This window comes from Streptomyces sp. MNU89, assembly GCF_020982505.1.
GTDB lineage: Bacteria > Actinomycetota > Actinomycetes > Streptomycetales > Streptomycetaceae > Streptomyces > Streptomyces xinghaiensis.
The window spans coordinates 2,868,865-3,099,550 of the sequence record NZ_JAJKLL010000001.1 but is presented as its reverse complement, the minus strand read 5'-3'; the positions used below and the strand labels follow the sequence as shown (position 1 = coordinate 3,099,550).

Annotated in this window: 191 protein-coding genes, 13 pseudogenes and 1 riboswitch (1 of these 205 cut by a window edge); of the genes and pseudogenes, 142 read left to right on the top strand and 62 right to left on the bottom strand. The window is 73.0% G+C overall.

Going from position 1 to position 230,686, the window contains the following annotated elements; all coding sequences use genetic code 11:
* From rpoB to E4N63_RS13195, 12 genes are all read left to right on the top strand, one after another.
* Window positions 1-1,682 carry the final stretch of a DNA-directed RNA polymerase subunit beta gene (rpoB, locus tag E4N63_RS13250; RefSeq protein ID WP_019707813.1) on the top strand. 1,801 nt of this gene lie to the left of the window's left edge, so 1,682 of the gene's 3,483 nt are visible here — the last part of the coding sequence; the start codon falls outside the window, past its left edge; its stop codon occupies window positions 1,680-1,682.
* Between the two features lie 140 nt (window positions 1,683-1,822).
* Complete coding sequence (locus tag E4N63_RS13245; protein WP_125623146.1) at window positions 1,823-5,728, top strand: DNA-directed RNA polymerase subunit beta'; 3,906 nt, start codon at window positions 1,823-1,825, stop codon at window positions 5,726-5,728.
* A 243-nt stretch (window positions 5,729-5,971) separates the two neighbouring features.
* Window positions 5,972-6,442, top strand: a complete 471-nt coding sequence (locus E4N63_RS13240) for a DUF1707 and DUF4190 domain-containing protein (RefSeq protein ID WP_125623152.1) — start codon at window positions 5,972-5,974, stop codon at window positions 6,440-6,442.
* Window positions 6,443-6,861: 419 nt separating this feature from the next.
* Entirely contained in the window at window positions 6,862-7,233 is a 372-nt protein-coding gene (gene rpsL, locus E4N63_RS13235; RefSeq protein ID WP_003948652.1) for a 30S ribosomal protein S12, read from the top strand.
* 2 nt (window positions 7,234-7,235) lie between these two features.
* A complete protein-coding gene (rpsG, locus tag E4N63_RS13230) occupies window positions 7,236-7,706 on the top strand; it encodes a 30S ribosomal protein S7 (protein ID WP_019707816.1) in 471 nt (156 codons plus the stop codon).
* Window positions 7,707-7,744: 38 nt separating this feature from the next.
* Window positions 7,745-9,883 (top strand): elongation factor G, encoded by a 2,139-nt coding sequence (gene fusA, locus E4N63_RS13225; RefSeq protein ID WP_125623720.1) that lies wholly within the window; start codon window positions 7,745-7,747, stop codon window positions 9,881-9,883.
* 213 nt (window positions 9,884-10,096) lie between these two features.
* A complete protein-coding gene (gene tuf, locus E4N63_RS13220; protein ID WP_019707818.1) occupies window positions 10,097-11,290 on the top strand; it encodes an elongation factor Tu in 1,194 nt (397 codons plus the stop codon).
* Window positions 11,291-11,532: 242 nt separating this feature from the next.
* Window positions 11,533-12,564: a LacI family DNA-binding transcriptional regulator gene (locus E4N63_RS13215; protein ID WP_230240751.1), complete on the top strand. Its 1,032-nt coding sequence runs from the start codon at window positions 11,533-11,535 to the stop codon at window positions 12,562-12,564.
* A 329-nt stretch (window positions 12,565-12,893) separates the two neighbouring features.
* Window positions 12,894-13,994: an ABC transporter substrate-binding protein gene (locus tag E4N63_RS13210; RefSeq protein ID WP_125623736.1), complete on the top strand. Its 1,101-nt coding sequence runs from the start codon at window positions 12,894-12,896 to the stop codon at window positions 13,992-13,994.
* 81 nt (window positions 13,995-14,075) lie between these two features.
* Window positions 14,076-15,635 carry a sugar ABC transporter ATP-binding protein gene (locus E4N63_RS13205; RefSeq protein WP_125623722.1) on the top strand — a complete coding sequence of 520 codons (1,560 nt, stop codon included), beginning with the start codon at window positions 14,076-14,078 and terminating at the stop codon, window positions 15,633-15,635.
* Entirely contained in the window at window positions 15,628-16,590 is a 963-nt protein-coding gene (locus E4N63_RS13200; protein WP_125623723.1) for an ABC transporter permease, read from the top strand. Before E4N63_RS13205 ends, E4N63_RS13200 begins: the two co-directional genes overlap by 8 nt.
* Window positions 16,587-17,618, top strand: coding sequence for an ABC transporter permease (locus E4N63_RS13195; protein WP_125623724.1), 1,032 nt, complete (start codon window positions 16,587-16,589; stop codon window positions 17,616-17,618). The genes E4N63_RS13200 and E4N63_RS13195 overlap by 4 nt, the downstream gene beginning before the upstream one ends.
* 192 nt (window positions 17,619-17,810) lie before the next feature.
* On the opposite strand, the gene E4N63_RS13190 is transcribed toward E4N63_RS13195, so the two are convergent.
* The gene (locus E4N63_RS13190) at window positions 17,811-21,098 is read right to left on the bottom strand and encodes a LamG-like jellyroll fold domain-containing protein (protein ID WP_230240749.1); all 3,288 of its coding nucleotides are present in this window, start codon (window positions 21,096-21,098) and stop codon (window positions 17,811-17,813) included.
* Between the two features lie 553 nt (window positions 21,099-21,651).
* Between E4N63_RS13190 and panD the strand changes: the two genes are divergently transcribed.
* The 34 genes from panD to E4N63_RS13020 all read left to right on the top strand — a co-directional run bounded on the left by panD (window position 21,652) and on the right by E4N63_RS13020 (window position 41,487).
* Complete coding sequence (gene panD, locus E4N63_RS13185) at window positions 21,652-22,083, top strand: aspartate 1-decarboxylase (protein WP_125623726.1); 432 nt, start codon at window positions 21,652-21,654, stop codon at window positions 22,081-22,083.
* Between the two features lie 649 nt (window positions 22,084-22,732).
* A complete protein-coding gene (gene rpsJ, locus E4N63_RS13180) occupies window positions 22,733-23,041 on the top strand; it encodes a 30S ribosomal protein S10 (protein ID WP_004571821.1) in 309 nt (102 codons plus the stop codon).
* Window positions 23,042-23,054: 13 nt separating this feature from the next.
* Window positions 23,055-23,699 (top strand): 50S ribosomal protein L3, encoded by a 645-nt coding sequence (gene rplC, locus E4N63_RS13175; RefSeq protein ID WP_125623727.1) that lies wholly within the window; start codon window positions 23,055-23,057, stop codon window positions 23,697-23,699.
* Window positions 23,700-23,706: 7 nt separating this feature from the next.
* Window positions 23,707-24,381, top strand: coding sequence for a 50S ribosomal protein L4 (gene rplD, locus E4N63_RS13170; protein ID WP_125623728.1), 675 nt, complete (start codon window positions 23,707-23,709; stop codon window positions 24,379-24,381).
* Window positions 24,381-24,713 (top strand): 50S ribosomal protein L23, encoded by a 333-nt coding sequence (gene rplW, locus E4N63_RS13165; RefSeq protein WP_030542565.1) that lies wholly within the window; start codon window positions 24,381-24,383, stop codon window positions 24,711-24,713. Before rplD ends, rplW begins: the two co-directional genes overlap by 1 nt.
* Window positions 24,714-24,752: 39 nt before the next feature.
* Window positions 24,753-25,589, top strand: coding sequence for a 50S ribosomal protein L2 (rplB, locus tag E4N63_RS13160; RefSeq protein WP_019707825.1), 837 nt, complete (start codon window positions 24,753-24,755; stop codon window positions 25,587-25,589).
* Between the two features lie 12 nt (window positions 25,590-25,601).
* Window positions 25,602-25,883: a 30S ribosomal protein S19 gene (gene rpsS / locus E4N63_RS13155; protein WP_019707826.1), complete on the top strand. Its 282-nt coding sequence runs from the start codon at window positions 25,602-25,604 to the stop codon at window positions 25,881-25,883.
* 43 nt (window positions 25,884-25,926) lie between these two features.
* Entirely contained in the window at window positions 25,927-26,274 is a 348-nt protein-coding gene (rplV, locus tag E4N63_RS13150; protein ID WP_039820620.1) for a 50S ribosomal protein L22, read from the top strand.
* Entirely contained in the window at window positions 26,274-27,113 is an 840-nt protein-coding gene (rpsC, locus tag E4N63_RS13145) for a 30S ribosomal protein S3 (RefSeq protein WP_019707828.1), read from the top strand. Before rplV ends, rpsC begins: the two co-directional genes overlap by 1 nt.
* A gap of 3 nt (window positions 27,114-27,116) precedes the next feature.
* Entirely contained in the window at window positions 27,117-27,536 is a 420-nt protein-coding gene (gene rplP, locus E4N63_RS13140) for a 50S ribosomal protein L16 (RefSeq protein ID WP_125623729.1), read from the top strand.
* Window positions 27,536-27,760, top strand: coding sequence for a 50S ribosomal protein L29 (rpmC, locus tag E4N63_RS13135; RefSeq protein WP_019707829.1), 225 nt, complete (start codon window positions 27,536-27,538; stop codon window positions 27,758-27,760). Before rplP ends, rpmC begins: the two co-directional genes overlap by 1 nt.
* Window positions 27,760-28,044: a 30S ribosomal protein S17 gene (rpsQ, locus tag E4N63_RS13130; RefSeq protein ID WP_019707830.1), complete on the top strand. Its 285-nt coding sequence runs from the start codon at window positions 27,760-27,762 to the stop codon at window positions 28,042-28,044. Before rpmC ends, rpsQ begins: the two co-directional genes overlap by 1 nt.
* A 124-nt stretch (window positions 28,045-28,168) precedes the next feature.
* Complete coding sequence (gene rplN / locus E4N63_RS13125) at window positions 28,169-28,537, top strand: 50S ribosomal protein L14 (RefSeq protein ID WP_019707831.1); 369 nt, start codon at window positions 28,169-28,171, stop codon at window positions 28,535-28,537.
* A 3-nt stretch (window positions 28,538-28,540) separates the two neighbouring features.
* Window positions 28,541-28,864, top strand: a complete 324-nt coding sequence (rplX, locus tag E4N63_RS13120) for a 50S ribosomal protein L24 (RefSeq protein ID WP_019707832.1) — start codon at window positions 28,541-28,543, stop codon at window positions 28,862-28,864.
* Window positions 28,864-29,424 carry a 50S ribosomal protein L5 gene (rplE, locus tag E4N63_RS13115; RefSeq protein ID WP_019707833.1) on the top strand — a complete coding sequence of 187 codons (561 nt, stop codon included), beginning with the start codon at window positions 28,864-28,866 and terminating at the stop codon, window positions 29,422-29,424. The genes rplX and rplE overlap by 1 nt, the downstream gene beginning before the upstream one ends.
* 2 nt (window positions 29,425-29,426) lie before the next feature.
* Window positions 29,427-29,612: a type Z 30S ribosomal protein S14 gene (locus E4N63_RS13110; protein WP_003956452.1), complete on the top strand. Its 186-nt coding sequence runs from the start codon at window positions 29,427-29,429 to the stop codon at window positions 29,610-29,612.
* Window positions 29,613-29,903: 291 nt separating this feature from the next.
* The gene (rpsH, locus tag E4N63_RS13105) at window positions 29,904-30,302 is read left to right on the top strand and encodes a 30S ribosomal protein S8 (protein WP_019707834.1); all 399 of its coding nucleotides are present in this window, start codon (window positions 29,904-29,906) and stop codon (window positions 30,300-30,302) included.
* 19 nt (window positions 30,303-30,321) lie between these two features.
* The gene (gene rplF, locus E4N63_RS13100) at window positions 30,322-30,861 is read left to right on the top strand and encodes a 50S ribosomal protein L6 (protein WP_125623730.1); all 540 of its coding nucleotides are present in this window, start codon (window positions 30,322-30,324) and stop codon (window positions 30,859-30,861) included.
* Window positions 30,862-30,864: 3 nt separating this feature from the next.
* Complete coding sequence (gene rplR, locus E4N63_RS13095; RefSeq protein WP_019707836.1) at window positions 30,865-31,248, top strand: 50S ribosomal protein L18; 384 nt, start codon at window positions 30,865-30,867, stop codon at window positions 31,246-31,248.
* A gap of 44 nt (window positions 31,249-31,292) precedes the next feature.
* Window positions 31,293-31,895, top strand: coding sequence for a 30S ribosomal protein S5 (gene rpsE, locus E4N63_RS13090; protein WP_019707837.1), 603 nt, complete (start codon window positions 31,293-31,295; stop codon window positions 31,893-31,895).
* Window positions 31,895-32,077, top strand: a complete 183-nt coding sequence (rpmD, locus tag E4N63_RS13085) for a 50S ribosomal protein L30 (protein ID WP_019707838.1) — start codon at window positions 31,895-31,897, stop codon at window positions 32,075-32,077. Before rpsE ends, rpmD begins: the two co-directional genes overlap by 1 nt.
* Before the next feature lies 1 nt (window position 32,078).
* On the top strand, window positions 32,079-32,534 hold the full coding sequence (gene rplO / locus E4N63_RS13080) for a 50S ribosomal protein L15 (protein ID WP_043466728.1): 456 nt from the start codon (window positions 32,079-32,081) through the stop codon (window positions 32,532-32,534).
* A 207-nt stretch (window positions 32,535-32,741) separates the two neighbouring features.
* Window positions 32,742-34,058, top strand: a complete 1,317-nt coding sequence (secY, locus tag E4N63_RS13075) for a preprotein translocase subunit SecY (protein ID WP_125623731.1) — start codon at window positions 32,742-32,744, stop codon at window positions 34,056-34,058.
* The gene (locus E4N63_RS13070; RefSeq protein WP_125623732.1) at window positions 34,058-34,714 is read left to right on the top strand and encodes an adenylate kinase; all 657 of its coding nucleotides are present in this window, start codon (window positions 34,058-34,060) and stop codon (window positions 34,712-34,714) included. The genes secY and E4N63_RS13070 overlap by 1 nt, the downstream gene beginning before the upstream one ends.
* 121 nt (window positions 34,715-34,835) lie before the next feature.
* On the top strand, window positions 34,836-35,678 hold the full coding sequence (gene map / locus E4N63_RS13065; RefSeq protein WP_230240746.1) for a type I methionyl aminopeptidase: 843 nt from the start codon (window positions 34,836-34,838) through the stop codon (window positions 35,676-35,678).
* A gap of 193 nt (window positions 35,679-35,871) precedes the next feature.
* Window positions 35,872-36,093, top strand: coding sequence for a translation initiation factor IF-1 (infA, locus tag E4N63_RS13060; protein ID WP_003956442.1), 222 nt, complete (start codon window positions 35,872-35,874; stop codon window positions 36,091-36,093).
* A 61-nt stretch (window positions 36,094-36,154) separates the two neighbouring features.
* On the top strand, window positions 36,155-36,268 hold the full coding sequence (gene rpmJ, locus E4N63_RS13055) for a 50S ribosomal protein L36 (protein WP_003956441.1): 114 nt from the start codon (window positions 36,155-36,157) through the stop codon (window positions 36,266-36,268).
* A 163-nt stretch (window positions 36,269-36,431) separates the two neighbouring features.
* Window positions 36,432-36,812, top strand: a complete 381-nt coding sequence (gene rpsM, locus E4N63_RS13050) for a 30S ribosomal protein S13 (RefSeq protein WP_019707843.1) — start codon at window positions 36,432-36,434, stop codon at window positions 36,810-36,812.
* Window positions 36,813-36,914: 102 nt separating this feature from the next.
* Window positions 36,915-37,319 (top strand): 30S ribosomal protein S11, encoded by a 405-nt coding sequence (gene rpsK, locus E4N63_RS13045; RefSeq protein ID WP_009715860.1) that lies wholly within the window; start codon window positions 36,915-36,917, stop codon window positions 37,317-37,319.
* Window positions 37,320-37,347: 28 nt separating this feature from the next.
* Window positions 37,348-37,974, top strand: a complete 627-nt coding sequence (gene rpsD / locus E4N63_RS13040; protein WP_019707844.1) for a 30S ribosomal protein S4 — start codon at window positions 37,348-37,350, stop codon at window positions 37,972-37,974.
* Window positions 37,975-38,093: 119 nt separating this feature from the next.
* Window positions 38,094-39,116: a DNA-directed RNA polymerase subunit alpha gene (locus tag E4N63_RS13035; protein ID WP_010473911.1), complete on the top strand. Its 1,023-nt coding sequence runs from the start codon at window positions 38,094-38,096 to the stop codon at window positions 39,114-39,116.
* Window positions 39,117-39,299: 183 nt separating this feature from the next.
* Window positions 39,300-39,851 (top strand): 50S ribosomal protein L17, encoded by a 552-nt coding sequence (rplQ, locus tag E4N63_RS13030; RefSeq protein ID WP_125623734.1) that lies wholly within the window; start codon window positions 39,300-39,302, stop codon window positions 39,849-39,851.
* A gap of 111 nt (window positions 39,852-39,962) precedes the next feature.
* Window positions 39,963-40,874, top strand: a complete 912-nt coding sequence (truA, locus tag E4N63_RS13025; protein WP_230240745.1) for a tRNA pseudouridine(38-40) synthase TruA — start codon at window positions 39,963-39,965, stop codon at window positions 40,872-40,874.
* A 130-nt stretch (window positions 40,875-41,004) separates the two neighbouring features.
* On the top strand, window positions 41,005-41,487 hold the full coding sequence (locus E4N63_RS13020) for a VOC family protein (RefSeq protein ID WP_228429317.1): 483 nt from the start codon (window positions 41,005-41,007) through the stop codon (window positions 41,485-41,487).
* A 172-nt stretch (window positions 41,488-41,659) separates the two neighbouring features.
* Here E4N63_RS13020 and E4N63_RS13015 read toward each other — a convergent pair whose 3' ends face one another.
* Complete coding sequence (locus E4N63_RS13015; protein ID WP_125626795.1) at window positions 41,660-42,112, bottom strand: hypothetical protein; 453 nt, start codon at window positions 42,110-42,112, stop codon at window positions 41,660-41,662.
* 329 nt (window positions 42,113-42,441) lie between these two features.
* Between E4N63_RS13015 and pip the strand changes: the two genes are divergently transcribed.
* Window positions 42,442-43,398, top strand: coding sequence for a prolyl aminopeptidase (gene pip, locus E4N63_RS13010; protein WP_230240744.1), 957 nt, complete (start codon window positions 42,442-42,444; stop codon window positions 43,396-43,398).
* Between the two features lie 77 nt (window positions 43,399-43,475).
* Here the strand turns inward: pip and E4N63_RS13005 are convergent, their stop codons facing one another.
* Window positions 43,476-46,628, bottom strand: a complete 3,153-nt coding sequence (locus E4N63_RS13005) for an AAA family ATPase (RefSeq protein ID WP_374112755.1) — start codon at window positions 46,626-46,628, stop codon at window positions 43,476-43,478.
* 385 nt (window positions 46,629-47,013) lie between these two features.
* On the bottom strand, window positions 47,014-47,853 hold the full coding sequence (locus tag E4N63_RS13000) for a hypothetical protein (RefSeq protein WP_125626891.1): 840 nt from the start codon (window positions 47,851-47,853) through the stop codon (window positions 47,014-47,016).
* Window positions 47,854-47,909: 56 nt separating this feature from the next.
* Between E4N63_RS13000 and E4N63_RS12995 the strand changes: the two genes are divergently transcribed.
* Complete coding sequence (locus tag E4N63_RS12995; protein WP_185831400.1) at window positions 47,910-49,529, top strand: ABC-F family ATP-binding cassette domain-containing protein; 1,620 nt, start codon at window positions 47,910-47,912, stop codon at window positions 49,527-49,529.
* Here E4N63_RS12995 and E4N63_RS12990 read toward each other — a convergent pair.
* Window positions 49,434-50,564 carry a DMT family transporter gene (locus E4N63_RS12990; RefSeq protein ID WP_230240741.1) on the bottom strand — a complete coding sequence of 377 codons (1,131 nt, stop codon included), beginning with the start codon at window positions 50,562-50,564 and terminating at the stop codon, window positions 49,434-49,436. The two genes, E4N63_RS12995 and E4N63_RS12990, sit on opposite strands and share 96 nt — an antisense overlap.
* A gap of 74 nt (window positions 50,565-50,638) precedes the next feature.
* Here E4N63_RS12990 and E4N63_RS12985 point away from each other — a divergent pair, with 74 nt between their 5' ends.
* The 4 genes from E4N63_RS12985 (at window position 50,639) to glmM (ending at window position 54,301) form a co-directional block, all read left to right on the top strand.
* On the top strand, window positions 50,639-51,553 hold the full coding sequence (locus E4N63_RS12985; RefSeq protein ID WP_230240739.1) for a LysR family transcriptional regulator: 915 nt from the start codon (window positions 50,639-50,641) through the stop codon (window positions 51,551-51,553).
* Window positions 51,554-51,788: 235 nt separating this feature from the next.
* On the top strand, window positions 51,789-52,232 hold the full coding sequence (gene rplM, locus E4N63_RS12980) for a 50S ribosomal protein L13 (protein ID WP_019707852.1): 444 nt from the start codon (window positions 51,789-51,791) through the stop codon (window positions 52,230-52,232).
* 37 nt (window positions 52,233-52,269) lie between these two features.
* Window positions 52,270-52,758, top strand: coding sequence for a 30S ribosomal protein S9 (gene rpsI / locus E4N63_RS12975; RefSeq protein ID WP_125626646.1), 489 nt, complete (start codon window positions 52,270-52,272; stop codon window positions 52,756-52,758).
* Window positions 52,759-52,942: 184 nt separating this feature from the next.
* On the top strand, window positions 52,943-54,301 hold the full coding sequence (glmM, locus tag E4N63_RS12970; RefSeq protein ID WP_230240737.1) for a phosphoglucosamine mutase: 1,359 nt from the start codon (window positions 52,943-52,945) through the stop codon (window positions 54,299-54,301).
* 25 nt (window positions 54,302-54,326) lie between these two features.
* Here the strand turns inward: glmM and E4N63_RS12965 are convergent, their stop codons facing one another.
* Window positions 54,327-55,295, bottom strand: a complete 969-nt coding sequence (locus E4N63_RS12965; RefSeq protein WP_230240736.1) for a DUF389 domain-containing protein — start codon at window positions 55,293-55,295, stop codon at window positions 54,327-54,329.
* A 248-nt stretch (window positions 55,296-55,543) separates the two neighbouring features.
* Entirely contained in the window at window positions 55,544-56,377 is an 834-nt protein-coding gene (locus tag E4N63_RS12960; RefSeq protein WP_230240735.1) for a hypothetical protein, read from the bottom strand.
* Between the two features lie 272 nt (window positions 56,378-56,649).
* On the opposite strand from E4N63_RS12960, the gene E4N63_RS12955 reads away from it, so the two are divergent.
* From E4N63_RS12955 to E4N63_RS12945, 3 genes are all read left to right on the top strand, one after another.
* Entirely contained in the window at window positions 56,650-57,849 is a 1,200-nt protein-coding gene (locus tag E4N63_RS12955) for a hypothetical protein (protein WP_230240733.1), read from the top strand.
* Between the two features lie 980 nt (window positions 57,850-58,829).
* Window positions 58,830-59,576: an IPT/TIG domain-containing protein gene (locus tag E4N63_RS12950; protein ID WP_230240732.1), complete on the top strand. Its 747-nt coding sequence runs from the start codon at window positions 58,830-58,832 to the stop codon at window positions 59,574-59,576.
* 147 nt (window positions 59,577-59,723) lie between these two features.
* The gene (locus E4N63_RS12945; RefSeq protein ID WP_230240730.1) at window positions 59,724-60,755 is read left to right on the top strand and encodes an IPT/TIG domain-containing protein; all 1,032 of its coding nucleotides are present in this window, start codon (window positions 59,724-59,726) and stop codon (window positions 60,753-60,755) included.
* Window positions 60,756-60,788: 33 nt separating this feature from the next.
* Here E4N63_RS12945 and coaA read toward each other — a convergent pair whose 3' ends face one another.
* Window positions 60,789-61,784 carry a type I pantothenate kinase gene (coaA, locus tag E4N63_RS12940; RefSeq protein WP_039820640.1) on the bottom strand — a complete coding sequence of 332 codons (996 nt, stop codon included), beginning with the start codon at window positions 61,782-61,784 and terminating at the stop codon, window positions 60,789-60,791.
* A 230-nt stretch (window positions 61,785-62,014) separates the two neighbouring features.
* On the opposite strand from coaA, the gene E4N63_RS12935 reads away from it, so the two are divergent.
* From E4N63_RS12935 to E4N63_RS12885, 11 genes and pseudogenes are all read left to right on the top strand, one after another.
* Window positions 62,015-62,302: a hypothetical protein gene (locus E4N63_RS12935; protein WP_125626370.1), complete on the top strand. Its 288-nt coding sequence runs from the start codon at window positions 62,015-62,017 to the stop codon at window positions 62,300-62,302.
* Between the two features lie 101 nt (window positions 62,303-62,403).
* The gene (glmS, locus tag E4N63_RS12930; protein WP_125626369.1) at window positions 62,404-64,251 is read left to right on the top strand and encodes a glutamine--fructose-6-phosphate transaminase (isomerizing); all 1,848 of its coding nucleotides are present in this window, start codon (window positions 62,404-62,406) and stop codon (window positions 64,249-64,251) included.
* Window positions 64,248-64,616 carry a holo-ACP synthase gene (locus E4N63_RS12925; RefSeq protein ID WP_019707859.1) on the top strand — a complete coding sequence of 123 codons (369 nt, stop codon included), beginning with the start codon at window positions 64,248-64,250 and terminating at the stop codon, window positions 64,614-64,616. Before glmS ends, E4N63_RS12925 begins: the two co-directional genes overlap by 4 nt.
* Before the next feature lie 102 nt (window positions 64,617-64,718).
* On the top strand, window positions 64,719-65,471 hold the full coding sequence (locus E4N63_RS12920) for a ZIP family metal transporter (protein WP_230240728.1): 753 nt from the start codon (window positions 64,719-64,721) through the stop codon (window positions 65,469-65,471).
* 198 nt (window positions 65,472-65,669) lie between these two features.
* Window positions 65,670-65,954, top strand: coding sequence for a DUF1540 domain-containing protein (locus tag E4N63_RS12915; protein WP_125626368.1), 285 nt, complete (start codon window positions 65,670-65,672; stop codon window positions 65,952-65,954).
* A 94-nt stretch (window positions 65,955-66,048) separates the two neighbouring features.
* Window positions 66,049-67,664, top strand: a pseudogene (locus E4N63_RS12910) (NAD(P)H-hydrate dehydratase).
* Between the two features lie 551 nt (window positions 67,665-68,215).
* Window positions 68,216-68,887: a L,D-transpeptidase gene (locus E4N63_RS12905; protein ID WP_230240726.1), complete on the top strand. Its 672-nt coding sequence runs from the start codon at window positions 68,216-68,218 to the stop codon at window positions 68,885-68,887.
* A 96-nt stretch (window positions 68,888-68,983) separates the two neighbouring features.
* Window positions 68,984-70,126: an alanine racemase gene (gene alr / locus E4N63_RS12900; RefSeq protein ID WP_230240724.1), complete on the top strand. Its 1,143-nt coding sequence runs from the start codon at window positions 68,984-68,986 to the stop codon at window positions 70,124-70,126.
* Window positions 70,127-70,624: 498 nt separating this feature from the next.
* The gene (locus tag E4N63_RS12895; RefSeq protein ID WP_125626731.1) at window positions 70,625-71,878 is read left to right on the top strand and encodes an alpha/beta hydrolase; all 1,254 of its coding nucleotides are present in this window, start codon (window positions 70,625-70,627) and stop codon (window positions 71,876-71,878) included.
* 320 nt (window positions 71,879-72,198) lie between these two features.
* Window positions 72,199-72,867 carry a tRNA (adenosine(37)-N6)-threonylcarbamoyltransferase complex ATPase subunit type 1 TsaE gene (gene tsaE / locus E4N63_RS12890; protein WP_374112753.1) on the top strand — a complete coding sequence of 223 codons (669 nt, stop codon included), beginning with the start codon at window positions 72,199-72,201 and terminating at the stop codon, window positions 72,865-72,867.
* A 211-nt stretch (window positions 72,868-73,078) separates the two neighbouring features.
* Complete coding sequence (locus E4N63_RS12885; RefSeq protein ID WP_230240723.1) at window positions 73,079-73,297, top strand: hypothetical protein; 219 nt, start codon at window positions 73,079-73,081, stop codon at window positions 73,295-73,297.
* A gap of 109 nt (window positions 73,298-73,406) precedes the next feature.
* Here the strand turns inward: E4N63_RS12885 and E4N63_RS12880 are convergent, their stop codons facing one another.
* Window positions 73,407-73,988, bottom strand: coding sequence for a hypothetical protein (locus tag E4N63_RS12880; protein WP_230240721.1), 582 nt, complete (start codon window positions 73,986-73,988; stop codon window positions 73,407-73,409).
* Window positions 73,989-74,209: 221 nt separating this feature from the next.
* Between E4N63_RS12880 and tsaB the strand changes: the two genes are divergently transcribed.
* Genes tsaB through E4N63_RS12860 form a run of 4 tightly spaced genes read left to right on the top strand, consistent with a single transcriptional unit; the run spans window position 74,210 to window position 77,139 of the window.
* Entirely contained in the window at window positions 74,210-74,896 is a 687-nt protein-coding gene (tsaB, locus tag E4N63_RS12875) for a tRNA (adenosine(37)-N6)-threonylcarbamoyltransferase complex dimerization subunit type 1 TsaB (RefSeq protein WP_230240719.1), read from the top strand.
* Window positions 74,893-75,738 (top strand): GNAT family N-acetyltransferase, encoded by an 846-nt coding sequence (locus tag E4N63_RS12870; RefSeq protein WP_374112752.1) that lies wholly within the window; start codon window positions 74,893-74,895, stop codon window positions 75,736-75,738. The genes tsaB and E4N63_RS12870 overlap by 4 nt, the downstream gene beginning before the upstream one ends.
* Window positions 75,731-76,879, top strand: coding sequence for a tRNA (adenosine(37)-N6)-threonylcarbamoyltransferase complex transferase subunit TsaD (gene tsaD, locus E4N63_RS12865; protein WP_230240718.1), 1,149 nt, complete (start codon window positions 75,731-75,733; stop codon window positions 76,877-76,879). Before E4N63_RS12870 ends, tsaD begins: the two co-directional genes overlap by 8 nt.
* Window positions 76,876-77,139, top strand: coding sequence for a hypothetical protein (locus E4N63_RS12860; RefSeq protein ID WP_125625542.1), 264 nt, complete (start codon window positions 76,876-76,878; stop codon window positions 77,137-77,139). The genes tsaD and E4N63_RS12860 overlap by 4 nt, the downstream gene beginning before the upstream one ends.
* 88 nt (window positions 77,140-77,227) lie before the next feature.
* Here the strand turns inward: E4N63_RS12860 and E4N63_RS12855 are convergent, their stop codons facing one another.
* Window positions 77,228-78,046, bottom strand: coding sequence for a FadR/GntR family transcriptional regulator (locus E4N63_RS12855; RefSeq protein WP_125625541.1), 819 nt, complete (start codon window positions 78,044-78,046; stop codon window positions 77,228-77,230).
* A gap of 202 nt (window positions 78,047-78,248) precedes the next feature.
* Between E4N63_RS12855 and E4N63_RS12850 the strand changes: the two genes are divergently transcribed.
* Genes E4N63_RS12850 through E4N63_RS31075 form a run of 5 tightly spaced genes read left to right on the top strand, consistent with a single transcriptional unit; the run spans window position 78,249 to window position 83,078 of the window.
* Complete coding sequence (locus E4N63_RS12850; RefSeq protein ID WP_125625540.1) at window positions 78,249-79,910, top strand: L-lactate permease; 1,662 nt, start codon at window positions 78,249-78,251, stop codon at window positions 79,908-79,910.
* 21 nt (window positions 79,911-79,931) lie between these two features.
* Entirely contained in the window at window positions 79,932-80,771 is an 840-nt protein-coding gene (locus E4N63_RS12845; protein WP_125625539.1) for a (Fe-S)-binding protein, read from the top strand.
* 20 nt (window positions 80,772-80,791) lie between these two features.
* Entirely contained in the window at window positions 80,792-82,318 is a 1,527-nt protein-coding gene (locus E4N63_RS12840; RefSeq protein WP_374112750.1) for a lactate utilization protein B, read from the top strand.
* Window positions 82,315-82,764 (top strand): hypothetical protein, encoded by a 450-nt coding sequence (locus E4N63_RS31080; RefSeq protein ID WP_308188686.1) that lies wholly within the window; start codon window positions 82,315-82,317, stop codon window positions 82,762-82,764. The genes E4N63_RS12840 and E4N63_RS31080 overlap by 4 nt, the downstream gene beginning before the upstream one ends.
* Window positions 82,765-82,766: 2 nt before the next feature.
* Window positions 82,767-83,078 (top strand): LUD domain-containing protein, encoded by a 312-nt coding sequence (locus E4N63_RS31075; protein ID WP_308188685.1) that lies wholly within the window; start codon window positions 82,767-82,769, stop codon window positions 83,076-83,078.
* Between the two features lie 220 nt (window positions 83,079-83,298).
* Here the strand turns inward: E4N63_RS31075 and E4N63_RS12830 are convergent, their stop codons facing one another.
* A complete protein-coding gene (locus tag E4N63_RS12830) occupies window positions 83,299-83,544 on the bottom strand; it encodes a DUF397 domain-containing protein (RefSeq protein WP_230240714.1) in 246 nt (81 codons plus the stop codon).
* Window positions 83,541-84,428 (bottom strand): helix-turn-helix transcriptional regulator, encoded by an 888-nt coding sequence (locus E4N63_RS12825; protein WP_125625535.1) that lies wholly within the window; start codon window positions 84,426-84,428, stop codon window positions 83,541-83,543. Before E4N63_RS12825 ends, E4N63_RS12830 begins: the two co-directional genes overlap by 4 nt.
* Window positions 84,429-84,589: 161 nt before the next feature.
* On the opposite strand from E4N63_RS12825, the pseudogene E4N63_RS12820 reads away from it, so the two are divergent.
* Window positions 84,590-85,035, top strand: a pseudogene (locus E4N63_RS12820) (ATP-binding protein).
* A 128-nt stretch (window positions 85,036-85,163) separates the two neighbouring features.
* Here E4N63_RS12820 and E4N63_RS12815 read toward each other — a convergent pair.
* The 3 genes from E4N63_RS12815 to E4N63_RS12805 form a co-directional block, all read right to left on the bottom strand.
* Window positions 85,164-86,807 carry an alpha/beta hydrolase gene (locus E4N63_RS12815; RefSeq protein WP_125625534.1) on the bottom strand — a complete coding sequence of 548 codons (1,644 nt, stop codon included), beginning with the start codon at window positions 86,805-86,807 and terminating at the stop codon, window positions 85,164-85,166.
* Window positions 86,808-87,305: 498 nt separating this feature from the next.
* Window positions 87,306-87,518 carry a hypothetical protein gene (locus E4N63_RS12810; RefSeq protein WP_125625533.1) on the bottom strand — a complete coding sequence of 71 codons (213 nt, stop codon included), beginning with the start codon at window positions 87,516-87,518 and terminating at the stop codon, window positions 87,306-87,308.
* A gap of 156 nt (window positions 87,519-87,674) precedes the next feature.
* On the bottom strand, window positions 87,675-89,033 hold the full coding sequence (locus E4N63_RS12805; protein WP_230240713.1) for a methyltransferase domain-containing protein: 1,359 nt from the start codon (window positions 89,031-89,033) through the stop codon (window positions 87,675-87,677).
* 608 nt (window positions 89,034-89,641) lie between these two features.
* On the opposite strand from E4N63_RS12805, the gene E4N63_RS12800 reads away from it, so the two are divergent.
* The 4 genes from E4N63_RS12800 to groL all read left to right on the top strand — a co-directional run bounded on the left by E4N63_RS12800 (window position 89,642) and on the right by groL (window position 93,316).
* Window positions 89,642-90,337 (top strand): polysaccharide deacetylase family protein, encoded by a 696-nt coding sequence (locus tag E4N63_RS12800; RefSeq protein WP_228429309.1) that lies wholly within the window; start codon window positions 89,642-89,644, stop codon window positions 90,335-90,337.
* 185 nt (window positions 90,338-90,522) lie between these two features.
* On the top strand, window positions 90,523-90,930 hold the full coding sequence (locus tag E4N63_RS12795) for a VOC family protein (protein WP_230240711.1): 408 nt from the start codon (window positions 90,523-90,525) through the stop codon (window positions 90,928-90,930).
* Window positions 90,931-91,288: 358 nt separating this feature from the next.
* On the top strand, window positions 91,289-91,597 hold the full coding sequence (gene groES, locus E4N63_RS12790) for a co-chaperone GroES (protein ID WP_019710502.1): 309 nt from the start codon (window positions 91,289-91,291) through the stop codon (window positions 91,595-91,597).
* 93 nt (window positions 91,598-91,690) lie between these two features.
* Window positions 91,691-93,316: a chaperonin GroEL gene (groL, locus tag E4N63_RS12785; protein ID WP_043471299.1), complete on the top strand. Its 1,626-nt coding sequence runs from the start codon at window positions 91,691-91,693 to the stop codon at window positions 93,314-93,316.
* A gap of 176 nt (window positions 93,317-93,492) precedes the next feature.
* Here the strand turns inward: groL and E4N63_RS12780 are convergent, their stop codons facing one another.
* The 3 genes from E4N63_RS12780 to E4N63_RS12770 form a co-directional block, all read right to left on the bottom strand.
* Window positions 93,493-94,266: an SDR family oxidoreductase gene (locus E4N63_RS12780; protein WP_125624211.1), complete on the bottom strand. Its 774-nt coding sequence runs from the start codon at window positions 94,264-94,266 to the stop codon at window positions 93,493-93,495.
* Between the two features lie 249 nt (window positions 94,267-94,515).
* Window positions 94,516-95,205 (bottom strand): MOSC domain-containing protein, encoded by a 690-nt coding sequence (locus tag E4N63_RS12775; protein WP_230242462.1) that lies wholly within the window; start codon window positions 95,203-95,205, stop codon window positions 94,516-94,518.
* 213 nt (window positions 95,206-95,418) lie between these two features.
* Entirely contained in the window at window positions 95,419-95,748 is a 330-nt protein-coding gene (locus E4N63_RS12770; protein WP_095756982.1) for a WhiB family transcriptional regulator, read from the bottom strand.
* A 382-nt stretch (window positions 95,749-96,130) separates the two neighbouring features.
* Between E4N63_RS12770 and E4N63_RS12765 the strand changes: the two genes are divergently transcribed.
* From E4N63_RS12765 to E4N63_RS12745, 5 genes are all read left to right on the top strand, one after another.
* Window positions 96,131-96,742 carry a response regulator transcription factor gene (locus E4N63_RS12765; protein ID WP_003948568.1) on the top strand — a complete coding sequence of 204 codons (612 nt, stop codon included), beginning with the start codon at window positions 96,131-96,133 and terminating at the stop codon, window positions 96,740-96,742.
* 261 nt (window positions 96,743-97,003) lie between these two features.
* On the top strand, window positions 97,004-97,609 hold the full coding sequence (locus tag E4N63_RS12760; protein WP_019710499.1) for a sigma-70 family RNA polymerase sigma factor: 606 nt from the start codon (window positions 97,004-97,006) through the stop codon (window positions 97,607-97,609).
* A 156-nt stretch (window positions 97,610-97,765) separates the two neighbouring features.
* Window positions 97,766-99,268: an IMP dehydrogenase gene (gene guaB / locus E4N63_RS12755; RefSeq protein ID WP_125624210.1), complete on the top strand. Its 1,503-nt coding sequence runs from the start codon at window positions 97,766-97,768 to the stop codon at window positions 99,266-99,268.
* 73 nt (window positions 99,269-99,341) lie between these two features.
* Window positions 99,342-100,466, top strand: a complete 1,125-nt coding sequence (locus tag E4N63_RS12750) for a GuaB3 family IMP dehydrogenase-related protein (protein ID WP_125624209.1) — start codon at window positions 99,342-99,344, stop codon at window positions 100,464-100,466.
* Between the two features lie 635 nt (window positions 100,467-101,101).
* Window positions 101,102-101,266 carry a hypothetical protein gene (locus E4N63_RS12745; RefSeq protein ID WP_230240710.1) on the top strand — a complete coding sequence of 55 codons (165 nt, stop codon included), beginning with the start codon at window positions 101,102-101,104 and terminating at the stop codon, window positions 101,264-101,266.
* Window positions 101,267-101,369: 103 nt separating this feature from the next.
* Here the strand turns inward: E4N63_RS12745 and E4N63_RS12740 are convergent, their stop codons facing one another.
* Window positions 101,370-102,632, bottom strand: a complete 1,263-nt coding sequence (locus E4N63_RS12740; protein ID WP_125624207.1) for a nucleotide sugar dehydrogenase — start codon at window positions 102,630-102,632, stop codon at window positions 101,370-101,372.
* 196 nt (window positions 102,633-102,828) lie between these two features.
* Between E4N63_RS12740 and E4N63_RS12735 the strand changes: the two genes are divergently transcribed.
* On the top strand, window positions 102,829-104,538 hold the full coding sequence (locus E4N63_RS12735) for a glycerol-3-phosphate dehydrogenase/oxidase (protein ID WP_125624206.1): 1,710 nt from the start codon (window positions 102,829-102,831) through the stop codon (window positions 104,536-104,538).
* Between the two features lie 551 nt (window positions 104,539-105,089).
* Window positions 105,090-106,538: a DUF1996 domain-containing protein gene (locus E4N63_RS12730; protein ID WP_125624205.1), complete on the top strand. Its 1,449-nt coding sequence runs from the start codon at window positions 105,090-105,092 to the stop codon at window positions 106,536-106,538.
* A gap of 125 nt (window positions 106,539-106,663) precedes the next feature.
* Here E4N63_RS12730 and E4N63_RS12725 read toward each other — a convergent pair whose 3' ends face one another.
* A complete protein-coding gene (locus E4N63_RS12725) occupies window positions 106,664-107,845 on the bottom strand; it encodes a serine hydrolase (RefSeq protein ID WP_228429308.1) in 1,182 nt (393 codons plus the stop codon).
* Between the two features lie 99 nt (window positions 107,846-107,944).
* Between E4N63_RS12725 and E4N63_RS31070 the strand changes: the two are divergent.
* From E4N63_RS31070 to E4N63_RS12685, 8 genes and pseudogenes are all read left to right on the top strand, one after another.
* Window positions 107,945-108,808: pseudogene (locus tag E4N63_RS31070) on the top strand (serine/threonine-protein kinase); the annotation flags it as partial.
* Window positions 108,809-109,431: 623 nt separating this feature from the next.
* Window positions 109,432-110,226: a hypothetical protein gene (locus E4N63_RS31065; protein WP_230242724.1), complete on the top strand. Its 795-nt coding sequence runs from the start codon at window positions 109,432-109,434 to the stop codon at window positions 110,224-110,226.
* 278 nt (window positions 110,227-110,504) lie between these two features.
* Window positions 110,505-110,963 (top strand): annotated as a pseudogene (locus E4N63_RS31060) (serine/threonine protein kinase); the annotation flags it as partial.
* A 2,272-nt stretch (window positions 110,964-113,235) separates the two neighbouring features.
* Window positions 113,236-114,696: a serine/threonine protein kinase gene (locus tag E4N63_RS31055; RefSeq protein WP_230240709.1), complete on the top strand. Its 1,461-nt coding sequence runs from the start codon at window positions 113,236-113,238 to the stop codon at window positions 114,694-114,696.
* Between the two features lie 146 nt (window positions 114,697-114,842).
* Window positions 114,843-116,459, top strand: a complete 1,617-nt coding sequence (locus tag E4N63_RS12700; protein ID WP_230240707.1) for a serine/threonine-protein kinase — start codon at window positions 114,843-114,845, stop codon at window positions 116,457-116,459.
* Window positions 116,460-116,621: 162 nt separating this feature from the next.
* Window positions 116,622-118,389: pseudogene (locus tag E4N63_RS12695) on the top strand (serine/threonine-protein kinase).
* 254 nt (window positions 118,390-118,643) lie between these two features.
* Window positions 118,644-120,341: a succinic semialdehyde dehydrogenase gene (locus E4N63_RS12690; protein WP_125626541.1), complete on the top strand. Its 1,698-nt coding sequence runs from the start codon at window positions 118,644-118,646 to the stop codon at window positions 120,339-120,341.
* A gap of 184 nt (window positions 120,342-120,525) precedes the next feature.
* Window positions 120,526-122,472: a GMC family oxidoreductase N-terminal domain-containing protein gene (locus tag E4N63_RS12685; protein WP_230240706.1), complete on the top strand. Its 1,947-nt coding sequence runs from the start codon at window positions 120,526-120,528 to the stop codon at window positions 122,470-122,472.
* Window positions 122,473-122,581: 109 nt separating this feature from the next.
* Here E4N63_RS12685 and E4N63_RS12680 read toward each other — a convergent pair whose 3' ends face one another.
* Entirely contained in the window at window positions 122,582-123,691 is a 1,110-nt protein-coding gene (locus E4N63_RS12680) for an LAETG motif-containing sortase-dependent surface protein (protein WP_230240705.1), read from the bottom strand.
* Between the two features lie 881 nt (window positions 123,692-124,572).
* Between E4N63_RS12680 and E4N63_RS12675 the strand changes: the two genes are divergently transcribed.
* Both E4N63_RS12675 and E4N63_RS12670 read left to right on the top strand, forming a co-directional pair.
* Complete coding sequence (locus E4N63_RS12675; protein ID WP_125626386.1) at window positions 124,573-125,613, top strand: ATP-binding cassette domain-containing protein; 1,041 nt, start codon at window positions 124,573-124,575, stop codon at window positions 125,611-125,613.
* A complete protein-coding gene (locus tag E4N63_RS12670; RefSeq protein ID WP_230240703.1) occupies window positions 125,610-126,473 on the top strand; it encodes an ABC transporter permease in 864 nt (287 codons plus the stop codon). The genes E4N63_RS12675 and E4N63_RS12670 overlap by 4 nt, the downstream gene beginning before the upstream one ends.
* A 136-nt stretch (window positions 126,474-126,609) precedes the next feature.
* On the opposite strand, the gene E4N63_RS12665 is transcribed toward E4N63_RS12670, so the two are convergent.
* A complete protein-coding gene (locus E4N63_RS12665) occupies window positions 126,610-126,978 on the bottom strand; it encodes a chorismate mutase (protein ID WP_230240701.1) in 369 nt (122 codons plus the stop codon).
* 316 nt (window positions 126,979-127,294) lie between these two features.
* Here E4N63_RS12665 and guaA point away from each other — a divergent pair, with 316 nt between their 5' ends.
* From guaA to E4N63_RS12650, 3 genes and pseudogenes are all read left to right on the top strand, one after another.
* Window positions 127,295-128,899, top strand: coding sequence for a glutamine-hydrolyzing GMP synthase (gene guaA, locus E4N63_RS12660; RefSeq protein WP_125626383.1), 1,605 nt, complete (start codon window positions 127,295-127,297; stop codon window positions 128,897-128,899).
* Between the two features lie 123 nt (window positions 128,900-129,022).
* A pseudogene (locus E4N63_RS12655) lies at window positions 129,023-129,623 on the top strand (Uma2 family endonuclease).
* A 151-nt stretch (window positions 129,624-129,774) separates the two neighbouring features.
* On the top strand, window positions 129,775-130,296 hold the full coding sequence (locus E4N63_RS12650) for a DoxX family protein (protein ID WP_019710478.1): 522 nt from the start codon (window positions 129,775-129,777) through the stop codon (window positions 130,294-130,296).
* Between the two features lie 89 nt (window positions 130,297-130,385).
* Here E4N63_RS12650 and E4N63_RS12645 read toward each other — a convergent pair whose 3' ends face one another.
* Together E4N63_RS12645 and E4N63_RS12640 are read right to left on the bottom strand one after the other, a co-directional pair.
* The gene (locus tag E4N63_RS12645) at window positions 130,386-130,667 is read right to left on the bottom strand and encodes a hypothetical protein (RefSeq protein ID WP_125626381.1); all 282 of its coding nucleotides are present in this window, start codon (window positions 130,665-130,667) and stop codon (window positions 130,386-130,388) included.
* The gene (locus E4N63_RS12640) at window positions 130,654-132,060 is read right to left on the bottom strand and encodes a PspC domain-containing protein (protein ID WP_268271003.1); all 1,407 of its coding nucleotides are present in this window, start codon (window positions 132,058-132,060) and stop codon (window positions 130,654-130,656) included. Before E4N63_RS12640 ends, E4N63_RS12645 begins: the two co-directional genes overlap by 14 nt.
* A 292-nt stretch (window positions 132,061-132,352) precedes the next feature.
* Here E4N63_RS12640 and E4N63_RS12630 point away from each other — a divergent pair.
* The 3 genes and pseudogenes from E4N63_RS12630 to E4N63_RS12620 all read left to right on the top strand — a co-directional run bounded on the left by E4N63_RS12630 (window position 132,353) and on the right by E4N63_RS12620 (window position 135,705).
* A pseudogene (locus E4N63_RS12630) lies at window positions 132,353-133,608 on the top strand (PspC domain-containing protein).
* Window positions 133,609-133,810: 202 nt separating this feature from the next.
* The gene (locus E4N63_RS12625; RefSeq protein ID WP_308188684.1) at window positions 133,811-134,602 is read left to right on the top strand and encodes a response regulator transcription factor; all 792 of its coding nucleotides are present in this window, start codon (window positions 133,811-133,813) and stop codon (window positions 134,600-134,602) included.
* Between the two features lie 365 nt (window positions 134,603-134,967).
* Window positions 134,968-135,705, top strand: coding sequence for a VOC family protein (locus E4N63_RS12620; protein WP_230240698.1), 738 nt, complete (start codon window positions 134,968-134,970; stop codon window positions 135,703-135,705).
* Window positions 135,706-135,726: 21 nt separating this feature from the next.
* Here the strand turns inward: E4N63_RS12620 and E4N63_RS12615 are convergent, their stop codons facing one another.
* Window positions 135,727-136,188 (bottom strand): tetratricopeptide repeat protein, encoded by a 462-nt coding sequence (locus E4N63_RS12615; protein WP_230240697.1) that lies wholly within the window; start codon window positions 136,186-136,188, stop codon window positions 135,727-135,729.
* Window positions 136,189-136,659: 471 nt separating this feature from the next.
* On the opposite strand from E4N63_RS12615, the gene E4N63_RS12610 reads away from it, so the two are divergent.
* Window positions 136,660-137,013: a hypothetical protein gene (locus tag E4N63_RS12610; protein WP_125622464.1), complete on the top strand. Its 354-nt coding sequence runs from the start codon at window positions 136,660-136,662 to the stop codon at window positions 137,011-137,013.
* Between the two features lie 88 nt (window positions 137,014-137,101).
* Here the strand turns inward: E4N63_RS12610 and E4N63_RS12605 are convergent, their stop codons facing one another.
* The 4 genes from E4N63_RS12605 to E4N63_RS12590 all read right to left on the bottom strand — a co-directional run bounded on the left by E4N63_RS12605 (window position 137,102) and on the right by E4N63_RS12590 (window position 139,708).
* A complete protein-coding gene (locus E4N63_RS12605) occupies window positions 137,102-137,458 on the bottom strand; it encodes a DsrE/DsrF/TusD sulfur relay family protein (RefSeq protein ID WP_125622466.1) in 357 nt (118 codons plus the stop codon).
* An 83-nt stretch (window positions 137,459-137,541) separates the two neighbouring features.
* Window positions 137,542-138,696, bottom strand: coding sequence for a cysteine desulfurase family protein (locus E4N63_RS12600; RefSeq protein WP_230240696.1), 1,155 nt, complete (start codon window positions 138,694-138,696; stop codon window positions 137,542-137,544).
* Window positions 138,693-139,046, bottom strand: coding sequence for a sulfurtransferase TusA family protein (locus tag E4N63_RS12595; protein ID WP_230240694.1), 354 nt, complete (start codon window positions 139,044-139,046; stop codon window positions 138,693-138,695). The genes E4N63_RS12600 and E4N63_RS12595 overlap by 4 nt, the downstream gene beginning before the upstream one ends.
* Window positions 139,043-139,708, bottom strand: coding sequence for a metalloregulator ArsR/SmtB family transcription factor (locus tag E4N63_RS12590; RefSeq protein WP_125622541.1), 666 nt, complete (start codon window positions 139,706-139,708; stop codon window positions 139,043-139,045). Before E4N63_RS12590 ends, E4N63_RS12595 begins: the two co-directional genes overlap by 4 nt.
* Window positions 139,709-139,831: 123 nt before the next feature.
* Here E4N63_RS12590 and E4N63_RS30580 point away from each other — a divergent pair, with 123 nt between their 5' ends.
* Together E4N63_RS30580 and E4N63_RS12585 are read left to right on the top strand one after the other, a co-directional pair.
* Window positions 139,832-139,966 carry a hypothetical protein gene (locus E4N63_RS30580; protein ID WP_268271002.1) on the top strand — a complete coding sequence of 45 codons (135 nt, stop codon included), beginning with the start codon at window positions 139,832-139,834 and terminating at the stop codon, window positions 139,964-139,966.
* Window positions 139,963-141,261 (top strand): MFS transporter, encoded by a 1,299-nt coding sequence (locus E4N63_RS12585; RefSeq protein ID WP_125622472.1) that lies wholly within the window; start codon window positions 139,963-139,965, stop codon window positions 141,259-141,261. Before E4N63_RS30580 ends, E4N63_RS12585 begins: the two co-directional genes overlap by 4 nt.
* 103 nt (window positions 141,262-141,364) lie before the next feature.
* Here E4N63_RS12585 and E4N63_RS12580 read toward each other — a convergent pair whose 3' ends face one another.
* From E4N63_RS12580 to E4N63_RS12565, 4 genes are all read right to left on the bottom strand, one after another.
* Window positions 141,365-142,159, bottom strand: a complete 795-nt coding sequence (locus E4N63_RS12580; protein ID WP_125622474.1) for a MerR family transcriptional regulator — start codon at window positions 142,157-142,159, stop codon at window positions 141,365-141,367.
* A gap of 15 nt (window positions 142,160-142,174) precedes the next feature.
* Window positions 142,175-142,936, bottom strand: coding sequence for an ABC transporter permease (locus tag E4N63_RS12575; protein WP_125622476.1), 762 nt, complete (start codon window positions 142,934-142,936; stop codon window positions 142,175-142,177).
* Window positions 142,937-142,945: 9 nt separating this feature from the next.
* Window positions 142,946-143,743: an ABC transporter ATP-binding protein gene (locus tag E4N63_RS12570; protein WP_125622478.1), complete on the bottom strand. Its 798-nt coding sequence runs from the start codon at window positions 143,741-143,743 to the stop codon at window positions 142,946-142,948.
* A 258-nt stretch (window positions 143,744-144,001) separates the two neighbouring features.
* On the bottom strand, window positions 144,002-145,195 hold the full coding sequence (locus E4N63_RS12565) for a C40 family peptidase (RefSeq protein WP_125622480.1): 1,194 nt from the start codon (window positions 145,193-145,195) through the stop codon (window positions 144,002-144,004).
* A 6-nt stretch (window positions 145,196-145,201) separates the two neighbouring features.
* Window positions 145,202-145,383, bottom strand: a riboswitch (cyclic di-AMP (ydaO/yuaA leader).
* A gap of 371 nt (window positions 145,384-145,754) precedes the next feature.
* Here E4N63_RS12565 and pcrA point away from each other — a divergent pair.
* Window positions 145,755-148,298 carry a DNA helicase PcrA gene (pcrA, locus tag E4N63_RS12560; protein ID WP_125622482.1) on the top strand — a complete coding sequence of 848 codons (2,544 nt, stop codon included), beginning with the start codon at window positions 145,755-145,757 and terminating at the stop codon, window positions 148,296-148,298.
* A gap of 134 nt (window positions 148,299-148,432) precedes the next feature.
* Here pcrA and E4N63_RS12555 read toward each other — a convergent pair whose 3' ends face one another.
* A complete protein-coding gene (locus E4N63_RS12555; protein ID WP_230242458.1) occupies window positions 148,433-150,223 on the bottom strand; it encodes a peptidoglycan DD-metalloendopeptidase family protein in 1,791 nt (596 codons plus the stop codon).
* Between the two features lie 195 nt (window positions 150,224-150,418).
* On the bottom strand, window positions 150,419-151,381 hold the full coding sequence (locus tag E4N63_RS12550) for a triacylglycerol lipase (protein ID WP_230242456.1): 963 nt from the start codon (window positions 151,379-151,381) through the stop codon (window positions 150,419-150,421).
* 450 nt (window positions 151,382-151,831) lie between these two features.
* Between E4N63_RS12550 and E4N63_RS12545 the strand changes: the two genes are divergently transcribed.
* Window positions 151,832-152,242, top strand: coding sequence for a cobalamin B12-binding domain-containing protein (locus E4N63_RS12545; RefSeq protein WP_030542657.1), 411 nt, complete (start codon window positions 151,832-151,834; stop codon window positions 152,240-152,242).
* A gap of 160 nt (window positions 152,243-152,402) precedes the next feature.
* Here the strand turns inward: E4N63_RS12545 and E4N63_RS12540 are convergent, their stop codons facing one another.
* Window positions 152,403-154,265 (bottom strand): DUF5691 domain-containing protein, encoded by a 1,863-nt coding sequence (locus E4N63_RS12540; RefSeq protein WP_228429304.1) that lies wholly within the window; start codon window positions 154,263-154,265, stop codon window positions 152,403-152,405.
* A gap of 56 nt (window positions 154,266-154,321) precedes the next feature.
* Here E4N63_RS12540 and E4N63_RS12535 point away from each other — a divergent pair, with 56 nt between their 5' ends.
* Window positions 154,322-154,462: a hypothetical protein gene (locus tag E4N63_RS12535; protein WP_230240692.1), complete on the top strand. Its 141-nt coding sequence runs from the start codon at window positions 154,322-154,324 to the stop codon at window positions 154,460-154,462.
* Window positions 154,463-154,686: 224 nt separating this feature from the next.
* Here E4N63_RS12535 and E4N63_RS12530 read toward each other — a convergent pair.
* Window positions 154,687-156,122 (bottom strand): annotated as a pseudogene (locus E4N63_RS12530) (SWIM zinc finger family protein).
* A 116-nt stretch (window positions 156,123-156,238) separates the two neighbouring features.
* Here E4N63_RS12530 and E4N63_RS12525 point away from each other — a divergent pair.
* Complete coding sequence (locus E4N63_RS12525) at window positions 156,239-156,685, top strand: MmpS family transport accessory protein (RefSeq protein WP_230240690.1); 447 nt, start codon at window positions 156,239-156,241, stop codon at window positions 156,683-156,685.
* Between the two features lie 136 nt (window positions 156,686-156,821).
* Complete coding sequence (locus E4N63_RS12520) at window positions 156,822-157,886, top strand: AAA family ATPase (RefSeq protein ID WP_230240689.1); 1,065 nt, start codon at window positions 156,822-156,824, stop codon at window positions 157,884-157,886.
* 171 nt (window positions 157,887-158,057) lie between these two features.
* On the opposite strand, the gene E4N63_RS12515 is transcribed toward E4N63_RS12520, so the two are convergent.
* The 20 genes and pseudogenes from E4N63_RS12515 to E4N63_RS12420 all read right to left on the bottom strand — a co-directional run bounded on the left by E4N63_RS12515 (window position 158,058) and on the right by E4N63_RS12420 (window position 188,616).
* Complete coding sequence (locus tag E4N63_RS12515; RefSeq protein WP_230240688.1) at window positions 158,058-159,749, bottom strand: DUF6519 domain-containing protein; 1,692 nt, start codon at window positions 159,747-159,749, stop codon at window positions 158,058-158,060.
* A gap of 119 nt (window positions 159,750-159,868) precedes the next feature.
* Window positions 159,869-162,205 carry a hypothetical protein gene (locus E4N63_RS12510; protein ID WP_230240686.1) on the bottom strand — a complete coding sequence of 779 codons (2,337 nt, stop codon included), beginning with the start codon at window positions 162,203-162,205 and terminating at the stop codon, window positions 159,869-159,871.
* Window positions 162,202-166,272: a putative baseplate assembly protein gene (locus E4N63_RS12505; RefSeq protein WP_374112869.1), complete on the bottom strand. Its 4,071-nt coding sequence runs from the start codon at window positions 166,270-166,272 to the stop codon at window positions 162,202-162,204. Before E4N63_RS12505 ends, E4N63_RS12510 begins: the two co-directional genes overlap by 4 nt.
* A gap of 2 nt (window positions 166,273-166,274) precedes the next feature.
* Window positions 166,275-169,817: a baseplate J/gp47 family protein gene (locus tag E4N63_RS12500; RefSeq protein ID WP_230240683.1), complete on the bottom strand. Its 3,543-nt coding sequence runs from the start codon at window positions 169,815-169,817 to the stop codon at window positions 166,275-166,277.
* Entirely contained in the window at window positions 169,814-170,203 is a 390-nt protein-coding gene (locus E4N63_RS12495; RefSeq protein ID WP_125622496.1) for a GPW/gp25 family protein, read from the bottom strand. The genes E4N63_RS12500 and E4N63_RS12495 overlap by 4 nt, the downstream gene beginning before the upstream one ends.
* Complete coding sequence (locus tag E4N63_RS12490) at window positions 170,200-170,613, bottom strand: hypothetical protein (RefSeq protein ID WP_230240681.1); 414 nt, start codon at window positions 170,611-170,613, stop codon at window positions 170,200-170,202. The genes E4N63_RS12495 and E4N63_RS12490 overlap by 4 nt, the downstream gene beginning before the upstream one ends.
* Window positions 170,614-170,635: 22 nt before the next feature.
* Complete coding sequence (locus E4N63_RS12485) at window positions 170,636-171,175, bottom strand: phage baseplate assembly protein V (RefSeq protein ID WP_125622499.1); 540 nt, start codon at window positions 171,173-171,175, stop codon at window positions 170,636-170,638.
* Between the two features lie 61 nt (window positions 171,176-171,236).
* Window positions 171,237-172,328, bottom strand: coding sequence for a hypothetical protein (locus tag E4N63_RS12480; protein WP_230242455.1), 1,092 nt, complete (start codon window positions 172,326-172,328; stop codon window positions 171,237-171,239).
* 43 nt (window positions 172,329-172,371) lie between these two features.
* A complete protein-coding gene (locus E4N63_RS12475; protein ID WP_230240680.1) occupies window positions 172,372-172,800 on the bottom strand; it encodes a LysM peptidoglycan-binding domain-containing protein in 429 nt (142 codons plus the stop codon).
* Window positions 172,801-172,804: 4 nt separating this feature from the next.
* A complete protein-coding gene (locus E4N63_RS12470; RefSeq protein ID WP_125622503.1) occupies window positions 172,805-173,527 on the bottom strand; it encodes a hypothetical protein in 723 nt (240 codons plus the stop codon).
* 12 nt (window positions 173,528-173,539) lie between these two features.
* Window positions 173,540-173,959 (bottom strand): hypothetical protein, encoded by a 420-nt coding sequence (locus E4N63_RS12465; protein ID WP_125622505.1) that lies wholly within the window; start codon window positions 173,957-173,959, stop codon window positions 173,540-173,542.
* 52 nt (window positions 173,960-174,011) lie between these two features.
* Window positions 174,012-178,046 (bottom strand): ADP-ribosyltransferase, encoded by a 4,035-nt coding sequence (locus E4N63_RS31050; protein WP_308188683.1) that lies wholly within the window; start codon window positions 178,044-178,046, stop codon window positions 174,012-174,014.
* Between the two features lie 272 nt (window positions 178,047-178,318).
* Window positions 178,319-180,724, bottom strand: a complete 2,406-nt coding sequence (locus E4N63_RS12455; RefSeq protein ID WP_230240679.1) for a DUF4157 domain-containing protein — start codon at window positions 180,722-180,724, stop codon at window positions 178,319-178,321.
* Entirely contained in the window at window positions 180,721-181,203 is a 483-nt protein-coding gene (locus E4N63_RS12450; protein ID WP_230240678.1) for a hypothetical protein, read from the bottom strand. Before E4N63_RS12450 ends, E4N63_RS12455 begins: the two co-directional genes overlap by 4 nt.
* Window positions 181,194-183,341, bottom strand: coding sequence for an ATP-binding protein (locus E4N63_RS12445; RefSeq protein ID WP_230240676.1), 2,148 nt, complete (start codon window positions 183,339-183,341; stop codon window positions 181,194-181,196). The genes E4N63_RS12450 and E4N63_RS12445 overlap by 10 nt, the downstream gene beginning before the upstream one ends.
* Window positions 183,342-183,997: 656 nt before the next feature.
* A pseudogene (locus E4N63_RS12440) lies at window positions 183,998-184,513 on the bottom strand (DUF4255 domain-containing protein); the annotation flags it as partial.
* 3 nt (window positions 184,514-184,516) lie between these two features.
* Entirely contained in the window at window positions 184,517-184,828 is a 312-nt protein-coding gene (locus E4N63_RS12435; RefSeq protein WP_230240674.1) for a hypothetical protein, read from the bottom strand.
* Window positions 184,829-185,236: 408 nt separating this feature from the next.
* Complete coding sequence (locus E4N63_RS12430; protein WP_230240672.1) at window positions 185,237-186,178, bottom strand: hypothetical protein; 942 nt, start codon at window positions 186,176-186,178, stop codon at window positions 185,237-185,239.
* A gap of 58 nt (window positions 186,179-186,236) precedes the next feature.
* Complete coding sequence (locus E4N63_RS12425; RefSeq protein WP_019710451.1) at window positions 186,237-186,761, bottom strand: phage tail protein; 525 nt, start codon at window positions 186,759-186,761, stop codon at window positions 186,237-186,239.
* Window positions 186,762-186,768: 7 nt separating this feature from the next.
* A complete protein-coding gene (locus E4N63_RS12420; RefSeq protein WP_230240671.1) occupies window positions 186,769-188,616 on the bottom strand; it encodes a phage tail sheath C-terminal domain-containing protein in 1,848 nt (615 codons plus the stop codon).
* Between the two features lie 993 nt (window positions 188,617-189,609).
* Here E4N63_RS12420 and sucC point away from each other — a divergent pair.
* The 3 genes from sucC to E4N63_RS12405 all read left to right on the top strand — a co-directional run bounded on the left by sucC (window position 189,610) and on the right by E4N63_RS12405 (window position 193,406).
* Window positions 189,610-190,785, top strand: a complete 1,176-nt coding sequence (gene sucC, locus E4N63_RS12415; RefSeq protein ID WP_125626448.1) for an ADP-forming succinate--CoA ligase subunit beta — start codon at window positions 189,610-189,612, stop codon at window positions 190,783-190,785.
* A 21-nt stretch (window positions 190,786-190,806) separates the two neighbouring features.
* Complete coding sequence (gene sucD / locus E4N63_RS12410) at window positions 190,807-191,691, top strand: succinate--CoA ligase subunit alpha (protein WP_125626447.1); 885 nt, start codon at window positions 190,807-190,809, stop codon at window positions 191,689-191,691.
* Between the two features lie 359 nt (window positions 191,692-192,050).
* Complete coding sequence (locus E4N63_RS12405; protein ID WP_230240669.1) at window positions 192,051-193,406, top strand: DUF6350 family protein; 1,356 nt, start codon at window positions 192,051-192,053, stop codon at window positions 193,404-193,406.
* A gap of 97 nt (window positions 193,407-193,503) precedes the next feature.
* Here E4N63_RS12405 and E4N63_RS31045 read toward each other — a convergent pair whose 3' ends face one another.
* Complete coding sequence (locus E4N63_RS31045; RefSeq protein WP_228429295.1) at window positions 193,504-193,926, bottom strand: hypothetical protein; 423 nt, start codon at window positions 193,924-193,926, stop codon at window positions 193,504-193,506.
* A gap of 824 nt (window positions 193,927-194,750) precedes the next feature.
* Between E4N63_RS31045 and purN the strand changes: the two genes are divergently transcribed.
* The 15 genes and pseudogenes from purN (at window position 194,751) to E4N63_RS12325 (ending at window position 212,547) form a co-directional block, all read left to right on the top strand.
* Window positions 194,751-195,422, top strand: coding sequence for a phosphoribosylglycinamide formyltransferase (purN, locus tag E4N63_RS12395; RefSeq protein WP_125626444.1), 672 nt, complete (start codon window positions 194,751-194,753; stop codon window positions 195,420-195,422).
* Window positions 195,419-197,032 carry a bifunctional phosphoribosylaminoimidazolecarboxamide formyltransferase/IMP cyclohydrolase gene (gene purH, locus E4N63_RS12390; RefSeq protein ID WP_230240667.1) on the top strand — a complete coding sequence of 538 codons (1,614 nt, stop codon included), beginning with the start codon at window positions 195,419-195,421 and terminating at the stop codon, window positions 197,030-197,032. Before purN ends, purH begins: the two co-directional genes overlap by 4 nt.
* 170 nt (window positions 197,033-197,202) lie before the next feature.
* Window positions 197,203-198,084 (top strand): bifunctional methylenetetrahydrofolate dehydrogenase/methenyltetrahydrofolate cyclohydrolase, encoded by an 882-nt coding sequence (locus tag E4N63_RS12385; protein WP_125626986.1) that lies wholly within the window; start codon window positions 197,203-197,205, stop codon window positions 198,082-198,084.
* Window positions 198,074-198,616, top strand: a complete 543-nt coding sequence (locus E4N63_RS12380; RefSeq protein WP_230240665.1) for a DUF3017 domain-containing protein — start codon at window positions 198,074-198,076, stop codon at window positions 198,614-198,616. Before E4N63_RS12385 ends, E4N63_RS12380 begins: the two co-directional genes overlap by 11 nt.
* 512 nt (window positions 198,617-199,128) lie before the next feature.
* A complete protein-coding gene (locus tag E4N63_RS12375; protein WP_230240664.1) occupies window positions 199,129-200,088 on the top strand; it encodes a peptidoglycan-binding protein in 960 nt (319 codons plus the stop codon).
* A pseudogene (locus tag E4N63_RS12370) lies at window positions 200,085-200,345 on the top strand (helix-turn-helix domain-containing protein); the annotation flags it as partial. The gene E4N63_RS12375 and the pseudogene E4N63_RS12370, both read left to right, overlap by 4 nt.
* A 430-nt stretch (window positions 200,346-200,775) precedes the next feature.
* Entirely contained in the window at window positions 200,776-201,306 is a 531-nt protein-coding gene (locus tag E4N63_RS12365) for a DUF2690 domain-containing protein (protein ID WP_230240662.1), read from the top strand.
* A 632-nt stretch (window positions 201,307-201,938) separates the two neighbouring features.
* Window positions 201,939-202,109 (top strand): annotated as a pseudogene (locus tag E4N63_RS12360) (helix-turn-helix domain-containing protein); the annotation flags it as partial.
* Between the two features lie 484 nt (window positions 202,110-202,593).
* Entirely contained in the window at window positions 202,594-203,172 is a 579-nt protein-coding gene (locus tag E4N63_RS12355) for a DUF2690 domain-containing protein (RefSeq protein WP_230240660.1), read from the top strand.
* Window positions 203,173-203,820: 648 nt separating this feature from the next.
* Entirely contained in the window at window positions 203,821-204,810 is a 990-nt protein-coding gene (locus E4N63_RS12350; RefSeq protein ID WP_228429898.1) for a malate dehydrogenase, read from the top strand.
* A gap of 243 nt (window positions 204,811-205,053) precedes the next feature.
* Window positions 205,054-206,556 carry an aldehyde dehydrogenase family protein gene (locus tag E4N63_RS12345; protein ID WP_230240659.1) on the top strand — a complete coding sequence of 501 codons (1,503 nt, stop codon included), beginning with the start codon at window positions 205,054-205,056 and terminating at the stop codon, window positions 206,554-206,556.
* A 63-nt stretch (window positions 206,557-206,619) separates the two neighbouring features.
* The gene (locus tag E4N63_RS12340) at window positions 206,620-208,197 is read left to right on the top strand and encodes a GMC family oxidoreductase (protein WP_125624799.1); all 1,578 of its coding nucleotides are present in this window, start codon (window positions 206,620-206,622) and stop codon (window positions 208,195-208,197) included.
* Entirely contained in the window at window positions 208,194-209,345 is a 1,152-nt protein-coding gene (locus E4N63_RS12335) for a glycine betaine/L-proline ABC transporter ATP-binding protein (protein ID WP_230240657.1), read from the top strand. Before E4N63_RS12340 ends, E4N63_RS12335 begins: the two co-directional genes overlap by 4 nt.
* Window positions 209,346-209,439: 94 nt before the next feature.
* Window positions 209,440-211,497 (top strand): ABC transporter permease subunit, encoded by a 2,058-nt coding sequence (locus E4N63_RS12330; protein ID WP_230240655.1) that lies wholly within the window; start codon window positions 209,440-209,442, stop codon window positions 211,495-211,497.
* 87 nt (window positions 211,498-211,584) lie between these two features.
* Window positions 211,585-212,547, top strand: coding sequence for an ABC transporter substrate-binding protein (locus tag E4N63_RS12325; RefSeq protein ID WP_125624802.1), 963 nt, complete (start codon window positions 211,585-211,587; stop codon window positions 212,545-212,547).
* Window positions 212,548-212,676: 129 nt separating this feature from the next.
* Here E4N63_RS12325 and E4N63_RS12320 read toward each other — a convergent pair whose 3' ends face one another.
* Window positions 212,677-213,120, bottom strand: a complete 444-nt coding sequence (locus E4N63_RS12320) for a carboxymuconolactone decarboxylase family protein (RefSeq protein WP_228430241.1) — start codon at window positions 213,118-213,120, stop codon at window positions 212,677-212,679.
* A gap of 448 nt (window positions 213,121-213,568) precedes the next feature.
* Here E4N63_RS12320 and E4N63_RS12315 point away from each other — a divergent pair, with 448 nt between their 5' ends.
* Genes E4N63_RS12315 through E4N63_RS12290 form a run of 6 tightly spaced genes read left to right on the top strand, consistent with a single transcriptional unit; the run spans window position 213,569 to window position 219,467 of the window.
* Entirely contained in the window at window positions 213,569-214,540 is a 972-nt protein-coding gene (locus tag E4N63_RS12315) for an ABC transporter substrate-binding protein (RefSeq protein ID WP_230240653.1), read from the top strand.
* The gene (locus E4N63_RS12310; RefSeq protein ID WP_230240651.1) at window positions 214,537-215,355 is read left to right on the top strand and encodes an ABC transporter permease; all 819 of its coding nucleotides are present in this window, start codon (window positions 214,537-214,539) and stop codon (window positions 215,353-215,355) included. Before E4N63_RS12315 ends, E4N63_RS12310 begins: the two co-directional genes overlap by 4 nt.
* Window positions 215,352-216,131: an ABC transporter permease gene (locus E4N63_RS12305; RefSeq protein WP_228429901.1), complete on the top strand. Its 780-nt coding sequence runs from the start codon at window positions 215,352-215,354 to the stop codon at window positions 216,129-216,131. The genes E4N63_RS12310 and E4N63_RS12305 overlap by 4 nt, the downstream gene beginning before the upstream one ends.
* Window positions 216,132-216,169: 38 nt before the next feature.
* Window positions 216,170-217,084, top strand: a complete 915-nt coding sequence (locus E4N63_RS12300) for an ABC transporter ATP-binding protein (RefSeq protein ID WP_230240649.1) — start codon at window positions 216,170-216,172, stop codon at window positions 217,082-217,084.
* Between the two features lie 54 nt (window positions 217,085-217,138).
* A complete protein-coding gene (locus tag E4N63_RS12295; RefSeq protein WP_125624806.1) occupies window positions 217,139-217,948 on the top strand; it encodes an IclR family transcriptional regulator in 810 nt (269 codons plus the stop codon).
* A gap of 31 nt (window positions 217,949-217,979) precedes the next feature.
* A complete protein-coding gene (locus E4N63_RS12290) occupies window positions 217,980-219,467 on the top strand; it encodes a PLP-dependent aminotransferase family protein (protein WP_230240648.1) in 1,488 nt (495 codons plus the stop codon).
* Window positions 219,468-219,497: 30 nt separating this feature from the next.
* Here E4N63_RS12290 and rocD read toward each other — a convergent pair whose 3' ends face one another.
* Window positions 219,498-220,709, bottom strand: a complete 1,212-nt coding sequence (gene rocD, locus E4N63_RS12285) for an ornithine--oxo-acid transaminase (RefSeq protein WP_125624808.1) — start codon at window positions 220,707-220,709, stop codon at window positions 219,498-219,500.
* A gap of 134 nt (window positions 220,710-220,843) precedes the next feature.
* Between rocD and trpS the strand changes: the two genes are divergently transcribed.
* Together trpS and E4N63_RS12275 are read left to right on the top strand one after the other, a co-directional pair.
* Window positions 220,844-221,857, top strand: a complete 1,014-nt coding sequence (gene trpS / locus E4N63_RS12280; protein WP_125624809.1) for a tryptophan--tRNA ligase — start codon at window positions 220,844-220,846, stop codon at window positions 221,855-221,857.
* Between the two features lie 57 nt (window positions 221,858-221,914).
* Complete coding sequence (locus tag E4N63_RS12275) at window positions 221,915-222,505, top strand: 2'-5' RNA ligase family protein (protein ID WP_125624810.1); 591 nt, start codon at window positions 221,915-221,917, stop codon at window positions 222,503-222,505.
* Window positions 222,506-222,656: 151 nt separating this feature from the next.
* Here E4N63_RS12275 and E4N63_RS12270 read toward each other — a convergent pair whose 3' ends face one another.
* Window positions 222,657-223,550 carry an NADP-dependent oxidoreductase gene (locus E4N63_RS12270; protein ID WP_230240646.1) on the bottom strand — a complete coding sequence of 298 codons (894 nt, stop codon included), beginning with the start codon at window positions 223,548-223,550 and terminating at the stop codon, window positions 222,657-222,659.
* A gap of 69 nt (window positions 223,551-223,619) precedes the next feature.
* Between E4N63_RS12270 and E4N63_RS12265 the strand changes: the two are divergent.
* Window positions 223,620-224,189 (top strand): annotated as a pseudogene (locus E4N63_RS12265) (TetR/AcrR family transcriptional regulator); the annotation flags it as partial.
* 253 nt (window positions 224,190-224,442) lie between these two features.
* Window positions 224,443-225,219 (top strand): annotated as a pseudogene (locus tag E4N63_RS12260) (YihY/virulence factor BrkB family protein); the annotation flags it as partial.
* Window positions 225,220-225,394: 175 nt separating this feature from the next.
* On the opposite strand, the gene E4N63_RS12255 reads toward E4N63_RS12260, so the two are convergent.
* On the bottom strand, window positions 225,395-227,107 hold the full coding sequence (locus E4N63_RS12255; protein WP_230240643.1) for a D-alanyl-D-alanine carboxypeptidase: 1,713 nt from the start codon (window positions 227,105-227,107) through the stop codon (window positions 225,395-225,397).
* Between E4N63_RS12255 and E4N63_RS12250 the strand changes: the two genes are divergently transcribed.
* From E4N63_RS12250 to E4N63_RS12240, 3 genes are all read left to right on the top strand, one after another.
* Window positions 227,046-227,363 (top strand): SCO4848 family membrane protein, encoded by a 318-nt coding sequence (locus E4N63_RS12250; RefSeq protein ID WP_228429904.1) that lies wholly within the window; start codon window positions 227,046-227,048, stop codon window positions 227,361-227,363. The two genes, E4N63_RS12255 and E4N63_RS12250, sit on opposite strands and share 62 nt — an antisense overlap.
* Window positions 227,360-228,781 carry a metallophosphoesterase gene (locus E4N63_RS12245; protein ID WP_230240642.1) on the top strand — a complete coding sequence of 474 codons (1,422 nt, stop codon included), beginning with the start codon at window positions 227,360-227,362 and terminating at the stop codon, window positions 228,779-228,781. Before E4N63_RS12250 ends, E4N63_RS12245 begins: the two co-directional genes overlap by 4 nt.
* Window positions 228,782-228,996: 215 nt before the next feature.
* Entirely contained in the window at window positions 228,997-230,556 is a 1,560-nt protein-coding gene (locus tag E4N63_RS12240) for an ABC transporter substrate-binding protein (RefSeq protein ID WP_230240641.1), read from the top strand.
* The last annotated feature ends 130 nt before the right edge of the window (window positions 230,557-230,686 follow it).

Genomic DNA, 230,686 nt, shown 5'->3' with positions numbered 1-230,686 from the left:
CCGTGCCGCTGCTGAAGGCGGAGGCCCCGCTGGTCGGCACCGGCATGGAGTACCGCTGCGCGGTCGACGCCGGTGACGTGATCAAGGCCGAGAAGGACGGTGTGGTCCAGGAGGTCTCCGCGGACTACATCACCGTCGCCAACGACGACGGCACCTACACCACCTACCGGGTGGCGAAGTTCTCCCGCTCCAACCAGGGCACCTCCTTCAACCAGAAGGTCGTCGTGGACGAGGGCGCCCGCGTGGTCGAGGGCCAGGTCCTCGCCGACGGCCCCTCCACCGAAGAGGGCGAGATGGCCCTCGGCAAGAACCTCCTCGTGGCGTTCATGCCGTGGGAGGGCTACAACTACGAAGACGCGATCATCCTCAGCCAGCGTTTGGTGCAGGACGACGTCCTCTCCTCGATCCACATCGAGGAGCACGAGGTCGACGCCCGTGACACCAAGCTCGGCCCCGAGGAGATCACCCGGGACATCCCGAACGTCTCCGAGGAGGTCCTCGCCGACCTCGACGAGCGCGGCATCATCCGTATCGGTGCCGAGGTCGTCGCGGGCGACATCCTGGTCGGCAAGGTCACGCCCAAGGGCGAGACCGAGCTGACCCCGGAGGAGCGGCTGCTCCGCGCGATCTTCGGTGAGAAGGCGCGCGAGGTCCGCGACACCTCGCTGAAGGTGCCGCACGGCGAGACCGGCAAGGTCATCGGCGTCCGCGTCTTCGACCGCGAGGAGGGCGACGAGCTGCCGCCCGGCGTCAACCAGCTCGTCCGCGTCTACGTCGCCCAGAAGCGCAAGATCACCGACGGTGACAAGCTCGCCGGCCGTCACGGCAACAAGGGCGTCATCTCCAAGATCCTGCCGGTCGAGGACATGCCGTTCCTGGAGGACGGCACCCCGGTCGACATCATCCTCAACCCGCTCGGCGTCCCGTCCCGGATGAACCCGGGACAGGTGCTGGAGATCCACCTCGGCTGGCTCGCCAGCCAGGGCTGGAAGGTGGAGGGCGACGAGGAGTGGATGCAGCGCCTCAAGGCCATCGGCGCCGACGAGGTCGCACCGCGCACCAACGTCGCCACCCCGGTGTTCGACGGCGCCCGCGAGGACGAGATCGCCGGTCTCTTCGAGGCCACGATCCCCAACCGCGACGGTGACCGCATGGTGCAGGGCTCCGGCAAGGCCCGGCTGTTCGACGGCCGCTCCGGCGAGCCGTTCCCGGACCCGATCTCGATCGGGTACATGTACATCCTCAAGCTCCACCACCTGGTCGACGACAAGCTGCACGCCCGGTCGACCGGTCCGTACTCGATGATCACCCAGCAGCCGCTGGGTGGTAAGGCCCAGTTCGGTGGCCAGCGCTTCGGTGAGATGGAGGTGTGGGCGCTGGAGGCGTACGGCGCCGCTTACGCCCTCCAGGAGCTGCTGACCATCAAGTCCGACGACGTCACCGGCCGCGTGAAGGTCTACGAGGCCATCGTCAAGGGCGAGAACATCCCCGAGCCCGGCATTCCCGAGTCCTTCAAGGTGCTCATCAAGGAAATGCAGTCGCTCTGCCTCAACGTGGAGGTGCTGTCCTCGGACGGCATGTCCATCGAGATGCGTGACACCGACGAGGACGTCTTCCGCGCCGCGGAGGAGCTCGGAATCGACCTGTCCCGGCGCGAGCCGAGCAGCGTCGAAGAGGTCTGACGGTCGGGCCGGGACCCGCTGCCCAGGGCGGCGGGCCCGGCCGGCCCGGACCGTACAGACCACGATGAAGACACAGCCGCAGCCGGCAGGCGCCCCCCTCGGCAGCGGCGACAAACCCCGAAAGAGGGATTGACGACAAAGTGCTCGACGTCAACTTCTTCGACGAGCTGCGGATCGGCCTGGCCACCGCTGACGACATCCGTCAGTGGTCGCACGGCGAGGTCAAGAAGCCGGAGACCATCAACTACCGCACCCTCAAGCCCGAAAAGGACGGACTCTTCTGCGAGAAGATCTTCGGTCCGACCCGGGACTGGGAGTGCTACTGCGGAAAGTACAAGCGCGTCCGCTTCAAGGGCATCATCTGCGAGCGGTGCGGCGTCGAGGTCACTCGCGCCAAGGTGCGCCGTGAGCGGATGGGCCACATCGAGCTGGCCGCTCCCGTCACCCACATCTGGTACTTCAAGGGCGTTCCGTCGCGGCTGGGCTACCTGCTCGACCTCGCCCCGAAGGACCTGGAGAAGGTCATCTACTTCGCCGCGTACATGATTACGTACGTGGACGAGGAGCGTCGCACCCGCGATCTGCCCTCGCTGGAGGCCCATGTCTCCGTCGAGCGCCAGCAGGTCGAGCAGCGCCGTGACGCCGACCTCGAGGCCCGTGCCAAGAAGCTCGAGACCGACCTGGCCGAGCTGGAGGCCGAGGGCGCCAAGGCGGACGTCCGCCGCAAGGTGCGCGAGGGCGCCGAGCGCGAGATGAAGCAGCTGCGCGACCGCGCCCAGCGCGAGATCGACCGTCTCGATGAGGTGTGGAACCGCTTCAAGAACCTCAAGGTCCAGGACCTGGAGGGCGACGAGCTGCTCTACCGCGAGCTGCGCGACCGCTTCGGCACCTACTTCGACGGCTCGATGGGTGCCGCGGCGCTGCAGAAGCGCCTGGAGACCTTCGACCTCGACGAGGAGGCCGAGCGCCTCCGCGAGATCATCCGGACCGGCAAGGGCCAGAAGAAGACCCGCGCGCTCAAGCGCCTCAAGGTCGTCTCCGCCTTCCTGCAGACCCGCAACAGCCCCAAGGGCATGGTGCTGGACTGCGTGCCGGTGATCCCGCCGGACCTGCGTCCGATGGTGCAGCTGGACGGTGGCCGCTTCGCGACCTCCGACCTGAACGACCTGTACCGCCGCGTGATCAACCGGAACAACCGCCTCAAGCGGCTTCTCGACCTCGGCGCGCCCGAGATCATCGTGAACAACGAGAAGCGGATGCTGCAGGAGGCCGTCGACGCGCTCTTCGACAACGGCCGCCGCGGCCGCCCGGTGACGGGCCCCGGCAACCGTCCGCTGAAGTCGCTCTCCGACATGCTCAAGGGCAAGCAGGGCCGGTTCCGCCAGAACCTGCTCGGCAAGCGCGTCGACTACTCGGCCCGTTCGGTGATCGTCGTCGGCCCGCAGCTCAAGCTGCACCAGTGCGGTCTGCCGAAGGCCATGGCGCTGGAGCTCTTCAAGCCGTTCGTGATGAAGCGCCTGGTGGACCTCAACCACGCGCAGAACATCAAGTCGGCGAAGCGCATGGTCGAGCGCGGCCGCACGGTCGTGTACGACGTGCTCGAAGAGGTCATCGCCGAGCACCCGGTGCTGCTGAACCGTGCGCCGACGCTGCACCGCCTCGGCATCCAGGCCTTCGAGCCGCAGCTCGTCGAGGGCAAGGCCATCCAGATCCACCCGCTGGTCTGCACCGCGTTCAACGCGGACTTCGACGGTGACCAGATGGCCGTCCACCTGCCGCTCTCCGCGGAGGCGCAGGCCGAGGCGCGCATCCTGATGCTGTCCTCGAACAACATCCTCAAGCCCGCCGACGGCCGTCCGGTGACGATGCCGACCCAGGACATGGTGCTGGGTCTGTTCTTCCTCACCACCGAGCCGGAGGAGCGCGAGATCAAGGGCGAGGGGCGCTCGTTCGCGTCCACCGCCGAGGCGATCATGGCCTTCGACGCCGGGGAGCTCTCGCTCCAGTCGAAGATCGACATCCGCTTCCCGGCCGGCACGGTCCCGCCGCGCGGCTGGACCCCGCCGGCCGACCAGGCCACCGAGGGCGGCGAGGACTGGCAGATCGGCGACGGCTTCCGGCTCCGCACCACCCTGGGCCGGGCGCTCTTCAACGAGCTGCTGCCCGAGGACTACCCGTTCGTCGACCACGTCGTGGGCAAGAAGCAGGTCTCCGAGATCGTCAACGACCTCGCGGAGCGCTACCCCAAGGTGACGGTCGCGGCGACCCTCGACAACCTGAAGGCGGCCGGCTACCACTGGGCCACCCGCTCCGGTGTCACCGTCTCGATCTCCGACATCGTGGTCCCCGAGGCCAAGAAGGAGATCATCAAGGGGTACGAGGCGCAGGACGAGAAGGTCCAGAAGCAGTACGAGCGCGGCCTGATCACCAAGGACGAGCGCACCCAGGAGCTCATCGCGATCTGGACCAAGGCGACGAACGAGGTCGCCGAGGCCATGAACGTGAACTTCCCGAAGACGAACCCCATCTTCATGATGGTCGACTCGGGTGCTCGCGGAAACATGATGCAGATGCGTCAGATCGCCGGTATGCGTGGTCTGGTGTCCAACGCGAAGAACGAGACCATCCCGCGGCCGATCAAGGCGTCGTTCCGCGAAGGTCTCTCCGTGCTGGAGTACTTCATCTCCACGCACGGTGCCCGTAAGGGTCTCGCGGACACCGCCCTCCGTACCGCCGACTCCGGGTACCTCACCCGGCGTCTGGTGGACGTCTCGCAGGACGTCATCATCCGCGAGGAGGACTGCGGCACCGAGCGCGGCCTCAAGCTGCGGATCGCGGTCAAGGGCACCGACGGCACGCTGCGCAAGGCGGACGACGTCGAGTCCAGCGTGTACGCGCGGATGCTCGCCGAGGACGTCGTCGTGGACGGCAAGGTCATCGCGCCGGCCAACGTCGACCTGGGCGATGTGCTCATCGACCAGCTCGTCGCGCACGGTGTGGAGACGGTCAAGACCCGCTCCGTCCTCACCTGCGAGTCGGCGGTCGGCACCTGCGCCTACTGCTACGGCCGCTCCCTGGCCACCGGCAAGCTGGTGGACATCGGCGAGGCCGTCGGCATCATCGCGGCCCAGTCGATCGGTGAGCCCGGCACCCAGCTGACGATGCGTACCTTCCACACCGGTGGTGTGGCCGGTGACGACATCACGCAGGGTCTGCCCCGTGTCGTCGAGCTCTTCGAGGCCCGTACCCCCAAGGGTGTGGCCCCGATCAGCGAGGCGGCCGGCCGGGTCCGCATCGAGGAGACCGAGAAGACCAAGAAGATCGTCGTCACCCCGGACGACGGTTCCGACGAGACGGCCTATGCCATCTCCAAGCGGGCCCGTCTGCTGGTGGGCGAGGGTGACCACGTCGAGGTCGGCCAGCCGCTGACCGTGGGTGCCACCAACCCGCACGACGTGCTGCGCATCCTCGGGCAGCGTGCCGTCCAGGTCCACCTGGTCGGCGAGGTGCAGAAGGTCTACAACTCGCAGGGTGTGTCGATCCACGACAAGCACATCGAGATCATCATCCGGCAGATGCTGCGCCGGGTGACGATCATCGAGTCCGGCGACGCGGAGCTGCTGCCGGGCGAGCTCGTGGAGCGCACGCGCTTCGAGGGCGAGAACCGTCGTGTGGTGCAGGAAGGCGGCCACCCGGCCTCCGGCCGTCCGCAGCTGATGGGTATCACCAAGGCCTCGCTCGCCACCGAGTCCTGGCTGTCGGCGGCGTCCTTCCAGGAGACGACCAGGGTCCTCACCGACGCGGCGATCAACGCCAAGTCGGACTCCCTGATCGGCCTCAAGGAGAACGTCATCATCGGTAAGCTCATCCCGGCCGGTACGGGCCTGTCCCGCTACCGCAACATCCGGGTGGAGCCCACCGAGGAGGCGAAGGCCGCGATGTACTCGGCCGTCGGTTACGACGACATCGACTACTCGCCCTTCGGCACCGGCTCCGGCCAGGCGGTCCCGCTGGAGGACTACGACTACGGTCCGTACAACCAGTAGGCCCCGGTCTGCGTCTTCCAGGGCGGCCACTCCCCGCGGAGTGGCCGCCCTGCGGCGTTGCCGGGGGCTGTGGTGAGAACCGCCCCACCGGAACTCCCCGGCTCCGCCCTGCGTCGGGGATGATGAGGGGGAGACGCGGCGAGACGGGGAGGTTCTGCGGTGACATTCGAACCGTGGCAGGGGGGCAAGCCCCCACAGCACATGCAGCCGGCTCAGCCCGTGCACCTTCCGCAGATGTCGGTGATGCGCGCCTCCGACGCGGACCGGGAGCGCGCGGTGGACGTGCTCAAGGCCGGCTTCGCCGAGGGGCGGCTCTCCCAGGGGGAGTACGAGCAGCGGATCGGGCGGGCCTACCAGGCGCAGACGCACGGCCAGTTGCAGGCGATCGTCGCGGATCTGCCGCAGGGGCCGGTGCCACAGAGCTTCCCGGCGCCGGTGCACGCGGTGGTCCCGCAGACGTTCCTGCCCGCGCCGCCCATGCCGTCCCGGACGAACGGCAGCGCCACCGGCGCCCTGGTCTGCGGGATCCTCTCCCCGATGACCTGGGGTCTGACGGCCATCCCGGCGGTGATCCTGGGCCACAAGGCGCGTGCCGAGATCCGCAGGACGGGGGAGGGCGGTGATGGCTTCGCCACGGCGGGGATCGTCATTGGCTGGCTGTCCATAGCGTTCGGCCTGTTCTTCATCCTGCTACTGGTGGCAGCCGCGGCCTGAGCGCCGGCACCGGGCACCGGAGGACCCTTCACGGGCTTTCACCGGGCCCGGCGGGGCCGGGGCGGCGGGCCGCCGGACGGGGAGGCGGCGGGGCGGATCAACTCGCCCGTCCGTCGCTCGACTGCCCGCGGGGACTTGTTTTGACCGGAGCCCATGCGGTAGGTACGCTCTGACCTTGTGCCTGGGGTGTCCCTGGGCCCCCGTGCGCGCATTTCGCCCTGCCACCGGCAGGGAGGGTGCCTCACGTCCGGGGGCCGGAGACCGTTACGGTCCACGACACCGAATTCTGTGTCCTGACTGCCCCGCAGGAAGTCCGCAGCTTCGACACACCCGACCGCGTGGGTCGGGGAAGTGGTCGGGAATCCGTACAAAACCCCAGGTTAGCTTTAACGAGACGGCACACAGAAACCGGAGAAACGGTGCCTACGATCCAGCAGCTGGTCCGCAAGGGCCGGCAGGACAAGGTCGAGAAGAACAAGACGCCCGCGCTCGAGGGATCCCCTCAGCGGCGCGGCGTCTGCACGCGTGTGTTCACCACCACCCCCAAGAAGCCGAACTCGGCCCTGCGTAAGGTCGCACGTGTGCGTCTCACCAGCGGCATCGAGGTCACCGCTTACATCCCGGGTGAGGGACACAACCTGCAGGAGCACTCCATCGTGCTCGTGCGTGGTGGCCGTGTGAAGGACCTGCCGGGTGTTCGCTACAAGATCATCCGCGGCTCTCTCGACACCCAGGGTGTCAAGAACCGCAAGCAGGCCCGCAGCCGCTACGGCGCCAAGAAGGAGAAGTAAGCATGCCTCGTAAGGGCCCCGCCCCGAAGCGCCCGGTCATCATCGACCCGGTCTACGGTTCTCCTCTGGTGACGTCGCTGATCAACAAGGTGCTGCTGAACGGCAAGCGCTCCACCGCCGAGCGCATCGTCTACGGCGCCATGGAGGGTCTCCGCGAGAAGACCGGCAACGACCCGGTCATCACGCTGAAGCGCGCTCTGGAGAACATCAAGCCGACGCTTGAGGTCAAGTCCCGCCGCGTCGGTGGCGCCACCTACCAGGTGCCGGTCGAGGTCAAGCCCGGCCGCGCCTCCACCCTCGCGCTGCGCTGGCTCGTCGGCTACTCCCGCGCCCGCCGGGAGAAGACCATGACCGAGCGGCTCATGAACGAGCTCCTGGACGCCAGCAATGGTCTGGGCGCCTCCGTGAAGCGCCGCGAGGACACCCACAAGATGGCCGAGTCCAACAAGGCCTTCGCGCACTACCGCTGGTAGTCGCTACCCACATCGAGACCGAGAGAAGACTGAGCCATATGGCCACCACTTCACTTGACCTGGCCAGGGTCCGCAACATCGGGATCATGGCCCACATCGACGCGGGCAAGACGACGACCACCGAGCGGATCCTGTTCTACACCGGTGTGAGCTACAAGATCGGTGAGGTCCACGAGGGCGCTGCCACGATGGACTGGATGGAGCAGGAGCAGGAGCGCGGCATCACCATCACGTCCGCCGCGACGACCTGCCACTGGCCCCTGGACGACGTCGACCACACCATCAACATCATCGACACCCCGGGTCACGTCGACTTCACCGTCGAGGTGGAGCGTTCGCTCCGCGTCCTCGACGGCGCGGTCACCGTGTTCGACGGTGTCGCCGGTGTGGAGCCCCAGTCCGAGACCGTGTGGCGGCAGGCGGACCGTTACGGCGTGCCGCGCATCTGCTTCGTCAACAAGCTCGACCGGACCGGCGCCGAGTTCCACCGCTGCGTCGACATGATCGTGGACCGCCTGGGCGCGGTTCCGCTGGTCATGCAGCTGCCGATCGGTGCCGAGGCGGACTTCAAGGGCGTCGTCGACCTCGTCGCGATGAAGGCTCTCGTCTGGTCCCCCGAGGCGACCAAGGGCGAGATGTACGACGTCGTCGACATCCCCGACACCCACGCGGAAGCCGCCGAGGAATGGCGCGGCAAGCTGCTGGAGACCGTCGCGGAGCACGACGAGGAGATGATGGAGATGTACCTGGAGGGCCAGGAGCCCACCCAGGAGCAGCTCATCGCCGCCATCCGCCGTGCCACCATCGCGTCCACCCACACCGAGAACGAGGGCCAGCCGACCTTCACCCCGGTGTTCTGCGGAACCGCGTTCAAGAACAAGGGCGTTCAGCCCCTGCTCGACGCGGTCGTGCGCTACCTGCCGTCTCCCCTGGACGTCGAGGCCATCGAGGGCACCGACGTCAAGGACACCGAGACGGTCATCAAGCGCAAGCCCAGCGAGGAGGAGCCCTTCGCGGGGCTCGCCTTCAAGATCATGAGCGACCCCCACCTGGGCAAGCTCACCTACGTCCGGGTGTACTCCGGCCGCATGGAGACGGGCACCGCGGTGCTCAACTCCGTGAAGGGCAAGAAGGAGCGCATCGGCAAGATCTACCGCATGCACGCGAACAAGCGTGAGGAGATCTCGGGCGTGGGTGCCGGCGACATCGTCGCCGTCATGGGCCTGAAGCAGACCACCACCGGTGAGACGCTCTGCGATGAGAAGAACCCGGTGATCCTGGAGTCCATGGACTTCCCGGCGCCGGTCATCGAGGTCGCGATCGAGCCCAAGTCCAAGGGCGACCAGGAGAAGCTGGGTGTCGCCATCCAGCGGCTCTCGGACGAGGACCCCTCGTTCCAGGTTCACTCGGACGAGGAGACCGGCCAGACCATCATCGGCGGCATGGGCGAGCTGCACCTCGAGGTGCTGGTCGACCGCATGAAGCGCGAGTTCAAGGTCGAGGCCAACGTCGGCAAGCCGCAGGTCGCCTACCGCGAGACCATTCGCAAGACGGTCGAGAAGGTCGACTACACGCACAAGAAGCAGACCGGTGGTACCGGTCAGTTCGCCAAGGTGCAGATCTCGATCGAGCCCCTGGAGGCCACGGACGGCTCGGCCTACGAGTTCGTCAACAAGGTGACCGGTGGCCGCATCCCCAAGGAGTACATCCCCTCGGTGGACGCGGGCTGTCAGGAGGCCATGCAGTTCGGCATCCTGGCCGGCTACGAGATGGTGGGCGTCCGCGTCACCCTGCTCGACGGTGCCTTCCACGACGTGGACTCCTCGGAACTCGCGTTCAAGATCGCCGGTTCCCAGGCGTTCAAGGAGGCCGCCCGCAAGGCGTCCCCCGTGCTGCTGGAGCCGATGATGGCCGTGGAGGTCACCACCCCCGAGGACTACATGGGTGATGTGATCGGCGACCTCAACTCGCGTCGTGGCCAGGTCCAGGCGATGGACGAGCGCAGCGGCGCCCGTGTCGTCAAGGCCCTGGTCCCGCTGTCGGAGATGTTCGGCTACGTCGGCGACCTCCGCAGCAAGACGTCCGGTCGCGCGAGCTACTCCATGCAGTTCGACTCCTACGGCGAGGTTCCGCGGAACGTCTCCGAGGAGATCATCGCGAAGGCCAAGGGCGAGTAGCACTAGGCTGCTCAGCTATTAGGCTGGAGCACACAAGGCTGCGGGAATCTCCGCCGCGGGCCGTCACGGTCCGTGGCGGGGGCCCCGGCAGTCTGCCCCCAAGCGAATACGGCCAAGGGCATCCCCTCGGGGTCCTGGTCGGTTCGGAAAGACCACCTGAACCCATCCGCAAAGTGTGGATGGAGTACAGCACCAGTCCACAGGAGGACCCCAGTGGCGAAGGCGAAGTTCGAGCGGACTAAGCCGCACGTCAACATCGGCACCATCGGTCACATCGACCACGGTAAGACGACGCTCACCGCGGCGATTACCAAGGTGCTGCACGACGCGTACCCGGACCTGAACGAGGCCTCGGCCTTTGACCAGATCGACAAGGCGCCGGAAGAGCGCCAGCGCGGTATCACCATCTCCATCGCGCACGTCGAGTACCAGACCGAGTCGCGTCACTACGCCCACGTTGACTGCCCGGGTCACGCGGACTACATCAAGAACATGATCACCGGTGCGGCGCAGATGGACGGCGCCATCCTCGTGGTCGCCGCCACCGACGGCCCGATGCCGCAGACCAAGGAGCACGTGCTCCTGGCCCGCCAGGTCGGCGTGCCGTACATCGTCGTCGCCCTGAACAAGGCCGACATGGTGGACGACGAGGAGATCATGGAGCTCGTCGAGCTCGAGGTCCGTGAGCTTCTCTCCGAGTACGAGTTCCCGGGCGACGACCTCCCGGTCGTGCGTGTCTCGGCGCTCAAGGCGCTCGAGGGCGACAAGGAGTGGGGCGAGTCCGTCCTCAAGCTCATGCAGGCCGTCGACGAGTCGATCCCGGAGCCGGAGCGCGACGTCGAGAAGCCGTTCCTGATGCCGATCGAGGACGTCTTCACCATCACCGGTCGCGGTACGGTCGTCACCGGCCGCATCGAGCGTGGTGTCCTCAAGGTCAACGAGAACGTCGACATCATCGGCATCAAGACCGAGAAGACCAGCACCACGGTCACCGGCATCGAGATGTTCCGCAAGCTGCTCGACGAGGGCCAGGCCGGTGAGAACGTCGGTCTGCTCCTCCGTGGCATCAAGCGCGAGGACGTCGAGCGCGGCCAGGTCATCATCAAGCCGGGCTCGGTCACCCCGCACACGGAGTTCGAGGCGACGGCGTACATCCTGTCGAAGGACGAGGGTGGTCGTCACACCCCCTTCTTCAACAACTACCGCCCGCAGTTCTACTTCCGTACCACGGACGTGACCGGCGTCGTGACCCTCCCCGAGGGCACCGAGATGGTCATGCCGGGCGACAACACCTCCATGTCCGTCCAGCTGATCCAGCCGGTCGCCATGGAGGAGGGCCTCAAGTTCGCCATCCGTGAGGGTGGCCGGACCGTCGGCGCCGGCCAGGTCACCAAGATCGTCAAGTGACCCCGGTCGCCGTCTAGGCAACCGCCGGCTTTGGCCGGCACGCGAGGGCCCGTACGACTCCGGTCGTGCGGGCCCTTCGCGCTGCCCTGGCGCGGGGACCGCCCCCCACCGCCTTGTCAGTACGGCGAAACCGGATGTATAACGTTGTAAAACATGCGCACAAGGGCTCGGCGCACGGCTCGCGGTGACACCATCGGACCCGCACCGACCACCCGAGTCGGGCCGCTCAGAAAGGGATGGACGTGCGGGTCAGCCTCAAGGACGTCGCCGCGCATGCGGGGGTCTCCATCAAGACCGTCTCCAACGTGGTGAACAACTATCAGCACGTCACCCCCGCCATGCGGGAGCGCGTCCAGCAGTCGATCGACGCGCTCGGCTACCGGCCCAACCTGGCCGCCCGGCACCTGCGCAAGGGGCGCACGGGCATCATCGCGCTCGCCCTGCCCGAGCTCGGCAACCCCTACTTCGCCGAGCTCGCCGCCGCCGTCATCGACACCGCCGCCGAGCACGACTACATCGTGCTGCTGGACCACACCGGCGGGCGGCGCGAACAGGAGATCCTGGTCAGCCAGGGCTTCCGGGCGCGGGTCATCGACGGGCTGATCCTCAGCCCGATCGAGCTGGAGACCGGGGACCTGCGCGACCGTGCGGAGAACGTGCCGCTGGTGCTGCTCGGTGAACGGGAGTACGACCTGCCGTACGACCACATCGCCATCGACAACGTCGCCGCGGCCCGTGACGCCGTCCGGCACCTGATCGCCCTGGGGCGCCGTGAGGTGGCGTTCATAGGGGACCGGCGCGGTCGCAGTGAGCCCGCCCAGCTGCGCGTGCGCGGCTGGCGTGAGGAACTGACCGCGGCCGGACTGCCCGCCGACGACGGGCTCGTCGCCGCCACCGACGGCTGGGGGCACGCGGACGGCGCGCAGGCCATGACCCGCATCCTGGAGGCCGGGAGGCGCCCCGACGCGGTCTTCGCCTACAACGACCCCATGGCCATCGGGGCGATGCGTGTGCTGCACGAGTGGGGGCTGAGGGTTCCCGAGGACATCGCGGTCGTCGGATTCGACGATGTGATCGAGGGGCGTTTCGGCGCGGTGACCCTCACGTCCGTCTCGCCGGACAAGGAGGCCATCGGCCGGCTCGCGGTGGAGTCGGTGCTCGCCCGGCTCGGTGGCGGGGCTCCCGAACCCCGGTGCATCCGGGCGGAGCACCGGCTGGTCGAGCGGGAGAGCACACGGGGACGCCGGGCGGCGGCCGGCGGCACGGACAGCTGACCCACGGGCCACCGGACGGGCGGCGGCTGCGGCCGTATCGCGTGCGGCGCGCCGGTGGCGCGGCGAAGTGCCTGCTCGGCGGGTGTCCTGCGTCGCTCCGAGGGTGCCGCTGCCCGTGGGGCCGGGGGCATGCCGGCCGGGGCATGGCGCGTTGCCGGTCTCCGTACTCCTGGGGCAGCCGGTGTGCGAGGGGTTTACAGCGCTCTTCCAACGATGTAAAAAATCTCTTGCGGCGGACCGGACAACGGCCTGCGCCGGGTGGGGGAACACCGTCCTTGCCCGCCCTTCGGCTCCCCAGTTCCCTCTCCGTCACCCGGATCGGGGTCACCATGCAGAGTCGCACCACTCACCGTCCTCACCTTCTCGTCCGTCCCGTGGCCGTGGCCCTGGCGGCCACCGTGGCCCTGACCGCCACCGCCTGCGCGAAGCCGGAGGACGACGCCTCGGGCGGCAAGCAGTCCTCGTCGGCCGCCGCCGGCGCCGAGCAGAAAGCCATCGAGCCGAAGCCGGGCAGCGAGACCTGCGCCATCGACGCCTACGGCGCCGAGAAGACCGACCTGAAGAACGCCACCGTCGGCTTCTCCCAGTCGGAGAAGGAAGCCAACCCGTTCCGCATCGCCGAGACGCGGTCCATCAAGGACGAGGCCGAGAAGCGGGGCGTCAAGCTGCTGACGGCCAACGCCCAGTCGAAGTTCTCCAAGCAGATCAGCGACGTGCAGGACCTGCTCGCCAAGGGCGCCGACCTGCTGGTCATCGCCCCGCTCAACTCCGACGGCTGGGACCCGGTGCTGCAGGCCGCGGCCGCCAAGAAGGTCCCGATCATCACGATCGACCGCAAGATCAACGCGCAGCCCTGCAAGGACTACGTCTCCTTCATCGCCTCGGACTTCGTCGAGCAGGGCCGGCGCGCCGCCGACCAGATGATCGAGGCGACGGGCGGAAAGGGCGAGGTCGCCATCCTGCTCGGCTCGGCCGGGAACAACGTCACCACCGAGCGGACCAAGGGCTTCAAGGAGCGGATCGCCGAGAAGGCGCCGGATCTGAAGGTCGTCTTCGAGCAGACCGGTGACTTCGCCCGCGAGAAGGGCCAGCAGGTCACCGAGCAGCTGATCCAGTCGAAGCCGGGCATCAAGGGCATCTACGCGGAGAACGACGAGATGGGCCTGGGCGCGGTGGCCGCGCTCAAGGGCGCCGGCAAGAAGCCCGGCGACATCGAGATCGTCACGGTCGACGGCACCCGCAACGCCGTCCAGGGCATCGTCGACGGCTGGATCAGCGGCGTCATCGAGTCCAACCCGCGGTTCGGCCCGCTGGCGTTCCAGACGCTGGACTCCTTCACCCGGGGCGAGGAAGTCCCGCAGGACATCATCATCCAGGACGGCGCGTACACCGCCGGCAACGCCGAGCAGGACCTCGGCAGGGCCTACTGACCCCCTCGGTGGGCCCGGCCCCGGCAGGGCCCACCGCCCGCTCCCTCACCCACTCTTCTCCCGCTCTGCCTGGAGGCACAGGTGGCTCCCCCCGCCGAGGCCCTCGCCGCCCGCGGACTCAGCAAGACCTTCCCCGGTGTCCGGGCCCTGGACGGCGTGGACCTCACCCTGCGCCCCGGTGAGGTGCACGCCCTCATCGGGGAGAACGGCGCCGGCAAGTCCACGCTCATCAAGGTGCTGACCGGCGTGTACCGGGCGGACGCCGGCGAGATCACGTTCCGGGGCCGGAAGGTCTCCTTCGGGACACCGCTGGAGGCCCAGAAGGCCGGCATCTCCACCATCTACCAGGAGGTCAACCTCATCCCGCTGCTGAGCGTGGCCCGCAACCTCTTCCTCGGCCGCGAGCCCCGCACCCGCCTCGGGCTGCTGGACTCCGGCCGCATGAACAGGGAGGCCGGGGAGACGCTGCGGACCTACGGCGTCCGGGTGGACGTCCGGCAGCCGCTGCGCACCCTCGGCGTCGGAGCCCAGCAGATGGTGGCCCTCGCCCGGGCGGTCGCGACGGACGCGCGGATCGTCGTCATGGACGAACCGACCTCCTCTCTCGAACCACGCGAGGTGGAGACCCTGTTCTCGGTGATCCGCCGCCTGCGCGACCAGGGCATCGCGGTCCTCTACGTCAGCCACCGCCTGGACGAGCTGTACGCCGTGTGCGACACCGTCACCGTGCTGCGGGACGGGCGCCGCGTGCACCACGGCCGGCTGGCCGACCTGCCCCGCCTCGAACTGGTCTCCACGATGCTCGGCCGCGAACTCGGCGAGGTCCGCACCGAGGGCCTGACCAAGTTCAGCGGCGGCCACCACGCGGCCGGCGCCCGGCCGGTGCTGGAGGCGGCGAACCTGACCGTCCCGCACAAACTGCACGCGGTCTCCCTGAGCATCCGGCCGGGGGAGGTCGTCGGGCTCGGCGGCCTGCTCGGCTCGGGGCGCACCGAGACGGCGAAGGCCGTCTCCGGTGCGCTGCCCATCCGCTCCGGCAGCATCGTGGTCGCCGGGGCCCCGCTGCGCGGCGGCTCCACGCCCGGTGCCATCAGGGCCGGCGTCAGCCTGCTGCCCGAGGACCGCAAGAGCGAGGGCATCGTCCCCGGCCTCTCGGTCCGCGAGAACATCGCACTGGCCGTCCTGCCCCGCCTCTCCCGCTTCGGCCTCGTCTCCGAGGCCCGCGTCGACAGCATCGTGGACACCTTCATGGAGCGGCTGCGCATCAAGGCGTCCTCGCCGCACCAGAAGGCCGGCGAACTGTCCGGCGGCAACCAGCAGAAGGTGCTCCTCGCCCGCTGGCTGGCGATGAACCCCAAGGTGCTGCTCCTCGACGAGCCCACCCGCGGCATCGACGTCGGCGCCAAGGCCGAGGTGCAGAGACTCGTGGACGAACTGGCGGCGGACGGTCTGGGCGTCCTGCTCATCTCCTCCGACCTGGAGGAACTGATCGAAGGGTCCGACCGCGTGGTCGTACTGAAGGACGGTGCGGTCGTCGGCGAACTGACCGGCGAGGACGTCACCGAGGACCAGCTGATGCGGACCATCGCCGGGGACGCCCCGGCGCGGGACGCGGTCGGGAAGGCGGCCACCGATGGCTGAAACCGCTCTCCGCACCGCCCCGCTGGACCGGACCAGCCCGCTGCAGTGGCTGCAGACCTACGGCGTCTACGCGGGCGTCGCCCTGCTTCTCGTCGTCAACGTCCTCGCCACCCCGCACTTCCTGTCCACCGAGAACTTCCGGACCCAGGCCGTCCAGGTCGCTCCCGTGATCATCGTCGCGCTCGGCATGGCGCTGGTGATCGGCACCGAGGGCGTCGACCTGTCGGTCGGCGCCGTGATGGCACTCGCCGCCTCCGTGACAGCCCTCTATCTCGGCTACGGCCTGCTGCCGGCGCTGCTGATGGTGGCGCTGTTCGCCGCCGGGGTGGGTCTGGTGAACGGGGCGCTGGTCGCCTTCCTCGGGGTCCAGCCCATCGTGGCCACCCTGGCCCTCATGGTCGGCGGCCGCGGCCTCGCCCTGGTGCTGCTGCCGCAGCTGGAGGACCTGCGCAACCCCGCGCTGGCCTCCCTGGGCTCCGGCGACCTCCTCGGCTTCCCCTATCTGATCCTGATCGCCACCGCGCTCGCGGTGCTGGTCGCGTTCGTCGTCCGCCGCACCACGTTCGGCCGACAGCTCCTCGCCATCGGCGACAGCCGCCCCGCGGCCCAGCTCGCCGGTCTGCCCGTGCGCCGGGTCCTGATCCTGGTGTACGCCGCCTGCGCGCTGCTGGCGGCCGTGGCGGGCGTACTGGCCACCGCCCGGCTCCAGGCCGGCGACCCGACCTCGCTCGGCAACCTGATGGAGCTGTCCGCCATCACGGCGGTCGTGGTCGGCGGCACGCCGCTGACCGGCGGCCGGGTCAACATCGCCGGCACGGTGGCGGGCGCGGTCCTCATCCAGCTGCTCACCGCCACGCTCATCAAGCACGATCTGCCGCCCTCCTGGACCCAGATCGCCCAGGCCATAGTGATCGTCGCCGCGGTCTACGCGGCACGGGGACGGGGGAAGCGATGACCACCGGGACGGACACCCCCGTGACCACCGCGAGCACAGAACCGGGCAGCGACTCGGAGCCGGTGGGATCCGCGCGCTCCGAACGCCTGAGCGCCCTGGTCCAGCAGCACGGAGCGCTGGCGGTACTCGTGATCGTCTCGGTCATCGCCTCGTTCGGCTTCGACTCCTTCGCCACCGGCGACAACATCGCGAACATGGCGACCAGTTCGGCGTTCCTCGCCATCGTCGCCCTCGGCATGACCTTCGTCATCATCACCGGCGGCATCGACCTGTCCGTCGGCTCCCTGTTCGCCCTCGGCGGTGTCCTGGCGGCCTGGGGGTCACGCCACGGCACCCTGGTGGCCCTGCTGCTGCCGCTCGCCGTCTGCGGCCTCATCGGCGTCGTCAACGGCCTGCTGATCGCCCGCTCCCGGCTGGCCCCCTTCATCGTCACGCTGGCCGCCATGCTGGGTGCGCGCGGCGTGATGCTGGCTCTGACGGACGAGGGCGCCGCGACGTATCTGATCGGCAAGGGGTCCTTCCTCGCCGAGCTCGGCCAGGGCAGCACCCTGGGGATCGGCAACCCGGTGTGGATCATGCTGGGCCTGTTCGCCGCGGGAGCCGTGGTGCTGCGCCGGACGCGCTTCGGGCAGCATGTGTACGCGGTCGGCGGCAACGAGGACGCGGCGGCCCTGATGGGCGCTCCCGTGGCCCGCACCAAGATCCTCGTCTACACGCTGTCGGGTGTGCTGGCCGGACTGGCCGGCGCTCTGAACGCCGCGTGGCTGGCGTCCGGCGTCACCATCCTCGGCAACGGCATGGAGCTGGACGCCATCTCCGCCGTCGTCATCGGCGGCACCCTGCTCACCGGCGGACTCGGCTATGTCAGTGGCTCACTGGTCGGCGTGCTGCTTCTGAAGGTGATCCAGAACGTCATCAACCAGATCGGCTCGCTGGACTCCTCGTACCAGCTGGTCGTCAGCGGTGCCTTTCTGGCCCTCGTCGTGGTCGCCCAGACCTGGCTGGGCCGCAAACGGCAGCTGATGTGACGCGGCCCGGACGCGGCGGCCGTGCCTCTCTCACGCCGCCGGCTGCCGTGCTGCCGGGGCCGGGGGCCCACGGCACCGTCCGGCGCGCCGGGACACCGGTGAAGGACAGCACGGCGCGGCCGGCCACCACGGAAACGGTCCCGGCGGGTGTGCCGGGTGGCACCCGCCGGGACCGTCGTGCGGCCGCCGGAGCTACGGCTTCTCCTCCGCGTGGAGCGCGCTCACCTCCTCGGCGGTGAGCGCCTTGTCGTAGGCGTGGACCTCGTCGATCGCGCCGTTCCAGAAGTCGGTGTCCGCGCCGTCCCACTGGGCGCGGCCGACGGCGAGGGGGCCCGAGCCGACGTAGTTGGGGCCGGCGGTCGCGGTCGCCGCGGGCTTGCCGTCGACATACAGCCGGATCTCACCCGTGGAGCCGTCACGCACGCCGACGAGGTGGTACCAGCGGCCCTCCTCCGGAGTGGTCTCCAGCCGGGCGCGGTTCCCGCCGGGCGTGCTGAAGGCGAAGGCCCCCTGGCCGTACTGCAGGTAGAACGGGCTCTCCCGCCGACCGCCGTCCTGGCTGACCGCGGTGGCGTAGTTGCCGGGGAGCGAGTCGAGCGTCACCCAGGCGGCGACCGAGTAGCTGCCGGTGGTGTCGAGCACGGGACCGTCGGTCTCGCCGTACCGGCCCCGGCCGTCGAACCGCAGTGCGCTGCCGCTGACGCCGGATCCCCAGGTGGTGCCCTCGGAGAGCCGCAAGGGCCTGTCGTTGGGGCCGTCGTCCTTCGCGGTGGTGCCCGAACCCTCGTCCAGGGACCAGTGCCCGCCGCCCTTCAGTTCCTGCCGGTCACCGGCGGCGGCTCCGGCCTCGACGACCTTGCTGTTGATGTCACGGACCGGTCCCGGGTCGACCTTCATCTCCCGGCGGTCATAGGTGTAGAGACCGTTGAGTTCGTTCTCCAGGTCGGTGATCTGCGTGTACACCGAACCGGACAGCTCGGCGCCGGCCTGGGCGAGGTAGAACGTCTCGGTGTTCTCGACGTACTTGCGGGTCAGTGCCTCCTTGTCGGCGACTCCGCTGTAGATCACCGTCGGGGCGCCCGGCCACACGTGGCCCGGGGTGGGCAGGGTGAAGCCGCCGTGCTCGCCGTCCATGGCGGCGCGGTGGTCGGGGAACGGCGGGTCGTCGTTGCCGTAGTCGTGGTGGTCGATGATGTCGCCCTTGCCCGAGTCGCCCTTGGAGTTGCAGCAGTTGACGCCGCTGTGGGCGTTGACGACCCGGGACGGGTCGGCGGCCTTGACGGACTCGGCGATGCGGCCGCTCTCCTCGCGGTCCCACTCGCCCCAGCCCTCGTTGAAGACGATCCAGCCGATCACGGAGGGCGCGTTGTGATGCGCCCGCATCATGTCCATGCCCTGGTCGACGAAGGCATCGCGGCCCTTCCCGGTGGGCAGGTCCCCGGAGACGAAGTCCTGCCAGACCAGCAGGCCGAGCCGGTCCGCGTGGTGGAACCACCGGGCCGGCTCCACCTTGATGTGCTTGCGGACGGCGTTGAAGCCCAGCTTCTTGTGGGCCTTCAGGTCGAAGGCGAGGGCCTCGTCGCTGGGCGCGGTGTACAGGCCGTCGGGCCAGAAGCCCTGGTCGAGCGTGGCGAGCGAGAAGACCGGCTTCCCGTTGAGCACGAGCTTCCGGTAGCCGCCGACCTTCTCGATGCCCACTTCCCGCATGCCGAAGTAGCTGCCGACCTTGTCGGTCGACCTGCCGTCGGTGAGCTTGACGTCGAGGTCGTAGAGGTAGGGGTCGTCCGGGCTCCACAGGCGCTGCCCGGCCACGGGCAGGCGCAGCTCCTTGTTGGCGGGCCCGCTGACCCGGCCGACGACCCTGCCGCGCTTGTCGCGTGCGACGGCCTCGGCACGTGCCCGGGCGGAGGCGCCGTCGGACCGGACCGTCACGGCCAGGCTGCCGGTGTCGATGTCGGGCGTGGTGACGAGGCGGTCGATCGACGTGCGGGCGACGGGCTCCATCCAGACCGTCTGCCAGATGCCGGAGGACTGGGTGTAGAAGATGCCGCCCGGGTTGGTGGACTGCTTGCCCTTCGGCTGGTCGGAGCCGCCGGTGTCGGTGACCGCGACCACGATCTCCTGCGGACCGGTGCCCCGGAGGGCATCGGTGATGTCGGCGCTGAAAGCGGTGTAGCCGCCGGTGTGTTCGGCGACCTTCCGCCCGTTGACCCAGACGTGGGCCTCGTAGTCGACGGCGCCGAAGTTGAGCTTCAGCCGGTTGCCCTTGCCGGCCTTGCCGATCCTCCAGTTCTTCGGCACGTCGACGAGCCTGCGGTAGAACATGTGGTCTTCGTGCCGCTCCAGCCCGGACAGCTGCGACTCGACCGGGAACGGCACGATGATCTTCTCGTCGAGGTTCCTGCCGAAGGCCGGCTGCTCGCCCGCCTCGGCGGCGCTGAACTGCCAGGGCCCGTTGAGGTTCTTCCAGCGGGACCGCACCTGCTGCGGGCGCGGGTACTCCGGCAGCGGGTTCTTCTCGTCGAGCCGGTCGCCCCACTCGGTGGTGAGCCGCTGGGTGGACGTGTTCTGCGCGTAGCGGACGATCTCCGGTACGGTCTCGCCGCCCGCCGTCAGACCTCCCTCACCGTCGTACGCGACCCGGACCTGCTGGCCCTTCTGGACCGGCTTCGCGAGCGTGACGAGCAGGGATTCGGGGTCGCGCGGGTCGACGGCGGCGTCCTCGACCGGCATGGCCACCGTGTCGGCCTCGATCTTCAGATGGTCCCCGGCCTCCCAGGCGCCACCGACCCCGTCCTCGAACCGGGCCCGTAACCGCCGCCCGTCCTCGGTGACGGACAGCTCCACCGGGTAGACCTCGAAGCCGGCCGGCGGGGTGAACGCCGACATGGGCACGGGCTCTCGGGGCATCGACGACGTCGACCAGCGCAGCTTCATGTTGGCCCCGCCGGTGTCCTGGAACATCTCCAGACGGAAGTCGTGCTTCTCACCGGCGGTCAGCTCGACCGGCTCGCTGGTCTGCTCCCTGTCCCAGTCGGGTACCCAGTGGTCGATCACCGGCTCGCCGTCGATGTACAGCCGGAAGCCGTTGTCGCCGATGGCGTGGAACGTGTACGCGCCGGTGGCCGGTGCCTCGATCCGGCCGGTCCACCGGGCGGTCGTGTGCTCCGACTGCCCGGTCAGTTCCTGGAATGTGCCGGTCAGGCTGGAGAAGTTGATCTGGGGATCGAGCATCGTGCCCCCGAGCTTCGCGAAGTCCCGCGCGCCCGGTGCCGACATGCTGAAGTACTCGCCCTTCAGGCCGTGCACCTCCACGGCGGCCCGTTCGGCCGGGAGCGCAGGCGCGCTCCGGGACGTGCCGGCGGTTGTTGTCCCGGCGGCCGACGCCGCGGGCGCCGGGCCGGTCGTGGGCAGCATCAGGGCGACCGCGACCAGCAGCGCCCGGACTCCGGCTCTTGGGTGGGTGTGTCGTCTTGTCATCGAACCTTTCCTCGCACAGGGGGCTCGGGACCGGAGACAGCCGGCAGACGGCGGCGGGTGAGAGTGCCGGTGGCGTTCCTGTCCACCTGCGCGTTCACCTGGAGGCCGGTGGCTGTCGGGACACCGTCGCCACGGGGGACCGGGCTCCAGCCGGAGGCCCGCGGGCACGGCGGAAGACCGCTACGGGTATCGGTCAGCGGTTCTTTCAACGTTGGAAACCTTGCGACAGCGGAATGACAGCACGCCGCTCGGCGGCTGTCCAGACCCCGCGTACCGCCGGGCCGGGCCGAGTGCCGTTGTGGCGATCGTCACGAAGAACTTCGGGGGGCGTTGCGTACGCTGATCCGGGCGGCTCGTGACGGACGGCCCGGGGGAGGACGGCCCCGGGCATTCCTTCCGGCGTCCGACGCACCGTCAGGGCAGTCGGTATTCGGTCAGCGTGCATTCCGGAAACCCCGGGGAGCTGCCCGGAGGCGCGACTGGCTGTAAGGTATGGAAACAGCCCTTGACCTGCAAGAACGCAGGCAGGGAGCCTACTCGCAGGAGCGCACCGATGTTCCGTACTATGTTCAAGTCCAAGATCCACCGTGCCACCGTGACCCAGGCCGACCTGCACTACGTCGGCTCCGTCACCGTCGACGCCGATCTGCTGGACGCCGCCGATCTGCTCCCCGGTGAGCTGGTGCACATCGTCGACATCACCAACGGCGCCCGGCTGGAGACGTACGTCATCGAGGGCGAGCGGGGCTCCGGCGTCATCGGCATCAACGGCGCCGCCGCCCATCTCGTGCACCCCGGCGACCTGGTCATCCTCATCAGCTACGCCCAGGTCGACGACGCCGAGGCGCGGGCGCTCGAGCCGCGCGTGGTGCACGTCGACGCGGACAACCGCATCGTCCGGCTCGGCAGCGACGCCTCCGAGCCGGTCCCGGGCACCGACCAGCGCCGCAGCCCTCAGGCGGTCCCGCCCGTCCCGGTCGGCTGAGGGACGCGGAACGGGGCGGAGCCCGGCCGGAGTCCTTGGAGCGGGACAGCCGCGGAGCCGGGCAGGGCGGCTGCCCGGCCCGCACCAGGGTGAGCCGGGCAGCCGCCCCCCTCACCCCCCGGCGAAGATCTCCTCGGTACGGCCGGCGGGTGGTCCGGTCGTATCGGTGACCTCTTCACCCGAAGGTGTGGCATGCCCCGGTTGGGCCCGGACTGCCGCCTTCCGCGGCCGGGTTCGCGGAAGGCCGGGGCGGGGGAGGATTCCGGGCCCGTTCGCCGGGGTACGATCCCCGGTTCCCAATTGGCGACGGGGACGCCCCGTGTGGCACACTGTCCAGGTTGCTCGGTTGAGTGCCGATGTTGCGCGCCTCCCGCCGGGAGGACTGGAAGCGAGTCCCGCAGTACTCGTCGCCTCTCATCAGGGGCGGAAGTACGGGAATCTTCCGGGAAGCGTCAGCGGGGTACCGGCCAGGCGCCCGGTGGGTGTCTTCCCCCGGCTCGCGGTCTTCGGGCCGCACCCCCTCAGCAGGGAAATCCTTCGGGAAATCCGTACTGGCGGGAGTGCGACACGCCCGACCGCGTGGGTCGGAGAAAAGACGCTCACCCGCCGGGTCCCAGAGCGTTACGAGAGACAGGACTACGAAGTAGCCATGGCGGGACAGAAGATCCGCATCCGGCTCAAGGCCTACGACCACGAGGTCATCGACACTTCGGCGAAGAAGATCGTCGAGACGGTGACGCGCACTGGTGCGTCGGTCGCGGGCCCGGTGCCGCTGCCCACAGAGAAGAACGTGTACTGCGTCATCAAGTCGCCGCACAAGTACAAGGACTCGCGCGAGCACTTCGAGATGCGCACGCACAAGCGCCTCATCGACATCCTCGACCCCACGCCGAAGACCGTCGACTCGCTCATGCGTCTCGACCTGCCGGCGGGCGTCGACATCGAGATCAAGCTCTGAGGTGACGCGCGAGATGGCTAAGCAGATCAAGGGCGTCCTGGGCGAGAAGCTCGGCATGACGCAGGTGTGGGACGAGAACAACCGTGTCGTCCCGGTCACCGTCGTCAAGGCCGGTCCGTGCGTCGTGACCCAGGTCCGTACCGCTGACTCCGACGGCTACGACGCCGTCCAGATCGCCTTCGGCGAGATCGACCCGCGCAAGGTGAACAAGCCCCTCAAGGGCCACTTCGCCAAGGCCGACGTCACCCCGCGCCGCCACCTGGTGGAGCTGCGTACCACCGATGCCGGTGAGTACTCGCTCGGCCAGGAGGTCACCGCCGAGGTGTTCGAGTCCGGTGTCAAGGTCGACGTGACCGGCACCAGCAAGGGCAAGGGCACCGCCGGTGTCATGAAGCGCCACGGCTTCGCCGGCCTCGGCGCCGGCCACGGCACCCAGCGCAAGCACCGCTCGCCGGGCTCCATCGGCGGCTGCGCCACGCCGGGCCGCGTGTTCAAGGGCCTGCGCATGGCCGGCCGCATGGGCAACGAGCGGGTCACCACCCAGAACCTGACCGTCCATGCCGTTGACGCGGAGAAGGGCCTGCTCCTGATCAAGGGAGCGGTTCCTGGTCCGAACGGCGGCCTCGTCCTGGTCCGTACCGCGGCCAAGGGGGCCTGAGGTAACGATGAGCACCATTGACATCCTTTCGCCGGCAGGCGACAAGGCCGGGACCGTCGAGCTCCCCGCGGAGATCTTCGACGCGCAGGTCAGCATTCCGCTGATCCACCAGGTCGTTGTCGCACAGCTGGCCGCTGCCCGTCAGGGCACGCACAAGACCAAGACCCGTGGCGAGGTCCGCGGCGGCGGCAAGAAGCCGTACCGCCAGAAGGGCACCGGCCGCGCCCGTCAGGGCTCGACCCGCGCGCCGCAGTTCGCCGGTGGTGGCGTCGTGCACGGTCCCGTGCCGCGCGACTACTCGCAGCGGACCCCGAAGAAGATGAAGGCCGCCGCGCTCCGCGGTGCCCTCTCGGACCGGGCGCGCCACGGCCGCATCCACGTCGTCACCGGCGTGGTCGAGGGCGAGGTCTCCACCAAGGCCGCGAAGACCCTGCTGGGCCGGATCAGCGAGCGCAAGAACCTGCTCCTGGTCGCCGAGCGGTCCGACGAGGCCGCGTGGCTCTCCGCCCGCAACCTGCCCCAGGTCCACCTCCTGGAGCCGGGCCAGCTGAACACGTACGACGTGCTCGTCTCCGACGACGTGGTCTTCACGCAGGCCGCCTACGAGCGTTTCGTGGCGGGTCCCGCCGCGGCCGCCAAGGCTGTCGCCTCCGAGGCTGAGCTCGAAGGGAGCAACGCCTGATGAGCGAGGCAACGGCAACCGCGGTCACCAGCAAGACCTTCACGGACCACCGTGACATCCTGGTCAAGCCGGTGGTCTCGGAGAAGAGCTACGCGCTGCTGGACGAGAACAAGTACACGTTCATCGTCGACCCGCGCGCCAACAAGACCCAGATCAAGCAGGCCGTCGAGGCGGTCTTCTCGGTCAAGGTCACCGGGGTCAACACGATCAACCGGCAGGGCAAGCGCAAGCGCACCCGCACCGGTTACGGCAAGCGCAAGGACACCAAGCGCGCCATCGTGACCCTCGCCGAGGGCGACCGTATCGACATCTTCGGCGGCCCGGTCTCCTAAGGGAGTCCGAGTCGTCCGGAATCGGACGAGGACTGAGAAATGGGTATCCGCAAGTACAAGCCGACGACCCCGGGCCGTCGTGGCTCCAGCGTCGCCGACTTCGTCGAGGTCACGCGGTCCACGCCGGAGAAGTCGCTGGTCCGCCCCCTGCACAGCAAGGGCGGCCGTAACAACGCCGGTCGTGTGACCGTTCGCCACCAGGGCGGTGGCCACAAGCGCGCCTACCGCGTGATCGACTTCCGTCGTCACGACAAGGACGGCGTGCCGGCCAAGGTCGCGCACATCGAGTACGACCCCAACCGCACCGCGCGCATCGCGCTGCTGCACTACGTGGACGGCGAGAAGCGCTACATCCTCGCCCCGCGCGGTCTGAAGCAGGGCGACCGGATCGAGAACGGGCCGGGCGCGGACATCAAGCCGGGCAACAACCTGGCGCTGCGCAACATCCCCGTCGGTACCACGCTGCACGCCATCGAGCTGCGGCCCGGCGGCGGCGCCAAGTTCGCCCGCTCCGCGGGCGCCTCGGTGCAGCTGCTGGCGAAGGAGGGCTCCATGGCCCACCTCCGCATGCCGTCCGGTGAGATCCGCCTGGTCGACGTCCGCTGCCGCGCCACGGTCGGCGAGGTCGGCAACGCCGAGCAGTCGAACATCAACTGGGGCAAGGCCGGCCGCATGCGCTGGAAGGGCGTCCGCCCGACCGTCCGCGGTGTCGTGATGAACCCCGTCGACCACCCGCACGGTGGTGGTGAGGGCAAGACCTCCGGTGGTCGCCACCCGGTCTCGCCGTGGGGTCAGAAGGAGGGCCGTACGCGCTCGCCGAAGAAGGCCAGCAACAAGTACATCGTCCGCCGCCGCAAGACGAACAAGAAGCGCTAGGAGCGGGTTCAGATGCCGCGCAGTCTCAAGAAGGGGCCCTTCGTCGACGACCACCTGATCAAGAAGGTGGACGTACAGAACGACGCGGGGACCAAGAACGTCATCAAGACCTGGTCCCGCCGCTCCATGATCGTCCCGGCCATGCTCGGCCACACGATCGCGGTGCACGACGGCCGCAAGCACGTCCCGGTGTTCATCACCGAGTCGATGGTCGGCCACAAGCTCGGCGAGTTCGCGCCGACCCGCACCTTCCGCGGCCACGTCAAGGACGACCGCAAGTCGAAGCGTCGTTGACGGGCGGGGTGTGAAGACCATGACAGACACCGAAGGGACAACCATGGAAGCCAGGGCCCAGGCGCGGTACATCCGCGTCACGCCCATGAAGGCCCGCCGCGTGGTGGACCTCATCCGTGGCATGGATGCCACGGAGGCTCAGGCGGTCCTGCGTTTCGCCCCGCAGGCCGCGAGCGTGCCGGTGGCCAAGGTGCTCGACAGCGCCATCGCCAATGCCGCGCACAACTACGACCACACCGACGCCGGCAGCCTCGTCATCTCCGAGGCGTACGTCGACGAGGGCCCGACCCTGAAGCGGTTCCGGCCGCGCGCCCAGGGCCGCGCCTACCGGATCCGCAAGCGGACCAGCCACATCACCGTGGTCGTCAGCAGCAAGGAAGGAACCCGGTAATGGGCCAGAAGGTTAACCCGCACGGGTTCCGGCTCGGCATCACCACGGACTTCAAGTCCCGCTGGTACGCCGACAAGCTGTACAAGGACTACGTCAAGGAAGACGTCGCCATCCGCCGGATGATGACGAAGGGCATGGAGCGCGCCGGTATCTCCAAGGTGGAGATCGAGCGCACCCGTGACCGCGTCCGCGTCGACATCCACACCGCCCGGCCGGGCATCGTCATCGGCCGTCGCGGCGCGGAGGCCGACCGCATCCGCGGCGAGCTGGAGAAGCTCACCGGCAAGCAGGTCCAGCTGAACATCCTCGAGGTCAAGAACCCCGAGACGGATGCCCAGCTGGTCGCGCAGGCCGTCGCCGAGCAGCTCTCCTCCCGCGTCTCCTTCCGTCGCGCCATGCGCAAGAGCATGCAGTCGACGATGAAGGCTGGCGCCAAGGGCATCAAGATCCAGTGCGGTGGCCGCCTCGGCGGCGCCGAGATGTCCCGCTCGGAGTTCTACCGCGAGGGCCGTGTGCCCCTGCACACCCTCCGCGCGAACGTCGACTACGGCTTCTTCGAGGCCAAGACGACCTTCGGCCGCATCGGCGTGAAGGTGTGGATCTACAAGGGCGACGTCAAGAACATCGCCGAGGTTCGGGCCGAGAACGCCGCCGCCCGTGCCGGTAACCGCCCCGCTCGCGGCGGCGGCGACCGGCCGGCCCGTGGCGGTGGCCGTGGTGGCGAGCGCGGTGGCCGCGGTCGTAAGCCCCAGCAGCAGTCGGCTCCGGCCGCCGAGGCCAAGGCCGAGGCTCCCGCTGCCGCCGCCGCTGAGCCGAGCGCTGCCGGAAAGGAGAGCTGACCCATGCTGATCCCTCGTAGGGTCAAGCACCGCAAGCAGCACCACCCCAAGCGCAGTGGTATGGCCAAGGGTGGTACGGAGCTGGCGTTCGGCGAGTACGGCATCCAGGCCGTGACCCCGGCCTATGTGACCAACCGGCAGATCGAGTCCGCTCGTATCGCCATGACCCGTCACATCAAGCGTGGCGGCAAGGTCTGGATCAACATCTACCCGGACCGCCCGCTCACCAAGAAGCCCGCCGAGACCCGCATGGGTTCCGGTAAGGGTTCTCCCGAGTGGTGGGTCGCGAACGTCAAGCCCGGCCGGGTGATGTTCGAGCTGTCCTTCCCGAACGAAAAGGTAGCCAAGGAGGCGCTGATCCGCGCCGCCCACAAGCTTCCGATGAAGTGCCGGATCGTCCGGCGCGAGGCAGGTGAGTCGTGATGGCGGCCGGTACCAAGGCGACCGAGCTGCGTGAGCTGGACGACGAGGAACTCGTTGCGAAGCTTCGCGAGGCCAAGGAGGAGCTGTTCAACCTCCGCTTCCAGGCGGCGACCGGACAGCTCGAGAACCACGGCCGGCTGAAGGCCGTCCGCAAGGACATCGCCCGCATCTACACCCTGATGCGTGAGCGCGAGCTCGGCATCGAGACGGTGGAGAGCGCCTGATGAGCGAGACGAATGTGACTGAGAACAACAGCGAGCGCGGCTTCCGCAAGACCCGTGAGGGCCTTGTCGTCAGCGACAAGATGGACAAGACCGTCGTCGTCGCCGTCGAGGACCGCGTCAAGCACGCGCTGTACGGCAAGGTCGTCCGCCGTACCAACAAGCTCAAGGCGCACGACGAGCAGAACGCTGCCGGTGTCGGCGACCGCGTCCTCCTGATGGAGACCCGGCCGCTGTCCGCCACCAAGCGCTGGCGCATCGTCGAGATCCTCGAGAAGGCCAAGTAGTCATTCCCGTCCGGGAACGGCACGTGATACAGCCTGAGGTTTCTCCTCAGGACAGTTCCGCCAGGCTCGGCAGGGGCTCCGAGAGGGCCCCTGCCGGGAACCGGCAGACGATCAGGAGATAGACGTGATCCAGCAGGAGTCGCGACTGCGGGTCGCCGACAACACGGGGGCGAAGGAGATCCTTTGCATCCGTGTTCTCGGTGGCTCCGGTCGACGCTACGCGGGCATCGGTGACGTCATCGTCGCCACCGTGAAGGATGCGATTCCCGGCGGCAACGTGAAGAAGGGTGACGTCATCAAGGCGGTCATCGTTCGCACGGTGAAGGAGCGCCGCCGCGCCGACGGTTCGTACATCCGCTTCGACGAGAACGCGGCCGTCATCCTCAAGAACGACGGTGACCCCCGCGGCACCCGCATCTTCGGCCCGGTGGGCCGGGAGCTGCGCGAGAAGAAGTTCATGAAGATCATCTCGCTCGCGCCGGAGGTGCTGTAACCGATGAAGATCAAGAAGGGCGACCTGGTCCAGGTCATCACCGGTAAGGACAAGGGCAAGCAGGGCAAGGTCATCCAGGCCTTCCCCCGCGAGGACCGCGTCCTGGTCGAGGGTGTCAACCGGGTCAAGAAGCACACCAAGGCCGGCCAGACCGCCCGCGGTTCGAAGACCGGCGGCATCGTCACGACCGAGGCCCCGATCCACGTGAGCAACGTTCAGCTCGTGGTGGAGAAGGACGGCAAGAAGGTCGTCTCGCGTGTCGGCTACCGCTTCGACGACGAAGGCAACAAGATCCGCGTTGCCAAGCGGACCGGTGAGGACATCTGATGAGTGCCACCACAGTGACCCCGCGCCTCAAGCAGCGCTACCGCGAGGAGATCACGGGCAAGCTGCGTGAAGAGTTCTCCTACGAGAACGTCATGCAGATCCCGGGCCTCACCAAGATCGTGGTCAACATGGGTGTGGGCGACGCCGCCCGCGACTCCAAGCTGATCGAGGGCGCCATCCGCGACCTCGCCACGATCACCGGCCAGAAGCCGTCCGTGACCAAGGCCCGCAAGTCCATCGCGCAGTTCAAGCTGCGCGAGGGCCAGCCGATCGGCGCCCACGTCACCCTCCGCGGTGACCGCATGTGGGAGTTCCTGGACCGGCTGCTGTCGCTCGCGCTGCCGCGCATCCGCGACTTCCGCGGTCTGTCGCCGAAGCAGTTCGACGGCCGGGGCAACTACACCTTCGGTCTCACGGAGCAGGTCATGTTCCACGAGATCGACCAGGACAAGATCGACCGGGTCCGGGGCATGGACATCACCGTGGTCACCACGGCGACCAACGACGACGAGGGCCGTGCCCTGCTGCGTCACCTCGGCTTCCCGTTCAAGGAGAACTGACCGTGGCGAAGAAGGCTCTGATCGCTAAGGCCGCCCGCAAGCCGAAGTTCGGCGTGCGCGCGTACACGCGCTGCCAGCGTTGTGGCCGGCCGCACTCCGTCTACCGCAAGTTCGGCCTCTGCCGTGTGTGCCTCCGTGAGATGGCGCACCGCGGCGAGCTGCCGGGCGTGACCAAGAGCTCCTGGTAATCCCTCCCGCCGCCCGGCCCCGCCCCTCGCGGGTGGTCCCCGGGCGACGGGACGCAGGGACCAGCCAGGACTCTCGGTAAGCACGTGGCTGGCGAGGGCCCGGCCCGGACCACTCCACGGGTCCCGTAGAGTGGAAGGGTTGGGCGTTCGCCGTCCATGGCCGTCCGCGGGCACAGCCCGCTATGACACTTACTACGCCGTAGGTCCCCGCGCCGCACCCGTCCCGGAACACACCCCGGGGAGAGGGATGGCGCAGATAGGAAACCCCGGCGAGAGAGGCCGAAGGCCATCATGACCATGACCGATCCGATCGCAGACATGCTCACTCGTCTGCGAAACGCCAACTCGGCTTATCACGACACCGTCGTGATGCCGCACAGCAAGATCAAGTCGCACATCGCGGAGATCCTCCAGCAGGAGGGCTTCATCACCGGCTGGAAGACCGAGGACGCCGAGGTGGGCAAGAACCTCGTTCTCGAGCTGAAGTTCGGCCCGAACCGCGAGCGCTCGATCGCCGGCATCAAGCGGATTTCGAAGCCGGGCCTGCGGGTCTACGCAAAGTCCACCAATCTGCCGAAGGTTCTCGGCGGCCTGGGCGTGGCGATCATCTCCACGTCCCACGGGCTGCTCACCGGCCAGCAGGCGCAGAAGAAGGGCGTGGGTGGGGAAGTCCTCGCCTACGTCTGGTAGTCGGGAAGGAGGAACTGCAATGTCGCGCATCGGCAAGCTCCCCATCCCGGTTCCCGCCGGCGTGGACGTCACCATCGATGGCCGGACGGTCGCCGTGAAGGGTCCCAAGGGATCCCTCTCGCACACCGTTGCCGCGCCCATCGAGGTCAGCAAGGGCGAGGACGGTGTCATCACCGTCAGCCGCCCCAACGACGAGCGTCAGAACAAGGCCCTGCACGGCCTGTCCCGCACGCTGGTGGCGAACATGATCACCGGGGTGACCCAGGGATACAGCAAGAAGCTTGAAATCAGCGGTGTCGGTTACCGTGTCCAGGCGAAGGGCTCCAACCTGGAGTTCGCGCTGGGCTACAGCCACCCCATCCTGATCGAGGCCCCCGAGGGCATCACCTTCACGGTGGAGTCCCCGACCAAGCTGAGTGTCGAGGGCATCGACAAGCAGAAGGTCGGCGAGGTCGCGGCCAACATCCGCAAGCTGCGGAAGCCCGACCCGTACAAGGCCAAGGGCGTGAAGTACGCCGGCGAGGTCATCCGGCGCAAGGTCGGAAAGGCTGGTAAGTAAGCCATGGCATTCGGCGTGAAGATCGCTAAGGGCGACGCCCGCAAGCGCGCCGCCATCAAGCGTCGCCACATCCGCGTCCGCAAGCGGATCTCCGGTACCCCGGAGCGTCCCCGCCTGGTCGTGACGCGCTCCAACCGCCACATGACCGCCCAGGTCATCGACGACATCGCGGGCCACACGCTGGCCTCCGCGTCGACCCTGGACGACTCCATCCGCGGTAACGAGGGCGACAAGAGCTCCCAGGCTCAGAAGGTCGGCGCCCTGGTGGCCGAGCGGGCCAAGGCCGCCGGTATCGAGACCGTGGTGTTCGACCGCGGTGGCAACCAGTACGCCGGGCGGATCGCCGCTCTGGCCGACGCCGCCCGCGAGGCCGGGCTCAAGTTCTGAGCACGGTTCCGTAGCAGCGGACGTAAACGAGAGAGGTAAATCCAATGGCTGGACCCCAGCGCCGCGGTGGCGGCGCCGGTGGCGGCGAGCGGCGGGACCGTAAGGGCCGGGACGGCGGCGCTGCCGCCGAGAAGACCGCGTACGTTGAGCGCGTTGTCGCGATCAACCGTGTTGCCAAGGTTGTGAAGGGTGGTCGTCGCTTCAGCTTCACCGCGCTGGTCGTGGTGGGCGATGGTGACGGCACCGTGGGTGTCGGTTACGGCAAGGCCAAGGAGGTGCCGGCTGCCATCGCCAAGGGTGTGGAGGAGGCCAAGAAGCACTTCTTCAAGGTCCCCCGGATCCAGGGCACCATCCCGCACCCGATCCAGGGCGAGAAGGCCGCGGGCGTCGTCCTGCTGAAGCCCGCTTCCCCCGGTACCGGTGTGATCGCGGGTGGCCCGGTGCGTGCCGTGCTCGAGTGCGCGGGCATCCACGACGTGCTCAGCAAGTCGCTCGGCTCGTCGAACCCGATCAACATCGTGCACGCCACGGTGACGGCTCTCCGCGGGCTTCAGCGCCCGGAGGAGATCGCCGCCCGCCGCGGCCTGCCCCTGGAGGACGTCGCCCCCGCGGCTCTGCTGCGGGCGCGTGCGGGAGCGGGTGCGTGATGGCCCGTCTCAAGATCACGCAGAAGAAGTCCTACATCGGCAGCAAGCAGAACCACCGCGACACCCTTCGTTCGCTCGGCCTGAAGCGTGTGAACGACGTGGTCGTCAAGGAGGACCGTCCCGAGATCCGCGGCATGGCGCAGACCGTGCGGCACCTCGTCACGGTTGAGGAGGTCGACTGACATGGCGGACGAGAAGCCGCTGAAGGTCCACAACCTCCGGCCCGCCCCGGGCGCCAAGACCGCCAAGACCCGTGTGGGTCGTGGCGAGGCGTCCAAGGGTAAGACCGCTGGTCGTGGCACCAAGGGTACGAAGGCCCGCTACCAGGTTCCGGAGCGCTTCGAGGGCGGGCAGATGCCCCTCCACATGCGTCTCCCGAAGCTGAAGGGCTTCAAGAACCCGTTCCGCACCGAGTACCAGGTCGTGAACCTGGACAAGCTGGCCGCGCTCTACCCGCAGGGTGGCGAGGTCACGGTGGCCGATCTGGTCGCCAAGGGCGCGGTTCGCAAGAACCAGCTCGTGAAGGTGCTCGGCACCGGTGAGGTGTCCGTGGCGCTGCAGGTGACGGTCGACGCCGTCTCCGGCTCCGCCAAGGAGAAGATCACCGCCGCCGGTGGCTCCGTGACCGAACTCGTCTGAGTTCGCCGGGCCGCTTGAACGGACCAACCGGGGATGCCCTAACGGGGCATCCCCGGTTGGTCGTTCCGCCCGGGGCACGTCCGCCGGTAAGGTGGCGTGCGTTACTGTCCGCGTGGCGTGTGCCTCCGCGGCTATTGACTGCTTTGTATCCGTCGACCCTCAAGACCGTCACCTCTCGCGCCTGGCGCGGGGGGCGCAGGAGGCACCGTGCTCACCGCGTTCGCCCGGGCGTTCAAGACGCCCGACCTGCGCAAGAAGCTGCTGTTCACGTTGGGCATCATCGTGCTCTTCCGACTCGGGGCCCATATTCCGGTCCCCGGGGTCAGCTACGTCAACGTCAACTACTGCATGGATGCGGCGAAGGGCCAGGGCGGCGATCTCTTCGGCCTGGTCAACATGTTCAGCGGCGGCGCACTGCTGCAGCTGACGATTTTCGCCCTCGGCATCATGCCGTACATCACGGCCAGCATCATTCTGCAGCTGCTCGTGGTGGTGATTCCGCGGCTCGAGGCCCTGAAGAAGGAGGGCCAGAGCGGCCAGGCGAAGATCACGCAGTACACCCGCTATCTGACCGTGGCGCTCGGTGTTCTGCAGGGCACGGGTCTGGTGGCCACCGCCCGCAGCGGCTCGCTCTTCCCGGGCTGTGACCGGGCGTCCGAGATCATCCCGGACCAGTCGATCTTCACGACCGCCGTCATGGTCATCACCATGACCGCCGGCACGGCCCTGGTGATGTGGCTCGGCGAGCTCATCACGGACCGCGGCATCGGCAACGGCATGTCGATCCTGATGTTCATCGCGATCGCCGCCGGGTTCACCGGCTCGCTGTGGCAGATCAAGCTCTCGGGCAAGATCATGGACGGCTGGCTGGAATTCGGCGCCGTGATCGCGGTCGGTCTGGCGATGGTCGCGCTCGTGGTCTTCGTCGAGCAGGCGCAGCGCCGTATTCCGGTGCAGTACGCGAAGCGCATGATCGGCCGCCGGTCCTATGGCGGTACGTCCACCTACATTCCGTTGAAGGTGAACCAGGCGGGTGTGATTCCCGTCATCTTCGCGGCCTCGCTGCTCTACATTCCGGCCCTGCTGGTCCAGTTCAGCAACTCCACCGCCGGGTGGGCGACTTGGATTCAGGCGAATCTGGTCTCACCCGACAGCGCGATGTACATCATCGTCTACTTTGTGATGATCATCTTCTTCGCGTTCTTCTACGTGGCGATCACCTTCAACCCCGAAGAAGTCGCCGACAACATGAAGAAGTATGGTGGCTTCATCCCGGGCATCCGGGCTGGACGTCCGACCGCTGAGTACTTGAGCTACGTGCTCAACCGCATCACGTGGCCGGGCTCGCTGTACCTGGGCTTGATCGCATTGGTGCCAACGGTGGCACTGGTTCTGTTCAACGCCGATCAGAACTTCCCCTTCGGCGGAACCAGCATCCTCATCATCGTGGGTGTCGGTCTGGAGACGGTGAAGCAGATCGAGAGCCAGCTTCAGCAGCGTAACTACGAAGGGTTCCTCCGCTGATGCGAATCGTCCTCGTCGGGCCGCCTGGCGCCGGAAAGGGTACGCAGGCCGCGTACCTGGCCAAGAATCTCTCCATTCCGCACATCTCCACCGGTGATCTCTTCCGCGCCAACATCAGCCAGGGCACGCCCCTCGGCAAGCAGGCGCAGGAGTTCATGAAGGCCGGGGAGCTCGTCCCCGACGAGGTGACGGTCGGAATGGCGAAGGACCGCATGAGCCAGGCGGACGCCGCCGAGGGCTTTCTGCTGGACGGCTTCCCGCGCAATCTCGACCAGGCCAAGGCGCTCGACGAGATCCTCGCCGCACAGGGCATCGCCCTGGATGCCGTGCTGGACCTGGAGGTCCCCGAGGACGAGGTCGTGAAGCGGATCGCCGGCCGGCGGACCTGCCGCAGCAACAGCGCGCACACCTACCACGTCGAGTACAAGAAGCCGAAGACCGACGGCGTCTGCGACGAGTGCGGTGGCGAGCTCTACCAGCGTGAGGACGACCGCGAGGAGACCGTCCGCAAGCGACTGGAGGTCTACCACCGGGAGACCGAGCCGATCATCGACTACTACCGGGCCCAGGGCCTGGTGGTCACGATCTCGGCGCTCGGCAAGGTCGCCGAGGTCACCGAGCGGGCGATGGCGGCACTCGACCGCCAGGCGGCCTGAGAACAGAGAAGTACGGTACGGCCGCGGCGCCCCTCGGGGCATCGCGGCCGTACCGTTGTTGTGTACGCACGGACCGGACGGTGAGCTGATCCGGTGACGACGGAAGGCGGAAGGCGCCCCCATGGTGGAGATCAAGACTCCGGAGCAGATCGCGAAGATGCGTGAGGCCGGGCTGGTCGTCGCGCGCATCCATGAGGCGTGCCGGGCGGCGGCGGTCCCGGAGGCGACGACCAAGGACCTCGACGACATCGCCCGCAAGGTGCTGGCCGAGCACGGCGCCAAGTCCAACTTCCTGGGCTACGGCGGATTCCCGGCGACCATCTGCACCTCGGTCAACGACGTGGTGGTGCACGGCATCCCGGACACCACGACCGTGCTGCGCGACGGGGACATCATCTCCATCGACGCCGGAGCGGTGATCGAGGGCTGGCACGGCGACGCCGCCCTCACCGTGTTCGTCGGCGGTGGCCACGCACCGGAGCTGCTGGAGCTCAGCCGGGTCACCGAGGAGTCGATGTGGGCCGGCATCGCCGCGGTGAAGCAGGGCAACCGCCTGGTGGACATCTCCAAGGCGATCGAGGGCTACATCCGCCGCCAGCCCCGTCCGTCCGGCGGCAAGTACGGGATCATCCAGGACTACGGCGGCCACGGCATCGGCTCGGAGATGCACATGGACCCGCATCTGCTGAACTACGTCGACCGCAGGCGCGGCCGCGGCCCGCGCCTGGTGCCCGGCTTCTGCATCGCGATCGAGCCGATGGTGAGCCTCGGCACCCCCAGGACGCACGTCCTCGCCGACGAGTGGACCGTCAAGACCGACGACGGCAGCTGGAGCAGCCACTGGGAGCACTCGGTGGCCCTCACCGAGGAGGGACCGCTGGTGCTCACCGCCTTCGACGGCGGCCGGGCCAAGCTGGCGGAGTACGGGGTCACGACGGCCCCGGACCCCTGCGCCGGATCCTGAGCCGGGGCCTCCGACGGCGGCGGGGCCGGGGCGGAGGGACAAGACCGGCGGCGGCGCGGAGGCGTAAGGATCTCCGCACGGGGGAAACCTGATTAGTCTTTCCGGTTGCCGTCGCGTAGACTGACACGTCGGGTCACGCCTGTCCTCGGGCATGCCGTGAGCCGATCAAGGTAGCCGATTCGAAAGGCGAAGCGTGGCCAAGAAGCAAGGTGCCATCGAGATCGAGGGCACCGTGATCGAGTCTCTGCCGAACGCCATGTTCAAGGTGGAGCTCCAGAACGGTCACAAGGTCCTCGCGCACATCAGCGGCAAGATGCGGATGCACTACATCCGTATTCTTCCCGACGACCGGGTCGTGGTGGAGCTCTCTCCGTACGACCTGACGCGCGGCCGGATCGTCTACCGCTACAAGTAGATCTCGTGATCGTTTCGCCTTCGGGCGGTGCGGTCGCACGACCCGGAGAACCTCACATCCCATGAAGGTCAAGCCGAGCGTCAAGAAGATCTGCGACAAGTGCAAGGTGATCCGCCGTCACGGCCGGGTCATGGTCATCTGTGACAACCTGCGCCACAAGCAGCGCCAGGGCTGACACCGACCCGCACTGAAGCAGTTCGCGCGACGCAACACAGACAGAACCGCAGTCATCCGTCCCTCGCGCAGGGACGACACCCCCGGCGGAGGCCGGGGACCCGGCGGCCGGACCGCCGGGAGAGATGCTGTGGAAGACCTCCGATGCAATCAGGAGCCAATCAATGGCACGCCTTTCCGGCGTTGACCTCCCGCGCGAGAAGCGCGTCGAGGTCGCCCTCACCTACGTTTTCGGTATCGGGCGCTCCCTGGCCCAGCAGACGCTGGCCGCCACGGGCGTGAACCCGGACACCCGTGTCCGGGACCTGGCCGAAGAGGATCTGATCAAGATCCGCGAGTACGTGGACGCCAACCTCAGGACCGAGGGTGACCTCCGCCGTGAGATCCAGGCCGACATCCGCCGCAAGGTCGAGATCGGCAGCTACCAGGGTCTGCGCCACCGCCGCGGTCTGCCCGTCCGCGGTCAGCGTACGAGCACCAACGCCCGCACCCGCAAGGGCCCGCGTCGCGCGATCGCCGGCAAGAAGAAGCCGGGCAAGAAGTAGTCCGCTCCGGACGCCACTGCGGTCCTCCGGGATGCGTCCCGGGGTCCGCTGTCACCGCGGTCCGGCAGGTAGGACCGACCACCTCCACAGGAGTTTCTGAGTATGCCTCCGAAGAGCCGTACGGCCGGCGCCAAGAAGGTGCGCCGCAAGGAGAAGAAGAACGTCGCCCACGGGCACGCTCACATCAAGAGCACGTTCAACAACACCATCGTCTCGATCACCGACCCCACGGGCAACGTGATCTCCTGGGCCTCGGCCGGCCACGTCGGCTTCAAGGGCTCGCGCAAGTCGACCCCGTTCGCCGCGCAGATGGCCGCCGAGTCGGCCGCGCGCCGCGCGCAGGAGCACGGCATGCGCAAGGTCGACGTCTTCGTCAAGGGTCCCGGCTCCGGCCGTGAGACCGCGATCCGCTCCCTCCAGGCCACCGGCCTCGAGGTCGGCTCGATCCAGGACGTGACCCCCACCCCGCACAACGGATGCCGGCCGCCCAAGCGCCGTCGCGTCTGAGCCGGCTGAAGTAGGAGACAAACAAACAATGGCGCGTTACACCGGGGCCGACTGCAAGCGATGCCGTCGGGAGAAGCAGAAGCTCTTCCTCAAGGGGAGCAAGTGCGAGAGCGCGAAGTGCCCGATCGAGATCCGTCCTTACCCCCCGGGTGAGCACGGTCGCGGGCGCACCAAGGACAGCGAGTACCTGCTGCAGAAGCGTGAGAAGCAGAAGGCCGCTCGTATCTACGGTGTCCTTGAGAAGCAGTTCCGTGGTTACTTCGAGGAAGCCAACCGCAAGCAGGGCAAGACCGGCGAGAACCTGCTGCGCATCCTCGAGACCCGGCTGGACAACGTGGTCTACCGAGCGGGCTTCGCCAAGTCCCGCGACCACGCCCGTCAGCTGGTCAAGCACGGTCACATCACCATCAACGGCCGCAAGAACGACATCCCGTCGGCTCGCGTGTCCGTGAACGACATCATCGAGGTCCGCAAGTCCTCGCTGGAGCTGACGCCGTTCGTCGTCGCTCGGGCGGAGGCCGGCGAGAAGACCGTTCCGGCGTGGCTGGAGGCCATCCCGTCGAAGATGCGGATCCTCGTGCACAGCCTGCCCGAGCGCCAGGTGATCGACACCCAGGTGCAGGAGCAGCTGATCGTCGAGCTCTACTCGAAGTAAGGGCTCGTAACAGCTGAGGGGGCGGGCGGCCGAAGCGGGGGAGACTCGCGGCGGCCGCCCGTATCCTTGGGATTGTCCGGCATCAAATAGCGGGTGCCGAAGACTGAAGGAGTACGTCCATGCTGATCGCTCAGCGCCCCTCGTTGACCGAAGAGGTCGTCGACGAATACCGCTCCCGGTTCGTGATCGAGCCGCTGGAGCCGGGCTTCGGCTACACCCTCGGCAACTCCCTCCGCCGTACGCTGCTCTCCTCGATCCCCGGTGCCGCCGTCACCAGCATCCGGATCGACGGGGTCCTGCACGAGTTCACGACCGTGCCGGGCGTCAAGGAGGACGTCACCGACCTCATCCTCAACATCAAGCAGCTCGTCGTCTCCTCGGAGCACGACGAGCCCGTGGTGATGTACCTGCGCAAGCAGGGCCCCGGGCTGGTCACGGCGGCGGACATCGCGCCGCCGGCCGGTGTCGAGGTGCACAACCCGGACCTCGTCCTCGCCACGCTGAACGGCAAGGGCAAGCTGGAGATGGAGCTGACCGTCGAGCGCGGTCGCGGCTACGTCTCCGCCGTCCAGAACAAGCAGCTGGGCCAGGAGATCGGCCGGATCCCGGTGGACTCCATCTACAGCCCGGTGCTCAAGGTCACGTACAAGGTCGAGGCCACCCGTGTCGAGCAGCGGACCGACTTCGACAAGCTGATCGTCGACGTCGAGACCAAGCAGGCCATGCGTCCCCGTGACGCCATGGCGTCGGCCGGCAAGACCCTGGTCGAGCTGTTCGGTCTGGCCCGCGAGCTCAACATCGACGCCGAGGGCATCGACATGGGCCCGTCGCCGACGGACGCCGCCCTGGCCGCCGATCTGGCGCTGCCGATCGAGGAGCTGGAGCTCACGGTCCGGTCGTACAACTGCCTCAAGCGCGAGGGCATCCACTCCGTGGGCGAGCTCGTGGCGCGGAGCGAGGCCGATCTGCTGGACATCCGCAACTTCGGTGCCAAGTCGATCGACGAGGTCAAGGCGAAGCTGGCCGGAATGGGCCTGGCCCTCAAGGACAGCCCGCCCGGATTCGACCCGACCGCCGCCGCGGACGCCTTCGGGGCGGACGACGACGCGGACGCGGGCTTCGTGGAGACCGAGCAGTACTGAGCCGGTCCGCCTCCGGCGGGGTGGTGGTCCCGGCACCGGGTGCCGGGGTGCCGCCCCGCCGGGCGCCCGGCCCGGACGCAAGCCTCCGGGAACCGCCGGTTCCCGGGTTCCGGCGGGCACGAGCCCGTACGGACACTGACACCGGTACCTGATACGGCCGGTGCAGAGACTGAGGAGACACACATGCCGAAGCCCGCCAAGGGTGCCCGTCTGGGCGGCAGCGCCGCGCACGAGCGGCTGATGCTGGCGAACCTCGCCACCGCGCTCTTCGAGCACGGCCGCATCACCACCACCGAGGCCAAGGCCCGCCGGCTGCGCCCGGTGGCCGAGCGTCTGATCACCAAGGCGAAGAAGGGCGACCTTCACAACCGCCGCCAGGTGCTCCAGACGGTCCGCGACAAGGGTGTCGTCCACACCCTGTTCACGGAGATCGGCCCGCGGTATGAGAACCGTCCGGGTGGCTACACCCGGATCACCAAGATCGGCAACCGTCGCGGTGACAACGCCTCGATGGCCGTCATCGAGCTGGTCGAGGCGCTGACCGTGCAGCAGACCGCTGTCGGCGAGGCCGAGGCCGCCACCAAGCGTTCCGCCAAGGACACCGCCGGTGACCAGGCTGTCGCGGACCTCAAGAAGGACCAGGGCGAGGCGGCTGCCGCCGAGTCCGAGGCTCCGACCGCCGAGGCCGAGGCCGCCGAGGCCACGGAGTCCGGCGAGGAGAAGAAGGACGCCTGATCCAGGCTCCGCCTTCCGCTCCACGGCCGGCTGCCACAGCAGGCTGTACGGACGGGCCCGCTCCAGTTCTCTGGGGCGGGCCCGTTCCGCGTCTGGTGAGAGGATCTTCGGATGAGTGACGACGTTGAGCCGGGACACGTACGGGTGCGGCTGGACCTTTCCTACGACGGGAAGGACTTCTCGGGCTGGGCGCGGCAGCGCGAGCGGCGCACGGTCCAGGGGGAGCTGGAGGACGCGCTGCGGGTCGTGATGCGGCTGCCGTACCCGGTCGAGCTGACCGTGGCCGGGCGCACGGACGCCGGAGTGCACGCCCGGGGCCAGGTCGCCCACGTCGACTTGGCGGAGGAGGTCTGGGCCGAGCACGGCGGGAAGCTGCTGCGGCGGCTCGCGGGGCGGCTGCCGCACGATGTGCGGGTCTGGCGGGTGAGCCAGGCGCCCCCGCACTTCAACGCCCGGTTCTCGGCGATCTGGCGGCGTTACGCCTACCGGGTCGGCGATCACCGCGGTGGTGTGGATCCGCTGCGGCGCGGTCACGTTCTGTGGCACGACCGGCCGGTGGACGTCGATCTGATGAACGAGGCCGCGGCCAGGCTGCTCGGGGAGCACGACTTCGCCGCGTACTGCAAGAAGCGCGAGGGCGCGACCACCATCCGGACGCTGCTCGACCTCCACTGGGAGCGGCCGGGCCCGGGGGAGGAGGACGCCGGGCTGGCGGTGGCGACCGTGCGGGCGGACGCCTTCTGCCACAACATGGTGCGTGCGCTGGTGGGGTCCATGCTGCTGGTCGGCGACGGGCACCGCCCGGTGGGCTTCCCGGCCGAGGTCCTGGCGGGGCGGGTCCGGCACTCGGCGGTCAACGTCGTGCGGCCGCACGGGCTGACCCTGGAGGAGGTCGGCTACCCGGCCGACGACCAGCTGGCGGCCCGCAATCTGGCGGCCCGCAACAAGCGGAGCCTGCCGGGGTGGCGGCTGCTCCGGGGCGGCCGGGCGGTAGCGGGCCGCGGTCGCCGCCGCCACCGGTGACGGGACGGGGTGGCCGGCGACTCCGGGCGGGGCGTCCGGGCGGCGGTGATTCTCCGCCGGAGCAGCGATGAGTTTGCCGTCCCGGGGCGGTCGGTATGGGTAAACACTCTCGCGCTCCAGGAGGGCACCCATGATCGAAAAGGGCTTCACCACCTGTCTGTGGTTCGACGGCCGTGCCGAAGAGGCGGCGCAGTACTACACCTCGGTCTTCGAGGACGGGCGGATCGGGAAGACCAGCCGCTACACCGAGGCCGGTCCCGGGCCCGCGGGCTCGGTGATCACCGTGGACTTCGAGATCAACGGCCAGAAGTTCGTCGCGCTGAACGGCGGACCGGAGTTCAGCTTCACCGAGGCCATCTCGTTCCAGATCAAGTGCGAGAACCAGGCCGAGGTGGATCACTACTGGGACCGGCTCACCGAGGGGGGCGGCCAGGAGGTCCAGTGCGGCTGGGTGAAGGACAGGTTCGGGGTGTCCTGGCAGATCATTCCGAGCGTGCTCCTCGACATGGTCGGCGACCCGGACCCGGAGAAGGCCAAGCGGGCGACGGAGGCGATGCTCGGGATGAAGAAGCTCGACATCGCGGAGCTCCGGAAGGCCTACGAGGGCGCGTAGCCCGCCCGGCGAGGGCGGGCTGCCGCCGGGGCCGGGGAGGCCCGGCGGGAGCGGCCGGCGGGGCCGTGCGCCGGCCGCCTCGTCCGTGACCGGGGCGCACGGGGGTCCCGGTCACGGACGGTGCGCTTCGCCGGCCCGTACGACGGCCGAGGAGACCGCCGGCCGCGGAGCCTCAGCCGGCGCGCTGGGCGAGGAGGTGGCGGAAGCGGGCGTCGTGGGCGCCGGCGGGCGGGTCGTCGAGCCGGTCGACGAAAACGGCGACCAGGCTCGCGGGCGCGTCGTAGTCCACCGTGTCCGGGAGCCGGTGGCGGAGGTGGCGCCAGGCGGCGAGATTGGGGTGGTCGTAGTCGGGGCACGCCTCGGCGGGGGCGAGGAGCCCGATGGCCTCGTCGAGCTGGTCCACGGTGACGGGGTAGGTGCGGGTGCCGACCCGGTGTTCGCAGACGGTGGAGAGCACGGCGGCCGGCAGATAGTGCTCACCGGCGTTGACCACGGGGAACTCGGTGCCCGAGGGCGTGATCAGGCCCAGCCCGTGGGCGGCGGGCCGCCGCCACCCGGGGAGCTGCCGCATGAAGTGGTCCATCGCGGCGGCCAGTTGTTCCTTGGTGGTCCAGGCTTCCGCCACGATTCCCGCTCCCTCGCCCCGTACGCCCCGTAGAAGGTCCGAACACTAGTGGCGCGCCGCTGGGCTGGACAGCCCTTGCGCGGGCCCGTCAGCGGTCGCCGGAACCGCCGGACCGGGCTGTCGTCGTGCGGTGACGGATGGTGGCGGACGGGGAGCGCGGACCGCGCCGACGCGGAACGGGGAGCCCGGCAGGGGTACGGCGGAAGTCCGTACCGGTGCTCGCGGCTGCGCGGGGCGGGCGGGTGCTTCGCGGCGTGTGGGGTGGTCCGGCTCCTCGCGGCGCCGGTGCGGCTGCCCGCGCAGGTCAACCGCGTGTGACGATACGGGCCATGCCAGATCTTCATCCGCCCGTCGAACCGTACGACCGGGGCATGCTCGATGTCGGCGACGGCCAGTTCGTGTACTGGGAGACCTGCGGCAATCCGCGCGGCAAGCCGGCGCTCGTGGTCCACGGCGGTCCGGGGTCGGGCTGCTCGGAGCGGGCGCGGCGGTACTTCGACCCGCAGCGGTACCGGACCGTCCTCTTCGACCAGCGGGGCTGCGGCCGGAGCACTCCGCACGCCGGCGATCCCGCCACCGGCCTGCGCCACAACACCACCGGCCACCTGATCGCCGACATGGAACAGCTGCGCGAGCATCTGGGCGTCGAGCGCTGGCTGCTGTACGGCGGTTCGTGGGGCTCGACGCTGATCCTCGCCTACGCCGAACGCCATCCCGGGCGGGTGTCGGAGATCGTCATCGCCGGTGTGACGACGACCCGGCGGTCGGAGACGGACTGGCTCTACCGGGGCGTCGGCCGTTTCTTCCCCGCCGAGTGGGAGCGCTTCCGGGCGGCGGCCGGGGTGGAGCGGGACGGCGATGTCGTCGGCGCGTACGCGCGCCTGATGTCGGACCCGGATCCCGCGGTGCGGGAGAAGGCCGCCGTGGACTGGTGTGCCTGGGAGGACGCCGTGCTGTCCCTGGAGCCGCAGGGCGCGCCCGGACCGTACGGCGGACGGCCCTCGCGGGACCGGATGGCGATGGTGCGGATCTGCACGCACTACTTCGCGCACGGGGCGTGGCTGGAGGAGGGCGCGCTGCTGCGGGACGCCGGGCGGCTGGCGGGCATCCCGGGCGTGCTGGTCCACGGCCGGCTGGATCTGAGTTCGCCGCCGGACACCGCGTGGGAGCTGCAGCGCGCCTGGCCCGGCGCGGAGTTGATCGTCGTCGGCGAGGAGGGGCATCAGGGCGGCGCGGCGACGCGCGGGCATGTGCTGGCGGCGCTGGAGCGGTTCGCCGGGCGGTGAGGCGGCGGGACGGCCGGCGGGGCCTCACCGGGCGGGACGCGGGAGCGGTGCCGCGGAGCGGGGGCGGCGGTGCCGGGTCAGGCGTGGGGTGAGGCCGGCGGCCACGGGCCGTCCGACAGGCCGTACGCCGAGCTCAGCCAGGAGCTGAGCTGGGTGCGGGAGCGGATGCCGAGCTTGCGGTAGATGCGGGTCAGCGAGGCCTCGATGGTCTTGACGCTGAGGAACATCCGCGCCGCGACCTCCTGGTTGGTCGCCCCCTCGCCGACGAGGACGGCGATCCGTTCCTCGGAGTCCGTCAGGACGGCGAACGCGGCGGCTCCGGCCCCGCTCCCGTGCCCCGGTGCCGCCCCGGGGTCGCGGGCCGTGGCGGGCGCGCCCGCGCCGGACGGGACGCCGAGCGCGGTGCCGCCGGCCGTGCCCGTCCGGCCGGGTTCCGCCGTCGTGCCGTCGACCTGGGCCAGCAGACGGCCCGCCTGCTCCGTCCACGGCTTCGCGCCGTGGCGGGTGAAGAGGGCCAGCGCCTCGCTGACGGCCGTACGGGCCGCGGCGGTGCGGCGCCGCCGGCGTTCGATTCCCGCGCGGACCAGCAGGCAGTGGCCGCGTTCGAGCGGCTGCCCCAGCACCTCGAAGCGGCGCTCGGCCTCTTCGAGCAGGCGTACGGCCGCGTCGGGGTGGCCCTGTGCGGCGAGCAGGGCGGCTTCGGCGCGGTCGAGTTGCGCCATGACGCCGGCGCCGGGCGGAAGGGTGCCGGGCGTTCCCGGCTCTCCGGGGTCCGCGGGGCCCGGCCGGCGGTCCGTACGGGTGTGCGCTCCGGCGTCCCGCTTGCCGGCTGCCGTGCCGCCGAAGCCGCCGGGGCTGCCGGGGGCTTCGGGGCCGCCAGGGCCGTCGTGCCGTCCGCCGAGCTCCACGGTGATCGCCTCGCGTGCCGAGGCGATGGTCTCCGCCGCCTCCTCGTGGCGTCCGAGGGCCGTCAGCCCGGCCGCCAGATCGCTGTGCCAGCGGAGCACCAGGGGTGCCGAGACGCCCTGTTCGCGTTCCAGCGCGCGGATGCGGAGCAGCGCCTCGACCCCGCGCCGCACGTCTCCGCCGCGCAGCCGGGCCTGGCCCAGGACGTGCAGATGGCGTCCCAGGAAGATGGAGTCGCGCTCCTGTTCGGAGGCGCGCACGCCGCGCTCCGTGTAGGCGACGGCCCGCTGGACGCTGCCGCCCGCCAGTTCCGCGACGGCGGCGTTGTACCAGGCGGGGCCGGGGCTGAGCGCGGCGTCCTCGGTGATGCGGATCGCCCGGTCGGCGAAGTGCAGCGCGTCCGCGCACCGGCCGAGCCGGGCCGAGACCTCGGAGAGACTGCGCAGGACCTCCATGACCTCCTCGCCGTGCCCGCGCTCGGTGAGGGCGAGCATCCGCAGCAGGTCCTGCCGGGCCTCCTCCAGCCGGTCGTCGAAGACGGCGAACCGGGCGGCGTGGAAGCGCGGCGCCATGTGCAGCCGGCCGTCGACGGCGGGCTGCGGCAGGGCCAGCGCGGCGTCCATGATCGCCCGGTGGTCGGGGCGGCCCATGACCCGGGCGGCGATCGCGCGGATGCAGAGGGCCATGGCCTCGGTGTCGGTGTCGCCGACGGTGCGCGCCAGTCCGGCGGCCCGCTCCGCCTCCTCGGCGCCGGGGCCCGGGCGGCCGTCCACCAGCGCCGCCCAGGACAGCCGCAGCCGCAGCGGCGCCAGCAGGGACGGGTCGTCGCCCGCGTCGACGAGGGCGGCGGCGAACACCTCGTCGCGTTCGGCGAGTGCCTGCCCGGACAGGTCGATCAGTGCCAGCCGGACCCGTACCCGCTGGTCGCGGTGGGCGTCGGCGGCGAGGACGGCGTCGGCCGCGCGGTGCACGATGCCGGGGAGGCCCGCCGCCGCGCCGACCTCCGCGGCGGCCACCAGCCACTCCAGGCGCTCGGCCTCGAACTCGTACGGTGTGCGGTCGGCGGCCAGCAGGTACAGTTCCGCGGCCAGCCGGTGGGAGCCCTGGCGGCGGGCCGCCTCGGCGGCGGTGACCAGGGAGCGGGCCACCTCGGCGTCGGGGTCGGCGGAGGCGAGGGCGCGGTGCCGGACGCGGCCCGCCGCGTCGGTCACGACCCCGGCGAGCACGGTGTGCGTGGCGGCCCGGTGCCCGGCCGACGCCGACTCGGCCAGGACGGTGCCGACGGCCGGCGGGGTGAACCGCAGGGTGCCGCTCTCGCTCACCAGCAGCCCGGCCTCGACGGCGCGGCGGATGTCCCGCTCGGCGTCCGCCCGGCCCGCCCGCAGCAGCAGCTCCGCCGTGGGATGCGCGGCCAGCGCGGCGACCAGCAGCGTCTCGCGGGTCTGCGAGGGCAGCGCGGCGACCCGCTCGCTGATGAGGGCGTGCACATGCCGGGGGAGCGGGACGGGACGGCCGTGCCGGGGGAGGCGGTCGGTGAAGGCGCCGCCGAGCGCCAGGGCGAGATACGGATTGCCGCCCGATTCTGCGTGCACGGTGTTCGCCACCCGGGCCGGCAGGCCGTACTGGTCCAGCAGTTCGGCCAGTTCGTCCGGCGCGAGCGGGGGTACGGCGATCTCGGCGGTGCCGGGCGGTACGGGCCACGGGGCCCGGCGGGCCCGGCCGTATCCCGTCCCCGGGGCGGTGCCCGTGCCCGTACCGGGGTCCGGGAGAGGGCCGCCGGGTGCGCCGGACTCCGCTCCGGCGCCGGCCGGGGCCGCGTCCACGGCCTGTTCCGGCCGCTGCCCGGCGAGCAGGATGCGCACGGCGCCGCCGGTCAGCCGCCGCGCCGCGTAGGCGAGGGTGTCCGCGGAGGCCGTGTCCAGCCACTCCGCGTCGTCCAGGAGCAGCAGCACCGGTCCCGCCTCCGCGCAGCGGGTGAGCAGCGTCTGCCACGCGAGCCGGCAGGCGAACTGCGCGCGGCCCGCGGTGACGGCGGGACGGTCGCGCAGCAGCACCCCGTCCATGGCGGCGCGCTGCGGCCCCGGGAGGGCGTCCAGCCACGCGGCGGGCACCTGGCTCAGCAGCTCGGCGAGCGCCGCGTAGGGGATCCAGCGCTCGGTCTCGGCACCGGCGGCGCGCAGCACCAGTTCGCCGCGTGCGGCGGCGGCCGCGCCGGCGGCTTCCAGCAGGGCGGTCTTGCCGATGCCGCTCGGGCCGGTCAGGACGACGCTGCCGCCCGCGGCGATGCGGGATTCCACGGAGGCGAGGAGAGCCGCCCGGCCCACCAGACGGGGCGCGGACCGGAAGGCGGCTGCGGCCGGAACGGCCGGGGTGCCTGTGATGGTGTCCTCCCGGCTCGGAGCGGGACGGGACGGGATAACGCGCCGACCTTAACCAGCCCGGTGCGCGAGCGGCAATGGCCCGGCCGCTATTGCCGGAACCGGGCCGGACCGGATCGGACCGGACAGGACCCGGCCGGAACGGAGAGACGGAGGAGACGAGGAGGGGACCGGGGCGAGGGTCGGTGGACCCGGCGGTCTCGTCCCGGGCGGGGCGGAGACCCCGGCGCGGGCCGCCGGCCGGGCCCGAGGGCGACCGGACCGCGGCCGGACCGATCGGCCGGAATTGCCCGCCCGGAGCTGCCCCGCCCGGAGCTGTCCCGTCCGGCGGTCAGCCGGCCTGGGCCGTGGCCGCCTTCGCCGCCTGCGCCTCGCCCCGGTTGACGATGCTGTTGAAGGTGTAGTCGGCGACGTCCTTGCCGGCCTGCCGCGCCCGGGTGTCGGCGGTGGTGACGTCCTCGCCGGAGGTGTAGCCGGCGACCGTGAAGTAGGCGTAGCGGCCGATGGAGTTGGCCGTCAGCCGGCAGGCCGTGGCCCGGCAGAAGACCGGCACGCCGTCGCCGGGCAGTGACCGGATGTTGCCGGTCGCGTCCTCCTTGGCCTTCGCCGCCTGCGCCTCGGTGCCGAACACGGCGACGCCCACGGTGACCGCGACGCCGTCCCGCATGTACGTGGCCCGGATGACCTGGTCGCAGCCGTTCTCCGTCAGCGCGGGCGCGAGCCGGCCGGAGGCGGCGGTGGCGCAGTTGGTGACCGAGTCGGTGGCGCCCTTGCCGTACGCCCGGCTGGCCATGGTCATCCGGGTGTCCGGGAACAGGGTGGTCGCCGTGAGCGGTGCCGTGTCCTTGTCGGCGTCCGAGATGAACTCGCGCGGGTCGGGCGGAGGCGGCGGCTTGACTTCCGAGAAGGACGGTTCCGGTTGCTGTGGCTCGCTGGGCAGGGTCTCCGGTGCGGGGAGACCCTCCTGTCTGCCCTCGGCATTGCCCCCGTTGACGACGCCGAAGGCCACGATGGTGCCGACAATGGCCGTGGCGGCGGCCCCTCCGCCCATCAGCAGCATCTTGCGGCGGCGGTTGCGGGCGGCGGTCCGGTCCGCCATGGCGCCCCAGTCGGGCGTCGAAGAATCGAAGGAACCCCCGGGCCCCGAAAAGCCCCTTTGCCCAAAGCTCATGCGGTGCAGTCTAAACCGGTTGGTACGCCAGCTGTTGTCTTGTGACAATCGCCCGCATGGGGCATGTGGAAGTGGCGCACGTCGAGTATTACCTGCCGGACGGCAGACCTCTGCTGGTCGACGCCTCCTTCCGGGTCGGTGAGGGATCGGCCGTGGCGCTCGTCGGGGCCAACGGCGCGGGCAAGACGACTCTGCTGAAACTGATCGCGGGTCAGCTCGTGCCGCACGGCGGTTCGGTGACGGTCAGCGGCGGCCTGGGGGTGATGCCCCAGTTCGTCGGCTCGGTACGGGACGAGCGGACGGTGCGCGACCTGCTGGTGTCCGTCGCCCCGCCCCGCATCCGCACGGCGGCGCGGGCGGTCGACGCGGCGGAGCACGCCATCATGACCACCGACGACGAGGCTGCGCAGCTCGGCTACGCGCAGGCGCTCAGCGACTGGGCGGAGGTCCGCGGCTACGAGGCCGAGACCCTGTGGGACATCTGCACCACGGCCGCGCTCGGCGTTCCGTACGAACGGGCGCAGTGGCGCGAGGTGCGCACCCTCTCCGGGGGCGAGCAGAAGCGGCTGGTGCTGGAGGCGCTGCTGCGCGGCCCGGACGAGGTGCTGCTGCTCGACGAGCCGGACAACTATCTGGACGTGCCCGGCAAGCGCTGGCTGGAGGAGCGGCTGCGCGAGACGCGCAAGACGGTCCTCTTCGTCAGCCACGACCGCGAGCTGCTGGCCCGCTCCGCGAGCAAGATCGTCAGCGTGGAGCCGGGGGTGGCCGGCAGCGACATCTGGGTGCACGGCGGCGGCTTCGAGACGTACCACGCCGCGCGCAAGGAGCGCTTCGCCCGGTTCGAGGAGCTGAAGCGGCGCTGGGACGAGGAGCACGCCCGGCTCCGGGCGCTGGTGCTGCGGCTGCGGCAGCAGGCGGCGAACAGCCCCGACATGGCCTCCCGCTACCGGGCGATGCAGACCCGGCTGCGCAAGTTCGAGGAGGCCGGCCCGCCGCCCGAGCCGCCGCGCGAGCAGGACATCCGGATGCGGCTGCGCGGCGGCCGCACCGGCGTACGGGCCGTGACCTGCGAGCAGCTGGAACTGACCGGGCTGATGAAGCCCTTCTCGCTGGAGGTCCACTACGGCGAGCGGGTCGCCGTGCTCGGCTCGAACGGCTCCGGGAAGTCGCACTTCCTGCGGCTGCTGGCCGGTGACGACGTCGCCCACACCGGAAGCTGGAAGCTCGGCGCCCGCGTGGTACCCGGGCACTTCGCGCAGACCCACGCCCACCCGGAGCTGGAGGGGCGCACCCTCACCGACATTCTCTGGACCGAACACGCGCGCGACCGGGGTGCCGCCATGAGCGTGCTGCGCCGGTACGAGCTGGAGCGCCAGAGCGACCAGCTGTTCGGCAGGCTCTCCGGCGGCCAGCAGGCGCGCTTCCAGATCCTGCTGCTGGAGCTGTCGGGGACCACGGCCCTTCTGCTGGACGAGCCGACGGACAACCTCGACCTGGAGAGCGCCGACGCCCTCCAGCAGGCGCTGGAGGCGTACGACGGAACGGTGCTCGCGGTGACGCACGACCGCTGGTTCGCCCGTTCATTCGACCGGTTCCTGGTCTTCGGCGGCGACGGTGTCGTCCGGGAGACCCCGGAGCCGGTGTGGGACGAGACCCGGGTGGCCCGCGCCCGCTGAGCCGCGGGCCGGTTCGGCGCGTCCCGCCGGGTGCCCGGCCCGGCTGTGCAGCCCCGGGGCCCCGCCCCGGGCCGCCCGGGTGCCGGATTGCGGAGGCACGGGGCCGGTCACCCGCCGCGCCGCTCCGCCGGGGCCGGTCCGGGCCGGGGCCGCCCGGGCCCGGCCGGCCGGGATGTCCCCGGCGGCACGGGCGCCCGCCGGCCGGCACCGGACCCGGACCCGGAGCACCGTGCCGGAGCTCGCTGCGCCGACGCAGCCGAGTGCCAGCCACTGCACCGGCACCAGATGCTCGGACAGCAGGACGGCGCCCGCGAGCCCCGCGCTCACCGGTTCGAGGCTCTGCAGCACCCCCACCGTCCGGGGCGGTATGCGGCGCAGCGCAGCCATCTCCAGCGAGTACGGCAGCACCGTGGCGAAGACGGCCACCAGCGCGCCGACGGCCAGCGCCCGCGTCGCCAGCAGCGCGGTCCCGCTCTCCACCGCCCCGAACGGCACGGTGAGCACGGCCGACCAGGCGACGGCCAGCGCCAGGGGCGCTCCGCCGGCGGACCGGGCCCCGGCCTGCCGGCTGAGCAGCAAATAACAGGCCATGGAGGCCCCCGACGCCAGGGCGAGCAGCACCCCGGGCAACGGGAGCCCGGCCCCGCCGGGCAGGTGGAAGAGCCAGACGCCGAGGCCCGCCAGGGCGGCGAGCGCGAGGTCGGCCGTCCGCCGGGAGGACAGCAGCGCGAGCGTGACCGGCCCGATGAGCTGCAGGGCCGAGGCCGTGCCGAGCGGCAGGTACCGCAGCGCGGGATAGACGAGGTTCATACCGGCGATCGCCGTCCCGAAGGCGAGGACGAGGAGGACGTCGGCCCGGGTGCGCGGCAGTGCGGGCCGGTGGAGGAGGAGCAGCAGCAGGGCGGCCAGGCCCAGCCGCAGGGCCACGACCCCCATCGGGCCGACCGTGTCGAACAGCTGTTTCCCCACGGCCAGACCGAAGTGGATGCTGAGCATGCTGCCCAGCACCAGAACGGGGGCGGTGGACTCCCTCATCCCCCAAGGCTCCGGCGCCCCAACTGTGTACGTCCATCGAACGTTTGGGGTCGAATTCCTTTAGCATTTGCTACATGGTCGATTTACGGAGACTGCGAGTCCTGCGCGCCCTGGCCGAGCACGGCACGGTGACGGAGACCGCGGCGGCGCTGCACCTCACCCCCTCCGCCGTCTCCCAGCAGCTGCGGCAGCTCGCGCGCGAGCTCGGCGTCGAGCTGCTCCGGCCCGAGGGGCGCGGCGTACGGCTCACACCGGCCGCGCGGATCCTGCTGCGGCACGCCGAGACGCTGCACGCCCAGTGGGAGGCGGCCCGGGCCGAACTGGCCGCCGAGGGGCGGGATGTCACCGGCACCCTCCGGCTCTGCGGCGTCTCCTCGGCCGTCGCGGCGCTGGCCGCCCCGGCGGTGACGGCGCTGCGCGCCGCCCATCCGGGGCTGACGGCCGAGGTGAGGGAGGAGGAGAGCGGCGACTGCTTCCGGCTGCTGCTCGCCGGTGAGACCGATCTGGCGCTCGTGCTGCCCGGCCCGGGGGTGCCGCCGGTGCCCGACCCGCGCTTCGAACAGTTCCCGCTGCTGGACGACCGTCAGGACCTGCTGGTGCCGGAGGGGCACCGGCTGGCCCGGCCGGGCGGGGTGACCCTCGCCGAGGCCGCGGCCGAGCCCTGGATCGTCAAGCGGCGGGACAACGACACCTTCGGGCTGCTGGCCGCCGCCTGCGCCGCCGCGGGGTTCACGCCGCGGGTGGCGCACGAGGCCAAGGAGTGGTTCGCGGTGTCGGCGCTGGTGGCCGAGGGGCTCGGGGTGTGCCTGCTGCCGCGGCTGGTGCCGCTGCCGTCCCCGCACGCGGTGGTCCGGGTGCCGCTGACCGGGGAGCCGGTGCCGTTCCGGCGGATCGTCGCGGGAACGCGGCGGCCGTCGCGGCCGGGCTCGACGCGCTCCGCGGGCCGCCGCGCGGCCGGGCGTGGTCCCGGCCGGCGGGAGGCGTTTTGACCGGCGCGGGGCGGGCCGGTATTCTGCGGGTTCGTTATGCGTATTGGCTTGCTCTATCTCACGTGAGGGGGCCTTACGCCGGTCCACCGGGCCGAACACCAGCGGCAGGCACGGGCTGCGTCACCCGTGGCGCCACGGCTGTCGTGATCGTCCGGGTGACCTTGTCAGGACCTTTCCCCACAGCCCTGGCGGGCTGGGGGAGACCCCATCACTGCAGAAGCGAAGGCTAACGACCGTGCGTACGTACAGCCCCAAGCCCGGCGACGTCCAGCGTCAGTGGTACGTCATCGACGCCACCGACGTGGTTCTCGGACGCCTGGCCTCCCAGGCCGCCACCATCCTGCGTGGCAAGCACAAGCCGGTGTACGCGCCGCACGTTGACGCTGGTGACTTCGTCATCATCATCAACGCCGACAAGGTGCACCTCTCCGGCAACAAGCGGACCCAGAAGCTGGCCTACCGCCACTCCGGCTACCCGGGTGGTCTGCGGTCCGTCCGCTACGACGACCTGCTGCGGAACAACCCCGAGAAGGCCGTGGAGAAGGCCATCAAGGGCATGATCCCGAAGAACTCGCTGGGCCGCCAGGTCCTCTCGAAGCTGAAGGTCTACGCCGGCTCCGAGCACCCGCACGCCGCCCAGCAGCCGGTTCCGTTCGAGATCACCCAGGTCGCGCAGTAGTCCGGCCACCCCAACAGAAGAGAATCTGAGGAGAATCGTGGCCGAGACCACCGCAGAAGCCCCCGTCGTCGACGTCGAGGAGACCCCCGGCGTCGAGGAGTACACCAGCGAGTCGCTCGCGTCCCGCTTCGGCGACCCGCAGCCGGCCGCCGGCCTGGGCCGCCGCAAGAACGCCATCGCCCGCGTCCGCATCGTGCCGGGCAGCGGCAAGTGGAAGATCAACGGTCGCACCCTTGAGGAGTACTTCCCCAACAAGGTGCACCAGCAGGAAGTCAACGAGCCCTTCAAGGTGCTGGAGCTCGACAACCGTTACGACGTCATCGCCCGCATCAGCGGCGGCGGCATCTCCGGCCAGGCCGGCGCGCTGCGCCTCGGCGTCGCCCGCGCCCTGAACGAGGCGGACGTGGACAACAACCGCGGCCCCCTCAAGAAGGCCGGCTTCCTGAGCCGCGACGACCGCGCCGTCGAGCGGAAGAAGGCCGGTCTCAAGAAGGCCCGCAAGGCGCCGCAGTACAGCAAGCGCTGAGCGTTCACCCCACCGTACGACTCGCCCCGGCGGGCACACTCCGTGCCTGCCGGGGCGTTCGTCATATGGTCGGCCAGAGGCGTATACAGACAGCAGGACGCCCCGAAGCCAGGCAGGCTCCCGGCGAGATCACAGCAGTGTGCGGCCGTGCGCGGCACCTGTGCAGCACAGACGGAGGACACCAGTGGGACGACTCTTCGGCACGGACGGTGTGCGCGGTGTCGCCAACGCGGATCTGACGGCCGAGCTTGCGCTCGGCCTGTCGGTCGCGGCGGCGCACGTGCTCGCCGAGGCGGGTACGTTCGAGGGCCATCGCCCGACGGCCGTGGTGGGACGTGATCCGCGCGCCTCCGGAGAGTTCCTGGAATCGGCCGTCGTGGCGGGCCTCGCCAGCGCGGGCGTGGACGTCCTGCGCGTCGGTGTGCTGCCCACCCCCGCGGTGGCGTACCTCACCGGCGCGCTCGGCGCCGACCTCGGCGTGATGCTCTCGGCCAGCCACAACCCGATGCCGGACAACGGCATCAAGTTCTTCGCCCGCGGCGGCCACAAACTCGCCGACGAGCTGGAGGACCGCATCGAGGCCCTCTACACCTCCCACGGCGCCGGCGAGCCCTGGGACCGCCCGACCGGCGGGGGCGTCGGCCGGATCCGCACCTACGACGAGGGCTTCGACAACTACGTCGCGCACCTCATCGGCGTCCTCCCGAACCGCCTCGACGGCCTCAAGGTCGTCCTCGACGAGGCCAACGGCGCGGCCGCCCGGGTCTCCCCGGAGGCGTTCGCGCGGGCCGGCGCCGAGGTCGTCACCATCGCCGCCGACCCGGACGGCCTCAACATCAACGACGGCTGCGGCTCCACCCACCTCTCCCTGGTCCGGGACGCCGTCCTGGAGCACGGCGCGGACCTCGGCATCGCCCACGACGGCGACGCCGACCGCTGCCTCGCCGTCGACGCCGAGGGCAACGAGGTCGACGGCGACCAGATCCTCGCCGTCCTCGCGCTCGGCCTGCGGGAGCAGGGCCATCTGCGGAAGAACACCGTGGTCGCCACCGTGATGTCGAACCTCGGCTTCAAGCTCGCCATGGAGCGGGAGGGCATCGAACTGGTGCAGACCGCCGTCGGCGACCGGTACGTCCTGGAGGAGATGAAGCGGGAGGGCTTCGCCCTCGGCGGCGAACAGTCCGGCCACGTCATCATCCTCGACCACGCGACCACCGGCGACGGCACGCTGACCGGCCTGATGCTGGCCGCCCGGATCACCGCCACCGGACGCGGCCTGCGGGATCTGGTGTCCGTCATGGACCGGCTGCCGCAGGTCCTCGTGAACGTCCCCGACGTGGACAAGTCCCGGGTGGACTCCAGCGCCGAGCTGGCCGCGGCCGTCGCCGACGCGGAGCGCGAACTCGGCGCCACCGGGCGGGTGCTGCTCCGCCCCTCGGGAACGGAACCGCTGGTCCGCGTGATGGTCGAGGCGCCCGACACCGAGCAGGCCCGCTCGGTCGCCGGACGGCTGGCCGACGCGGTGAAGTCCGCGCTGGGCTAGCCCGCGCGGGGCGCCCGGCCGGTGCCTACCGGCCGGCGCCCGCGGCCCGCTGCTCCGCCAGGGCGCGCTCACGCCGCTTCGTCCGCTCCAGCAGCTTCTTCTGGACGAGCAGGGTGAGGGCGCCCGCGGCGATGATGCCGGCCAGGTTCACCGCGAGCTGCAGACTGGAACCGCGCAGCTCCTCCAGGTCGCCGTAGGCCAGCGCGGCGGCCGCGTTGGCCGCCGCGGGGATCGTCGTCACGGAGATCGCCACGCCGATCAGCGCACCCGACTTCTCCGAGGTCAGCGAGAGCGTCCCGGCGACGCCCGCGAGCAGCGCCACCACGAGCGAGAGGTGGCCCGGCGGCCAGACGAACTCGGTCGGGCCGTCGTCCCGGGTCAGCATGTCCGCGCTGAACAGCCCGGCCGCGTCCAGCGCCAGGACGAAGGCCGTGGCGACGGTCATGGCCACCGCGAATCCCGCGGTCAGCGCGGTGAACGAGCGTCCGGCCTCCCGCAGGCGTCCCAGCACCAGCCCGGTACTCACCCCCGACAGCGGCCCGAACTCCGGGCCGACCGCCATGGCCCCCACGATCAGGACGGCGTTGTCCAGCATCACGCCGCAGGCCGCGATCATCACCGCGACCGTCATGAACGCCAGATAGGTGGCCGAGACGGTCGACTCCTCGTGGGTGGCCTCCGAGAGCTCCTCCCACAGCACCGCGTCCGCCGGCTCGCCCGGGGCGTCCCGCTCGGCCTGCTCGGCGCGTCGCGACAGGGAGACGGCGATGTCCTGGAGGGCGACCGACCCCTCCTCGTGGAGGCGCAGCTCCCGCAGCTCGTCCGTCAGTTCGTCGGCCGCCTCGCGCGCCACGTCGCAGACCACCAGGTCCCCGGCGGGGTCCCGTCCGGCCCCCGGAACGACCATCAGGTTCGCGGTGCCCACGGCCCGCCGCAGCAGCGCCGTGACCTGCTCGGTGCGGTCGGCGGGGCAGATGATCCGGAGCTGCAGCATGGGCGCAGATTACGCGGGCCGGGCCGCGGGCCGGGTCACAGTTGGCGCAGGTTCGGCCGCTGCCCCTTGTGGCCGCAGCCCGTGCGGAGGGCGAGGTTGGCGCGGCCCCGGGGCGGGATGGTGTTCTGCTCCGGATGGGGCCTGCTGTTCCGTCCACGGAGGAGGCCGGACCGGGCGCGTCCGAGAGCGGTCTGCCGGACAGGTGCCCCACGAGGACGGTCCGTGACGGACCGTCGTGCCGGAGAGCCTCAGCCGGGGCTGCCGGTGGCACGGTCCGCCCGGCAGGTGGTGTCCTTCTCGCTCCGGCCCAGCGGGACACCGACAAGATCGCTGCCGGCACCGCAGTGGACGTTCTGTTCACCGGTCTGCGCGGTGGTGGTCCGCGGGCCGAGGGCGGTGCCGCTCCCGGCCGTGGCCGTCCCGGGGCCGTGGCCGGGCGCGCCGGTGGCCGGGGCGCGCTCCTCGGCCAGACAGGTGGTCCTCTTGCGCACGCGGCTCAGGACGTTGACGGTCACCACGTCGGCGGAGTTGCCGCAGTTGAGGTTCTGCCGGCCGGTCTGCGCGGTGGTGAACTGCGGGCCCAGCGCGGTGCCGCCCAGTGCGGTCGCGGGCGCGGCGGTTCCGACCCCCTCCGGGGAAGGGCCGCGGTCCGCCGCGGCGGACTCCCCCGGACCCCCGGTGCGGTGGTCCCGGGACTCGCACACGATCTCCTCCTCGACCGTGGCCAGGACGTTGACGGTCACCACGTCGGCGGAGTTGCCGCAGTTGAGGTTCTGCCGGCCGGTCTGCGCGGTGGTGAACTGCGGGCCCAGCGCGGTGCCGCCGAGTGCGGTCGCGGGCGCGGCGGTTCCGCTTCCGCCCCCCTCCCGCTCCGCGCATCGCTCCCGCCGGCTGGTGGTGCCCGTGATGCTTGCGTCCAGGAGGTCATGGCTGTTGCCGCAGTCGAGGTTGTGCTCCCCGGACTGGGCGGTGGTGAACGGCCCGCTCCGCACCGGGATGCCGAGATCCTGGGCCTGTGCTCCCCCGCCGGTGCTCACCGCGGTCCCCAGGGCGAGGACCAGGACGGCCCTCCTGCCGCTCACGCGCATTGCTGCTCCCCTCGTCGAGGGGTGCCGGAAAGGACCCCGGTTCTGCTCAACGGTCCGCGCGCCCACGGGGTCACGGTCCGGGCGCGGGGACTGCCCGAAGGGCGCGGGGTGCGGCGGTGGCGCTCCCCGCCCGCGGTGGGTGCGCACACCCGAACGAGGTATTCGGATGAATCCGCGGCCGGGTTCGTGTCCCGCGGCCCGGGGCGGGGTTAGCAGGCGGAGGGAGAACGAGCCCCGGTGATACGGGAATCCGGCCAGGAGGAGCGATGAAGACTGCCATGGTGCGCGGGAAGAGGGCGGCGACGATGACGGCCGTGGCCCTGGTTGCCGCGGTGTCCTCCGGTGTGAGCGCGGCCGCGTCCCTGCCCGAGGGCGGCGCCGAGGCCACCGGAGGATCCGGGGTGGCCGAAGTGGCCGGTCAGGACACCGCGTTGAACGGCCGGCAGAACAACGCCTGCGGGAACGTCCCCGCCTTCCCCGGGATGGTGTTCGACGGCCGGTCGCAGGCGGACTGCGCGGTGGCCGACCGTTCCGAACGGACAGCTGTGCTGGACACGGCGGGCGGTGCCACCGCGACCGGCGGTGACGGTGCCGTGTACCAGCAGAACACCGCCGAGCGGGGCCGGCAGAACAACGCCTGCGGTAACCACAACAGTTCCTTCGGCATGTCCGGTACGACGGACGCGGACTGTACCGCCGCGGACGCCTCGTGGAGCAGGGGTGTCGTCCACCGCGGCGACGGTGCCGCCGCGACCGGCGGTGACGGCGGGGCCTACCAGCAGAACACCGCCCAGGAGGGCCGGCAGAACAACTCCTGCGGCAACACCAACAACACCACGGTCTCCGGTGCGGCGGAGGCGGACTGTGCGGCGAACGACGCGTCGGCGAGCAAGGGCGTCGTCCACCACGACGAGGGTGCCGCCGCCACCGGCGGTGACAGTGTCTTCGGTGCCTCGACGCAGGACACGGCCCAGGAGGGCCGGCAGAACAACTCCTGCGGGAACATCAACCTCGGCGGAACACCCGGTGAGACGGACACCGGCTGCACGGCGAACGACGCATCCGTGAGCAGGGGCGTCGTCCATCGCGGTGGTGGCGCCGCCGCCACCGGCGGTGACAGCGGCTTCAGCGCCACCGCGCAGAACACGGCCCAGGAGGGGCGGCAGAACAACTCCTGCGGCAATGCCAATACCGGCTCCCTCTCCGGCACGGCGGAGGCCGACTGCGCCGCGGTCGACGCGTCGGTGTCCCGGGGCGTCACCCGCCACAGCGGCGGGGCCACCGCGAACGGCGGCTCCGGCCTTTCCACACTGTTCCAGCAGAACACCGCACAGGACGGCCGGCAGAACAACGTCTGCGGCAACACCAACGGGCTCGCGCTGGACTCGGGCCGGACGCAAGCCCGGTGCTCCGCGGTGGACACCTCCACCGAGAACAGGACGGGCTCGGGCCGGGTAGGCCGCTGACGAGCCGGTCCGCTTTCGCTGCCGGAAGCCCTTGCGCGGAGGTCTCCTCCCCGCAGGGGCTTCCGGGTGTCCGGACGCCCGCCGCCGCGCCCGCGCCACCCGTCCGGGGCGGTAGCAGGGTGCGGGGGCGGGGCGGCGGGTGCCCGGGGCACCGAAGCCGGCGGGGCGAGGGGCGTGACGCGGCGGGGCACACGGCGTTCGCGTCGTCTCCCGCCGCTCCCGCGTCTCCCGCCGCTCTCGGCGGAGCGCCGGGACGCAGGCCGGCACCTGCGCCGCAGACCGTACTCCTTCCGGCGCGAACGCCGGCCCGGCGTCCGCGGCGTGCGGCGCGTGCCGGGGGACTCACCCCGGTAGTACACCCGGACGGCGGTTGCGGTCGTGCGCTCGCCTGTCCGAGTGGCTCTCGGTGATGGCTCTTGTCCGGTTCGTCACCGGAATGGCTTACTGGGCATGAGCCGGAATGGTGAGGGCAACCATCCCTTCCCAGGACGGCGGCCACGGGCCCGGCCGCCGGCTCATCAGGGAACGAAACAGAGTCCCGTTCCGTCGCGGACCGCCACCGGCGGCCGGACGGACGCGGAAGCCACGAGTCGGCGTCTTCCGCCGGGGCGGCTGGTGCGGCGGAAGGCGCCGCCGGGCGGGAATCCGTTCCGCAGCCGTCGCGCACCCTTTCGACCATCCATTGACCTCACGTGGCCACGGTGCCGTACCCCGGGACTGTCCCGGGCAGAGCCGGGGCTCTCGGAGCGGGCCCCGGCCGGCGGGGCGGCCCCGTCACGAGGCCGGCGGTCGCCGGCCCGGCCACCGATCCGTATCGCCCACGGCCGTCCCGGCGCAGGACACCGGCGGCCCCGGGACCCGCGGTGACCGGCCGCGTCCGTCGGCAACCGCGCGCCATGGCGGCAGACCCCTGCCGGCTGCTCGTCTCTCGCCCACACGCACCACCCACCGCATCAGCGGAACCGACCAGGAGGCACACCATGCCCATTTCACCCAATCAGGGTTCCACCGGGGGCGGCACCCCGGTCACCATCACCGGGACCAACCTCACCGGCACGTCCGCGGTGACGTTCGGGACGAAGGAGGCCACCAACGTCGTCAACGTCCTCCCGACCGAGGTCACCGCCGTCGCCCCGTCCGGCACCGGCACGGTCGGGGTGACCGTGACCACCCCTGGGGGGACCAGCAACCCGGTGCCGTTCTTCTACGTGGGCGCACCGTTCAAGTCCACGCTGAGCCCGACCGAAGGGGTCACCGCGGGCGGTAACACCGTCACGATCACCGGCACCGGCCTCTCCACGGCCACCAGTGTGTCCTTCGGCGGTGTGACCGCGGTGCCCACCGTGACCAGCGACACCCAGCTGACCGTCACCGTTCCCGCCGGCGTCGGAGCCGGGCCGGTTCCGGTCAGCGTGACCACCGCCGGGGGCGTCAACAACGGCTTCAGCTACACCTACGTCGACGCCCCGACGCTGGGCTCCCTGACCCCGACCAGCGGTCCGACGACCGGCGGAACGGCGGTGACCATCACGGGCACCAACCTGACCACGACCCAGGAGGTCACCTTCGGCGTCAACCCGGCCCCGTTCTCGGTGGTCAACAGCACGACGGTGTCGGCGGTCACCCCGGCCGGCGTCGCGGGTGCCGTCGACGTCACCATCACCAACGCCGCCGGCAGCGACACCGCGCTCGGCGCCTTCACGTACGTCGCCGGGCCCGGTATCTGATTCCCCGCGGCCCAGCGGTTGGGCGGGCGGTGCCGGTGCCGGGCCCTCGGCGGCCCGTCCCGGTACCGTCCCGCCGCTGTCCGGGCCCGCGGCCGCCCAGTGCTCCGGCCGGCCGGAGTTCCCAGCGAACCGATGAGGAGAGCGGTCTTGGCTCCCCCTGTGCTCAGCACCGTGGTCCCCCAGCAGGGGGCGAGGACGGGCGGTACTCCGGTCACCCTGACCGGCAGTGGTTTCGGCGGTGCGACGGCGGTGCGGTTCGGTACGACGCCGGCGGCCTCGTTCACCGTGGTGTCGGCCACGCGGATCGACGCCGTCACCCCTCCGGGAAACGGCACCGTCCACGTGACCGTCAGCACTGCGGGCGGTACGAGCACCCAGCCCGTGACCTTCACCTATGTCACGGCAGCCCTGCCGTCCGTGACGAGCGTGACCCCCGACCGGGGGCCGGCGGCCGGCGGTACTCCGGTCACCCTGACCGGCAGCGGCTTCGGCGGTGCGACGGCGGTGCGGTTCGGTACGACGCCGGCGGCCTCGTTCACCGTGGTGTCGGCCACGCGGATCGACGCCGTCACCCCTGCCGGGAGTCCGGGACCGGTGGCCGTCACGGTCACCACGCCCGGCGGAACGTCCGTTCCCCAGGCGCCTCAGTCGTACTTCTACTACCTCGCCCAGCCCGCGCTCAGTGACCTCAGCCCCGGCGCGGGGCCGGCGGCCGGCGGTACTCCGGTCACCCTGACCGGCAGCGGCTTCGCCGGTGCGACGGCGGTGCGGTTCGGAACGACGCCGGCGGCCTCGTTCACCGTGGTGTCGGCCACGCGGATCGACGCCGTCGCTCCTGCCGGGAGCCCCGGTCCGGTGGCCGTCACGGTCACCACGCCCGGCGGCACCAGCAACTCTCTGACGTACACCTGGGTCTCCGCCGCCGTCCTCAGCGATGCGGTCCCGGCCGCCGGGCCCACCTCGGGGGGCACCATCGTCACGCTGACCGGCAGTGGGCTCACACTGACCGGGACCGTCGCCTTCGGTGGCGACTCCGCGGCCTTCACGGTGGTCTCCGACACCCTGGTCACCGCGGTCTCCCCGCCCGGAGCCGCCGGTACCGTCGCGGTGACCGTCACCACCCCGGGCGGCACCAGCAACGGTGTGCCCTACACCTATGTCCCGCCACCGGACATCTGACGAGCCTCCCGCTACGGGCCCCGCCGGGCCCCGTCACAGCTTGCGCAGGCTCAGCCGCTGCACCTTGTGGTCGGAGCCCTTGCGGAGGACGAGGTTGGCGCGGCCCCGGGTCGGGACGATGTTCTGCTCCAGGTTGGGCCGGTTGATCGTGCTCCACATCCGCCGGGCGTAGTCCAGCGCCTCCTCCTCGGAGACCTGGGTGTACTTGCGGAAGTACGAGAACGGGTTCTGGAAGGCGGTCTCGCGCAGCTTGCGGAACCTGCCGAGGTACCACTGCTCGATGTCCTCGGTCCGCGCGTCCACGTAGACGCTGAAGTCGAAGTAGTCGGCGAGGCCCACCCGGGTGCGTCCGTCGTGGCCCGGCAGGGCGGGCTGGAGGACGTTGAGCCCTTCGACGATCAGTATGTCGGGGCGGCGCACGGTCAGCCGCTCGCCCGGCACGATGTCGTAGATGAGGTGGGAGTAGACGGGGGCGGTGACCACGTCCCGGCCCGCCTTGACCTCGGCGACGAAGCGGGTCAGGGCCCGCCGGTCGTACGACTCGGGGAAGCCCTTGCGGGACATCAGGCCGCGCCGGTGCAGCTCGGCGTTGGGCAGCAGGAAGCCGTCCGTGGTGACGAGTTCGACCCGGGGGTGCTCCGGCCAGAGGGCCAGCAGGGCCTGGAGCAGCCGGGCCACCGTGGACTTGCCGACGGCGACGCTGCCCGCGACGCCGATGACGAACGGGGTGCCGGGCTGGACGCCGTGCCCGCTCGCGGTGTCGCCGAGGAAGGTGTTGAGCGCGCCGCGCAGATTGCCGGCAGCGGCCACATAGAGGTTGAGGAGCCGGGAGAGCGGCAGGTAGACCTCGCGGACCTCGTCGAGGTCGATGACGTCGCCGAGACCGCGCAGGCGTTCGACCTCGTCGGCGGTCAGGGGCAGGGGGGTCCGCTCGCGCAGCGCACTCCACTCCGCACGGGTGAGGTCCATATAGGGGGTGGCGTCGGAACGGCGTCGCTGCTGCGGCTCGGTGAGGGACACGAGGCCCATTGTGCGGGTGGGCGCGGAGCGGGACGGGGCGCGGGGTGCGGGGTGCGGGAACGCTCCCGTGCGCGCCCCGCTCGGCGCACATCCGTTCTCCCCAGGGCCTACACAGAATGTTCGGCACGGCATAACGTTCGGGCAACGGAACACCGGCCGAAAGCCTGCCCGGGGGGAGCGGGGCACGGGTGCGTCCCGCGGGATGCCGGCCGTCCGCACCCGCGACCAGGGGGGAACCCATGTCCGTATCCGTGTACGGCCCGGTCCGGATCTTCGGTCACCTGTTCGGCAGGGGGCGGGACGGCCCGGCGCCGCGGCCCCGGCGCTCCGACGCCCGCGCGGAGCGGCGGGGAGCGGCGGGGCGGATCGTCAGCGAGCTGGCCGACGAGCTGCCCGACGAGGACCTGATGGAGGACCTCGACGACTCCATAGACCTCTACCGGACGGGCTCCAAGCCCAGCTGCGAGGAGTCCGAGTACCTGTGGCTGCTGCGGGACGCCCGGGACCGGATGGAACGGGGCGGCTGACCGCACGCCGCTCCACCCGTGACCGCCGCCGTGACCGACGCCGGGCCCTCGCCGGGCCCCCGAGGCGGCCGGCCGCCGGTGCGGGGCCGTAGGCTGCGGTCATGTGCGGAATCGTTGGGTATGTGGGAGGGCAGTCCGCCCTCGACGTTGTCATCGCCGGTCTGAAGCGCCTGGAGTACCGGGGCTATGACTCGGCCGGGGTCGCCGTGCTCGCCGACGGCGGGCTGGCCGCCGCGAAGAAGGCGGGCAAACTGGCCAACCTGGAGAAGGAGCTGGCGGGCCGCCCGCTGCCGTCCGGTTCCACCGGTATCGGCCACACCCGCTGGGCCACCCACGGCGCCCCCACCGACGCGAACGCCCATCCGCATCTGGACAACGCGGGCCGCGTCTCCGTCGTCCACAACGGCATCATCGAGAACTTCGCCCAGCTGCGGGCCGAGCTGACCGACCGGGGCCATCAGCTCCTCTCCGAGACCGACACCGAGGTCGTCTCCCACCTGCTGGCCGAGGAGTTCTCCTCCTGCGGCGACCTGGCCGAGGCGATGCGCCAGGTGTGCGGCCGGCTGGAGGGTGCTTTCACGCTGGTCGCCGTGCACGCCGACGAGCCGGACGTGGTGGTCGGCGCTCGCCGCAACTCGCCGCTGGTGGTGGGCGTCGGCGACGGCGAGTCCTTCCTCGCCTCCGACGTCGCCGCGTTCATCGCGCACACGCGTGAGGCGATCGAGCTGGGCCAGGACCAGGTGGTCGAACTCCGCCGGGACGGCGTGACGGTCACGAACTTCGACGGCAGCCCGGCCGACGTCCGCGAGTACCACGTCGACTGGGACGCCTCCGCCGCCGAGAAGGGCGGCTACGACTACTTCATGCTCAAGGAGATCGCGGAGCAGCCGAAGGCCGTCGCCGACACCCTCCTCGGCCGGATCGACGGCTCGGGCACCCTGCTGCTGGACGAGGTGCGCATCCCGCCGTCCGAGCTGCGCGAGGTCGGCAAGATCGTCATCGTGGCCTGCGGCACCGCCTTCCACGCCGGGATGATCGCCAAGTACGCCATCGAGCACTGGACGCGCATCCCCTGCGAGACCGAGCTGGCCAGCGAGTTCCGCTACCGCGACCCGATCCTCGACCACCGCACCCTCGTCATCGCCATCAGCCAGTCCGGCGAGACCATGGACACCCTGATGGCGCTCCGGCACGCCCGCGAGCAGGGCGCCCGCGTCCTCGCCATCTGCAACACCAACGGCTCGACGATCCCGCGCGAGTCCGACGCCGTGCTCTACACCCATGCCGGGCCGGAGGTCGCGGTCGCGTCCACCAAGGCGTTCCTCACCCAGCTCGTCGCCTGCTACCTCGTCGCGCTCTACCTCGGCCAGGTGCGCGGGACCAAGTGGGGCGACGAGATCCACTCCGTCATCCAGGAGCTGTCGGCGATCTCCGTCCAGGTCGAACAGGTGCTCGGCACGATGGAGCCGGTACGGGAGCTGGCCCGGAGCCTCGCCGACAAGAACACCGTGCTGTTCCTCGGCCGGCACGTCGGCTTCCCGGTCGCCCTGGAGGGCGCGCTCAAGCTCAAGGAGCTCGCCTACATGCACGCCGAGGGCTTCGCCGCCGGCGAGCTCAAGCACGGTCCGATCGCGCTGATCGAGGAGGACCTTCCGGTCGTCGTGGTCGTGCCCTCGCCGCGCGGGCGGTCGGTGCTGCACGACAAGATCGTCTCCAACATCCAGGAGATCCGGGCCAGGGGCGCGCGCACCATCGTCATCGCCGAGGACGGCGACGAGACGGTGGTGCCGTACGCCGACCACCTGATCCGCATCCCGCCCACCCCGACGCTGCTCCAGCCGCTGGTGGCGACGGTCCCGCTGCAGGTCTTCGCCTGCGAACTGGCCACGGCCCGCGGCAACGAGGTGGACCAGCCGAGGAACCTCGCGAAGTCGGTGACGGTCGAGTGATCCTGGGCGTCGGTATCGACGTCGCCGAGATCGACCGCTTCGCCGAGGCGCTGGCGCGTACGCCCGCGCTGGCCGACCGGCTCTTCGTCGACCACGAACTGACGCTGCCGAGCGGCGAGCGGCGCGGTGTCGCCTCGCTCGCCGCCCGCTTCGCCGCCAAGGAGGCGCTGGCCAAGGCGCTGGGCGCGCCCCGGGGGCTCTCCTGGACGGACGCCGAGGTCGTCACCGAGTCGAACGGACGGCCGACGCTGCGGGTGAAGGGCACGGTCGCGGCCTGCGCGGCCCGGCTCGGGGTGACCGGCTGGCACGTCTCGCTGAGCCATGACGCCGGAGTCGCGTCGGCGGTGGTCATCGCGGAGGGCTGAGCCGCCGTCCGGCCGCCGCCCAACCGCTGTCCGGCGGGAGCCCGGCGGCACGGGCCGGACGGCCTCTGCCGCCGGGCCGGACGAGGGCGGTAGCGTCCGAGTATGCCCGTGCTGTGGTGGATCGTCCTGTCGGGCCTGGCCATGAGCGGTCTGGCGCTGTCGGGGGCGGTGGCGCTGCTGCTGCCCGAACGGCTCTTCGGACGAGTGGTGCTGCCGCTGGTCGGCCTGGCGGCGGGTGCCCTCCTCGGCGGCGCGCTGTTCCACATGCTCCCCGGGGCGGTGCGGGTGCTCGGCAACGGGCTGGGCGTCTACGCGTGGGTCGCGGCCGGCCTGTTCTTCTTCTTCGTGCTGGAGCAGTTCCTGCACTGGCACCACTGCCACCGGCCGCCCGGGGCGCACCGGGTCCCCCGGGGCCGGCCGCTCGGCTCGCTGATCCTCGTCGCCGACGGGCTGCACAACTTCATCGGCGGCCTGGCGGTGGGTGGCGCGTTCGTCGTCGACGTCCGGCTCGGTGTGGCGACCTGGCTCGCTGCGGCCGCGCACGAAGTACCCCAGGAACTCGGCGACTTCGGGGTGCTGGTGCACAGCGGGTGGAGCTCCCGCCGGGCGCTGGCCTTCAATCTGGCCTCGGGGCTGACCTTCCCGCTCGGCGGGCTGATCGCCTACGGCCTGGCCGGGCAGGTCGACGTGGCGGTGCTGGTGCCCTTCGCCGCCGGCAACTTCGTCTACATCGCCCTGGCCGACCTGCTGCCCGAGATCACCACCTCCCCGGTACCGCGCGAGAAGGCGCTCCACACGGCGAGTTTCGCGGTGGGGCTGGGAACGCTGCTGGCCCTCGCCCTGCTGATCTCCTGACCGGGGCCGCCGGCCGGTCCGGTGAGACACGGGCGTGGGGAGGCAGGGCGGCACGGGCGGGGCGCGGGTGCCCGTACCCCGTTCGGCGTCCTTCCGCTGGTCGGAGCAGGTGTCCCTTGCGAGGCTCGATCCGGTGGGCTCGTGGGCCGCTTGGCCGGGGCCCGCCGGACCGCCCCCGCACCCCCCGGAGGACCCCTGATGGACATGCCGATCATCAATGACTGCGCGGCCACCTCCTGCGCGTACAACCGGGAGAGCACCTGCCACGCGCTCGCCATCACCGTGGGCGATCCCGGCCACGCGCACTGCGACACGTTCATCGACTCCGGCGCCCGGGGCGGCGACATGTCGGCCACCGGCCGGGTCGGTGCCTGCAAGATGTCCGAGTGCCGGCACAACGACCAGCTGGAGTGCCGGGCGCCGGGCATCACCGTCGGTTTCCAGCAGAACGCGGCCGACTGCCTCACCTACGCGCCCGCGTAGCCGGCGTCCGGTCCCGGTGACGTGATGACGGTGGCCGGACCGGGTGTGCCGGAAACGGCGGCCGGACCGGCCCGCGGACCTGGACACTGGGGACATGAGAACTGCGTACAGCGTGGAGACCGTACGGGCAGCCGAGCGCGCGCTGATGGCGCGCCTTCCGGAGGGGGCGCTCATGCAGCGCGCGGCCGCCGGGCTCGCGGCCGCGTGCGCCGGACTGCTGGGCCCCGGACGGGTGTACGGAGCGCGGATCGCGCTGCTGGTGGGGAGCGGTGACAACGGCGGTGACGCCCTCTTCGCCGGGGCCCGGCTGGCCCGGCGGGGGGCCGGTGTCACCGCCGTTCTGCTCTCCGCGGACCGCACCCATGCCGGTGGTCTCGCCGCCCTGCGCGCGGCGGGCGGCCGGGCGGTGCCGGCGGCCGGGGAACCGGGGAGACGGAGGGGCCGGGCGAGACGGCGGACGCCGGGGCCGCGGGGACGGGGTCCGCGGAGACGGGGTCCGGAGGCGACCGCAGGGCCGGCAAGAGGGCCGGCGGCAGGGGAACCGGCACCGCCGGCCGGCCGGTCGGCCGTGCCGCCCTGGCGGCCGTCCGCCGGGCGGATCTCGTCCTCGACGGGATCGTCGGCATCGGCGGGCACGGCGGACTCCGCCCCGCCGCGGCCGAACTGGCGCTCGCCGCACGGGAGTCCGGGGCGGCCATCGTGGCGGTGGACCTCCCCAGCGGCATGGAGGCCGACACCGGCGAGATCACGGGAACGGCCGTACGGGCCGACGCGACGGTCACCTTCGGCACATACAAGCCCGGCCTGCTCATCGACCCCGGGGCCGGGCACACGGGCGCGCTGCGGCTGGTGGACATCGGCCTGGCAGCGTATCTGCCGGACGTCCCCGAACTGGAGGCGCCGCAGCACGCCGACGTGGCCGCGCTGCTGCCCGTACCGACCGGCGAGAGCGACAAGTACCGGCGCGGAGTCGTCGGCGTGGTGGCGGGCTCGGCGCGCTACCCGGGTGCCGCGGTGCTCGCCGTGGCGGGCGCCCTGCGCGGCGGGGCGGGCGCCGTGCGGTACGTCGGCCCGGCCGGGGACGCGGTGATCGCCCGCTTCCCCGAGACCCTGGTGCACGGGGGACCGCCCGCGAAGGCGGGCCGCGTCCAGTCCTGGGCCGTCGGCCCGGGCCTCGGGGACGGCCAGGAGGCGCGCCGGGCGGTGAAGGACGTCCTGGCCTCGGACGTGCCGGTACTGGTGGACGCGGACGGGCTGCGCCTGCTGGACCGCAAGCAGGTGCGGCGCCGGACGGCACCGACGCTGCTGACCCCGCACGCGGGCGAGGCGGCCGCGCTGCTGGGCGTGGCCCGTGAGGAGGTCGAGGCGTCGCGGCTGTCCTCGGCGCGGCGGCTGGCGGCGGAGTTCGGCGCGACCGTGCTGCTCAAGGGTTCGACGACGCTGGTGGCCGCCGCCGACGGGCCCGTACGGGCCAACCCGACCGGCACCGGCTGGCTCGCCACGGCGGGCACCGGCGACGTGCTGTCCGGGCTGACGGCCTCTCTGCTGGCGGCGGGCCTGGAGCCCCGTGACGCGGCCTCGGCCGGCGCGTATCTGCACGGACTGGCGGGCCGTCTGGCGGCGGGGCGCACGGGGGCGCCCGTGGGGGCGTCCGATGTGGCGGCGGCCCTGGTCACGGCCTGGCGCGATGTCGCCTCGGCCACCGCTTAGCCCTCGTCACCGGTTCGCCGTCTGCCTCCGGCTCGCCCTGCGCCACCGGCCGACCGCCCGACCGCCCGGCTGCCTGACCCGGCTCGTCCGGCCGACCCGGTTCGACCCGTCCGCCCATGGCCTCTCGCCGGTGGGAGCCGGGAAGGCCGGCGCGTGAACGCGTCCGGCACCGGTACCAGGCGCCGGGCGGCGCCGGCGGCCGCCGCCCGGCGCCCCGTGATCCGGGTGAAAGTCCTGGGGCAACCGGGTGGGGAGCCGGGGGCGGCGGTGTGCCGCCGGGCGGCCGGCGGGATGGTCATTCCGTTCCGATCACCGAAGGATCGGCCGCGCGCCGGTGAGCCGCCGGACCGCGGCGGCCGCCGTGGAGAGGTACGGGGAGCCGGTATGGGTCCTGCGGCGAGAAGGTACGGGCGCTGGGCGGCCGCGGCGGCGGTCCTGCTGCCGGTGGCGGGCTGTGGCGCCGTGGTGGCGGAGCAGGGGCGGCCGTCACCGGCCGTGAACGGCGGCCCCGGCACGGACAGCAGCACGCACGCGCCGACGACGGCGCGCCCGTGACCCGGAAACCCCTCGGCCGCCCCGGTCTCCCGGGCCCCTCGGCCGGTCCGTCCGCCTCGCCCCGCCCCGGCGCCGGCCCCTGCACCGCTCCGGCCGGCCCGTACCAGCGCATGGTGGAGGAGTTCCTGGGACTGCCCGTTGACGGCCGGCAGTCGGAGGCGGACTGCCGCGCCATCAGCGCCTGGCAGCGGCGCGAGAAGCTGCGACCGGCCGTCCCCGGCTACGCGGGCGTGAAGACCCGGAGCCACCTCCGCGTCGTCGAGGCACGCCGCGCCCCGAACGCCGGGGGCCGGTGCCCCGAGACGAGGGACCGCATCGCCTGCGTCGACCTGCCGCGCCAGCTGATGTGGGTGCAGCAGGGGAGGAAGGTGCTGCTCGGTCCGGTGCCGATCCGCAGCGGCAAGGACGGGCGCCCGACCCGTACCGGCTGGAACCGCATCTCCTGGCGGAACGAGAAGCACGTCTCGACGATCTACAAGACGCCGATGCCGTACGCCCAGTTCTTCAACGGCGGGCAGGCGTTCCACGGGGTGCGCGACGACGTCTACGACCCGGACGGCGGCTCGCACGGCTGTGTGAACCTCACCCGGGCCGACGCGGAGCGGCTGTGGAAGACGCTGCGGGTGGGGGACCGGGTCTACATCTGGGGCCGCCGCGCCGGGACCTGAGCCCGGCGGCCCACCCGCGAGCCCGCCGGCCCCGGGCCCGCGCCCGCCGCTCCCTCGGCGGGGACGTCCCGCCGGGCCGGTGAGACACTGAACCCGATGAACGAAGAGATGCGGGCCCGTGCCGAGATCGATCTCGGCGCCCTCCGGGCCAATGTCCGGGCGCTGCGGGCCCGCGCACCCCGCTCCGAACTGATGGCCGTCGTCAAGTCCGACGCGTACGGCCACGGCGCGCTGCCCTGTGCCCGCGCCGCACGGCAGGCCGGCGCGAGCTGGCTGGCCACCGCCACGCCGCAGGAGGCGCTGGCCCTGCGCGCGGCGGGCGACACGGGCCGTCTGCTGTGCTGGCTGTGGACCCCCGGCGGCCCCTGGCGCCAGGCGATCGAGGCGGATGTCGACGTCTCGGCCGGCGCCCTGTGGGCGCTCCGCGAGGCCGCGGAAGCCGCCCGCGCCTGCGGCCGCACCGCCAGGGTCCATCTCAAGGCGGACACCGGCCTGGGCCGGGGCGGCTGCCAGCCGCACGACTGGGACGCGCTCACCACCGCCGCGCGGGCCGCCGAGGCCGAGGGCGTGCTGAAGGTGACCGGCGTCTGGTCGCACTTCGCCTGCGCCGACGAGCCGGGACACCCGTCGATCGCCGCGCAGCTGGAGTCCTTCCGGGCGGCCCTGGCCGCCGCGGAGCGCGCCGGGCTGCGGCCGGAGGTGCGCCACATGGCCAACTCGCCGGCGACGCTGACGCTCCCCGAGGCGCACTTCGACCTGGTGCGGCCCGGGATCTCCGTCTACGGGATCTCGCCGAGTCCGGAGGTCGGCCAGCCGGGGGACTTCGGTCTCCGCCCGGCCATGACGCTCTCCGCGCGGCTGGCGAACGTCAAGCGGGTCCCGGGCGGGCACGGCGTGAGCTACGGCCACCACTACGTGACCGCCGGTGAGACGACCCTCGCCCTGGTGCCCGTCGGCTACGCGGACGGCATTCCGCGGCACGCGTCGGGCACCGGCCCGGTGCTGGTCGGCGGCAAGTGGCGGACCGTCGCGGGGCGGGTCGCCATGGACCAGTTCGTCGTCGACCTGGGCGGCGACACCGCCGAGGCGGGCGACGAGGCCGTGCTGTTCGGCCCGGGCGACGCGGGCGAGCCGACCGCCCAGGACTGGGCGCAGGCCGCCGGCACGATCGCGTACGAGATCGTCACCCGGATCGGGGCGAGGGTGCCCCGGGTGTATGTGAACGCGGACGGCGGATAGGGGGCGCGGGAGGCGGGGCCCCGGCGGCCCGGTGGCCCCGGTGGCCGCCGCACCCGCCCGGCCCGCAGACGCCGCGGGCTCCGGTGCGGCTGCCGGCGACGGGGCCAGGGGACCGGACCACCGGCACCGGGAACGGGGAACGGGCCCGGCGGTGTTGTCCGTACAGGACCCCCGGGACCCGTGGGAATCCTGAGACACACCTCCCACGCGGCCCGGGGAACGCGATCGGTACACGGAGAGGCTCCCCCGCCCGGCGGCCGAGCCCGTATCGTCGCTGCCCGGTACGGACCGCCGGTCCGCCGCCCCGCGCGGCGGACCGCGCCCCCCGGAACCCGTGCGGGAGCGCCCGGGAGGGGTGCCGGGCATCGGCCCGGCCCTGATCCGGGGCATACGGCCGCTGTGGCGGGCGAGGCGGTGAAGAGGCGGACGGCGGACGACGGCCGGGAAGCGGCCGGCCGGCCGCCGGGCGAGGGACGGACGACGAGGAGCGGTACGACGATGGCTGAGATCACTGCCGGTGAGCCGGCAGCCGGTGCGGTACTGGACGCCGCGGCGTCCGCCGTGGCCGCGGGCGGTCATGCCGCTCACGGCGGGCACCGGCGCCGCGTCGGCCTGGCGGGCACGGCGCTCGGCGTCGTCGCCGCGACCGCCGCGGCCGGTGTCGCGATCGAACGGCTGACCGTCCACCGCGGGATGCGCCGCAAGGCCCGGCTCGCCCTCGACACCGCTGGCCCGTACGGCGCGCTGCGCGGCACCCCCGGCGAGGCCGTGGCGGACGACGGCACGGTGCTCCGCTACGAGGTCCACGAGGCGGAGCCCGAGCCGGCGGCCCACCGCCGCCGCAGACTTTTCGGGCGTCGCGGGCCCGGCCCGCTCACCGTGGTGTTCTGCCACGGCTACTGCCTGAACCAGGACTCCTTCCACTTCCAGCGCGCGGCGATGAACGGTGTGGTCCGCACGGTCCACTGGGACCAGCGCAGCCACGGCCGTTCCCAGCGCGGCATGGCGCAGGCGGACGGCGTCCCGGTGACGATCGACCAGCTCGGGCGCGACCTGCGGGCCGTGCTCGACGCCGCCGTGCCGCAGGGCCCGGTGGTGCTCGTCGGCCACTCGATGGGCGGCATGACGCTGATGGCGCTGGCCGCCCACTACCCGGAGTACGTGCGGGAGCGGGTCGCGGGCGTCGCGTTCATCGGCACGTCGGCGGGCGGGCTCGGGGAGGTCAACTTCGGGCTGCCGGTGGCCGGGGTGAACGCGGTGCGGCGGATGCTGCCCGGGGTGCTCCGGGCGCTGGGCTCGCGGGTGGACCTGGTGGAGCGGAGCCGGCGGGCGACCGCCGACCTCTTCACGGGGATCGTCAAGCGGTACTCCTTCGGCTCGCGGCACGTGGACCCGGCGGTGGCCCGTTTCGCCGAACGGATGATCGAGTCGACGCCGATCGACGTGGTCGCGGAGTTCTTTTCGGCCTTCCAGGAGCACGACAAGGCGGACGCGCTGGCGGTCTTCGCGGGCCTGCCCGTCCTGGTGCTGAGCGGCGACCGGGATCTGGTCACCCCCGCCTCGCACAGTCAGGCGATCGCCGAGGCGCTGCCGGACGCCGAACTGGTGCTCGTCCCGGACGCGGGCCATCTGGTGATGCTGGAGCACCCGGAGACGGTGAACGACCGGCTGGCCGAGCTGATCACCCGCGCTGCGGCGGTGCGCGGGGCGCCGCGGAAGCGGCGGCCGCAGCGCCCGGTCCGCAGCCGGTAACCGGGGCCTTCCGGCCTTCGCCACCGGCCGCCTGCCGGGCCGCGCCGACGTTCCGGTTCCGTGCGGCGCGGGCGGCCGCCGCGGTGCGTCCGCCCGGTCGTGCCCGGCCGGTGCCCGGCGGCGCGTCACGGCCCGCGCCCGGAGGGCGTGCCGCAGGCGTCCCGGCGGCGCCCCGGCCGTGCGGCTCGTACCATCGGCCGCAGTGCTCCTCCCGGCCCGAAGGGGCGGTTCCCGCCCAGGCCCCCCGCCGCCTCGGGCACCGGAGGAGCGGGACGCCTCCCTCCCGTGCGAAGGCGGGACGGGACCACGCAAGGAGAGAGATGGAAGCCCCGTACGACACGAGCCGCGCCCCGGGCGCGGGTACCGGCGCGGACACCGTCGCCCCCGCGGACCCGGCAGCGGCCGCATCCCCGGTCCGGCTGACCGTCCGCACCCCCGACGCGATGCGCGAGCTCGGCCGCCGCCTGGCCCGGCTGCTGCGCCCCGGCGATCTCGTCCTCCTCACGGGCCGGCTGGGCGCCGGCAAGACGACGCTCGCGCGCGGTCTGGGGGAGGGCCTGAACGTGCGCGGCGCGGTCACCTCCCCGACCTTCGTCATCGCGCGGGTGCACCCGCCGCTCGGCGCGGGCCCGGCCCTGGTCCATGTGGACGCGTACCGGCTGAGCGGTGGCCTGGACGAGATGGAGGATCTCGATCTCGACGTGTCGCTGCCCGAGTCGGTGGTCGTCGTGGAGTGGGGCGAGGGCCGGATGGAGGAACTGTCGGAGGACCGGCTGCACGTGGTCATCGAGCGCGCGGAGGGCGCCGACGGCCCGGGCCCGGACGAGGCGGTGGCCGGGGACGACGTGCGGGAGGTCTCCGTGACGGGCGTCGGCCCCCGCTGGGCGGCCGCCGGTCTGTCGTCCCTCATGGACCTGCCCGGCCCGTCGGCCGGGGCGGACGGGCCGGGCGGGGCGGCTGGGGCGGACGGGACCGACGGCCGCGGCTGAACGGACGGGATGGCCCGGACATGCCGGGGCCAGAGGGGCCGGAGGGGCATCCGGCGCGGGCCCCGGGGAAACTCCGGGGGACACGTTCCGACATCGTGTCGGCAAGATGTTGCGCCGACGGCGCCGGGCGTGGTCCCATGGGAGAGGAGTGTGGTTAGGTGAACCTAACCCATCCTCCGAACGTTCGTACCGGAGCTCCCCGGGAGGCACCATGCAGCGCCATGAGCCCGCCGCCGACGCGGCGGCACCGGGCACCCGTCCCGAGGATCAGCAGCCGTCGGTGAGCCGCCTGCTCGCCGCCTGCGCGGCGGCCGCGGCCGTCTCCACCCCGCCGAAGGGCCCGGAGGAAGCCGGCGCCGGGAACACCGGCGGTGCCCGGGACGGCCGCCCCGGTACCCCGGGCGCGGCCACCGTGCGTCAAGCCGCCTGACGCGGATTCCGCCCTCGCTCTGATCTTCGGAAGCGGACCGGAAGCGAACCGGGAACGGGCCGGGAAGGGGCCGGAGAAAGCCCCCGGCGCCGCCTCCGGACCGGGCCGGTCAGGGAACCACGACGACCTTCGTCCCGACGGGCGCGAACTTCCACATCGCCGCGCCGTCCTCGCGCGTGGCCCGTATCCCGCCGGTCTTCCCCGCGTCCGGATCCGGCTTGGAGCCGTCCACCGCGGCGCTGAACCCGATGACCACACCCTCGGTGGTCGTGAACACCACCGAGTGCTCGATCGGCACCCCGTCCGACCCGGCGACGCTCTCCGCGCGCGACACCACCGCGTACTCGCCCGGTGCCGGGCTCACGGCGCTGGGCCAGACCTCGTACGTCCGGGTGGGCTGCTCGTTCTCGCCGACCAGCCACACCCGCTCGGCGCCCAGCGAGTAGACGACGCGCAGCCCCGTGCCGGAGTCCGCCGGCACGGCCGGCTTCTCGTCCGCCGTCTCCCCGCTCTCCGGTCCGGCGTCCTCGCTGCTGCCGGGCTCGGGCGAGGCCGAGGCGGCGGCGCGGTCCTTGGGGGCGGCCGGCCGGTCGGAGGCGCTGGCGGCAGCCTGGTAGGCCAGGAATCCGACCGCGGCGAGAGCCACCGCGGTCAGCCCGGCCACGATCTTCCCCGAGCTGCTCACTGCCACCCCTGCGACCACCTTTTCGTACCGTCGTCGTGCGTGGGCCCGACGTTAGCACCGCCGGAACCCCGCCCCGCGCCCGCGCCGGAGCCCTGCCCCGCCCGGCGCCCGGGCACGCCCCGGGCACGCCCCCGCTTCCTCTCCCGGACGGGATACCGGGGCCCGCGGCCCGGCGGGCGGGCCACGGGCCGGGCCGGGGTCCGCGCGGAGCGCCGTAGGCTGTACCCGTGCTGCTGCTCGCTCTTGACACCGCGACCCCCGCCGTCACCGTCGCCCTCCACGACGGTGAGCGCGTCCTCGCCGAGGCGTCCCGCGTGGACGCCCGGCGCCACGGGGAGCTGCTGATGCCCGCCGTGGACCGGGTGCTCGGAGAGGCCGGGGTGAAGCTGCCCTCGGTGACCGGCATCGTCGTCGGGGCCGGGCCCGGCCCGTACACCGGACTGCGCGTCGGCCTGGTCACGGCGGCCGCCTTCGGCGCCGCGACCGGCGCCCCGGTGTACGGACTGTGCACCCTCGACGGCATCGCGTACGCCGCCGGGCTGGCCGGGCTCGACGGCCCGTTCACCGTGGCCACGGACGCCCGGCGCAAGGAGGTCTACTGGGCCCGCTACGCCGACGCCCGCACCCGCCTCACCGCACCCGCCGTGGACCGCCCCGCCGAGATCGCGGAGCAGGTCGCGGACGGGCCGGCGGTCGGCGCGGGCGCGCTGCTCTACCGGGACCTCTTCCGCGACGTGCCGGAGGGGATGCCGGAACACCAGTCGGCGGGCGCGCTGGCCGCTCTCGCCGCCGAACGGCTCGCGGCCGGGGACCCGGAGTTCCTGGCGAGCGCCGGGGAGTCGGTCCGGCCGCTCTATCTGCGCCGCCCGGACGCCCAGGTGCCGGCCAACTACAAGGTGGTCACGCCACGGTGACCGGCGCGGCGACACCCGGAACCACCGGCGGGACGGCGGCCGGCGCGGCGAGGGGCGCGACGCCCGGTGTGCGCACCGGCGCGCACGCCTCGGCACCCGCCCCCGTGCCCGCCGTCGTCCTGCGCGAGATGCGCTGGTGGGACATCCCGGCGGTGCTGGACCTGGAGCGCGAGATGTTCCCGGAGGACGCCTGGACGGCGGGCATGTTCTGGTCGGAACTCGCGCACGCCCGCGGCAGGGACGCCTCCCGCCGCTACCTCGTGGCCGAGGAGACCGGCCGGGACGGGGAGCCCGGCGGGAGCGCCGGACCCGGCGGAACCGGGGAGCCCGGGAGCACCGCGCGGCCCGGCGCCCCGGCGGCAACCGGCCGGATCGTCGGCTACGGCGGCCTCGCGGCCTCCGGCTGCACCGGCGACGTGCAGACCATCGCCGTCACCCGCTCCCACTGGGGCACCGGCCTCGGTGCCCGCCTGCTGGCCGAACTGCTCGCGGCCGCCTGGGCGTTCGCGTGCGAGGAGGTGCTGCTGGAGGTCCGCGTCGACAACGCCCGCGCCCAGCGCCTCTATGAGCGCTTCGGCTTCCGGCCCATCGGCATCCGCCGCGGCTACTACCAGCCGGGCAACGTGGACGCCGTGGTCATGCGCCGCACGGCACCGGGCCCCGCCGCTCCGGACGCCCCGGCCCCCGGCCGCGCACCCGGGTCCGTATCCGAGACGGCACCCGAACCCGAACCCGAGCCCGAGCCCGAACCCGAGCCCACCGCCGGCCGCGCCACCACCGCCGGCACCCGCCACACCCCGGCAGCGGACCCAGACGAACAGGGAACGACCATCCATGGCTGACGAGCCCCTTGTCCTCGGTATCGAGACCTCCTGCGACGAGACCGGCGTCGGCATCGTCCGCGGCCACACCCTCCTCGCCGACGCCGTCGCCTCCAGCGTCGACGAGCACGCCCGCTTCGGCGGGGTCGTGCCGGAGGTCGCGAGCCGCGCCCACCTGGAGGCGATGGTCCCGACGATCCAGCGCGCCCTGAAGGAGGCCGGGGTCGCGCCCGGCGACCTCGACGGCATCGCCGTCACGGCCGGGCCCGGCCTGGCGGGCGCCCTGCTGGTCGGCGTCTCGGCGGCCAAGGCCTACGCGTACGCCCTCGGCAAGCCCCTGTACGGCGTCAACCACCTCGCCTCGCACATCGCCGTCGACCAGCTGGAGCATGGACCGCTGCCCGAGCCGACGATGGCCCTTCTCGTCTCCGGCGGTCACTCCTCCCTGCTGCTCGCCCCGGACATCACCAGTGACGTCCGGCCGCTGGGCTCGACCATCGACGACGCTGCGGGCGAGGCGTTCGACAAGGTCGCCCGGGTCCTGAATCTCGGCTTCCCCGGCGGCCCCGTCATCGACCGGATGGCGCGCGACGGCGACCCGGACGCCATCCCCTTCCCGCGCGGCCTGACCGGCCCCCGCGACGCCGCCTACGACTTCTCCTTCTCCGGGCTCAAGACGGCCGTCGCCCGCTGGATCGAGGCCAAGCGGAACGCGGGCGAGGAGGTGCCCGTGGCGGATGTGTCGGCGTCCTTCCAGGAGGCGGTCGTCGACGTCCTCACCCGCAAGGCCGTCCGCGCCTGCCGGGACAACGGCGTGGACCATCTCATGATCGGCGGCGGTGTCGCGGCCAACTCCCGGCTGCGTGCCCTGGCGGAGCGCCGCTGCGAGGACGCGGGCATCACGCTGCGCGTACCGAGGCCGAAGCTCTGTACGGACAACGGCGCGATGGTCGCCGCGCTGGGCGCCGAGATGGTGGCCCGGGGCCGGTCGGTCTCGGCCTGGGACCTGTCCGCGGACTCGTCCCTCCCGGTGACGGAACCGCACGTCCCGGGCGGGGAGCCCGCGGAAGCGGAGCACGGCCACGGAGGCACGCACTCCCACTCCCACTCTCACTCGCACGATCACGTCCACGAGCTGAGCAAGGGGAATCTGTACTCATGACCGTGGCCCTGATGTGGGAGGCCCGCGCCGCCGAGGGGCGCGCCGAGGAGTTGCTGGCCTGGGTGCGCGAGCAGCGGCTCGACGGCGAGCGGTCCCCGCTGCGGCGCGAGACCTTCGCGGCGTCCGGCGACCGGGTGCTGGTGATCACCTGGTGGGACGTCCCGCTGGACGCCGATGTCCCCGAACTCCCGGATCCCAGCCCGGAGTTGGCCGCCCGCCCGGTGCACCGCTGGCGCTTCGCATCCCTCGGCGCGGACTGACCGGCGCGCAGACCCCGGGCGCGGGGCAGGGCATCCCGCGCCTCGCGCCCCGTCCCGGTCCCGCCTCAGCCCCGTCCGGCGCCGCGCTTCAGCGCCGTCCGGACCCGCTCGCGACGCCGCCGGTCCCGCTGCCGCTCCCGGTGCCGCCGCTGCCGCCGCCGTTCAGGTCGGAGTCGTCCAGCTTCCCCCGCATGATGTCCCCGTGGAAGCCGCGGATGTGGGCCTCCACCAGGTCTCCCGCGCGCTCCTGGTCCCCGGCGGCGATCGCGTCGTAGATGGCGCGGTGCTCGCCGCGCAGCCGCCGCGCCACCGCCTCCCAGTCGTCGATCTTGTTGAACGCCTTGAGCAGGACGTGCCGGAAGGCGTTGCGCACGGCGACGGTCATGTCCGTCATCAGCCGGTTGCCGCCGGCCTCGGCGATGGCGACGTGGAACGCGGTGTCGTGGTCGTTGAAGCGCTCCCGGGACAGCCCGGGTTCGTCCATGGCGTCCAGCTCGGCCCGCATCCGCGCGAGGTGCTCGACGGTGGCGCGCCGGGCGGCGAGGCGGGCGCTGGCCCGTTCCAGTGTGGCGCGCGACTCGACGACGTCGTCGAGCGGGAAGTTCGCCAGCGCCATGTGCAGCCGGAGCAGCTGGGTGAGCCCCTCGCTGGGCATGGCCGCGATCACGCTGCCGGAGGACGGCCCGGTGCCGACCCGGGCGCGCAGCACGCCGTGGGCCTCCAGGACGCGCAGGGCCTCACGGACGGCCGCGCGGCTGACGCCCAGCAGGTCGACGAGTTCCCGCTCCGGGGGCAGCCGGTCCCCGACCCGCAGATTGCCGGCGAGGATCTGCTCCTCGATGCGGGCCAGTACGAGCTCGAAGGTGCGGGAACGCGGCACCGGTTCCCAGGCCGCGGCGTCAGCCATAGAACGCCTCTTCCCTTTCCGAGGGCCGTCGTTGGACGGGACGGGTCCCCTCGCCCCACTCCGTGAGCATACGTGAGGTCCTGGCGGCGAAAGGTCTGACCAATCAAATTGACCCGGTCGAACCTATGGACACCTCGCGATTGGCTCAATAGCGTGTGCGCGCCCCATCCGTATGGTCTGACCAAACCCTCAAGAGGACCGTATGTACCAGCCTGATCTCTCTCCCATCGCGGACAGCCTCGGCCTGTCCGCCCTCGTGGCCGCCCTTCCCCTGCTCACCCTCTTCGTCCTGCTCGGCGGCCTCAGGATGAAGGCGCACTGGGCGGGCCTCGTCTCGCTCGCCGTGGCCGTGCTGGTCGCCGTCGCCGGCTACGGCATGGCCCCCGGCCTCGCCCTGCTCTCGGCGACCCAGGGGGCGGCTTTCGGCCTCTTCCCCATCATGTGGATCGTGCTGACCGCGATCTGGGTCTACCAGCTCACCGTGGTCAGCGGCCGCTTCGAGGATCTCCGCCGGGCCTTCGGCCTGATCAGCGACGACCCCCGGATACAGGCGGTCATCATCGCCTTCTGCTTCGGCGGTCTGCTGGAGGCGCTCGCCGGATTCGGCGCCCCCGTCGCGATCACCGGTGTGATGCTGATGGCCCTCGGCTTCTCCCCGGTCCGCGCGGCGATCACCGTCCTGGTGGCCAACACCGCGCCCGTCGCCTTCGGCGCGATCGCCATCCCGATCATCACCGCCGGTGAACTCACCAAGATCCCGTACACCGAGATCGGCGCCTACGTCGGCCGGCAGACCCCGCTGCTCGCCCTCTTCGTCCCGCTGCTGCTGGTGGCGCTCGTCGACGGCAGGCGCGGTGTGCGGCAGACCTGGCCCGCCGCCCTCGTCTGCGGTGCCGCCTTCGGCCTCGCCCAGTTCGTCAGCGCCAACTACATCTCCGTCGAGCTCACCGACATCATCGCCTCGCTCATCGGCCTGGCCGCGCTGGTCGTCTTCCTCCGCGTCTGGAAGCCGCAGGGCGGCCAGGACGCCAAGGCGTCGCTGAAGGCCGCCACCGAGAAGGAGCTCGGCACGGAAGCGGCCGAGGCCCAGGAGGCCGCCAACGCCACCTCGGACCGCCGCGAGGGCTCCCTCCTCATGGCCTTCCTGCCGTACCTGATCATCATCGCGATCTTCTCGCTGGCGAAGCTGTGGACGCCGCTCAAGGAGTTCCTGGCCTCGACCGATGTGAAGATCCCCTGGCCCGGTCTGGACGGGAACATCCTCAACGCCGCGGGCGACGTGGTGACCAGCACCGTCTACACCCTGCCGTGGCTCTCCTCCCCGGGCACCCTGCTGCTGATCTCCGGCGTGCTCGTCGCGCTCGTCTACAAGGTCGACCCGGCCACCACCGTGCGGGAGTTCGGCGGAACCGTCGCCAAGCTGCGCTGGGCCCTGCTCACCGTCGCCACCGTGCTCGCCCTCGCCTACGTCCTCAACATGTCCGGCCAGACCATCACCATGGGCACCTGGATCGCCGGAACCGGCGCGGCCTTCGCCTTCCTCTCCCCGATCCTGGGCTGGCTGGGCGTCGCCGTCACCGGCTCCGACACCTCCGCCAACGCCCTCTTCGCCACCCTCCAGCAGGCGGCCGCCGCCAAGGCGGGCCTCGACCCGACCCTGCTGGTCGCCGCCAACACCTCCGGCGGCGTGGTCGGCAAGATGATCAGCCCGCAGAACCTCACCATCGCCGCCACGGCGGTCGGCCTGGTCGGCAAGGAGTCCCAGCTCTTCCGCGGCGCCATCAAGTGGAGCCTCGGACTGCTGCTCGCCATGTGCGTCCTGGTCTACCTCCAGTCCAACGTCCTGGCCTGGATGCTGCCGTAAGGCGGACGGAGAATCCCCCTCATGCGAATCGCCCTGTTCATCACCTGCTTCAACGACACCCTCTTCCCGGCCACCGGCCGGGCGGTGGTGGCGCTGCTGGAGCGGCTCGGCTGCACGGTGGAGTTCCCGCCGGACCAGACCTGCTGCGGGCAGATGCACTTCAACACCGGCTACCAGCGGGACTGCGTGCCGCTCGTCCGCTCGTTCGGTGAGGTCTTCGCCGGATACGACGCCGTCGTGACCCCGTCCGGCTCCTGCGCCGGCATGGTGCGCGAGAACCACGGCCGGGTCGCCGAGATCTCCGGCGACCCGGACCTGGCCGCCTCTGTGGCGGCGGCGCCGAAGGTGTACGAGCTGTCCGAGTTCCTGGTGGACGTACTGAAGGTCACCGATGTCGGGGCGTACTTCCCCCACCGGGTCACCTACCACCCCACCTGCCACTCCCTGCGCATGCTCCGGGTCGGCGACAAGCCGCTCCGGCTGCTGCGTGCCGTGCGCGGGATCGACCTGGTGGAGCTGCCCGAGGCCGACCAGTGCTGCGGCTTCGGCGGCACGTTCGCGCTGAAGAACGCGGACACCTCGGTCGCCATGTGCTCCGACAAGGTCCGCCATGTGCGGAGCACGGGCGCCGAGGTGCTCGTCGCCGGCGACAACTCCTGCCTGATGCACATCGGCGGTGCGCTGTCCCGGCAGCGCACCGGCGTGCGCACCCTGCACCTGGCGGAGATCCTGGCCAGTACGGAGGCGGACCCGGCCCCCGGGATGCCGGCCGCCACCGTCACCGGCTCACGGAAGCCGAAGTCCGAGAAGACGAAGTCCGGGAAGACGAAGTCCGAGAAGACCAAGGGGGCGAAGCGATGAGCGGCGGAACATTCGTTGGTATGCCGGCCTTTCCCGAAGGGGCCGCGACGGCGCTCGGCGACACCCAGCTGCGCCGCAACCTCGCGCACGCCACCGGCACCATCCGCGCCAAGCGGGCGGCGGTCGTCGGCGAACTCGGCGACTGGGAGGAGCTGCGCGAGGCCGGACGCGCCGTCAAGGAGCACACCCTGCGCCATCTCGACCGCTATCTCCTCCAGTTGGAGGAGAAGGTCACCGCGGCCGGCGGCGTGGTGCACTGGGCACGGGACGGCGACGAGGCCAACCGCATCGTCACCGAACTGGTCAAGGCCACCGGCGAGACCGAGGTCGTCAAGGTCAAGTCGATGGCCACCCAGGAGATCGGGCTCAACGAGGCGCTGGCCGAAGCCGGCATCGCCGCGTACGAGACGGACCTCGCCGAGCTGATCGTCCAGCTCGGCGACGACCTCCCCTCGCACATCCTCGTCCCGGCCATCCACCGCAACCGCTCGGAGATCCGCGAGACCTTCCTCCGCTCCATGGGCGACTACGGCACCCCCGCCCCGGACGGTCTCACCGACGAGCCCCGCGACCTGGCCGGCGCCGCCCGGCGCCATCTGCGGGAGAAGTTCCTCCGCGCCAAGGTCGGCGTCTCCGGCGCCAACTTCCTCGTCGCCGAGACCGGCACCGCCGTGGTGGTCGAGTCCGAGGGCAACGGGCGGATGTGCCTCACCCTCCCGGAGACCCTCATCTCCGTCGTCGGCATCGAGAAGCTGGTGCCGACCTGGCAGGACCTGGAGGTCTTCTTCCAGCTCCTGCCCCGCTCCTCCACCGGCGAGCGGATGAACCCCTACACCTCCACCTGGACCGGCACCGCCGACGGCGACGGCCCGCGCACCTTCCACCTGGTGCTCCTTGACGGCGGGCGCACCGACGTCCTCACCGACGAGATTGGCCGCCAGGCCCTCAACTGCATCCGCTGCTCGGCCTGTCTGAACGTCTGCCCGGTCTACGAGCGGGTCGGCGGCCACGCCTACGGCTCGGTCTACCCGGGCCCGATCGGCGCGATCCTCGGACCGCAGCTGCGCGGCACGCGGTCGGAGGTGGACAAGTCCCTGCCCTACGCCTCCACGCTCTGCGGCGCCTGCTACGACGTCTGCCCGGTGAAGATCAACATCCCGGAGGTGCTCGTCCATCTCCGGGCCAGGGTCGCGGACGGGCCACCGGAGACCGGCAAGGGCGCCGGTGCGGGCACGGGTTCGGATACGGGCACGGGCGCGGCCGGAAGCGGCGGCACCCCGGCCCGGGAGCCCGACCGGCGCCGCGGCGCCTTCTCCGAACGGATGGCCATGAAGGCCGCCCGCTGGGTGCTCTCCGACGCCCGCCGGCTCGCCGCCGCCCAGCGGCTCGGCTCCCTCGGCGGACGGCTGCTCGCCGGACGGGGCAACACACCCCCGGGCAAGATCGGACGGCTGCCCGGCCCGCTGTCCGCCTGGAGCGACGCCCGCGACACCCCGGCCCCGCCGCAGGAATCGTTCCGCGCCTGGTGGAAGAGGACTCACCAATGACCACACCCGACACCCCCGAACCCGCACCCGGGCACGCCACCGCACCGAGCCCCGCCGCACCGGCGGCCCGGCGCAACGCAGAGGCCCGCGCGGCGGTCCTCGGCCGCATCCGCCGCGCCCTGTCCGACGTACCCGGAGCGTCCGAACCGGGGCCGGTCCCCGAGACCGTCCCGGTGGAGCGCCCCTACTCCCACGCCGGCCCCGAGGCCCCCGGATCGCCCGAGGCGCTGCGGCTGCTCGAGGACCGTCTCGTCGACTACAAGGCGACGGTGCGGACGGTCGCCGACGACGCGGTGGCGGGCGCCATCGCCGAGTCCCTGGCCGCACGCGGCGCCACCCGGGTCGTCCTGCCGGAGGGCTTCCCGGAGCACTGGCGCCCGGACCCGCCCCGGGCGCGGTCCCGGGCCCCGCGCCCCGGCTGCTCCCGGACGGCGACCCGCCGCTGACCGTGACCGAACTCGACGCGGTGGACGGCGTGGTGACCACGGCGGTCACCGCCATCGCCGCAACCGGCACCCTCGTCCTCGACGGCGGCCCGGGCCAGGGCCGGCGCGCCCTGACCCTGGTGCCGGATCACCACCTGTGCGTGATCCGCGCGGACCAGGTGGTGGCGTCCGTACCGGAGGCGATGGCGCGGCTCGACCCGGCCCGCCCGCTCACCTTCATCTCGGGCCCCTCGGCCACCAGCGACATCGAACTCCGCCGCGTCGAGGGCGTCCACGGCCCCCGCACCCTGGAGGTCCTGCTGGTGACCGGCTGACGGCCCGGGCGCCGACCGCCCAACTCCCCGACCGGGGCAGGGCATCGGGGACCCCGCGCGCACAGCGTCCCGATACCCGCGCCCACCGGGACCGGCCCGTCTTCCGCCGCACGGAAGCCGGGCCGGTCCGCCTTTTTCTCGTACGGAGACGGGGGCGCCCCGCACCATGTCGCATCCGGTGCGGGGCGCCTCGGTGTCCGTCCGGTTCGGTGCCGCCGGGTCAGCTCCGGGCCGCGTAGGAGACGAAGGCGGCCCAGGCGGCGGGGGAGAGGGCGAGCTGAGGACCGGCCTTGTCCTTGGAGTCGCGGACATGGACGGTGCCGGGACAGGAGGCGACCTCGACGCAGTCGTCGCCGTCGGGGCCGCTGTGGCTCGACTTACGCCAGGAGAGGGCGACTTCAACACATGCGTCGCCCTGTGACCCGCTGTAGCTGCTCTTGAACCAAGCCAGTTCACTGGAACTCATAGCGCTCCTTGGATTCGCTTCAGCAGGCTCACGGAATCCACAGGGGTAAGAGCCTGTGAGCGCATCTTGGCATAGCGCTGGAGCAAGATGCTCACGTGCTGTGGGTCAGAAATCAGCCCACCGGACTGCTGGCCTTCGGAGTAGCCCAACCACCGGGCGCCCTCTGTCTCAAGGAGGAGGATCGGTCCGTCGAGCCCTGCGTGATCGTGCTGCTGCAACGGCATGACTTGAAGCTCAACGTTTGTCAGCGAAGCACAGTTGAGCAGATGATCGATGAGTTCCCCGGTGACTTCGCGCCCACCTGTCCGCCGCTCGATCACGGCTTGGTCGATGATGAAGCTGATGGCGATGAGCGGAACTCGTTTCAGCAGTCGCTGTCGTTCCAGCCGCGCCGCCACACGCTGCTCCACCTGCTCGTCAGACGGGGGTGGCGGCACGCTCAGTGTCACCGCCCGCGCGTACGCCTCGGTCTGCAACAGCCCGGGCACCACGCGGCACTCGTACGTGCACAGGCTTACGGCCTCCTCCTCCAGCGAGGCCCATCGGCGGAACCAGGACGCCAGCCCCGGCCGCCGGGTCAGATGCTTCGCCGCGCCCCGCAGTGCCCCGAACGCGTCCAAGACTTCCTCGGCCCGCTCCACGAAGTTGTCCGGCGGGAAGCGGCGGCCCTGCTCGATCGAGGCGACGGTCTGGACGGAGTACTGCACCTGCGGAGCGAACTCCTCCTGCGTCAGCCGGGCCCGGGCGCGGAACGCCTTGACGACCGCCCCGAATGTCTTGAGGCTCTCGGTCGGTTCGGGCTCACTGCCCTTGCCGCCGCCCGTACAGCCCGCCGCACCGCTGCCGCCCTCGCCGCCGGTGCCCTCCGATGCGACCGTCGTCATGACCGTCCCCTCCGCGTACCGCTGCTCCCCGTGGTGCTCTCGAACTCCCTTATGCTCACGCACGGTTACGCGCGGCGTCTACCGAAAGTAGCCGTACGCTGACCGGGAGTACGACCGCCCGGGCTGGAGAAGTGCCTGCTCAGAGCGGGACGGTGGACCGCATGACCGCACCACTGCACCCCAACGCGTCCGTCACCGTACGTATGTTCACCCGGCGGTTCGCTTCGACGCCGCTCGGCGTACAGCTCGCCCGCCGTCACACCGTGCACCAGCTTGACGGCTGGGGCGTCCGGCGCGGCTCGGAGCTCTCCGACGCCGCCGCGCTGCTCGTCGCGGAACTGGCCGCGAACGCGGTGACCCACGGCCGGGTCCCCGGACGGCAGTTCGAGGTCCGGGCGAGGCTCTGCCCGGTCACGCTGAGGATCGAGGTCTCGGACGCCAGGGGTGAGCGCCGCCCGCCCCGCCCGGGCACGGTGACCGCCCCGGCCCGCTGGCCGAGAGCGGCCGGGGCCTGCTGCTGGTCGAGACGCTGGCGGACCGCTGGCGGGTGCTGCACCGCCTGGGAGCCGGCAAGACCGTCCGCGTCGAGCTCGACCTGCCCGGGTGACCGGACGGGGACCTCCGGCGGCGATCAACTCCGCGACCCGGGAGGGTCCGTGCGCACGTGCGCGGCGCCCCGCACCGGAATCACATCCGGTGCGGGGCGTCCGCGGGTGAGGCGAGGGAGGGGCCGGCTCAGCCGAGCGGGCCGAACGGCCGGTGGTCCTGGCGGCAGACCGTGCCGCGCGGCGGGAGCACGCCCTTGATGAAGTAGCGGCTCTCGTGACGCTTCACGCAGTCGCTCGGGTTCATCAGGGCCATGTGCCCGTCACCCTTGACGGTCAGCAGGCGGGCGTTGGCGAGCTGCCGCGTCATGGCCAGCGAGCCCTCGTACGGGGTCGTCGGGTCGTTGGTGATGCCGACCGTCAGGACCGGGGCGGCGGTGTACCGGTCCCAGGGGCCGGTGTAGGGGTTCGCGGCGCGGACGGGCCAGGTGGCGCAGGGTTCGTTGCGCCACGTCCAGTACGAGCCCGGGTCACCGGCGCGGGCCCGGCTGAACCTCTCGATGGCGCGGTACCGCCGGGGATCGCGCGGGTTCGGGCTCTCCCCGCACATCATCGCGTACTGCCATTCGTAGCCGGGGTAGTCGTCGTCCGTGTGCGTGGGGGCGTGCGACGGCGCGGGCAGCGTCCGGGCGCGGAGACCGGATCCCGGTCCGGCGGGGGCGCTGTCCTCCCACAACTCCTGCAGTTTGTCGGCGAGTTCGGTCCAGCCGGGGTCCACGTCGCGGAGCTGCAGGACGACGAAGGACACGGTCGCGGCGTAGGTCCAGTACCCCTGGGGGTCGTGGCGCAGACGGTGCAGCAGCCGTTCGAACTTGGTCCGGGTGGCCTGCGGGTTGCCCGCCGAGAAGGCGCAGTCGTCCGGTGTGCTGCGGCCGCAGAGGTCCAGGAAGCGGGAGAGACCCTGGGCCGAGGCGAGGTCGAAGTCCTGCCGCAGGAAGGTGGGGAGCCAGGAGCCCCGGCGCACCCATTCCCGTGGGTTGACGTTGCTGTCCAGGGTCATGGCCCGGACCCGGTGCGGGAAGAGGTTGGCGTAGGTGGCGCCGACGAAGGTGCCGTAGGAGGTACCGAGGTAGTTCAGCCTCCGGTCGCCCACGGCCGCCCGGAGCAGGTCGAGGTCGCGGGCCGTGTCGGCGGCGGACATGTGCCGGAGGAGGGCGGGGGCCCGCTCCGCGCAGCGCCGCCCGAGCTCGGCCCAGCTTCTGATCCACACCTTGCGTTCCCGCGCGCCGACGGGGAAGCCGTCCGGCAGCTTCTCGGCCCAGCGCAGCGCCTGGGCGGTGGAGCGGAAGCACCTGACCGGCGTGGACTGTCCCGTGCCGCGCATGTCCCAGCTCACGAGGTCGAAGCGCTTCCGCACAGCGAGTGGGAAGTCCTCGTAGGACTCCCGGAGCGCCGCCGTGCCGTCGGCTCTCAGGCCGGGGTGGTAGAACAGCGAGCCGACGCGGCGGTGCGGTTCGACCGCGGGCCGTTTGATGAGGGCCAGCTCGATGGTGCGTCCCCAGGGGCGCCGGTGGTCCAGCGGGACCCTGGCGGTGGCGCAGTGGTACCGGGGCGTGTGAAGGCAGGGGGCCCAGTCCAGCCGGGGCACGGAGGAGGCGCCCGCGCCGGTGTCCGGTCCCGCTCCCTCGGGCACGGGGGCGGGTGCGGGCGCCCGGCCCGGGACCGGCGCGGCGGTCGCGGCCGCCGCGGGCGGGACGAAGGCGCCCACGGCGCACGCCAGGGCGGTCGCTGCGGCAAGTCTTCGCCAGCGGCGGGGAGGAGTGGCAGGTGACACGGGACAGATCCTTTCTGACCGGCGGCACAGCAGCGCCGCCGACGCCGTTCCACCGCCCCGTGGCGCTGCCCGTCCACCGGCCGTGCCGGAACCCCGGTCACGGGAAGCGTGGCCGGAGCCGGGAGACCAGAGGCTGGAAGGCCGTGTGCCGGATGCTGTGCGGCCGTCGGCCGCAGGGTGCGCGGCACGGTGGCCGCCCGGCCCCGGGTTCCGGCACGGGCGGTGGCGCCCGGCTCGGCCCGGGACGATGTCTTCCAGACCGCAGCCTGCATTCCCCCCGCCTCCCGCGCCCGGTGGGCGACCCGTACGGGGGGCCGGCACGGCCGTACGGGTGTCACCCCGCGGGCGCCGCTGCGGGTCACGCCGGCCGTGTCACCGGGGAGCCCTGGACGGGCGCGAGGCCGTGAGCCGATAAGGGCCTTACGCGCCCCGGAACTTGGGAAGCGGCCGGCAGACGCTGCCCACCCGGGCATGCGGCCGCGTGTGCCCGGGCCCGGCTCAGCGGAGGCGGCCGACCGCCCAGAAGGTGGACACCAGCACCCCGGTGAACCACGCGGCCATCTCGACGGCCCGGCCCGCGAGCGACTCGTCCAGCAGCCCTTCGGACACCGCCCGTCCGGCCATGCCGAACGCGCCGGTGCACAGGACGCAGACCACCGCCACGATCGTGATGTCGGCGATCTGGCCGTCCCGCTCGTCCCTGCGGCCCATTCCCGGTTCTCCGTCCCCGCTCATCCGTGCACCCGTGTATCCGTACATCCGTACGGTGTCGGGACTCAACACGGGAGGGGGTACATCCCATTCCACCCGTCTCACCCACTGGACGGGGAGGCGCCTCACCAGGGCATCTGGCCGCGTTCGGCCGTCTCAGCGGGGCGCCGGCCGGCCGATCAGCATCACCGGGGCTCCGGCCGCGCGGGTGAGGAAGACGGTGGCCGCGTTCGGGCCCTTGGGCTTGATCCGCCTGCGCAGCTCCTCCGGTTCGACCGCCGAGCCGCGCTTCTTGACCGTCAGCGTGCCGACCTCGCGTTCACGCAGCAGCGCCTTGAGCCGTTTGAGGTTGAAGGGGAGGGCGTCGGTGATCTCGTAGGCCGTCGCGTACGGGGTCGGCGTGAGCGTGTCCGCCGTGATGTAGGCGATGGTCGGGTCGATCAGGCGTCCGCCGTCCAGCTCCGCCGCCACGTCCGCCACCAGATGGGCCCGGATCACGGCGCCGTCCGGCTCGTAGAGGTAGCGGCCCACCGAGCCGGCCTCGGGGTCGGGCAGCCCGGAGGCCGGCAGGGAGGCGCCGGACGGCAGCAGGGTCGCGCGCCGGGTGCCCGGCGCGACGCGGGTGCCGCCACTGCCGGTCGCGGTGCGGGCGTCGGCGGCGGCGTCCGGACGGCCCTCGGGGGAGCCGGTACCCGGGGCGAACCAGAGCACCGCCTCCTTCACCTCGCCGCCGTCCGAGATCCACTCCGCCTCGGCGTCCTCCGGCACCGCCTCGTGCGGCACCCCGGGGGCGATCTTCAGCGCCGCGTACGGTGCCCGGCGCGCCGCCCCGATGGCCCAGGAGAGCGGTGGCGAGTACGCCTCCGGATCGAACACCCGGCCGCGTCCCCTGCGCCGTGCGGGGTCCACGAACACCGCGTCGTACGGCGCGGTGTCCACCTCCGTCACCTCCGCGCGGCGCACCTCGATCAGCCCGTCCAGTCCCAGCGCCTCGGCGTTGGCCCTGGCGACCGCGCAGGTCAGCGGATCGCGGTCGACGGCCAGCACCGACATCCCGGCCCGCGCCAGGGCGATCGCGTCCCCGCCGATGCCGCAGCACAGGTCCGCCACCCGCCGCACGCCCAGGGCGGAGAGACGGTGTGCGCGGTACGCGGCGACGGACGTGCGGGTCGCCTGTTCGACCCCGTTCGGTGTGAAGAACATCCGGTGGGCGTCCTCCGCGCCGAACTTCGCCACCGCCCGCTGCCGCAGCCGTGCCTGGCCCAGCGCGGCCGACACCAGCTCGGCCGGGTGCTCACGGCGCAGCCGGGTGGCGGTCGCCAGCTCGTGTGCCGGGTCGTGGTCGCGGAGTGCGGTGAGGAGTTCCCGTCCCTCCTCGGTGAGCAGGGCGGAGAAGGCGGAGACGGCGGGATCGACGGCCCCGGGGACGGAACCCGGGTGGCCGGAAGAGCCGGAAGAGCCGGAAGAGCCGGGGGAGACGGCGGCGGGGTCGTTCACCTGCCCATTGTGGGCCATCCGGGGGGCGGCGACCGGCGGACGGGGCACCGGAGTTGCGCCGGGCGGGGCCCCTGGCAGCATCCCGTTTCATGGGGTTTGTACGAAAAGCCTACAAGTCAATCGGGCCCACGAAGGCACAGACCCGGCGGGCACGGCCCCGCACTCCCCGGACCTCCGCCTCGCCGGCCCGCCCCGCTCCGTCCAGCAGGCGTCCCCGGCGCCACCGTCGGAGGCAGCGGCCCGCTCCGGCTGCCCCACGGCCCCGGCGGTGCCGGCGACTGCGGCTGCTCCGGCCATTCCGGCCGTGCCCCGCGGCCCCCGAACCCTCAGTGCCCGGGCCCCCACCCCGTCCCCGCGGAACGGCCCGGTCCCGTACCGGCCGTACCGGCCGCACTGCCGCCGCCCTCGTCCTCACCGGACTCCTCGCCGCCGCCTGCGGCCCTCCGAGGAGCGCGGGCCGGTACCCGATCCCTCCCTCGACGCCCGGAACGCCGCCCCCGACGAGGTGCCCGGCTCGGGCGACCTGCTCTCCGTCCCCGCCCGCGCCCTCGCCGCCCGCGCCGAGCGGCTGCGGCGCGCCCCGGCCGCGCGCCCCGCCGTAGCCCACCAGCTGGGGGCTGCGCTCGGTGCCGCTCGCCCCGCCGCCCCCGCCCGTCGTCAAGCCGGTGCTGACCACCCCGGAAGGGCTCCGCCGCGGCCCGCACCGCCCGGAGGACGGGCTGCCGCACGTGATCACCCGGGTCCCCACCGACGACCGCGTCATCTTCCTGACCATCGACGACGGTGCCGACAAGGACCCCCGGCTGCTCCGCATGATCCGGGAGCTGAACGTCCCGGTCAGCGCCTTCCTCACACACAACCTCGCCCGCGAGGACTACGGCTACTTCCGCCGGCTGCGCGACCTGGGCGCCGGGATGCAGAACCACACCCTCACCCACCCCTACCTCCCCGCTCTCCCCTACGAGAAGCAGCGCCGGGAGATCTGCGCCCAGCAGGACAACCTGGAGCGGGAGACCGGTGTGCGCCCGACGATGTTCCGCCCCCCGTTCGGCGGCTACGACCGCGCCACCCTGCGCGCGGCCGCGTCCTGCGGGATCGGGGTCGTGCCGCTGTGGAGCCAGGAGGTCTTCCCCGGGCGGATGGAGTACCGCCGCGGGGCGCTGGACGGGCGGTTCCACCCCGGCGACATCGTCCTCACGCACTTCCGGGGGCCGGCCCACTGGAAGGGCGACATGCGGGACGTCCTCCGGCGGGTGCTGGACCAGGCCACCGAGGAGGGGTTCGCGGTGGCCCTGCTGGAGGACTACGTCGGCGGCTCCTGAGCGAGCGATGGCCCCGAGCCCCCGCCCCGCCCCGGCCGGGGCCGCCGGCCCGCCGAAGGAGACCGGAGAAAAGCCCGCCGCCGCCGATGAGTTCCGCTCCGCCCGCCGGTCCACCCCCGTACAGCGACCCCACAGCAGAGCTTCGCGCCGGCGAGCGGTGCGAGCGAGAGAGAAGAGGCGACACCATGGCCGTCACCAGCGTTTTCGTCAACCTCCCCGTCAAGGACGTCCAGCGCTCCCGCGCCTTCTTCGGCGCACTCGGCTACTCCTTCGACGAGCGGTTCTCCGACGAGAAGTCCGCCTGTCTGGTGCTCAAGGAGGAGAGCATCTTCGCGATGCTGCTGGCCGAGCCCTTCTTCAAGGGCTTCATCAGGAAGGAGATCGCGGACGCCGCGAGCACCACCGAGGTGATCACCGCCCTCGCCGCCGAGAGCCGCGAGGAGGTCGACCGGCTGGTGGACACGGCGCTGGCGTCCGGCGGTTCGCCGGCGAGCGACACCATGGACGAGGGCCCGATGTACGTCCGTTCCTTCCAGGACCCGGACGGGCACCACTGGGAGGTCGTGTACATGGACATGTCCGCCATGCAGTGACGTCGCCCGGCCGGCGCCCCCGGCATCCCCGGCCCGGATTCTCCGACGTACCGCCGCGCCCCGGCCCGGCGGCGCGTCGGCCTGCCCGGAACCGGCGCGTGCGCGCCCCGCACGCGCCCCGGGCACCCCGTATCCCCGGACGATCCTCCGGCCGCCCCCGCTCCGGGTCGCCGGCGCCACGACTCGTTGGCACTCAGCTTGACCGAGTGCTAACGCCGTCATAGGCTCGGCGCTGGCACTCACCACCGGCGAGTGCCAACACAGCGACGGGCAGGTCCGGCACCCGCGACGACGGATTTACCCGGTCGCCACCTCAGACAGTTAACCCCGTGAGATCTCCGAAGGGGGAGGTCGGATCGTGACGACCGCCAGCTCCAAGGTTGCCATCAAGCCGCTCGAGGACCGCATTGTGGTCCAGCCGCTCGACGCCGAACAGACCACGGCTTCCGGCCTGGTCATCCCGGACACCGCCAAGGAGAAGCCCCAGGAGGGCGTCGTCCTTGCCGTCGGTCCGGGCCGCTTCGAGGACGGCAACCGTCTTCCGCTCGACGTTTCCGTCGGCGATGTCGTGCTCTACAGCAAGTACGGCGGCACCGAGGTGAAGTACAGCGGCGAGGAGTACCTCGTCCTCTCGGCTCGCGACGTGCTCGCGATCGTCGAGAAGTAATTCACCCAGCAATTCTGATCTGCGCCCCGGCTCTCCCGTGTACTGAACCACCGGGCGCCGGGGCGCGGCTCGTTGAGAGGACTCAGGCAACCCATGGCGAAGATCCTTAAGTTCGACGAGGACGCCCGTCGCGCCCTCGAGCGCGGCGTCAACAAGCTCGCCGACACCGTGAAGGTGACGATCGGCCCCAAGGGCCGCAACGTCGTCATCGACAAGAAGTTCGGTGCTCCGACCATCACCAACGACGGTGTCACCATCGCCCGCGAGGTCGAGGTCGAGGACCCCTACGAGAACCTGGGCGCCCAGCTCGTCAAGGAGGTGGCGACCAAGACCAACGACATCGCGGGTGACGGCACCACCACCGCGACCGTGCTGGCCCAGGCGCTGGTCCGCGAGGGCCTGCGCAACGTCGCCGCCGGCGCCTCCCCGGCCGCCCTGAAGAAGGGCATCGACGCCGCCGTCAAGGCGATGTCGGAGGAGCTGCTGGCCACCGCCAGCCCGATCGACTCCAAGGCGGACATCGCCGCGGTCGCCGGTCTGTCCGCCCAGGACAAGCAGGTCGGCGAGCTCATCGCCGAGGCGATGGACAAGGTCGGCAAGGACGGTGTCATCACCGTCGAGGAGTCCAACACCTTCGGTCTGGAGCTCGACTTCACCGAGGGCATGGCCTTCGACAAGGGCTACCTCTCGCCGTACATGGTGACCGACCAGGAGCGTATGGAGGCCGTCCTCGACGACCCGTACATCCTGATCCACCAGGGCAAGATCGCCTCCATCCAGGACATGCTGCCGCTGCTGGAGAAGGTCATCCAGGCCGGCTCCTCCAAGCCGCTGCTGATCGTCGCCGAGGACGTCGAGGGCGAGGCGCTCTCCACCCTCGTCGTCAACAAGATCCGCGGCACCTTCAACGCCGTGGCCGTCAAGGCCCCCGGCTTCGGCGACCGCCGCAAGGCGATGCTCGGCGACATGGCCACCCTCACCGGTGCCACCGTCATCGCCGAGGAGGTCGGCCTCAAGCTCGACCAGGCCGGTCTGGACGTGCTGGGCTCCGCCCGCCGCGTGACCGTCACCAAGGACGACACCACCATCGTCGACGGTGCCGGCAAGAGCGAGGACGTGCAGGCCCGCGTCGCGCAGATCAAGGCCGAGATCGAGACCACCGACTCCGACTGGGACCGCGAGAAGCTCCAGGAGCGCCTCGCCAAGCTCGCCGGCGGGGTGTGCGTGATCAAGGTCGGCGCCGCGACCGAGGTCGAGCTCAAGGAGAAGAAGCACCGTCTGGAGGACGCCATCTCCGCGACCCGCGCCGCGGTCGAGGAGGGCATCGTCTCCGGTGGCGGTTCGGCGCTGGTCCACGCGGCCAAGGTGCTGGGCGACTCGCTCGGCAAGGAGGGCGACGAGGCCACCGGTGTCGCCGTCGTCCGCCGCGCCGTCGTCGAGCCGCTGCGCTGGATCGCGGAGAACGCCGGCCTGGAGGGCTACGTCATCACCTCCAAGGTCGCCGAGCTGGAGAAGGGCAACGGCTTCAACGCCGCGACCGGCGAGTACGGCGACCTGGTCAAGGCCGGGGTCATCGACCCGGTCAAGGTCACCCGCTCCGCCCTGGAGAACGCCGCCTCCATCGCCTCGCTGCTGCTGACGACCGAGACCCTGGTCGTCGAGAAGCCCGCCGAGGAGGAGCAGGAGGCCGGTGGCCACAGCCACGGCCACTCCCACTGACGCGACCGGTGCCCCGGGCCGCCCGCACGGGTGGTCCGGACTCCGGCCGTACGGACGAAGCCGGCGCCCCGCTGGGGGCGCCGGCTTCGGTGGCTCGGGGGGCAGGGCCGCGGGCTCACGGCCCCGGTCGCGTAACGCCCTTGCTCCGTCCCGGGGTTCCGGGCCCGGTGCAGCCGTCACCGCGGACCGAACTTGCGCCCCGTGCGGGAGGTGATCCCGCCCAGCATGTTGCGCGGCGCGAGCTTCACCAGTCCCGTGAGGGTCTTGTAGCGGGGGTCCGGAACGCTCAGCGACTTGCCGCGTTCCAGGTCCTTTATCGCGGCCTCGACCAGGCGGTCCGCGTCCAGCCACATCCAGCCGGGGATGTTGTCCGTCCCCACACCGGCCCGCTCGTGGAACTCCGTCCGCACGAAGCCGGGGCAGAGGGCCATCAGCCGCACGCCCGACCCGGCGAGGTCGTGGGCCACGCCCTGGGTGAACTGCACGACCCACGCCTTGCTGGCGCCGTACGTGCCGCGCGGGACGAACGCGGCGACGGACGCCACGTTGATCACCCCGCCCCGGCTCCGGTTCCGCATCCCGGCGACGGCCGTGTACGTCAGCCGCAGCACCGCCTCGCAGTGGACCTTGAGCATGGTCAGCTCGTCCTCGACCGGTACGTCGAGGAAGGCGCCGCGATGCCCGAACCCGGCGTTGTTGACCAGCAGGTCGACGGGGTGGGTCCGCTCCTCCAGCCGGGCACCGACGGCCTCGATCCCCTCCTCGGTGGAGAGGTCGGCGGGCAGCACCTCCACCTCGATGCCGTGCCGGTCGTGCAGCTCGGTGGCCTGTTCGCGGAGCCGCTTCTCGTCACGCGCCACCAGCACCAGATGGTGCCCGTCGGAGGCGAGCCGCCGGGCGAAGGCCGCACCGATGCCCGCCGTGGCTCCCGTAATCAACGCAGTCGTCATACGCGCACGGTATCCGGCGCCGTCGACGGCCGCCGTGCCGCTCCTCACCTTCCGGGGCCCGGCTTCCGCCCCACCCCCGGGCCGCCGGTGGCTGTGCGGCACAACCCAACTGAGGCACCGTCAGAGACGGACCGCCGCCCGGCCCGGGTCCCACGGGGTGTCAGGCCGGCTTGTTGGGCCCCGGATAAAGCCCGGGGCCGCAACCAGCTTTGCCGCTCCGGGCGTTGAGGACGGGCGGCCGGGCCGGCGTCAGCCGGCGGCGGCCCGCCGCAGCGCGGTCTCGCGGGACTCCGGGTGCAGGGCGTCGCCCGCGGCGAGGATGCGCGGCAGCAGCCGGGGTTCGAGCGTCAGGGCCCGGAAGAGGAAGGAGACCGTGACCTCGTGGTCCGGCCGGTGCTCGACGGCGACGGTGTCCCCGGCCCGGACGGAGCCCGGGCGGACGACCCGGAAGTAGGCGCCCGGGACCGCGGCGCGCATGAAGGTCTTGATCCAGCCCCGCCCGTCCGCCGTGGGCAGCAGCCCGGCTCCGCCCAGATGGCCGGCGAAGGTGCGGCAGGGGATCCGCGTGCCGCTGACCTCCAGCACCAGGTCCGGTCCGACCCGCCAGCGCTCGCCGATCAGGGCGCCGTTCACGTCCACACCGGCGGTGGTCAGGTTCTCGCCGAAGACGCCGTTGGGGAGGGTGGAGCCGAGCTCGGCCTCCCAGCGGTCCAGGTCCTCGCGGGCGTAGGCGTACACCGCCTGGTGCTCGCCGCCGTGGAAGCGCCGATCGCACACCGCGTCCCCGGCGAGGCCGCTGCCGCCGGAGCCCCGGGGCCCGGGCGCCGTCACGGCCACCGGTCCCTCCGCGGGCCGCTTGCCGATCCCGGTGAGCCTCCGGGCCCGGTCGGTGTGGCCGGAGCGCCGGGGGCGGCCGGTGTTCACGGAGAGGAGGCGCATGGGGGCGGAGGGGAGGAGCCGTCCGTGCCCCGGCCCGTGCTCGTGCCCCGGCCCGTGCTCGTGCTTGCGCGCGGGGTGGGGCCGCACCGCCCGCTCGTCTGTGATGCCCGTCGTCATGACCGTCGGCTGCCCCGGTCCGCCCGGGTCAACCACGGCGGCCGGCGCGGCAGCCGGCGCGGCGCCGCGCCGCGGCCCGCCGTACCGGGCCCCGGCTCACCGGGGCGGGCCCTGGTACCCGGGCGCCTGCCCGGTGGGGACGAGCCGGTTGCGGGCCCGGCCCATCAGCTCCTCCCGTTCGTCCTCGGTGAGCCCGCCCCACACGCCGTACGGCTCCCGCACCGTCAGCGCGTGCGAGGCGCACTGGGCGCGGACGGGGCAGCGCATGCAGACCTCCTTGGCCGAGTTCTCCCGCGCGCTCCGGGCCGCCCCGCGTTCGCCCTCCGGGTGGAAGAAGAGCGAGCTGTCGACCCCGCGGCAGGCGGCCAGCAGCTGCCAGTCCCACAGATCGGCGTTGGGTCCGGGAAGGCGGGAGAAATCTGCCATGGCTCGTCTCCTCGGGAGGTACCGGTACGGCGTCGGAGGCCGGGTGGCCACGGCCGGTGGAGCTCGCGACCGCGCGTCCGTGAGTGCCCACGACCGCACGTTCCATGTGTAACCACCTGAAAATATTACTCATGGAAAATCTAGCCACACTCGTCAGCAAAGCGGTATGAATGCCACCAAATAGGGCATAGTCCGTCCGGAGCCCCCGGCCGGAGCCGGGGGCCGGGGCCCGTAACTCTTTCGGGTGACCATCGTTGAAAGTGCGGAGGCGGTTGACGCCGCAAGCAGCCGGGCAGGGCCCGGACCGCGGCCACCGCCCAGGTGACGACTACGTACCAGCCTGGAGGCTCAAGGTGACGCGCATCAGCTGCGGAGGGCGGCCATGACATCCGTCCTCGTCTGCGACGACTCCCCGCTTGCCCGAGAGGCGCTGCGCCGGGCGGTAGCGACCGTGCCCGGCGTCGAGCGCGTGACGACGGCCGCCAACGGCGAGGAAGTCCTCCGCCGCTGGGGTGCCGACCGTTCGGACCTGATCCTGATGGACGTCCGGATGCCCGGCCTCGGCGGCGTCGAGACCGTGCGCCGGCTGCTCTCGGCCGACCCCGGCGCCCGGATCATCATGCTCACCGTCGCCGAGGACCTCGACGGCGTCGCCCTCGCGGTGGCCGCCGGCGCCCGCGGCTATCTGCACAAGGACGCCTCCCGCGCCGAGCTGCGGGCCACCGTCACCCAGGCGCTCGCCGACCCGACCTGGCGGCTGGCCCCGCGCCGGCTGCGCTCGGCCGAGATGGGCGCCGCCCCCACCCTCACCGCCCGGGAGATCCAGGTGCTGGAGGGCATGAGCCACGGCCGCTCCAACGCCGAGATCGGCCGCGAGCTGTTCCTCTCCGAGGACACGGTCAAGACCCACGCCCGCCGGCTGTTCAAGAAGCTGGGGGCCTCCGACCGCGCCCACGCCGTCGCGCTCGGCTTCCGCTGGGGCCTGGTCCGCTAGCAGTGCGCCGCAACGGGGGAACGACGGTCCTCGCCCGCGCCCCGCGGGCGAGGCGGCGCACCGCCGGAGTGCGCGGCGAGGGGAGCCACATCCCCGTTTCGCGCGGGCTGCCGCATCCTTGGAGACATGAACTTCCTCGGGGACGGCTCGGTCGGGGGGAGGGCGCGCGACGTGACAGCCGGCGCACCTGCTCATAACGCTTCGGTGCACAAGTGCGGAGGCGGTGCGCCGCACGGTCCGGGACCAAGGCACCATGGACCGATGCGTGACACCGAGAAGCCGGGTTCCCCCGTGGCCGGAGGCGGCCCGGGGGGGATCGGCGCACTCGTGCGGCGCGCGGCCGACGGCGACGAGCGGGCCACCGGTGACCTGCTCGCCCAGGTGCATCCGCTCGCCCTGCGCTACTGCCGCACCCGGCTCTCGCGGCTGCCGGGTGACGCCCGGCACTTCGTGGACGACCTGGCGCAGGAGGTCTGCCTGGCGGTGCTGTGCGCGCTGCCCCGGTATCGCGACACCGGCCGGCCCTTCGAGGCCTTCGTCTTCGCCATCGCCGCGCACAAGGTCGCCGATCTGCAGCGGGCCGCGATGCGCGGGCCCGGCTCCACGGCCGTGCCCTCGGACCAGATGCCGGAGCAGCCGGACGACTCCCTGGGCCCGGAGGAGCGGGCGCTGCTGAGCAGCGACGCCGAATGGGCCAAGAAGCTTCTCGCCAATCTCCCGCACCACCAGCGCGAGCTGGTGCTGCTGCGGGTCGCCGTCGGGCTGACGGCCGAGGAGACCGGTCATCTGCTCGGCATGTCGCCGGGGGCCGTACGGGTCGCCCAGCACCGCGCGCTGAGCCGCCTGCGGGCCCTGGCCGAGCAGTAGGAACGGCCCCGGGCGAACGGCACGGCGGCGCGGTCCGTACCTGCTTCCGGGGAGGCCGCGGCGGGTGGTGCGGGGTGATCCGGCGGGGGGACGGGCAGCTTCCGCAGGCCGTTAGCATGGGGAGTCCGCGCTGGGCAAGAGCACTGGGAAGGTGTCATGACTGACAACGTCGACGGAACGCCCGAGAAGTTCGCGATGCTCGGGCTGACATACGACGATGTGCTCCTGCTGCCGGGTGCCTCCGAGGTGCTCCCGAACGCGGTCGACACCTCGTCCCGGGTCTCGCGCAACGTCCGGGTCAACATTCCGCTGGTGTCCGCCGCGATGGACAAGGTCACCGAGTCGCGGATGGCCATCGCCATGGCCCGGCAGGGCGGCGTGGGCGTGCTGCACCGCAATCTCTCCATCGAGGACCAGGCCAACCAGGTCGATCTGGTGAAGCGCTCGGAGTCCGGCATGGTGACGGACCCGATCACCGTCCGCCCGGACGCGACCCTGCACGACGCCGACGCGCTCTGCGCCAAGTTCCGGATCAGCGGGGTGCCCGTCACGGACCCGGAGGGCAAGCTGCTCGGCATCGTCACCAACCGCGACATGGCCTTCGAGATGGACCGCAGCCGCCGGGTCCGCGAGGTCATGACGCCGATGCCGCTGGTCACCGGGACGGTCGGGATCTCCCGCGCGGACGCCATGGAGCTGCTCCGCCGGCACAAGATCGAGAAGCTGCCGCTGGTGGACGGGGCGGGCATCCTCAAGGGCCTCATCACCGTCAAGGACTTCGTCAAGGCCGAGCAGTACCCGAACGCCGCGAAGGACGCCGAGGGCCGGCTGATCGTCGGGGCCGCGGTGGGCGTCGGCGACGAGGCGTACGACCGGGCGCAGGCCCTGGTCGAGGCCGGTGCCGACTTCCTGGTCGTGGACAGCGCGCACGGCCACAGCCGCGGCATCCTCGACATGATCGCCAAGATCAAGTCGAACGTCGAGATCGATGTGGTCGGCGGCAACGTCGCCACCCGCGACGGCGCCCAGGCGCTGATCGACGCGGGCGTGGACGGCGTGAAGGTCGGCGTGGGCCCCGGCTCCATCTGCACCACGCGCGTGGTCGCCGGCATCGGCGTCCCGCAGGTCACCGCGATCCACGAGGCCGCCCGCGCCTGCGGCCCGGCGGGTGTCCCGCTGATCGGTGACGGCGGCCTCCAGTACAGCGGCGACATCGCCAAGGCCATCGCGGCCGGCGCCGACTCCGTGATGCTGGGCAGCCTCCTCGCCGGTTGCGAGGAATCGCCCGGCGAGATGGTGTTCATCAACGGCAAGCAGTTCAAGTCCTACCGGGGCATGGGCTCCCTGGGTGCCATGCAGTCGCGCGGCCGGGCCCGTTCGTACTCCAAGGACCGCTACTTCCAGGACAACGTGCTCTCCGAGGACAAGCTCGTCCCCGAGGGCATCGAGGGCCAGGTGCCCTACCGCGGCCCGCTCGGCTCGGTGGCCCACCAGCTCATCGGCGGCCTCCGCGCCTCCATGGGGTATGTCGGCTCGGCGGACGTCCCGGAGCTCAAGGAGAAGGGCCGCTTCGTGCGGATCACGGCGGCCGGTCTCAAGGAGAGCCACCCGCACGACGTGCAGATGGTCGGCGAGGCCCCGAACTACAGCCGCCGGTGACCGCTGCCGGGCGCCGGCGCCCGTACGGGGTCGGCGATACTGGGACGGCAGACCGAACTGGGAAAGGCCAATTGTGACTGAGATCGAGATCGGGCGCGGCAAGCGCGGCCGGAGGGCGTACGCGTTCGACGACATCGCCGTGGTGCCGAGCCGGCGCACCCGCGACCCGAAGGAGGTCTCGATCGCCTGGCAGATCGACGCCTACCGGTTCGAGCTGCCGTTCCTGGCCGCCCCGATGGACTCGGTGGTCTCCCCGGCCACCGCCATCCGGATCGGTGAGCTGGGCGGCCTGGGCGTGCTCAACCTCGAAGGGCTGTGGACCCGTTACGACGACCCGGAGCCGCTGCTCGCCGAGATCGCCGAGCTGGACGAGCGCACCGCCACCCGCCGGATGCAGGAGATCTACGCGGCCCCGGTCCGCGAGGAGCTGATCGGGCAGCGGATCAAGGAGGTGCGCGACTCCGGCGTCATCACCGCCGCCGCGCTCTCCCCGCAGCGCACCGCGCAGTTCTCCAAGGCCGTGGTGGACGCCGGCGTCGACATCTTCGTGATCCGCGGTACGACGGTCTCCGCCGAGCACGTGTCGGGGGCCGCCGAGCCGCTCAACCTCAAGCAGTTCATCTACGAGCTGGACGTGCCGGTGATCGTGGGCGGCTGCGCCACCTACACCGCCGCGCTGCACCTGATGCGCACCGGAGCGGCCGGTGTGCTGGTCGGCTTCGGCGGCGGCGCCGCGCACACCACCCGCAACACCCTGGGCATCCAGGTGCCGATGGCCACCGCGGTCGCCGATGTGGCCGCCGCCCGCCGGGACTACCTCGACGAGTCCGGCGGCCGGTACGTCCACGTCATCGCGGACGGCGGCGTCGGCTGGAGCGGCGATCTGCCGAAGGCCGTGGCCTGCGGCGCGGACGCGGTGATGATGGGCTCCCCGCTGGCACGGGCGGAGGACGCCCCGGGCCGCGGCCACCACTGGGGCATGGAGGCCGTCCACGAGGACGTGCCGCGCGGCAAGGTCATGAACCTGGGCACGGTCGGTTCCACCGAGGAGATCCTGCTCGGCCCCTCGCACACGCCGGACGGCTCGATGAACTTCTTCGGCGCGCTGCGCCGGGCGATGGCCACCACGGGCTACTCCGACCTCAAGGAGTTCCAGCGGGTCGAGGTGACGGTTGCGCCGTCGCGCCACGACCGCTGAACAGCAACGTCCCTCTTCGGCGCCCCTGGGGATTTCCCCAGGGGCGCGTTTTTCGTTATGAGTTCAACTTTCCGAGCGCACGGGCAGGCCCCCGAAGCTCAGGATTCGCTCAAGTCCTCGAAATGTCATGGACGGCGCAAGGCTTGATCGCCTAGATTGATCATCGCTGAAGCCGATAGTCCTTTTCTGACCAGAAGAGGACATCTTTTGCGCCCGCGTTGCATACGTGGAGCGGAGAAGGGTTTCCGTTTCCACGCTTGCTGCTGGTGTGTTATCCGAATGGGGGATCTGTGTCATTTCGCCTTGGTCTTCGAGGTGTCGTTGCAGCGGCGGCCATACTTGGGGTAGTCGCCGGTGGTTCGGGGGCAGCGCAAGCAGTTGAGTCGTCAACTGCGGGGGCTGCTGGGGGCTGCAAGGTCGGCCATATGAACATGTGCAAGGTCAAGAAGCTCAAGTACCACGGAAAGAAGTGTGGTAAGAGCTCGGTGGCCGAGGTTAGGGGGCGTGGCCCCATGACTCTGTCTCTCACGCATGACGAGACCGTGAGCAATACGCGCAGCACAACCGTTACGGTCAGCGCCGATGTCATATCCGCTGCCGTGGGATTCGATGTGACGAAGTCTGTCACGCGGAGGATGACTGGGTCCTATAACGTCCCCAGGGGTAAGTACGGCACGCTGAAGGCGTATCCGCTCTACAAGAGGTACACGTTCAAGCTGTACTTCCTGGACCAGAAGTATGCGGGTAAGGGGAGCGCGAACAAGGTCGTGGGGTACTGCTACAAGCACTCGGCCCGCTAGGAAGCGGAGTTTCAGCATTGCGCGTTGTGCCCGGGGAACTCCCCGGGCACAACGCTGTTGTGATGCCTGGGCCTCCGGGAAGAGCCGCCGCCCGGGCCAGTGGTCAGAGGCGGTGTGCCGTGCCCGCCGGGCTCGCGCCGCGGGTGTCCAGCAGCAACTGGGCCTTCACCGCGAGCCCTTGGAGGTCGTAGAAGCGGTGCGGCTGGAGCAGGACCGTCAGGTCGGCGCCGGCCGCGGCCTCGTAGGGGGAGTCGGCGCGCGGCACCGGGCGGCCGAGGACGCTCCACTGCGGCACATGCGGATCGTGGTAGCTCAGCTGGGCGCCCAGTTCCATCAGCCGGGAGGCGATCTCGCCGGCGGGGGAGCCGGTCCGGTCCCCGAGGTCGGGCTTGTAGGTGACGCCGAGCAGCAGTACCCGGGCTCCGCGCGCGGACTTGCCGTGCTCGTTGAGGAGGGTCGCGCAGCGCTGCACGACGTAGCGCGGCATCCGGTCGTTGACCTCCTTGGCCAGTTCCACCATCCGCAGTGGATAGCCGGGGCTGCGCCGCCGGTAGGCCAGGTAGTTGGGGTCGATGGGAACGCCGTGTCCGCCGGCTCCGGGGCCCGGCCGGAAGGGCTGGAAACCGAACGGCTTGGTCTCGGCGCAGCGGATGACGTCCCACAGGTCGACGCCGATGTCGTGGCAGAGGACGGCCATCTCGTTGGCGAGCGCGATGTTGACGTGCCGGTAGTTGGTCTCCAGAACCTTGACGGTCTCGGCCTCGCGCGGGCCGCGGGCGCGGACGACGCGGTCGGTGACCCGCCCGTAGAAGGCGGCGGCCGCCTCGGTGCAGGCGGGGGTCAGACCGCCGATGACCTTGGGGGTGTTGGCGCAGCCGAACTCGCGGTTGCCCGGGTCGAGCCGGGTGGGCGCGTAGGCGAGGTGGAAGTCGCGGCCGGCGCGCAGCCCGGACCCCTCCTCCAGCAGCGGGCGGAGGTATTCCTCGGTGGTGCCCGGGTAGACGGTCGATTCCAGCAACACGGTGCTGCGGGGCCGGAGATGGGGGGCGAGTACGCGGGCGGCCCGGCCGACGGCGCGCAGATCGAGCGCGGCGTCCTCGCCGAGCGGTGTGGGGGCGCAGATGACGGCGGTGCGGACGCGGCTGAGCGCGGCCGGGTCGGTGGTGGCGCGGAAGCCGGCGGAGAGCATCCGCCGCAGGCCGGCGGCGGTGAGGGAGCCGTCCGCGGGCGGGCGGCCGGCCATGAGCCCGTCGACGCGGGGGCCGTCGGTGTCGTAGCCGACGGTGGCGATACCGGCCCCGGCGGCGGCCCGCGCGAGGGGAAGGCCCAGCGGGCCGAGACCGAGGACGGCGAGGTCTGCGGGCATGGCTGGGGCCGTCCTTCCCGGGGGCACAGCTTTGTCGATCTATGTAAGGCTAAACAGACATATTGCTGATAGTGAGTATTGCCCGCGATGTGACGGCCCGGTGTTGCCGTGCGAGGGCGCTCGGGGTTGCGCGCGCGCCGGGCGGTGAGAATCGCTGGGTGGGGAACGCGCGACCCGACCACGACCGGAGGCAGCGGTGAGGACAGCGACACTGGGACCGGCCGAGCGTGCCGAGGCACTCGCCCGGATGGCCGAACACGAACTCGACATTCTCGTGGTGGGCGGGGGAGTGGTCGGCGCGGGCACCGCCCTGGACGCCGCCACCCGCGGACTCTCCACCGGCCTGGTCGAGGGCCGGGACTGGGCCTCCGGCACCTCCAGCCGGTCCAGCAAGCTGATCCACGGCGGGCTGCGCTATCTGGAGATGCTCGACTTCACGCTCGTCCGGGAGGCGCTGAAGGAGCGCGGCCTGCTGCTGGAACGGCTCGCGCCGCATCTCGTCAAGCCGGTGCCGTTCCTCTACCCCCTGCGGCGCAAGGGCTTCGAACGCTGGTACGCCGGTGCGGGCGTGGCGCTGTACGACGCCATGTCCGTCTCCTCCGGGCACGGCCGCGGCCTGCCGGTGCACCGTCACCTCAGCCGCGGCCGCGCCCTGCGCGTGGCCCCCGCCCTCAGGAAGGAGTCCCTGGTCGGGGCGTTGCAGTACTACGACGCGCAGGTGGACGACGCCCGCTTCGTGGCCACCCTGGTCCGCACCGCCGCCGCCTACGGCGCCGATGTCGCCAACCGGGCCCGTGTCATCGGCTTCCTGCGCGAGGGCGAGCGCGTCGTGGGCGCCCGGGTGCGGGACGTGGAGGCAGGCGGCGAGTACGAGATCCGCGCCCGCCAGGTGGTCAACGCGACCGGCGTCTGGACGGACGACACCCAGGGACTCATCGCCGAGCGCGGGCAGTTCAAGGTCCGCGCCTCCAAGGGCATCCACCTGGTGGTGCCGAAGGACCGCATCCACTCCACCACCGGCCTGATCCTGCGCACCGAGAAGAGCGTCCTCTTCGTCATCCCCTGGGGCCGGCACTGGATCGTCGGCACCACCGACACCGACTGGGACCTGGACAAGGCCCACCCGGCAGCCTCCAGCGCCGACATCGACTACCTGCTGGAGCGGGTCAACTCCGTGCTGGCCGTGCCGCTCACCCGGGATGACGTGGAGGGCGTCTACGCCGGGCTGCGCCCGCTGCTGGCCGGGGAGTCCGACGCGACGAGCAAGCTGTCCCGGGAGCACACCGTCGCGCACCCCGTGCCGGGGCTGGTCGTCGTCGCCGGGGGCAAGTACACGACATACCGGGTGATGGCCAAGGACGCGGTGGACGAGGCGGTGCACGGGCTGGACCAGCGCGTGGCGGCGTGCGTCACCGAGGACGTCCGGCTGGTCGGCGCCGAGGGGTACCGGGCGATGTGGAACGCGCGCAACCGGCTCGCCGCACGCACCGGCCTGCACGTCGTCCGCGTCGAACACCTGCTCAACCGTTACGGCTCCCTGGCCGAGGAGGTCTTCCGGCTCGTCGAGGAGCAGCCGTCGCTGGGCGAACCGCTGGCCTGCGCCGACGACTACCTGCGCGCCGAGATCGTCTACGCCGCCTCCCACGAGGGCGCCCGGCACCTGGACGACGTGCTCACCCGGCGCACCCGCATCTCCATCGAGACCTTCGACCGCGGCACACGCAGCGCGCGGGAGTGCGCCGAGCTGATGGCCCCGGTGCTCGGCTGGGACGAGGGCCAGATCGCGAAGGAGGTCGAGCACTACGAGAAGCGGGTGGAGGCCGAGCGGGAGTCGCAGCGCCAGCCGGACGACCAGACGGCGGACGCGGCCCGGCTGGGCGCACCGGACATCGTGCCGCTGAGCTGAGCCTCCGCGGCCCGGCCCGGCCCGTTCCCGGCCGAGGGGCGGCCGGCCCCGCCCGCACGGTGGTGCCCCGCCTTCGCCGAGCCCGGCCGCTGGCACACCCCCGAGGTCGCCACAGCCGCGAAGGTTGCCCTCCCCGTCCGGAGCGCGCGCCCGGCTGAGGCCGGCCGTCCGCTTGCCGGACCGCGACGAAGCCTCACGGGCGAGGCCGGCGTCCGCCCCGCCGCGCACACCCGAGCGGGCAGGGCGGCCAGTTCTTACGAGAAGCTGACGAGTCGCCGACGGCCCGCAGCTTTCACGTTCCCATCCGTAACTCTGGTTACGCATCAGCCCTGACGCAGCGCCAGAGGAGCGATACATGAACACGATCTCGGGCACCGTGGCATTCCCGGGCGGCGGCTGACCGGCTGCCCTCATGCGGCCCTCCCGTCACAGGAATTGCCCGCTGTGTCGGGACGGCGTTCTCGGCCCGTCCCCCCTGCCGTATCCGGGCGCCCACGGCGATCCGGTGCCGGCCCGGGACGCGCATCCCACGGAAATCTCGGAGGAGTTCCATGCGACGCAACACCCGCAAACGATCGAAGGCCATACGCCGGACGACCGCCGCCGCGGCGGCTCTGGCCCTGGGAGCGGGCGGGCTGGTGGCGGCCAACGTGTACGCCTCGGCCGGTGAGAGCGGCTCCGGGACGAAGAAGGGGGCCCCTCAGGCCCTGGTCTCCGGCGCCGCCACCATCGACTGCCCGGACGTCGGCGGTGAACTGCGCAACGTGCCGGACCGGGCCAGGAAGGAGGTCGACAAGAACCTCGCGCTCCTGGACCAGCAGGTCGCGGAGGCGTATCAGCGGCTGCAGAATGAGTCCCGGTCCGTCCAGCAGGATCGGGGCTTCGCCGACAACGCGATCATGGGCCCGCTCAAGGCGAAACGGACGGCGACCATCGACCGGATCGCGATCGCCATCGGCAGGGCGGCCGACCGTCCCCAGGGCCTCGAACCGCTCGCCGCCTGCACACTGCGTGCCTCCGGCAACCAGGACGGCGGTGATCAGAGCGGCGGCGGTGATCAGGGCGGCGCCGGCGGTCAGGCAGGAAACGGCCCGGTCGCGTCCGACTTCGTGGACATCACCACCGTCCAGCCCACGGCGGACAAGCCCCGCACGTCGCGGGGCGGATCCCGCGGCACGTTCACCAGCGCGTGCGGAGTGAACGAGAACAAGCTGTACAACACCGACAACATCATCGTCGCGCCCGGCGTGTCCAACGGCGCGCACCACACCCACGACTACATCGGCAACCAGGCCAACGACGCCTTCGCCGGCGACGAGGACTTCGCAGGCGGTGAGACGACATGTGAGAACCCGGGCGACAAGTCCTCGTACTACTGGCCGGTCCTGCGCCTGCAGGACGGCACCGATGAATTCGACGCCGACCAGCAGGGCGGCGGCGCCGAGGGCAACGTCGGCAGGATCCTCACGGCGAAGGAGGCGACCCTGGAATTCGTGGGAAACCCGCGCAGCAAAGTCGTGGCGATGCCGAAGTTCCTGCGGATCATCACCGGTGACGCCAAAGCGTTCACCAACGGAACGGCCAACGCCAACGCCTCCTGGAGCTGCACCGGCTTCGAGGACCGGCAGCTGACGGACAAATACCCGCTCTGCCCCGATGGCAGTGACGTGGTCCGCACCTCCACATTCCAGAGCTGCTGGGACGGCCGGAACACCGACAGCGCCAACCACCGCTCCCATGTCGCTTTCGCCGATCCCGAAACCGGCGCCTGCCCCAGCGGATTCCAGGCCATACCGCAACTGGTGCAGCGCCTGGTCTACGACGTCGACGCACCCAGCCTGAACGACAACGGGCGGTCCACCCCCTTCTTCGCCGTGGACGGCTTCCCGGAACAGCTCCACAAGCCGGTCACCGACCACGGCGACTTCGTCAACGTCTTCGACGAAGGCCTGATGAACACGATGGTCCAGTGCATCAACACCGGCCGCAGCTGCCGATGATCCGAGTGCGCTGAACGACCCACCACCCGAAGCGGGCCCGGCTCTGCCCGGAGCGTCACACATCCGGGCAGGGCCCTGCCCCACCGCACGACCCCGGACGGCACGGAGGACACCGCCCGCCGCCGTCACCCCCGCGGGCAGAACGCCACGCTCAGCAGCCGCCGTTCGGCCTCCGCGTCGCCCACCTCGTCGGTGTTGACCCGGTAGCCGAGCACCCGCCGTCCCCCCGCGGTGGCGGTGATCCGGACGTACGAGCCGCTGATGCTGCCGTTGTGCCCCCACACCGTCACCCCGCAGGACAGCCGCTCCGGGAAGAGGCCGTAGCCGTAGCGCCCGCGGGTCACCGAGGTGTCCGTCATGCGGCGCAGCTCCGGCGCGGGCAGCAGTTCTCCGCCCAGCAGAGCGCGCAGAAAGCGCTCCAGATCGCCGAGCGTGGAGACCATCTCGCCGGCGGCGCCGGCCGTCGACGGGTTCAGCTCCGTCACGTCCATCAGCGCGCCGGAGCCGCCGGGCGCGGCCGCCGCCGAGTAGGCCCGGCCGTGCGGGCGCGGCAGCCCGTGCCGGGTGCCGGGGAAGGAGGTGCCGCCGAGACCCAGCGGCCGGATGATCCGCTCCTCCACCGCACGGGCGTACGGGCGGCCGGTCACCCGCTCCACCACCAGCCCCAGCAGGATGTAGTCGGTGTTGGAGTAGCGGTAGCCGGTGCCGGGCGCGAAGTACGGCCGGTGCCGCAGCGCCGCGCGCACCAGCTCCCGGGGCGAGCGGGTGTCGTAGCGGTGGCTCCGGAAGCCGCGGCCGAAGGACTCCTCCGCCAGCCGCGGATCGCGTACGTAGTCGAAGACCCCGCTGGTGTGGGTGAGGAGCTGACGGAGCGTGATCCGGGCGCCGTCGTAACCGGGCCCGCGCACCAGACCGGGCAGATGCCGCTCCACCGGGTCGGAGAGCCGCAGCGCTCCCTCGGCGCGCAGCTGGAGCACCACGGTCGCGACGAAGACCTTGGTGACGCTGCCCGCGCGGAAGCGGTCCGCCCGCCCGATCCGCCGCTCGCTGCGCCGGTCGGCGACCCCCGCCGTGGCGAACCGGGCCCGGCCGCCCTCGCGGGTGTACGCGGCGGCGCCGGGGGCGTCGGCGGCGTCGGCCAGCCGTTCGACGGCCGCCGCCAGCCGGTCGGTCCGGGCCGGCGGGCGCTTCACCACCGCGCCGGCGCGGCCGTGGTCCGCCGGCACCGCACACCCCGTCACCAGGGCCGCGCACAGGGCCCCCGCCATCCCTGCCAGCAGGCGCGGGCGCACTCCGCGAACCGGCACCCTCCGGCCTCCCTCCGGGCTCCGCTCCGTGTACGCGCCCATGATGACGGCCGGCGGCGCGGCCCGTGTACGCGGGGCACGACGCGCCGGACCCCGGGCATGGGCATGGCGGGGCATGGGGGAGAATGGAGACTCTGCCGGGGCGGACCACCGCGGTTGCGACAGAGGCGCGGTGAGCCACTGCCAACTCGGCGCCACCGCCTGGACATCGCAGCGCTGAGGGGACACATGTCGGAGCCGGAGCAGACACAGGGCGCCACCGGACGGATCCTGGCCGGCCGCTACCGGCTGGGCGAGGTGCTGGGGCGCGGCGGCATGGGTACCGTCTGGCGCGCCGTCGACGAGACGCTGGGCCGTCAGGTCGCGGTCAAGGAACTGCGTTTCCCGTCGTCCGTCGACGAGGACGAGAAGCGGCGGCTGATCACCCGGACCCTGCGCGAGGCGAAGGCCATCGCCCGGATCCGCGCCAACGGCGGCATCACCGTCTACGACGTCGTCGACGAGGACGACCGCCCCTGGATCGTCATGGAGCTCATCGAGGGCTCCTCGCTCGCCGAGGTCATCCGCGACAAGGGCCGGCTCTCCCCGCGCCGGGCCGCCGAGGTGGGGCTCGCCGTCCTCGACGTGCTGCGCGCCGCGCACCGCGAGGGCATCCTCCACCGCGACGTGAAGCCGTCCAATGTCCTGATCTCCGGCGACGACAGCCGGGTGGTGCTCACCGACTTCGGCATCGCGCAGGTCGAGGGCGACCCGTCCGTCACCTCGACCGGCATGCTCGTCGGCGCGCCCTCGTACATCTCCCCCGAACGGGCCCGCGGCCACAAGCCCGGCCCGCCCTCCGACCTCTGGTCGCTCGGCGGTCTGCTGTACGCCTGCGTGGAGGGCGTGCCGCCGTACGACAAGGGCAACGGGCTCGCCACCCTGACGGCCGTGATGACGGAGCCGGTTCCCCCGCCGGAGCACGCGGGGCCGCTGGCGGACGTCATCTACGGCCTGCTGGAGAAGGACCCGCAGCGGCGCCTCGACGACGCGGGCGCGCGGGCCCTGCTGACCGGGGTCCTCGCGGAGACCGAGGAACGCCCGCAGGCCGCGAGGACCCGGACGATGGCGGTTCCGGGGGAGCCGTCCGGCAAGGAGACCAAGGGGAGCAAGGGGGGCAAGGGGACGAAGAGGGCCGCGGTCGCGGGCGCGGGTGCGGCGGGCGCCGCGGCGGGCGCCTCCGCGGCCGGCAACGGGAACGGCGGTGGGACCGGGACCGGGAACGGCCGGAAGCCGGAGCCGGCATCGGGCGGAGAGCCCGGAGCGGCGCGGACGCCCCGGCCGGCCCGGCGGCGGAATCCCCGTCGGACTCCGCGCCGCAACCCGACGGCCGCAGCGCCAAGGAGGGGCGGCTGCGCTCCGCGCTGCGCTCGGCGCGGGCCGCCACCGCTGCCGGAGCCGCCTCCACGGCGTCCTCCCTCTCGGAGCCCTCCTCCGGCCCGGCCTCGTCCGCCGGTGCGGCCGCCCCGGCCACCGCCACCCACGCCTCGCCCTCGGCGGACACGGGCACCGGCACCCGGCGGCCCGTCACCGCCGCGATCACGGACGTGGTGCCGAGACGGGTGCTGGCCCTCATCGCGGGTGTCCTGGCGCTCGCCGTGCTGGGCGTGGTGCTGGCCTTCACCCTCGACGATGACGGCGGCGCCGGCGAGTCGGCGGGCGGCGCCAAGGACGACAGGGCGGCCACCAGCGGCGCCAACGGCGGCACGGACGATTCCGCGGACGCCGGCAAGGACGCCGGGGCGTCGGCCGATCCCTCGGAATCCGCGCATGACGGCACGGGCGAGGGGAAGCCGGACGACGAGGGCTCCGCCGGCAAGGACGGCGGACAGGACGGCGAGAGCGGCAAGGACGGCGGCACGGATGCCGGAGACGCGGACAAGATCCCCGAGGGCTACGAGACCAGGACCGAGAACCGCTTCAACTTCTCCATGGCGATGCCCGGGAACTGGAAGCTCACGCGGATAGCGGGCCAGAACTCCGGCGGCGAGTACAGCGAGTCCGGCGGAGTGCCGCGGATCCAGGTCGACTTCAGCTCCCAGCCGAAGAACGACGCGGTCGCGGCCTGGCGCGCCCAGGAGCAGGCGTCGCGCGGCTCGTTCCCCGGGTACTCCTCACGGGGCATCAAGAGCGCGGAGTACCGGGACTATCCGACCGTGGCCGACTGGGAGTTCGAGTACAACCGGAGCGGCGAGCGGGTGCGGGTGCTCAACCGCGGCTTCAAGGTGGACGACAGCCACGCCTACTCGATCATGATCACATGCGTGGCGGACGAGTGGGACGGCAAGGAGTGCACCACGCTCCGCGAGACGGCGTTCCGGACGTTCAAGCCCACCGGCTGAGTTCGCTCTCCGGGCGGCGGAACGGGCGCACCGGGGGCGCACCGAGGGCGCTGCGGGTGGCGCACGGGCGGCTCCCGGGCAGCGCGTGCGCCCGTCCGGCCGCGGTCGCCGGCCCGCTCCGTGCGGGGTGGGGCAACCGGTTGCGCCGTCCGCTCTGCACTGCCCCGCCGGGGCACGTATCGTGAAACGGTGCGGACGCTACGCAGCCGCAACGGGTCGGTGGACGAACAGGGTTGACTGTTCCGGGTGGATGCGGAACGCGCGCTTGGGGAGGCGTCGTGGAGGACTACGCGGGCCGGGTGCTGGCCGACCGCTACCGCCTGCCCCGAACCGCCGACGACGTGCTCGACGCCACCGAGACCCGCGCCTTCGACACCTACAGCGGCCAGGAAGTCCTGATCCGGCACATCCCCCTGCCGGAGACCGTCGAGGCCGAGATCGTCGGCGCCGACGGCAGTTACGGGCCCGGAGACCCGGACGGCCCCGCCCGCGGGGCCGGTGACCCGGCGGTGCGGCGTGCCCTGGCCGCCGCTCAGGCCGCGGCGGCGGTGTCCGACCATCCCCGGTACGACCAGGTGTTCGACGTGTTCGCCGAGGGCGGCGGGCTGTGGATCGTCAGCGAACTCGTGGTGGGCCGGCCCCTGGCCGCGCTGCTCGCCGAACACACGCTCTCCCCGCACCGCGCGGCGGAGGTCGCGGCCGACGTCCTGACCGCCCTGTCGGCGCTGCACGCCCAGGGCTGGATCCACCGCAACATCACGGCCCGCACGGTGCTCGTCTGCGAGGACGGCCGGGCCATGCTGACGGGGCTCGCGTCCGGCGCGGCGGAGGAAGCGCTCTGCGGCTACGACCCGACACCGCCCCCGGAGGACGGGCCGGGCGGGCCCGGCGGACCGGGAGCGCCGGGCGGACCGGACGGCCCGGGAGGCTTCGACGGCGGGCGGGGGCCGGGGGTCCGGGCGGTTCCGAGGGCTTCGACGGTGGTCCGGGCGCTGCCCGGGCGGGCCAACGGCCCTCGTGACGACGGCGGTTCCGGCCGGCCGTACGGCGGTGGTCCCGGCCGTCCGGCGGCCCGCGGGCATGGCGGCCCCGGCCGGTCCGGGCTCCGAGGGTCCGGGCGTGCCCGCACACCGGTCCCGTCCCCGGTCCCGATCCACACCGCGCCTTCCGGCGACCGTCCCCGTCCCCTCCGGCCGGGCCGCGTCCGCCGCCGACCTGGACGGCGTCCGGACCTCGTACGGGCCCCGCCCCCGGGCAGCGGTCCGGCCGCGCAACGCCCCGAACTCGCCCGGGCCAGGGGCCGGACGCCCGTACCGGGGCACCCCGGTCGGGGGCGGGAAGGTGCCGCCCCGGCGTACTACGGCTCCGACGGCGCCCCTGCCGCCGACCCCGGCGCGCCCGGCACCGGCACCGGCCTGTCGGTCTCCGGACCGGACGGGCCCGGGGACCCCGGCCGGGCGGGTGGCGCGGACGGCGGCCTCCACCCCGTGGCCGGACCGGAGCGGGACTCCGGCCCGGCCGGCCCCGCGGACCAGTCCGGCGCGGACGGCAGGCAGCCCCGCTCCCGTGCGATCGCCGCCTACTCGGCCGGCGCCCGTGCGGCGGCCCGCGCCCAGATCCAGCCCCAGGCCCAGCCCCGGGTCCGTCCGCTGTCCGCCCTGCCGGGGCCGGACGGCAGCGCGACCGGCGGCCCCGGACGACAGGGACCGTCCGGGGACGCCGCGGCCCGCGAGGGTTCCCGGGGCGCGGAGGGCAACGGCACGGCGGCGGCACCGGGCCTGCCCGGTCCCGCGCTCCCGGGCGGCGCCCTGGGCCCCGCCGTGCCCGGCGGCCCCGCTCTCGGTCCCGCCGTGCCCGGCGGCGGCGTTCCCGGCTCCGCCGCACCGGGGGGCTTCGTACCGGGCGGCACCGCCCTGGGCCCCGCCGTGCCCGGCGGCAGCATCCCCGGTCCCGCCGTCCCGGGCCGCACGGTGACCGGGCCCGCCGTCCCGGACGGTGCCGTCCCCGGTTCCGGGGCGCCCGGTTCCGGTGGGCCCCGGTGGCCGGGCGCCGAGCCCGTCCCGGGGTCCGGCGGGACGTCCGCACCGCGCCGGGGCGGACTGCCCGACGTCCCCGTGCCGGCGGAGTCGAGCTGGCACGGCAGTACGGGACGGCCCGGGCGCCCGGGCGGGCCCCCGGGCTCCCCCGGCGCCGGACAGCAGGGCGGCGGAAGGCCGGCGCCCTCCGGGCGCCGCCCCGAGGGCGCCGGTGAACCGGACCGTGTATCCGGCGGCACGGACCGTGCGGACCGGGAGCGCTCGGCTCTGCCGCCCGCCGAACGGCCCTTCGGCGGCCATGCGCTGCCCCCGGGGACGGGCCGCCGCGAGGAACAGCCCCGCCGCCCGGGGCGGTCCGGGGAGCCGGGGCCGTCCGGCGCGTCCGTACGACAGGGCGAGACCGCACGGCAGGGCGAGACCGGCCGGTCCGCGGAAGCCGGGCGGCCCGACACGGCCGGATGGCCCGGACAGCCCCGAGAGCCCCAACAGCTCCGCTCCGGCGAGCAGTCGGGCCGGTCCGGCGCCGCCGGGCCGCCCCGTCCGCGCGGCTCCTTCGAACCGGCCCGCCGGCCGGACGGCGACCCGGCCCGGCGGACCGGGGCCGGGAGCGGACCCGGCCCCGATGCGGACCGGCCGTCCGGAGCCACGGAGCAGGAGGGCGGCCACGGTCCCGGCCGTTCGCCCGATCCGTACGCCTCGCCCGGTCCGTACGACCGCGAGGCCCCGCAACCGCAGCACGGCCCTTACGCGTACGGTCCCGACGGCCGCCCCGGCCCGCCCGCGCCGGCGCAACGCCCCGGCCCCGAGGGCCGTCCGCCGCACCGCGCCGGCACCGTCGAGCAGGCCCGGCGTCCCGGTGCCGTGGAGCCGGCCCGCCGGCCGGGCGGCGAGCGGCCCGGCGGTGCGGCACCGTCCGGCGGAGCCGCGGGCGCGCACCGGCACGGCGTGCCCGGCCTGCCGTCCGCCGGGCACCGTGACGGCACCCGGACGACCCCGGAGGCCCCGGCCGTCCCGTCCCCGGCCCGGGCGGCCCCCGGCCCCTGCCGGCTGGGACGAGCCCGCGCACTCCGGCGGCGGCTGGGACGAGACCCCTGCGGGCGGCCCGGGCTCCGGGCGGTACCAGCGCGGTCCCACCACGCCCCTGGCCGCCGAACGGGCCCGCCAGGCCCGCATCCTGGTCGTCGGTGCCGTCACCGAACGCTGGGCGCCCGAACAGGCCGGTCCCGTGCACGGCAACTGGCAGCTCGCGCCGCCCATCGGACCCGCCACCGATCTGTGGGCCGTCGGCGCGCTCCTCTTCCGCGCCGTGCAGGGCCACGCGCCCTACCCCGAGGAGAGCGCGGCCGAGCTGGTGCAGCTCGTCTGCACCGAGGCGCCCGCGTTCGCCGAGGAGTGCGGTGCGCTGCGGCCCGTCGTCGAGTCGCTGCTGCGTCAGGACCCGACCGAGCGGCCGGAGTTCGAGGAGGTGCGCGGCTGGCTGCGGTCGCTCATCCGTACGGCTCCGGAGCCGGACGTCGGCGCGCGCACGGTCACCGTCCCCTCGCTCGGCCCCGGTGTGGACGCCGACCCGCGGCGGCTGCCCGTGATACGCCGCCGGGGCGAACTGGTGCGCCGCCGCCGCGCCGGCGGCGCGGTGGTGCACGGCCGGCACAAGCGGGCGAAGGAGCACCGGCACAGCCCGCGCCGTCTGGGACGGCTGCTGCTCCTGCTGATCCTGCTGGCGCTGGCCGGTGCCGTCGCCTACGCGATGCTCTTCATGCCCCGAGCCGGGGACTCGGCCGACGGCGGCACCGGCCGCGCGGGCACGGCGGGAGCGCCGAGCCCGGCTCCGTCCGCCGAAACCTCCCCGGACGAGGGCGAACAGGGCACCGCGGGCGGCGGGAACGGCGACGGCGGGGAAGGCGGGGAGGGCGGCCGGAAGGAGAGCGGGAACGAGCGGGAGAAGGACGGTTCCTCCGGCTCGTCCGGTACCTCCGGTCTCGCCAAGGGCTTCAAGCTCCGCACCGACCCGGGGGGCTTCCGGATCGCCGTGCACGAGAGCTGGGAGCGGCGCGGTGAGAACTCCCTCGGTCAGATCCGCTACGGCCGGGGCGACTTCGAACTGACCGTCGTGCCGGGGCGGGACACCGTCGAGGAGTTCGGCGGCGATCCGATGGCCTACCAGCAGGACGCCGAGCGGGAGCTGGCCCCGTTCCGGGAGTCGCAGTGGTCCTCGGCCTCCGGGCTGCGGCGGATCGAGGTCGGGCGGACATCGATGGCCGAGGGGACCTTCACCTGGCGGGACGACGCGGACCGGCAGATTCACACCCGCAATCTGGCGATGATCATCGACGGCCGCTACCACCTCGTCCTGGTCTCCGGACCGGTCGCGGACAAGCAGGAAGTGGCCCGCTTCTTCGAGCAGGCGACCGCCACCTACAGCCCCACGGACTGAGCGGCGGAGCGCGGCCGGAGTCCCGCGGGACCGCTCTGAGGCGGTGCCGAGGTCTGGCCGAAAGACGTTCCCGGCCGGGAAGTTTAAACGGAACCGGCGGGCGAAGACCCTCGGATCGCCCGAAAACCTGGGGCACCATGGGCATCATGGGGAGCTTCGGGGCGGAGAGCCCACTCATCGCCGGCCGCTACCGCCTGGACTTCCGGCTCGGCCGGGGCGGCATGGGGACCGTGTGGCGCGCCACCGACGAGCTGCTCCAACGGCACGTCGCCGTCAAGGAGATCCATGTCGGCGAAGGGCTTCCCGAGAGCGACGCGCGGTCGCAGCGCGAGCGCACACTGCGCGAGGCCCGTACGGTCGCGCAGGTCCGGCATCCCAGTGTGGTCGTCGTCCACGACGTGGTGGAGGAGGACGAACGCCCCTGGATCGTCATGGAGCTGATCGTCGGCCGGACGCTCGCCGACCGCATCGCCGCCGAGGGCTCCGTGCCGCCGCGCGAGGCCGCCCGGATCGGGCTCGCCCTGCTGGGCGCGCTCCGCGAGGCGCACCGGCACGGCGTGCTGCACCGGGACCTCAAACCCGCCAACGTCCTGCTGGAGGCCCCGGCGGGGCGGGTGGTGCTGACGGACTTCGGCGTCGCGCGGATGGACGGCGGCACGACGATCACCGAGAGCGGCACCTTCGTCGGCTCGCCCGAGTACACCGCACCCGAGCGGATGGCGGGCACCGGCGCGGGCCCGGAGTCCGACCTGTGGTCGCTCGGGGTGCTGCTGTGCGCGGCGCTCAGCGGCCGCACCCCGTTCCAGCAGGACTCGCTGGGCGGGGTGCTGCACGCCGTCATGGCGGGCGACATCCGGCCGCCGGAGGCCGCCCGCCCGCTGCTCCCCGCGATCCTCGGCCTGCTGGAGCGCGACCCGGCGCGCAGGATGGGCGCGGCGGAGGCCGAGGGGCTGCTGACGGAGTATCTGCGCACCGGCCGGATGCCGGAGGTGCCGCGCTTCGCGCGGGCCGAGGGGGGACGGGACGGCGCGGTCGGCGGCGCCGGTGCGGACGCCGCCGCGGCGGCCGGGTACGCGGGCCCGCCGCCGGACGCGGTCCGCCCCGGGGACGGTCTCCCCGGCGGGCCGCCGCTCAGCCCGCTGCTGCCGCCGCGCTGGAGCAGGCACCGGGGGCGCACGGCGCTGGCAGCGGCCCTGATGGTCGCGGCGGCGGGCGGTACGGGTGTGGCCGCGGTGGCGATGCTGGTGAACGGCGAGACCCCGCTGGACGACCGGCCGACGTCGACCTCTCGCCCGGACGGAACCGGAGACGGCGAGGGCAGCGGCAGCGGAGGGCCCGCGAGCCCGACGGCGACGCCCAGCGCGTCCCGCTCCTCCGCCTCTCCCGGGCCGTCCGGCAGCGGGCCGTCGTCCTCCGCGCCGCCGGGCCCGTCCGGGTCCGGGACGGCCGGCCGCGGCCCGTCGGGCTCCGCCTCGTCCGCCGCCGGTCCGTCCGTGCCGGGCCGGCTGTCCGGGGTGGACGGGGCGTCCGCTCCGGCCCCGCCCGCCGGTGGCCCCGCCGCGGGCGCTCCGCTCCCGTCGGCCCCGGCGTCCGCGCGGTCCCTCCCGGAGGTGCCCGTTCCGCCGCTCACCGGCCGGCTCCCGGCCACGGAGGGGACCGGTACGGCGGCGGACGGCGGCGGCGACGGCGCGCCGGAGCGTCTGCGGGCGGACGAGGAGGCGGCGGCGGGCCGCGAACGCGAACACCCGCGCGCGCCCTGGTAGTTGCACGGGTGCCGCGCGCGGCGCGTTGCCGTGTGCGGCGCCGCGGGGCCGTTTCCGGGGCCCGTGCCGCGCGCCCCGCCCCGTGGCGCGCCATGTCACGGTGCTGCACCGTCGCGGGGGACCGACTGGAACCGGGCGCCGGGGGACGGCCATGATGGGGCCATGAAGAACGACGGGGGACGGGCCGACGAGCCCACCAGCTATCTCATCCCGCCACCGGGCGCGCCCGCGCCGCCGCCCCCGGCCGCCGGGCCGCCGCGCCCGCGCGCCGGACCGGGCTACCGGGACGCCGGCGCCCGGCGCCGCGTCCCACGGGCAGCCGCGCAGGCACCGGAGCCCCACCGGCCGCCCGCGTCCCATCCGGCGCCGGGAACGCCGGCCCCGTGCCGACCGAAGTGGTCGCCACCCCGCCGCCCCGGCCCCGCACGGAGCCGTCCCGGGCGCCGCCGGCCCCGCGCCCGGCCGGACCATCGGCGGCCGCTACCGCCTGCTGTCCCGGCTCGGACACGGCGGCATGGGCACCGTCTGGCGGGCCCGGGACGAGGTCGTCGACCGCGACGTGGCCGTCAAGGAGCCCCGGGTACCGGACCAGTTGAGCGAGCAGGAGCGGCAGACCGTCTACCAGCGGATGCGGCGCGAGGCCCGCTCCGCCGCCGCCATCGACCATCCCTCCGTCGTAACCGTGCACGACGTGGTGGTGGAGGACGGCCGCCCGTGGATCGTCATGGAGCTGGTCCGCGGCCAGTCGCTGGGAGACCGGCTCGGCGAGGGCACCCTCGACCCGCGGGAGGCGGCCCGTATCGGCCTGGCCGTACTGGGCGCGCTGACCGCCGCGCACGAGGCGGGGGTGCTGCACCGGGACGTCAAACCGGACAACGTCCTGCTGGGCCGGCACGACCGGGTGGTGCTCACGGACTTCGGCATCGCGCAGGTCGAGGGGGAGCAGCGGCTCACGGAGACCGGCGCGTTCGTCGGCTCCCCGGAGTACATCGCGCCCGAACGGGTGCTCGGCCAGCTCCCCGGGCCGGAGTCCGACCTCTGGTCGCTGGGCGTGCTGCTGTACGCGGCGGTCGAGGGCATGTCCCCGTACCGGCGTTCCAACACCCCGGCGACGCTGCAGGCCGTGCTCTCCGCCGAACCGCCCGCGCCGGCGCGCGGGGCGGGCGCGCTCGGCCATCTCGTCATGCAGCTGCTGCGGAAGGACCCGGCGGCGCGCCCCGCACCGGCCGAGATCCGGCAGACCCTGGAGAACGTCGCCCGCCCGCCGCAGCCCCGGCCCGCCCTGCCGCAGACCCGCGCCATGACGGCCGGCGGCCCGGGCGGCCTGCTCCGCACCACCAGGGGCCGCTTCGGGCTGGGCGGCGGGCTGCTGGCGGCGGTACTGGCCCTGGTGCTGGTCGTCGCCAATCCGTTCGGCGGCGACGGGCCGCCGGAGGACTGGCGGGTCCGGGAGGAGGGCGAGATCGTCAAGGCGTCCCTGTTCCTGCCGCCCGACTACGAGCGCACCGACTCGGAGGAGGGGTACGTCACCTTCGCCGACCCCAGCGGGGTCTACACCGTCGAGCTCTGGCGGGACCAGGACACCGGGGAGCCGGACGATCCGCCGAACCCGGACTCGGCGGAGAAGGCGGCCGAGGAACTGATCGCGTACTACGGGGACGGCGCCGAGAACTCCGTGAAGGAGGCCCGCAGCACCACGCGGAAGGCGCTCCAGCAGGAGCGGGAGGCGGTCCAGGTCCTCACCACCTACCGGGACTACGGGGCGAACGAGGACGACATCACCCGGCACTTCCGGGAGCACGTCTACGTCAACGAGGACCGGGTCGTCTGGCGGCTCCGCGTGCGGATGCCCGCCGAGGGCCACGCGCGCCCGGAGGGCGAGAAGCTGTTCGACGAGATCGTGAGCCATCTGAAGATCCAGGAGCTCTGAGCGCGGCGGCGGCAGCGGCCGGAGACGGCGCGAGGCGGTGGCGCGAGGCGTGGCCCGGTGTCCCCGGCGGACGCCGGGCCACCGCCAAGATCCTTCCCGGGCACACTTCCCTCACCGGTCGGCCATGAGAACTCCCTGACCAGGGCCCTTTTGCCAGTAATCGCTGGCGCGATCACGCCGTTTCGTTCCGCTGGAGTGAAATCGGTGTTACTGCCGGGTACACAAACGGAGCGCCCCGGCATACCCTCACCCGCATGACGGAGACGCAGGCCACCCCGCAGGACAGCGCAGCACCCACCACCGCCGACGGCACCCCGGCACCGCCCGCCCCGGCGGACGTGACTCCGCCCGCCCCGGCGGACGTGATCGGCGGCAATCCGGTCTTCACCGCCCCGGCAGGCACCCGCACCGCCGCCGACGTGGTGACGCCCGAACTCGTCGCCCGGCTCACCGCCGGCCTCACCGGCACCGGCAGCACCGCCAACCACACGCCCTTCACCGGCGAGCGCCTGGCCGAACTGCCCGAATCCACCCCCGAGGACGTGGCCGCCGCCTTCGAACGGGCCCGCGCGGCCCAGCGGGCCTGGGCCGCCGTCCCCGTGCGCAAGCGGGCCGCGGTGCTGCTCCGCTTCCACGACCTGGTGCTGGCACGGCAGGACGAGGTTCTCGACCTCATCCAGCTGGAGACCGGCAAGACCCGGATGCACGCCCACGAGGAAGTGCAGGCCGTGGCCATGGCCGCCCGCCACTACGGCCGCCGCGGCCCCGCCTATCTGCGCCCCAGGCGGCACACCGGCGCCGTCCCCGTCCTCACCAAGGTCACCGAGCTGCGCCAGCCGCGCGGCGTCGTCGGCCAGATCGCCCCCTGGAACTACCCGCTGGAGCTGTCCGCCGGCGACGCGCTGCCCGCCCTCGCCGCCGGCAACGCCGTCGTGATGAAGCCGGATACCGAGACCGCGCTCACCGCGCTCTGGGCCCGGCGGCTGCTCATCGAGGCCGGACTGCCCGAACAGGTGTGGCAGGTGGTCATCGGCGACGGCCCCGTGGTCGGCCCGGCCGTGGTCCAGCACGCCGACTACGTCTCCTTCACCGGCTCCACCCGCACCGGCCGCACCGTCGCCCAGACCGCGGCCCTCCGGCTCGTCGGCTGCTCGCTCGAACTGGGCGGCAAGAACGCCATGCTGGTGCTCCGCGACGCCGACCTGGACAAGGCCGCCGAGGGTGCCGTCCGCGCCTGCTTCTCCTCCAGCGGCCAGCTCTGCATCTCCATCGAACGCCTCTTCGTCCACGAGTCGGTCGCCGACGACTTCCTGGAGCGCTTCGCCGCCCGCACCAAGGCCATGAAGCTCGGCACCGCCCTCGCCTACGGCGCCGACATGGGTTCCCTCGTCTCCGAACGCCAACTGGAGACGGTCGGCCGCCATGTGGACGACGCCGTGGCGCGCGGCGCCAAGGTCGTCGCCGGCGGCCGCGCCCGCCCCGACGTCGGCCCGCTCTTCTACGAGCCGACCATCCTCGACGGCGTCGCGGACCCGATGGCCGTCTGCTCCGAGGAGACCTTCGGCCCGGTCGTCTCCGTCTACCGCTTCGCCGACGAGGACGACGCCATCGAACGCGCCAACGCCACCACCTACGGGCTCAACTCCAGCGTCTGGACCAAGGACGGCCGCCGCGGCCGCGCCGTCGCCGCCCGGCTGCGCACCGGCACCGTCAACGTCAACGAGGGCTACGCCGCCGGCTACGGCAGCGTCCAGTCGCCGATGGGCGGCATGGGCGACTCCGGACTCGGCCGCCGGCACGGCTCCGAGGGCATCCTCAAGTACACCGAGGCGCAGACCGTCGCCCACCAGCGGCTGATGCCGCTCGCCCCGTCCTTCGGGCTGACGGACGAGAAGTACGCGGCGCTGATGTCGGTCAGCCTGCGCGCCATGAAGGCGCTCCGCTTCCGCTGAGCGCCCCGGGCCGGACCGAGACCGCCACCCCGCCGGCCCCCATCCCGATCCCGACCCGGCGCCGCCGGCCCGCTTCCGTCCGCGGACCGGCGCCGCCGGCCGCACGACCCCACACCGCTCCCGTGCGCGACGGCACCACGGGCGCGGCCGGAACAGAACCACACAGCATGGGAGGGCCGACACCGTGGCCGAAGGCAAGTACGACTACGACGTGATCGTCGTGGGCTCCGGCTTCGGCGGATCCGTATCCGCCCTGCGGCTGACCGAGAAGGGCTACCGCGTCGGCGTCCTCGAAGCCGGCCGCCGCTTCACCCGGGACAGCCTCCCCAAGACCTCCTGGGACCTCAAGAACTTCCTCTGGGCGCCCGCGCTCGGCCTCTACGGCCTGCAGCGCATCCATCTCCTCGACAATGTGATGATCCTGGCCGGCGCCGGGGTCGGCGGCGGCTCGCTCAACTACGCCAACACCCTCTACGTACCGCCGCGCCCGTTCTTCGAGGACCGCCAGTGGGGCCACATCACCGACTGGCAGGAGGAGCTGAAGCCCTACTACGAGCAGGCGCAGCGCATGCTCGGGGTCCGGCTCAACCCGACCACCACCCCCTCCGACGTCCACCTCAGGGCCGCCGCCGAGAAGATGGGCGTCGGCGACACCTTCCACCACGCGCCCGTCGGCGTCTTCTTCGGCGACGGCAAGGACGCGGACGGCCAGACCCTGGCCGAGCCGGGCGCCGAGGTCCCCGACCCGTACTTCGGCGGCGCCGGACCCGACCGCAAGGCGTGCACCGAGTGCGGCGAGTGCATGACGGGCTGCCGCCACGGCGCCAAGAACACCCTCAACGAGAACTACCTCCACCTCGCCGAGAAGGCCGGTGCCGTCGTCCACCCGATGACCTCGGTCACCGCCGTCACCGAGGACGGGGACGGCGGCTACGCGGTCTCCACCGTCCCGACGGACAAGCGCCGCAAGCTCCGGAAGAAGCCGAAGGTGCTCCGCGCCCGGCAGGTCGTCATCGCCGCCGGCACCTACGGCACCCAGACACTGCTGCACACCATGCGCGACCAGGGTCTGCTGCCGCGCGTCTCGGACCGCCTCGGCGAACTCACCCGCACCAACTCCGAGGCCCTGGTGGGCTCCATGACCTCACCGGCCCGCTACCGCAAGAAGTACGGCAAGGAGCCGGACTTCACCAAGGGCGTCGCCATCACCTCCTCGATCCACCCGGACGAGAACACCCACATCGAGCCGGTCCGCTACGGCAAGGGCTCCAACGCGATGGGCCTGATGACCACACTCCAGGTGCCGCACGGCTCCCGGCTGCCGACCGCCCTCGCCCACGCCCTGCACTGCCTGCGCCACCCCGTGCTGCTGCTCCGCTCGCTGTCCAACCGCCGCTGGTCGGAGCGGACCATCATCGGCCTCGTCATGCAGTCCCTGGACAACTCCCTGACCACGTACCGCAAGACCAAGGGCCCGGGCAAGGGACTGCTCACCGCCCGCCAGGGCCACGGCGCGCCCAACCCGGTCTTCCTGCCGGAGGGCGCCGAGGCCGCCCGGCACATCGCCGAGGACATCAACGGCTTCCCCGGGACCAACATCGGCGAGGTGATGGGCACCCCCCTGACCGCCCACTTCCTCGGCGGCTGCCCGATCGGCGAGGACGCGGACCACGGCGTCATCGACCCGTACCACCGGCTCTACGGCCACCCCGGCATCCATGTCGTGGACGGCTCCGCGGTCTCCGCCAACCTGGGCGTCAACCCGTCGCTGACGATCACTGCGCAGGCCGAACGGGCCATGTCCCTCTGGCCGAACAAGGGGGACGCGGACCCCCGCCCGGCCCAGGGCGAGGAGTACGTACGGCTGCCCGCGGTGGAGCCGCGCTCCCCGGCCGTCCCGGCGGGGGCCTTCGCGGAACTGCGGCTGCCGGTGATGCTCCCGGTGCCGGCCGTGCCGCCGAAGGCCAAGGTGCCGGAGCCCAGGACGGAGGAGGCGGTGCCGGCCGAGCCGGCCGAGCCCGCCGGGCCCGTGGAGCCTGCCGGGTCCGCGGCTCCGGTGGCACCGGCGGCGGCCGACGGGGCCGTGGCGGCGCCGGAGCCGTCACCGAACGGCCGCCCCGCCGGGGCATGACCGCTCCGGGCGGACGGCCCCGCGGCTGACGCCCCCCGCGGAAACGGGAAGGGGCCGCACTCCGGGGTGCGGCCCCTTCCCGGCGTCTTCCTGCCGTGAGCGCGACGCCTTACGCGGCGGCGCCCATGTCACCGGTCCGGCGGCGGACGACGAAGACCGCACCCGCGCCGGCCACCATGGCGACGCCACCGATCATGGCGATCGCCGGCAGCATGGAGGAGGAACCGGTCTCGGCGAGGTTGCCGGTCACCGGCTGCTTCTCGACACCGCCCTGCGGCTTCGGGCCGGTGCCGGCACCCGGCTTGGCCTCGTTGCCGGGCTTCGGCTTGGCCTCACCCGGGTCCGGAACGGTCGTGCCCGGCCTGACGACGGTGAACTCGTAGTCGTCCCAGCCCTCGGCGATGCACTCCTGGCCCTCGACGTTGTCGAGGAAGGCGCCGGAGCCGAAGGTCCAGCCGTCACCGGCCGGAGCGTCCTTGTTGATGTTGACGCGGAGGTCGATGGCGACGTAGTCCTTCGCCTTCATGACGTCGACGCCCCAGAAGTAGGCGCCGGCCCACTCCTTGTCACCGATGGCCACCCACTGGTCGGTGCCCGGCACCTTGAACTGGAGCTGGACGAAGCGGCTGAGGAACTTGTCCTCGTCCATTTCGTAGTTCTCCACCTCGGCGTAGAAGGCGACCTCGTTGAGCTCCTTCTCCGAGGTGTTGGTGACGGTCAGCTTGAAGCCGTGCCAGCCGCTGCCGGCCTCGATCTTGCCCGGCAGCCCGCTCAGCTCCGCCGTGACCGCCTGGGTGTAGTTCTCGTCGACCTCTTCGCAGAAGAGCGGGAACTCGAAGTCCTCCTCGCCCTCACCGGGCCCGGTGGCGGGGGGCTCGCCCGGCTCGGCGGGCTTGTCCTCGTCCTTGCCCTGGTCCTCGGTCTTGTCGCCCTCGGTGTCGTCCCCGGCCTCGGCGTCCTCACCGGAGGGCCCGGTCTCGGGGTCCTCCTCGGCCGGCTTCTGCTCCTCGGCGGAGGGCTGGTCGTCCCCGGACTCCGGTGCGGCGTCCCCCGGCTCGTCACCGGGCGCGGGCTCGGTCGTCCCGGAGTTCTCGGGGGCCGGGCTCTCCGCGGCGGTGACCGTGGTGTCGTTCGCGTACGCGGCCGGGGCCGCCATCAGCGCTGCCGGGGCTATGACAGCCGTCGCGGCGGCGGTCGCCAGAACGCGGCGAATTCTCATGCAGACCTCTTCGGTCAGTGGTGCCGTGGTATTGCGGCACCGGAAAGAAAAAAGAAAGGTGTGGCGCCCTGCCGTCGCGGTGGGGGAACGCGTTATGGCGGAGCGATCGCCATAAGTGACCGGTAAAGATCGGCAATGGTTGTATGCCCATGACACAGGCATGGGGTGACGCACGTCACGGCACATGCCGAAGGGCCTCACGGGGCCGGGGGCGGGGTGGGCGTGAGGCCCTTCGGCGGCGGCCCGGCGTCAGGGGCGCCGGGCCGGGGAGGGCGGGCGCGAGGGAACGCCCGCCAGGGGAGTGACGGAGAGAGGGGACGGGGCCGGGGTCGGGGCCGGGGACCGGAGACGGCGGCTCCGGGCGTCCCCGGAACCGGCCGCTTCGGCAGTGACCGGGCTGCTGTCCCCTGCTGTCCGGTCACACACTGAAGCGCGGTCCCACGACGTGCACCGCTTGTCCCCAAGCCACTCGGCACGCCACACGCTTCAGTGAGATCCGCCCCTGCCGTACCGGGCGCCCGGAGGAGCTGGGCGGAAGCCACGCGTCATCTTGATCGACCCGCGCCCGGCCGGCACGGACAACCGGCTCAACGAGGGGCGCGGGGAACGGTCACGGCCTCCCCGGCACCGCGAAACGGCGGACCGGGAACCCCTTCCGCGTCCGCGCAGCGCCGACCGTCCGGGCGGAGAATGCCCGTTCCGTGAAAAAGCCGATGAGTTTCGCCCGCCGGAGGAGTCCCATAGGACAGGGCGGGCCGGGGCAGGGGCCAGCGACGGACACCACGGACCTCCTGGCCGGCGGCCACACCGGACGCGACGTGCACGACGCACGACGCACGACGGAAGACGGAAGACGGAAGACGAGATGGGGACGACCGATCATGAGTAACAGCGGTTCCGGCCCGGCGATCGAGACGTCGGGGCTGGTGAAGGTATTCGGGGAGACCCGCGCCGTGGACGGTGTGGACCTCACCGTCCCCACGGGCACGGTCTACGGAGTCCTCGGCCCCAACGGCGCCGGGAAGACCACCACGGTCAAGGTGCTCGCCACGCTGCTGCGCCCCGACGGCGGCGAGGCCCGCGTCTTCGGCCACGACGTGCTGCGCGAGGCGGACGCCGTCCGCGGCCGGGTGAGCCTGACCGGGCAGTACGCCTCGGTGGACGAAGACCTCACCGGCATGGAGAACCTGATCCTGCTGGGCAGGCTGCTCGGCCACGGCAAACGCCCGGCCCGGGAACGGGCCGGACAGCTCCTGGAGGCGTTCGGGCTGGCGGAGGCGGCCGGCCGGCAGGTCAAGAACTACTCGGGTGGGATGCGGCGCCGCATCGACATCGCGGCGAGCATCCTCAACACCCCCGACCTGCTCTTCCTCGACGAGCCGACGACCGGCCTGGACCCGCGCAGCCGGAACCAGGTCTGGGACATCGTGCGGGCCGTCGTCGCCCAGGGCACCACGGTGCTGCTGACCACCCAGTACCTCGACGAGGCCGACCAACTGGCCTCCCGCATCGCCGTCATCGACCACGGCAAGGTCATCGCGGAGGGCACCAAGGGCGAGCTGAAGGCGTCGGTGGGCGCCGGCACGGTCCACGTACGGCTGCGGGACGCGGCCCAGCGGCCCGAGGCCGAACGGCTGCTCACCGAGGCGATGGCCGCGCACATCCAGCTCGACCACGACCCGGTGGCCCTGACCGCCCGCGTCGGTACCGGCGGCGACGGCAAGGGCGCGGCGGAGCAGGCCGCCCACGCCCTCGCGGAGCTCGGCCGCGCCGGCATCGTCGTCGACAACTTCTCGCTGGGCCAGCCCAGTCTGGACGAGGTCTTCCTCGCCCTCACCGACCGCACCGACCGCACCGAACACACCGCCACCGGTACGGCGTCCGCCACGAGCAAGGACAGCAAGGAAGAGGTCCCGGCATGAGCACCGCGACGAGCACCGCGAGCACCGAGGCGCGGACCGGGGAACCGGCCCCCGTCGCCACCGAGAGCCTGGCCGAACTGCTCGTCGCCGGGCGGCGGCCGCCGCGGCCCAGCGCGTGGTCCGCGTCGGTCACCTTCGGATGGCGGGCCGTACTGAAGATCAAGCACGTGCCGGAGCAGCTCTTCGACGTCACGGCGTTCCCCGTGATGATGGTGCTGATGTACACGTACCTCTTCGGAGGTGCGCTCGCCGGCTCGACCACCCGCTACCTGCAGTTCCTGCTGCCGGGCATCCTGGTGATGAACGTCGTGATGATCACGATGTACACCGGGGTGTCGGTCAACACCGACATCCAGAAGGGGGTCTTCGACCGGTTCCGCACCCTGCCGATCTGGCGCCCCTCGGCGATGGTCGGCTATCTCCTAGGCGACATGCTGCGCTACGCCATCGCCTCGGTGGTGATGCTGACCCTCGGCCTGATCATGGGCTTCCGGCCGGACGGCGGCGTGGCCGGTGTGCTCGCCGGGGTGGCGCTGCTGGTGGTCTTCTCGTTCGCCTTCTCGTGGACGTGGACGATGTTCGGCCTGCTGCTGCGCAGCGAGAAGTCGGTGATGGGCGTCAGCATGATGGTGATCTTCCCGCTGACCTTCCTCAGCAACATCTTCGTCGATCCGCGGACCATGCCGGGCTGGCTGCAGGTCTTCGTGAACAACAGCCCGATCACCCATCTGTCCTCCGGCGTGCGGGAGCTGATGGCGGGGGAGTGGCCCGCGGACGAGATCGCCTGGACCCTGGGCTGGGCCGCGGTGTTCGTCCTGGTCTTCGGGACGGTCACGATGCGGCTGTACAACCGCAAGTAACGTCCGGTGGGACGGTGTGCCGCGCCCCGGGGACGGCGGGTGACGCCGGGGCGCGGCACGGGCACGGGCCGTTCGGTTCGGAGTCGTCCGTCCGGAGTGTCCGTCCGGAGCCGTTCGCCCGAAAGCCGTGTGCGGCTCAGACCCGCCCGCGGCAGAGATCCAGGAGGGTCATCGCCAGCGCGGTGCCCGGCTTGCCGAGCTGCTCGCGGTAGTGGTGGAGCACCTCCATCTCGCGGGAGAGGTTCACCCGGCGTCCGCCGGAGGTGATCCTCGCCTCCTGGATGGCGGCCGAGACGGCCATCCGCTCCCGCACCAGGCCGATGATCCGGGCGTCCAGATCGTCGATCCGCTCGCGGGCCCCGGCGATGAGGGCCGCGGCCTCGTCGGTGCGGGCGCCCGTGTCGGGGGCGACGGCCTGCGCGGGCACCCGCGCGTCCGCCGCGGGGCCGGTGGCCGTGTCCGTGGTGCTGTCCGTGCCGCTGTTCCTGGTCAGGTTCGTGTTCATGTCCGTGTCTCCTCGGAGCCGTGGGCCCCGGTACCGCCGCGGCCCGGACCGAACGCAGAGCGCCCCGGGCCTCGACCGGCCCGGGGCGCCTGGAAAGTTGCGTGTCAGTGGCTCACGCAGCGCGACCATGGCAGCCGGACGGGCCGGTGCCATAGGTAAAGCGGAAGGTGAGCTGCGAGAACATGCCGACAGTATGGCCCGCCCGGGGCGGACGGTGCCAGGGCGGGCCGGATGCTGAGACGGACGGGGGCGCCGCCCCGCGCCGTTAGAATCGGGATCCAGCCAGCTCCACCGTCCACGCCGGAAGGCCGCCGCAGTGCCCTCAGCGACCCCCGCTTCCGCTCCCGACGCCGACCACTCCCCGGACACGGTCCTCGTCGTCGATTTCGGTGCGCAGTACGCCCAGCTCATCGCCCGTCGCGTCCGCGAGGCCCGGGTCTACAGCGAGATCGTCCCGCACACCACGCCGGTGGCCGAGATCCTCGCCCGCAACCCCAAGGCGATCATCCTCTCCGGCGGCCCCTCCTCGGTCTACGCCGAGGACGCCCCGCACGTCGGCCCCGAGCTGTTCGAGGCCGGCGTCCCCGTCTTCGGCATCTGCTACGGCTTCCAGGCCATGGCCAAGGCGCTCGGCGGCACGGTCGCCCGCACCGGCACCCGGGAGTACGGCGGCACGGACCTCACCGTCGCCCGCCCCGGCTCCACCCTCTTCGAGGGGACCCCCGCCGAGCAGTCGGTGTGGATGTCGCACGGCGACTCGGTCGCGGAGGCCCCCGAGGGCTTCACCGTCACCGCCTCCACCCCCGGCACCCCCGTCGCCGCGTTCGAGAGCGACGACAAGAAGCTCTACGGCGTGCAGCACCACCCCGAGGTGATGCACTCCACCCACGGACAGCTCGTCCTGGAGCACTTCCTCTACCGCGGCGCCGGCCTCAGCCCGGACTGGACGATGGCGAACGTCGTCGACGAGTCCGTGGCCGCCATCCGCGAGCGCATCGGCGACAAGCGCGCCATCTGCGGGCTCTCCGGCGGCGTCGACTCCGCGGTCGCCGCGGCCCTCGTACAGAAGGCCATCGGGGACCGGCTCACCTGCGTCTACGTCGACCACGGCCTGATGCGCAAGGGCGAGTCGGAGCAGGTCGAGAAGGACTTCGTGGCGGCGACCGGCGTCAAGCTCAAGGTCGTGGACGCCGAGGAGCGCTTCCTCACGGCGCTGGCCGGGGTCTCCGACCCCGAGCAGAAGCGGAAGATCATCGGCCGGGAGTTCATCCGGGTCTTCGAGCAGGCCGCGTCCGAGATCGTCGCCGAGGCGGGCGAGCACGGCGAGTCCGTGGAGTTCCTGGTGCAGGGCACCCTCTACCCGGACGTCGTCGAGTCCGGCGGCGGCACCGGCACCGCCAACATCAAGTCCCACCACAACGTGGGCGGTCTCCCCGAGGACCTCCAGTTCCAGCTGGTGGAGCCGCTGCGCCGGCTCTTCAAGGACGAGGTCCGGATGGTCGGCCAGGAGCTGGGCCTCCCCGAGGAGATCGTCCAGCGCCAGCCCTTCCCGGGCCCCGGCCTGGCCATCCGCATCGTCGGCGACGTCACCAAGGAGCGGCTGGATCTGCTCCGCGAGGCCGACGCCATCGCCCGCCAGGAGCTGACCGCCGCCGGCCTGGACCGCGAGATCTGGCAGTGCCCGGTCGTGCTGCTGGCGGACGTCCGCTCGGTCGGCGTCCAGGGCGACGGCCGGACGTACGGCCACCCGGTCGTACTCCGCCCGGTCTCCTCCGAGGACGCCATGACGGCGGACTGGACGCGGCTGCCGTACGACGTCCTGGCACGGATCTCCACCCGGATCACCAACGAGGTGGACGAGGTCAACCGCGTGGTCCTCGACGTGACCAGCAAGCCCCCGGGCACCATCGAGTGGGAGTGACCCGTCACCGGTCCCGCTCCTGACCCCTCCGCACGTCAACCCCGGCGCCGCCGCTCACACGAATGAGTGGTGGCGCCGGGGTTTGTCCCGGGTACGCCGATCAGGTCGGCAACGATGCGTCCCATGGAAGCGTCACGGCCCGGCGCCGAACCACCGTGGCGGCACACCTGGCCGCAGCCGCCGCCGGGTGGCTACACCGCCGACGACCTGGACCGGCTCCCCGGCCTGCCTCCGCACACGGAGTTGATCGACGGAAGCCTTGTCTTCCGGAGCCCGCAGACGGTTTTCCACACGCGGACTCTGCGCCTGCTGGAGCACAGCCTGCTGCGCACCGCGCCCGAGGACATGGAGGTCCTCAGGGAGATGACCATCGTCCTGGACGACCGGCAACGGCCGGAGCCCGATGTGATGGTCGCCCGCGCCGACGCCGACACGGGGCTGGACCAGACGGCTTACCGTCCGCAGGACGTGCTCCTCGCCGTCGAGGTCGTCTCCGATGACCCCGAGGCACGGGACCGCGAGACCAAGCCGCTGAAAGTACGCCAAGGCGGGCATCCCGCACTTCTGGCGGGTGGAGAGCGACAACGGGCGGCCCAGGGTCTACGTCTACGAGCGCGACCCGGCCACCGGCGCCTATGTGGCGACCGGCATTCACCACAACCGGCTGAAGCTGTCCGTTCCGTTCACCATCGACATCGACCTGACCGGGACCGCCCGCCCCTGAGCGGCCGGGGGCCGGGCCCGCACCCAGAGGTGATCTGCTCGAAGGTGATCGGACCTGCTCAATTTGTTTGATTGTTGATGTACTTCGTCTCCCGTAATCGGGCCGGATCGTGGAGAATCCCCTCTCCGGAAGCGATCGAGAGGCGGACCTCATGGCGCACGGGCTCCACCGGGCACATACGCCGGAGCCGGCGGGAGCACGGGCCACCGCGGCCCGCTACGCCCTGCTTCCGCTCCGCATTTTCCTCGGCGTCACCTTCGTCTACGCGGGTATCGACAAGCTCACCGATCCGGCCTTCATCGCCGACTCCGGAGCCGGGTCGATCGGCCAGCTCATGAACTCCGTGCGGGACGCCTCCGCCATCCCGGCGCTGGTGGATCTCGCTCTCCGCGACCCCACGCTCTTCGGCTACGCCATCGCCGGCGGGGAGATCGCCGTCGGTCTCGGCACGCTGTTCGGGCTCCTCGCCCGGCTCGCGGCCTTCGGCGGCGCGCTGATCTCCCTGAGCCTCTGGCTGACCGTCAGCTGGCAGAGCGACCCCTACTACTACGGCAACGACCTGGCCTATCTGATGGCCTGGCTGCCGCTGGTGCTGGCGGGCGCGCCGTATCTGTCACTGGACTCGGCCATCGCCAACCGCCGCGCCCGCCACGGACAGCAGCTCTACGGCTGACAGCGCGCTCCGCGGTGCGCGGCGGGACGGTCCCGTCCGGGGCCGCGCGCGGCGGGGACACCGCCGGTCCGCGCGTCCGGCGCCGCGCGTCACCCGAGGGCGTCCGGCGGCCCCCCGTCACCCGGGAGCCCCCGGCGTGCCCGGCGCCTCGCGCGCCGTCGGCGCACACCGTGGGAGACCGCGCCCACGACCCCCGCGAAGCACAGGCCGAGCAGGACGGCGGGCAGCAGCCGCGGGCCCGGCCCGGGGTCCACGGTGCCGGCCGAGGACAGCAGGGCCACGACACCCGCGGCGAGCAGGACCAGTCCGGCGACCAGCTTCGCCGGTTCGAACGCGTGACGGCCGCGGCCGCCGTGCTCACGGGGCGGCACGTTCCACCTCCACCCGGCCCATGCCGGCTTCCAGTTCGAGGACGAGGGTGCCGGCCGGGGTGAGTCCGCCCTCCGGCCGCAGGGTGACGGTCCGCCGGGCGCCCGGCTCGATGTCGATGTCGTTCTGCGGGTCGCCGGGCAGCCGGCTGTCGCCGAGGCCGATCTCCAGGCCGAGTTCGAGCACGGCGTCCGGCGGCACGAGGACGCGGAGCTCCCCCGCGCCGACGCTCGCGCGGGTGCTGACCGTCTCGCCCCGCTCCAGGTCGAGCGCGGTGAGGTCGAGTACGCCCCGCCCCGTGCCGATCCCGTACACCGGCCGTACCTCGGCCGCCGAGCCCGGGCGCCAGGTGCTCTGCTGCCAGTGCGTGGTGACGTTGCCCGGGACCGCGCCCGCGCCCACCAGGAGCCCGCAGGTCAGCACCGCCGCGACGACCGTGCCGCCCCCCGCCCGGCCGTACCAGGCGGCCACCGCCAGTCCGAGTCCGAAGACCGCCAGGGCGGCGGCGAGTCCGGTCTGCAGGCTGGTGGTGAGCGGCCCCTGCTCCCAGGTCACGAGGGTGCCGGTGACGGCGGCGGCGGCCGCCGCCAGGAACGTCCAGCCGCCGGTCCAGGGGCCCGACGGACCGCGCCGGCCACCGCGTGCGGCGGCACCCGTCCGCGGGTCGTACGGGCCGGCGTCCCGCCCGTCGTCCGGACCCCAGAGGTAGCCGGTGCCCAGGGGGCCCGTGGTGCCGTCCTTGATGATCGGGTCGCGCCACCAGGACGGCCCTCCGGGGGACGGCGGGGCCGTCGTCTCGGGGGGCGCGTCCGCGACGGCCTGCGCCGCGGCCGCGTCCACCGCGGCGCCCGCCTGCTCCACGCGCCGTTTCCGCAGCGACCACGAGCACACGCCGGCCAGCGCGGACGACAGCAGCACGGCGAAGAAGAACACCGACCCGTTGTTGAGCATCGACAGCAGCAGACCGGAACCGACCAGCGCGAAGAGCACGGCGGTCAGCGCCGGACCCTCGACGCGGCCGGAGAGCAGCCGCCGCAGCTCGTTCTCGTCCTCGCCGTCGAGCGGGATCAGCAGCCAGGCGAAGCCGTAGGCGATGAGGCCGACGCCACCGGACATGGCGAGCACCGTGAGGACGACCCGGAAGATCACCGGGTCCAGGTCGAACTGCCGGCCGAGGCCGCCGCAGACCCCGGCGATCGTCTTCGTACGGCGGCTGCGCCGCAGCCGGGGCAGCACCGGGGGAACACCGGAGGTGGGGTCGGCAGTGCTGCCGGTGGTGGATCCCGGGGCCCCTCCCGGGCCCGCCGGACCCGGACGCGCGGAACCGCCGGGGGCCGCCGGGGCGCCTCCCGGCGCGTCCGCCGCCGGGCCCGGGGCGGGCTGCTGATCGCTCATGCGTCCATGGTGACGGCCCGGCGGCCCCGGACCCACCCGTGACGACCCTGGCGGAACCCTGACCTTTCCCCGAGACGGGCCGCCACCGGGGCCGGGAGCGACTCCGCCCGGACCCCCGGGACCGTTCAGGTCCGACCCTGATGCCGGGCCGCCCCGTCCCGTGTGACCATCGGGTCATGACCGCCGCCGCCCCCGCGCCGGGACCCCGGCGCGGGCAGTCCCGCCCCGCCCCCGGACCCGAGGCCCCGACGAGCCACCGGTCCGCAAGCTCTACCGGAGCGCCGAGGGCCGGATGCTCGGCGGAGTGGCCGCGGCCTCGCCGGCCATCTCGGGCTGCCGGTGTCCTGGGTGCGGATCTTCTTCGTGGCGCTCTTCATGGTGGAGGGGCTCGGCGCGCTGCTGTACGCGGCTTTCTGGTTCGTGGTGCCACTCGGCGTCGGCGGCGTGGAGGCACCGCGCGGCGCGGGCGGGGGCCCTGCGGCGGCCAGGGGTGGAGCCACCGCGGCAACGGAGGCGGGAGCGGAGGCCGCCGCCGGGCCGGACGGCCGGCGGCGGCTCCTCGTCCGGAAACCCGACCGGGGGCAGATCATCGCGCTCCTCGCCATGGTCGTCGGCGTGGCCGTGTTCGTGGACAACCTCCAGCTCGGCCGCCGCGCCAACGCCTACCTCTGGCCGGCCCTGCTGATCGGCGCGGGCGTCGTCCTGGTCTGGCGGCAGGCCGACAACGCGCGCCGCGCCCACTGGGCCGCCGTCACCCGCCGCAAGCAGGTGCTGCCGCTGGTGCGCGGCGCGGCCGGGGTGCTGCTCGTGGGTGTGGGCGTGAGCGCCATCGTCGTGATGCAGGGCTCGGCGCGGCATCTGGGCACGGTGCTGCAGGCGTCCCTCGCGGTGCTGGTCGGCATCGCCCTGCTCGCGGGCCCGTATCTGATCCGGATGGCACAGGACCTGTCGGAGGAGCGGCTGATGCGCATCCGCGCGCAGGAGCGCGCCGAGGTCGCGGCCCACGTCCACGACTCGGTGCTGCACACCCTGACGCTGATCCAGCGCAACGCCGAGAACGCCCGCGAGGTCGCCCGTCTCGCGCGAGCCCAGGAACGGGAGTTGCGGGCCTGGCTCTACAAGCCGGAGGGCCGCGGCAAGGACGAGGAGGAGGAACCGGACACCCTGGCCGAGGCCGTGAAGGCCACGGCGGCGGAGGTGGAGGACGACCACGGGGTGCCGGTCGAGGTCGTCTGCGTCGGCGACTGCCCGGTGGACGAAGGACTGGGTGCCCAGCTCCAGGCCGCACGGGAGGCGATGGTCAACGCGGCCAAGTACGGTGGCGAGGGCGGGGCGGTGCAGGTCTACGCGGAGGTCGAGGGCACGACGGTGTTCATCTCCGTACGGGACCGGGGCCCGGGCTTCGACCTGGACGCGGTGCCGGCGGACCGGATGGGCGTCCGGGAGTCGATCATCGGCCGGATGCAGCGCAACGGCGGTACGGCGAGGCTCCGTTCGGCACCGGACGGAGGCACCGAGGTGGAACTCGAAATGGAACGCGCGGCATGACGGACACGGGCGGGACGCCCCACGCGTGCGCAAGCCGCACGGGGACCGCCGGGCGCCACACCGGTCCGGCCCGCCCCGGACGTGGCCCGGCCGCCCCCAGCCGAACAGGCGCGCCCGCACCTACGCTGGCGCACAGGGGCCGGGGCGACGGGAACACGACCGCGGGCACGGCCGGGCGGTACGGACGAGGGACGGACGGGCGATGAACGACGGAACACAGCACACGAGCGGCGGTACGGGCGGCACCAGCGGCGCGGGCGGAGCCCGGGGAACCGGCGGCGCCGAGGGCTCCAGCGGCCCCGCGGACACCACCAACGGCCCGGGGACCACCGGCCGCCACGCACGGGTGGTCCTCGTCGACGACCACCGGATGTTCCGCACCGGCGTCCAGGCGGAGATCGGGCAGACGGAGACCACCGGGGTGGAGGTCGTCGGCGAGGCCGCGGACGTCGACCAGGCGGTCACGGTGATCACCGCGACCCGGCCCGAGGTCGTCCTGCTGGACGTCCACCTCCCGGGCGGCGGCGGCGTGGAGGTGCTGCGCCGGTGCGCCTCCCTGATGGCCGACCAGCAGCAGCCGGTGCGCTTCCTCGCCCTCTCCGTCTCCGACGCGGCCGAGGACGTGATCGGCGTGATCCGCGGCGGCGCCCGCGGCTACGTCACCAAGACCATCACCGGCACCGACCTGATCAACGCGGTCTTCCGGGTCAAGGAGGGCGACGCGGTCTTCTCCCCGCGTCTCGCGGGCTTCGTCCTGGACGCCTTCGCCTCCACGGACGCCCCGCCGGTGGACGAGGACCTGGACCGCCTCACCCAGCGCGAGCGCGAGGTGCTGCGCCTGATCGCGCGCGGCTACGCGTACAAGGAGATCGCGAAGCAGCTCTTCATCTCCGTGAAGACGGTCGAGTCGCACGTCTCGGCGGTCCTCCGCAAGCTCCAGCTCAGCAACCGCCACGAACTCACCCGCTGGGCCACGGCCCGCCGGCTGGTGTGAGCCCGGAATGTGAGAACCCCGTAACGCCACGGCTGAAGTGGTCGGACGAGACGTACACCGTCGAGGAGGAGGGGCCGGCCTTCCTCCTCGCCGTGGGGCGCCGTCCTGCGTGCAGGCGCAGACCCGAGGCGCGGACTTCGCCGCGGACGACATCGGCGTCCCAGCGGCGGAGGGAGCGAAGCCGGCGACTCATGGCCCGGACCGGGTGTGACCGGCCTGCTCGGCCGGTTGCCGGCAGTTCTTTCGCTCGGTGTCCGACAGCGGTCCGAGCGGATGTGCGCGGGCAGTCGCTCACGGCTCCCTCCCCGTTCTCGGCCGGAATTCTTACAAGATCGCGAAGTCACACCGGAGTTAGGGTGAGCGGCATGACGCTGCAACTTGTTCAGGTGAACTTCAAGGCCCGGGACGACGCGGCGCTCGGCCGGTTCTGGGCGGAGGCGCTCGGCTGGGGTGTCTCCAGCGAAGGGCCCGGTGTCACCAATCTGGAACCCGTGGGCTTCGACTGGCCGGATCCGTCCGTCGTCTGCATCGACCTCGTCCGTGTCCCGGACCCGGAGGCGGTGCAATACCGCGCGCACATCGAGCTCGCCACCACCTCCGACGCCCATCGGACGGAGCTGGTCGCACGCCTGCGGGAACTCGGGGCGACGCCCGCCGCCGTGGACGGGGGCGACGCGCCCCGGACGGTGATGGCCGACCCGGAGGGCAACCTGTTCAGCGTCCTGGAGCCCCGGGAGATCCACCGGGACACCGGGCCGATAGCCGCCGTGGTCGTCGACTGCGCCGACCCACGGGCCATGGTCCGGTTCTGGGGCGAGGCGATCGACTGGACCGTCCATGAGCTGACCGACGACCGCGCTCTGCTGCGCTCCGTCCAAGGCGTCGGGCCGTATCTGGAGTTCTGCCGCCCGCCCGACGACGAGGTCGTGTGGAGCCGCCTCCACCTCGACGTGATGTCCGACCCCGTCGAGGACCAGGCGAGGGAGGTCGCCCGGCTCGAAAGCCTCGGCGCGGTACGGACTGACGTGGGCCAGGGTGACGTCTCCTGGGCCGTCCTGACCGACCCGGAGGGCAACGAGTTCTGCGTCCTCGGCCGGGGCTGACGCGGAACTCCGCCGTGGAGGTCAGCCCGTGCTGTCGAGATCCCCGGCATAGAGGGCGATGGCGCGGCGGTACTCCCGTACGGAGGGGTCCTGGCTCGTGGTGGCCAGCAGGTCCAGCAGGAGGCTCATGGCCTCGTGGTGTTCGCCCGTGTTGTACAGGGCCATGGCGAGGAACGTCCGGAGACCGCCGTCGTCCGGGTACTCCGCGACGCCCCGGCGCAGTGTTTCCACGGCACGCGTGTACTGGCCGAGTACCCGGTAGGTGCTGCCCAGGCCGAGGAAGGCCCCGCGGCGGTCCTCGTCCGGGAGGCCGGTCCCGGCCAGGCAGCGTTCGTAGAACGGGACCGCCCCGGCTTCCAGACCGAGGCGGTCGTGGGCGCAGGCCGCGCGGTACGCCACGCCGGCATCGCCCGGGAACCGTGCGGCCAGGTCCAGCAGTTGCTCCAGGCTCTCGTCAGGACGGTCGTCCTCCGGTGCGTTCATGTGCACATCGTGGCAGTGCGGGCATACCGCAAGGGCCGGAAGCGAAGGAACGGGTCCGGAGGCGGCCTCCCGGACTGTCGTGGCCGAGAAAGGGAACGCCGGCGTCACCCGCGGCTCGTACACGGCGCGGCTCGTACACGGCGCGGCTCGTACACGGAGCGTCTGTACGAGCCCACGGCCTGTCACGGAGGTGCGGGGCGGGCCATGATGGCGGGGCCGTGAGCGGCCGGCGCCCCCTGTCGTAACCGCTCGCGGAGCCCTGTTCCGGGCGGTGCGTCGCTCCCGCCCACCTCCGGCCGCCCGGAACGGGGCGCTCTCCTCCCGAGCCGCCGCACCGGGGCCGGGTGCGTTGCCCGGGCCGGGGGTCCGGGAGGCGGGGCAACCGGTGCCGGGCACGGCCCGGTCACGCTCCGGGAACCATGGGGACACCTGGGTGCCGGGCCGGTCGGGGGCCCGCATAGGCTCGCGGGCATGGACGTACTCATCGATGTCTTCGTCGGCCTGCACATCATCGGTATCGCCTCGCTGCTGGGCGGCTTCCTCGTCCAGATGAAGGCGATGGGCGCCGGCACCGCGCGCATGGTGCCCGCCATGCTGCACGGGGCGCTGACCATGCTCGTCACCGGTGTGCTGCTGGTCGGGTTCAACGAGATGAACGACGCGATGGTCAACAACGTCAAGGTCGGCGTGAAGCTGGTGGTGCTGGTCGCCATCCTCGGTCTCGTCTACGTCAAGCGGGACGAGGAGCGGGTGTCGAAGGGCGTCTTCGGCGCCGTCGGCCTGCTGACCGTCCTCAACGTCTTCATCGCCGTCCTCTGGCACTGACGACCCGATGACCCGATGACTGCGGCGGGGCCCGTCCCGGGGCACGTGCTCGGGGCGGGCCCGCTGTCCCCGGAAGCCGGAGGGTCTTTCAGAAGGTGATGACCTGGTCGGCCCAGAGGGTCCAGTCGGCCAGTTCCTCGAGGGTGGAGCGGCGGGCCTCACCTGTGAGGAGGTCCTCGCCGAGGCCGCGGGCGTCCATGCACGTCCCGCAGCAGCCCACTTCGGCGCCGTGGCGGATGCAGGACTCGACCATCCGGTCCAGGTGGTAATAGCCGTTGGGGACTTGCTGGCCGGCGATCGCGCAGCCGACCGCGTCCCCCATGAGGAAGACGCGGATCTCCGTTCCCGGCCGCTTGGCAAGGGCTCCGGCCAGGCGCAGGCCGTTGTAGGAGCGTTCGGTGCCGTAGGGCGGGTCGTTGAGGATGAAGAGGATTGTGCGGCTCATGGTGGCCTCCGGCGGTGGGAGTGGTGACCGGCTGTCGGGAGGCTCCGGGTCCGGAGCGGGCGGCGGGGCGTGCCCGTGCTTTCTCAGGGCCGGGCGGGTGCGGTGGCGGCGGAGACGAGCAGATCCGCGGCGGTGGTGATGTCGGCGTTGGTCGTGTGGCGGCCGATGCCGAGGCGGACGGTGCGGGCCGCCTCGTCCGGGGTGAGGCCGATGGCGGTCAGCACCGGGGAGGGTGCGGTGGCGCCGCTGTGGCAGGCGCTCCCGGCCGAGAACGCCAGTCCGGGCGTGGCGGTCATGATCCGGTCGGCGGTGTGGCCGGGGAAGGTGAGGCTGAGATTGCCGGGCAGCCTGTGGTTGAGGGAACCGTTGACCCGCAGGCCGGGCAGTGCCGTGGTGAGTGCGCCGAGCAGGCGGTCGCGGTGGGCCCCGATGCGTGCGGCGTCGGTGCCGTGCTCGGCCCGGGCGATCTCCGCGGCGGCGCCGAGGGCGACGATGCCGGGCACGTTCTCGGTGGCGGCCCGCAGGCCGTGCTCCTGGCCGCCGCCCACGAGCTGGGGCCGGAGGGCGGGCGTTCCGCGGCGGATGTAGAGCGCGCCGACGCCCTTGGGGGCGTACATCTTGTGTCCGACGACGGTGAGGAGGTCCACACCGAGGGCGTCGACATCGACCGCGACGGTGGCGGGGGTCTGGGCGGCGTCGGTGTGCAGCAGGATGCCGCGCTCACGGGTGACGGCGGCGAGTTCGGCGAGCGGCTGGAGGGTGCCGATCTCGTTGTTGGCGTGCATCACCGACACCAGGACGGTGTCCGGCCCGACGGCGTGGACGAGTCCGGCGGGGTCCAGGCGCCCGTCGGTGCCGACCGGCAGGCGGGTGACGCGGAAGCCGTCGCCGGCGAGCCGGTCGCAGGTGGCTTGAGTCGCGGGGTGCTCGATGGCGGTGGTGACGATGTGGTCGCCGCGGCCGGCGGCGCGCAACGCGTGGGCGGCTCCGGTGAGCGCGAGGTGGTTGCTCTCGGTACCGGAGGAGGTGAAGACGATCTCGTCGGGACCGGCGGCGCCGATCAGCGAGGCCACCCGGGTGCGGGCCGTCGCGACCGCCGCCGCCGCGGTGCGGCCGTAGGCGTGGGAGCTGGAGGGGTTGCCGAACTCGCTGGTCAGGTACGGCAGCATCGCCTCCACCACGCGCGGGTCGACGGGGGTGGTGGCCTGGTGGTCCAGGTAGATCGGCCGGTCGTTCATGCGGGATCTCCGGCGTTCGGAGGGCGGGGATCGTCCTCGGCGTGCGGCGGTGGCGGGTTCAGTGGGTGCCACGGTGCGTCGCCCCGGGTGCGGCGGGCGCCGGGGCTCACCCGCAGGGCGTAGGCCGGCCGGGGCGTACCGGGGACGGGGCCGAGGTAGGTGTGGCCGGTGAGGTGGCACCAGGCCGGCAGGTCCAGCGGGGCGGCCGGATCGGTGGCGATCAGGTGGACGACCGTGCCGGGTTCGGTCCGGCCGACCCGGCGGCTCAGTTCGAGGATCAGCTCGGCGCACAGCCGGTCGCCGCCGTCGATGACCAGCGGTGCCGGGGAGCCGGGGCGTTCGGTCGTCACGCGGCGGTCGTTTCGACGGGCAGCCCGTCCAGCCGCCACTCCAGCATCCCGTCGGTGAGCCGGGCGGCCGTGCGGCCCCGTTCACGCAGCAGGCGCACGGCGTCGTGGGCGAGGACGCAGTAGGTGCCGCGGCAGTACGCCACCACGTCGGTGTCCGGCGGCAACTCGGCTATCCGCTCGGGGAGTTCCCCGACCGGGATGGACACGGCTCCGGGGATGTGCCCGGCGGCGTACTCCTCGGCCGGGCGCACATCGAGGACGACGACGTCACCGGCCGCCGCGCGGGCGAGCAGCTCCTCCCGGCCGACCCCTTCCCCCGGGTCCGCACCCAGGTAGGCGGCCCGGGCCGGCTCGACGGCGGGCTGGTGGGCCCGGGCGACCCGGCGCAGCATCGCGTACAGGGCGGCGACGTCCTCCCCCGCCAGCCGGTAGTGGACGCGGACCCCCTCGCGGCGGGTGGTGACCAGACCGGCCTGCTTGAGGGTCTGCAGATGGGCCGAGGCGGTGGTGAGGTTCAGCCCGGCCGCCCTGGCCAGGGCCTCGACCGGGCGTTCGCCCTGGGCCAGCAGGTCCAGCAGCTCAAGGCGCTTTCCGCTGCTCAGGGCCTTGCCGGTGCGGGCGAAGGCGTCGTACAGCGCACTCTTGCGCGCGGCGTCTCCCATGACATCCTCCATACATCCATGGAATATTGTAGCTTGAGTGGCCGCTGAAGCGACCCGACACCCGGGCAGCCGGCACCCCCCGTATCCGGCCGCATCCGGTACCCGCAGCACCTGGAGGATCCGATGGGCTTCGCCGATGGCCACCGCGGCCGTGACGACCACCCGGGCCGCGACGGCCACCGCGGCCTCGCCGTGCTCGACAGCGGACCCGCCGACCGGTCCGAAGCCACCGGACGCCCCCTCAAGGAGAACGCGTGACCACCCCCCGCACCGCCCCGGAGCGCGACGGCATACGGCTCGGGCTGCGCGCCAACCTCGCCCAGTTCAGCCTGCTCGTCCTCGTCAACGCGCTGGTCGGCGGCATGCTGGGGCAGGAACGCACCGTCCTGCCGCTGCTCGCCGAGGACGTCTTCCACCTCTCCGCCTACACCTCCGCCCTCACCTACATCCTCGCCTTCGGCGCGACCAAGGCCGTCACCAACTTCTTCGCCGGCACCTGGTCCGACCGCTTCGGCCGCAAGCCGGTCCTGATCGCCGGATGGCTGATCGCCCTGCCCGTACCGGCGATGCTCGCCTGGGGGCCCACCTGGGGCTGGATCATCGCCGCCAACGTGCTCCTCGGTATCAACCAGGGCCTGACCTGGTCCACCACCGTCATCATGAAGATCGACCTGGTCGGCCCCGGACGCCGTGGCCTGGCCATGGGCTTCAACGAGGCCGCCGGCTACGTCGCCGTCGCCGTCACCGCCATGGCCACCGGCGCCATCGCCGACCGCGCGGGGCTGCGGCCCGAGCCGTTCCTGCTCGGCGCCGCCTACGTCGTCCTGGCCCTGGGCCTGTCCACCCTCGCGGTCCGCGAGACCCGCGGACACGCCCGCTTCGAAGCCGCCCGCCACACCACCCCGGCGGGCAGCGAGCACCACGCGGAGCTGACCACCGGGCAGGTGGCGCGCCTCACCAGCCTGAGCGACAGGGCGCTGTCCGCCGCCAGCCAGGCCGGCCTGGTCAACAACCTCAACGACGCCCTCGCCTGGGGGATCTTTCCGCTGATCTTCGCCGCCCAGGGCCTGTCCATCGCGCAGATCGGCGTCCTCGCCGCCCTCTACCCGGCCGTCTGGGGCGCGGGCCAGATGCTCACCGGCTGGTGGTCCGACCACATCGGCCGCAAGCACCTCATCACCGCGGGGATGCTGCTCCAGGCCGCCGCCATCGGCCTCGTCGCCCTCGGCTCCACCTTCGGCGTCTGGGCCGCCGCCCAGATCCTGCTCGGTGTCGGCACCGCCCTGGTCTACCCGACGCTCCTCGCCGTCATCGGCGACGTCGCCCACCCCGCCTGGCGCGCCCGCGCCGTGGGCGTCTACCGGCTGTGGCGCGACGGCGGGTTCGCGGTCGGCGCGCTCCTCGCCGGCGTCCTCGCCGACCTCTACGGCCTCACCACCGCCCTCTGGGCCATCGCCGCCCTGACCGCCGCCTCCGGGCTGGTGGTCGCCGTACGGATGTACGAGACCCGGCCGCCTCGCGCCGTCCCCGCGGGAGAGCCCGGCCACGGCTGACGGCGGAGCACCGGGCGGCCTGGGACCCTCTCACGGACCACCGTCGCGGACGCCCTCTCGCGGGCCCGGGCACGGCGACGGGCCCGGAGCCCGCCACCTGCCCTCAAGATGGCGGCAGCTCGGTGTTGAGCCTGTCGGCAGGCACTCGTTCGATGCGGGTCCAGCCCTTCCAGCCCCGCTCCTCCAGGATCGCCACGAGCCGCTTGGCGCCCGGTGAGGACTCGACCATGGTTGAGTCCAGCAGGTCGGCGAACTGGTCGTCGGTGCCGTCGTCGGCACCCACCTCGCCGGCCTCCACAGCCCGGATCATCAGGCGCTCCACGATGTCGGCGACCTCGACGATGCGCGGGTCGTCGGCCGGCCAGTCGAGCGCCCCGCTGAGAAGGCTGTAGAGCCTCACCATGTCGGGGTCGTCCAGTTCCTCGTGCTTCTTGGCGATCACGGAGTCGATCAGGTGCGGCACCTGGGCGGCGATCATGATCCAGGCGTCCCGCTCCATCGCGATGTACCCCTCCTCGACGCCGAGACCGCGCAGCCGGTCGAGGTAGTCCACGACGCTCTGCGGGAGCGCCAGGTGCTCTCCGGCGGCGAGCCGGGCGAGCCGTCTGCGGGTGTCCTGCAGCCGCCGGATCTCGGCGCGCAGATCCTTGTCGATCTCCTGGACGCCGCCGGTGAACTCCTCCGGGCCGGCGTCGAGGAGTTCCTGCACCCTGGCCAGCGGCACGCCGGCATCGGCCAGGGTGCGGATACGGATCAGTCGCACGACCGCGCCGGCGTCGTAGGTCCGGTAACCGGATCGGTCGCGTTCGGGCTCCGGCAGCAGCCCGATCCGGTGGTAGTGGCGTACCGCCCGCACCGTCACCCCTGCGTACGCCGCAAGCCGGCTGATGGTGAGCATGGATCTCGGACTGCCTCAGGCTGTCTTCCGGCGATAGGCGGCCATCGCGAAGACGTACGCCACGACGAGGATGCCGACGCACCAGGCGAGGGCGGCCCAGATGTCGTTGCCGACCGGCCGCTGGGCGAACAGGTCGCGGATCGTGTTGACGATCGACGTCGCCGGCTGATGCTCGGCGAACCAGCGCACTGGGCCGGGCATGGTCTCCGTGGGCACGAACGCCGAGCTGATGAACGGCAGGAAGATGAGCGGGTAGGCGAACGCGCCCGCTCCCTCGACCGACGCCGCGGAGAGCCCGGGAATCACGGCGATCCAGGTCAGGGCCAGGGTGAACAGGAACAGGATGCCGGCGACCGCGAGCCATGCCGGCACACCTGCCCCCGTGCGGAAGCCCATGAGCAGCGCGACGCCCACGACGATCACGAGCGAGATCAGGTTGGCGACCAGAGAGGTGAAGACGTGTGCCCACAGCACACCCGACCGTGCGATCGGCATGGACTGGAACCGCTCGAAGATTCCGCTCTGCATGTCGGTGAAGAGCCGGTACGCGGTGTAGGAGATGCCCGACGCGATGGTGATCAGCAGGATGCCGGGCAGCATGTAGTTCACGTACGAAACCGACCCGGTGTCGATCGCGCCGCCGAACACGTAGACGAACATCAGCATCATGGCGACCGGCGTGATGGCGGTCGTGATGATGGTGTCCATGCTGCGTGTGACATGGCGCAGGGTCCGCCCCGTGAGAACAGCGGTGTCGCCGAAGAAGTACGCACTCATCCTTGTCCCCTAGCTGTTCGTGCCGATGGCGTCGCTTCTGTCGTCGCCGCCGATGATCGCGAGGAAGATCTCCTCCAGGGTCGGCTGCTTCTCGACGTACTCGACGGTGGCGGGCGGGAAGAGCTGCTTGAGCTCCGCGAGGGTGCCGTTCACGATGATCCGCCCCTGGTGGAGGATCGCGATCCGGTCGGCCAACTGCTCGGCCTCGTCCAGATATTGCGTGGTGAGCAGCACCGTCGTTCCATGGCCGGCGAGCTCCTTGACCGCCTCCCACACCTCGATGCGCGCCTCGGGATCGAGCCCGGCCGTCGGCTCGTCCAGGAAGATCACCGACGGATTCCCGATGAGGCTCATCGCGATGTCCAGCCGGCGGCGCATCCCGCCCGAATACGTGGACACCTTCCGCGTGCCGGCGTCGGTCAGCGAGAAACGCCTCAGCAGGTCATCCGCGGTCGCGCCCGGGTCCTTGAGGTGGCGCAGCCTGGCGACGAGCACGAGGTTCTCCCGACCGCTGAGGATCTCGTCGACGGCCGCGAACTGCCCGGTGAGGCTGATGGACTCCCGCACATTCGTCGGTTGCCCGGCGACGTCGAAGCCATGGACGCCGGCTGTCCCCGCGTCGGCCTTCAGGAGCGTGGCGAGGATCCTCACGGTCGTGGTCTTGCCCGCCCCGTTGGAGCCGAGCAGGGCGAAGATGGTGCCTCGCGCCACGTCGAAGTCCACGCCGCGCAGCACTTCGAGCTTTCCGTACGACTTCTCCAGACCCCGCACGCGAATCGCCGGACCGGCGATCGATTGGGTCACCATGGTCATCTGCCTCCTTCGCGGAGCTCTCCAGTCGACTGTGAGGAAGCTCCTGCCGGAAGGATGGAGGGTTGACCCAGCGTCAAGGTCAAGCCGCGGCCCGGCAACCGGGCAGCCCTCGGGGACCTGGGCCCCGGGCACGGCGACGGGCGGTGCCCGGCCTCCCCCCGAGGCCGGGTACCGCCCGTCGTGTCGTGTTCCGTGCCGCCTGCCGCGTCCTGATGCCCGCCGCCGCGCCCGGAGCCCGCCCGCGCCGCCCGGTTACGCGGGGCGCGTCGCGGCGTAGAAGGGCATGGTGTCGATCGACTCGATGCGCACGTTCGTCCCCGGCTTCGGGGCGTGGATCATCTGGCCGCCGCCTATGTACAGGCCGACGTGGCTGATGTCGCCGTAGAAGAAGATCAGGTCACCCGGCTGCATGGCTGACTTCGCGACGCGCGTTCCCGTGTTCACCTGGTCGTAGGTGGTGCGCGGCAGCGTGACACCGGCGGCCTTCCAGGCGGCGCCGGTGAGACCCGAGCAGTCGTAGGAGTTGGGGCCGGTCGCACCCCAGACGTACGGCTTGCCGATCTGGGCGCGGGCGAACTCGATCGCCTGCTGGGCCTTGGTGCCGGTCGTCGTCTCCGAGGTGCCCGTGCCCGTGCCGGCCGAGGTGTCCGTCCCGGTGGACGTACCGGTGCCGGAGCCGGACGCGGTCTCCGTCCGCTCCTCCTCCTGCTGCCGTGCCTCCTCCGCGAGGCGCTGCCGCTCGGCCTCCTGCTGCCGCGCCAGCTCCTCCGCCTTGCGCTGGGCCTCCGCCTCCTTCTTGCGCTCGATCTCGGCCAGCCGGGCCCGCTCCTCCGCGGTCAGCCGGCCGAGCAGCTCGCGCGCCTCGGCCAGCTTGGTCTGGACGGTCCGCTTGCTCTCCCGCAGCTTCTCCTGCGCGTCGGTGAGCGTGGCGAGGCTCTTGCCCGCCTCCTCGCGCTTCTCCGTGGTCGCGACCTGCTGCTCGCGGAACTCCTCGACGGCCTGCTCCTGCTGGTCCGTCATCCGGGCCATCACGCGCGTCTGGTCGAAGTAGTCCTGCGGGTCGGAGGCGAGGAGCATGGTGGCGGTGGGGCTCATGCCGCCGTTGCGGTACTGCGCGGTCGCGAAGCTGCCGAGGCTCCTCCGCGCCTCGTTGAGCTTCTCGGTGCGCTTGGCGACGGCGTCGAGGAGGCCGTCGACCCTGGAACGCTGTTCCTCCGTGCGCTCCTTGGCCCTGTTGTACTGCTGGGTGGCGCTTCCCGCCTGGCGGTAGAGCTCGTCGACCTTCTTCTGTACTTCCTCGACGGACTGCTTCGGTTCGCCGTCGCCGGGCGCGGCCTGCGCGCTCTGGAGGAGGGTGACGGAGGCGAGGGCCGCTGTGCCGAGGCCGACGGCGGTGCGACGCGAAGCCGGGGTACCGAGGGGCCGGGATTTGCGGTGCGACGCCAAGATCGGCGCTCCTTCCGTGGACCGCCTACCGGGTTAGCTGTCGGGTTCGGGCGTATTCGGAAGGCTGCCCTACGGTCGGTGCGAGGCGCGGTGCGCGCCGCGCGGTGACCGATTCACCCCGGTGCCGCGTCTGGGTCCCCGGTTCCGGACGCCCTGGGGAAGGGGGCCGGATTCGGCGGTGGCTGCCCGTGCCGGCGCGGTCGCCGGCGGGGAGTGCGGGCCGCCTGATCGAGCACCGTAGCCAGTTGTGCGGCTCGTGTGAAGGCCGGTGTGCGATATGCCCGAAACCATTCCGTTATATTTTCCGAGCGGAGTGGAATTCTGCCGTCCGGGTGGCTGACCGGGCACGGTAAGTAACGCATAAAGACCGGAGGCGGTACGGGAGTTCGGGCCTCGGGTCCCTTCCCGCGGCCGGGGCCGGGCGACGCGTCCCGGGGCGTCCCGGGAACGGGCCGGCCGTGCCGGCACCCCGGGCTCCGCGCGCCCGTACGGCCCCGTGACGGCGGAAGCGGGCAACCCGGTGCCGCCTGTCGGCGGGGCCGCCTAGACTCGGTGGGCGATGAGCAGCCTCTTTGACGACAGTTTCCTGGCAGACCTCGGCCCCGCGGACGAGGAGCCCCCGCCGCCCGAGCACGACGCCCCCGGCGAGGAGATCCCGGCCGATCTCTTCGGCGGCGCGTTCGACGGCGCACCCCGGGAGGCGTACTACCGCGACGGTGCCCCGAGGCCCGTCACCGACCCCGCCGCGCTGCTGCACGGTCTCAACGACCAGCAGCGCGCCGCCGTGCTGCACACCGGTTCGCCCCTGCTCATCGTCGCCGGTGCCGGCTCCGGCAAGACCCGGGTCCTCACGCACCGCATCGCGTATCTGCTCGCCGCCCGCGGCGCGCACCCCGGCTCGATCCTCGCGATCACCTTCACCAACAAGGCCGCGGGCGAGATGAAGGAGCGCGTGGAGGAGCTGGTCGGCCCGCGGGCGAACGCCATGTGGGTCTCCACCTTCCACAGCGCCTGCGTCCGCATCCTGCGCCGCGAGAGCAAGAAGCTGGGCTTCACCTCCAGCTTCTCGATCTACGACGCCGCCGACTCCAAGCGGCTGATGGCCCTGGTCTGCCGCGATCTGGACCTGGACCCCAAGCGCTTCCCGCCGAAGTCCCTCACGGCCAAGGTCTCCAACCTCAAGAACGAGCTGATCGACGAGGAGGACTTCGCCGCCCAGGCCGCCGCCGAGTCCTCCCCGAGCAGCTTCGACAAGACGCTCGCCGAGGCGTACACGATGTACCAGCAGCGGCTGCGCGAGGCCAACGCCCTCGACTTCGACGACATCATCATGACCACCGTCCATCTCCTCCAGGCGTTCCCGGACGTCGCCGAGCACTACCGGCGCCGCTTCCGGCACGTCCTCGTCGACGAGTACCAGGACACCAACCACGCGCAGTACACGCTCATCCGCGAACTCGTCGGCACGGCCGCCGGAGCGGAGCGGGGCGGGGACGAGGGCGGTCGGGGCGAGCCGGCCGTGGAGCCGGCCGAACTGTGCGTCGTCGGCGACGCGGACCAGTCGATCTACGCCTTCCGCGGTGCGACGATCCGCAACATCCTCCAGTTCGAGGAGGACTACCCCGACGCCACCACCATCCTGCTGGAGCAGAACTACCGCTCCACCCAGACCATCCTGAGCGCCGCCAACGCCGTCATCGAGCGCAACGAGAACCGCCGCCCCAAGAACCTCTGGACGGACGCCGGCGCGGGCTCCGCGATCACCGGCTACGTCGCCGACACCGAGCACGACGAGGCCCAGTTCGTCGCCGACGAGATCGACCGGCTGACCGACGCCGGCCAGGCCAAGGCGGGTGACGTCGCGGTCTTCTACCGCACCAACGCCCAGTCCCGGGTGTTCGAGGAGATCTTCATCCGGGTCGGGCTGCCGTACAAGGTCGTCGGCGGCGTGCGCTTCTACGAGCGCAAGGAGGTCCGGGACGTCCTGGCGTATCTGCGGGTGCTGGCCAACCCGGAGGACGCCGTCCCGCTGCGGCGCATTCTCAACGTCCCCAAGCGCGGCATCGGCGAGCGCGCCGAGGCGATGATCGACGCCCTCGCCTCCCGCGAGAAGATCAGCTTCGCGCGGGCGCTGCGCCGCGTCGACGAGGCGTACGGCATGGCCGCGCGCTCGGCCAACGCCGTCAAGCGGTTCAACACGCTGATGGAGGAGCTGCGGACGATCGCCGAATCCGGCGCCGGCCCGGCCACCGTCCTTCAGGCCGTGCTCGAACGCACCGGCTATCTCGCCGAGCTCCAGGCCTCCACCGACCCGCAGGACGAGACCCGCATCGAGAACCTCCAGGAACTCGCCGCCGTGGCGCTGGAGTTCGAGCAGGAGCGCGGGGCGGAGGCGGCCGCCGGCGACAGGACCGGGGAGGAGGCCGGGGAGGAGACCCCGGCCGGGGGAGAGAGCCCGGGCACGCTCGCCGACTTCCTGGAGAGTGTCGCCCTGGTCGCCGACTCCGACCAGATCCCCGACGAGGCGGAGGACGGCGGGGGCGTCATCACGCTCATGACCCTGCACACCGCCAAGGGCCTGGAATTCCCGGTGGTCTTCCTCACCGGCCTGGAGGACGGCGTCTTCCCGCACATGCGCGCCCTCGGCCAGACCAAGGAACTGGAGGAGGAGCGGCGCCTGGCGTACGTGGGCATCACCCGCGCCCGCGAGCGGCTCTACCTCACCCGCTCCGTCCTGCGCAGCGCCTGGGGCCAGCCCTCGTACAACCCGCCCTCCCGCTTCCTGGAGGAGATCCCCGACACCTACGTGGAATGGCGGCGCACCGGTCCGGCCGTCCCCTCCGCGTCGGCGGCCGGGGCGGGCGTGGCCGCGTCGCTGTCGTCGGCGCGGGCCAAGGGGCCGAGCGGCTTCGCCACCCGCCGGACGGCCGACCGCCCGGTGATCGCGCTGGCCGCCGGGGACCGCGTCACGCACGACCAGTTCGGGCTGGGCACGGTCCTGTCGGTGGCCGGCAGCGGACACGACGCGAAGGCCACCATCGACTTCGGTGACGCCAAGCCGAAGGTGCTGCTGCTGCGCTACGCCCCGGTCGAGAAGCTGTGACGCGGCGGCCGGCGGGCCGGGCCCGCGGCCGGTGAGCCCTCACGCGAGCGGGCCCCGGGTGTCCCGGGGCCCGCTCGCGTGTCGTCCTGCCTTGTTCACTCACCGCCGTCCGGCTGCTGCCACCGGAGACCGGGTTACTGCGGGTCGAGGCCGTGGCTCTGGAACCAGCCCAGCGGGTCGATCGCCGAGCCGCCGCCCGGGCGCACCTCGAAGTGCAGGTGCGGGCCGGTGGAGTTGCCGGAGTTGCCCGCGTAGGCGATGGTGTCGCCCGCCTTGACCGTGCCGGACCGGATCTTGGTGCTGCTCAGGTGGCAGTACCAGGTCTCGGTGCCGTCGGGGGCCGTCACGATGGCCATGTTGCCGTAGGCGAGGTTGTACTGCGTGCGGACCGTGCCGTCGGTGGCCGCCATCACGGGCGTGCCGTAGGCGACGGGGAAGTCGATGCCGCTGTGCACGGACATCCAGTTGACGCCCGCCTGGCCGTAGTAGGCGCTCAGACCCTTCTGCGCCACGGGAAGGGCGAACTTGGGGCGCAGGGCCTCCTTGCGCGCCGCCTCCTCCTCCTTGCGCCGCTTCTCCTCGGCCTGGCGCTCCCGGAGGTCGATGCGCTCCTGGGTACGGCTGGCGCGGTCGGCGAAGTCGCCGGCGTCGGCGGTGAGGGTGGCGAGCTGGGTGTCCAGCTTGTTGTTGGCCAGGGCCGGCTTGACCGCGTCCTTGTCGGCGGCGGCCTGGGTGGTCTTGGAGTCGTCCGTGGAGGTCCCGCCGACGGAGGCGGCGGCGATCCCGGCCACGCCCATCACGGCGACGGAGGGGACGGCGACGGTGAGCAGCGCGGACCGCTTGGCGGGGGCCCGGCGGCGGCTGCGGTTCCCGGAGCCGCCGCGGCGCGGTGGCGGGCCGGCGGCGCAGGAGGCGGCGGAGGTGGCGGTACTGAGGACGGCGATCTCCTCGGCGTCCGGGTGGCCCGGCTCGAGGTGGCCGTCGGCGACGGCGCCGTCGTACGGCTCGGCGTCGTATGCCTCGGGGCCGTACGGATCGGTGGTGTACGGATCGGCCCCGTGGGAGCCGGCGGAGGAGAGGCCGCCGTCGGTGTCCTCGGTGGTGTGGGCGTGGCCCGCTTCGTTCGGGTCGGTGTAACCGCCGTAAGGGGCATAACCGTCGTGAACGTCGTGACCGTCATGGCCGGGGTCGTGCTCGCCGTGGGCGGCCGTCTCGGGCAACTGCTCGAAGACGGCCGTGCGTTCGTGCTCCGCCTCGGGCGCGGGGTGGTGGGCGCCGTCGGCGGGCGCCGGACCGTCGGCCTGCCACGCGGTGGCGTCCCACTGGCCCGAGCCGTCGAAGCCGGCGGCGGTGCCGTAGGCCGCGACGGTCTCGTAGGAGCCGGTGTCGTGGCCGAGGGTGGCGTACTGGCCCGTGTCGTACGGGGCGGCGGGGTCGTAGCCCTGCGTCTCGGCGGCGTACGGGTCGGCCGTCGGGTACGAGCCGGTGGCGGCGTTCGCGCCGTGGTCACCCGCGCTCTCCCAGGCGCCCGTCTCCCACTGCCCGGTGGCCTGGTGGCCCTCGGGTGTCCAGTGCGCGCCCGTGTCATAGCCGCTCGTGTCGTAACCGCCGGTGTCGTAACCGGAGTTGTGGTGCGCGCCGGTCTCACCGGGGCCGTAGGAGTGCGGGCCGTACGGCTGGGCGTGGGCGCCGGTGTCCCAGGCGGCGGAGTGGTGCTGTTCGCCGGCCGGGGCCGCGCCGAAGAGCGGGTCGCCGTCCCCGTAGGAGGAGGCGTCGTGATGGCCGGGCGCGCCCGGGGCGTGGTCGCTGTAGCCGGCGTAACCGATCTGGGTGCCCTGCTGGCCGTAGGGGTCGTAATACCCGTACGAGGCATCAGGAGCGTGGGCCGTCTGGAAGGGGGTACCAGACGGGTGACGATCGTTCACCACCAACTTCTCTTTCGCCTCGACAGCAGGAGAATTAGCGGCGACTGTACCCGGCGGTACACGACGCCCACAATCTTCCCCGGGTTTCCGGCCGCCCGGCGGCGGGCATTTGGATACCTTTCGGCGAACTGTCGGCCGCGGTTTGGCTCTGCGTTCGAATGGTGTTCGATAAATAATCGGTTGCGCGCCCGGCCGTCAGGCCACCGAGCCGGCCTCTCCGGTGTCCGTGTTGGCCTCGGGCGCGTCCAGCGCCCGCAGGATCTCCGCCGCGACGGCGCCGTGCACGGGCAGTGCGAGATGCCCGATCCCGCTGACCCTGATATTCACAACGGCCAGATCCGGATGCTCGATGCGGGCGGTCGCGGGCGGAAGCACCACCTGGTCCAGATCGCTCCAGAAGCAGACGAAGCGGGTCGCGCATTCCGGCGCGGGAGCGGACAATTCCTCGATGACGGGGGAGTCCGGGCGCATCTGCCGGACGATCGGATGCGCGCTCAGCCAGGGTGCGGCGGTGGTGCCGGAATGCGGGGTGCCCAGCGTGACCAGGGTCCGGACCCGTGCGTGGCCGCCCAGCCGCTGGACGTAATACCGGGCGATGAGCCCACCGAGGCTGTGGCCCACCACGTCGATCCGGGCCCGGCCGGTGCGCTCGCAGATCTCCTCGATTCGCTCCGCAAGCGCCGCTGCCGCCGAGCGGATGTCGCAGGTCAACGGTGAGTAGTTGAGCGCCTCCACCTGGCGGTGCCCATGCCGGCGGAGGGCGCGCCGGAGGAGGACGAAGACGGAGCGGTTGTCGATGAAGCCGTGCAGCAGCAGCACGGGCGGCCGCTCCGGTCCGCTCGCCGGGGAGGGCAGCCGCAGCCGGGACGGCGTCCGGGGCGCGGGGCCGGCCAGCTCGGCCGGCAGGGCCCGGGTGCCCGCGGAGCCCGGGGAGCCCGGAGCGGCGGACCCCCGGGGCTTCCCGGCACCGGACAGCTGCTCCGCGGCCGGGGGCGCCCCCGGCGGCCCGGGGACGGTACGCCGTTCCTGGGTGAGGCCCGTCGGATAGAGCAGGGCGTGACCCGCGAGAACCAGCAGTTCCAGGACGGAGGCCCGGATCAGGGCGCCGGAGGGCGGCCGGGGCAGTGGCGGGAGCGCCGGCGCGGGGAGGGAAGGCAGGGGCAGGGCCCCAGCGCTCTGCGGGTGAACGCCTTCATCGGCAGACCTCCGGATCGCACACGGCGGTGGCCGCGGTCTCCGGCCCCGTGCGCTCTGAGGGGTGGCCGTGGTGAACGGGGTCACCCGGCGTCGCGGAGCGGGCACACGGCTCCCCGCTCCTGCGATGACGGCTGCGGCTCGCTGCGGCGGCCCCGCTCCGACCGCCCCGGCGGCCGCCCGGCGGATCGGGCCGCCCGCCGGGCTTCCGGCGGGGAAGCGGCCGGCCCATGGCCCGAGCAGCCGGGACGGCACGCGAAGCGAATATGTCCCACGTGTGATTTCCCCCTCCCTGGTGGTCGTGAAACTGCCGGGCGCGCGATGCTGGGGATAACGTTCGTTCACCACCCTGCCGCGGGCGGCGGCGGGGGAACACCACAGGGCCGGTGACGGCATGCGTACAGGAGGCAGATGATGGGTGTGTCGGGTCCGATCCGCGTGGTGGTGGCCAAGCCGGGGCTCGACGGCCACGATCGCGGGGCGAAGGTCATCGCGCGGGCGCTGCGGGACGCCGGTATGGAGGTCATCTACACCGGTCTGCACCAGACACCGGAACAGATCGTCGACACGGCGATCCAGGAGGACGCGGACGCCATCGGCCTCTCGATCCTCTCCGGCGCGCACAACACCCTCTTCGCCAAGGTCCTGGAGCTGCTGAAGGAGCGCGACGCGGCGGACATCAAGGTCTTCGGCGGCGGCATCATCCCCGAGGGCGACATCCCCCCGCTCAAGGAACTGGGCGTCGCGGAGATCTTCACCCCGGGCACGCCGACCGGTGATGTCGTCACCTGGGTGCGGTCCAACCTCCGCGAGCTCGCGGCCTGATCCCGGACCTGCCCCGCTGGGCGGTCCCGACCGGGCTCCCCGTACGGTGCCCCGCTCCCGCGCCGCCCCGCTGCCGCCCGTTCGTGTGCCGTGCCGGCACAGCCGAGCCCGTACGGGCCGTACGGGCCGGATGGGAACGGTGAGCGCGCGGGCTGTCACGTCAGGGGAGGCGGCCGTCGTCGCGAGGACCAGGGACCGCCGGGCCGGTCCCCCCGGCGGGGCCGGGGCGGCGGGAGTCTCCGGCGGGCTCGGCGCGTCCGGCGAGTTCGTCGAGCATCGTCCGGCGCAGCCGGAGTGTGCGGACCAGACGCTGGAACGCCTCGGACCAGTAGCCCCCCGCGCCCGGTGAGGCTCCCTCCGGCTCGTCGGTCGCGGCCGTCAGCAGCTCCAGCCGGTCGGCCTCGGCCGGGTCCAGGCACCGTTCGGCCAGGCCCATCACCCCGCTGAAACTCCAGGGGTAACTGCCCGCCTCCCGCGCGATGTCGAGCGCGTCGACCACGGCCCGGCCGAGCGGGGCGGCCCACGGCACCGCGCAGACCCCCAGCAGCTGGAAGGCGTCCGACAGGCCGTGGGCCGCGATGAACCCGGCCACCCAGCCCGCTCGTTCGTCCGGAGGCAGGGCCGACAGCAGCCGGGTCCGCTCGCCGGGCGAGGCCGTGCCGGGAGCCGCCGCCGACACCGCGGACGGGGAGCCGAGCAGGGCCCGCGACCACTCCGCGTCCCGCTGCCGCACCGCCGCCCGGCACCAGGCCGCGTGCAGCTCGGGCTGCCAGCCGTCGGCCACCGGCAGCGCCGTGATCTCCGCGGCCGAGCGCCCGCCGAGCCGCTCCGTCCAGCAGCTCAGCGGGGCCGCCTCCACCAACTGCCCGAGCCACCAGGCACGTTCGCCGCGGCCCGACGGCGGCTTCGGTACGACGCCGTCGCGCTGCATCGCCGCGTCGCACGCGTGCGGGGCCACGACGGTGAGGAGGGGGACGGGCGCGGCCGGGTCCAGGAAGACGCAGGCGGCTGCCCGCGCGGCCATCCGGGCGGCGAACGCCGAACCGGGAAGGGCGGACAGCAACTCGGCGGCCGTCGCCCGTACATTGCGGCTGCGGTCCGCCAGCGCCCGTTCCAGAAAGGGTTCGTCGGCGCCGGACAGGCCGGTCCGCAGCGAATCGAGGAACATCAGCCGGTCCTCCGCCCGTTCGGTCCGCCAGGTGGCGTCGAGCAGGGCGAGCGCCGCGGCCGGCTCCCGGCGGCGCAGGGCCTCCAGCAGCGCGACCCGCTCCGCGAACAGCCCTTCCTCCCAGAGGCGGCGGACCGCCGCCGGGGCCTCCGCTCCGCCCTGCGGCTCCGCCGCCGGTACGGGGACGCCGGCGGCGGCCGGAGCGGATGGCGCGCCCGGCCCGGACGGCTCCGGCACGGCCGGGGGGACCGAGCCGCGCAGGGCGAACTTCCAGTCCGGATTGGCCCGGGCCAGCCACAGGGCCCGGGGGCCGGCCAGGGCGAGGGCCGCCGACCGCAGATCGGTCCGGGCCCGCGCCGCGTCCAGCAGCGCGGGGAGCAGGGCGGCGGGCGCCCGGTAGCCGTGCCGGTTGGCGGCGGACAGCCACTGCGGCAGCAGTTCCGTGAGATCCGGTGCGGTGCCCCGGCGGCCCCCGCCGCTCCCCGGTCCCAGACGGTCGGCGAGCAGCAGGGTCAGCCGGCGGCGCGCGGCCGCCGGCAGCGGCGGCCGGGTGTCCGGCGGGGCGGGCGCCGGCCGGGGCCGGGCCGCGGCGGGCCGCAGTCCGGCCCGCCGCCGCAGCGTGGCGACCGCCGCCGCGTCCAGCAGCGCGGCCGCCGGTTCGGCGCCCGGCGCGGCGCCGGGCGGGGTGCGCCGCTCCGTGCCCAGCAGCGCGGTGGCCACCAGGTCGTCCCAGTGGACGGTCGCGTGGTTGTCCGTCGATGTCGTGCGGCAGTCGGCCGGGTGGTGGCCGGCGGCCTGGGTGACGTGGTTGTCGGAGACATTGCCGGTGGTCGTCATGTGATCGTCGGCCGTCATCATGAATCCCCCTGTATGCGGATCATCCGGACCCTCGCGGGCCGTCTTCTCCCGCTGTGCCGCTGTTCCCGTGGTTCTGGCCGTTCGTCCTGTGGCTGTGGCTGTGGTCGCTGTGGCCGGGCCTGTGGAGCCGGGTTCGGGTGTGGGTGTGGGTGTGGTGGTCGGAGGTGCGGGCGGTGCGGGTTGCTTCCGGGTGAGGGCGCCAGTCCCTCCGGCCGGGTGCGTGGCGAGCGGTCCGAGGGCGCCGCTTGCCTCTTGCCTCGGGCCCCGGCCCGGGCGGACGGGGCGGTTTCGCGGCGCGGGGCCGGCCCCGGCCGCCGGTCGGGCGTCGCCGGGCGCGTGGTCGTCCGGCCGTCGGGGCGCGCCTCCTCACCGGTGGTGGGGAAAGACGCTCCGGAGCCCCCGGTGGTTCAGGGAAGGCTCACAGCGGTATCGCCTCGCCGGTCTCCGGCGACCAGACGGTGTACGGCAGGAAGCCGCGGTGGCCGCATTCGCCGAAGACGGTCACCGGGCCGCCGCCGGAGACCGCGAGCAGCCGCCACAGACCCGGCCGCTCCGCGGACCGCGGGTCCACCGGGAGCGCGGCGCCGCCGTCCGCATCGGCCAACTGCCAGCCCGCGCAGGGCTGTTCGTCCGGACCACCGGCCGTGTCCCGGAGGGCATCGCCGCCCGGCACGGGGACCACCTCGGCCAGGACCGCCGGCCAGGCGTCCAGCCACGGGTCCTCGCAGAGCGCGCGGCCGTAGGCGGCGAGAGCCGTGCCGGTGTCCGAACCCGGCGGGCGGCCGCCCTCCCGGGGCGGGGAGAACCGTTCGCCGAGTGCGACCCGCAGGGGCGGGGAGCCGGGGTAGGGGCGAGCTCCGCGTCCAGCGAGCCGCCGATGGGGAGGTCGATCTCCGGGGCGCGGCCCAGGGAGCCGAAGCTCAGCAGCAGCGCCGTCCGCCCCGTCCGCGCCCCGCGCAGCCAGGTGCGGCGGGTGGTCAGCGAGCCGTCCGAGCCGTCCCGTTGGGCCAGCACCAGCCAGTCGTCGCGGACGGCCGCCCCTTCGGCGGCCAGCACCTCGGCCGCCTTCACCGGAACCCCGGCCCGCGCCCGCACCGTCGCGGCCGGGGCATCGGGCAGGGCGGAGACACCGAGCAGGGCCCGGTTCAGCAGATGCAGCAGCGCGCACTCCTCCAGCAGTCTTCCCGGCCAGCCCGGACCCGATCCCGCCGCGGCCGCCAACTCCCGCACCCTCGCCGCCAGTCCGGGGGCCTGGGCGTCGACCATCCGGGCCGCGGTCTCCTCCCACGCCCCGTACCCCGCCCGGTCCGCGCCCGCCAGCCCGCCCCGGAGCAGATCCAGCAGCCTGCGCTCCAGCTCCGAGGCGCCGGCGGCCATCCGCTCCGCCCGCTGCTCCGCCCGCCGCCGGGCCGCGGCGGCGTCCTTCGGCCCCACCTCGCCCGCGCCCGGACCGGCCGCCCGGCGCTCCGCCCGCCGCTCCCGCTCCGTCAGCCAGCGCCGGGCCCAGTCCGGCGGCTCCCCGCCCGGCACGGAGCCCGCACCGGCCGGCCCGGCGCCGTCGGACGCCCACAGCAGCAGCAACCCCAGCGCGTGCTTGCAGGGCACCTTGCGGCTCGGGCAGCTGCAGTGGCAGCCCGGCGCCGCACCCGGACGGTCCGCGCCGCGCAGCGCCACGACCGTGCGGTGGGGAGCGCTCCCGCTGCCCTCGCACAGCCCCCACAGCGCCTCCTCTCCCACGCCCGTCCCCGACCACGGACCGGCCGTGCCGAGCCGGCCGCCGGCCTTCCGCGACGCGGCGTCAGGTGCCAGCGCCAGCACCTGCTCGACCGTCCAGCGCACCCCCTGCTGAGTCATGTCTCCGACCGTACGGGCGGGCACTGACAATCCCCTCCGGGCGCCGTGTGGCGGGGCGGCCGCATCTGCGGTTTGATCTGCCTTCTCCCGTCCCGTGATCCGGAGGCATCCCCGCCGTGAAGCGTTCCGTCCGCACCGTCCTTCCCGCCCTCGCCGCGGTCCTGTCCGCGCTCACCGCCTCCGGCTGCTCCGGAGACGCGCCGGCCGCCGCCGGGGACCGGGCCGCGGACGAGATCACCGATGGCGTCGACCGGGCCTTCGACGAGAAGTACGAGGTCACCTACGAGGTCTCCGGCGACGGCGTGGAGGCGATCGAGTTCAACGCGGGCCGGGGCACGGCCACCGAGCCCGAACTCGACGCCGTGGAGACGCCGGAGACCCCGTGGCGGAAGACCGTCGAGCTCAAGGGCGTCGCCGCGCCGACCGTTCTGGCGGTGCCCGGCCCCGGCGGCTCCGAGGTGACCTGCACGATCACCCATAAGGGCGAGGTCATCGAGGAACAGGCCAGCGAGGGCGCCACGGCCCCGGCCTCCTGCGTCGCCCTCTCACCCATCGCCGGGTAGCGGCCCCGTCCGGGCCGGACGGCGCACCGGCCTCCGCGGCGCCCGCCGTTGTCAGTGCCCTCGTGCAGGGTGGACGACGAAGCAACCGGCCCGCGGTCGTCGGCGGTGGGCCGTCCGTTTCCGCGGAGGGGGAGCCATGACCACGGACGCCACCACGACCGGCCCGGGCGAAGCGCTGAGGCCGCACGCCGAGGACGCCTTCGCCGGGGAGCTGCGCGCCCTCGCGGCCGCCGACGACCGGCCCCGGCCGGAGCGGTGGCGGCTGTCGCCCTGGGCCATCGCCACCTATCTGCTCGGCGGCACGCTGCCGGACGGCACCGTCATCACGCCGAAGTACGTCGGCCCGCGCCGGATCGTCGAGGTCGCCGTCACCACACTCGCCACCGACCGGGCGCTGCTGCTGCTCGGCGTGCCCGGCACCGCCAAGACCTGGGTCTCCGAGCATCTGGCGGCCGCCGTCAGCGGCGACTCCACCCTTCTGGTGCAGGGCACCGCCGGCACCCCGGAGGAGGCCATCCGCTACGGCTGGAACTACGCCCGGCTGCTGGCCCACGGACCGAGCCGGGAGGCGCTGGTGCCCAGCCCCGTGATGCGCGCGATGGCGGAGGGGATGACCGCGCGGGTCGAGGAGCTGACCCGCATCCCCGCCGATGTCCAGGACACGCTCATCACGGTGCTGTCCGAGAAGACCCTGCCCATTCCCGAGCTGGGCCAGGAGGTGCAGGCCGTCCGCGGCTTCAACCTCATCGCCACCGCCAACGACCGCGACCGGGGCGTCAACGAGCTGTCCAGCGCCCTGCGCCGCCGCTTCAACACGGTGGTGCTGCCGCTCCCGGCGACCGCCGAGGCAGTGCCCCTCGTAGCAGAGCCGTACCGTGGCGTCGGTCCCGGAGGTCACGGTGTGGTGGATCATCACCCCGTTGACCGGACCCCAGGGGCCCTTGTGATTGCGGTTGTGCGAGCGCCAACTGCGGTACTCCCGGACCTCCAGTCCTTCGTCGCGCAGTGCCTTCAGCAGGCGGGAGGCGCTCAAAGGCGTTGCCATCGCCGGTACTCCTCTCGTTCGTCCGCCGGCTCCCGGAGGCCCGGGCCCCGCGCGGGTGTGGTTCACCGCCCGCCGTTCGCGGACCCGTTCGCGGTCCTCCGTCGGCGCGGCACGCCTCACCGGGCGGTACGCCTCCGCATGCGGTTCGGCTCATGAGTGGTTCGATGGGATGGATCACGTCCGGTACGCCGAACGGCCGGACCGGAACACGGGATCGCGAGGCCGGGATCCGGACCGGACCGGCACCGGCGCCGGTGCCACGGCCGTCCCGGTCCCGGCCCGGGCCCCTGGCGCGGGCTCCGCCGGGGGAACGGAGCCCGCCGCCGCTCAGCTCTTCGCCGCCGCCTCGCCGCCCTCCTCGCCGCTTCCCTCGCCCGGCGCGGACGCCGACGACGCGCGCCGCCTGCGCGCGGTGGCCCTGGTGCCCGAGCCGGAGCCCCCGGAGGAGCCGGAGGAGCCGGAGGAAGCGGACTGCTCGCCACCACCGGCCTCGGCGCGTGCGGCCTCCGTCTCCGCGTCCTCCGCGGCCTTCGCCTCCGCCTCAGCCCGGGCCTCGGCCGCCAGTTCGGCCTCGCTCGCCGGCGGCACCGGAACGCCCAGCGGCCCGAAGACCATCCGCAGATCCGCGATCGTCCCCTCGCCCGTCACCCAGGCCAGCGGCGCGTAGTGCGCCGTGATGCCGGCGGGCGGCCGCAGCAGCGGCTTGCGCGCCGCGTTCACCGGCCACTCCACCGAGCCCGTGGCCGTACGGGCCGGGACGATCCAGTGGTCGCCGGACCGGTACCGGCCGCCGCCGGCCTCGAAGTACACCTCGACGCCGTCCTCCAGCGGCAGCCAGCGGCCCTCCTCGACGCGGGCCGCGCCGCCGCGGAAGCGTCCCGCCGCGCTCTTCCGGCCCCGCGCGGAGCTCTCCTTCTGGTCCCAGCGGCGCAGGAACGGGCGGAGCTCCGGCCGCCGCCCCACGCGGGGGTCCGGCTCACCGGACAGCCGCACCCGCCGCCCCGGCAGGTCCAGCTCCTCCACCCGCAGCAGCGGCAGCGGTTCGCCGCGGCTGGTGTACGCGGTGTCGGCGAACTCGACCCAGTCGCCCACGTTCAGGTCCAGCTTGTCGTCGCTGCCCAGGGAGGCCAGTTCCACCCAGGTGCCGTCGAGTCCGTCGACGGGGAAGACCACGGAGCCGTTCTCCCGGGACCACTTGAACGTCGCCTCGCCCGCCGCGCCGCCCTCGTGGACCTCCACCCGGTAGAGCTGGTTCTCCGGTCCCCGGTAACGGGCGTCCGGCGCGGTCAGGCAGGGGTCCTCGTCCGCCCGGGCCGGCCGCTCGCTCCGGGCCGCCAGCCGGGGGCGGCCGGACCGCTCGGTCTCCGCCCAGGTGCGGAAGGCCTCCCGGACGGCCGGCTTGTCCGGGTCCTCGCCCAGGCCCAGCGCCGAGCCCTCCAGCGGCAGCACCTGCCAGACGACCTTGGCGCGGGCCGCGGTGTCCGGCATGGCCGAGCCGAGGGCGACCTCGCGCAGCTCCGGGTCCTCGGCCGCGGTCACCGAGCGCTCCCACACCTTCAGATACATGAGGTACGGGTAGCGGCCGGGCAGCCGGTCCTCCGGGCGCTCCGGGTCCCGGAAGCCGTCCGGCTGGTCCCAGTACGTCCAGGTGGCGGGCGGTTCAGGCTCCGCCGCCCCGCCGCCGTCCGCGCCGTCCCCGTCCGGGTCGTCCCCGACGGCGTCGCCCGGCCCGGGGCGGTCGGCGTCGCAGAGGATGCCGTCGACGTAGTAGCGACCGCCGCCGATCGTCAGATCGTCCAGGTCGCGGCTGCCGGTCAGCGGGCCGACGGCGAAACCGGCGGCGCCGGCCGGGCCGCCGTCCGGGCCGATCAGGTCGTGGGCGGTGGTGCGGGCCAACCGCAGCTGGATGGCCGCCTGTTCGTTGGCGTCGGCGTCGAGCTGGACCCGTCCCTGCTGGGCGATCACGGCCGAATAGTGGCGGTCCGGGCGGAAGGTGGAGCGGGAGATGTCTGCGTACATGAAGGGGTCCCCCTCGGAAGGTTCGGCGGCCGGGCGGGGCGCGGTTCCCCGCGGCCCGCACCGGCGCTGGTGGCTCTCGTGGCGCTGGCGGCTCGTGTGGCTCGGTCGGTGATCGGCGGTCAGGTGACGGGGATGACCCCGGCGTCGGTGCCCGCGGGCGCGTACTCGGCCAGCCGGGCCCGGAGGCTGTCCATCCGCTGCGGCTCGTACAGGTCGTGGAAGACGCCCATCTCGGACCCGTCGTCGGCGCCCCGGCGGATCTCCTCGGCGCAGACCGCGGCGAGCCGCGCGTACGCCGGGGTGCCGTACCGCTCGCTCTCGAACAGCGGCCGGACCCGCCCCGCCTCCTCCGGGCCCACCAGGTCCGGCTGGCAGCGGTGGCGCCGCGGAGTGCGCGAACCCGGCGGGACGTAGCTGTACCGCAGACAGCCGATGCCGCGCCGGGCCACGTGCATCCGCCCGGTGAAGACGCTGTTCTCCGCGATCCGGACGGCATGGGTGTGGATCTCGCCGATCACCGTGCTGCGGTGCACGTGCAGCACGGCGTGGGCGTGCCGGCAGTCCGGGGCGGAGAGTGCGGGCAGGGTGTGGCCGGTGGCGTCCAGGACGCTGTCCCGCAGGTGGATGGCCGGCGGGTCGGTGCTCACCTCGTCCCCGATGACCTCGATGGTGCCGAGGACGCTCCGCTCGATCTGCAGGCAGGCGGTGGTGCGTTCGAGGACGACACTGGGCTCCTCGGGGGAGGCCGGCTCGCAGTCCGGCTCCAGGGACCAGCCGGGCACCAGGGTGCAGTGGCGGAGCACGACCGTGCCGACCGGTCCGGTGACGTTGATGCCGCGGCCGGCGATCAGCAGTCCGTCGAGGACGATCCGGGCGGGCTCGCCGTGCGGGCAGCCGTGGGGGCCGGGGCGGTGGCCGGGTTCGCCGGTACGGTCCGCCGGCTCCGTCCCTGCCGTCGTCCCTGCCGTCGTTCCTTCCGCCGTTCCCCCGGCCGTTCCCTCCGCTCCTTCCGCCTCCGCCGTCGCGCCCGGTCCGCCGTCCCGGCAGTCGCAGCCGTGCGCGCGGATATTGAGGGCGTCCGGCCGGTTGCTGTACCAGTCCAGGAGCCGGATCGCCGGACGGGCGCCCTCCGCCGCGCGGACCTCCAGCCGGTCGCCCGGCTCCAGGTCGAAGTCCAGCTGTTCCTGGTAGGCGCCGCTGTGGGTGATCTCGATGACGCCCTCGGGGCCCACCCGCCCCTCGCGCCGGTCCTGCCGCCACCGCTCGTACGCGTCCATGATCCGCAGGAAGCTGCGGCCGGGACCGACCCGGTAGACCTTCGCCGTCGCCGGGGTGTCCCGGTCCCGGTCGTACTCGCCGCCGCCCAGGTCGTCACCGAAGGCGTGGTGGTAGCTCACCCACACCCCCCGCCGGGGCGCGGAGCGGGAGGCGAACGCGATCCTGCCGAGCTCCGGGTCCACGGCCACCTGACCGCGCTGCGGCCGGTAGCGCCAGTCCGTCAGATCGGCCACGACGATGTCCGACAGCGGCACCGGCTCCTCACGGCCGTCCCGGTGGATCTCCAGGGACTTGCCGGGCCCGTAGTAGTCCGCGAGCCGGTCCGCGAACTGCCGGCGCCGGATGTACGCCGGGACGTTGTCGACGGTCGCGAGGTGCGCGGCGGACGGCTCGGGCTCCGGCTTGGTCACCAGCCGGGTGTCGTTGCCGAGGATCGAGAAGGTGTAGAGGTTCCGGGCCCGGTCGACGCAGTACGCGGGCGCGTCCGTCACCGGGTACGGCCGCAGCCGCCACACGAACAGGCCGACCCCGGCCGGCGTGAGGCCGGCGGGGCGGCGCGCGGAGCCCGCACGCCGTACGTCCGCGGAGCGCGCCACCGCGCCGAACGGGCCGCCCGCCAGGTCCAGTTCCGCCGAGTCCCGCAGATCGGCGAGCCGGCCGCGCCCGGAGCGCCGGGCGCGCACGGCCGCCGTCTCCGGGCCGTACAGCCGGACCGGCTGGTGGTGGGAGAGCAGCCGGGAGAACTCCACGGCGCGGGCGGGCCAGCCGGCGACCGACTCCGCCAGCTCCTCGAGCAGCGGCAGGGTGCCCTTGCGGCGCCGGTTGGCGACCGTGGCGGCCACCTCCCGGCGCGGTGAGAGCGCCGCGGCCAGCCGCCGCCGGGAGAGGTCCGGCCGGCCGCCGTCCTCCGGTCCCGTGGCGAGCAGGTGTTCGTAGCCGGGCAGCGGGCGGTGGCCCACCAGATCACCGAGGTAGGGCAGTACCCACTCGGCGGCCGTCTCCACGAACCAGTCGTCGTATTGCTGTTCGACGCCGCTGCGCACCAGATCGACCTGTTCGGCGATCACCGCGAGCAGCGCGCGCAGTGGCTCACCGCCCGGCCCCTCGCCCTGTTCGGCGTCCCGCAGCCGGTGCCACTGCGGAAGGAGATCCGCGAGCCCGTCCGGTTCCCTGCTCATCGGGTGACCTCCGTAAGAATCAGCGTGTCCGGGACCTCGGGTGACAGCAGCGCCAGCTGGGCGGGGCGCACGCCGCGGAAGACGAGCACCGAGCGGCCCCTCGGCAGCCGCCGGACGCTGTCGATGTCCGGGTTGAGGCGCAGCAGTTCGGTCAGGGTGATGCCGTGGCGGGCGGCGACCTCGGTGAGGGTCTCGCCGCCCTCGGCCGTCACCCGGTACGTCGTCTCGTCGAACTCGGCCCGCCGGGCGGGCACCACGGACCGCGGCCCGTCGAGGTCCGCGGGCGGTACCAGCCCGTCCGGGCCGCCGGTGACGGGGACCCCGGTGAAGACGTCCACGTCCAGGTACTCGACACCGGGCACGGTGTGGGCCGTGGCCAGCACCTCGGAGAGCAGCGCGGGCTGCCCCAGCTCGCGGCCGGGGTAGCCGAGCCGGCGCAGCAGCGCCTGCCGCAGCCGGGGCTCGACCGTCTCGAAGGAGTGGTCCGCCGCCACCCTCACCCTCGCCGCGAGCAGCAGCACCACCAGTTCCCGCACGTCGACGCGGACCGGCAGTCGCGCGTCACCGTGCTCGGCCAGCGCGGAGCGCAGGGCCCGCAGGGTGTCCGAGTCCGGGCCGAGGGGGACGTCGTCCACCCCGGCGACGGTCACATGGACCACCCGGCGCCGCCCGTCGAAGAGTTCGCGGGCCGCGGCCCGGCCGACGCCGGCCCGGGAGCGGGCGAAGTCCGCGTAGTCGGGGACGGACACCAGCCGGTCCAGCGCGGAGACCGCGAGGGGGATGGTGCGGCGGGTGAGGCCCGGGCCGTCGCCCGCCGCGCCGCCGGTCGCGGGCAGCGGGTTGGTGACGCCGGTGACGCCCAGGGGGCGGGTGACGGCCTGGGTGACGCGGCCCGCCGGGAGGTTGGCCGGGACCTCCGTGCCGCCCGGCCCCTCCGTGCCGTGGCGGTAGCGGGCGCGGACGTTGTCGTGCCCGGTGGGCAGCCGCGCGCCGTTCACGCCGTCACCGAAGGTCACCGTCGGACGGCCGTCCGCGCCGGCGCCCAGCACGTAGACCCGTTCGCGGGGGCCGCGCCCCGCGAGGCTGTCCACCCGGTGCCACAGCAGCCCGTCCACGCGCACCTCCAGCGCCGGTACGGCACCCAGCGCGTTGTCCGAGGGGAGCCAGGCGAGCGGGGCGCGCCAGAGCGTGAACGTCTGGTTGGGGCGGGTGGTGTCACCGCTGCCGACGGGCTCGTCACGGCTCTCGCCGTGCGAGGCGGGCACGACGTTGCCCAGCACGCGGACGGTGTCGCGGTCGTAGCGGTGGGCCAGATCGGCGGTGAGCGTCAGCACCGTGTGGACGTGGTCGCCGGGCAGCTCCGGGTCGAGCCGCTGTTCGACGCCGGCGATCACGGCGAGCTCGGTGGCGCGCAGCCCGGCGACACCGGGGATGTCGCTGCGCTCGCCGGTGACGACGATATGGCGGCCCGGGGCCAGTCCTTCGTGCAGATCGTCGAGTTCGAGCTCGTTGCCGTGCACGTCCTCGCCCAGCGGCTCGTCGGCCATCCGCAGCGGCTCGCCGCCCGCGTGCACCGTGGTGTCCCGGATGTGCGAGAGCAGCACGTCCTGGTCGTCCAGCCACGGGTCGGCGAGGGTGAGCTCGGTGCCGCGCCCGGTGATCCCGTAGTTGGTGTACGCGACGGTGCGTACGGCGGTGACCCGGGTGATGACGCGGCGGAGTGCAGGGTCGCCGGGGATCTCGTCCGGGGTGCCCTTGCGGGGGCGTTCGACGGCGACCCAGCTGCCGACCGTGAGGGAGTCGTGCACGGTGTCGAGCGGCAGGACGTGGCGGTTGGGCGCCGAGGGGACGGTGGCGATGCCGATCTCGACGCTGTGCTGCTCGCTGGCTGTCGAACGGCGGACGTAGACCTCGTAGCCGCCGACGGTCTCCTGTCGGCGCTCACCGGGCGCCAGCCGCCAGTCGTGGCTGCCGCCGTCCGCGATGGACACATGGATGGTGCCGTCCTCGGCCGGCCGGGAGACGAACAGCGTCCGCTCCGGCAGATCCGCCAGCAACTGCGCGGTCACGCCCGGCTCCGCGGGCTCCGCGGGCTCCGCGGCCGCCGCCCGCCGGCCGGTGCGGCCGCTCTCCTGCTCCTGGGGGCTCTGGGCGGAGAGAACGACCGTGCCGGGGCCGAGGTCGAACGTCAGCTCGTTCGGGAGGTTCTCGCTGCGCTGCCAGGAGGCGTCCAGCTGGGCGTGGACGAACTCGGCCTTCACGGGCACTTTGCCGGCCGTGTCGAACACGACCCGCATGGTGGTCAGCGCCGAGCCGGTCAGCGGCCAGTCGGACTGCCGGATGATCCGGCCGCGCTCGTCCTGTACGGGCTTGAGCGGGGCCGTAGCCCCGAACGGCGCGGCCGTCACCCGCATCGCCAGCAGATCGCGCAGGACGGCGGGACCGGGCACGGGAACGGCGGCCGCCGTCCCGGTGGCGGTGGCGGCCGGGGTGGCGCGGCGCCAGGCCGCGTGCAGCTCGCCGCCGTCCAGGTGCGGGTCCAGGGCGGTCAGCAGCCGGGTGGCGAGGCCCGACTCCGGGCCGAAGAGGCGCCGCGGGTCGCGCGCCGCGGTGCGGGCCGCGGCCGGCGGGCGAACGGAGCGGGAGGAGCGGAGAGCGGGGAGCAGCGCGCCGAGCGTACGGAGGGCGGCCGGGCTCTGCGGGCCCGGTGCCGTCTGCGGGCTCTGCGTGCTCCGTGGGCTCCCTGGGCTCTGTGCGCCGGCGGGCGCGGTGGACGGGACCGCCGGGTGCCCGGTGCCGCCGCTGCCGCTGCCGGTCTCCGTCCCGGCCTGCGTCTCTGCCGGTGTCTCCGCCTGTGTCTCCGTCTCCAGGACGCGTCCGTCGAAGGCGGCGTCCTCGGCGGCCGTGCGGCTCGGGCCCAATTCGATCGCCCGTTCCCGCAGTTCGGCCACCACGGCCGCCAGCCGTTCGAACCAGGCGGCGACATGTTCGTACGGCCGGGCGATGATCTCCGCCTCCGCCAGCCGGTCCAGGGGTTCCTCCAGCCGGTGTGCGAACTCCTCGGGCGTGGTGACGCCGTCCAGGTCGGCCCGGAGCGGAGCCAGCACCTGCGCGTCGAAGTCGTCGACCAGACGGCTGACCGGACGCGGATTCGGGTGCTCCGGGCTCGGCTCCGCCGGCTCCTCCCCCTCCTCCGGGTCCCCCGGGCCCTCCGGTTCCGTGATCCACTGCCGGAGTTCGGTCAGCAGCTCGAACAGGCTGGGCGGCGCCGACCGCGGCAGGGCGACCGCCGTCACGCCGTCCTCGCGGTCGACGCGCAGCCGCGCCGCCGGCAGCAGCAGCCGCTGCCCGGCGCCGGGCGCCTCGCCCCCGCCGAAGAGGAACAGCAGCCGGTCGCCGACGTGCAGACCGGTGTCCGTCCCGGCGACGTACAGCTCGGACCGCTGGGCCAGGTCGTCCGGGGTCAGCAGGGCCGGGCGGCGCCGCCGCACCGTCAGCTCGTTCGAGGACCGGCGGGCGGTCAGCTCCTCGTCCGTCTCGAAGGTGTGCGGCTCCTCCCGCGACACGGCGGGCACACTGTGGCTGCGCGCCCCGCGCGGGATCAGCACGGGGATGTCCTCCCCCGAGCGGGGATCGCGGTCCACCGTGTATGCGAGATGCGTGTCCGCGGCGATCCCGGGCCGTGGGCGGTGGCCCACGAGCCGGCCCAGTAGCGCCAGGGAGCGCTGCTCGCGGGCGGTGCGCAGATAGCCCTCGTCGGCGATCCGTTCGGAATGGAACGTCAGCAGGTCGCCGAGGACGGCCCAGGCGTCCAGCAGGGCGATTGCCGGATCGTCCGGGGTCCGCACGGTCAGCCGGCGCAGCGCCGGATAGGCGGGTGAGGCGAGCCGGTCGAGCATGGCGGCCAGGAAGGAGCCGTACTCGCCGACCCGGTAGTCGAGGGCCGAGCGGCCCGGCGGGTTGTGCGGGGAGGCCGCCGGGCGGCGCTCGTCGTGGCCGCCGCAGCCGCAGTCGTCGGCGCAGCCGCGGCCGCCGCGGCCCGTGGTGGTCGTGTCGGTCGGTTCGATGGTCACTGTCCGCCCCCGAACTCCAGCTCCAGCCGGCCGTTCTCGGGCCGGTCCGGGTCGTTGTCGCACTGTGCGATCTCCAGCGGTCCGAGCCGCAGCACGCCCTCGTCCAGGGCCGGGTCGCGGAAGCCGCCGAGATCGCCTGCGTTGTCGTTGCCGGCGTCGATGCCGCCGCCGAAGAGCCGCCGCGCCCTGGTGACGTGCACGCTCCGCACGCCCGGCACCGCGGCCGCCACCGCCATCAGCCGGCTCAGCCGCACCGGGTCCCCGAAGCCCAGGGCGTCGGGGTGGAAGAAACCGAGCCGGCCGTCGGGCAGGGCACGGGAGCCGAGCACCCGGTGCAGCTCGGCCAGGACCGGGCCGTGCTGCTGCCCCGGCGCCGCGCAGACGGTCAGCGCGATGTCGAGCGGCACCGTCCGCGCCGGGACGACGACCACGTCGTGACCGATCCGGCGGTACCTCTCCAGATGCTGCGCCACCGCGTCCAGCAGCTCCGGGGACGGCTCCCCGGTGGAGAGGGCGTCCACGGCGACATGCACCTCCTGGGCGCTGCCGGTCCAGCGCATCTCCGCCGCCGCGCGCTGTACCCCGGGGACGGCGGACGCCAGCTCTGCGTAGTCCCCGGCGGTCACGGCCCGCAGCCGGGTGCGCTTGAGGGCCAGCGGCGCCAGCCTGCGCACCTGTTCGACGGGTTCGGGCTCCGTGCCGCCGGTCGCGGGGAGCGGGTTGCGCACCCGGAGCACCGGAAGGCCGCGCCACGCGCCGGTCCCGGGCTCGCCGGTCTCCTCGGCGTCCCCGGACTCCGGGTCCGCGTCCCGGCCGGGCTCCGCTTCCCCGTACCCGCCGTACTCCTCCGGTCCCGCCGACCGGTCCGTATCCGTATCCGTGTACGGATCCCAGCCGCTGTACGGGCCGGGCTCCTCCGAGCCGTCGTCGTCCGGGCACCCGCACAGCACCAGCCGGTTGACGGCCTCCGCGCCGACGTTGCCCGCCGTGCCGCCGCCCAGCCGGTACCGCAGCTCCAGCGTGCTGCCGGGCTCCGGGGCGGCGCCGTGGACGCCGTCTCCGAAGCGCAGCGCGAGACGGCCGTCGTCCTCCGGCTCGCCGGTGACGTGCCGGTCCCGGGACCCGCTCTCCAGCAGGTCCCGCCGGGGCTCCCACACCCGGGTGCCGTCCTGGCTCCGCTCCAGCACCCGTACCGCCGGGAGCGCCGCCCGCGGGTCCTGGCGGAGCGACGCGGCGGCCGGGCCCGCCAGCACCGGGTCGTCCGGGTCGAGCCCGGCCGCGTACGGCGGGCCCCAGCAGTGCGCGATCTCCCAGGCGGTGCGCCGGTCCAGCACCGTGCCCGCGCGGGCACGGGCGGTCAGCACCTCCAGTCGGCGCTTCTTGCGGGCCAGCAACCGGTCGCTGCGGACCAGCAGTTCGCGCAGCGCACGCCGCGGGTGGACGCGCAGCTCCAGCCGCTCCAGCACACCCAGCCCGAACAGCACGGTCAGTTCGGCCGTCTCCCGCTCGGAGAGCCCGTCGCGGTCGCGGGCGCTGCGCCACAGCTCCACCAGCCGCTGCCGCACCTGCTCCGGAACGGCCGCCAGCCGCTCCGCCTGCCCGGCGGCGACGAGGCGCGGCTCGGGGAACGGCACGGCCTGGACGACGGGGAAGCGGTCGAGGACCGGCCGGAAGCGCGGCACGATGCCCGGATAAACCGACTGCGCGACGAGCGTGCGCAGGGCGGCCGCCTGGGCGCGGGCGGTGTCCGGCACGACCTCCTCGCGCCGCCCCTCGCCGCCGATCCCCAGCCCGGCCCGCGCGGTGGCGTCCTCGCCGAACGCGGTGAACACCTTCCGGACGTGCGCCGGCGTCAGCAGCCGTCCGCTGTCGGTAAGATCGAGCAGCGCGGCGACGAGCCGCGCGGGTCCGTTGCCGCCCGCGCGGTCCGGGCAGCCGAAGGCGGGCGGCTCGCACCCGGCCGGCACGGCCGGCACCGGCGGCACGGTGACGCGTTCCGGTTCGCCGTCGCAGAAGGCCGTCGACCGGCCGTGGTCGGCCAGGACGATGTTGCCGCGCGCCACGCTCACATCCGGGACCGGCTCGCAGCGCGTGCCGCCGGTGGTGGAGAGGCAGAGCGGGAAGCGCAGGGCGTCCTCGCGGGCCCAGGTGATCTCCAGGACCGGCTGTCCGCACAGCCGGTCGACGGCCGGGGTGACGGAGGTGAGGCGCACCGCCTGCCGGTGCGCGGGGTCGGCGTCGCCGTGGGTGCCGGAGCGCGGGCCGCGCACCTCCTCGAACACCAGCAGGTCGCCGGGGGACAGGTCCAGCCGACGGCGCCGGGGGCGCTCATGCCCGGGGTGGCCGTGCCCGTGTCCGTCTCCGCCGTGGTCCCCGTGCCCGTGCCGGTCACCGCGTCCCCGCGGGGCGTCCCCGTGTCCGCCGTCTCCGTCCCCGTCTCCGCGCCCGTCGTCCCCGTGCTCCCGGTGCGCCCACGCGTCGCGCAGGGTGGCGGAGGTGGCGCCCCGGGGCAGCGAGCACTGTTCACCGCCCCAGGTCCAGAACCGGATGGTGTTGTGCTCGGGCCGCAGCCGCAGCGGCTTCCGCTCCACCGGCTCGAAGACCTCGACCCGCCCCCGCTCGTCCAGCGCCGTCAGCTCCTCGTCCCCGAGGACGGTGCCGGGCCGGGCGCCGTGCCGGTCGCGCGGACCCGCGTCGCGGAGGTCGACGGAGGCGAAGCGGAAACGGCCGGGCGGCAGCGTCAGCGGCCGCGCCACCTCCACGGCCACAAGGGCGCGGGCGTTGCAGCCGTCGTGCATCGGATAGTCGACCAGCCGGACGTGGCGGCGTACCGACACCCGCCGGCGGGCCGTGTCCAGATAGGCCTCGGTGGCGACCGCGTCCTGCTGGTAGCTGATCAGATCGGCGGTGTGCGCCAGCAGTTCGACCAGCGTGACACCGAGGTCCGGCGCATGCCGCTCCACCCAGCCGGGTGACGTCAGCGCCAGCCGGTCCAGGACCACCTGGCGCAGGGTGTCGTAGTCCCGCGCCGTGTAGTCGATGACCGGGGCGGGCTTGAAGGTGGGCGGGCAATCCGGCTGCTCGTCCGCACAGTCGAACGGTGTGGGGCAGTCCGGCCGGAAGAAGAAGTCCGCCGCGTGGTAGCGCTGGTCGAAGCCGCGGTACGGCTCGGTGCCCGGACGCCCGTACGGATCGGTCTCGACGACGGCCAGCCGGTATCGGGAGGTGTCACCGGCCTTGTCGACGGTGACGTACAGCCGGTCGTCCAGCTCCGGGTCGTCCTCCCGTTCGACCTCCACCTCCAGCGCCTCGATGCCGGTGACGCGCCGGCCGCCGTCGACGCGGATGCTCTCCGGGCCCAGGCCGTGCGGGGCCTTGCCGAGGAAGGTGACGGTCAGCGTGCGGCCGTCGTCGCCCACCTCGACCGCGTCGACCCCGTTCAGTTCCGCCCGGCGCACCGTGCCGCGCCTGCCGTCGCCCCGGCACACCAGTGCGGTGCCGGCGGCCCCGGCCGTCGATTCCCTGTCCGGCCCGCTCATGCGGCGCCCCTCCCCTCGAACACCTCGTCGCGGCGGTCCGCGGTGGCGCGCACCACGTACCGCAGATGGACGCGGACCACGCTCTCCTCGCTCTCCACGTCCACGTCCTCCACCTCGATCAGATCCCCCAGCCAGCGCTGCAGCGCCGCCTGCACGGACAACTCCAGCGCGGACGCCAGTTCGGGGCTGTTGGGGGTGAACACCAGGTCGAGCAATCCGCAGCCGAAGTCGGGGCGCATCACGCGCTCACCCGGGCTGGTGAACAGCAACTGCTCGATCAGATCGCGCACATGGTCCTCGTACGACGCGGCCCGGGCCGTGCGCCCCCGGCCGTCGATCCGGAACGGGAACGCGATGTCCTCCCGTGCGGTCGTCCTTGCCCTCATCGGCACACCACTCCCTGCTGTGCGGTTCCGGGTCCCGAGCCGGCCACGAGCGGCGCCCCCTGCGGCAGCAGGGCGTTGCTGAGGCACTGCGCCCGCGAGGCCGCCGTGTCCAGCAGCACGGGCACGCCATCGACGGTCACGCCGTCCCGGCCGCCGTCCGCGCTCCAGCGGACGCTGGTGCACGGCGAGGGCCGGCTGCCGTCGGTGTGCCCGCAGCCGCTGACCGTGTGGACGTCGGCGGCGGTCATCAGTGGCAGTCCGTCCATCCGCACCGCGGACCGGGCGTGCGCGCCGGCCCCGGCGGCGGAGGCGGCCGCGACCCGGCCGCCGTGCGGGCAGCGCAGCTCCGCCCCCGTGTGGACGGGGCTCCCGGGATGCCCGAGGCCCCCGCTCCCGTAACTCCTGGACACGACGTCTCTCCCCGTTCCTGTGCTAGCTCTTCTTGGGCACGGTCAGCCGGCCCTCGTTGACGTCCACCTGATCGCCGTCGAGGACGATCGAGGTCCCCGCACCGCTGTTGATCTGCACCCCGGCGTTGCTGATCCGGACGAACGCGCCGCCCGGCGCCTGCAGCAGAATCCCGCCGTCCGGGGAGTCGTGGAGCACGATCCTGTGGTGGCTCCGGTTCTCGATGACGACCGGTTCGGCGCCTGTGCGCGCCGCGGCCTGTGCGTCCCGCGGCAGCTCGCCCGCGTCGCCGTACCAGCAGCCCGTCCAGATCGGAAAACTCGCGTCGCCCTGCTCGAACTCGATCCACACCCCTGCCCCTTCGGCCGGGACGACGTACTGCCCGGCCTGCTCGCCGGTGAACGGGAAGCAGGGCATGGCCCAGGTGGACGGCTCGTCCCCGAGCACGTCCGGCACGAGCGCCGTGATCCGGCCGATCCGCAACGGATCGTCGTTGTCCACCACGCGGCCGCGGAACTTGCCGAGGTAGCGGTTGGCGGGTCCTGGTCCTGCTGCTGGCGCCATCGTGTGCTTCTCCAGATGTCTGTGGCTGCCGTGTCTGTGGCTGCCCTGTCGCCGGGCACGTTCACGGTCGGACGGTGTCGCTCAGCGCGACCAGCCCCTCCCGCGAGAGCGTGAAGTTCTGCTGGTACGAGCCGGGCCGGAGGTTGTGGGTCACGCTGGTGACGTAGTAGTCGCCGTCGTACGTCACCCCGGCGCCCCGCACCCCGACCAGCTCCCGCGGCCGGAGGATGTAGCCGTGCCGGTTGACGTCGAGCTGCCCCGAGCCGGACACCGCGTCGGCGGAGGTCGCGGCGCGCGCCAGGGTCTCGGCGCGGGCCTGCTCCGGGCTGAACTTGGCGGTGCCGGTCAGCTTGCGGCGCTTCAGCGCCGGACTGGGCCGCCGGCCCAGCGGCGGGCGCAGCGGGCTGATGTCGGGCTGGGGGAGCAGCGGCGCCCGCCGGGTCACCGGGTCCAGCACCCGCGCCTGCGGCTCCTCGCGGGCGGTGCCGTCATAGGCGAAGGTGAGCTGGTCCACCGTGGAGTTGACGTCCATGTTGACGTTGAGCGCGTGCTGCCGCTGACCGACCCGCTTCTGCGGGCCGAAGTAGGCCGTGGAGTAGCCGGGTGCCGGACCGGGTTCGAGAGAGAAGACGTAACCGTTGGCCTGGGCCAGTTCGTTGAGGTACGCCAGATCGGTGCCGGTCTGGTACTCGACGCGGAGCTGGGCGCGCGGCGGCTGCTCGATCTGCTCCCGGACGACGTACGGCTGGATGCCGTAGTCCTCGTAGCCGCGCAGGATGCGGGCGGCGCGGGCCGAGGGCGCAAGGTTGGGGTAGCGCTCGGTGCGCTCCTCCAGGTCCATGAGGAGGCTCAGGTCCTCGCCGGTGACGGTGAGGGTCGTCTGCCCCAACTGGTTGCTGGCCCCGACCTCCTGCCGGACGATCAGCCCGTCGAGCAGGACCCGCGGGGTGCCGCGCACCGAGGCGGTGACGATGACCCGGGTGCGCGGGTCGAAGTAACCGTCGGGAAGCAGCCGCCGGCTGATCGCGCCGCGCTTGGTGAGGTCGAACGCGATCTGGAAACCGCTGCGTTCGCCCGCCGTACTGGTGATCTGCACGGAGAGCAGGGCCTCCGACACCTCGTACGGCACCGGGCGGACCAGCTTCGGCCCCATGTGCAGGGTGAGATGGACCGGGCCGCCGCCGACCGGATCTTCGTCAGCCACGACCGCCGCCTCCCGCCGAGCCGCTTCCGGGAGCGCCGCTTCCCGGGGTGGTGAAGGCGCCGGGCAGCGGGATCGCGATCTCCTGCCCCGGCTCGGCGGTCAGCTCGCGGGGATCGAGGACGGGGTTGGCGTCGGCGATCCGCCACCACTGGCCCGGATCGCCGAAGTAGCGCTGGGCGAGCTGGTCGGGGCGTTCGCCGGCGCTGACGGTGTGGGTGGCGGTGTCGCCGTCGCCGGGTGCGCCGGTGCCGCTGCGGTCGTCCTCGGGAAGCGGGGGGAGTAACCGGCGCTTGGTGTACCGGACTTCGGTGCCGTCGGGGAAGCAGTACGTCCCGATCCCGGCATCGTGGTACCGGCTGCCGCGCGGATAGGGATGCGATCCGGGGATCGCGTCCAGTGCGCTGTCGTACGGCTCGATCATGGTGTCACGCCCTCCCCGGACCACTGCCCGCGCGGGTACCGGCCGTCCGCGCCCCCATGCCGATGTCGGCCCCGGTGAGGCCGAGGGAACCGAGCGAACCGGACCGGACGGTCCCGGCCAGCCGCTCCTTCTGCGCCAGATGCGCGAGATAGAGCTCGGCCCCGCGGTGCCCGGCCGGCAGATCGCTGACCGTGAGCACCTTCATCCCGATGCTGAGCGCGGCCCGTATCGGATTGAGATTGATGTCGAACGCCGACTCGGTGACGGAGAGTTCCGTCAGCCGGACGGGCATCACGCGCTTGCTGCCCCAGGTGAAGAGGGTCAGCGGCATCTCGATCGGACTGATCTCGATGGTGCCCTTCTTCGACAGGCGCGCGTTCTCCCGCAGTTGTGCGGTGGTCGGCTGCACCAGCATTTCCAGCGTGGCGAGCTGCGGGTGAATGCCGTCCGGCGCCGCGATCTCGAACTGGTCGGTCGCGTCGATCTCGGCGGTGAACTTCCAGGTCTCCTCCGCCGGCCCCTTGAGGCGGAGGGCCTCGTTGCGATCCCCTCCACTGCCTCCGCCGCCGGCATCACCGGTTCCTCCGGCGGCCTGCGGCGCGATGGAGCGCTCCAGGCTGTCGGGGTTGAACTGCAGCACGATGATGCGCTGCGGGGTGCCGCGCTCGGGGTCGACGATGACGATGCCGGAACGGATGGGCTTGGGAATGTCCGCGTAGCGGGTCATGTTCGCCTCCTGTTATTGCGGGCGTCGGCCGGCCAGTTCCTGAACCGCTTGCGAGTTCGGCAGCGTCTGTTCCCGGGAACCCGCGGAAATCGCACCGCCCGTTGGGTGCTCAGGCTTTCCCACCCATTCACGGACAGCCGTCAGCGGCGACATTCCTTTCTCTTTCGACAGTTTCAGCCGGCCGCGCCAAACACCGCCGGCATTGAAACCAGCGGCTCCTGTTCCGCGCCGGGCGTAGAAGGCGGCTGCGTCCTCCGTATCGGATTCGGACGCCCATAGGTATCCGACCAGTTGGCCGTGGAGCGTGACCGGCAGACAGCGCACGGGATTCTTGGTCACGCTCAAGTACTCGTGGCGTTCCAGCGTGAACGGGCTCAGATCACCGAATTCGGTGGGCCGTCCCATGGGTGGTTCTGCCGGATGGCTGGGCATCTCTGCTCCTCGGATTGGTACAGCGTTACTTATGGCGCGGCCACACGGTGGTCTAGGGCATGGGACTCACAACCTCGGCGATGATGGTCCATGGCCCGTTCCGGCCGTGCGGAATAACATCGAGGATCCGGTACTCCGTATTGCTGGGAAGTAGAAGTTCCCGTTGGTGAGGGTACTTGCTGGTCCTGCCCAGCCAGAGAGCCGGGGAACCTTCCGGTACGTTGATCCGCAATCTGAACGGTTGGCTGGCGAAAGTCGATTCGCCTCCTACCGAGGTCGACATGAAGCCCGGTTCGCGCTGGGTCGTGCCGATGAGCCGGTCCAGGCCCAATGGGCTGTATCCCTCCATGAAGTTGACGTTCCGCAACGACCGGTGCACTTCCAGTCCTTCGGGTAGCCGATGGGATCTTGTGGCCTCATCGATGAGGACGTTGCGTTCGAGGAAATCCTCGGGGGTCGGATAGGTGCCACCGAATGAGAGGGTGAGACGTTCCCGGGGGCTTGCGTATTTCTTCATCCAGCGTGCGATCGTGCGAAGCTGTTTGCTCCGGACCTGCTCCGGGGTGTCACCCGGGGATCCAACGTCCAGGATCCCCCTGAGTTTTCCCTCGTCGACATCCACCAAGCCAGGACGGCTCAGTGCTGCGGCGATGTCTTCCGGGGTGTAGCGTCCGTGCCGCCCCGTACCAGTGGTACCCAGGATCCGTTGCAGCGTGACCCGTGGGCCGGGATACATTACCGGATCGCGCCAACTTTCCAGCAATTCTTCCGGATCGTCAACGGCGCGGAGGATTTCATTGTAAACCCATCCGTACTCCGAATATTCGAGGGCAGCCCTTCTCTGGTCTCGTGGAAGGTCACGCATATGGTGACCCAACTCTGCTTCCCCGTACCGCTCGGCATTGACATTTTGCTCCGATTCGGAGAACTGCCTTGTGCGGTCTGCGTTTTCGGTGAATCGGCGGATGCCATCTGCTGCCACCCGACTGAATTTGTCCCAGTAGGCTTCGCCAAATTTGAGTGACGGATTCAGGGATGCCGTGAAACCGAACTGCTCCGCATCGCTGGATATCTCAAGGCCCGTGAGCCGGTACCAAGCCCGCATGGTGGCGAGTGCGCCTCGCAGCACCGGTTGCGGAACACCCCTCCCCAGGATTCCGTCAAGCTTCGGCCTGATACGGGCAACGATCCTTTTCAGGCGATCCTGCTTCGATTCCTCGGAGCTCTCCTTCTTACGGCGGTCGTCGCGCTGCTTCCGGCGTTCCTCCTGCCGCCTGTCGCGATCGTCGCGGCGGTCCGATGCGGGGCGGCGCGGACGGTCGCGGTCCCGAGTCCTGTCTGTGTCCCGGTCGCGGTCGGGGCGGCGGGAGTCCGGGGTGCGGTCGTCGGGGCGGCGGTCCCTGTCGCGGTCCCGGTCGTCCGGGCGGCGGGAGTCCGGGCGAGTGTTGTCGGGGCGGCGGTCGCCGGGGCGGTCGGGGCCCGGGCGCGCGGGCGGGTCGGGGTGTCCGGGCGCTGCGGGCGGGGTGGCCGCCCGGGCCGTCCGGGGTGGGGCGGGCCTCGTCGGGCGTGCTGGGCGGTCCTGGCCCGGGCGGGCGGGCGGGCGGCCCGGGGCTGTTGGGCGGGTGGTGCCCGCCGGGCGGTTCCGGTCCGGGGTGGGGCGGCGGTCGCCGGGACGGGCCGGGCGGTCGCGGTCCGTACCGGAGGGGCGGTCGCGGTCCGTGCCCGTCGGCCGGTCGCCGGTGGCCGGGCGGTCCGTGCCCGCCGGCCGGTCCGCGCCGGCCGGGCGTGGTGCGGCCGTCGTCGCGGGTTCCCTCGGGCGGTCCTGGTCCTTCGGGCCCGTCTGGTCCTTGCCGCCGGGCTTCTCGCCCTTGGGGCCCTTCTTCAGGTTGGCCGCGATGCCCTTGAACTTGTCGCCGACCTTGCTGACGTACTTGCCGATGCCGCTGAGCAGGAACTCGTAGGCGAGTTCGAGGAGGGCGACGACGCCGGACGCCACCGCCTTGGCGAAGAGGAGGCCCGCGCCGCCGCCCTTGACCGCCTTCAGGAAGTTCATGAAGGCGCCCAGGGCGTTGAGAATCTCGCTCAGCGCGCCCCACGCCGCCTTCAGCGCGTCGATGATGGCGAGCACCCATCCGGCGCCCGGGATCAGTTTGGCGATGACCTTCGTGACGACGATCTCGCCGATGATGATGGGGAGTTGGGGAAGCGCCGCCTCCCATGCCTCCTTGACCATCTGCTGGACGGTGATGCCGCCGTTGAGCAGGGCCTGGAAGATCGCCGTCGGCAGACCCAGGATCTCCTGGATCTTCGCGTTGAACCATTCCTTGATCGCCGAGGTGACCTCGCGGAACAGGTGGTTCTTCGCGCCGTCCTCCGCCGAGGCCTTGGCGTTGCTCAGCCAGCCGCCCGGGTCGGTGATGATGTCGGCCGCGATCATCGCCCACTCGCCCAGGGCGTTGAGCAGGCCCAGGGCGAAGTCCATGATGCCCTTGACCGCGGTCATGACGGCCTTCACCGCCGTCTCCAGCCCCTTGCGCAGGGCTTCGAGGATGCCGTTCAGCAGGCGGCCGAGCGCGTTCAGCAGGTCGGTGACCATCTGCCGCAGCTTGCGCGCCAGTTCGTTGACGAGGGCGATGGCCGCGTCCCGGATGCGGATGATGAGGTCGCGGATCCGGGTGGCGATCTCGATCAGGGCGGTGAGCAGGGCCTTGCCGAGCTCGATCAGCGCGTCGACGAACTCGCGGAACTTCTCGACGATCCACTTCCGGGCCTCCTCGATCCAGCGGAGGACCGTGCCCTTGAAGTCCTTGATCAGATTGCGGACGGCGTCGCGGGCCGCCCGGAAGAAGCCGACGATGGCGTCCCGGAGCTTGACGAACTGCTCCCGGATCCAGTCGAACGCCTTGGAGATCCAGTTGCCGGAGTCGTTCTTGGCGTCGTCCCGCTTCTTCTCGGCGTCGTCCTCGGCCTTCTCCTGCTTCTTCCCGATCTCCTTCTCGTCCTTGTCCTGCCGTTCGCCGACGTCCTTGTCGGTCTTCTCCTCCTTGTCCTTGACGTCCTGGCGGATCTTCGTGAGTCTGGCGCTCTTCTTGGTGCCGAGACCGTCGAGTTCGCCGTCCTGCTCCTCGCGCCAGCGGGCGCGGGACTCGGCCACCTCGGTCTTCGTCTTCCGGCGCTCGTCGGCCTGCGTGCGGGAGTTGGTGTCGATCTCGGTCCGGACTTTCCGCCGGTGGTCGTCCCGGGAGGAGCGGAAGTCCTCGTCCTTGGTGCGGCGCTTGGCGGAGATGTCCTGCCGGCCGTCCGCGAACGCGCTCTGCAGCTGCGGGCCGCGCTCGTGCTCCGCCACCGCTGAGACGGCCTCCGGCGGGATGGCGCCGGTGCCCGCCCCGGGGCCCGTGCCGCCGCCTCCGCCCTTGCCGCCGGGCACCTTGGCGGTCAGCTTCTCCCGGGGCACGTCCGGGTAGATCTGGTCCTCGCCGAGCGGGCGTTCGGAGTCCTCCCGGCCGGAGGAGTGGAGCTGCCGGCCCTTGCTGTCGAGTTCGCCGTCCTGTTCGCCGGCCCGTCCGCCGGTCTCGCCCTGGAGGTCGACGCCGTCCGGTGTGCCCACCGTGGCGTTCTTGAGCATCTCGTCCTCGGTGGGCATCCCCATGATCTTGCCGACGAGGGCGTCGGTGTCGATGATGTCGCCGTCCGCGCCGAACCAGCCGCCGACCGTGTTGACGGCGCCCGCGACGAACTTGGCGCCCGCCGCCAGGCCCAGGTCCACCGGGCTCGGCTCCGGGATGTCGGCGCCCGGGATCTCGCCCTCCGGGGTCTTGTCGCCCTCGACCTTCGCCTTCTTCTCCTCGGGGGCGTCCACCTTGGCGGCCGGGTCGCCGGAGTACTGCCCCGGGGCGGACGTCGCCGGTTTGCCCCGCAGGGTCTGCGGCGCGCCCGCGGGCCGTTCCATCGTGGGCGGTGCGGACTGCAGGGTCTTGTGCTCGTCGCCGACGGTCTGGTCGACGGCCTGGCTGACGCCGCCCAGCGCCTCGAGTGCCCGGTGCGGCTTGAGCTTCGCCGCCGTGGCCAGTCCGGCCTCCGGGCTCACCCCGGAGAGGTTCGGCGCGGCCGCCTCCTGCCGGGGGCCCGCGCCGCCGCCCGCGGGCCGTGCGCCACCGCCCCCGCCACCACCCCCCGGCGCTGCGCGTACCGCCGCCACCGCCGCGGGTACGGCCGGCCCTGCCGCCGGACGACGGCGCGGACCCGGACCGTGCGGGCGCCGCCGGGGCACGGGCCGGGGACTCCTGCCGGACGGGTGCCGAGGCGGCGCCCCCGCCGTCCGGGCCGCCGCCCGTGGCGTCCGTGCCGCCCGTTCCGCCGCTACCGCCCGTGCCGGGGCGTCCCGGTCCGGCGAGGCGCCGGGGACGGTTCGGGCGTCCCGCCGGGCGGGGACCGGGGCTCCGGCCCGGGGTGGGGCGCCGCTGTTCTGCCGTGACGCGTCCGAGGTGTCCACCGCCGGTGCGGGCGGCGGGGGCGTGGAGGCCGCGCCGCCGCCGACTGCGGGCCCGTCCGCTGCGTCGCCGCGTTCGGCGAGCCGGGGCCTCCGACTCCGGGGCTGTCGGCCGGCGCCTCCGCCGTGACCGTTCCGGCACCGGCAGCGCCCGCTCCGGCGGTGTCCTTCTCCTGCTGCTCCCCGGCGGTCCGGGCGGCCTCGTGCTCCCGCTCCGTCTCCGCCGCGGTCCGCACGGCCAGGGGTTCGACCCCGCCGGAGCGCTCCGACTCCCGGTCCCGGGACGGCGCCGTGACGGCGGCCGAGAAACCGCCGGGGCCTCCGGGCGGGCCGGACTCGCCCCCGCGCCCCCGGCCGCCGGCGCCGTCGGCCGCCGCGTCCTCCGTGCCCTCGGTCACCGGGGCCGCGGCCCGCTCCTCGGCCTCCGCCTCGGCCGCGTCCTCCTCCTCGCGCCGTTTCCGGACCTCCTCGGCCCTGGTCGGCGGCGGATCGGGGAAGGAGGGCGCCGGCGGCGTCCCGGTCTGCCCCGGCACGAGCTGGTCGGCCGTGGGCACCCCGGAGACATCGAGGTCGGTGGCGGGGAGGAAGTCCTCCGGCTTGAGCTCGGTGTTCCAGGCGCTGTCCGGGTCCTCCAGGGGGCCGGGTTCCGCTGTCTCCGCGGCGTCCGGGGCGCGGGCGGGCTCCTCCTCCGCACGGGGCGCGGGGCCGCCCGCGCGGTCCTGGAACCGCATGCCGTCCAGGCGGCTGAGGTTCTCCGGCTGTTCTTCCGTCGTCGCCTGCTCGGCGGACTCCGTGCCGGGCTCCCGCCCGTCCTGCTCCTTCTTGTCCCGCTGGGGCACCTGCTGTCCGGCGACGAGCGGTTCGACGGCTCCCGGCCGGTTCTTCGCGGCGGACTCCTCCTTGGACGGCGCGCGGGCACCGCTCAGCCCGGCCTGCCCGCCGCCTTCCTCGGCGGCACCGCCACCGCCGCCGGACGGGCGGGCCTGCGACGGCGCGCTCGCGGACGGGGACGGAGCCCGGCTGCCACCCGTGGACGTGCCGCCCCCGGACGGCCGGCCCGCCGTGCCGCCGCCGGAGCGGGCACCGCCACTCCCGCTCCCGGCCGGGGCCGGCCGCGGGCGCCATGGCTCCGGACGCGGCTGCTCCGGCTGCCGGGGCTGCCGGACGGGCGGCTCGGGCCGCTCCTCCTCCCGGGGCTCCTCCGGCGGCCGCTCCGTCTCCCCGCCCGGGTCCGTCTCCTCGTGCGGCGTCCCGGTGCCGTCCTCGGGCCCGGCGGTCTCCCCGTCGCGGTTGACGGGTGTCCCGTCCGGGGTCTGCCGCTCCTCCTCCGGCGGCTCCGTACGGTGACCGTTCTCCCGTTCGGTTTCCGCCCGTTCCCGTTCGCGCTCCCGATCGTCCGCGAGCAGCTCGGCGGGGTCGGGGACGGCCTCGGGTGCGTCCAGCGCGCCCCGCTCGAGCGGGCCGCTCTCCGCGGTCTCCTCCACCAGCTCGGCGATCCGGTCGAACTCCGGGCTGAGCAGACGCCGTTCGAGCCGGTCCAGGACGGCGTCCCGCAGGTTGTCCGACATCTGCGCCAGTTGCAGCCGTACGCGCTTGGAGCGGTCCGCCGGGTCGCCGCGCAGTGAGCGGAGAAGGCCGTTCGCCACCCGGTCCGTCAGCGTCGCCGGGTCGATGAGTTCCATGCGGCGCCGGTCGGCGTCGACGGTGGCGTAGCGGAGCCAGCCGGGGGTGGCCCGGCCCGGCTCCACCCCGGCCGTCGTGCCGGTGCCCGTGACCGCGCCGGTGTCGGCATCGGCCGCCGCCCGCACGGAGGCGCCCATCGCGGCCCGCGCCGCCGACTCCGCCTCGCGTTCGACCGTCTGCTCCGGCAGGCTCACCGCGCCCAGGTCGCGGCCGGCGCGCAGGGCGCCGAGGCCGTCCGGGTTCTGCACGGTGTGCAGCAGCTCGTGGGCGAGGAGGCGCTGCCCCTCCGCCGTGCCCGGGTGGTAGGCGCCCTCCCGGAAGAAGATGTCCTGGCCGACGGCGACCGCGTCCGCGCCCATCAGTCCGGTGAGGACGTCCGCGTCCCGGTCGGTGTGCAGGCGTACGCGGCTGAAGTCGTGGCCGAGCCGCTCCTCCAGCTCCCGGCGCACGCTCAGGTCGAGCGGCTGCCCGGCACCGCTGACGATGTCCTTGGGCTCCGGCGCGGTGTTCTTCGCCGAACGCTCCGTGCGCTTGCGGCGCTTGGCGTTCCGCGCCGCCTCCGCGCTGGAGTCCTGTGAGGCGTGCGAACTCATGTGCGCCCCCGTCCCGTGGCGTCCGGCCGCCGCCCCGGGCCGCCGGGTGCGTCCGGCGCGCCGTCCCCCGACAGCCCCGCGTGCACCGCGCGCGCCAGGGCCTCGCCCAGCCGGGCGGGTGAGGCGGTGCGCGGCAGCGGCGGCAGCCCGGCCAGGGTCTCCACCGCCAGGTCCCGGCCGCCAGCCGCCAGGGGCACGCCCTGTTCCCGTACGAGCCGGGTGAGTTCGGCGCGGAAGGCGGCCGTCACCCGGTCGGTGTCGATACGGGCGTCGAAGCCGTCGAGCACCAGTTCGCCGATCTCGACCCGGACCTCCCGGGGCGGCCGCGTCCGCTCCGGCCCGGCGGACGGCGGTGTCCCGTCCCGCAGTGCCCCCTCCGGTGGCATCCCGCCGCGCGGCGCCCCGTCGTGCGGCGCCCCCGTCGTCCGCCCCGCCGCGTTCCGTCCCGTCTCGTTCCGACGTGTCCCGTTCAGATCCATCCGCGGACCTCCGAGGGCGTCAGGGAGCGTTCCAGCTTCAGGTACTCGGTGCGGGCGGCGGCCAGCATGTGCCGCATCCGGAGCGACTCGCCCTCCTCCGCCGCGAGGAAGGCGCCCGCCAGCGCGATGTTGCGGATGGAGCCGCCCGTCACGGTGAGCTGCGCCAGCCGCTCCGGTTCGAGGTCCTTGACCGGCGCCTGCGCGGGGAGCACCCGGCGCCAGATCTCGGCCCGTTCGCTCTCTCCCGGGAACGGGAAGTCGACGACGAAGCGGATGCGCCGCATGAAGGCCGTGTCCAGGGCCTTCTTCATGTTCGTGGTGAGGATCGCCAGGCCCCGGTAGGCCTCCATCCGCATCAGCAGATAGCTGACCTCCAGATTCGCGTACCGGTCGTGGCTGTCCTTGACCTCGCTGCGCTTGCCGAACAGGGCGTCGGCCTCGTCGAACAGCAGCAGGGCCCCGCCGCGCTCCGCCGCGTCGAACACCTTGCGCAGGTTCTTCTCGGTCTCGCCGATGTATTTCGACACCACCTGCGAGAGGTCGATGACGAAGAGGTCGAGGCCCAGCTCCTTGGCCATCACCTCGGCCGCGAGGGTCTTGCCGGTGCCCGAGCCGCCCGCGAAGAGCGCGGTGACGCCGAGGCCCCTGCGCAGCGTCCGCGCGAAGCCCCACTCCTGGTGGACGGTGCCGCGCTGCCGTACGTGCGCCACGATCTCCCGCAGGATGCGCAGCTGGCGCTCGTGCAGCACCAGATCGTCCCAGCCGGCCTCCGGTTCGATCCGGCGGCCCAGCTCGTCCAGGCCCATCCGGGCCTCGGTCAGCCCGGCCGCCCAGGCGAGCCCCTGCGCGCCGGAGGCGGCGGCCTCCCCGCCGGCGAGGCCGCGGCGCACGGTCGCCGCGGCCGACCGCACGACGTGCGGCGGCAGCGAGAACTGTGCGACGAGTTGCCGCAGCTGTTCCTCGCCGACCCCCGGCACACCGCTGAACGCCTCGGTCCACAGCCGCAGTTGCTCCTCGTCGCCGAGCTCCGGGACGGTGATCCGTTCGCCGCGTGTCGCGTGCGTGGCGGGCCGGGCGTCCGTACTGGCGACGACCAGCGGCACGGCGGCGCCCGCGATGAACGCGTCGGCCGCCGCGGCCTGTTCGCGGTCCAGCTCGCCGCTCTCCAGCAGCAGCGCGGCGGGCAGCAGGATCGCCTCGCGCTGCCAGAGCCGGGAGAGACGGTCGCGCTCGGCTGGACCGGACGGCAGGTCCTCGGCGGCCATCGTGTAGAGCCCGAGTCCGCTGCGGCGGGCGGCGGACGCGGCGATCTCCTCCCGGGTGTGCCGGTCGCCGCCGACCAGCTCCACGCGCGGCGGCACACCCGGTCCGGACTCCGCCCAGCCGGTGGCGATCCGCCGCGCCGCGGCCTCGTACGACGGCGGGAGGCCGGCCGGGAGCGGCACCCGCCGCAGCAGGCCGTGCAGCCGGGCGTCCAGGTACGGCGAGCCGAGGAGGAAGTGCAGGATGCGCTCGTCCGGACGGAGACGGGACGTGGTCAGCCGGGTCTCGTCGTCCAGCTCGATCAGCCGCCAGCGGCGCAGCGGGGCCACGGGGGTGAGGGCGCTCCAGTGCGGCTCGGTCAGCGCGGCCAGGGCGAGGGAGAACGTCGGGTACGGGCGCTCGGGGTCCCCGCTCGCGGCGGCGCAGCGGGAGGCGGTGGTCGGCTCCAGCTCGGCGGCCGCGGCGAGCAGCAGGACATCGCGTTCGAAGGAGCTGAGGCCGAAGCAGGCCACGAGGGTGTCGAGGGTGGCGGGTCCGCCGGACGCGGACCGCTCCGGAGTCCCCGGTCCGGAGCCGGCGGGCGGCCGCTCCCCGGGCCGGGCCGGTCCGGTGCCCGGGCCCGGGCGTCGGCGTGGGCGGGAGCCGGGTGGGGCTCCGTCCCGGACGCTTCCGGACGCGCGCCGGGGACGGGCTCGGGCGCCGGACCGGGAGGCCGGGCCGGCGGTGCCGGGTCGGCCGGTCTCCGGCCGGGTGGACGTCCGGGCGCGGGCGGCGTGGGCGTCGAGGCGCGCCAGGACCGACCGCACGGCAGCGGCCAGCGCCGGACCGTCCGTGTACCCGGACGCGGCGGCCGGCCCGATCCCGCCGGACGCCATCCCGCCCTCGCCTGTTCCCGCCACCGCGCCTCAGCCCTCCCGCTGCTCGCCGGCCGCGCCGGGGGCGCCGTCGGCGCCGCCGCTTCCGGGACCGGTGGTGTCGTTCCTGACGGTCGTGCCCGCCGGGCTCGCCGGGCCTGCCGGTCCCCCGGCATCTGCTGTGCCGGTGGGCGCGGCGGCGGTGCTGCGGCCCGTGCCGGGCACGGGGGCCGGGGACGCGCCCGTGACACGGGACTTGCGCGCCGGTGCCGTGGTGGCGGGCGCGGGCTCCTCGGGCCTGGTCCGTGCCGCCGGTGACACGGCTCCGGGGCGGCCGGCCCGGGCCGTGGTCCGCCGGGCGGAGGCACCGGCCGCCGCCGGAGCGGAGGCCGCGGAGGCCGTCGCGGCGGCGGACGCCGTCCGGGGCCGGGCGGGGAAGAGGCCGCAGCCGCGACGGGGTTCCGCCCCGCGCGCGACGCGCCACCGCCGACCGGCGCCCGGCCCCCGGCTCGCGCCGGGTCCCCGGCCCACGCCGTGCCGTCCGCCGGATCCGTGCCGCCCCCCGGCGGCACCGGGGCGCCCGGGGCGCCGAAGGGCAGCGCCCGTACCGTGTGCCGCTCCACCGGCGGCGCCTGGACGGGCAGTTCACGGCCCTCGATCAGCACCAGTGACGCCTGGTAGGCCACCGACAGCGAGTACGGCGTCTGGTGGAGCATTCCCCAGAGCTTGGAGGTCTCGTCGATGTCCATCTGGGCCGGGGTGAAGCGGACCTTCTGCACGGCGTCGGCCAGATCGCTGCCCGCCAGATGCGGACGCTCGGCGGCCTGCGTGATCACGTCGCGCGGCAGCACCGGGATCTCGTGCAGCGTGCGCACCACGCATCCGATGAGCCGCTGCCCGACCAGCTCGGCCTCCTCCCCGTAGGCGCTGATCAGATAGTGCAGATCGAGCGCGGCCGCGGCCCGCTGGACGAGGGTGCCGTCGGCGGCCCGGGTCGGCAGGTCGTTGCCCCGCATCGAGGCGTTCGGCGTCACCTGGTAGCAGAACACCGTGATGAGCGGGTCGGGCGGCGGCTCGGCCGGGGGCTTGCGGGGCTCGACGCGGACCGCCTCGTTGAACTCCGGCGTCAGGTTGTTCGCGATCAGGTGGGCCAGCGCCTGGGTGACCGTCGCGATGGCGAGTGCGTTGCTCATGCCTCAGCTCCTCCGTCCGCCGCGCGTCAGGTAGTCCTCCAGGCTCAGCGCCGGCGCGGGCCGGCCCGTACGGCCGGAACCGCCGCCCGCCCGCTCGCCGGGACGGGCCGCGCCCGCGGCGCTGACCTCCAGCCGGCCGATCTCCACGTGCACGACCTGCTCCGCGCCCCGTCCCCGGCGCCGTCCGGCACCGGAGCGGGCGGCTTCCCGGGCCGCGGCCGTGTCCGCCTCGCGCGGGCGCGGCGGTACGGCGGCCGGGGAGCGGCGACCACGCCCGGGGTGGGGCGCGGCCGCCGCGACCATGGGTTCCGGCACGCCGGGGCGGCCGCGGCGGCCGCGGCCCGCCGTTCCCGCCGCGGAGCCTCCCGCCCCGCCGGGCGGGGACCGGGTGCGAGCGGCGCGGCGGGCCGCAGCAGCGGCGCCGCGGGCCGCGCGGTGACCGGCGGCCCGGGCTCGCCGCGGGGCACCTCGGAGCGGACGACGGTGTGCCGGTCGGTCCGGACCTCGCGCTCCCGCCGGACCGTCTCGACCACCCCGCGGGCGGCCGGGGGCGGGGGCGCGGAGAGGAATCCGTCCTCGTCCTGCCCGGGGCCCGCCGGACGCAGCGACTCGACCCGCTCGAACGGGCCGGGCAGCCGGGGCCGCACCCGCGCCGGGGCGGCGGCGCCGGTCACCGCCCGTACGGGGGTGTGCCGGGCCAGCAGCCGGTCGAAGTAGTCGGGGTCAGCCATCTGCGCACAGCTCCAGGTAGTAGCGGCGCCGCAGCGGACTCAGCGCCAGGATCTCCGGCTCGCTCCAGCCGTAGGCGGTGGCGAGCAGGTGGACGTCGAGCAGCAGGTCCCGCGCCCAGGAGTCGAGTTCGGTCCAGAGGTGGGAGGCGATGTCCAGCTCGGCCGGGGTGGCCTCGCCGCACTCGGGGCAGGTGACGTGGAGCGTCACCTCGGCGGCCGGGTCGGCGCACTCGGCGGCCTCGGCGATCCGCCGCCGTACCCGCTCGGGCAGGGCGTCGGGCAGCCGGTCCCCGGGGACCGGCTCGCCGTTCCGTACCGCGGAGACGGTGCAGCGGGCCAGCAGCATCCGCCGGGCCTGCGCGGCGGGGCCGGCGGAATCGGCGGAAACGGGGGCAGCGGCGGGGCCGGCGGAATCGGCGGAACCGGGGGCAGCGGTGGAACCGTCGGAGGCACCACCCGCGCCGCCCTCCCCACCGGAACCCGGATCCGGCCCCGGCCCGGAGCCGGTACGGGACCCGGGCCCGGCCTCCGCTCCGCCGTCCGTCCCCGCCCGGCCATCCGCCGCCGCCCGGGCCACCGCCGCGAGATCGGCGACCGTGGGCAGCCGGAACTCGACCACCCAGCCGTCCTCCGCGACCCGCAACGGGCCCCCGGGCCGGGGCGTTTCACCGGGCAACCGCCCGGCGTCGAGGTCGAACTCCATCGCCGTACCGCAGGCACGGCACTCGATCCGCACCTCCATCCGCTCGCCGAAGAGCGCGCTCCGCAGCGCGAACAGATCCGTCTCCCGCTCGCCGACCGGCATCGCCAGCAGTTCGCCGGTGCCGGTCCCCGGGCGGGCCGTGCGGTGCAGCAGCAGGGCCCGCCCGGGGCCGTGCTGCGCGAGCCCCGCCTCCCACACGGCCAGCAGCTCCGCGGTCCCGGGCGGGTGCACCGTCCCGGACCGCGGGGATTCCGCCGGCGCCGTCGTCTCCATCACGCGGGCCCGGCGCTCAGACCGGGTTGGTGAAGGACGGCTCCGTCGGCTCCGGAACCTCGTAGTCCCGCTCCCAGCCCTCGCACTCCAGCTTGAGGCTCTGGATCGCGACGGCGTTGGCGTTGGCGTCCAGCTCGCCCAGTACCTGGTACTCGCTGGGCCAGGCCCGGTAGAGCTTGTGCGAGACGGCCACCTGCCCGGCCTCGTTGAGGACCTGGATCACGATGTCCCGGCGGAAGTCGGCGAGCGACACCTCGGCACCCAGCCCGGCCCCGACCTGCCAGACCTTGTTGGCCCAGCGGTCGAATTCCGGATCGTGGGTGACACCGCGTTCGAGCGTCACACCCTCGAATTCGGAACGCCCGGGCGATTTGCGCGGAGTGCTGGGGTCGCCGCCATTGCGGTGCTTGACCACTTCGGTGGTGCGCTTCAGCGGGCTGATTTTGCTGATGCCCGCGACCGTACGCCCGCCCCAGAGAACGAGGAACTTGAAATTCTTGTACGGGTCGAAGCGATGGGCGTTGATCTGAAACTCGGCCATCGGATTCCTAAATCTCGAACTGTCCGGCGATCTGCTGGATCTTGACGACCACGAACTCCGCGGGCCTGACCGGCGCGAATCCCACCACGACGTTCACCACGCCCTGCGCGATGTCCTGCTCGGTGGTGGTGTCCGCATCGCATTTCACGTAGTACGCCTCGCGTGGGGTGCGGCCCTTGAACGCGCCCTGGCGGAACAGGGTGTGCAGGAACGACGAGGCGTCCAGCCGGATCTGCTGCCAGAGCTGTTCGCTGTTCGGCTCGAAGACCACCCACTGCAGCCCGCGGTGGAGGCTTTCCTCGATGTGCAGGGCGAGCCGCCGCACCGGTACGTACTTCCAGTCGCTGTCCAGGCCGTCCGCGCCCTCCAGGGTGCGGGCCCCCCAGACCAGCGGGCCGAGTACCGGGAAGGTGCGCAGGCAGTTGACGCCCAGCGGGTTGAGAAGACCGCTCTCCCGGTCGGTGATCCGCACGGTCAGCGACCGCACGCCGGCCAGCCGGGCCTCCGTGCCCGCCGCCGCCTTCCACACCCCGCGCTCACCGTCCGTACGGGCGGTGACGCCGGCGACGGCGCCGGACGGTGGGAAGGCGCGCAGCCGCCCGGTGAGCGGGTCGGTCAGCCGCACCTGCGGGAAGTACAGCGCCGCGTAGTCGCTGCGGACGGGGTCGAACGCGGCCAGCCCGGCCCGCGCCCGGTCCACGCTGGTCCAGGACGCCGGGGCGTCGGCCAGCAGGAAGATCCGCCGCTCCTCGCAGAGCGCCACCGCCGCCGAGATCACCGTGACCATGTCCTCGGTGGACTCGTACGCCGCCAGTTCGGGCAGGGACAGCAGGTTGACGTCGTCGGCGTCGCGCAGCGCGTGCAGCCCCGTCTTGAGGTCCTCGCTGCCGATGAGGTCCCGCGGTCCGGGCGGATCGCCGTCCGCGCCGCCGGTGAGCGGGAAGACGGGCGGGTTGACCGAGCCCTCCAGGCCCAGGTCGTTGGCGCACTCGCCGAGGAACCGGACGGTGTCGCGGGGGTCCGCGGACCCGGCGACGACCTGGATCCGATCGCCGAAGGCCGTGGCCTCGGCCCGGGCGAAGGCGCGCTTGCCGGGCGCGTCGGGCAGCGCCCGCAGCTTCCGCTCCAGCAGCAGGGCGAGTTCGGTGACGGTCACCGGGGCCGGGCCGTCCACCGCGGGGTCGTACAGGGTGAAGCTGCGCTCCGTCTTGCCGATCTTGACGGTCAGTTCGACGGCCGGGTCGGGCAGTTCGGCCCCGAACGGCTTCGACACCGTGCCGGAGGGGTCGGGCCGGCCCTCGCCGGTGACCCTGACCCGCACCAGCTCCGAGCCCTCGTTCACCACGGTCTCCACGTAACGCCCGTGGCCGGGGTGCATGGAGAGACCGGTGTGGCTCTCCCGGGCCTCGCCGTTCGCGTCGGTGACCCGCAGATTGAAGGTCTCGTCCGGGCGCCGGGTGTCGTGGTCGACGGACACCCGCAGGCCGGAGCCCCAGACGCCGGCCTCCCGGGCGGTGACCCGCAGTACCGGGCGTGCGCTGCCGTCCTCGGTGGACTCGAGCGTGACCTCGGCCTCCTCCCCGGAGCCGGACGCGGCCACGCGCACGATCACCGCGGCGGAGCCGCCGTTGCCGAAGAACTGGTGGACGGCGTGGCCGACCGCGCTGCGGGCGGTGAGACCCCCGAAGCGGCGTTCGAAGTCGGCGAAGCTGGTGATCCGCACCGGCTGGTTGAGCGGCCCTCGGCGGGTGTGCCCGACGAAGGCGGTCACCGAGGTGGTGACCGCGCCGATGGTGCGGACGCTACTGGGAAGTTCCTCGATGTATACGCCGGGATGGGCCGTTCGCACCGGCATTCCCTCCATTCCCTTCGCGCACCAAGAGATGAGAAGAAGGGATGAAGGAGTTGTGTGCGGTCCATGAACGCAAGCGCACGTTCTCCGTCCCCCCGACGCACACCCCGCGCGATTTTCGGTACCGCGCGCCCAAGCGTTAATTGCCTGTGGCTCTTGGTGCATGAGTGCCACTTGGAGTCTGGGTGCCCCGTCAAGTGAGGGTCAAGGACGGTTTCCGGCCTTTCCGTGAAGCGGATGGCACCGTTCCGTCGGCCGTGCCGCGGCAGTGGATCAGGGCATTTTCCGGGGCCGGGACGGGAACGGGCGGTCAAAGCCGTGGCGGAATTCAATGTTCCGGGAATCGGATTAAGTCGAAAGGGTGAGGGTGTCGGCGCGCCGGTTTGTGTACCGGAAGGCGAAAAATGGGCGCTTTGGCCTTGGGTCGCGGGGCCACCGGCATCTGTACAAGGGCTGAAAGAGCCGTATACGGCCCGGCGGGAGAAGGCCGGCGGGGTCGTCGGATGCCGGCGGCGCCCACCCCGGAGCCTCCGGCGGCGCCGGTCGCGACGGGCCCGTGGGGCCCGGTCCGGGGCGGGCCGGGCACCCGGCGGCATAGGCGGGGCAGGCGAGAGAGAAGAGGGAGGGAGGGAGGCGAAGGCGTGAGGCCCGGAGCGGGGAGAGGCGCCCGGCACCGGCCTCCACCGCTGGTGCCGGGCACCGCCCGGTCGGCGCAGCCGCCCCGGGCGAGGCCACTGTCACCGATGCCGGGGATATCCCCGGTACGGCGCGCCGCCACTCCCGTGATCTGTGACTGTAATCACCGCGCACATGTGATCTGCGATTTAGGGCGCTCCCGCGGACGGCGATAACCTGCGGGACGGACATGCCGCGTACCGGCCAGTGTGTGCGCCTCCCAGTGACCGCGTCGTCACGCTGCCCCTGCGGCACGCCCATGCAGACAACGCACCGCAATCACCACGACAGCGGTATCGAGACGCAAAGGGACGGACGCGCGTGGACCTGTTCGAGTATCAGGCGAGGGACCTCTTCGCCAAGCACGGTGTACCGGTGCTGGCCGGTGAAGTGATCGACACGCCTGAGGCGGCGCGCGAGGTGACCGAGCGTCTCGGCGGCCGCGCGGTCGTCAAGGCGCAGGTCAAGGTCGGTGGCCGCGGCAAGGCCGGCGGCGTGAAGCTGGCCTCCGACCCGGCCGACGCGGTCGAGAAGGCGGGCCAGATTCTGGGCATGGACATCAAGGGCCACACGGTCCACAAGGTGATGCTGGCCCAGACCGCGGAGATCAAGGAGGAGTACTACGTCTCCTTCCTGCTGGACCGCACCAACCGCACCTTCCTGGCCATGGCCTCCGTCGAGGGCGGCATGGACATCGAGGAGGTCGCGGCCACCAAGCCCGAGGCCCTCGCCAAGGTCCCGGTGGACGCCAACGAGGGCGTGACCCCTCAGAAGGCCCGCGAGATCGTCGAGGCGGCGAAGTTCCCCGCCGAGGTGGCGGACCAGATCGCCGAGATCCTGCAGACCCTGTGGAAGGCGTTCATCGCCGAGGACGCCCTGCTCGTCGAGGTCAACCCGCTGGCCAAGACCGGTGACGACGGCAAGGTCCTGGCGCTGGACGGCAAGGTGTCCCTGGACGCCAACGCCGACTTCCGCCAGCCGGACCACGCGGCGCTGGAGGACAAGGCCGCGGCCGACCCGCTGGAGGCCGCCGCCAAGGCCAAGGGCCTCAACTACGTCAAGCTCGACGGCGAGGTCGGCATCATCGGCAACGGCGCCGGTCTCGTGATGAGCACCCTGGACGTCGTCGCGTACGCCGGTGAGGCGCACAACAACGTCAAGCCCGCCAACTTCCTCGACATCGGCGGCGGCGCCTCCGCCGAGGTGATGGCCAACGGTCTGGAGATCATCCTGGGCGACCCGGCCGTCAAGTCCGTCTTCGTCAACGTCTTCGGCGGCATCACCGCCTGCGACGCGGTCGCCAACGGCATCGTGCAGGCCCTGGAGCTGCTCAGGTCCAAGGGCGAAGAGGTCGACAAGCCGCTGGTCGTGCGGCTCGACGGCAACAACGCGGAGCTGGGTCGCAAGATCCTCTCCGACGCGAACCACCCGCTGGTCCAGCAGGTGGACACCATGGACGGTGCGGCCGACCGTGCCGCCGAGCTGGCTGCTAAGTAAAGGGAACGGGTCACCAACACCATGGCTATCTTCCTCACCAAGGAAAGCAAGGTCATCGTCCAGGGGATGACCGGCTCCGAGGGCCAGAAGCACACCAAGCGGATGCTTGCCTCGGGTACGAACATCGTCGGCGGCGTGAACCCGCGCAAGGCCGGCACCACGGTCGACTTCGACGGCACCGAGGTGCCCGTCTTCGGCTCCGTCAAGGAGGCCATGGAGGCCACCGGCGCGGACGTCACGGTCATCTTCGTACCGCCGAAGTTCGCCAAGGACGCGGTCGTCGAGGCGATCGACGCCGAGATCGGCCTGGCCGTCGTCATCACCGAGGGCATCGCGGTGCACGACACCGCCGCGTTCTGGGCCCACGCCGGTGCCCGGGGTCACAAGACCCGCATCGTCGGCCCCAACTGCCCGGGCCTCATCTCCCCCGGGCAGTCGAACGCCGGCATCATCCCGGCCGACATCACCAACGCCGGCCGCATCGGCCTGGTCTCGAAGTCCGGCACGCTGACGTACCAGATGATGTACGAGCTGCGCGACCTCGGGTTCTCCTCGGCCGTCGGCATCGGTGGCGACCCGGTCATCGGCACCACGCACATCGACGCCCTGGCCGCCTTCGAGGCCGACCCCGACACCGACCTGATCGTGATGATCGGTGAGATCGGCGGCGACGCCGAGGAGCGGGCCGCGGAGTACATCAAGGCGAACGTGACCAAGCCGGTCGTCGGCTACGTCGCCGGGTTCACCGCGCCCGAGGGCAAGACCATGGGCCACGCCGGCGCGATCGTGTCGGGCTCCTCCGGCACCGCGCAGGCGAAGAAGGAGGCCCTGGAGGCCGCGGGCGTGAAGGTCGGCAAGACCCCGTCCGAGACGGCCCGCCTGGCGCGCGCCGCCCTCGCCGGCTGATCTCCGGCCCGCCGCACGGCTGTACGGCCGCGCGGCCGGCCTTCACCGGGGCGCCGGTTCCCCCTCCGGGCGGGAGCCGGCGCCCCGTGGCATGTCCGGAACCGCCGCGGGCGCCCCGTGCCCGGGATCGTCCGATCAGGCCGGACGCTCACACGACACAACGAATATTTGCGGCTAACCGGATATACCGGATGCCGCTTGGCAGCATGGCCGTGTGAGCCGACCGATCGCCGACCCCGGCCTGCTGCCCCTCTCCGCCCGCGACCACTCCGCCGCCCCGCCCGTCCGGGCGGCGAGCGCCTCCGCACCGCCGGAGCCGGGGTGGCGGGCGGCGTGGTCGCGGCCGGGCTGGGGTGGGCGTGCCCGCCGTGGTGGTGCTCGCCCACTGGATCGTCTCGGCCGACGCCGGCACCGGACCCGAGGGCGCGCTGCGGACCGCGGCCGCCCTCTGGCTCCTCGGCCACGGCGTGGAACTCCTCCGCGCCACCGGGGCGGACGGCGGTACGGCGCCCGTGGGACTGCCGCCGCTGCTGGTCGGGCTGTTGCCGGTGTGGCTGCTGTTCCGCTCGGCGCGGCGGGCCACCGAGGAGGCGGAGCAGGCGGAGGCGGCGGAATCCGCGGCGCTCGCGGAGGCGGCCCTGGCGGCGCGCATCGCACGGACGGAGTTCGCCGGACCCCGAGGGGCGGCCGGTGACCGGGACGCGGCACGCGACGGGGCGCCGGAGAGCGAGGAGCCCCCGCACCCGCCCGCGTACAGCGCGTTCGGCGCACTCGGCTGGCTCTGCGCCGGCTACCTCCTCATCGGACTCGGCGCCGCCCTGTACGCCGACGAGGGGCCGCTGCGGGCCGTGCCCGCCGAGGTGCTGCCCCGGCTCGGTGCCGTCTGCGCCGTGACGGTGCTCTGCGGCACCTGGGCCTCCGGCGGCCTGGCCGAGCGGCGGCTGCCCGCCGGCGTGCGCGCCGCTCTGCACCGGCTGCCGCGCGCCGTGCGCGCCCCGTTCGGCTATCCGGAGGCGGGGGCCGGGCCCCGGGCGGCGGCTCTGGCGGTCGGAATGCTCCTCGGCGGCGGTGCGCTGCTCACGGCCGGCTCCCTGGCCGTGCACGGCGCCGAGGCGCGGGACGCGCTGCTCGGCCTCGACGGAACGGTGCCCGGCCGGGCCGCCGTCCTGCTGCTCTGCCTGGCCCTGGTGCCCAACGCCGCCGTCTGGGCCGCGGCCTACGGACTGGGGCCCGGCTTCACGGCCGGTGCCGGGAGCACCGTCACCGCCCTCGCCACCACGGGCTACCCGGAGCTGCCGCGCTTCCCCCTCCTCGCCGCGCTCCCGGCAGAGGGCCCCGGTTCCCCGCTGACCTGGGCCGCGGGCGCGATCCCCGTGGCGGCGGGGATCGCCCTCGGCCGGCGCGCGGCCCTCGCCGCGTACCGGGCACGGGCGGCGGGGCGGCCCGTCCCCGCCTGGTGGCAGACACCGTTGACCGCCCTCTACGGTGCAGTGGTCTGCGGGCTCGCGATGACGCTGATCGCGGCGGTGTCGGGTGGCACCCTGGGCACCGGCGCGCTGGCCCGGCTCGGTCCCGACGCCTGGAGGACCGGAGCGGCCGCAGCCGCCTGGACGGGCGCGTTGGGGCTGCCCACCGCACTCGTGCTCCACGGCTGGTGGCTGCGGAGGAGCCGGTGGCGCGGCACGGGCCCGGACGCCGTCACCGCCACGGCCTGACGGGCCGGGACTCCGGCCGGACCGCCGTGCCGGCGGAAGGCGCGAGGGCCTCCTCGGGAGGCCCGGGACAGGCCCGGGACGGGGCTGGTGCCCGGGATCAGTCCGGGACGCCGAGGAGGGGGCGGAGGCGCTCGGGGAGGAGTTCCTCGCACTGCTGCTGGGACGAGCGGGTCAGGGCATCGTCCACACAGGTGTAGTAGTCGCGGTAGACGATCTGGAAGGTGTAGGTCGTCGCCACGACGGCAAGGGCGAGGCTGCCCGTGACCAGGCCGCTGACCGCCGCGCTCTTCTGCGACCTGGCCCCGTAACCGCCGTTCTGCGACGGGGACTTGGCAGGTCCGGCGGCGGTGTCCGGTGCGCCCGACACGTCCTCCGGGCGGGCGGTCGCGGTACGGGACGGCGAACTCTCCGGGCGCTGTGCCCTGCCCCGCAGGGAGCTGATGCCCCAGTACAGGGCGAGGGAGCCCAGCAGCAGGGCGATCTCCGGCAGGCTGAACAGGGCGAGGATGAACCCCCACATGCCCGCGACCATCGCGTACCGGGCGCGCCGCTGATTCGGATCCGTCGGGTCCCAGCGCAGTTCGCCGGGACCGCCCGGGCCCTCGGAGCGGCCCGGCCCGTCCTGGCGTCCGCCGCCGAAACCGCCGCTCTGGCGGCCCGGCTGGCGGCTGCTCCACCGGGAGCTGCCCCAGGAGGGGCGCCGGCCGCCGTCCTCGCCGCCGCCCCGGCCCTCGCCGCGCCCGCCGCGGGGCCGCCACTCCTGGTCGGGGCGGCCCTCCGGCGGCGGTGCGAAGGGGTTGTCGGGCTCGCCGGCGCGGCCGCGGGAAGGCCGGTCACCGCCGTCCCGGTCACCGCCCGCGTTCCCGCGGTCCGCGCCCGGCTCCGGCGTTCCGGCCGTTCCGCCGTCACTGTCGCCCTCCGGGCCCCGCCCGGTGTCCCGCGGTCCGCCGCCGTCACCGCCGCTGCCGCGCGCGTCATGTCCGTCACGTCCGTCCCGCCCGCCGGAGGCCGGGGACGCCGATGCCGGGGGCGTTCGCGCAGGAGCGGGTGGGGAACGGCGGGAGGCTGGGAGTCGCGCGGAGGCGTCGGTCCGGCATCTGGAGTGTTGTCTTCCCTCGTGTCGTCGTCCGGGCCGCGGGCCCGCTTCGGCGGATTCGGCCCTCGGAGTGACGTCGGTGTCTGAGACGCACGCTACCTCCCGCGCGCGCCCCCGTCCCGCGGGGGCTGCCCGCGGTGCCGGTATCGTGGCCCGTGGTCGGCGGCTTCGTAGGGTCTTCCGGACACCAGGATGCTCCTCGCTTGTGCGACCCCACAAACCTGCGCCCCGTGAGAAAGAGTTCCGCCGTGTCCTCGCCCCCTCTTCGCGCCCGCTCCCGGACTCCGGCCGGGGGCCGGCCCGCCCGGCTGGTGGTGCTGGTCTCCGGCTCCGGTACGAATCTCCAGGCGCTGCTCGACGCGGTCGCGGCCGCCCCGGACGGCTCGTACGGCGCCGAGATCGTCGCCGTCGGCGCCGACCGCGACGGCATCGCCGGCCTGGAGCGCGCCGAGCGCGCCGGGCTGCCGACGTTCGTCTGCCGTCTCGGCGACCACCCGGACCGGGCGGCCTGGGACCGGGCGCTCACCGAGGCCACCGCCCGCTTCGCACCGGACCTCGTGGTCTCGGCGGGTTTCATGAAAATCGTGGGCAAGGAATTCCTCGCCCGGTTCGGGGGGCGGTTCATCAACACCCACCCCGCGCTGCTCCCCAGCTTCCCCGGCGCCCACGCCGTGCGCGACGCCCTCGCGTACGGGGTCGGGGTGACCGGCTGCACCGTCCACTTCGTCGACGACGGCGTCGACACCGGACCGGTCATCGCCCAGGGCGTGGTCGAGGTCCGGGACGAGGACCACGAGGACGGGGGAGCGGCGCTCCATGAGCGGATCAAGGAAGTCGAACGACGGCTGCTCGTCGATGTCGTGGGGCGCCTGGCCCGCAACGGCTATCGCATCGAGGGACGAAAGGTACAGATCCCATGACCACTCCTGAAGGCCCCGCGGGCCCCGCGGGCCTCCACGGCCCCGACGGCACGCAGCGGCCCATCCGCCGCGCGCTGGTCAGCGTCTACGACAAGACCGGCCTGGAGGAGCTGGCCCGGGGGCTGCACGAGGCCGGGGTCGAGCTGGTCTCCACCGGCTCCACGGCCGGGCGGATCGCCGCCGCCGGCGTGCCCGTCACCAAGGTCGAGGAGCTGACCGGCTTCCCCGAGTGCCTGGACGGGCGCGTCAAGACCCTGCACCCCCGGGTGCACGCCGGCATCCTCGCCGACCTGCGGCTGGAGGAGCACCGCAAGCAGCTCGCCGAGCTGGAGGTGGAGCCCTTCGAACTGGTCGTCGTCAACCTCTACCCGTTCCGGGAGACCGTGGCCTCCGGCGCCACCCCCGACGAGTGCGTCGAGCAGATCGACATCGGCGGGCCGTCCATGGTGCGCGCCGCCGCCAAGAACCATCCCTCGGTCGCCGTGGTCACCAGCCCCGCGCGCTACGGGGACGTCCTCGCCGCCGCCCGCGACGGCGGCTTCGGCCTGGACGCGCGCAAGCGGCTCGCGGCCGAGGCGTTCCAGCACACCGCCGCCTACGACGTCGCCGTCGCCTCCTGGTTCACCGGCAGCTACGCCCCCGAGCACGCGGAGAACGTCACCGCGCTGCCCGAGTTCCTCGGCGAGACCTGGCGCCGCAAGAGCACCCTCCGCTACGGCGAGAACCCGCACCAGTCGGCCGCCCTCTACACCGACGGCACCCCCGAGGGGATCGCCAACGCCGAGCAGCTGCACGGCAAGGAGATGTCCTTCAACAACTACGTCGACACCGAGGCCGCCCGCCGCGCCGCCCACGACCACGACGAGCCCTGCGTGGCGATCATCAAGCACGCCAACCCCTGCGGCATCGCCGTCGGCGCCGACGTGGCCGAGGCGCACCGCAAGGCCCACGCCTGCGACCCGCTGTCCGCCTTCGGCGGCGTGATCGCTGTCAACCGTCCGGTGTCCGTGGCGATGGCCGAGCAGGTCGCGGAGATCTTCACCGAGGTCGTGGCCGCCCCGGCGTACGAGGACGGCGCCGTCGAGGTGCTGGCCCGCAAGAAGAACATCCGGGTGCTGCGCGTCGAGGGCGCCCCGGGCCGGGCGAACGAGCTGCGGCCGGTCTCCGGCGGTGTGCTCCTCCAGCACGGCGACCGCCTCCAGGCCGAGGGCGACCTGCCCGAGACGTGGACCCGGGTCTCCGGGGACGCGCTGGACGAGGCCGGGCTGGCCGAACTGGCCTTCGCCTGGCGGGCCTGCCGCGCCGTGAAGTCCAACGCCATCCTGCTCGCCAAGGGCGGCGCGACCGTCGGCGTCGGCATGGGCCAGGTGAACCGCGTCGACTCCGCGAAGCTCGCGGTGCAGCGGGCCGGCGCGGAGCGGGCGGCCGGCGCGTACGCCGCCTCCGACGCCTTCTTCCCGTTCCCGGACGGCCTGGAGGTGCTGCTGGAGGCCGGTGTCACCGCCGTGGTCCAGCCGGGCGGCTCCGTCCGCGACGAGCAGGTGACCGAGGCGGCGAAGGCGGCCGGCGTCACGATGTACCTCACCGGGACCCGGCACTTCTTCCACTGAGCCGGCCCGCCCCCGCACCCCGCGGACCGCCCGGCGCCGCGCCCCTTCCGGGCGGCGCGGCCCCGGCCGCCGGTGCCGCGCCCCGCACCACCGCCCGTACCCCCGCGGGCCCCGCCCGTCGCGGCGGACCACATTGGCCACCGCCGCCGGTCATCCGGGAGGATGAAGCCATGACTGCCCAGATTCTCGACGGCAAGGCCACCGCGGCCGCGATCAAGTCCGAACTCGCCACCCGCGTCGCGGAGCTCAAGTCCCGCGGCGTGACGCCCGGCCTCGGCACCCTCCTCGTCGGCGACGACGTCGGCAGCCAGAAGTACGTCGCCGGGAAGCACCGCGACTGCGCGCAGGTCGGCATCGCCTCCATCCAGCGCGAACTCCCCGCGACCGCCACGCAGGAGGAGATCGAGGCCGTCGTACGGGAGCTCAACGAGGACCCGGCCTGCACCGGCTACATCGTCCAGCTCCCGCTGCCCAAGGGCATCGACACGGGCCGCGTCCTGGAGCTGATCGACCCCGCCAAGGACGCCGACGGCCTCGCCCCGATGAGCCTGGGCAAGCTGGTGCTCAACCAGGAGGCCGCCCTGCCCTGCACCCCCAACGGCATCCTGGCGCTGCTGCGCCGCCACGGTGTGGAGACCAAGGGCGCGCACCTGACCGTCGTCGGCCGCGGGATGACCGTCGGCCGCTCCATCGGGCTGCTGTTCACGCGCCGCGAGGTCAACGCGACCGTGACCCTCTGCCACACCGGTACCCGCGACCTCTCCGCCCAGCTCCGGCAGGCCGACATCATCGTCGCCGCCGCCGGGGCCCCGCACATCGTCCGGCCCGAGGACGTCAAGCCGGGCGCGGCCGTCCTGGACGTCGGCGTCAGCCGGGACGAGAGCGGGAAGATCGTCGGCGATGTGCACCCGGGCGTGGCGGAGGTCGCGGGCTGGGTGGCGCCGAATCCGGGCGGCGTCGGCCCGATGACCCGCGCGCTGCTGCTGCAGAACGTCGTGGAGGCCGCCGAACGGCAGGCCGGGGTCCGGGACACCGCGGACCATGCGGGCTGAGGCCGCCGTGGAGAGCCGCGAGGCGGACGGGAACGCCGGGACGGAGGGGAACGCCGGGACGGAGGGCGGGACGGAGGGGAACCACGGGACGAAGAGGAACCACGGGGCGGAGGGGAACCCCGGACCGGGCAGGGATTCCGGGCCGGGCCGCAGCCGCCGCTTCCCCCGCTTCACCCGGAGCACCGCCCGTCCCGAGGGCGGCGGCCGTGCGGCGCCGGGCGACGCGCCGGCCCCGGTACGGCAGTGGCCGCTGCTGTCGGTGCTGGGCGGCACCGCGGTCGGCCTGATCCTCGTCGCCTTCGGCGTGTCCCGGGTCGGCACCCTGCTCATCGGGCTCTCGCTGCTCGCCGGGGCGGTGCTGCGGTGGGCGCTGCCGTCAGTGGGGATGCTGGCCGTGCGGTCCCGCTTCACGGACATGGTGACCTACGGCGTGCTGGGCTTCCTCATCTCGCTGCTGGCCCTGATGTCGCTCCCCGACCCCTGGCTGGAGATCCCCTGGCTGGAGAAGATCATCCGCTTCGCCGTGCGCTGACCCGGCCCCGGTATCCCGGACGGCGGCCCGTCCTCTCCCCCGTGAGAGGACGGGCCGCCGCCGTGTGGAGGAGCCGCCGCGGCCTGTGTGCCGCGCGGCGCCCTCCAGGTCTCCGGGCCCGTTCCCGCGACGGATCCCCCCGGGCGGTGCGGGCGGTGCGGGCGGTGCCGGTGGTGCTGATGGTTCGGGTGGTTCGGGAGGTTCCGTTGGTCCGGGTGGGGGCGGCGCGGGGTGGACCGCGCCGCCCTTGTCGCACAACCGATAGTGCGGGCCATTCCTCGGCGGCGCCACGCCTGCCCGCCGGCGGGGGCGATCGTGGGACGCCACCCGCTCCCACCTGCTGGGACGCCGTCCGGAACGGTACGGAGCGGGGACGCGCCCGGGCACGGGACCCTGACCGGAATCCGTCGGTTCGGATGTCCGGCCGGGAAACCCCGCGCTCCGCCGCCAAGTTCTCGGGCGTGGTGGGGGATAACCTCCCTCCGGGGCTCCGGACGCGGATGAGGTGGAGCATGTCGCGTTGGAAGCAGTTGCCGGACACGCTCGACGAGCGCACGCGGCACCTGGTGGTGCAGTTGAGACGGCTCAAGGACCGCAGCGGGCTGAGCCTGGTCTCGCTCGGAAGGAAGACCGCGTACAGCCGCTCCTCCTGGGAGCGCTATCTCAACGGGAAGGCGCTGCCACCGCGCCAGGCGGTGGAGCAGCTCGCCCGGCTCGGCGGCACCGACCCCACCCGGCTGCTGGTGCTCCACGAACTGGCCGAGGCGGCCGGACGCAGGACCGCCGGGGCCCCGGCGACCGGGAGCACCGGCGCGGAGGCGGGCCCGGCGGAGGACGGCGCGGCGGGAGACGGCGGAGCGGGGGACGGCGCGGCGCGGGACAGCCCGGCAGGAGACGCACCGGCGGAGGACGGCACGGCCCGGGCGGCCTCTCCCGTACCGCGCCCGGGCGGGTCGGAGGACCCGCTCCCCGGGCCGGGCCCGGATCCGGCCCGCGCGCCGGAGGCCACCCGGCGCCGCCGCCTCCGAGTACCCGTGGTGGCCGGCCTCGCGGTGGCCGCCGTGGCCGCCGGGACCGCGCTGCTGGTCGCCGCGCCCTGGGAGGACGGGGACACCCCGGCCGCTCCCGGGGCGGCCGTTTCCTCCACCCCGGCGGAGCCCTCCGCCCGGGCGCACGACGGCCCGTTCGTCTACGAGCCGGGACGCACCTACCGCTGTGACGTGCGCCGGGAGAACGGGCTCCTCGGCGCCGGGCACAGCGCGACCCGCGACGCGGTGCTCCAGAACTCCACCACCGGGTGGGACGTCGTCGAGGCCCAGTGCCTGCTGAAGTACCACGGCTTCTCCCCGGGCGGCATCGACGGCATCTACGGCGATCTCACCGCCCGGGCCGTCAAACGCATGCAGGACGAGCACGGACTCGTGGTCGACGGCAAGGTCGGCCCGCACACCTGGGGAGTGCTGCGCAGATGACCGGGACCCAGGGGACTCCCCGCCCGCCCGGACCGGGGCGTGCGCCCGCCGCCCGGCCGCCCGGCCTGGCACCCGAATGCGCCCGTCTCGCCGAGGAGTTGCGGGAGCTGCGGAAGGGGACGGGGCTCAGCCTCGCGGCGCTCGCGGAGCGCACCCCGTACAGCAAGTCCTCCTGGGAGCGGTACCTCAACGGGAAGAAGCAGGTGCCGCGGCAGGCCGTGGAAGCGCTCTGCCGGCTCGCGGGGGAGCGCCCGGAGCGGCTGCTGGTGCTCTGGGACCTGGCCGACGCCGAGTGGAGCGGCCGCGGGGCCTACGGCTCGGCGGTCCCGCGCCCCCCGCGCGCCGCGCGCACCCCGCCGCGAGGCCGGACGGCCGGGGACGGGCCGGCACGGAGGGGCCCGGAACGGGGCGGAGACCGTCCGGCCACCGGGAGCCGAGCGGGGCGGGGCGGACGGCGCAGGGGCGGCACCGGGGAAGGCCGCTGGAGCGGAGCCGCGGCCGGCCGCGGCCGAGCCGTCCACCGGCACACCCACCGGCACCCCCGCCGGGAGGACACCGACGACCGGGACGACCGGGGAAGCGGTCGCGGTCCGGCCGGAGACGCCGGGCCCGGGCAGCCGCCCGCTCCGCCCGCTCCGATGGCCGCCCGCGGCGCGTTGGCGGACCGCGGTCGTCGCCGCGGTCGGCGTGACCGTGGCCGTCGCGGGCGCGCTGGCCCTGGGCGGTGTCCTGCCCGACGGTTCCGGCGGACGGGCGGCCGCGGGACCGGGCGGCTCCGCCTCCGCATCGCCGAGCCTGCCGCCGCCGGGCTGCCGGGGAGCGGCGTGCGACGGAAAGGACCCGGAGAGCATGGGCTGCGGGATCGCCGTGCGGACGCTCGGCGGTCACCGCACGGCCGGGGGTGCGGGCATGGAGATCCGCTACAGCGAACGGTGCGGTGCCGCATGGGCCCGGATCTGGCAGTCGGGCGTCGGTGACCGGATCCGGATCACCGCCCCGGGCGGCCGGTTCCAGCAGGCGACCGTGGCCGACCGGTACGACGCCGAGAGCTATCTCTACACACCGATGATCGGGGCCGGAGAGCGGTCGGCCCTCCGCGCCTGCCTGCTCCCGGCAACGGGAGGGCAGCGCGAGTGCTTCGGCACGGCGGAGGACGGGGACGCGACCGAGGACGGGGACGCGACCGGGCCCGCGGCCGCCGGTGCGGACACGACTTGACCGGTACGGCTCCGGCTCCCCGCGCCCGGCGGGGCGGCGCTCCGGGCCGGGCGACGGGTGCTCCGGCCGGGCTTTCGCCCGGCGCGTCTCCTGCCCGACGCCGTCTCCGCCCACGCCCCGTCCGCCCCGGAGGCCGTTGGCCAACGCCTGTGGGTGCCAGGCAGGTTGGCCGTGGGGCATCCCGCGCCACCGCGAACGGCGGAGCCCGTCCCCTCCCCCGGGTCAGGACGAGCTCCGCCTGGCTCAGAGCCTCTTCGTCCGCGTGTTCGGGAACAAGAGAGGTGGGTGCTCTGTGGCTCGGAAGTGACCGTTCCGGCACGCCGTGATCACGCTGTGCGCGGTGTGTCGGCAGTCGGTAACGGCTCCGAACGGCCGCGCCGGGCCGCGCCCCGGCCCCGTATCCGCCCGGCCCCACGGCCCAACCCCTCCCGACCGGGACGGATACGGGCGTACCGCCGCCGGCGCGGGACGTCGTCCCGGGCGCCCGCGTCCCGAACGGGGGACACCCGTGTCGCAGCCGCGGGGGAACTGACATCCTGATCCTGAACATCCTTGACGGCAGGCGGTGTTGTGCTGGGAGGCCACACCGCGGCCGGGTACTTGTGCACACGCGGGGGGAACAGGGGGAGGCAATGCCTCGTTGGAAGGTGCTGCCGGAGGAACTGGACCCGCAAATACGGGAGTTCACCGGACAGCTCCGCCGGATCGTCGAGCTCAGCGGTCTGGGGGTCGGGTCCGTCGCGGACCGTACCGGCTACAGCAAGACCTCGTGGGACCGTTACCTGAACGGCCGTCTGCTGCCGCCGCTGGGCGCGGTGGTGGCGCTGGCCGAGGTGACGGGTTACGCCACCGGGCCGCTCACGGCCCAGTGGGAACGGGCCGAGGCGGCCTGGGCCCGCGCCGAGGCCGGGCACGATCCCGCCACGGAACAACGGCAGGCGCCGCCGCCCGGGCAATCCGCGCCCGGGCAGCCGGCTCCCGGACCGGCCACGGCCGGGCCACCGGCCCCCGGCGGGCCGGCCTTCGGCGGCGCGGCAGCCGGACCCACGGCGCCCGGAGCGCCCTCGTACGGCCGGCCGGCTCCCGGGCGGGGAACGCCCGGACACCCGGCCGCCGCTCCCGACGAGCCCGGGCATCCGACCCCCGACACCGTCGCGCTGTCCGTCGTGACGGCTCCGGGGCCGGGCCGGGCGGGGCCGCGACGCACGCTCCGGCGGCAGCACGGGCTCCGGCGGCGGCGCCCGGCGCCTGCTGCTGTTCGGCCTCGGGCTGGCCGGGGCGCTGGCCGTGACCGCCGGTGCCGTGTTCTTCCTCGACCTCGGAGACGGGGCCCCGGCGGACGGCAAGGCCCGGGTCGCCACCACGCCGACACCCACTCCGGAGCCGACGGAACTCCCGGAGGGCGTGAACTGCTCGGGTGACGCCTGCACGGGCGAGGACCCCGAGGAGCAGGGCTGCGGCGGTGAGTACGCCCGCACGGTCACGGAGGTCCGGGTCGGCGCCGCGTTCGTCGAGATGCGGCACAGCGAGGTCTGCGGTGCGGTCTGGGCACGGATCACCGAGGCGGCCGCCGGCGACTCGGTGCGGGTCGCCGTGGGGAAGCAGAGCGAGAGCGCCGAGGTCGCCGCGGGGAGCGGGGGGCAGCCCGGGGTGACGGAGGCGTACACCCTGATGGTGGCCGCCGGCGAGCCGGCCGACGCCGAGGTCTGCGGCACCACAGTGGCCGGTGAGAAGGGCTGCGCGCGGCCCAGCGGCGAGGACGGCTCCGGGACACCCGCCCCGCCGGGCTCCGGGACCTCCGCCCCGCCGGGCGGCACCGGGTCGGGCACGTCGGAGACCGAGGGGGGACCGACCGCCGCGGGGTAGCCGCCCTCGCCCCCGGGCCGGGAGTGCCGCGCGCTCGTGGGGCCGGTGCCTCCGTGGGGACCGCCGTGCCGTTGAGACCGCCGTGCGCCCGTGGGACCGCCCTGCATCCACGGAGCCGCCGCGGACGGATGGGGCAGCCGTTCGCCCATGGGTCCGCCGTTCACCGGAAGGCCGGACCGTCACCGCTCCCGGTGGCGGTCCGGCCGGTTCTCTCCGCCGACCGGGGTGCATGGGTCCGCCGCTCGGGGGCAGGCGACCGACAACCCCCCCACGGGTGCGGCACACCCCTTGGCGGCCGTTCGTCTCCCCCTCCTCGACGAGCGGCCGCCCCCGCCGCCCCACCCCGCGACTCCGCACCTCCTCCCGGCGCACCCCACGCCCCCGCATCCCGTACTCCGCGCCGCCACCGCCGTACAGCCGCAGGCGCAGCCCGCACCCGGCGTGCCCCGCCGTACCCGCCCCCGTCCGTCCCCGCCCCCGCAGGCCGTGAGCCGGGACACACAGGGGCGGCAGGGCCCCGCGGAGCCGCGGTCGGATAGCCTGACGCCGGTCTCCCGCACCTTGCTTTTCCCGGGCACAACCGGGCCGGGAGGCCGAAGATCACATGGGGCAGGGACACCCACCACGACCCGCAGCAGGAGATCGCACATGACTCGCACTCCCGTCAATGTCACCGTCACCGGCGCGGCCGGGCAGATCGGCTACGCGCTGCTCTTCCGTATCGCCTCCGGTCACCTCCTCGGCGCGGACGTGCCGGTCAAGCTGCGCCTCCTGGAGATTCCGCAGGGACTCAAGGCCGCCGAGGGCACCGCGATGGAGCTCGACGACTGCGCCTTCCCGCTGCTGCGCGGCATCGAGATCACCGATGACCCGAACGTGGCCTTCGACGGCGCGAACGTGGCCCTCCTCGTCGGCGCCCGCCCCCGGACCAAGGGCATGGAGCGCGGCGACCTGCTGGAGGCCAACGGCGGCATCTTCAAGCCCCAGGGCAAGGCGATCAACGACCACGCGGCGGACGACGTCAAGGTCCTCGTCGTCGGCAACCCTGCCAACACCAACGCGCTCATCGCGCAGGCCGCGGCCCCGGACGTACCGGCCGAGCGCTTCACCGCGATGACCCGCCTGGACCACAACCGCGCCATCTCCCAGCTCGCGCGGAAGACCGGCGCCGCGGTCTCCGACATCAAGAAGCTGACGATCTGGGGCAACCACTCCGCCACCCAGTACCCGGACATCTTCCACGCGGAGATCGCCGGCAAGAACGCCGCCGAGGCCGTGAACGACGAGGCCTGGCTCGCCGACACCTTCATCCCGACCGTCGCCAAGCGCGGTGCCGCGATCATCGAGGCCCGCGGCGCGTCCTCGGCCGCCTCGGCCGCCAACGCCGCCATCGACCACGTCCACACCTGGGTGAACGGCACCGCCGAGGGCGACTGGACCTCCATGGGCATCCCGTCGGACGGCTCCTACGGTGTCCCGGAGGGCCTGATCTCCTCCTTCCCGGTCACCTGTGAGGGCGGCGCGTACAAGATCGTCCAGGGTCTGGACATCAACGAGTTCTCCCGCGCCCGCATCGACGCCTCGGTGCAGGAGCTGGCGGAGGAGCGCGACGCGGTGCGCGGTCTCGGCCTGCTCTGATCTGCCGCCCCGGTCCGGCCCGCGGCCGGTACGGAGCCTGGCGACGGCCCGTCGTCGGTCTGCTACACGACCGGCGGCGGGCCGTCGTCCGTCAGGGGCCTTAACCGAACCGTAAGTGAGGAAAAACACTCAGCGTTAAGTTTTCCGCATACTTTTCGGCCAAGGGGGGATGGTTCCCCGTCGCCGGTGCCTCAACCCTGACCGCACCGGCACGCACATCCAGGCAGAGAAGGTGGAACCCCCATGTCGGCCCTCGACACCCTCCATATCGACGGCATCTGGCGCGCGGCCGCATCCGGCGCCACACGCGAGGTACTCGACCCCGCGGACGCCACCGTCCTGGCGCTCGTGGCCGAGGGGGACGCCGGGGACACGGACGCCGCCGTGGCCGCCGCGCGCCGCGCCTTCGACTCCGGGCCCTGGCCCCGGACCCCGGTCGCCGAGCGCGCGGAACTGCTGCGCCGCGTCGCCGCGCTGCTCCAGCGCGACCGCGAGGAGATCGCGCTCACCGAGAGCCGCGACACCGGCAAGACCCTCGAAGAGGGCCGCGTCGACGTCGACGACGTGACGGCGGCCTTCCGCTACTTCGCCGGCCTCGTGGAGCACGAGAGCGGCGGCCGGGTCGTCGACGCGGGCGACCCGCGGGTGCACAGCGTCGTGGTGCACGAGCCCGTCGGCGTCTGCGCGCTGATCACCCCCTGGAACTACCCCCTGCTGCAGGCGTCCTGGAAGGTCGCCCCCGCCCTCGCCGCCGGGAACACCTTCGTCCTCAAGCCCAGCGAGATCACCCCGCTGTCCACCGTCCACCTGATCCGGCTGCTGGCCGAGGCGGGGCTCCCGGCCGGGGTCGCGAACCTCGTCACCGGCGCCGGCGACCCCGTCGGGGCCCGGCTCTCCGAGCACCCCGGCGTCGACCTGGTCTCCTTCACCGGGGGACTGGCCAGCGGCACCAAGGTCGCCCGGGCCGCCGCCGCGACCGTGAAGAAGGTCGCCCTGGAACTGGGCGGCAAGAACCCCAACGTCGTCTTCGCCGACGCCTGCGCCACCGAGGAGGGCTTCGACACCGCCGTCGACCAGGCGCTCAACGCCGCGTTCTTCCACAGCGGCCAGGTCTGCTCGGCCGGCGCCCGCCTCATCGTCGAGGAGTCCGTCCGGGAACGCTTCGTCACCGAACTCGCCCGCCGCGCCGCCGCGATCAAACTCGGCCGCGGCACCGAGGACGGCGTGGAGTGCGGGCCCCTCGTCTCCGCCCAGCAGCTCGCCAAGACCGAGATGTACGTCGCCTCGGCCCGCGAGGAGGGCGCCGTCGTCCGGGCCGGCGGCTCCCGCCCCGAGCCCTCCGCCGTGCGCCCGGCCACCGGCTGGTTCTACTCGCCCACCGTCCTGGACGCCTGCCACCGGGAGATGCGGGTCGTCCGCGAGGAAACGTTCGGCCCGCTGCTGACCGTCGAGACCTTCCGCGACGAGGACGAGGCCGTCGCCCTCGCCAACGACACCGAGTACGGGCTCGCCGGAGCGGTGTGGACCTCCGACGCGGGCCGCGCCCGGCGCGTCGCCGGACGGCTGCGCCACGGCACCGTCTGGATCAACGACTACCACCCGTATCTGCCGCAGGCCGAGTGGGGCGGCTTCGGCAGGTCCGGCACCGGCAGGGAGCTGGGCCCGGCGGGGCTCGCGGAATACCGCGAGGCCAAGCACATCTACCAGAACCTCGACCCCCGCCCGCAGCGCTGGTTCGCGGGCTGACCCACCCCGGACCTCCGCCGCACCGACCTCACGCGCACCGTTCTTCCAGGAGGAGCACCACCCATGCCACCGCCGTCCGCGACCACCCGCCCCGATCCGGCAGCCGCCGACTACGTGATCGTCGGAGGCGGCACCGCCGGCTCGGTGATCGCCTCGCGGCTCGCCGAGGACCCCTCGGTCACCGTCGCCCTCGTCGAGGGCGGCCCGTCCGACATCGACCGCCCCGACGTGCTCACGCTGCGCCGCTGGCTGGGCCTGCTCGGCGGCGAGCTGGACTACGACTACCCGACCACGGAGCAGCCGCGCGGCAACTCCCACATCCGGCACAGCCGGGCCCGGGTCCTCGGCGGCTGCTCCTCGCACAACACGCTCATCAGCTTCAAGCCGCTGCCCGGCGACTGGGACGAGTGGGCCGAGGCGGGCGCCACCGGCTGGGACGCGGCGGCCATGGAGCCCTATTTCGGCAAGCTGCGCAACAACATCGTCGCCGTGGACGAGAAGGACCGGAACGCCATCGCCCGGGACTTCGTCGAGGCCGCCCGCGAGGCCGCCGGCGTCCCCCGCGTCGAGGGGTTCAACGAGCGGCCGTTCCACGAGGGCGCCGGCTTCTTCGACCTCGCCTACCACCCGGAGACCAACAAGCGCTCCTCGGCCTCCGTCGCCTACCTCCACCCGCACATCGAGGCCGGCGACCGCCCCAATCTCCGCATCCTGCTGGAGACCTGGGCGTACAAGCTGGAGCTGGACGGCACCCGCGCCACCGGCGTGCACGTCCGCGCCGCGGACGGCACGGAGACGCTGCTGCGGGCCCGGCACGAGGTGCTGGTCTGCGCGGGCGCCGTCGACACCCCCCGGCTGCTGCTGCACTCCGGCATTGGTCCCCGTGAGGACCTGGAGGCGCTGGGCATCCCCGTCGTCCACGACCTGCCGGGGGTGGGGGAGAACCTGCTCGACCACCCCGAGTCGGTGATCGTCTGGGAGACCCACGGGCCCATCCCGGAGAACTCGGCGATGGACTCGGACGCGGGCCTCTTCGTCCGCCGGGACCCCGCGTCCCGCGGCCCGGACCTGATGTTCCACTTCTACCAGATCCCGTTCACCGACAACCCCGAGCGGCTGGGCTACGAGAAGCCCCCGTACGGGGTGTCGATGACCCCCAACATCCCCAAACCGCGCAGCCGCGGCCGGCTGTACCTCACCAGCGCGGACCCGGCGGTGAAACCGGCCCTGGACTTCCGCTACTTCACGGACGAGGACGACTACGACGGCCGCACGCTGGTGGACGGCATCAGGCTCGCCCGCGAGATCGCGAAGACGGAACCCCTCGCCCACTGGCTGAAGCGCGAGGTGGCCCCCGGACCGGAGATCACCTCGGACGAGGAACTCGGCGAGTACGCCCGCAAGGCGGCTCACACCGTCTACCACCCGGCCGGCACCTGCCGGATGGGCGCCGCGGACGACCCGCTCGCCGTGGTCGACCCGCACCTGCGGATCCGGGGCCTGGACGGCATCCGGATCGCCGACGCCTCCGTCTTCCCGACCATGACCGCCGTCAACCCGATGATCGGCGTGCTGATGGTCGGGGAGAAGTGCGCGGACCTGCTCGCCGACCCGACGACCCCGGGAGATGACGCGCGATGAGCGCCGAGAAAACCGACCCGCCGGCCACGCCGGCCGCCCCGGCCACCGCCGATACCGCGGAGACCGCCGAGACCGCCGAGACCGCAGCCACCGCAGCCCCGGCCGGGGGCCCCGCCGACCCCGTCTTCTCCGTCCGCGGCCTGTGGAAGGTGTTCGGGCCCGGCGCGGACAAGATCCCCGGCAGCGCGCACGCGGACCTCTCCGCCCGCGAACTGCGCGAGCGCACCGGCTGCACCGCGGCCGTCCGCGACGTCTCCTTCGACGTCCACCGGGGCGAGGTCTTCGTCGTCATGGGCCTCTCCGGCTCCGGCAAGTCCACCCTCGTCCGCTGCCTCACCCGGCTGATAGAACCCACCGGCGGCACCCTCGCCATGGACGGCGAGGACGTGCTCGCCATGGACCGCGCCCACCTGCGCGACCTGCGCCGCCACCGGGCCTCGATGGTCTTCCAGCACTTCGGGCTGCTGCCGCACCGCACCGTCCTCGACAACATCGCCTACGGCCTGGAGATCCAGGGGATCGGCCGGGCCGAACGCCGGGCCAGGGCGGCCGCCATGGTGGAGAAGGTCGGCCTGACCGGGATGGAGCACCGCCGCCCCGGCCAGCTCTCCGGCGGCCAGCAGCAGCGCGTCGGCCTCGCCCGCGCGCTCGCCGTCGACCCCGAAGTCCTCCTCTTCGACGAGCCGTTCAGCGCGCTCGACCCGCTCATCCGGCGCGACATGCAGGAGGAGGTCATCCGCCTGCACCGGGAGGAGGGGCGGACGATGGTGTTCATCACCCACGACCTCAACGAGGCGCTGCGCCTCGGCGACCGCATCGCGCTGATGCGGGACGGCCGCATCGTGCAGCTCGGCACCCCCGAGGAGATCGTGAGCTCCCCGGCCGACGACTACGTACGGGACTTCGTCCGCGACGTGCCCCGTGAACAGGTCGTCACCGTACGGAACGCCATGCGGCCCGCCGAGGACGGCGAGAGCCGGCCCGGGGAGACGGTCGCCCCGGACACCACGGTCGCCGAGGCCGTCGGGACCGTCGCCCGCTCCGGCGCCCCCGTCCGCGTCATGGAGGACGGGCGCTGCCTGGGCGTCGTCGACGCCGGGTGTCTGCTGGCCGCGATAGCCGGCGAGAAGGCGGTGGCGGCCCGATGAGACCGCGATCCGCGACCCGGCACCTGCCCGGGACGGCCGGGCCCCGGCTCCGCCCCCGGCTCCGCCCGGCCTGTGCCCCAGAGGGGGCGGCGGCATGAGCGCGACCACCTCCCCGGCCACGACACCGGCCGGCCCCGGCACCGGCGGCCCGCCGGGGGACCCCGGGCAGCCGGAGAAGACCACCACCGCCGGGCGCACCGGGGCAGCCGCCGGCCGTCTGCCCCGCCTGCCCGCGGGCAAGGCGGTCATGCTCGCCGCCGTCCTGCTCGTCCTGCTGTCCCTGGCCGCCGCGACCGAGTTCACCGGCACCTGGCCGGCCGCGCTCCGGGCCGAGCTCTCGGAACCGCTGAACGGGCTCAGCGACTGGATCATCGACAACCGGGACACCCACCCCCTCTTCCTGTACTTCCTCCTGCACATCAGCAACACGGCCACCGCCTCCGTCGACGCGGTGTACCAGCTGCTGCTGTCCCTGGGCTGGCTCGGGGTGACCGCCGGCGGGGTGCTCCTCGCCTGGCGGGCCGGCGGCCTCGCGCACCGCAACGGGCTGCGGACCGCCGCCACCGCCCTCGGGGCGTTCGCCGCCTGCGGTCTGCTGGGCATGTGGGAACCCGCCGTGCTGACCCTGGCCCTGATGGTCGTCGCGGTGGCCGTGGCGGCCGTCATCGGCGTGCTGCTCGGGCTGGCCGCCGGCCTCTCCGACCGCGTCCACCGGCTGCTGCGCCCGGTCCTGGACACCATGCAGGTGCTCCCGGCCTTCGCCTATCTGCTGCCGTTCGTGCTGGTCTTCGGCATCGGCACGCCCGCCGCCCTGTTCTCCACCGTCATCTACGCCGCGCCGCCGATGGCCCGTCTCACGGCCCTCGGCCTGCGCGGCACCGACCCGGCGGTGCTGGAGGCCTCGGCCTCGCTCGGGGCGAGCCCCCTCCAGCGGCTGCTGACCGTCCGCATCCCGCTGGCCCGCAAGGACATGCTCCTCGGCCTCAACCAGACGATCATGATGGCGCTGTCCATGGTCGTCATCGCGGCGCTGGTCGGAGCCGGCGGTCTCGGCGAGGAGATCTACCAGGCGCTGTCGACCGTCGACGTCGGCGAGGCGCTCGCCGCCGGCATCCCGATCGTCCTCATCGCGATCTGGCTGGACCGCACCACCGCGGCGGCCGGCGCACGGCTGGACGACACCGGGCGCGCCGCCGGGCCGCGTCTTCTGCGCGGGCCGGCCGCCTGGGCCGCGGTCGTCGCCGGTACGGCCGCCCTGGCGGTGGCGGGCCGGTTCCTCACCACCGCGGAGTGGCCGGCGGCGTGGACGTACGACATCTCACCGGCCGTCAACGACTTCAAGAACTCGGTCATCGCGCAGCTCCGGGACGGCCTGCCCGTCGTCGGCGGCACCGAGGTGTGGGCGGGCGCCTTCACCGACTGGGTGCTGAACCCGCTGCACGACGGCCTGGTGGCGCTGCCCTGGTGGCTGGTCCTGCTGCTGGTCGCCGCGCTCGCCCTCGCGGTGGGCACCTGGCGGACCGCGCTCACCGCGGTGCTCGCGATGGCCGCGATCGGCGTCATGGGGGTGTGGCCGGAGTCCCTCAACACCCTGTCCCAGGTCCTCGCGGCCCTGGTGGTGACCCTGCTGCTCGGCTTCGCCACGGGCATCCTGGCGGCCCGGGTCCCCTGGGTGGACCGCGCGCTGCGGCCCGTTCTCGACGCCATGCAGACGATGCCGCAGTTCGTCTATCTGATCCCGGTGGTGGCGCTGTTCGCGGTCGGCCGGGTCGCCGCCATCGTCGCGGCCGTGGTCTACGCGCTTCCCGCCGTCGTCCGGATCACCGCCCAGGGACTGCGGCAGGTGGACCCCGCCGCCGTGGAGGCCGCCCGCTCCCTGGGGGCGGGCGGTGCCCAGCTGCTGCGCCAGGTGCAGCTGCCGCTGGCCCGCCCGGCCCTGCTGCTGGCCGTCAACCAGGGCATCGTCCTCGTCCTCGCCGTGGTCATCGTCGGCGGCCTGGTCGGTGGCGGAGCCCTCGGCTACGACGTCGTCTACGGCCTGTCGCGCGGCGACCTCGGCGTCGGACTGGTGGCCGGAGCGGCAATCGTCTGCCTCGGCCTGGTCCTGGACCGGGTCACCCAGCCCACCACCGCCCGGCGGAAGGACACCTGACCACCGCCGGCCGCCTCACGGCGCTCCCGCACCACCGATGTTCACGCGCCAGCGATGTTCACGCACCAAAGGATAAGGAACCCTCTTATGCGCACCACCGAACGAACCCGCAGAACCGCCACCGCCATCGCCGTCGCGGGCGGGATGCTGCTGCTCAGCGCGTGCGGCGCCGCCGACACGGGCGCGCCGGACTCGGCGGGCGGCGGGAAGAAGACCGTCCGGCTCACCGTCCCGTCCTGGGTCGGCGCCGAGGCGAACGTCGCCGTGGCCAAGCACCTGCTGGAGAACGAACTCGGCTACAAGGTCAAGGCGCAGCAGATGGGCGAGGTCCTCGCCTGGGACGCGCTCAGCAAGGGGAACATCGACGCCATCCTGGAGGACTGGGGCCACCCCGAGCAGGAGCAGAAGTACATCGAGGAGAAGAAGACCGTCGTCCGGGCCGGTGACCTCGGCGTCACCGGGCACATCGGCTGGTTCGTCCCCAAGTACTTCGCCGACGAGAACCCGGACGTCACCAACTGGAAGAACCTCAACAAGTACGCCGACGAGCTGAGCACCTCGGAGACGGGTTCGAAGGGCCAGATCCTGGAGGGCTCGCCCGACTACGTCACCAATGACGAAGCGATCATCAAGAACCTGGACCTGGACTTCAAGGCCGTCTACGCGGGCAGCGAGGCCGCGCAGATCACCGAGATCCGGAAGAACGTCAAGGACAAGAAGCCCTTCCTGACGTACTGGTGGACCCCGCAGTGGCTGAACGCCGAGATCGACCTGGTCGAGGTGGAACTGCCGGAGTACAAGGAGGGCTGCGACAAGGACCCGAAGAAGGTCGCGTGCGCCTACCCGGACACCCCGCTGCAGAAGTTCCTCAACGCCGACTTCGCCGAGAAGGGCGGGGACGCGGCCGAGTTCCTGAAGAACCTCAAGCTGACGACCGAGCAGCAGAACGAGATCGCGAAGATGATCGCGGGCGAGAAGATGTCGCCGGAGGCCGCCGCCGAGAAGTGGACGAAGGCCAACCCGGACGTCTGGAAGGCGTGGATGCCGTAACCCCCGCCTCCGCGAGCCCTCGCCGGCCGCGGAGCCGCCGGGGTACGGGAGCCGGCGCGGGCCGGGCCGCCGGGAGACCGGTGGCCCGGCCCGCGCCGTCGTTGCGGGAGGCGCCGGCCGCTGGGGCCGTCAGTGCCGGCCCGGCTGGTAGACGCCCGGCAGGGCCCGGGTGGTCACGGCGATCCGGTTCCAGGCGTTGATGGTGAAGATGAGCGCGATGAGCTGGGCCAGTTCGGCCTCCTCGAACTGCCCGGCGGCCCGCTCGTACACCTCGTCCGGGACGCCGCCGGGGAGCAGGGTGACCGCCTCGGTGAGCGCGAGCGCCGCCCGTTCCCTCTCCGTGTAGTAGCCGGTGGCCTCCTCCCAGGCGTTCAGCAGGTAGATGCGGTCCTCGCGCTCACCGGCCGCGCGGGCGTCCTTGATGTGCATGTCCAGGCAGAAGGCACAGTGGTTGAGCTGTGAGGCACGGATCTTGACCAGCTCGGCCAGCACCGGGTCCACGCCCTCGGAGGCGGCCCGGTCGAGGGCCACCATGGCCCGGTAGACGCCGGGGGCCAGCTTCGGCAGGTTCATCCGGGGACCGCCGAGGCTGCCCCCCGCCTTGCCCGCCGCCCTGCCTGCTGCGGTGCCCTCCGCCGTGCCGGCCGGTGCCGCGCCGCTCCCGGCCCCCGCGCCGTCCGTGCCCCCGGTGCCGTCCGTGCGGCTCTGCGTCTCGGTCGTCGTGTTCGTCATGACAGGGACGGTACGGGGCGAGTGGCTCAGGTGTATGGGCCATTTCACCGGTCTGTGCACGGGCCAATCAGGAGAGGGCCGCCGCGGTTCCGGCAGCACATCCGGTGGCGGGCGGGCATCGGGCGGGCATCGGACGGACATCAGGCGGCCGTTCGGAAACGGCTCTGCCACACCCATTGACGCCTTCCGGTGCACAGCCTACGTTCGTTTCACTCTCCGCACACTCGTGCGCATAGCGAACACTACGGGATCACCGGTCTCCGCCGGCCCCTCATACTCGGGAGTCCTTATGCACCACCGGCTTTCCAGACTCGTCATCGCGACGGCGACCGCCGTCGCGCTGGCCGGATGCGGTTCCTCGGCCTCCTCCGGCGACGACGCCGAGGCGGGGGACGGCGGCACCGCGCAGGTGAAGGTCGGCGTCATCCCGATCCTCGATGTCGCCCCGATCTACCTGGGCGACAAGAAGGGCTTCTTCAAGGACCGGGGCATCGACCTGACGCTGGAGAGCGGCCAGGGCGGCGCGGCCATCGTGCCCGGCGTGGTCAGCGGCCAGTTCCAGTTCGGCTTCTCCAACGTGACCTCCCTGATGGTCGCCCACTCCAAGGGCGTGCCGATCCAGTCGGTCGTCAACGGCGTGGCCTCCACCGGCAAGGACGGCGCCGACTTCGGCGGCGTGGCGGTCGCGAAGGACAGCAAGCTCAAGTCGGCCGAGGACCTGGCCGGCAAGAAGGTCGCCGTCAACACCCTCAAGAACATCGGCGACACCACCGTCCGCGAGTCGGTGCGGAAGGCCGGCGGCGACCCCGGGGACATCGAGTTCACCGAGCTCGCCTTCGACCAGATGCCCGCCGCCCTCTCCGAGGGCCGGGTCGACGCCGCCTGGCTGGTCGAGCCCGCGCTCTCCATCGCCAAGGCCCAGGGCGCCCGCGTCATCGCCTCCAACTTCGTCGACACCGCCCCCGACCTGACCGTGGCCACGTACTTCACCTCCGCCAAGCTCACCAAGGAGAACCCGGAGCTGGTGGAGAAGTTCGGCGAGGCGATGAACGAGTCCCTGCGGTACGCCGACGAACACCCCGACGAGGTCCGCGACATCCTCGCCACCTACACCAAGATCGACGCCAAGCTGGCGAAGTCCCTGACCCTGCCGCGCTGGCCCACCGAGACCAACCGTGCCTCGATCGAGAAGCTGGCCGAACTCGGCAAGAACGACGGCGTGTTCACCAAGGCCCCGGATCTGGACGCTCTCTTCCGATGACCTCCACCACCCTGCCCGGGGAGACGAGGCCGGCCGGCCCCGGCCGCCTCGGCCCGGTGCTGCGCGGCCTGGCCGGGCTCGCCGGCCTGGCCGCACTGCTCCAGGTGCTGCCGCTCACCGGCCTCGTCTCCGCCGACTACCTGCCCACCACCACCTCCATTCTCGCCGCGTTCACCCAGCTTCTCGGCGACCCGGGATTCTGGACCGCGCTCGGCGACACCCTGACCGGCTGGGCGCTCGGCCTGGCCATCGCCGTCGCCGCCGGCGTCGTGCTCGGCATCGTGATCGGCTCCGTCCCCGTGCTGCGCGCGGCCACGGCCTCCACCATCGAGTTCCTGCGGCCGATCCCGTCCGTGGCGCTCATCCCGGTGGCCGTGCTGCTCTACGGCACCGACCTCCGCTCCACCCTGCTGCTCGTCGTGTACGCCGCCTTCTGGCAGGTGCTCGTCCAGGTGCTGGCCGGGGTCCACGACGTCGACCCGGTCGCCGACGACACCGCGCACAGCTACCGGCTCGGCCGCTGGGGCCGCGTCCGGTACGTGCTGTGGCCCACGGCCCTGCCCTACGTCATGACCGGGGTGCGGCTGGCCGCGGCCGTCGCGCTCGTCCTCGCCATCACCGCCGAACTCATCATCGGCACCCCGGGCCTGGGCAAGCAGATCGCCGTCGCGCAGAACTCCGGCGCCGTCCCCGAGGTCTACGCCCTCGTCCTCGTCACCGGACTGCTGGGCGTGACGATCAACCTCGCGGCCCGCGCGGTCGAGCGACGCACGCTCTTCTGGCACCAGTCGGTCCGCGGCAAGGAGGCACCGTGATCCTGTCGGCCGCCAAACGGGCGCTGACCGTCCTCGGCCTGCCCGCCGTCCTCTTCACCGTCTGGTGGTTCGCCACGGCGGACAGCACCGACTTCTACTTCCCCGCGCTGCGGGACATCCTCGCCGCCTTCGGCACCGTCTGGACCGGGGAGCGGCTCGCCACCGACGTGCTGCCCAGCCTCGTCCGGCTCGCGGAGGGCTACCTCCTCGCCTCCGCCGCGGGCATCGCGCTCGGCGTGCTCATCGGCACCAAGCAGGCCGTGCGCGACGTCCTCGAACCGGTCCTGGAACTCTTCCGGGCCATCCCGCCGCCCGTCCTCATCCCGGTGATCATGCTCTTCGCGGGCATCGGCGACACCATGAAGGTCCTGGTGATCGCCAGCGGCTGCCTCTGGCCGGTGCTGCTCAACACCGTCGAGGGCGTCCGCTCCGCCGACGAGGTGCTGAGCGACACCTGCCGCGCCTTCGGCATCACCGGCTTCGCCCGGCTCCGGCACTTCCTGCTCCCCGGCGCCGGCCCGCAGATCGTCACCGGTATGCGCCAGGCGCTCTCCATCGGGATCATCCTCATGGTCATCAGCGAGATGTTCGCGGCGAGCAACGGCCTCGGCTTCACCGTCGTCCAGTTCCAGCGCAGTTTCGCCATCCCCGAGATGTGGAGCGGTGTACTGCTCCTCGGCATCCTCGGATTCCTGCTCTCACTGCTCTTCCGGCTGGTGGAGAACCGGGCCCTCGCCTGGTACCACGGCCTGCGCCGGGCCCAGAGGTCGTCATGACCGGCGGCCGGCTGCCCGTTTCCCCCAAGGAGGCGTCGATGCTCGACGTACAGGGTCTGCGCAAGACCTACACCGCCCGCGGCCGCACCGTCGAGGCCGTCCGCGACCTGACCTTCCACATCGCGCCCGGCGAACTCGTCTGCCTCGTCGGCCCGTCCGGCTGCGGCAAGACCACCCTGCTCAAGTGCATGGCCGGGCTGCTGGCCCCGACCGGCGGCGAGGTGCTGCTGCGGGGCCGTCCCGTGACCGGACCGCCGGAGGGCATGGCCGTCGTCCTCCAGGAGTACGGCCGCTCCCTCTTCGCCTGGATGAACGTCCACGACAACGTGGGCCTGCCGCTGCGCCGGAAGAAGATGTCCAGGGCGCGCCGTGAGGAACTCGTCGACCACGCGCTGGAACTCGTCGGCCTCTCCGACGCCCGCGACGCGTACCCCTGGCAGCTCTCCGGCGGTATGCAGCAGCGCGTCGCGATCGCCCGCGCCGTGGCGTACGAGCCGCAGGTGCTGCTGATGGACGAGCCGTTCGCGGCCGTCGACGCGCAGACCCGCGCCGAACTGGAGGACCTCATCCGCCGGCTCTGGCACGAGCTGGGTGTCACGGTGCTCTTCGTCACCCACGACATCGACGAGGCCGTCTACCTCGGCCAGAAGACGATCATCCTCTCCAAGTCGCCGACCGTCGTGCAGGAGGAACTCGTCATCGACCTCCCCGACGAGCGCGACCAGCTGCACACCCGCTCCAGCGCCCGCTTCGGCGAACTGCGCGCCCACGTCTACGAGCAGATCCAGCGCGCGAAGAACGGCGCCGTGCCGGAGACGGGGAGCGGAACCGCGGGGCCCGGAGGAGGGGGAGAATCCGGCGCAGCCGGAGAGTCCGGAGAGTCCGGAGAGTCCGGAGAAGACGCGAAGACGGTGAAAAGCTCCGGCTTGACACCGGAATCGGCCAAGTCCTAACGTCCGCCCGGGATCTGCGCGGGATCCGCGCAGGTCAACGGGGCAAGGAGAACGATGACGGACAGCGGTACGGACAGCAGCGGTACGGACGGCGGGCGCGGCCCGCACTTCGTCCAGTCGCTGGAACGCGGCCTCGCCGTGATCCGGACGTTCAGCGCCGAGACACCCGAACTGACCCTCACGGAGGTCGCCAAGGCCACCGGCCTGAGCCGGGCCGCGGCCCGCCGCTTCCTGCTGACCCTGGCCGATCTCGGCTACGTGCGCTCCGACGGCCGGCTGTTCCGCCTCACCCCCCGGGTCCTCGACCTGGGCTACCCGTATCTGTCCAGCCTCTCGCTGGCCGACGTGGCGGCGCCGCACCTCGAACAGCTCGTCGCCACCGTGCGCGAGTCCTCCTCGGCGGCCGTCCTCGACGGCGAGGACATCGTGTACGTCAGCCGCGTGCCCACCCGCCGGATCATGACCGTGTCCATCAGCATCGGCACCCGGTTCCCCGCCTACGCCACCTCCCTCGGCCGGGTCCTGCTCGCCGGGCTCCCGCCCGCGGAGCGGGAGGCGTTCCTGGAGCGCGCCGCACTCGCCCGGCTCACCCCCCGGACGATCACTTCCCGGGAGGACCTGGCGGCCGAGCTGGAGACGGTGCGCGCCCAGGGATGGAGCATCGTCGACCAGGAACTGGAGCTCGGCCTGATATCGGTCGCCGCGCCGGTCCACGACGAGCAGGGGCGCGTGGTCGCGGCCATCAACGTCTCCACCCACGCCAGCCGGGCCACCCCCGAGTCGATCCGGCAGGACCTGGTGCCGGTCCTGCTGGACACCGCCGCGGGCATCGAGGCCGACCTGCACAAGAACAGCCGGTCCTGAACCGAAGCCGACCCCGGTAGGGTCCGGGGACATGGAGGAACCCCGGGCCACCACCACCGGCTCCGATCTGCACCTGGACCTCCCGGCCCCGGGCGGCGCCGGAGTGCGCGACGCCCTCATCACCGCCCTGCGCGAGGCCGTGCGCGGCGGCCGGCTCGCCCCCGGCACCCGGCTGCCCTCCTCCCGCTCCCTCGCCGCCGACCTCGGCCTCGCCCGCAACACCGTGGCCGACGCCTACGGGGAACTCGTCGCCGAGGGCTGGCTCACCGCCCGCCAGGGCTCCGGCACCCGCGTCGCCCTCCGCGCCGACCCCGTACCGCCGCCCGCCGGCCGCTCCGTCCCGGCCGCCCGGACGCCGCGCCGCCGGGTGCACAACCTGCTGCCCGGCTCACCCGACCTTTCCGCCTTCCCGCGCGCCGCCTGGCTCACCGCCGCCCGCCGCGCCCTCGCCGCGGCCCCGGCCGACGCCTTCGGCTACGGGGACCCGGCCGGCCGGCCCGAGCTGCGGCACGCCCTCGCCCACTACCTCGCCCGGGCCCGCGGCGTGCGCACCGCCCCGGAACGCATCGTGGTCTGCGCGGGGTTCGTCCAGGGCCTGATGCTGCTGAGCCGCGCGCTGAGAGCCATGGGAGCGGAGGCCGTGGCCGTCGACTCCTACGGGCTCGACTTCCACTGGTCCCTGATCCACGGCGAGGGGCTGCGCACCGTACCGCTGCCGAAGGACGGACAGGGCACCCGGGTCGGCGAGCTGGACCACCGGCGGGACGTCGGCGCCGTGCTGCTCACCCCGGCGCACCACTTCCCCACCGGGATGCCGCTCTCGCCGGAGCGCCGCTCCGCCGTCGTCGACTGGGCCCGCCGCACCGGCGGTCTCGTCCTGGAGGACGACTACGACGGGGAGTTCCGCTACGACCGCCAGCGCGTCGGGGCGCTGCAGGGGCTCGACCCGGAACGGGTGGTCCACCTCGGCACGGCCAGCAAGAGCCTCGCCCCCGGGCTGCGGCTGGCCTGGATGGTGCTGCCGCAGCACCTGGTCGGCGAGGTCCTCGCCGCCAAGAACCCGGCCGAGGAGATGACCGGCACCCCCGACCAGCTGATCCTGGCCGAGTTCATCACCGGCGGCGGCTACGACCGCCATCTGCGCTCCATGCGGCTGCGCTACCGGCGGCGCCGCGACCGGCTCGTCGCGGCCCTCGCCGAACGGGCCCCGCACATCCCCGTCACGGGCATCGCGGCCGGCCTGCACGCCGTGCTCGAACTCCCGCCCGGTACCGAGGACCGGGTGCTGCGGGCCGCGGCCTGGGAGGGCCTGGCCCTGGAGGGCCTCAGCCGCTACCGCCACGACCCGGGGCCCGTCCCGGTGCCCGGCGCCGACTCCGCCGGGCCCGCCGCCGTCCCCGGCCCGGACGCCGCGGCTCCCGGCCCCGACGGCCTCGTCGTCGGCTACGGCACGCCGCCGGAGCACGCCTTCACGGCCGCCGTGGACGCCCTGTGCCGCGTCCTGCCACCGGCACCCTGAGCCGGCCGTAACCCGGGCATCGCCCGGCCCTCAGGCCCCCCGCAGCTCGGCCCGGAGCCGGTCCAGCCCCCAGTCCAGGTCCTCCTTGGAGATCACCAGCGGCGGCGCGAGACGGACCGTGGCCCCGTGGGTGTCCTTCACCAGCACACCGGCCCGCAGCAGCCGTTCCGAGAGCTCCCGGCCGGTGCCGTTCCGGGGGGCGATGTCCACACCGGCCCACAGCCCGCGGCCCCGTACCGCCTCGACCAGGCCCTCACCGGCCATCACGGCCAGCTCCCGGTGCAGATGCCCGCCCAGCTCCGCCGCGCGCCGCTGGTACTCGCCGGTCCGCAGCAGCTCGATGACCTCCAGGGCGACCGCGCAGGCCAGCGGGTTGCCGCCGAACGTCGAACCGTGCTCGCCCGGCCGGAACACCCCCAGCACCTCCCGTGAGGACACCACCGCGGACACCGGCACCACACCGCCGCCCAGCGCCTTCCCCAGCAGATACACGTCCGGGACGACGCCCTCGTGCTCGCAGGCGAAGGTACGGCCGGTGCGCCCCAGCCCGGACTGGATCTCGTCCGCGACGAACAGCACGTTCCGGGCCCGGGTCAGCTCCCGCACCCCCGCCAGATAGCCGTCCGGCGGCACCAGCACCCCCGCCTCGCCCTGGATCGGCTCCAGCAGCACCGCGACCGTGTCCTCGCCGATCGCCGCCTCCAGCGCGGCCAGGTCCCCGTACGGGACGATGTCGAAGCCGGGGGTGTAGGGGCCGTAGTCCGCGCGTGCCTCGGGGTCGGTGGAGAAGCTGACGATGGTGGTGGTCCGGCCGTGGAAGTTGTCCGCGGCGACGACGATCCTGGCCCGTCCGTCCGGCACGCCCTTGACCTTGTAACCCCACTTGCGGGCCGTCTTCACGGCCGTCTCCACCGCCTCCGCTCCCGTGTTCATCGGGAGCACCGTCTCCATGCCGCACAGATCGGCCAGCCGCTCGCAGAAGTCGCCGAACCGGTCGTGGTGGAAGGCCCGGGAGGTGAGGGTGACCCGGTCCAGCTGCTCCCGGGCCGCGGCGATCAGCCGCGGATGCCGGTGGCCGAAGTTGAGCGCCGAGTAGGCGGCCAGCATGTCGAGATACCGCCGCCCCTCCACATCCGTCACCCAGGCCCCCTCGGCGGTGGCCACGACGACGGGCAGGGGGTGGTAATTCCGTGCGCTGTGGGCCTCTGCGGCGGCGATACTGCGTTCCGTACGCGCTGTCACGGCTTCTCCATTCGGTGGCCCGGGGGGAATGCGAACTCTTTCTATCGCTGATCGGCCACCGCGCGAAACAATCTCTCCGAGCGGCTTCCGGATCGGGGGGCCGGGAGCCCTCGCACACCTGAGACAATGGGCCCATGGCCCTTGATCGACCTCGTGTGCTCTCCGGTATCCAGCCCACCTCCGGTTCGTTCCACCTGGGGAACTACCTGGGCGCGGTCCGCCAGTGGGTGGCCCAGCAGGACACCCACGACGCGTTCTACATGGTGGTGGACCTCCACGCGCTCACCGTCGTGCAGGACCCGGAGGCGCTGCGCGCCGACTCCCGGGTCGCCGCGGCGCAGCTGCTCGCCGCCGGTCTCGACCCGGAGCGCTGCACGGTCTTCATCCAGAGCCACGTCCCGGAGCACGCGCAGCTCGGCTGGGTGCTGAACTGCCTGACGGGCTTCGGCGAGGCCTCGCGGATGACGCAGTTCAAGGACAAGTCCGTCAAGCAGGGGACCGACCGGACCACCGTCGGCCTCTTCACCTACCCGGTCCTCATGGCCGCCGACATCCTCCTCTACCAGTCGGACGCCGTCCCGGTCGGCGGCGACCAGCGGCAGCACCTGGAGCTGACCCGGGTCCTCGCCGAGCGCTTCAACGGCCGCTACGGCGAAACGTTCAAGGTCCCCGACGCCTTCATCGTCCCGGAGACCGCCCGGATCACCGACCTCCAGGACCCGGCGCTCAAGATGAGCAAGTCCTCCTCGACCCCCAAGGGCATCGTCAATCTGCTGGACGAGCCCAAGGTCTCCGCGAAGAAGATCAAGAGCGCGGTCACCGACACCGACACGGTGATCCGCTACGACGAGGAGAACAAGCCCGGCGTCAGCAACCTCCTCACCATCTACGCCGCGCTCACCGGCGCCACGGTGGCGGAACTGGAGCAGCGGTACGAGGGCAAGGGCTACGGTGCGCTCAAGACCGACCTCGCCGAGGTGTACACGGAGTGGGCGACCCCCTTCCGGGACCGCACCCGGGAATATCTGGACGATCCGGAGACGCTGGACTCAATCCTGGCCAAAGGTGCGGAGAAGGCCCGCGCCGTGGCGGCCGAGACGCTCGCGCGGGTCTACGAGCGCGTCGGCTTCCTGCCCGCCAAGCACTGAGCGAGCCCCGAAGGAGCCGGTACGTCCGGGACAACGACACCAGCAGAGGAGAACGACGTGGGGACCGTAACGCTCGGCGTTTCGATCGCGGTCCCGGAGCCGTACGGCAGCCAGCTCCAGGAGCGGCGCGCGGGCTTCGGGGACACCGCCGCGCACCACATCCCGACCCACGTCACCCTCCTTCCCCCCACCGAGGTCGACGCCGCCCTGCTGGCGGACTTCCGCCGCCATCTCGCGGAGGTGGCGGCCGGCGGCCGTCCGTTCGCGATGCGGCTGGAGGGCACCGGCAGCTTCCGGCCGGTCTCGCCCGTGGTCTACGTCAAGCTGGCGGAGGGCATGCGGGAGTGCTCCGAGCTCCAGGAACTGGTGCGCTCCGGCCCGGTGGAGCGGGAACTCCAGTTCCCCTACCACCCGCATGTGACCGTCGCCCACGGCATCGCCGACACGGCGATGGACCGGGCCCTGGTGGAGCTCGCCGACTACACCGCCGCCTGGCTCGCCTCCGGCTTCGCCCTCTACGAGCAGGGCACGGACGGGCAGTGGCGGATGCTGCGCGAGTACCCCTTCGGCCGGGACGCCACGGCCTCCGGCCGGCCCGTGCGCCCCTCCCCGGCCGGCGCGGCAGCCGCCTCCTTTCCGCGCCCCTGAGGAGGCCGCGCCCGAGCCCCGTCCCCGGAGGACGCCCGGGGGGGCGCGGACGGCCCCGCCCCCGGGGAGCTCCGGAGACGGGGCCGGGAAGGGGAGCCCGGCCGCCGGCCCACGCCTTGACCGGCCGGGTCCTCGCCGCGCGCGAACCGGCTCAGACGACGATGACCCGGCGCCCGCGCGTGTGACCGGCCTGGCTGTCGATGTGCGCCGCAGCGGCCTCGGCCAGCGGGTACGACCTCTCGACCGGGATGTGGAGCCCGCCCTCCGAGATGAGGCGGGCGGCCTCGGCGAGCGCGTCCGTCATGCTCCCGGCCGCCCCGGAGAACCGGACACCGAGTTCCCGTGCGGCGGGATCGGCGATGGTGATCACCTTCTGCGGATCCCCGGTCAGCTCGACCAGCTCGCGGAGCACGCCCGAGCCGGCCAGATCGAGAGCCGCGTCGACACGGCCCAGCCGCCGCACCCGCTCGGCCCAGCCCTCGCCATACGTCGTGGCGACGGCACCCAGGCCGCGCAGATAGTCCTGGTTCGCGGCCCCGGCCGTGCCGATCACCGTGATGCCGCGGTCGCGGGCGATCTGCAGCACCGCCGATCCGACGCCCCCGGAGGCACCGTTGACCAGCAGCGTCTGCCCGTAAGACACACCGGCCTCGCGGATGATGCGCAGCGCGGTCTCCATCACGGAGGGGTACCCGGCCGCCTCCTCGAACGTCAGGCCCTGGGGCATACGGGCCCAGGCCGACAGCACGGCGAACTCGGCGTAGGTGTCGGAGCCTCCGCCGAACACGGGGTCGCCGATCTCGACCCCTTCGACACCCTCGCCGATCTCGTCCACCACCCCGGCGGCGTCCTGCCCGACTCCGGCGGGCAGCGCGAGCGGGCTGATCTGCTGGAACTGGCCCTCCCGGATCCTCCAGTCGACGGGGTTCACCCCCGCCGCCCGTACGGCGATACGTATGTGGCCGGGGCCCGCGTGGGGCTCCTCGGCATCCATGAGGCGCAGAACGTCGGGACCGCCGAAGGCGGCGAAGCTCACTTTCTTCATACGGGGACCGTAACACTAACCGTTAGTTTTATTGAACCGTTCCGCATTTGTATCTGATAGTTTCAGGCCATGACCGAGCCGACCGGACGCCGTGAGCGCAAGAAGGCCGCGACCCGCCAGAAGATCGCCGAGACCGCCCTGCGGCTCTTCCTGGAGCGCGGGTACGACGCGGTGGGCATCCGTGACGTGGCCACCGAGGCCGACGTGGCCGTCACCACGGTCTTCTCGCACTTCGCCTCGAAAGAGGCCCTGGTGTTCGAGCAGGACGAGGACTTCGAGCAACGCCTCCGGCAGGCGGTCACCGGCCGGGCGCCGCACGAGCCGCTCATCCCCGCGCTGCGCCGCGAGATCCAGGCCCTGGTACGCCATTGCACGGCGGACGGCACCGCCCCGATCCGGCGCATGGTCGACGCGACCCCCGCCCTGCGGGAGTACGAGGAGTCGATGATGCTCCGCCACGCGGAGTCGCTGGCCGCGGCCATCGCCGGCGAATCCGGCCCGCCCCGGACCACCACGGCCTGCCGGACGATCGCGAGGTTCGTGGTCGACGCCTTCTCCCTGGCCCGTGAGGCGACCGATCCGGAGACCGCGGTGGACGAGATCTTCCGGATGATCGAGGCGGCCTGGGAGGCCACCCGCCCTCCGGGCGGGCGCCGGCCCCGTCCCCGGGAACGGCGGGCGCGGGCCGCGGATAAGGGCTCCGGCCGGGTCCGCCGGGACGGCTCCCTCCGCGGGCGTGGACCGTTCACCGGCCGGCCGCGACGGCTCATACCGGGACGCCCGCACCGCGCCCCCGCCCACCCGAAGCACCGGGCGCGCCGGGGCGGCGCACCGTTCAGGTTTCCCGGTCCCCCGGTGCGCGACCGGCGGCCGGAGGGGGTAGGCGACCGCCATGGACTGGCTGAAGAGACTCCCCGTGGTCGGCCCCGCCGCCACCCGGCTGCTGCGGACACACGCCGGGCGCGCCTATCAGCGGCTCGACGAGGTGCACTGGGACCGCCTCGCCGCGGCCATCACCTTCTTCAGCTTCATCGCGGTCTTCCCGCTGATCAGCCTGGGCGCCTCGATCACCGCCGCGCTCCTCGGCCCGGCCCAGGTGCGCGAACTGCAGCGGCAGGTGGCCGAGCAGCTGCCCCTCTCCGCCGAGCGGCTCGACCTGGCCGAACTGGTGACGAACGCCGGCACGGTCGGACTGATCTCCGGCAGTGTGCTGCTGGTGGTCGGCACCCGCTGGGTGGGCTCGCTCCGGGAGTGCCTGCGCACCGTCTGGCAGAAGGAGGAGGACCCCGGCAACCCCGTGGTGCTCCGGCTCAAGGACATCGCGGTACTCCTGGGCCTGGCGGTGACCGGGCTGTGCGCCGTGGCCGGCTCGGCGTTCGCCAGCAGCGCCGTCGGCTGGGCCGCCGGACGGCTCGGGCTCGACGAGGGCGGCGTGGGCAGCGTGCTGCTCTTCCTCGCCGGACTGGGCATCGGGATCCTCGCGGACTTCCTGATGCTGGCGTATCTGCTGACCAGGCTGCCGCAGGTGCACCCGGAGCGCCGCGCCGTGATCTTCGCCGGACTGATCGGCGCGGTCGGTTTTGAACTGCTGAAGCTGCTCCTCAGCAGCTATCTGCAGGGCGTGGCCGGCAAGAGCATGTACGGCGCCTTCGGCGTGCCGGTCGCCCTGCTGCTCTGGATCAGCCTCATGGCCCGGCTGCTGCTGTACTGCGCCGCCTGGACGGCGACCGAACTCCCCCGCCCCGCCGGGGACCATGCCGCCGGGGAGAACCCTTCCGGCGCCGGTGCGCGGTCTTCCGCCGGTGCGCGGGCCCCCGCCGGCCCGACGGCCTCCGGAACCGGGGTCAGCCCCGCGGCTCCGGCTTCCCCTCCGGGGACTTCTCGGAAGCCGGGGTCTCCCCAGGCTTCTCCGGCTCCTTCGGCTTCCCCGGCCTCCCGGGCTTCCACAGTTTCCACGGCGTCCGGGACCGCGGAGCAGCCCCCGGAGCGCCCGGATCGCCCGGGGTCTCCGCCGGGTGGCGCCCTGCCCGCTCCGGCAGCGGCCAGCGGCGGTGAACCAGCAGCCCCGCCGCGGCCAGCACCACCAGCAGCGCGCCCATGAGGCCCAGCACCGTGCCGACCCCGGCCGAGCCGCCCGGCGTCCGCTGCGCCGCGACCCCGGCCTGCGCGGGATCCTCCGGCCGCGCGCCGTCGGTGCCGCCCGCCTCGCCCGTGGCGGGCTCGGCGCCGCGGGGCGGTACCAGCGTGCCCACCGGCTCGGCCTTCCCGGCGGCCTCGAACCCCCAGTCGAAGAGCTTCGCGGTCTCCTTGTAGACCGCGTTGTGCTCCTTGGAGGACGGGTTCATCACCGTGACCAGCAGCACCCGCTCACCGCGCTGGGCGACCCCGGTGAACGTCCAGCCCGCCTTCGAGGTGTAGCCGTTCTTGATCCCGGCGACGCCCTTGTACGGAGTGAGGTCGTAGTCCCCGGTGAGCAGCCGGTCGGTGTTCTGGATCGTGAAGGTCTCGCGCTTCTTCTTCTTGGTCTTCTTGTCCGTCTTCCACTTGCCGGGGAAGTCGGCGCTCACCGTCGAGCAGTACTCGCGGAAGTCGGCGTTCTGCAGCCCGGAGCGGGCGATGAGCGTCAGATCGTAGGCGCTGCTGAACTGGTGGGGGGCGTCGTAGCCGTCGGGGCTGACGACGGTGGTGTCCAGGGCGTTGAGCTCCTCGGCCCGCGCCTGCATCTCCTGGACGGTCCGGTCGATGCCGCCGTTCTTGTGGGCCAGCACGCGCACCGCGTCGTTGCCGGAGCGCAGGAAGACACCGAGCCAGAGATCGCGCACCGTGTAGGTGAGGTTCTCCTTGATGCCGACGGCGCTGCTGCCCGCGCCCATGCCCTCCAGCTCGGTGCGGAGGACCTTGTGCTCCTGCTTCTTGTCGAACTTCGGCAGCAGGGTGTCCGCGAACAGCATCTTGAGGGTGCTCGCGGGCGGCAGCTTCCAGTGCGCGTTGTGCGCGGCCAGCACATCGCCCGACTCGGCGTCGGCGACGATCCAGGAGCGGCCGGTCAGCTTCGCGGGCAGTGCGGGCACCCCGGGGCCGGGGCGCACCTGGGTGCCGGGGCGGCCGAGCAGCTCGCCGCCGATCTCGGACATCCGCGCGGGCGGCTTCGGCTCCTTCGGCTTCCCGCTGTCCCCGTCCGCGGCGAGCGCGGGCCCGGCGGAGAGCGGGAACAGCAGCAGGGCGGCCGCGACGGCCGGTATCAGTCCGCGCGACAGTGCGGCGGGGCGGCGGGCGGATACGCCCGGTACAAGAGCAGGCACGACCGTGAAAGTACCGTGTGCCGCCCGCCAACGGCACACCGCGGTGGCCGAGTTGCGCCACGCCCGGGAAATCCGCAGGCCGTGCCGTCCGGACGGCCGCACCGCCCCGGGCGTCGGGCATCCCGCGGGGCCGGTGATACTGGAACGCATGTCGCGTTCTGCCGTGGACTCCCCGCCCGCAACCTCCCGTCCGATGCTGCCCGGCCGCAGGGCCTCCTGGTTCCTGCTGGCCTTCGGGGTGTGGAGCTGGTTCATCTGGACGACCTTCGCCCGGAACCTCTGGGGGAACGGAAGCGGACTGGCCTTCGACGACGCCGGTGAGCCGACCGCTTACTTCTGGGTGCATCTGCTGCTCGCCGTCACCTCCCTCCTGCTGGGGACCGCCGTCGGCCTGATCGGGCTGCGCGGTGTACGCGCCTGGCGCGCCGTCGCGGACGCCGGGGCCGGGCGGAGCGGGCAGGACGCGGGCCACGGTGACGTGCCGGCGCCGGGCACCGGGAGCCGGACGTGATCTTCCTCCTCGTCCTGCTGGTGATCCTCGGCCTGTTCGGGGGCGTGCACTGGTACCTGTGGCGGCGGATCGTCCGCGACACGACGGCGCCGGGCGGTGCCGGGCGGCGGATCGGCACGGCCGCGGCCGTGCTGCTGCCCCTGACCACGATCGCCGCCCTGACGAGCGGCCGGGCCGGGGCGCCCTTCGCCGTCGAACAGGTGCTGGCCTGGCCGGGCTATCTGTGGCTGGCCGTGGTGCTCTATCTGACGCTGGCCCTGCTGGTCGGCGAGGCGGTGCGGCCGCTGCTCCACCGTCTGCTCCGGTCCCGGGACAGGGCGGCCCGGCCCGCCGCCGCGGGCGAGCCCGTGCCCGCACCGGTGACGGCCCCCGGGGGCTCTCCGGAGACGGCAGCCGAGAGCTCCCCGGAGGCTCTCTCCGTCGCGGCCCCGGCGGGGGCGGGGGAGACGGCGGGTTCCGCCGCCGCCGGTCCCGCCGGGCCGGCTCCGCGGGCCGCCGGGTTGGGCCCCGCCCCGGCGGCTGATCCAGGACCGTCCGCCCAGTCCGCCCGGTCCGCCCCGCCGGAACCGTCCGCCCCTCCCGCTCCCAGCCGGAGGCTGTTCGTGGCCCGCACGGTGGCCGTCGCCGCCTCGGCGGCCGCGCTGGGCACGGTCGGCCACGGCACCCTGGACGTCCTGAACGGTCCCTCGGTCAAGCGGATCACGGTCCCGCTCGCCAAGCTGCCGCGCTCCGCGCACGGCTACCGGATAGCCGTGGTCAGCGACATCCACATCGGCCCGGTCCTCGGCCGGGCGCACACCCGCCGGATCGTGGAGACGATCAACCGGACGCGGCCGGACCTGGTCGCGGTCGTCGGGGATCTCGTCGACGGCGACGTCGCCGACCTGGGCCCGGCCGCCGAGCCGCTGGCCGGTCTCCGGTCCCGGGACGGTTCGTTCTTCGTGACGGGCAACCACGAGTACTTCTCCGGTGCGGCGCAGTGGGTGGACTTCGTGCGCGAGCTGGGGGTCAATCCGCTGGAGAACGCCCGGGTGGAGCTGCCCGGCTTCGACCTCGCCGGGGTCAACGACCCGGCGGCGGAGCGCGAGGGCACGGCGGGGGAGGGCCCCGACTTCGGCCGGGCGCTGGGCGACCGCGACCCGGCGCGGGCCTCGGTGCTCCTCGCGCACCAGCCGGTGGTGATCGACGAGGCCGTGCGGTACGGCGTCGGCCTCCAGCTCTCCGGGCACACCCACGGCGGTCAGCTGTGGCCCGGGGAGTATCTCGCCGCGCTCGCCAACCCGACCGTCGCGGGGCTGGAACGCTACGGCGACACCCAGCTCTATGTGACGCGCGGGGCGGGCGCATGGGGTCCGCCGGTCCGGGTGGGGGCGGAATCCGACATCACTGTGGTCACTCTGGCCTCACCACACGCCTGACGGCGGCCCTTACTGATCGATACAGATCGCCGATGATTGAACTTGACCAAATCTGACTATCAGGTTTGATCTCCCGCACAGCCCGAAAATGCTTGGGCGCATACGGCTATGCGCTGACTGCACACTGTGTTTAAGTGATGCAGATCACCGGATGGGGGGCAGGGGCGCTCTGCGCCCTTCCACCGGTGGAGCAGGTGTGCCGTGGGAGGGCTTCCGTGGAGTGGTTCCAATTCCGGATCGTCGCGATCATCGTCGCGGTCTCCGTGACGTTCGGCGTGATCGGCATCCGACTGCTGGAGGCTTACGAGAAAGGCGAGAAACCGATCCTCGTGGGGACCACGGACACGGTCTCCTCACTCGACCCCGCGGGCGCCTACGACGCGGGCTCCTGGGCGGTCTACTCCAACATCTACCAGTCGCTGCTGACCTTCGAGCGCGGCAAGGAGGAGCCCGTCCCCGACGCCGCCCGCAGCTGTGAGTTCACCGGCGCCGACCTGCTGCAGTACACCTGCGAGCTCCGCTCCGACCTGCAGTTCGCCAACGGCAACCCTCTGACGGCCGAGGCGGTGAAGTTCTCCTTCGACCGCATCCGCCGCATCAAGAGCCCCCAGGGCCCCATGCCGCTGCTGGACACCCTGGGCTCCGTGAAGGCCCGGGACAACACCGTCACCTTCTTCCTGCGGTCGCCCGACGCCACCTTCCCGTTCAAGATCGCGACAGGGGCCGGGTCGATCGTCGACCCCGCCACCTACGAGAAGGACCGGCTGCGCAGGGACGGCGACGCCAACGGCTCCGGCCCGTACCGCATCGACGGCTACTCGGAGGGCCGGGAGGCCCGGCTGGTGCCCAACACCGGCTACCGGGGAGCACTCGGAAGCCTCGGCAACCGCGTCACCATCCGCTACTACGACGGCCCCGGCGAACTCGAGAAGGCCTGGCAGAAGCGGGAGATCGACGTCGCCGCGCGCGGACTGCCGCCGGAGGCCCTGACCTCCGTCGTCGAAGCCGGCGCCCGCAACGTCAACGTGGAGGAGAACACCGCGTACGCCACCCGCTCGCTGGTGTTCAACCTCCGCGAGAACGCCCCGCTGAGCGAGCCGGCCGTACGGCAGGCCGTCGCCGCCGTCATCGACCGGCAGGCCCTGGCGCGGGACGTCCACGACCGCACCGTCACACCGCTGTACTCGCTCATCCCGACCGGGGTCAATGGCCACACCACCTCGTTCTTCGAGAACGACCCCAAGCCCGACCCGAGCCGGGCGCGCCAACTGCTGGAGGAAGCGGGCATCGAGACCCCGGTGCGGTTCCGCATCGCCTACTCCCAGGGCTCCGCCACGGACGCCGAGGCCGAACTCCTCCGCGAGCAGCTGGAGGAGACCGGGCTCTTCGAGGTCGACGTCACCCGGCACGCATGGGCCCAGTTCCAGAAGGGGTACGCCGAGGGCAAGTACGACGCCTACTGCATCGGCTGGGTCGCCGACTTCCCCGACCCGGAAACCTTCGTCACCCCGGTCGTCGGCTCCGGCTCCGCCTTCCACAACCAATACCGCGACAGCCGCGTCGACCGGCTCATCCGCGCCACCCAGCGCACCACCGACCGCCGCGAGGCCGCCCGCGACTTCGCGGCGATCCAGGAGATCGTCGCCGAGGACGTGCCGCTGATCCCGCTCTGGGAGCGCAAGGACTACGTGCTCAGCACGGAGGGCGTCGCCGGCTACCAGTACCTGTCGGACGGCAGCGGGGCCTGGCGGCTCTGGGAGCTGAGCAGGATCTGACCGGCGTTCCGGGGCACCGGCCGGAGCAGGATCCGACCGGCGTCCCGGGACCCGGCCGCCACCGGGATCCGCCCCGGCGCGCCGACGGGCCCGGTCCGTACGTCTCGCACGTACGGACCGGGCCCGGTCG

Bases quoted from the DNA above. Each gene is read 5' to 3' on its own strand.
- E4N63_RS13240 (WP_125623152.1), top strand. From the start codon at position 5,972: ATGCGCGCCTCCGACGCGGACCGGGAGCGCGCGGTGGACGTGCTCAAG.
- rpsG (WP_019707816.1), top strand. From the start codon at position 7,236: ATGCCTCGTAAGGGCCCCGCCCCGAAGCGCCCGGTCATCATCGACCCG.
- fusA (WP_125623720.1), top strand. From the start codon at position 7,745: ATGGCCACCACTTCACTTGACCTGGCCAGGGTCCGCAACATCGGGATC.
- E4N63_RS13210 (WP_125623736.1), top strand. From the start codon at position 12,894: ATGCAGAGTCGCACCACTCACCGTCCTCACCTTCTCGTCCGTCCCGTG.
- E4N63_RS13200 (WP_125623723.1), top strand. From the start codon at position 15,628: ATGGCTGAAACCGCTCTCCGCACCGCCCCGCTGGACCGGACCAGCCCG.
- E4N63_RS13195 (WP_125623724.1), top strand. From the start codon at position 16,587: ATGACCACCGGGACGGACACCCCCGTGACCACCGCGAGCACAGAACCG.
- E4N63_RS13190 (WP_230240749.1), bottom strand. From the start codon at position 21,098: ATGACAAGACGACACACCCACCCAAGAGCCGGAGTCCGGGCGCTGCTG.
- panD (WP_125623726.1), top strand. From the start codon at position 21,652: ATGTTCCGTACTATGTTCAAGTCCAAGATCCACCGTGCCACCGTGACC.
- rpsJ (WP_004571821.1), top strand. From the start codon at position 22,733: ATGGCGGGACAGAAGATCCGCATCCGGCTCAAGGCCTACGACCACGAG.
- rplC (WP_125623727.1), top strand. From the start codon at position 23,055: ATGGCTAAGCAGATCAAGGGCGTCCTGGGCGAGAAGCTCGGCATGACG.
- rplD (WP_125623728.1), top strand. From the start codon at position 23,707: ATGAGCACCATTGACATCCTTTCGCCGGCAGGCGACAAGGCCGGGACC.
- rplW (WP_030542565.1), top strand. From the start codon at position 24,381: ATGAGCGAGGCAACGGCAACCGCGGTCACCAGCAAGACCTTCACGGAC.
- rplB (WP_019707825.1), top strand. From the start codon at position 24,753: ATGGGTATCCGCAAGTACAAGCCGACGACCCCGGGCCGTCGTGGCTCC.
- rpsS (WP_019707826.1), top strand. From the start codon at position 25,602: ATGCCGCGCAGTCTCAAGAAGGGGCCCTTCGTCGACGACCACCTGATC.
- rplV (WP_039820620.1), top strand. From the start codon at position 25,927: ATGGAAGCCAGGGCCCAGGCGCGGTACATCCGCGTCACGCCCATGAAG.
- rpsC (WP_019707828.1), top strand. From the start codon at position 26,274: ATGGGCCAGAAGGTTAACCCGCACGGGTTCCGGCTCGGCATCACCACG.
- rplP (WP_125623729.1), top strand. From the start codon at position 27,117: ATGCTGATCCCTCGTAGGGTCAAGCACCGCAAGCAGCACCACCCCAAG.
- rpmC (WP_019707829.1), top strand. From the start codon at position 27,536: ATGGCGGCCGGTACCAAGGCGACCGAGCTGCGTGAGCTGGACGACGAG.
- rpsQ (WP_019707830.1), top strand. From the start codon at position 27,760: ATGAGCGAGACGAATGTGACTGAGAACAACAGCGAGCGCGGCTTCCGC.
- rplX (WP_019707832.1), top strand. From the start codon at position 28,541: ATGAAGATCAAGAAGGGCGACCTGGTCCAGGTCATCACCGGTAAGGAC.
- rplE (WP_019707833.1), top strand. From the start codon at position 28,864: ATGAGTGCCACCACAGTGACCCCGCGCCTCAAGCAGCGCTACCGCGAG.
- rpsH (WP_019707834.1), top strand. From the start codon at position 29,904: ATGACCATGACCGATCCGATCGCAGACATGCTCACTCGTCTGCGAAAC.
- rplF (WP_125623730.1), top strand. From the start codon at position 30,322: ATGTCGCGCATCGGCAAGCTCCCCATCCCGGTTCCCGCCGGCGTGGAC.
- rplR (WP_019707836.1), top strand. From the start codon at position 30,865: ATGGCATTCGGCGTGAAGATCGCTAAGGGCGACGCCCGCAAGCGCGCC.
- rpsE (WP_019707837.1), top strand. From the start codon at position 31,293: ATGGCTGGACCCCAGCGCCGCGGTGGCGGCGCCGGTGGCGGCGAGCGG.
- rpmD (WP_019707838.1), top strand. From the start codon at position 31,895: ATGGCCCGTCTCAAGATCACGCAGAAGAAGTCCTACATCGGCAGCAAG.
- rplO (WP_043466728.1), top strand. From the start codon at position 32,079: ATGGCGGACGAGAAGCCGCTGAAGGTCCACAACCTCCGGCCCGCCCCG.
- E4N63_RS13070 (WP_125623732.1), top strand. From the start codon at position 34,058: ATGCGAATCGTCCTCGTCGGGCCGCCTGGCGCCGGAAAGGGTACGCAG.
- map (WP_230240746.1), top strand. From the start codon at position 34,836: ATGGTGGAGATCAAGACTCCGGAGCAGATCGCGAAGATGCGTGAGGCC.
- rpmJ (WP_003956441.1), top strand. From the start codon at position 36,155: ATGAAGGTCAAGCCGAGCGTCAAGAAGATCTGCGACAAGTGCAAGGTG.
- rpsM (WP_019707843.1), top strand. From the start codon at position 36,432: ATGGCACGCCTTTCCGGCGTTGACCTCCCGCGCGAGAAGCGCGTCGAG.
- rpsK (WP_009715860.1), top strand. From the start codon at position 36,915: ATGCCTCCGAAGAGCCGTACGGCCGGCGCCAAGAAGGTGCGCCGCAAG.
- rpsD (WP_019707844.1), top strand. From the start codon at position 37,348: ATGGCGCGTTACACCGGGGCCGACTGCAAGCGATGCCGTCGGGAGAAG.
- E4N63_RS13035 (WP_010473911.1), top strand. From the start codon at position 38,094: ATGCTGATCGCTCAGCGCCCCTCGTTGACCGAAGAGGTCGTCGACGAA.
- rplQ (WP_125623734.1), top strand. From the start codon at position 39,300: ATGCCGAAGCCCGCCAAGGGTGCCCGTCTGGGCGGCAGCGCCGCGCAC.
- truA (WP_230240745.1), top strand. From the start codon at position 39,963: ATGAGTGACGACGTTGAGCCGGGACACGTACGGGTGCGGCTGGACCTT.
- E4N63_RS13020 (WP_228429317.1), top strand. From the start codon at position 41,005: ATGATCGAAAAGGGCTTCACCACCTGTCTGTGGTTCGACGGCCGTGCC.
- pip (WP_230240744.1), top strand. From the start codon at position 42,442: ATGCCAGATCTTCATCCGCCCGTCGAACCGTACGACCGGGGCATGCTC.
- E4N63_RS13000 (WP_125626891.1), bottom strand. From the start codon at position 47,853: ATGAGCTTTGGGCAAAGGGGCTTTTCGGGGCCCGGGGGTTCCTTCGAT.
- E4N63_RS12995 (WP_185831400.1), top strand. From the start codon at position 47,910: ATGGGGCATGTGGAAGTGGCGCACGTCGAGTATTACCTGCCGGACGGC.
- E4N63_RS12990 (WP_230240741.1), bottom strand. From the start codon at position 50,564: ATGAGGGAGTCCACCGCCCCCGTTCTGGTGCTGGGCAGCATGCTCAGC.
- E4N63_RS12985 (WP_230240739.1), top strand. From the start codon at position 50,639: ATGGTCGATTTACGGAGACTGCGAGTCCTGCGCGCCCTGGCCGAGCAC.
- E4N63_RS12965 (WP_230240736.1), bottom strand. From the start codon at position 55,295: ATGCTGCAGCTCCGGATCATCTGCCCCGCCGACCGCACCGAGCAGGTC.
- E4N63_RS12955 (WP_230240733.1), top strand. From the start codon at position 56,650: ATGAAGACTGCCATGGTGCGCGGGAAGAGGGCGGCGACGATGACGGCC.
- E4N63_RS12950 (WP_230240732.1), top strand. From the start codon at position 58,830: ATGCCCATTTCACCCAATCAGGGTTCCACCGGGGGCGGCACCCCGGTC.
- coaA (WP_039820640.1), bottom strand. From the start codon at position 61,784: ATGGGCCTCGTGTCCCTCACCGAGCCGCAGCAGCGACGCCGTTCCGAC.
- E4N63_RS12935 (WP_125626370.1), top strand. From the start codon at position 62,015: ATGTCCGTATCCGTGTACGGCCCGGTCCGGATCTTCGGTCACCTGTTC.
- glmS (WP_125626369.1), top strand. From the start codon at position 62,404: ATGTGCGGAATCGTTGGGTATGTGGGAGGGCAGTCCGCCCTCGACGTT.
- E4N63_RS12920 (WP_230240728.1), top strand. From the start codon at position 64,719: ATGCCCGTGCTGTGGTGGATCGTCCTGTCGGGCCTGGCCATGAGCGGT.
- E4N63_RS12915 (WP_125626368.1), top strand. From the start codon at position 65,670: ATGGACATGCCGATCATCAATGACTGCGCGGCCACCTCCTGCGCGTAC.
- alr (WP_230240724.1), top strand. From the start codon at position 68,984: ATGAACGAAGAGATGCGGGCCCGTGCCGAGATCGATCTCGGCGCCCTC.
- E4N63_RS12895 (WP_125626731.1), top strand. From the start codon at position 70,625: ATGGCTGAGATCACTGCCGGTGAGCCGGCAGCCGGTGCGGTACTGGAC.
- tsaE (WP_374112753.1), top strand. From the start codon at position 72,199: ATGGAAGCCCCGTACGACACGAGCCGCGCCCCGGGCGCGGGTACCGGC.
- E4N63_RS12885 (WP_230240723.1), top strand. From the start codon at position 73,079: ATGCAGCGCCATGAGCCCGCCGCCGACGCGGCGGCACCGGGCACCCGT.
- tsaD (WP_230240718.1), top strand. From the start codon at position 75,731: ATGGCTGACGAGCCCCTTGTCCTCGGTATCGAGACCTCCTGCGACGAG.
- E4N63_RS12860 (WP_125625542.1), top strand. From the start codon at position 76,876: ATGACCGTGGCCCTGATGTGGGAGGCCCGCGCCGCCGAGGGGCGCGCC.
- E4N63_RS12855 (WP_125625541.1), bottom strand. From the start codon at position 78,046: ATGGCTGACGCCGCGGCCTGGGAACCGGTGCCGCGTTCCCGCACCTTC.
- E4N63_RS12850 (WP_125625540.1), top strand. From the start codon at position 78,249: ATGTACCAGCCTGATCTCTCTCCCATCGCGGACAGCCTCGGCCTGTCC.
- E4N63_RS12845 (WP_125625539.1), top strand. From the start codon at position 79,932: ATGCGAATCGCCCTGTTCATCACCTGCTTCAACGACACCCTCTTCCCG.
- E4N63_RS12840 (WP_374112750.1), top strand. From the start codon at position 80,792: ATGCCGGCCTTTCCCGAAGGGGCCGCGACGGCGCTCGGCGACACCCAG.
- E4N63_RS31080 (WP_308188686.1), top strand. From the start codon at position 82,315: ATGACCACACCCGACACCCCCGAACCCGCACCCGGGCACGCCACCGCA.
- E4N63_RS12830 (WP_230240714.1), bottom strand. From the start codon at position 83,544: ATGAGTTCCAGTGAACTGGCTTGGTTCAAGAGCAGCTACAGCGGGTCA.
- E4N63_RS12825 (WP_125625535.1), bottom strand. From the start codon at position 84,428: ATGACGACGGTCGCATCGGAGGGCACCGGCGGCGAGGGCGGCAGCGGT.
- E4N63_RS12810 (WP_125625533.1), bottom strand. From the start codon at position 87,518: ATGGGCCGCAGGGACGAGCGGGACGGCCAGATCGCCGACATCACGATC.
- E4N63_RS12805 (WP_230240713.1), bottom strand. From the start codon at position 89,033: ATGGCCCACAATGGGCAGGTGAACGACCCCGCCGCCGTCTCCCCCGGC.
- E4N63_RS12795 (WP_230240711.1), top strand. From the start codon at position 90,523: ATGGCCGTCACCAGCGTTTTCGTCAACCTCCCCGTCAAGGACGTCCAG.
- groL (WP_043471299.1), top strand. From the start codon at position 91,691: ATGGCGAAGATCCTTAAGTTCGACGAGGACGCCCGTCGCGCCCTCGAG.
- E4N63_RS12780 (WP_125624211.1), bottom strand. From the start codon at position 94,266: ATGACGACTGCGTTGATTACGGGAGCCACGGCGGGCATCGGTGCGGCC.
- E4N63_RS12775 (WP_230242462.1), bottom strand. From the start codon at position 95,205: ATGCGCCTCCTCTCCGTGAACACCGGCCGCCCCCGGCGCTCCGGCCAC.
- E4N63_RS12770 (WP_095756982.1), bottom strand. From the start codon at position 95,748: ATGGCAGATTTCTCCCGCCTTCCCGGACCCAACGCCGATCTGTGGGAC.
- E4N63_RS12765 (WP_003948568.1), top strand. From the start codon at position 96,131: ATGACATCCGTCCTCGTCTGCGACGACTCCCCGCTTGCCCGAGAGGCG.
- E4N63_RS12760 (WP_019710499.1), top strand. From the start codon at position 97,004: ATGCGTGACACCGAGAAGCCGGGTTCCCCCGTGGCCGGAGGCGGCCCG.
- guaB (WP_125624210.1), top strand. From the start codon at position 97,766: ATGACTGACAACGTCGACGGAACGCCCGAGAAGTTCGCGATGCTCGGG.
- E4N63_RS12745 (WP_230240710.1), top strand. From the start codon at position 101,102: ATGACTGGGTCCTATAACGTCCCCAGGGGTAAGTACGGCACGCTGAAG.
- E4N63_RS12740 (WP_125624207.1), bottom strand. From the start codon at position 102,632: ATGCCCGCAGACCTCGCCGTCCTCGGTCTCGGCCCGCTGGGCCTTCCC.
- E4N63_RS12730 (WP_125624205.1), top strand. From the start codon at position 105,090: ATGCGACGCAACACCCGCAAACGATCGAAGGCCATACGCCGGACGACC.
- E4N63_RS12700 (WP_230240707.1), top strand. From the start codon at position 114,843: ATGGGGAGCTTCGGGGCGGAGAGCCCACTCATCGCCGGCCGCTACCGC.
- E4N63_RS12690 (WP_125626541.1), top strand. From the start codon at position 118,644: ATGACGGAGACGCAGGCCACCCCGCAGGACAGCGCAGCACCCACCACC.
- E4N63_RS12680 (WP_230240705.1), bottom strand. From the start codon at position 123,691: ATGAGAATTCGCCGCGTTCTGGCGACCGCCGCCGCGACGGCTGTCATA.
- E4N63_RS12675 (WP_125626386.1), top strand. From the start codon at position 124,573: ATGAGTAACAGCGGTTCCGGCCCGGCGATCGAGACGTCGGGGCTGGTG.
- E4N63_RS12670 (WP_230240703.1), top strand. From the start codon at position 125,610: ATGAGCACCGCGACGAGCACCGCGAGCACCGAGGCGCGGACCGGGGAA.
- E4N63_RS12665 (WP_230240701.1), bottom strand. From the start codon at position 126,978: ATGAACACGAACCTGACCAGGAACAGCGGCACGGACAGCACCACGGAC.
- E4N63_RS12650 (WP_019710478.1), top strand. From the start codon at position 129,775: ATGGCGCACGGGCTCCACCGGGCACATACGCCGGAGCCGGCGGGAGCA.
- E4N63_RS12640 (WP_268271003.1), bottom strand. From the start codon at position 132,060: ATGAGCGATCAGCAGCCCGCCCCGGGCCCGGCGGCGGACGCGCCGGGA.
- E4N63_RS12625 (WP_308188684.1), top strand. From the start codon at position 133,811: ATGAACGACGGAACACAGCACACGAGCGGCGGTACGGGCGGCACCAGC.
- E4N63_RS12620 (WP_230240698.1), top strand. From the start codon at position 134,968: ATGACGCTGCAACTTGTTCAGGTGAACTTCAAGGCCCGGGACGACGCG.
- E4N63_RS12615 (WP_230240697.1), bottom strand. From the start codon at position 136,188: ATGAACGCACCGGAGGACGACCGTCCTGACGAGAGCCTGGAGCAACTG.
- E4N63_RS12610 (WP_125622464.1), top strand. From the start codon at position 136,660: ATGGACGTACTCATCGATGTCTTCGTCGGCCTGCACATCATCGGTATC.
- E4N63_RS12605 (WP_125622466.1), bottom strand. From the start codon at position 137,458: ATGAGCCGCACAATCCTCTTCATCCTCAACGACCCGCCCTACGGCACC.
- E4N63_RS12600 (WP_230240696.1), bottom strand. From the start codon at position 138,696: ATGAACGACCGGCCGATCTACCTGGACCACCAGGCCACCACCCCCGTC.
- E4N63_RS12590 (WP_125622541.1), bottom strand. From the start codon at position 139,708: ATGGGAGACGCCGCGCGCAAGAGTGCGCTGTACGACGCCTTCGCCCGC.
- E4N63_RS30580 (WP_268271002.1), top strand. From the start codon at position 139,832: ATGGGCTTCGCCGATGGCCACCGCGGCCGTGACGACCACCCGGGCCGC.
- E4N63_RS12580 (WP_125622474.1), bottom strand. From the start codon at position 142,159: ATGCTCACCATCAGCCGGCTTGCGGCGTACGCAGGGGTGACGGTGCGG.
- E4N63_RS12575 (WP_125622476.1), bottom strand. From the start codon at position 142,936: ATGAGTGCGTACTTCTTCGGCGACACCGCTGTTCTCACGGGGCGGACC.
- E4N63_RS12570 (WP_125622478.1), bottom strand. From the start codon at position 143,743: ATGGTGACCCAATCGATCGCCGGTCCGGCGATTCGCGTGCGGGGTCTG.
- pcrA (WP_125622482.1), top strand. From the start codon at position 145,755: ATGAGCAGCCTCTTTGACGACAGTTTCCTGGCAGACCTCGGCCCCGCG.
- E4N63_RS12545 (WP_030542657.1), top strand. From the start codon at position 151,832: ATGGGTGTGTCGGGTCCGATCCGCGTGGTGGTGGCCAAGCCGGGGCTC.
- E4N63_RS12540 (WP_228429304.1), bottom strand. From the start codon at position 154,265: ATGACGGCCGACGATCACATGACGACCACCGGCAATGTCTCCGACAAC.
- E4N63_RS12520 (WP_230240689.1), top strand. From the start codon at position 156,822: ATGACCACGGACGCCACCACGACCGGCCCGGGCGAAGCGCTGAGGCCG.
- E4N63_RS12515 (WP_230240688.1), bottom strand. From the start codon at position 159,749: ATGTACGCAGACATCTCCCGCTCCACCTTCCGCCCGGACCGCCACTAT.
- E4N63_RS12510 (WP_230240686.1), bottom strand. From the start codon at position 162,205: ATGAGCAGGGAACCGGACGGGCTCGCGGATCTCCTTCCGCAGTGGCAC.
- E4N63_RS12500 (WP_230240683.1), bottom strand. From the start codon at position 169,817: ATGAGCGGGCCGGACAGGGAATCGACGGCCGGGGCCGCCGGCACCGCA.
- E4N63_RS12495 (WP_125622496.1), bottom strand. From the start codon at position 170,203: ATGAGGGCAAGGACGACCGCACGGGAGGACATCGCGTTCCCGTTCCGG.
- E4N63_RS12485 (WP_125622499.1), bottom strand. From the start codon at position 171,175: ATGGCGCCAGCAGCAGGACCAGGACCCGCCAACCGCTACCTCGGCAAG.
- E4N63_RS12480 (WP_230242455.1), bottom strand. From the start codon at position 172,328: ATGGGGCCGAAGCTGGTCCGCCCGGTGCCGTACGAGGTGTCGGAGGCC.
- E4N63_RS12475 (WP_230240680.1), bottom strand. From the start codon at position 172,800: ATGATCGAGCCGTACGACAGCGCACTGGACGCGATCCCCGGATCGCAT.
- E4N63_RS12470 (WP_125622503.1), bottom strand. From the start codon at position 173,527: ATGACCCGCTACGCGGACATTCCCAAGCCCATCCGTTCCGGCATCGTC.
- E4N63_RS12465 (WP_125622505.1), bottom strand. From the start codon at position 173,959: ATGCCCAGCCATCCGGCAGAACCACCCATGGGACGGCCCACCGAATTC.
- E4N63_RS12455 (WP_230240679.1), bottom strand. From the start codon at position 180,724: ATGAGTTCGCACGCCTCACAGGACTCCAGCGCGGAGGCGGCGCGGAAC.
- E4N63_RS12450 (WP_230240678.1), bottom strand. From the start codon at position 181,203: ATGGATCTGAACGGGACACGTCGGAACGAGACGGGACGGAACGCGGCG.
- E4N63_RS12445 (WP_230240676.1), bottom strand. From the start codon at position 183,341: ATGGCGTCCGGCGGGATCGGGCCGGCCGCCGCGTCCGGGTACACGGAC.
- E4N63_RS12425 (WP_019710451.1), bottom strand. From the start codon at position 186,761: ATGGCCGAGTTTCAGATCAACGCCCATCGCTTCGACCCGTACAAGAAT.
- E4N63_RS12420 (WP_230240671.1), bottom strand. From the start codon at position 188,616: ATGCCGGTGCGAACGGCCCATCCCGGCGTATACATCGAGGAACTTCCC.
- sucD (WP_125626447.1), top strand. From the start codon at position 190,807: ATGGCTATCTTCCTCACCAAGGAAAGCAAGGTCATCGTCCAGGGGATG.
- E4N63_RS31045 (WP_228429295.1), bottom strand. From the start codon at position 193,926: ATGTGGGGGTTCATCCTCGCCCTGTTCAGCCTGCCGGAGATCGCCCTG.
- purH (WP_230240667.1), top strand. From the start codon at position 195,419: ATGACCACTCCTGAAGGCCCCGCGGGCCCCGCGGGCCTCCACGGCCCC.
- E4N63_RS12385 (WP_125626986.1), top strand. From the start codon at position 197,203: ATGACTGCCCAGATTCTCGACGGCAAGGCCACCGCGGCCGCGATCAAG.
- E4N63_RS12380 (WP_230240665.1), top strand. From the start codon at position 198,074: ATGCGGGCTGAGGCCGCCGTGGAGAGCCGCGAGGCGGACGGGAACGCC.
- E4N63_RS12375 (WP_230240664.1), top strand. From the start codon at position 199,129: ATGTCGCGTTGGAAGCAGTTGCCGGACACGCTCGACGAGCGCACGCGG.
- E4N63_RS12350 (WP_228429898.1), top strand. From the start codon at position 203,821: ATGACTCGCACTCCCGTCAATGTCACCGTCACCGGCGCGGCCGGGCAG.
- E4N63_RS12345 (WP_230240659.1), top strand. From the start codon at position 205,054: ATGTCGGCCCTCGACACCCTCCATATCGACGGCATCTGGCGCGCGGCC.
- E4N63_RS12340 (WP_125624799.1), top strand. From the start codon at position 206,620: ATGCCACCGCCGTCCGCGACCACCCGCCCCGATCCGGCAGCCGCCGAC.
- E4N63_RS12335 (WP_230240657.1), top strand. From the start codon at position 208,194: ATGAGCGCCGAGAAAACCGACCCGCCGGCCACGCCGGCCGCCCCGGCC.
- E4N63_RS12330 (WP_230240655.1), top strand. From the start codon at position 209,440: ATGAGCGCGACCACCTCCCCGGCCACGACACCGGCCGGCCCCGGCACC.
- E4N63_RS12325 (WP_125624802.1), top strand. From the start codon at position 211,585: ATGCGCACCACCGAACGAACCCGCAGAACCGCCACCGCCATCGCCGTC.
- E4N63_RS12320 (WP_228430241.1), bottom strand. From the start codon at position 213,120: ATGAACCTGCCGAAGCTGGCCCCCGGCGTCTACCGGGCCATGGTGGCC.
- E4N63_RS12315 (WP_230240653.1), top strand. From the start codon at position 213,569: ATGCACCACCGGCTTTCCAGACTCGTCATCGCGACGGCGACCGCCGTC.
- E4N63_RS12310 (WP_230240651.1), top strand. From the start codon at position 214,537: ATGACCTCCACCACCCTGCCCGGGGAGACGAGGCCGGCCGGCCCCGGC.
- E4N63_RS12300 (WP_230240649.1), top strand. From the start codon at position 216,170: ATGCTCGACGTACAGGGTCTGCGCAAGACCTACACCGCCCGCGGCCGC.
- E4N63_RS12295 (WP_125624806.1), top strand. From the start codon at position 217,139: ATGACGGACAGCGGTACGGACAGCAGCGGTACGGACGGCGGGCGCGGC.
- E4N63_RS12290 (WP_230240648.1), top strand. From the start codon at position 217,980: ATGGAGGAACCCCGGGCCACCACCACCGGCTCCGATCTGCACCTGGAC.
- trpS (WP_125624809.1), top strand. From the start codon at position 220,844: ATGGCCCTTGATCGACCTCGTGTGCTCTCCGGTATCCAGCCCACCTCC.
- E4N63_RS12270 (WP_230240646.1), bottom strand. From the start codon at position 223,550: ATGAAGAAAGTGAGCTTCGCCGCCTTCGGCGGTCCCGACGTTCTGCGC.
- E4N63_RS12250 (WP_228429904.1), top strand. From the start codon at position 227,046: ATGCTGCCCGGCCGCAGGGCCTCCTGGTTCCTGCTGGCCTTCGGGGTG.
- E4N63_RS12255 (WP_230240643.1), bottom strand. From the start codon at position 227,107: ATGAACCAGCTCCACACCCCGAAGGCCAGCAGGAACCAGGAGGCCCTG.